The sequence below is a fragment of the Halobacillus sp. Marseille-Q1614 genome (assembly GCF_902809865.1).
Taxonomy (GTDB): Bacteria; Bacillota; Bacilli; order Bacillales; family Halobacillaceae; genus Halobacillus_A.
Genome location: NZ_CADDWH010000001.1, coordinates 2,529,112 through 2,759,797, shown reverse-complemented (window position 1 = coordinate 2,759,797; position 230,686 = coordinate 2,529,112). Strand labels below are relative to the sequence as shown.

Annotated in this window: 196 protein-coding genes, 2 pseudogenes and 6 riboswitches (1 of these 204 cut by a window edge); of the genes and pseudogenes, 141 read left to right on the top strand and 57 right to left on the bottom strand. The window is 41.6% G+C overall.

Going from position 1 to position 230,686, the window contains the following annotated elements:
• Nucleotides 1-54: 54 nt before the first annotated feature.
• The 3 genes from HUS26_RS13660 (at nucleotide 55) to HUS26_RS13650 (ending at nucleotide 3,216) form a co-directional block, all read left to right on the top strand.
• Complete coding sequence (locus HUS26_RS13660; protein WP_173917680.1) at nucleotides 55-1,479, top strand: aldehyde dehydrogenase family protein; 1,425 nt, start codon at nucleotides 55-57, stop codon at nucleotides 1,477-1,479.
• A gap of 234 nt (nucleotides 1,480-1,713) precedes the next feature.
• Nucleotides 1,714-2,634: a VanW family protein gene (locus tag HUS26_RS13655; RefSeq protein WP_173917679.1), complete on the top strand. Its 921-nt coding sequence runs from the start codon at nucleotides 1,714-1,716 to the stop codon at nucleotides 2,632-2,634.
• 288 nt (nucleotides 2,635-2,922) lie between these two features.
• Nucleotides 2,923-3,216, top strand: coding sequence for an NAD(P)-dependent oxidoreductase (locus HUS26_RS13650; protein WP_371809636.1), 294 nt, complete (start codon nucleotides 2,923-2,925; stop codon nucleotides 3,214-3,216).
• Nucleotides 3,217-3,299: 83 nt separating this feature from the next.
• Here the strand turns inward: HUS26_RS13650 and larC are convergent, their stop codons facing one another.
• Nucleotides 3,300-3,758, bottom strand: a complete 459-nt coding sequence (gene larC, locus HUS26_RS13645; RefSeq protein ID WP_173917678.1) for a nickel insertion protein — start codon at nucleotides 3,756-3,758, stop codon at nucleotides 3,300-3,302.
• Between the two features lie 55 nt (nucleotides 3,759-3,813).
• Here larC and larB point away from each other — a divergent pair, with 55 nt between their 5' ends.
• Genes larB through HUS26_RS13625 form a run of 4 tightly spaced genes read left to right on the top strand, consistent with a single transcriptional unit; the run spans nucleotide 3,814 to nucleotide 6,791 of the window.
• Nucleotides 3,814-4,557: a nickel pincer cofactor biosynthesis protein LarB gene (gene larB / locus HUS26_RS13640; RefSeq protein WP_173917677.1), complete on the top strand. Its 744-nt coding sequence runs from the start codon at nucleotides 3,814-3,816 to the stop codon at nucleotides 4,555-4,557.
• A 29-nt stretch (nucleotides 4,558-4,586) separates the two neighbouring features.
• Nucleotides 4,587-5,309, top strand: coding sequence for a LarC family nickel insertion protein (locus HUS26_RS13635; protein ID WP_173917676.1), 723 nt, complete (start codon nucleotides 4,587-4,589; stop codon nucleotides 5,307-5,309).
• Between the two features lie 19 nt (nucleotides 5,310-5,328).
• Nucleotides 5,329-6,159: an ATP-dependent sacrificial sulfur transferase LarE gene (gene larE, locus HUS26_RS13630; RefSeq protein ID WP_173917675.1), complete on the top strand. Its 831-nt coding sequence runs from the start codon at nucleotides 5,329-5,331 to the stop codon at nucleotides 6,157-6,159.
• On the top strand, nucleotides 6,156-6,791 hold the full coding sequence (locus tag HUS26_RS13625) for an urease accessory protein UreH (RefSeq protein WP_173917674.1): 636 nt from the start codon (nucleotides 6,156-6,158) through the stop codon (nucleotides 6,789-6,791). Before larE ends, HUS26_RS13625 begins: the two co-directional genes overlap by 4 nt.
• A 48-nt stretch (nucleotides 6,792-6,839) precedes the next feature.
• On the opposite strand, the gene HUS26_RS13620 is transcribed toward HUS26_RS13625, so the two are convergent.
• A complete protein-coding gene (locus HUS26_RS13620) occupies nucleotides 6,840-7,682 on the bottom strand; it encodes an aldo/keto reductase (RefSeq protein WP_173918852.1) in 843 nt (280 codons plus the stop codon).
• Nucleotides 7,683-7,880: 198 nt separating this feature from the next.
• Between HUS26_RS13620 and HUS26_RS13615 the strand changes: the two genes are divergently transcribed.
• The 4 genes from HUS26_RS13615 to HUS26_RS13600 all read left to right on the top strand — a co-directional run bounded on the left by HUS26_RS13615 (nucleotide 7,881) and on the right by HUS26_RS13600 (nucleotide 11,486).
• Nucleotides 7,881-8,609 carry a tryptophan-rich sensory protein gene (locus tag HUS26_RS13615; RefSeq protein ID WP_173917673.1) on the top strand — a complete coding sequence of 243 codons (729 nt, stop codon included), beginning with the start codon at nucleotides 7,881-7,883 and terminating at the stop codon, nucleotides 8,607-8,609.
• 146 nt (nucleotides 8,610-8,755) lie between these two features.
• Complete coding sequence (locus HUS26_RS13610; RefSeq protein WP_173917672.1) at nucleotides 8,756-9,313, top strand: hypothetical protein; 558 nt, start codon at nucleotides 8,756-8,758, stop codon at nucleotides 9,311-9,313.
• Between the two features lie 364 nt (nucleotides 9,314-9,677).
• Nucleotides 9,678-10,367: a DUF421 domain-containing protein gene (locus HUS26_RS13605; RefSeq protein WP_254434204.1), complete on the top strand. Its 690-nt coding sequence runs from the start codon at nucleotides 9,678-9,680 to the stop codon at nucleotides 10,365-10,367.
• Between the two features lie 144 nt (nucleotides 10,368-10,511).
• Nucleotides 10,512-11,486: a cation diffusion facilitator family transporter gene (locus tag HUS26_RS13600; protein WP_173917671.1), complete on the top strand. Its 975-nt coding sequence runs from the start codon at nucleotides 10,512-10,514 to the stop codon at nucleotides 11,484-11,486.
• 293 nt (nucleotides 11,487-11,779) lie between these two features.
• Here HUS26_RS13600 and HUS26_RS13595 read toward each other — a convergent pair whose 3' ends face one another.
• Nucleotides 11,780-12,952 (bottom strand): iron-containing alcohol dehydrogenase, encoded by a 1,173-nt coding sequence (locus HUS26_RS13595; protein ID WP_173917670.1) that lies wholly within the window; start codon nucleotides 12,950-12,952, stop codon nucleotides 11,780-11,782.
• A 138-nt stretch (nucleotides 12,953-13,090) separates the two neighbouring features.
• Between HUS26_RS13595 and HUS26_RS13590 the strand changes: the two genes are divergently transcribed.
• The gene (locus tag HUS26_RS13590) at nucleotides 13,091-13,456 is read left to right on the top strand and encodes a helix-turn-helix domain-containing protein (RefSeq protein WP_173917669.1); all 366 of its coding nucleotides are present in this window, start codon (nucleotides 13,091-13,093) and stop codon (nucleotides 13,454-13,456) included.
• 73 nt (nucleotides 13,457-13,529) lie between these two features.
• On the opposite strand, the gene HUS26_RS13585 is transcribed toward HUS26_RS13590, so the two are convergent.
• Entirely contained in the window at nucleotides 13,530-14,315 is a 786-nt protein-coding gene (locus tag HUS26_RS13585; RefSeq protein WP_173917668.1) for an SDR family NAD(P)-dependent oxidoreductase, read from the bottom strand.
• 154 nt (nucleotides 14,316-14,469) lie between these two features.
• Here HUS26_RS13585 and HUS26_RS13580 point away from each other — a divergent pair, with 154 nt between their 5' ends.
• From HUS26_RS13580 to HUS26_RS13540, 9 genes are all read left to right on the top strand, one after another.
• A complete protein-coding gene (locus HUS26_RS13580) occupies nucleotides 14,470-16,863 on the top strand; it encodes an McrB family protein (protein WP_173917667.1) in 2,394 nt (797 codons plus the stop codon).
• A gap of 23 nt (nucleotides 16,864-16,886) precedes the next feature.
• A complete protein-coding gene (locus tag HUS26_RS13575) occupies nucleotides 16,887-19,382 on the top strand; it encodes a restriction endonuclease-like protein (RefSeq protein ID WP_173917666.1) in 2,496 nt (831 codons plus the stop codon).
• A gap of 332 nt (nucleotides 19,383-19,714) precedes the next feature.
• Nucleotides 19,715-21,268 (top strand): spore germination protein, encoded by a 1,554-nt coding sequence (locus HUS26_RS13570; RefSeq protein WP_173917665.1) that lies wholly within the window; start codon nucleotides 19,715-19,717, stop codon nucleotides 21,266-21,268.
• Entirely contained in the window at nucleotides 21,265-22,464 is a 1,200-nt protein-coding gene (locus HUS26_RS13565) for a Ger(x)C family spore germination protein (protein WP_173917664.1), read from the top strand. Before HUS26_RS13570 ends, HUS26_RS13565 begins: the two co-directional genes overlap by 4 nt.
• Before the next feature lie 10 nt (nucleotides 22,465-22,474).
• Nucleotides 22,475-22,708, top strand: coding sequence for a hypothetical protein (locus HUS26_RS13560; protein WP_173917663.1), 234 nt, complete (start codon nucleotides 22,475-22,477; stop codon nucleotides 22,706-22,708).
• Nucleotides 22,709-22,766: 58 nt separating this feature from the next.
• On the top strand, nucleotides 22,767-23,888 hold the full coding sequence (locus tag HUS26_RS13555) for an endospore germination permease (RefSeq protein ID WP_173917662.1): 1,122 nt from the start codon (nucleotides 22,767-22,769) through the stop codon (nucleotides 23,886-23,888).
• A 118-nt stretch (nucleotides 23,889-24,006) separates the two neighbouring features.
• On the top strand, nucleotides 24,007-25,596 hold the full coding sequence (locus HUS26_RS13550; RefSeq protein WP_173917661.1) for a spore germination protein: 1,590 nt from the start codon (nucleotides 24,007-24,009) through the stop codon (nucleotides 25,594-25,596).
• A gap of 19 nt (nucleotides 25,597-25,615) precedes the next feature.
• Nucleotides 25,616-26,824: a Ger(x)C family spore germination protein gene (locus tag HUS26_RS13545; protein ID WP_173917660.1), complete on the top strand. Its 1,209-nt coding sequence runs from the start codon at nucleotides 25,616-25,618 to the stop codon at nucleotides 26,822-26,824.
• An 83-nt stretch (nucleotides 26,825-26,907) separates the two neighbouring features.
• Nucleotides 26,908-28,002, top strand: coding sequence for a GerAB/ArcD/ProY family transporter (locus tag HUS26_RS13540; RefSeq protein ID WP_173917659.1), 1,095 nt, complete (start codon nucleotides 26,908-26,910; stop codon nucleotides 28,000-28,002).
• Between the two features lie 617 nt (nucleotides 28,003-28,619).
• On the opposite strand, the gene HUS26_RS13535 is transcribed toward HUS26_RS13540, so the two are convergent.
• Nucleotides 28,620-29,774 (bottom strand): PucR family transcriptional regulator, encoded by a 1,155-nt coding sequence (locus tag HUS26_RS13535; RefSeq protein ID WP_173917658.1) that lies wholly within the window; start codon nucleotides 29,772-29,774, stop codon nucleotides 28,620-28,622.
• Nucleotides 29,775-29,969: 195 nt separating this feature from the next.
• On the opposite strand from HUS26_RS13535, the gene HUS26_RS13530 reads away from it, so the two are divergent.
• The 17 genes from HUS26_RS13530 (at nucleotide 29,970) to HUS26_RS13450 (ending at nucleotide 50,091) form a co-directional block, all read left to right on the top strand.
• Entirely contained in the window at nucleotides 29,970-31,313 is a 1,344-nt protein-coding gene (locus HUS26_RS13530) for an aspartate aminotransferase family protein (RefSeq protein ID WP_173917657.1), read from the top strand.
• A gap of 16 nt (nucleotides 31,314-31,329) precedes the next feature.
• Nucleotides 31,330-31,608 (top strand): YhdT family protein, encoded by a 279-nt coding sequence (locus HUS26_RS13525; RefSeq protein ID WP_256371067.1) that lies wholly within the window; start codon nucleotides 31,330-31,332, stop codon nucleotides 31,606-31,608.
• Nucleotides 31,605-33,074 carry a sodium/pantothenate symporter gene (gene panF, locus HUS26_RS13520; RefSeq protein ID WP_173917656.1) on the top strand — a complete coding sequence of 490 codons (1,470 nt, stop codon included), beginning with the start codon at nucleotides 31,605-31,607 and terminating at the stop codon, nucleotides 33,072-33,074. The genes HUS26_RS13525 and panF overlap by 4 nt, the downstream gene beginning before the upstream one ends.
• Before the next feature lie 3 nt (nucleotides 33,075-33,077).
• The gene (locus tag HUS26_RS13515; RefSeq protein ID WP_173917655.1) at nucleotides 33,078-34,310 is read left to right on the top strand and encodes a M20 family metallopeptidase; all 1,233 of its coding nucleotides are present in this window, start codon (nucleotides 33,078-33,080) and stop codon (nucleotides 34,308-34,310) included.
• Complete coding sequence (locus HUS26_RS13510) at nucleotides 34,307-35,386, top strand: tartrate dehydrogenase (protein ID WP_173917654.1); 1,080 nt, start codon at nucleotides 34,307-34,309, stop codon at nucleotides 35,384-35,386. Before HUS26_RS13515 ends, HUS26_RS13510 begins: the two co-directional genes overlap by 4 nt.
• Nucleotides 35,383-36,129, top strand: a complete 747-nt coding sequence (locus tag HUS26_RS13505; RefSeq protein WP_173917653.1) for an SDR family NAD(P)-dependent oxidoreductase — start codon at nucleotides 35,383-35,385, stop codon at nucleotides 36,127-36,129. The genes HUS26_RS13510 and HUS26_RS13505 overlap by 4 nt, the downstream gene beginning before the upstream one ends.
• Before the next feature lie 3 nt (nucleotides 36,130-36,132).
• The gene (locus tag HUS26_RS13500; protein ID WP_254434203.1) at nucleotides 36,133-37,575 is read left to right on the top strand and encodes an aldehyde dehydrogenase family protein; all 1,443 of its coding nucleotides are present in this window, start codon (nucleotides 36,133-36,135) and stop codon (nucleotides 37,573-37,575) included.
• 180 nt (nucleotides 37,576-37,755) lie between these two features.
• Entirely contained in the window at nucleotides 37,756-39,030 is a 1,275-nt protein-coding gene (locus tag HUS26_RS13495) for an ammonium transporter (RefSeq protein WP_173917652.1), read from the top strand.
• A gap of 16 nt (nucleotides 39,031-39,046) precedes the next feature.
• Complete coding sequence (locus tag HUS26_RS13490) at nucleotides 39,047-40,015, top strand: DUF294 nucleotidyltransferase-like domain-containing protein (protein WP_173917651.1); 969 nt, start codon at nucleotides 39,047-39,049, stop codon at nucleotides 40,013-40,015.
• On the top strand, nucleotides 40,012-40,734 hold the full coding sequence (locus HUS26_RS13485; protein ID WP_173917650.1) for an exonuclease domain-containing protein: 723 nt from the start codon (nucleotides 40,012-40,014) through the stop codon (nucleotides 40,732-40,734). The genes HUS26_RS13490 and HUS26_RS13485 overlap by 4 nt, the downstream gene beginning before the upstream one ends.
• A gap of 784 nt (nucleotides 40,735-41,518) precedes the next feature.
• Nucleotides 41,519-43,351 carry a sigma-54-dependent Fis family transcriptional regulator gene (locus HUS26_RS13480; protein WP_173917649.1) on the top strand — a complete coding sequence of 611 codons (1,833 nt, stop codon included), beginning with the start codon at nucleotides 41,519-41,521 and terminating at the stop codon, nucleotides 43,349-43,351.
• Between the two features lie 180 nt (nucleotides 43,352-43,531).
• Nucleotides 43,532-44,542: a thiamine pyrophosphate-dependent dehydrogenase E1 component subunit alpha gene (locus tag HUS26_RS13475; protein WP_173917648.1), complete on the top strand. Its 1,011-nt coding sequence runs from the start codon at nucleotides 43,532-43,534 to the stop codon at nucleotides 44,540-44,542.
• 3 nt (nucleotides 44,543-44,545) lie between these two features.
• Nucleotides 44,546-45,580 carry an alpha-ketoacid dehydrogenase subunit beta gene (locus tag HUS26_RS13470; RefSeq protein WP_173917647.1) on the top strand — a complete coding sequence of 345 codons (1,035 nt, stop codon included), beginning with the start codon at nucleotides 44,546-44,548 and terminating at the stop codon, nucleotides 45,578-45,580.
• A gap of 28 nt (nucleotides 45,581-45,608) precedes the next feature.
• Entirely contained in the window at nucleotides 45,609-46,835 is a 1,227-nt protein-coding gene (locus HUS26_RS13465; RefSeq protein ID WP_173917646.1) for a dihydrolipoamide acetyltransferase family protein, read from the top strand.
• A gap of 16 nt (nucleotides 46,836-46,851) precedes the next feature.
• Complete coding sequence (lpdA, locus tag HUS26_RS13460; protein ID WP_173917645.1) at nucleotides 46,852-48,240, top strand: dihydrolipoyl dehydrogenase; 1,389 nt, start codon at nucleotides 46,852-46,854, stop codon at nucleotides 48,238-48,240.
• A gap of 30 nt (nucleotides 48,241-48,270) precedes the next feature.
• A complete protein-coding gene (locus HUS26_RS13455) occupies nucleotides 48,271-49,047 on the top strand; it encodes an acetoin reductase (RefSeq protein ID WP_173917644.1) in 777 nt (258 codons plus the stop codon).
• A gap of 168 nt (nucleotides 49,048-49,215) precedes the next feature.
• A complete protein-coding gene (locus tag HUS26_RS13450; protein WP_254434202.1) occupies nucleotides 49,216-50,091 on the top strand; it encodes a superoxide dismutase in 876 nt (291 codons plus the stop codon).
• An 82-nt stretch (nucleotides 50,092-50,173) separates the two neighbouring features.
• On the opposite strand, the gene HUS26_RS13445 is transcribed toward HUS26_RS13450, so the two are convergent.
• The 4 genes from HUS26_RS13445 to HUS26_RS13430 form a co-directional block, all read right to left on the bottom strand.
• Nucleotides 50,174-51,673 (bottom strand): sodium:solute symporter family protein, encoded by a 1,500-nt coding sequence (locus HUS26_RS13445; protein ID WP_173917643.1) that lies wholly within the window; start codon nucleotides 51,671-51,673, stop codon nucleotides 50,174-50,176.
• Nucleotides 51,674-51,770: 97 nt separating this feature from the next.
• Nucleotides 51,771-52,187: a Zn-ribbon domain-containing OB-fold protein gene (locus tag HUS26_RS13440; protein ID WP_173917642.1), complete on the bottom strand. Its 417-nt coding sequence runs from the start codon at nucleotides 52,185-52,187 to the stop codon at nucleotides 51,771-51,773.
• Nucleotides 52,184-53,347 (bottom strand): thiolase family protein, encoded by a 1,164-nt coding sequence (locus HUS26_RS13435; RefSeq protein ID WP_173917641.1) that lies wholly within the window; start codon nucleotides 53,345-53,347, stop codon nucleotides 52,184-52,186. The genes HUS26_RS13440 and HUS26_RS13435 overlap by 4 nt, the downstream gene beginning before the upstream one ends.
• On the bottom strand, nucleotides 53,347-55,290 hold the full coding sequence (locus HUS26_RS13430; protein ID WP_173917640.1) for an acetoacetate--CoA ligase: 1,944 nt from the start codon (nucleotides 55,288-55,290) through the stop codon (nucleotides 53,347-53,349). Before HUS26_RS13430 ends, HUS26_RS13435 begins: the two co-directional genes overlap by 1 nt.
• 66 nt (nucleotides 55,291-55,356) lie before the next feature.
• Nucleotides 55,357-55,463: riboswitch (SAM riboswitch) on the bottom strand.
• Between the two features lie 65 nt (nucleotides 55,464-55,528).
• Nucleotides 55,529-55,633, bottom strand: a riboswitch (SAM riboswitch).
• 251 nt (nucleotides 55,634-55,884) lie between these two features.
• Here HUS26_RS13430 and HUS26_RS13425 point away from each other — a divergent pair.
• From HUS26_RS13425 to cyoE, 5 genes are all read left to right on the top strand, one after another.
• Nucleotides 55,885-56,034, top strand: a complete 150-nt coding sequence (locus HUS26_RS13425) for a cytochrome c oxidase subunit 2A (protein WP_173917639.1) — start codon at nucleotides 55,885-55,887, stop codon at nucleotides 56,032-56,034.
• Nucleotides 56,035-56,047: 13 nt separating this feature from the next.
• The gene (locus HUS26_RS13420; protein WP_173917638.1) at nucleotides 56,048-56,509 is read left to right on the top strand and encodes a cytochrome c oxidase subunit II; all 462 of its coding nucleotides are present in this window, start codon (nucleotides 56,048-56,050) and stop codon (nucleotides 56,507-56,509) included.
• A 14-nt stretch (nucleotides 56,510-56,523) separates the two neighbouring features.
• Nucleotides 56,524-58,200, top strand: a complete 1,677-nt coding sequence (locus HUS26_RS13415; protein ID WP_173917637.1) for a cbb3-type cytochrome c oxidase subunit I — start codon at nucleotides 56,524-56,526, stop codon at nucleotides 58,198-58,200.
• Between the two features lie 103 nt (nucleotides 58,201-58,303).
• Nucleotides 58,304-58,516 carry a hypothetical protein gene (locus HUS26_RS13410; RefSeq protein ID WP_254434201.1) on the top strand — a complete coding sequence of 71 codons (213 nt, stop codon included), beginning with the start codon at nucleotides 58,304-58,306 and terminating at the stop codon, nucleotides 58,514-58,516.
• Between the two features lie 108 nt (nucleotides 58,517-58,624).
• The gene (gene cyoE / locus HUS26_RS13405; RefSeq protein ID WP_371809591.1) at nucleotides 58,625-59,476 is read left to right on the top strand and encodes a heme o synthase; all 852 of its coding nucleotides are present in this window, start codon (nucleotides 58,625-58,627) and stop codon (nucleotides 59,474-59,476) included.
• Nucleotides 59,477-59,626: 150 nt separating this feature from the next.
• Here the strand turns inward: cyoE and ric are convergent, their stop codons facing one another.
• From ric to HUS26_RS13390, 3 genes are all read right to left on the bottom strand, one after another.
• Nucleotides 59,627-60,328, bottom strand: coding sequence for an iron-sulfur cluster repair di-iron protein (gene ric / locus HUS26_RS13400; protein ID WP_173917636.1), 702 nt, complete (start codon nucleotides 60,326-60,328; stop codon nucleotides 59,627-59,629).
• A gap of 85 nt (nucleotides 60,329-60,413) precedes the next feature.
• Nucleotides 60,414-61,109 (bottom strand): Crp/Fnr family transcriptional regulator, encoded by a 696-nt coding sequence (locus HUS26_RS13395; RefSeq protein ID WP_173917635.1) that lies wholly within the window; start codon nucleotides 61,107-61,109, stop codon nucleotides 60,414-60,416.
• Between the two features lie 479 nt (nucleotides 61,110-61,588).
• Nucleotides 61,589-64,123, bottom strand: coding sequence for a glycoside hydrolase family 31 protein (locus HUS26_RS13390; protein ID WP_173917634.1), 2,535 nt, complete (start codon nucleotides 64,121-64,123; stop codon nucleotides 61,589-61,591).
• A 503-nt stretch (nucleotides 64,124-64,626) separates the two neighbouring features.
• Here HUS26_RS13390 and HUS26_RS13385 point away from each other — a divergent pair.
• From HUS26_RS13385 to HUS26_RS13290, 20 genes and pseudogenes are all read left to right on the top strand, one after another.
• A pseudogene (locus tag HUS26_RS13385) lies at nucleotides 64,627-65,232 on the top strand (3-dehydroquinate synthase II); the annotation flags it as partial.
• Between the two features lie 114 nt (nucleotides 65,233-65,346).
• Entirely contained in the window at nucleotides 65,347-65,793 is a 447-nt protein-coding gene (locus HUS26_RS13380) for a YueI family protein (protein WP_173917632.1), read from the top strand.
• 322 nt (nucleotides 65,794-66,115) lie between these two features.
• Nucleotides 66,116-67,084 carry a LacI family DNA-binding transcriptional regulator gene (locus HUS26_RS13375; RefSeq protein WP_173917631.1) on the top strand — a complete coding sequence of 323 codons (969 nt, stop codon included), beginning with the start codon at nucleotides 66,116-66,118 and terminating at the stop codon, nucleotides 67,082-67,084.
• 13 nt (nucleotides 67,085-67,097) lie between these two features.
• Complete coding sequence (locus HUS26_RS13370) at nucleotides 67,098-69,437, top strand: beta-galactosidase (protein ID WP_173917630.1); 2,340 nt, start codon at nucleotides 67,098-67,100, stop codon at nucleotides 69,435-69,437.
• Nucleotides 69,438-69,479: 42 nt separating this feature from the next.
• Complete coding sequence (locus HUS26_RS13365; protein WP_173917629.1) at nucleotides 69,480-69,878, top strand: extracellular solute-binding protein; 399 nt, start codon at nucleotides 69,480-69,482, stop codon at nucleotides 69,876-69,878.
• Nucleotides 69,836-70,846: an ABC transporter substrate-binding protein gene (locus tag HUS26_RS13360; protein WP_173917628.1), complete on the top strand. Its 1,011-nt coding sequence runs from the start codon at nucleotides 69,836-69,838 to the stop codon at nucleotides 70,844-70,846. The genes HUS26_RS13365 and HUS26_RS13360 overlap by 43 nt, the downstream gene beginning before the upstream one ends.
• A gap of 29 nt (nucleotides 70,847-70,875) precedes the next feature.
• Entirely contained in the window at nucleotides 70,876-73,809 is a 2,934-nt protein-coding gene (locus HUS26_RS13355) for an extracellular solute-binding protein (protein ID WP_254434200.1), read from the top strand.
• Entirely contained in the window at nucleotides 73,802-74,686 is an 885-nt protein-coding gene (locus tag HUS26_RS13350) for a carbohydrate ABC transporter permease (RefSeq protein ID WP_173917627.1), read from the top strand. Before HUS26_RS13355 ends, HUS26_RS13350 begins: the two co-directional genes overlap by 8 nt.
• A gap of 29 nt (nucleotides 74,687-74,715) precedes the next feature.
• Complete coding sequence (locus tag HUS26_RS13345) at nucleotides 74,716-75,594, top strand: carbohydrate ABC transporter permease (protein ID WP_173917626.1); 879 nt, start codon at nucleotides 74,716-74,718, stop codon at nucleotides 75,592-75,594.
• Between the two features lie 19 nt (nucleotides 75,595-75,613).
• Entirely contained in the window at nucleotides 75,614-77,635 is a 2,022-nt protein-coding gene (locus HUS26_RS13340; RefSeq protein WP_173917625.1) for a YIP1 family protein, read from the top strand.
• Nucleotides 77,628-79,895 carry a DUF5696 domain-containing protein gene (locus HUS26_RS13335; protein ID WP_173917624.1) on the top strand — a complete coding sequence of 756 codons (2,268 nt, stop codon included), beginning with the start codon at nucleotides 77,628-77,630 and terminating at the stop codon, nucleotides 79,893-79,895. Before HUS26_RS13340 ends, HUS26_RS13335 begins: the two co-directional genes overlap by 8 nt.
• Nucleotides 79,892-80,758: a carbohydrate ABC transporter permease gene (locus HUS26_RS13330; protein WP_173917623.1), complete on the top strand. Its 867-nt coding sequence runs from the start codon at nucleotides 79,892-79,894 to the stop codon at nucleotides 80,756-80,758. The genes HUS26_RS13335 and HUS26_RS13330 overlap by 4 nt, the downstream gene beginning before the upstream one ends.
• A gap of 14 nt (nucleotides 80,759-80,772) precedes the next feature.
• Complete coding sequence (locus HUS26_RS13325) at nucleotides 80,773-81,732, top strand: carbohydrate ABC transporter permease (RefSeq protein WP_173917622.1); 960 nt, start codon at nucleotides 80,773-80,775, stop codon at nucleotides 81,730-81,732.
• A gap of 167 nt (nucleotides 81,733-81,899) precedes the next feature.
• Nucleotides 81,900-85,244: a GH36-type glycosyl hydrolase domain-containing protein gene (locus HUS26_RS13320; RefSeq protein ID WP_173918846.1), complete on the top strand. Its 3,345-nt coding sequence runs from the start codon at nucleotides 81,900-81,902 to the stop codon at nucleotides 85,242-85,244.
• Between the two features lie 64 nt (nucleotides 85,245-85,308).
• Nucleotides 85,309-87,723: a beta-galactosidase gene (locus HUS26_RS13315; RefSeq protein ID WP_173917621.1), complete on the top strand. Its 2,415-nt coding sequence runs from the start codon at nucleotides 85,309-85,311 to the stop codon at nucleotides 87,721-87,723.
• Nucleotides 87,724-87,750: 27 nt separating this feature from the next.
• A complete protein-coding gene (locus HUS26_RS13310) occupies nucleotides 87,751-89,214 on the top strand; it encodes a sulfatase (RefSeq protein ID WP_173917620.1) in 1,464 nt (487 codons plus the stop codon).
• A gap of 19 nt (nucleotides 89,215-89,233) precedes the next feature.
• Complete coding sequence (locus HUS26_RS13305) at nucleotides 89,234-90,511, top strand: hypothetical protein (RefSeq protein WP_173917619.1); 1,278 nt, start codon at nucleotides 89,234-89,236, stop codon at nucleotides 90,509-90,511.
• A gap of 67 nt (nucleotides 90,512-90,578) precedes the next feature.
• On the top strand, nucleotides 90,579-91,382 hold the full coding sequence (locus HUS26_RS13300; protein WP_173917618.1) for an endonuclease/exonuclease/phosphatase family protein: 804 nt from the start codon (nucleotides 90,579-90,581) through the stop codon (nucleotides 91,380-91,382).
• A 17-nt stretch (nucleotides 91,383-91,399) separates the two neighbouring features.
• The gene (locus HUS26_RS13295; RefSeq protein ID WP_173917617.1) at nucleotides 91,400-92,347 is read left to right on the top strand and encodes a formylglycine-generating enzyme family protein; all 948 of its coding nucleotides are present in this window, start codon (nucleotides 91,400-91,402) and stop codon (nucleotides 92,345-92,347) included.
• Nucleotides 92,348-92,419: 72 nt separating this feature from the next.
• Entirely contained in the window at nucleotides 92,420-93,523 is a 1,104-nt protein-coding gene (locus tag HUS26_RS13290; RefSeq protein ID WP_173917616.1) for an NADH:flavin oxidoreductase, read from the top strand.
• Nucleotides 93,524-93,560: 37 nt separating this feature from the next.
• On the opposite strand, the gene HUS26_RS13285 is transcribed toward HUS26_RS13290, so the two are convergent.
• Complete coding sequence (locus HUS26_RS13285; protein ID WP_173917615.1) at nucleotides 93,561-93,989, bottom strand: hypothetical protein; 429 nt, start codon at nucleotides 93,987-93,989, stop codon at nucleotides 93,561-93,563.
• Nucleotides 93,990-94,453: 464 nt separating this feature from the next.
• On the opposite strand from HUS26_RS13285, the gene HUS26_RS13280 reads away from it, so the two are divergent.
• The gene (locus HUS26_RS13280; protein ID WP_173917614.1) at nucleotides 94,454-95,011 is read left to right on the top strand and encodes a CotY/CotZ family spore coat protein; all 558 of its coding nucleotides are present in this window, start codon (nucleotides 94,454-94,456) and stop codon (nucleotides 95,009-95,011) included.
• Nucleotides 95,012-95,359: 348 nt separating this feature from the next.
• Here HUS26_RS13280 and HUS26_RS13275 read toward each other — a convergent pair whose 3' ends face one another.
• The gene (locus HUS26_RS13275) at nucleotides 95,360-96,718 is read right to left on the bottom strand and encodes an APC family permease (RefSeq protein WP_173917613.1); all 1,359 of its coding nucleotides are present in this window, start codon (nucleotides 96,716-96,718) and stop codon (nucleotides 95,360-95,362) included.
• A 345-nt stretch (nucleotides 96,719-97,063) separates the two neighbouring features.
• A riboswitch (guanidine-I (ykkC/yxkD leader) is annotated at nucleotides 97,064-97,179 on the top strand.
• A gap of 57 nt (nucleotides 97,180-97,236) precedes the next feature.
• Here HUS26_RS13275 and HUS26_RS13270 point away from each other — a divergent pair.
• The 4 genes from HUS26_RS13270 to atzF all read left to right on the top strand — a co-directional run bounded on the left by HUS26_RS13270 (nucleotide 97,237) and on the right by atzF (nucleotide 104,091).
• Nucleotides 97,237-97,956, top strand: coding sequence for an urea amidolyase associated protein UAAP1 (locus tag HUS26_RS13270; protein WP_173917612.1), 720 nt, complete (start codon nucleotides 97,237-97,239; stop codon nucleotides 97,954-97,956).
• Nucleotides 97,957-97,977: 21 nt separating this feature from the next.
• Nucleotides 97,978-98,628, top strand: coding sequence for an urea amidolyase associated protein UAAP2 (locus HUS26_RS13265; RefSeq protein WP_173917611.1), 651 nt, complete (start codon nucleotides 97,978-97,980; stop codon nucleotides 98,626-98,628).
• Between the two features lie 64 nt (nucleotides 98,629-98,692).
• Complete coding sequence (uca, locus tag HUS26_RS13260) at nucleotides 98,693-102,325, top strand: urea carboxylase (RefSeq protein WP_173917610.1); 3,633 nt, start codon at nucleotides 98,693-98,695, stop codon at nucleotides 102,323-102,325.
• The gene (gene atzF, locus HUS26_RS13255; protein WP_173917609.1) at nucleotides 102,322-104,091 is read left to right on the top strand and encodes an allophanate hydrolase; all 1,770 of its coding nucleotides are present in this window, start codon (nucleotides 102,322-102,324) and stop codon (nucleotides 104,089-104,091) included. The genes uca and atzF overlap by 4 nt, the downstream gene beginning before the upstream one ends.
• 243 nt (nucleotides 104,092-104,334) lie before the next feature.
• Here the strand turns inward: atzF and HUS26_RS13250 are convergent, their stop codons facing one another.
• Nucleotides 104,335-105,339: a metallophosphoesterase gene (locus HUS26_RS13250; RefSeq protein ID WP_371809590.1), complete on the bottom strand. Its 1,005-nt coding sequence runs from the start codon at nucleotides 105,337-105,339 to the stop codon at nucleotides 104,335-104,337.
• A 160-nt stretch (nucleotides 105,340-105,499) separates the two neighbouring features.
• The gene (locus HUS26_RS13245; protein WP_173917607.1) at nucleotides 105,500-106,243 is read right to left on the bottom strand and encodes a LysM domain-containing protein; all 744 of its coding nucleotides are present in this window, start codon (nucleotides 106,241-106,243) and stop codon (nucleotides 105,500-105,502) included.
• 162 nt (nucleotides 106,244-106,405) lie between these two features.
• Between HUS26_RS13245 and HUS26_RS13240 the strand changes: the two genes are divergently transcribed.
• Genes HUS26_RS13240 through HUS26_RS13230 form a run of 3 tightly spaced genes read left to right on the top strand, consistent with a single transcriptional unit; the run spans nucleotide 106,406 to nucleotide 109,552 of the window.
• Nucleotides 106,406-107,815 carry a hypothetical protein gene (locus HUS26_RS13240; RefSeq protein ID WP_173917606.1) on the top strand — a complete coding sequence of 470 codons (1,410 nt, stop codon included), beginning with the start codon at nucleotides 106,406-106,408 and terminating at the stop codon, nucleotides 107,813-107,815.
• Between the two features lie 47 nt (nucleotides 107,816-107,862).
• The gene (locus HUS26_RS13235; RefSeq protein WP_371809635.1) at nucleotides 107,863-108,486 is read left to right on the top strand and encodes an SGNH/GDSL hydrolase family protein; all 624 of its coding nucleotides are present in this window, start codon (nucleotides 107,863-107,865) and stop codon (nucleotides 108,484-108,486) included.
• A 10-nt stretch (nucleotides 108,487-108,496) separates the two neighbouring features.
• Nucleotides 108,497-109,552, top strand: coding sequence for a tartrate dehydrogenase (locus tag HUS26_RS13230; RefSeq protein ID WP_173917604.1), 1,056 nt, complete (start codon nucleotides 108,497-108,499; stop codon nucleotides 109,550-109,552).
• Nucleotides 109,553-109,711: 159 nt separating this feature from the next.
• On the opposite strand, the gene HUS26_RS13225 is transcribed toward HUS26_RS13230, so the two are convergent.
• The gene (locus HUS26_RS13225) at nucleotides 109,712-110,353 is read right to left on the bottom strand and encodes a general stress protein (RefSeq protein ID WP_173917603.1); all 642 of its coding nucleotides are present in this window, start codon (nucleotides 110,351-110,353) and stop codon (nucleotides 109,712-109,714) included.
• 182 nt (nucleotides 110,354-110,535) lie between these two features.
• On the opposite strand from HUS26_RS13225, the gene HUS26_RS13220 reads away from it, so the two are divergent.
• The 4 genes from HUS26_RS13220 (at nucleotide 110,536) to HUS26_RS13205 (ending at nucleotide 117,104) form a co-directional block, all read left to right on the top strand.
• The gene (locus HUS26_RS13220) at nucleotides 110,536-111,543 is read left to right on the top strand and encodes a LacI family DNA-binding transcriptional regulator (protein WP_173917602.1); all 1,008 of its coding nucleotides are present in this window, start codon (nucleotides 110,536-110,538) and stop codon (nucleotides 111,541-111,543) included.
• Nucleotides 111,544-111,797: 254 nt separating this feature from the next.
• Complete coding sequence (locus HUS26_RS13215; RefSeq protein ID WP_173917601.1) at nucleotides 111,798-114,944, top strand: CBM35 domain-containing protein; 3,147 nt, start codon at nucleotides 111,798-111,800, stop codon at nucleotides 114,942-114,944.
• Nucleotides 114,945-115,284: 340 nt separating this feature from the next.
• Nucleotides 115,285-116,853, top strand: coding sequence for a Vga family ABC-F type ribosomal protection protein (locus HUS26_RS13210; RefSeq protein WP_173917600.1), 1,569 nt, complete (start codon nucleotides 115,285-115,287; stop codon nucleotides 116,851-116,853).
• A 65-nt stretch (nucleotides 116,854-116,918) separates the two neighbouring features.
• Nucleotides 116,919-117,104: a Spo0E family sporulation regulatory protein-aspartic acid phosphatase gene (locus HUS26_RS13205; RefSeq protein WP_371809634.1), complete on the top strand. Its 186-nt coding sequence runs from the start codon at nucleotides 116,919-116,921 to the stop codon at nucleotides 117,102-117,104.
• 332 nt (nucleotides 117,105-117,436) lie between these two features.
• On the opposite strand, the gene HUS26_RS13200 is transcribed toward HUS26_RS13205, so the two are convergent.
• Genes HUS26_RS13200 through HUS26_RS13185 form a run of 4 tightly spaced genes read right to left on the bottom strand, consistent with a single transcriptional unit; the run spans nucleotide 117,437 to nucleotide 119,977 of the window.
• Complete coding sequence (locus HUS26_RS13200; RefSeq protein WP_173917599.1) at nucleotides 117,437-118,177, bottom strand: ABC transporter permease; 741 nt, start codon at nucleotides 118,175-118,177, stop codon at nucleotides 117,437-117,439.
• Nucleotides 118,174-119,085: an ABC transporter ATP-binding protein gene (locus HUS26_RS13195; RefSeq protein WP_173917598.1), complete on the bottom strand. Its 912-nt coding sequence runs from the start codon at nucleotides 119,083-119,085 to the stop codon at nucleotides 118,174-118,176. Before HUS26_RS13195 ends, HUS26_RS13200 begins: the two co-directional genes overlap by 4 nt.
• A 23-nt stretch (nucleotides 119,086-119,108) precedes the next feature.
• On the bottom strand, nucleotides 119,109-119,522 hold the full coding sequence (locus tag HUS26_RS13190) for a DUF3021 domain-containing protein (protein ID WP_173917597.1): 414 nt from the start codon (nucleotides 119,520-119,522) through the stop codon (nucleotides 119,109-119,111).
• A complete protein-coding gene (locus HUS26_RS13185; RefSeq protein ID WP_173917596.1) occupies nucleotides 119,519-119,977 on the bottom strand; it encodes a LytTR family DNA-binding domain-containing protein in 459 nt (152 codons plus the stop codon). Before HUS26_RS13185 ends, HUS26_RS13190 begins: the two co-directional genes overlap by 4 nt.
• Before the next feature lie 261 nt (nucleotides 119,978-120,238).
• Between HUS26_RS13185 and HUS26_RS13180 the strand changes: the two genes are divergently transcribed.
• Together HUS26_RS13180 and HUS26_RS13175 are read left to right on the top strand one after the other, a co-directional pair.
• Nucleotides 120,239-121,606, top strand: coding sequence for a hypothetical protein (locus tag HUS26_RS13180; RefSeq protein ID WP_173917595.1), 1,368 nt, complete (start codon nucleotides 120,239-120,241; stop codon nucleotides 121,604-121,606).
• 227 nt (nucleotides 121,607-121,833) lie between these two features.
• Entirely contained in the window at nucleotides 121,834-122,598 is a 765-nt protein-coding gene (locus HUS26_RS13175; protein WP_173917594.1) for a SurA N-terminal domain-containing protein, read from the top strand.
• A gap of 36 nt (nucleotides 122,599-122,634) precedes the next feature.
• Here HUS26_RS13175 and HUS26_RS13170 read toward each other — a convergent pair whose 3' ends face one another.
• A complete protein-coding gene (locus HUS26_RS13170) occupies nucleotides 122,635-123,825 on the bottom strand; it encodes an ABC transporter substrate-binding protein (RefSeq protein WP_173917593.1) in 1,191 nt (396 codons plus the stop codon).
• A 128-nt stretch (nucleotides 123,826-123,953) separates the two neighbouring features.
• Here HUS26_RS13170 and HUS26_RS13165 point away from each other — a divergent pair, with 128 nt between their 5' ends.
• On the top strand, nucleotides 123,954-124,871 hold the full coding sequence (locus HUS26_RS13165) for an aldo/keto reductase family oxidoreductase (RefSeq protein WP_173917592.1): 918 nt from the start codon (nucleotides 123,954-123,956) through the stop codon (nucleotides 124,869-124,871).
• Nucleotides 124,872-124,975: 104 nt separating this feature from the next.
• On the opposite strand, the gene HUS26_RS13160 is transcribed toward HUS26_RS13165, so the two are convergent.
• Nucleotides 124,976-126,184: an ROK family transcriptional regulator gene (locus HUS26_RS13160; RefSeq protein ID WP_173917591.1), complete on the bottom strand. Its 1,209-nt coding sequence runs from the start codon at nucleotides 126,182-126,184 to the stop codon at nucleotides 124,976-124,978.
• Nucleotides 126,185-126,363: 179 nt separating this feature from the next.
• On the opposite strand from HUS26_RS13160, the gene uxuA reads away from it, so the two are divergent.
• The 5 genes from uxuA to HUS26_RS13135 all read left to right on the top strand — a co-directional run bounded on the left by uxuA (nucleotide 126,364) and on the right by HUS26_RS13135 (nucleotide 131,269).
• Nucleotides 126,364-127,407: a mannonate dehydratase gene (uxuA, locus tag HUS26_RS13155; protein ID WP_173917590.1), complete on the top strand. Its 1,044-nt coding sequence runs from the start codon at nucleotides 126,364-126,366 to the stop codon at nucleotides 127,405-127,407.
• 3 nt (nucleotides 127,408-127,410) lie between these two features.
• On the top strand, nucleotides 127,411-128,262 hold the full coding sequence (locus tag HUS26_RS13150) for an SDR family oxidoreductase (protein ID WP_173917589.1): 852 nt from the start codon (nucleotides 127,411-127,413) through the stop codon (nucleotides 128,260-128,262).
• A 162-nt stretch (nucleotides 128,263-128,424) separates the two neighbouring features.
• The gene (gene dctP / locus HUS26_RS13145) at nucleotides 128,425-129,423 is read left to right on the top strand and encodes a TRAP transporter substrate-binding protein (protein ID WP_173917588.1); all 999 of its coding nucleotides are present in this window, start codon (nucleotides 128,425-128,427) and stop codon (nucleotides 129,421-129,423) included.
• A 63-nt stretch (nucleotides 129,424-129,486) separates the two neighbouring features.
• Nucleotides 129,487-129,984 (top strand): TRAP transporter small permease, encoded by a 498-nt coding sequence (locus tag HUS26_RS13140; protein WP_173917587.1) that lies wholly within the window; start codon nucleotides 129,487-129,489, stop codon nucleotides 129,982-129,984.
• A gap of 4 nt (nucleotides 129,985-129,988) precedes the next feature.
• Nucleotides 129,989-131,269 carry a TRAP transporter large permease gene (locus tag HUS26_RS13135; protein ID WP_173917586.1) on the top strand — a complete coding sequence of 427 codons (1,281 nt, stop codon included), beginning with the start codon at nucleotides 129,989-129,991 and terminating at the stop codon, nucleotides 131,267-131,269.
• Between the two features lie 153 nt (nucleotides 131,270-131,422).
• Here HUS26_RS13135 and HUS26_RS13130 read toward each other — a convergent pair whose 3' ends face one another.
• Genes HUS26_RS13130 through HUS26_RS13110 form a run of 5 tightly spaced genes read right to left on the bottom strand, consistent with a single transcriptional unit; the run spans nucleotide 131,423 to nucleotide 136,834 of the window.
• Nucleotides 131,423-131,956 carry a hypothetical protein gene (locus HUS26_RS13130; RefSeq protein WP_173917585.1) on the bottom strand — a complete coding sequence of 178 codons (534 nt, stop codon included), beginning with the start codon at nucleotides 131,954-131,956 and terminating at the stop codon, nucleotides 131,423-131,425.
• 16 nt (nucleotides 131,957-131,972) lie between these two features.
• A complete protein-coding gene (locus HUS26_RS13125; RefSeq protein WP_173917584.1) occupies nucleotides 131,973-133,598 on the bottom strand; it encodes a sodium:solute symporter in 1,626 nt (541 codons plus the stop codon).
• Nucleotides 133,599-133,622: 24 nt separating this feature from the next.
• Nucleotides 133,623-134,594, bottom strand: a complete 972-nt coding sequence (locus tag HUS26_RS13120; protein ID WP_173917583.1) for a Gfo/Idh/MocA family protein — start codon at nucleotides 134,592-134,594, stop codon at nucleotides 133,623-133,625.
• Between the two features lie 27 nt (nucleotides 134,595-134,621).
• Nucleotides 134,622-135,620 (bottom strand): Gfo/Idh/MocA family protein, encoded by a 999-nt coding sequence (locus HUS26_RS13115; protein ID WP_173917582.1) that lies wholly within the window; start codon nucleotides 135,618-135,620, stop codon nucleotides 134,622-134,624.
• A gap of 14 nt (nucleotides 135,621-135,634) precedes the next feature.
• On the bottom strand, nucleotides 135,635-136,834 hold the full coding sequence (locus HUS26_RS13110) for an ROK family transcriptional regulator (RefSeq protein ID WP_173917581.1): 1,200 nt from the start codon (nucleotides 136,832-136,834) through the stop codon (nucleotides 135,635-135,637).
• Between the two features lie 451 nt (nucleotides 136,835-137,285).
• Between HUS26_RS13110 and HUS26_RS13105 the strand changes: the two genes are divergently transcribed.
• The 9 genes from HUS26_RS13105 to HUS26_RS13065 all read left to right on the top strand — a co-directional run bounded on the left by HUS26_RS13105 (nucleotide 137,286) and on the right by HUS26_RS13065 (nucleotide 145,809).
• Nucleotides 137,286-138,953 carry a propanediol/glycerol family dehydratase large subunit gene (locus HUS26_RS13105; protein WP_173917580.1) on the top strand — a complete coding sequence of 556 codons (1,668 nt, stop codon included), beginning with the start codon at nucleotides 137,286-137,288 and terminating at the stop codon, nucleotides 138,951-138,953.
• A gap of 14 nt (nucleotides 138,954-138,967) precedes the next feature.
• Nucleotides 138,968-139,546, top strand: coding sequence for a propanediol/glycerol family dehydratase medium subunit (locus tag HUS26_RS13100; RefSeq protein WP_173917579.1), 579 nt, complete (start codon nucleotides 138,968-138,970; stop codon nucleotides 139,544-139,546).
• An 11-nt stretch (nucleotides 139,547-139,557) separates the two neighbouring features.
• Nucleotides 139,558-139,980, top strand: coding sequence for a diol dehydratase small subunit (locus tag HUS26_RS13095; RefSeq protein WP_173917578.1), 423 nt, complete (start codon nucleotides 139,558-139,560; stop codon nucleotides 139,978-139,980).
• Complete coding sequence (locus HUS26_RS13090) at nucleotides 139,970-141,823, top strand: diol dehydratase reactivase subunit alpha (RefSeq protein WP_254434198.1); 1,854 nt, start codon at nucleotides 139,970-139,972, stop codon at nucleotides 141,821-141,823. The genes HUS26_RS13095 and HUS26_RS13090 overlap by 11 nt, the downstream gene beginning before the upstream one ends.
• Nucleotides 141,820-142,152 carry a glycerol dehydratase reactivase beta/small subunit family protein gene (locus HUS26_RS13085; RefSeq protein ID WP_173917577.1) on the top strand — a complete coding sequence of 111 codons (333 nt, stop codon included), beginning with the start codon at nucleotides 141,820-141,822 and terminating at the stop codon, nucleotides 142,150-142,152. Before HUS26_RS13090 ends, HUS26_RS13085 begins: the two co-directional genes overlap by 4 nt.
• 14 nt (nucleotides 142,153-142,166) lie before the next feature.
• Complete coding sequence (locus tag HUS26_RS13080) at nucleotides 142,167-142,592, top strand: heme-binding protein (RefSeq protein ID WP_173917576.1); 426 nt, start codon at nucleotides 142,167-142,169, stop codon at nucleotides 142,590-142,592.
• A 210-nt stretch (nucleotides 142,593-142,802) separates the two neighbouring features.
• Nucleotides 142,803-144,035 (top strand): PocR ligand-binding domain-containing protein, encoded by a 1,233-nt coding sequence (locus HUS26_RS13075; protein ID WP_173917575.1) that lies wholly within the window; start codon nucleotides 142,803-142,805, stop codon nucleotides 144,033-144,035.
• A 3-nt stretch (nucleotides 144,036-144,038) separates the two neighbouring features.
• On the top strand, nucleotides 144,039-144,800 hold the full coding sequence (locus tag HUS26_RS13070; protein ID WP_173917574.1) for a response regulator: 762 nt from the start codon (nucleotides 144,039-144,041) through the stop codon (nucleotides 144,798-144,800).
• Between the two features lie 286 nt (nucleotides 144,801-145,086).
• Nucleotides 145,087-145,809, top strand: coding sequence for a UTRA domain-containing protein (locus HUS26_RS13065; RefSeq protein WP_173917573.1), 723 nt, complete (start codon nucleotides 145,087-145,089; stop codon nucleotides 145,807-145,809).
• A 50-nt stretch (nucleotides 145,810-145,859) separates the two neighbouring features.
• On the opposite strand, the gene HUS26_RS13060 is transcribed toward HUS26_RS13065, so the two are convergent.
• Nucleotides 145,860-147,581 (bottom strand): amylo-alpha-1,6-glucosidase, encoded by a 1,722-nt coding sequence (locus HUS26_RS13060; RefSeq protein WP_173917572.1) that lies wholly within the window; start codon nucleotides 147,579-147,581, stop codon nucleotides 145,860-145,862.
• A 120-nt stretch (nucleotides 147,582-147,701) separates the two neighbouring features.
• On the opposite strand from HUS26_RS13060, the gene HUS26_RS13055 reads away from it, so the two are divergent.
• Nucleotides 147,702-149,120, top strand: coding sequence for a PTS transporter subunit EIIC (locus tag HUS26_RS13055; protein WP_173917571.1), 1,419 nt, complete (start codon nucleotides 147,702-147,704; stop codon nucleotides 149,118-149,120).
• A gap of 127 nt (nucleotides 149,121-149,247) precedes the next feature.
• Nucleotides 149,248-149,928: a hypothetical protein gene (locus HUS26_RS13050; protein ID WP_173917570.1), complete on the top strand. Its 681-nt coding sequence runs from the start codon at nucleotides 149,248-149,250 to the stop codon at nucleotides 149,926-149,928.
• 141 nt (nucleotides 149,929-150,069) lie between these two features.
• Here the strand turns inward: HUS26_RS13050 and metE are convergent, their stop codons facing one another.
• From metE to HUS26_RS13020, 6 genes are all read right to left on the bottom strand, one after another.
• Nucleotides 150,070-152,367: a 5-methyltetrahydropteroyltriglutamate--homocysteine S-methyltransferase gene (gene metE / locus HUS26_RS13045; RefSeq protein WP_173917569.1), complete on the bottom strand. Its 2,298-nt coding sequence runs from the start codon at nucleotides 152,365-152,367 to the stop codon at nucleotides 150,070-150,072.
• A gap of 142 nt (nucleotides 152,368-152,509) precedes the next feature.
• A riboswitch (cobalamin riboswitch) is annotated at nucleotides 152,510-152,697 on the bottom strand.
• Nucleotides 152,698-152,758: 61 nt separating this feature from the next.
• Nucleotides 152,759-152,871: riboswitch (SAM riboswitch) on the bottom strand.
• Between the two features lie 84 nt (nucleotides 152,872-152,955).
• Nucleotides 152,956-154,542 (bottom strand): glycoside hydrolase family 32 protein, encoded by a 1,587-nt coding sequence (locus tag HUS26_RS13040; protein WP_173917568.1) that lies wholly within the window; start codon nucleotides 154,540-154,542, stop codon nucleotides 152,956-152,958.
• Between the two features lie 90 nt (nucleotides 154,543-154,632).
• Entirely contained in the window at nucleotides 154,633-156,105 is a 1,473-nt protein-coding gene (locus HUS26_RS13035) for a glycoside hydrolase family 68 protein (protein WP_173917567.1), read from the bottom strand.
• A gap of 201 nt (nucleotides 156,106-156,306) precedes the next feature.
• Complete coding sequence (locus HUS26_RS13030; RefSeq protein ID WP_173917566.1) at nucleotides 156,307-157,575, bottom strand: ABC transporter substrate-binding protein; 1,269 nt, start codon at nucleotides 157,573-157,575, stop codon at nucleotides 156,307-156,309.
• 18 nt (nucleotides 157,576-157,593) lie between these two features.
• Nucleotides 157,594-158,766 (bottom strand): response regulator, encoded by a 1,173-nt coding sequence (locus tag HUS26_RS13025; protein ID WP_173917565.1) that lies wholly within the window; start codon nucleotides 158,764-158,766, stop codon nucleotides 157,594-157,596.
• 33 nt (nucleotides 158,767-158,799) lie between these two features.
• Nucleotides 158,800-160,557, bottom strand: coding sequence for a sensor histidine kinase (locus tag HUS26_RS13020; protein WP_173917564.1), 1,758 nt, complete (start codon nucleotides 160,555-160,557; stop codon nucleotides 158,800-158,802).
• 357 nt (nucleotides 160,558-160,914) lie between these two features.
• Nucleotides 160,915-161,019, top strand: a riboswitch (SAM riboswitch).
• Nucleotides 161,020-161,265: 246 nt separating this feature from the next.
• On the opposite strand from HUS26_RS13020, the gene mmuM reads away from it, so the two are divergent.
• The gene (gene mmuM, locus HUS26_RS13015) at nucleotides 161,266-162,219 is read left to right on the top strand and encodes a homocysteine S-methyltransferase (protein WP_173917563.1); all 954 of its coding nucleotides are present in this window, start codon (nucleotides 161,266-161,268) and stop codon (nucleotides 162,217-162,219) included.
• 25 nt (nucleotides 162,220-162,244) lie between these two features.
• Nucleotides 162,245-162,583: a n-acetylglutamate synthase gene (locus tag HUS26_RS13010; RefSeq protein ID WP_173917562.1), complete on the top strand. Its 339-nt coding sequence runs from the start codon at nucleotides 162,245-162,247 to the stop codon at nucleotides 162,581-162,583.
• A gap of 49 nt (nucleotides 162,584-162,632) precedes the next feature.
• On the opposite strand, the gene HUS26_RS13005 is transcribed toward HUS26_RS13010, so the two are convergent.
• A complete protein-coding gene (locus tag HUS26_RS13005) occupies nucleotides 162,633-163,403 on the bottom strand; it encodes a DeoR/GlpR family DNA-binding transcription regulator (RefSeq protein WP_173917561.1) in 771 nt (256 codons plus the stop codon).
• 453 nt (nucleotides 163,404-163,856) lie between these two features.
• Between HUS26_RS13005 and HUS26_RS13000 the strand changes: the two genes are divergently transcribed.
• From HUS26_RS13000 to HUS26_RS12985, 5 genes and pseudogenes are all read left to right on the top strand, one after another.
• Complete coding sequence (locus HUS26_RS13000) at nucleotides 163,857-164,816, top strand: substrate-binding domain-containing protein (protein ID WP_173917560.1); 960 nt, start codon at nucleotides 163,857-163,859, stop codon at nucleotides 164,814-164,816.
• 77 nt (nucleotides 164,817-164,893) lie between these two features.
• The gene (locus HUS26_RS12995; protein WP_173917559.1) at nucleotides 164,894-166,447 is read left to right on the top strand and encodes a sugar ABC transporter ATP-binding protein; all 1,554 of its coding nucleotides are present in this window, start codon (nucleotides 164,894-164,896) and stop codon (nucleotides 166,445-166,447) included.
• A gap of 1 nt (nucleotide 166,448) precedes the next feature.
• Nucleotides 166,449-167,441, top strand: a complete 993-nt coding sequence (locus tag HUS26_RS12990; protein ID WP_173917558.1) for an ABC transporter permease — start codon at nucleotides 166,449-166,451, stop codon at nucleotides 167,439-167,441.
• A gap of 31 nt (nucleotides 167,442-167,472) precedes the next feature.
• Nucleotides 167,473-168,525: pseudogene (locus tag HUS26_RS20275) on the top strand (glycoside hydrolase family 32 protein); the annotation flags it as partial.
• Nucleotides 168,526-171,069 (top strand): GH32 C-terminal domain-containing protein, encoded by a 2,544-nt coding sequence (locus HUS26_RS12985; RefSeq protein WP_371809633.1) that lies wholly within the window; start codon nucleotides 168,526-168,528, stop codon nucleotides 171,067-171,069.
• A gap of 41 nt (nucleotides 171,070-171,110) precedes the next feature.
• Here the strand turns inward: HUS26_RS12985 and HUS26_RS12980 are convergent, their stop codons facing one another.
• On the bottom strand, nucleotides 171,111-172,301 hold the full coding sequence (locus HUS26_RS12980) for an MFS transporter (RefSeq protein WP_173917556.1): 1,191 nt from the start codon (nucleotides 172,299-172,301) through the stop codon (nucleotides 171,111-171,113).
• A gap of 371 nt (nucleotides 172,302-172,672) precedes the next feature.
• Here HUS26_RS12980 and HUS26_RS20270 point away from each other — a divergent pair, with 371 nt between their 5' ends.
• The 4 genes from HUS26_RS20270 to HUS26_RS12960 all read left to right on the top strand — a co-directional run bounded on the left by HUS26_RS20270 (nucleotide 172,673) and on the right by HUS26_RS12960 (nucleotide 174,820).
• Nucleotides 172,673-172,864: a sodium-independent anion transporter gene (locus tag HUS26_RS20270; RefSeq protein WP_173918843.1), complete on the top strand. Its 192-nt coding sequence runs from the start codon at nucleotides 172,673-172,675 to the stop codon at nucleotides 172,862-172,864.
• Between the two features lie 13 nt (nucleotides 172,865-172,877).
• A complete protein-coding gene (locus HUS26_RS12970) occupies nucleotides 172,878-173,432 on the top strand; it encodes a carbonic anhydrase (protein WP_173917555.1) in 555 nt (184 codons plus the stop codon).
• A 254-nt stretch (nucleotides 173,433-173,686) separates the two neighbouring features.
• Entirely contained in the window at nucleotides 173,687-174,451 is a 765-nt protein-coding gene (locus tag HUS26_RS12965; protein WP_173917554.1) for a fumarylacetoacetate hydrolase family protein, read from the top strand.
• 72 nt (nucleotides 174,452-174,523) lie between these two features.
• Nucleotides 174,524-174,820, top strand: a complete 297-nt coding sequence (locus HUS26_RS12960) for a phospholipase (protein ID WP_173917553.1) — start codon at nucleotides 174,524-174,526, stop codon at nucleotides 174,818-174,820.
• A gap of 90 nt (nucleotides 174,821-174,910) precedes the next feature.
• Here HUS26_RS12960 and madM read toward each other — a convergent pair whose 3' ends face one another.
• Nucleotides 174,911-175,675, bottom strand: a complete 765-nt coding sequence (gene madM, locus HUS26_RS12955) for a malonate transporter subunit MadM (protein WP_173917552.1) — start codon at nucleotides 175,673-175,675, stop codon at nucleotides 174,911-174,913.
• Nucleotides 175,656-176,069 carry a malonate transporter subunit MadL gene (madL, locus tag HUS26_RS12950; protein WP_173917551.1) on the bottom strand — a complete coding sequence of 138 codons (414 nt, stop codon included), beginning with the start codon at nucleotides 176,067-176,069 and terminating at the stop codon, nucleotides 175,656-175,658. The genes madM and madL overlap by 20 nt, the downstream gene beginning before the upstream one ends.
• A 363-nt stretch (nucleotides 176,070-176,432) precedes the next feature.
• On the opposite strand from madL, the gene HUS26_RS12945 reads away from it, so the two are divergent.
• The 11 genes from HUS26_RS12945 to HUS26_RS12895 all read left to right on the top strand — a co-directional run bounded on the left by HUS26_RS12945 (nucleotide 176,433) and on the right by HUS26_RS12895 (nucleotide 188,068).
• The gene (locus HUS26_RS12945; protein WP_173917550.1) at nucleotides 176,433-177,119 is read left to right on the top strand and encodes a GntR family transcriptional regulator; all 687 of its coding nucleotides are present in this window, start codon (nucleotides 176,433-176,435) and stop codon (nucleotides 177,117-177,119) included.
• Between the two features lie 72 nt (nucleotides 177,120-177,191).
• Nucleotides 177,192-178,121, top strand: coding sequence for an ACP S-malonyltransferase (locus tag HUS26_RS12940; protein WP_173917549.1), 930 nt, complete (start codon nucleotides 177,192-177,194; stop codon nucleotides 178,119-178,121).
• A gap of 21 nt (nucleotides 178,122-178,142) precedes the next feature.
• The gene (gene mdcA, locus HUS26_RS12935) at nucleotides 178,143-179,804 is read left to right on the top strand and encodes a malonate decarboxylase subunit alpha (RefSeq protein WP_173917548.1); all 1,662 of its coding nucleotides are present in this window, start codon (nucleotides 178,143-178,145) and stop codon (nucleotides 179,802-179,804) included.
• A gap of 15 nt (nucleotides 179,805-179,819) precedes the next feature.
• Nucleotides 179,820-180,689, top strand: coding sequence for a triphosphoribosyl-dephospho-CoA synthase (locus HUS26_RS12930; protein WP_173917547.1), 870 nt, complete (start codon nucleotides 179,820-179,822; stop codon nucleotides 180,687-180,689).
• Nucleotides 180,690-180,701: 12 nt separating this feature from the next.
• Entirely contained in the window at nucleotides 180,702-181,004 is a 303-nt protein-coding gene (locus HUS26_RS12925; protein WP_173917546.1) for a malonate decarboxylase subunit delta, read from the top strand.
• Nucleotides 180,991-182,658, top strand: a complete 1,668-nt coding sequence (locus HUS26_RS12920; protein WP_173917545.1) for a biotin-independent malonate decarboxylase subunit beta — start codon at nucleotides 180,991-180,993, stop codon at nucleotides 182,656-182,658. Before HUS26_RS12925 ends, HUS26_RS12920 begins: the two co-directional genes overlap by 14 nt.
• Nucleotides 182,652-183,314, top strand: a complete 663-nt coding sequence (locus tag HUS26_RS12915; protein WP_173917544.1) for a malonate decarboxylase holo-ACP synthase — start codon at nucleotides 182,652-182,654, stop codon at nucleotides 183,312-183,314. The genes HUS26_RS12920 and HUS26_RS12915 overlap by 7 nt, the downstream gene beginning before the upstream one ends.
• A 160-nt stretch (nucleotides 183,315-183,474) precedes the next feature.
• Nucleotides 183,475-184,770 carry an ABC transporter substrate-binding protein gene (locus tag HUS26_RS12910; RefSeq protein ID WP_173917543.1) on the top strand — a complete coding sequence of 432 codons (1,296 nt, stop codon included), beginning with the start codon at nucleotides 183,475-183,477 and terminating at the stop codon, nucleotides 184,768-184,770.
• On the top strand, nucleotides 184,770-185,693 hold the full coding sequence (locus HUS26_RS12905; protein WP_173917542.1) for a carbohydrate ABC transporter permease: 924 nt from the start codon (nucleotides 184,770-184,772) through the stop codon (nucleotides 185,691-185,693). Before HUS26_RS12910 ends, HUS26_RS12905 begins: the two co-directional genes overlap by 1 nt.
• A complete protein-coding gene (locus HUS26_RS12900) occupies nucleotides 185,694-186,533 on the top strand; it encodes a carbohydrate ABC transporter permease (RefSeq protein ID WP_173917541.1) in 840 nt (279 codons plus the stop codon).
• Nucleotides 186,534-186,574: 41 nt separating this feature from the next.
• The gene (locus tag HUS26_RS12895) at nucleotides 186,575-188,068 is read left to right on the top strand and encodes a glycoside hydrolase family 32 protein (RefSeq protein WP_173917540.1); all 1,494 of its coding nucleotides are present in this window, start codon (nucleotides 186,575-186,577) and stop codon (nucleotides 188,066-188,068) included.
• 50 nt (nucleotides 188,069-188,118) lie between these two features.
• On the opposite strand, the gene HUS26_RS12890 is transcribed toward HUS26_RS12895, so the two are convergent.
• Nucleotides 188,119-189,105: a LacI family DNA-binding transcriptional regulator gene (locus tag HUS26_RS12890; RefSeq protein ID WP_173917539.1), complete on the bottom strand. Its 987-nt coding sequence runs from the start codon at nucleotides 189,103-189,105 to the stop codon at nucleotides 188,119-188,121.
• Between the two features lie 610 nt (nucleotides 189,106-189,715).
• Between HUS26_RS12890 and HUS26_RS12885 the strand changes: the two genes are divergently transcribed.
• The 9 genes from HUS26_RS12885 to HUS26_RS12845 all read left to right on the top strand — a co-directional run bounded on the left by HUS26_RS12885 (nucleotide 189,716) and on the right by HUS26_RS12845 (nucleotide 201,073).
• A complete protein-coding gene (locus tag HUS26_RS12885) occupies nucleotides 189,716-191,464 on the top strand; it encodes a solute:sodium symporter family transporter (protein ID WP_173917538.1) in 1,749 nt (582 codons plus the stop codon).
• A 21-nt stretch (nucleotides 191,465-191,485) separates the two neighbouring features.
• Nucleotides 191,486-192,508: an inositol 2-dehydrogenase gene (gene iolG, locus HUS26_RS12880; RefSeq protein ID WP_173917537.1), complete on the top strand. Its 1,023-nt coding sequence runs from the start codon at nucleotides 191,486-191,488 to the stop codon at nucleotides 192,506-192,508.
• A gap of 104 nt (nucleotides 192,509-192,612) precedes the next feature.
• The gene (gene iolB, locus HUS26_RS12875) at nucleotides 192,613-193,428 is read left to right on the top strand and encodes a 5-deoxy-glucuronate isomerase (protein WP_173917536.1); all 816 of its coding nucleotides are present in this window, start codon (nucleotides 192,613-192,615) and stop codon (nucleotides 193,426-193,428) included.
• Nucleotides 193,429-193,493: 65 nt separating this feature from the next.
• Nucleotides 193,494-194,492, top strand: a complete 999-nt coding sequence (gene iolC, locus HUS26_RS12870) for a 5-dehydro-2-deoxygluconokinase (RefSeq protein WP_173917535.1) — start codon at nucleotides 193,494-193,496, stop codon at nucleotides 194,490-194,492.
• Nucleotides 194,493-194,522: 30 nt separating this feature from the next.
• Complete coding sequence (locus tag HUS26_RS12865; RefSeq protein WP_173917534.1) at nucleotides 194,523-195,983, top strand: CoA-acylating methylmalonate-semialdehyde dehydrogenase; 1,461 nt, start codon at nucleotides 194,523-194,525, stop codon at nucleotides 195,981-195,983.
• A 64-nt stretch (nucleotides 195,984-196,047) separates the two neighbouring features.
• Nucleotides 196,048-197,982: a 3D-(3,5/4)-trihydroxycyclohexane-1,2-dione acylhydrolase (decyclizing) gene (iolD, locus tag HUS26_RS12860; RefSeq protein WP_173917533.1), complete on the top strand. Its 1,935-nt coding sequence runs from the start codon at nucleotides 196,048-196,050 to the stop codon at nucleotides 197,980-197,982.
• Nucleotides 197,983-198,002: 20 nt separating this feature from the next.
• Nucleotides 198,003-198,896 carry a myo-inosose-2 dehydratase gene (gene iolE, locus HUS26_RS12855; RefSeq protein WP_173917532.1) on the top strand — a complete coding sequence of 298 codons (894 nt, stop codon included), beginning with the start codon at nucleotides 198,003-198,005 and terminating at the stop codon, nucleotides 198,894-198,896.
• A 5-nt stretch (nucleotides 198,897-198,901) separates the two neighbouring features.
• Nucleotides 198,902-199,945: a Gfo/Idh/MocA family oxidoreductase gene (locus tag HUS26_RS12850; protein WP_173917531.1), complete on the top strand. Its 1,044-nt coding sequence runs from the start codon at nucleotides 198,902-198,904 to the stop codon at nucleotides 199,943-199,945.
• Between the two features lie 114 nt (nucleotides 199,946-200,059).
• Entirely contained in the window at nucleotides 200,060-201,073 is a 1,014-nt protein-coding gene (locus HUS26_RS12845) for a LacI family DNA-binding transcriptional regulator (RefSeq protein WP_173917530.1), read from the top strand.
• A 24-nt stretch (nucleotides 201,074-201,097) separates the two neighbouring features.
• Here HUS26_RS12845 and HUS26_RS12840 read toward each other — a convergent pair whose 3' ends face one another.
• The 11 genes from HUS26_RS12840 to HUS26_RS12790 all read right to left on the bottom strand — a co-directional run bounded on the left by HUS26_RS12840 (nucleotide 201,098) and on the right by HUS26_RS12790 (nucleotide 210,489).
• Nucleotides 201,098-201,259 (bottom strand): hypothetical protein, encoded by a 162-nt coding sequence (locus HUS26_RS12840; protein WP_173917529.1) that lies wholly within the window; start codon nucleotides 201,257-201,259, stop codon nucleotides 201,098-201,100.
• Between the two features lie 56 nt (nucleotides 201,260-201,315).
• Complete coding sequence (locus tag HUS26_RS12835) at nucleotides 201,316-201,624, bottom strand: hypothetical protein (protein ID WP_371809589.1); 309 nt, start codon at nucleotides 201,622-201,624, stop codon at nucleotides 201,316-201,318.
• A 174-nt stretch (nucleotides 201,625-201,798) separates the two neighbouring features.
• On the bottom strand, nucleotides 201,799-203,067 hold the full coding sequence (locus tag HUS26_RS12830; RefSeq protein WP_173917528.1) for a YheC/YheD family protein: 1,269 nt from the start codon (nucleotides 203,065-203,067) through the stop codon (nucleotides 201,799-201,801).
• Nucleotides 203,068-203,201: 134 nt separating this feature from the next.
• Nucleotides 203,202-203,672: a M67 family metallopeptidase gene (locus tag HUS26_RS12825; RefSeq protein ID WP_256371065.1), complete on the bottom strand. Its 471-nt coding sequence runs from the start codon at nucleotides 203,670-203,672 to the stop codon at nucleotides 203,202-203,204.
• Entirely contained in the window at nucleotides 203,608-203,787 is a 180-nt protein-coding gene (locus tag HUS26_RS12820) for a hypothetical protein (protein ID WP_173917526.1), read from the bottom strand. The genes HUS26_RS12825 and HUS26_RS12820 overlap by 65 nt, the downstream gene beginning before the upstream one ends.
• A 53-nt stretch (nucleotides 203,788-203,840) precedes the next feature.
• The gene (locus HUS26_RS12815) at nucleotides 203,841-204,281 is read right to left on the bottom strand and encodes a hypothetical protein (RefSeq protein ID WP_173917525.1); all 441 of its coding nucleotides are present in this window, start codon (nucleotides 204,279-204,281) and stop codon (nucleotides 203,841-203,843) included.
• Nucleotides 204,282-204,365: 84 nt separating this feature from the next.
• Entirely contained in the window at nucleotides 204,366-204,707 is a 342-nt protein-coding gene (locus tag HUS26_RS12810) for a hypothetical protein (protein ID WP_173917524.1), read from the bottom strand.
• 76 nt (nucleotides 204,708-204,783) lie between these two features.
• Nucleotides 204,784-205,899, bottom strand: coding sequence for a hypothetical protein (locus HUS26_RS12805; RefSeq protein ID WP_173917523.1), 1,116 nt, complete (start codon nucleotides 205,897-205,899; stop codon nucleotides 204,784-204,786).
• A 121-nt stretch (nucleotides 205,900-206,020) separates the two neighbouring features.
• Nucleotides 206,021-207,868 (bottom strand): hypothetical protein, encoded by a 1,848-nt coding sequence (locus tag HUS26_RS12800; protein ID WP_173917522.1) that lies wholly within the window; start codon nucleotides 207,866-207,868, stop codon nucleotides 206,021-206,023.
• Nucleotides 207,869-207,943: 75 nt separating this feature from the next.
• Complete coding sequence (locus tag HUS26_RS12795) at nucleotides 207,944-209,041, bottom strand: hypothetical protein (RefSeq protein WP_173917521.1); 1,098 nt, start codon at nucleotides 209,039-209,041, stop codon at nucleotides 207,944-207,946.
• A gap of 341 nt (nucleotides 209,042-209,382) precedes the next feature.
• Complete coding sequence (locus HUS26_RS12790; RefSeq protein ID WP_173917520.1) at nucleotides 209,383-210,489, bottom strand: hypothetical protein; 1,107 nt, start codon at nucleotides 210,487-210,489, stop codon at nucleotides 209,383-209,385.
• A gap of 206 nt (nucleotides 210,490-210,695) precedes the next feature.
• Here HUS26_RS12790 and HUS26_RS12785 point away from each other — a divergent pair, with 206 nt between their 5' ends.
• The 4 genes from HUS26_RS12785 (at nucleotide 210,696) to HUS26_RS12770 (ending at nucleotide 214,961) form a co-directional block, all read left to right on the top strand.
• Nucleotides 210,696-211,877, top strand: a complete 1,182-nt coding sequence (locus HUS26_RS12785) for a hypothetical protein (protein ID WP_173917519.1) — start codon at nucleotides 210,696-210,698, stop codon at nucleotides 211,875-211,877.
• A gap of 25 nt (nucleotides 211,878-211,902) precedes the next feature.
• Nucleotides 211,903-212,505, top strand: a complete 603-nt coding sequence (locus HUS26_RS12780) for a hypothetical protein (protein WP_173917518.1) — start codon at nucleotides 211,903-211,905, stop codon at nucleotides 212,503-212,505.
• A 99-nt stretch (nucleotides 212,506-212,604) separates the two neighbouring features.
• Nucleotides 212,605-213,669 (top strand): carbohydrate-binding protein, encoded by a 1,065-nt coding sequence (locus HUS26_RS12775; RefSeq protein ID WP_173917517.1) that lies wholly within the window; start codon nucleotides 212,605-212,607, stop codon nucleotides 213,667-213,669.
• A 497-nt stretch (nucleotides 213,670-214,166) separates the two neighbouring features.
• Nucleotides 214,167-214,961 (top strand): CsxC family protein, encoded by a 795-nt coding sequence (locus tag HUS26_RS12770; protein WP_173917516.1) that lies wholly within the window; start codon nucleotides 214,167-214,169, stop codon nucleotides 214,959-214,961.
• 59 nt (nucleotides 214,962-215,020) lie between these two features.
• Here HUS26_RS12770 and HUS26_RS12765 read toward each other — a convergent pair whose 3' ends face one another.
• From HUS26_RS12765 to HUS26_RS12755, 3 genes are all read right to left on the bottom strand, one after another.
• Nucleotides 215,021-216,712 carry a hypothetical protein gene (locus HUS26_RS12765; protein ID WP_173917515.1) on the bottom strand — a complete coding sequence of 564 codons (1,692 nt, stop codon included), beginning with the start codon at nucleotides 216,710-216,712 and terminating at the stop codon, nucleotides 215,021-215,023.
• 94 nt (nucleotides 216,713-216,806) lie between these two features.
• Nucleotides 216,807-217,595 (bottom strand): CsxC family protein, encoded by a 789-nt coding sequence (locus HUS26_RS12760; RefSeq protein WP_173917514.1) that lies wholly within the window; start codon nucleotides 217,593-217,595, stop codon nucleotides 216,807-216,809.
• A gap of 268 nt (nucleotides 217,596-217,863) precedes the next feature.
• Nucleotides 217,864-218,622, bottom strand: a complete 759-nt coding sequence (locus tag HUS26_RS12755; RefSeq protein WP_173917513.1) for a CsxC family protein — start codon at nucleotides 218,620-218,622, stop codon at nucleotides 217,864-217,866.
• A gap of 212 nt (nucleotides 218,623-218,834) precedes the next feature.
• On the opposite strand from HUS26_RS12755, the gene HUS26_RS12750 reads away from it, so the two are divergent.
• On the top strand, nucleotides 218,835-220,025 hold the full coding sequence (locus HUS26_RS12750; protein WP_173917512.1) for a ParM/StbA family protein: 1,191 nt from the start codon (nucleotides 218,835-218,837) through the stop codon (nucleotides 220,023-220,025).
• Between the two features lie 12 nt (nucleotides 220,026-220,037).
• Entirely contained in the window at nucleotides 220,038-220,412 is a 375-nt protein-coding gene (locus HUS26_RS12745; RefSeq protein WP_173917511.1) for a hypothetical protein, read from the top strand.
• A gap of 52 nt (nucleotides 220,413-220,464) precedes the next feature.
• Here HUS26_RS12745 and HUS26_RS12740 read toward each other — a convergent pair whose 3' ends face one another.
• Nucleotides 220,465-221,043, bottom strand: coding sequence for a CotY/CotZ family spore coat protein (locus HUS26_RS12740; protein WP_173917510.1), 579 nt, complete (start codon nucleotides 221,041-221,043; stop codon nucleotides 220,465-220,467).
• A 237-nt stretch (nucleotides 221,044-221,280) separates the two neighbouring features.
• On the opposite strand from HUS26_RS12740, the gene HUS26_RS12735 reads away from it, so the two are divergent.
• The 3 genes from HUS26_RS12735 to HUS26_RS20265 all read left to right on the top strand — a co-directional run bounded on the left by HUS26_RS12735 (nucleotide 221,281) and on the right by HUS26_RS20265 (nucleotide 224,510).
• Nucleotides 221,281-221,703 carry a PH domain-containing protein gene (locus tag HUS26_RS12735; RefSeq protein WP_173917509.1) on the top strand — a complete coding sequence of 141 codons (423 nt, stop codon included), beginning with the start codon at nucleotides 221,281-221,283 and terminating at the stop codon, nucleotides 221,701-221,703.
• Nucleotides 221,704-222,411: 708 nt separating this feature from the next.
• Entirely contained in the window at nucleotides 222,412-224,166 is a 1,755-nt protein-coding gene (gene ggt, locus HUS26_RS12730) for a gamma-glutamyltransferase (protein ID WP_371809588.1), read from the top strand.
• Between the two features lie 68 nt (nucleotides 224,167-224,234).
• Nucleotides 224,235-224,510 carry a putative glycolipid-binding domain-containing protein gene (locus HUS26_RS20265; RefSeq protein WP_371809632.1) on the top strand — a complete coding sequence of 92 codons (276 nt, stop codon included), beginning with the start codon at nucleotides 224,235-224,237 and terminating at the stop codon, nucleotides 224,508-224,510.
• Nucleotides 224,511-224,575: 65 nt separating this feature from the next.
• Here the strand turns inward: HUS26_RS20265 and HUS26_RS12720 are convergent, their stop codons facing one another.
• Entirely contained in the window at nucleotides 224,576-225,127 is a 552-nt protein-coding gene (locus tag HUS26_RS12720; RefSeq protein WP_173917507.1) for a GNAT family N-acetyltransferase, read from the bottom strand.
• Between the two features lie 215 nt (nucleotides 225,128-225,342).
• Here HUS26_RS12720 and HUS26_RS12715 point away from each other — a divergent pair, with 215 nt between their 5' ends.
• From HUS26_RS12715 to HUS26_RS12685, 7 genes are all read left to right on the top strand, one after another.
• Nucleotides 225,343-225,573: a hypothetical protein gene (locus HUS26_RS12715; protein WP_173917506.1), complete on the top strand. Its 231-nt coding sequence runs from the start codon at nucleotides 225,343-225,345 to the stop codon at nucleotides 225,571-225,573.
• Between the two features lie 107 nt (nucleotides 225,574-225,680).
• On the top strand, nucleotides 225,681-226,226 hold the full coding sequence (locus HUS26_RS12710; RefSeq protein WP_173917505.1) for a DUF1697 domain-containing protein: 546 nt from the start codon (nucleotides 225,681-225,683) through the stop codon (nucleotides 226,224-226,226).
• A gap of 123 nt (nucleotides 226,227-226,349) precedes the next feature.
• The gene (locus HUS26_RS12705) at nucleotides 226,350-226,958 is read left to right on the top strand and encodes a hypothetical protein (RefSeq protein ID WP_173917504.1); all 609 of its coding nucleotides are present in this window, start codon (nucleotides 226,350-226,352) and stop codon (nucleotides 226,956-226,958) included.
• Nucleotides 226,959-227,714: a cytochrome c biogenesis CcdA family protein gene (locus tag HUS26_RS12700; protein ID WP_173917503.1), complete on the top strand. Its 756-nt coding sequence runs from the start codon at nucleotides 226,959-226,961 to the stop codon at nucleotides 227,712-227,714.
• 11 nt (nucleotides 227,715-227,725) lie between these two features.
• Complete coding sequence (locus HUS26_RS12695; RefSeq protein WP_173917502.1) at nucleotides 227,726-228,301, top strand: redoxin domain-containing protein; 576 nt, start codon at nucleotides 227,726-227,728, stop codon at nucleotides 228,299-228,301.
• Nucleotides 228,302-228,317: 16 nt separating this feature from the next.
• A complete protein-coding gene (locus HUS26_RS12690; protein ID WP_173917501.1) occupies nucleotides 228,318-229,004 on the top strand; it encodes a response regulator transcription factor in 687 nt (228 codons plus the stop codon).
• Nucleotides 228,991-230,073 carry a cell wall metabolism sensor histidine kinase WalK gene (locus tag HUS26_RS12685; RefSeq protein ID WP_173917500.1) on the top strand — a complete coding sequence of 361 codons (1,083 nt, stop codon included), beginning with the start codon at nucleotides 228,991-228,993 and terminating at the stop codon, nucleotides 230,071-230,073. Before HUS26_RS12690 ends, HUS26_RS12685 begins: the two co-directional genes overlap by 14 nt.
• Nucleotides 230,074-230,139: 66 nt before the next feature.
• On the opposite strand, the gene HUS26_RS12680 is transcribed toward HUS26_RS12685, so the two are convergent.
• Nucleotides 230,140-230,686, bottom strand: the 3' portion of a protein-coding gene (locus tag HUS26_RS12680) for a TerC family protein (RefSeq protein WP_173917499.1). It continues 236 nt past the right edge of the window; 547 of the gene's 783 nt are visible here — the last part of the coding sequence; the start codon falls outside the window, past its right edge; it ends in the stop codon at nucleotides 230,140-230,142.

Here is a 230,686-nt window from a genome sequence, read left to right as displayed (position 1 = left end):
ATTTTAATCAAGCTTATTAAATTAAACATTTTTAAATAAAAGGAGAATAGCTTTATGCGGAACTACTTAAAACATTATATTAACGGTGAATGGGTCGAATCTACTGGCTCAGAAACCGAAGAGGTAATCAACCCGGCGACTGAAGAAGTGATCGGAAAAATCAGTTTAGGTACGAAAGAAGATTTAGATAAAGCTGTGCAGGCAGCAAGAGATGCGTTTCAATCGTTTTCTCAAACGACAAAAGAAGAACGGATAGAAATGCTTGAAAACATTGCCAAAGAATATGAAAAAAGAAAAGATGAAATCATTGAAACCATTACGGATGAACTAGGTTCTCCGCTTGAACTCTCTGAAAAAGTGCATTATATGATGGGGTATAATCATTTTTCACAAGCGGCTGAATCGTTAAAAGAGTTCTCTTTCATGGAGGACCGCGGGGGTCATACGCGAGTGAAGGAATCCATTGGTGTCAGTGGTTTAATTACTCCGTGGAACTTTCCGACCAATCAAACGTCTACTAAGATTGCGAGTGCGTTTGCTGCGGGAAGTCCTGTCGTCTTGAAGCCGGCTGAACTAACTCCGTTTGCGGCGATTATTTTAGCAGAAATCTTTGATGAAGTCGGCGTTCCTAAAGGCGTATTTAACCTTATAAATGGGACGGGCGAAGTAATAGGAGACGGCATCAGTTCCCACCCGGACATCGATTTTGTATCCTTTACCGGCTCTGGTGCTACAGGTGAGAAGATTATGAAAAATGCCTCAGAAACGATTAAGAAGGTAGCCCTTGAGCTTGGGGGCAAATCACCGCTCGTCGTTCTCGATGATGCGGATGTGGAAGGTGCAGCAAAAGCTGCGGTTAGCCATATCGCAACAAATTCAGGTCAGGTCTGTTCAGCAGCTACACGGACTTTAATTCCTGTATCAATGAAGGAAGAATTTGAAGAGGCAGTCAAAAAAGCACTCGCCGAATTCCCTGTCGGTGATCCGCGTGAAGGAAACCACATTGGTCCCCTCGTTTCTAAGAAGCAGTGGGATACAGTTCAATCCTATATTGAGAAAGGAATAGACGAAGGAGCCACTTTAATCGCTGGAGGTACAGGTAAACCAGAAGGTCTTGACAAAGGCTACTATGCGAAGCCGACAATTTTTACTGATGTAGACAATCAAATGGTGATCGCTCAGGAGGAGATCTTCGGGCCTGTGATGACAATAATCACTTACGATACAATTGAAGAGGCCATTAAGATAGCAAACGAAACGATTTATGGCCTGGCTGGATATGTATTCGGGAATGACCCAGAAACCCTTCGAAAAACAGCTTCTGGTATTCGTGCCGGCCGTGTGAAGGTTAATGATGCGGAAGCCGATTTTTCATCTCCATTTGGCGGCTTTAAACAATCCGGTATTGGAAGGGAATGGGGCGATTTCGGAATCGAAGAATATTTAGAAGTGAAAACGATCTTAGGTTATCCATCGTAAAGATATCCTAGTGTGCGGTTTAAACCGATGATCCTTTTATCCTTAATGGATGGGACTGAGGGGATGCAGTATAAATTGGCGTCATGAAGATATAATTTTTCCATACGTGCGCTTGTTCCTTATTTAAGAGATAAGGAGCAGGCGTTTTTTTATAAGATTCGTCGATGTAACATATGAAAGTTCTTCACATGTTTTACAGCCTTCTACTCATACTAGCAGTAGGAGGCTTTACGTATGAAATTTGTCATTTTATCTTTAAGTTTGCTCTTAGCTCAGCCGTATATTCAACAAGATAATTTATCGATAACCGATGATGGGGAAGAAATCCTACACATAAACCGAAAGGACTTTGAAGCAGAGTTCTTCGGCAAACCGTTTGTGGACCAGAATAAAACCCAAGAGCTTATTGATCAGCTGGATCAGCAGATAAGCCAGGAACCTGTAGATGCAAAAATCGGCGAGTCCGGTGAGATTATACCTGGAGAGGCTGGATACAAAGTTTATCAAAAAAAATTCCTGGAAAAATTCTATAGTTATTTTTATGACACAGAGGCGGGGACCATTAGCGTACCGAAGATTGCCATTTCTCCTAAAGTAGATGGTGAATTGCTTGCCAATATCCGTACCCAGCAGATCGGTCATTATGTGACTTATTTTAATTCTAATAATAAAGAGCGCTCCTACAACATTCGCCTAGCCGCTGAAGTTTTGGACAGTTATGTGGTCTTTCCAGGGGAAGTATTCTCTTTTAATAAGGCCGTTGGTAAAAGAACGAAGGAAAAGGGATATAAAAATGCCCCCGTCATTGTAAAAGGGGAAGTGACCGAAGGAATTGGCGGTGGAATCTGCCAGCTATCTTCAACATTGTTCAACTCAGTGGACAACGCTGGGGTGAAAATTATGGAACGCTATTCCCACAGCAAACGGGTGCCTTATGTACCACCGGGACGAGACGCGACGGTAAGCTGGTATGGTCCTGATTTTACGTTTAAGAATCAGTATAATCAACCTCTGCTAATCCGCACTAAGGTTATTGGAGGACAGATGAGTGTGACGATGTATTCCTCAGATGTGATTAATTTTGACCCGCAGAACGTTCCCGATGCCAGCAAGAAACTCCCTGAAGAAAGAGAAAGGGGATCTAGTCAATCATAGAATGAACTGCTGGAGGAGATTAGACAACTAAATAAATTAAAGCATGCTAAATCTTTAATACAAACCAATCAAATAAGATATGAAAAATTATAAGAAAACGATAAAGCAGACCATTTTTCACGAGAGAAAATGGTCTGCTTTTTAAAATTAAGTTAAAAATGACCTTTCTAATAACTTAATTGAAAATAGTTAATTATGCTTATACCAGTTGTAAGGAGTGAGTAATTTGAAATCTTTAGGAGGTTGACTTAAATCAAGCTAATTTGTTGTTTTATCATTAAATAAAAAATAAAGAGGTGTACTAAAATCACTGTCCTGCTTTTACTTGTTGGACCCATTATTGATGAAGCTGCCCTCACGGACGCACTGAAAAAAGGAAGAATTGCCGGAGCCGCATTAGATGTAATGGAAGAAGAGCCTGTTAGGATCGACAGTGAGCTTCTGGAAATGGATAATGTTATCATCACACCGCACAGTGCTTGGTATTCAGAGGAAGCTATGGTAGAACTGAGAAAAAAAGCAGCTTTTAATATTGTTCAGGTTCTAAAAGGGGAACAGACACCTTATGCATTAACTAAATGACTCTGCAAACCAGCTTTTTAACTGCTGGGTTAATAGGGTGGAGCAGAATAGGAAGTTAAGTGAAAATTGAAAATATTATCTTTTCAGCTACTTATTACTTTCCAAACTTCCTGATATACTTTCTTTAGGGGAATGTGATATTTATCTGCAATTTTCTTGCAGCTGCTGTATTCAGGAGCTCGCTGGACCACTTTATCATTCAATAAGCCTTCTTTTACGGTGACAAATCCCCAAGGGGTCTCAACTTCTTTGAATTGTCTACCAAGGCGTTTGACGGAAAGGGGGTAATACCTTACTCCCAGAGTGGTTGTTTCCTGGAAAATAATATTCATCAATTCCTCAGCCCGTGTTTCTGGACATAATACCTGCAGCATGGTGCCTGGGCGGTTTTTTTTCATGTAAATCGGTATGTAAAACACGTCGTTTGCACCTGCCTCTAACAGCAGAGTCATGACATGACCGAGCCATTCACCAGGTATATCATCCAAATTTACTTCCATTTTGATCATCTCATGATCTGTATGTTCATACCGGTGCTGCATGATTAGCTCCTTCCTGCTCTGTCCAAAGGGTAATTTCATAGAAAGGTAGAGACAAATGGACTCATATACTAAACACATTCTAACACAATTTCAAGAAGGGGTTCTATCAATTGAGGAAGCGGAAGAAAGGCTGAAAGGCTTCACCGATTATGGTTTTGCTAAAGTCGATGACGCCCGTGAATTCAGGCAAGGTTTTCCTGAAGTTATTTTCGGGGCGAACAAGACACCTGAGCAGATAGCAGGGATTTTTAACCACCTTGCTTCTCAGAATCAGACGGTTCTGGCAACAAGAGTAACAGATCTAGCAGCAAAAGAGGTTTGTGATCTTCTGCCAGAAGTAAGCTACGACCCAGCCGGAAGAACACTGCTTTATAAACCGGATACATATGTTATGAAGAATGAAACTAAAAAAATAGGGGTTATTTGTGCGGGCACTTCTGATATTCCCGTAGCCAGGGAAGCTGAGGTTACCATCGAGGCCATGGGGCATGTATGCCAAAGCTTCTATGATATTGGAGTGGCAGGAATTCACCGGCTGTTTGCCCAACTGGAGGAAATCAAATCATGCCAGGTCTTGATTGTAGTTGCAGGAATGGAGGGAGCGCTGCCAAGTGTTGTCGGCGGGCTGGTATCGGTTCCTTTAATTGCTGTTCCGACCAGTGTCGGATATGGCACCCATCTGAATGGAATTACATCACTTTTAAGTATGTTAAACACTTGTGCTTCAGGTGTAACCGTTGTCAATATTGATAATGGTTTTGGAGCAGGCTATGCCGCATCACTTATGCTGAGAGTGTAATAAAAATAAACTATAAGGAGATCCACAATATGAGAACCTTATTTATCGACTGCGGTATATCGGGAATAGCCGGAGATATGACCTTGGCAGCTTTTACAGAAATAGGGGCTGATTTATCCGTCATATCGGATAAACTTCATTCAGTCGTAAACGAAGATTTTTCCCTATCTGTAGAAAAAGTAGTCAAAAAAGGTCTTTCTAGTTCACACTTAATTATTGATACAGAAGAAGAAAAACATTCGCACCGTCATTATACGGATATTAAACAAGCCATCGAGCAATCTGATCTTGAAGAGGAAGAAAAACTAACAGCCCTGTCTATGTTCGAAACGATCGCAATCGCAGAAGCAAAAATCCATAACTCTACACTGGAGAAAGTCCATTTCCATGAAGTAGGGGGAGTTGATTCTATGATTGACATTATAGGCGCAGCTATCGCTTATCATCAATTGGACATTGACAAGGTTGTCAGCACTCCTGTTGCTGCCGGAAATGGGTATATTCATATGGCGCATGGATTGTATCCTGTACCAGCTCCTGCTACTCTTGAAATTCTGAAAGATATCCCTTTGCATCATACAGAGGTGCAAGGAGAACTGACCACTCCAACTGGGGCAGCCATTATTCGTACATTAACGACTGAATATGGAACTATTCCGGGGATGAAGGTTAACAAAATTGGATACGGTGCGGGTACGAAAGACTTTGAAAATCACCCGAATGTTGTAAGGTTTGTTTTAGGAGAATCATAAGGGAAGGAGTGACTTGGGTATGGACACAAATCGAGCTCTAGAAAAGGAAAAGAAGCTGAAAGAAATTCTTCTGCAGATGGAGCGTGTGATCATTGCATTCTCAGGCGGGGTTGATAGCACCTATTTGCTTAAAGTTGCACTAGATACGCTAGGTGAAGAAAATGTATTAGCAGTTACGGCTGATTCAGAATCTTTTCCTCCTTCGGAATTAAAAGAAACAAAAAGGCTGGCGGCAGCATTAGAAGCTCCTCACCAAATCATTGAAATGTCTGAGTTAGCTATACCGGGCTATGCAGAAAATGATGCAAACCGCTGCTACTTCTGTAAAAAAGGACTATTTGAGCGTTTGTCCCCGCTGCTTCAGGAAAAGGAATTTAAGAATTTGACGTTTGGATTAATCAAAGATGATTTGGGCGATCACCGACCAGGAGTTCAGGCGGCGGTCGATAATAATGTCAGAGGGCCTTTAGCTGAAGCGGACATGTCAAAGGATGATATTCGCATACGTGCTAAAGAGCTGGGCATCGATAATTGGGACAAACCTTCCCTTGCCTGCTTGTCTTCAAGAATTGCCTATGGTGAAAGAATTACGATTGAGAAGCTGAAAAAGGTTGATGAAGCGGAACAGTTTATAAAAGGCCTGGAGATCAGACAGGTCAGGGTACGTGTACATAATGAGATTGCCAGGATCGAAGTAGAGCCCTCAGATATGATGCGCTTGCTGGAGCACCATGAGGAAATCGACACCTTTCTGAAAAGCCTTCATTTTAAATATGTCACGCTGGATATGAAAGGATATAAAAGTGGGAGCATGAATAATATGCTGGAAAGAGGAGCGCTATTATCATGATAGAAATACTGGCCATTGGCTTTTTACTTGGAATCAAGCATGCATTGGAACCCGATCATGTGATAGCGGTATCAACTATTGTTGGCAAGCATAAAAAGTTTTGGCGTTCAAGCTTTTTAGGATTCTTCTGGGGAATTGGCCACACGTTAACACTATTAGGGATCTTCCTTATAATGACCCTTACTAAGTCCAGCATCCCGGATACATGGGCGATGTCTTTTGAGATGGGTGTTGGATTTATGCTAATCTACCTTGGATTTTCGCCTCTTTGGAATTCTGGTAACGTTCATATTAAATCAGGAAAAGTCAAAGGTGAATCAAGCAAGAAGCTGTTTGTAAAATCAATGGCAATCGGACAGATTCATGGATTGGCAGGCAGTGCAGCTATGATACTACTCGCACTGTCCATGGTTGATTCAGCTCAAGAAGCCTTTATTTATATTAGTATATTTGGAATGGGTACAATTCTTGGGATGCTTGCATTTACACTGCTTCTCAGCATTCCTTACCAAATTGGGAGCCGCAGCCTGAAAATCAACCGTACACTCATAGGTGCGACTTCTATACTCAGTATAGGGTATGGATTATACTATATTTATACGATTGGTTTTGGTGATGGATTATTTCTTTAATACTTTGCAGAATAAAAGCACATCTCCGCCTTGGGAGATGTGCTTCTTTTAAAATTCTTCATAAACAGCAGGGTCTTGATCCTTAAGACGACCGTCAGAAAGCGTTAACGCTGAAATCTTGGTCATTTCTGTTTCACTCAATGAAAAGTCGAAAATCGCCATATTTTCACGCTGTCTTTCAGGAGAGGAAGACCTGGGGATGGCGATTGTTCCCAGCTGATAATGCCAGCGTAAAACCACTTGAGAGATAGATTTATTGTGCTCGCTTGCTATTTCCTGGAGAACGTCTTCCTCTAGAATATCCTTGGCGCGAGCCAGCGGGCTCCATGACTGGGTAGCAATATGATGCTCTTCGTGAAACATTCTTTGCTCTTCTTGATTGAAATACGGATGCAGCTCCACTTGGTTGATACTTGGAAGGACATCTGTTTCTTTCTGCAAACGTTCGATATGTTCAGGCAAGAAGTTACACACACCAATAGAACGAATAAGCCCCCATTTTTTAGCATCAATCAATGCCTGCCAAGCCTCCACATACATGTCTTGCTTTGGGTTTGGCAAGTGAATCAAGTAAAAGTCATAATAATCAAGCTGTGCACGATACAGCGATTCTTGAATAGTAGTGACCGCTTTGTCGTATGAATGATAGCGGCCAGGCAGCTTGGAGGTAATTAACAATTGCTCCCTTGGAACGGAACTGCGTCGAACAGCTTCCCCTACGGTTCCTTCGTTTTCGTAATTGTAGGCACTGTCGATCAGCCGGTAACCGGCATCAATGGCGTGATGTATTCTCTGAGCTCCTTGATTTCCGTTCAGGGTGTATGTACCGAAGCCGAGCATTGGCACTTTCATACCATCATTTAGTGTAATCTCAGGAATTTGGCTGCTAATTATGATCCACTCCTTTATGGTAATAAAACAAGGTTATCACCTGTGTGAAAAGATTTCCAAAAATATGAATGCCATTTGAGTTGATATCCTTCGGATACGGTTATTTTCATAATTTGTCTGTATACATAAACTGAAGTTGTATCCAAGGTGGAAAAGGAATACTATGTATCATAGTTGTGCTAACAGAGGAGTGTTGGAATGGGCAAATTTATTTTGAATGTCATCGCTTTTCTTCTCGTCGTCACCGTGAATGGTCTTGCGAATGCACTGCCGTTAAATGGGCAGACCACCGGTGAAATTTCGAATAGGTTGAATGTGCTTTTCACGCCTGCAGGGTATGTGTTCAGTATTTGGGGATTGATTTATATCCTGCTTGGACTATGGATCATCCGTCAGTTCCCGGCCAGCCGGCGAGATCTGCCGGTTTATCAAACGACGAGTTCTTTATTTGTCGTAAGCTGTATTCTGAACAGCCTTTGGATTTTTATGTGGCATTATGAATTCTTCGGACTTTCAGTTGTTGTTATGCTTCTTTTACTAATGACTCTGATTCGCTTGTATGTAAAATTAAAAGCAGCGAATGCGTCATTCTTTGATCTGCTGCCATTTTCTGTGTATCTAGGATGGATTAGCGTTGCTGCCATTGCCAACATCAGCTATTATCTGAATTATATCGAGTGGAACGGCTTCGGAATCTCTGCTTCGATCTGGACGTTCCTGCTCTTGATTATCGCTACAGGACTGGCTCTTTATTTTATGAAAAGTGAAAATGATTGGGTGTACCCTCTCGTATTCGTCTGGGCATTTATTGGAATTGGGGTTAAGAATCAGAATGGGGATGTCCCGCTGGTGGTTTACTCTTCACTTATACTCGCAGCGCTCCTTCTGTTTATTACTATTATCTACGCGTTTAAGCAGAGTAAATAGAAGCTTTACCCAAATAGAAGGAATGTACTCTTTCGATTCCTACTATTTTATCAATTTTTGATATCCTGGAAGTTTTCAACTAACCTCCCTTTTTTAGTATGCTATTATATTCTATAGCCATTACTATTGAAGGAGGATCTCCTAACATGTTCACTTTAAGGGACGCCATAGGGATGCGGTTAGAGGATATACAAGAGGAGAAAAAGCATCTGAGGGAAATGATCAAGCAGCTTACGAATGAACAGCACGAACTAATAGCCCGCCTGGAGCGTATGGAGGGGAATAGAGAGAACATTGATCCTTCAACCGTTATAACGACACAGGAGGCCGAAGACGAGTTAAAAGAACTGAGTTCGGAAATAGCAGCAAACTCGTCTAAATCAGAGGACCCATCTGAGGGCAGCTTATCAACAGAAACTTTGAAGAATGATTATATCCTTCCTACGGATCCTGTCGCTTTTTCAACAGATCGGAAAAAAAGCATGACGTATAAGGAACTGACCTATATTTTAATTAACTATGCGAGAACGCATAATAACCAGGTGGATCATGAAGCATTTGAGCAATTTCTGATTGATGAATACAATTTTACTCCGGAGAACTTTTCTCATATTATATGGAGAGCAAGAAAAATGGATCGGCGGTTAAGAAGCTTAATCAGTGGAAATAGGAAAATCACAGTATTAGATACCAGTGTCAATTAGAAAAGGATCTCTCCGAATAAGAAGATCGGAAAGGCTGCATAAGTGGACGCTCCCTTACTTTAAGGGGAGCGTCTTTTTTATGAATCATTATTTTTATTATTCTTCGAACGCTTCAGCAGCAATAGTACAAAAATAAGAAATAATAGGGCTATACCGATAGACATTGCAGTGATAGATAAGAAAAAACTATCCATGTTGAATTCCTCTCCTTTCAAAGTTTTTCGATACTGCGATCGGTTAGGATTTGTACCATTATAAAGGATTTTTTAATATCCATAAAATGTTCTATTAGAATAGAAGAAGAGTTATCAGGTTGCTATACAGCTGTGGATAGTTCCATTTACTTTTGGGGAACGTAATAAAAATGCCAAAAGTTGGAGCGGAGCGGACCATGATATTAGTGATCAAAGTACTATCGCTATACTTAGCAGCCATAGTCATCATGAGATTAATGGGGAAGTCGACAATTATTCAAATGACCCCTTATGATTTAGTAGCGATTATCATAACGGGCACAGTTGTATCTGAGCCATTAATCAGTACTGAATATATGCAAACCATTTACGTATTAGGAATCTTGATGGCCCTTCATATATTCTTCGGGAAGTTAACCTTATGGCAGTGGGGGAATGGATTCTTCTTAGGGAAGCCCACCATATTAATTAAAAACGGCGAGATCGTAGAGGATAACATTGAAAAATCAAGGTTATCGGTCGCCCAGCTTCTCTCCATTCTAAGAAGTAAAGGTTACCCTAAAATAAGCGATGTAGATTATGCCATGCTTGAACCGATCGGTGAAGTAAGTGTAATCCCTAAATCAGACAATTCACCTGTGACGGTGGGGAATTTAAATATTACGATTGATGATGAAGGGCTGCCCATTGCTGTGATTATTGATGGGAAGACCCAGTATAAAAACCTTAAACTTTTAGGTAAATCGGAAGAATGGTTAATCGAGCATCTTGATCAGCATGGTTTAAAAGAAAAAGATGTTCTTTATGCGTACGTGACGGATAAAACGAAGCGGTTAGAAATTAGTAAAAGAACAAAATAGAAAAAGCTCTCTTTGGCAATGGAGAGTTTTTTCTATGTTATGAGATCAAAATTGAGAGAAATCAGAAATTCATGATTTTTTCAATAGAACTATGGAAACCTAAGAGTAAACTATGGAGGTTCTTCGGAGTGAAAGGAGCAGCTGATGAAAGAGTTTCTAGGATTATTAAAAGAGGGGAATAAACCCGCCTTAACTGCGAGTATTATGAATGCCATTATCGCTATTATTAAGGGGATCGCTTTTTTTATAACAGGTAATGTGGCTATGTTTGCTGAAACGATGCACAGTATTGGTGATACGGCTAACCAGTTTTTTGTTTTTATTGGATCGGCTCTAAGCAAAAAAGCCCCAACGGATCGATTTCCAAATGGTTTTGCCCGTTTAGTCAATTTAGTTTTACTTGGGGCGGTTATCATTGTAGGGATTTTAGCTTACGAAACCATTAAAGAAGGAATCCATCATATTACCGCCCCCCCTGAATCGGGTTCCTGGTTTTGGCTGAACATCGGCGTATTAGGAGTCGCCGCCATATTGGAAGCTTATGTTTTGTATAAAGCGATGAAAGAAGTGGTCGTTGATATAGGGGAAGAACAAGTAAAAGGTTTTAATGTTGTGATGGTAAGCCTTAGAAATGTAAAGGGGGCGAAACCTGCAACAAAGCTCGTTTTTTTAGAAGATATGGTAGCTACTGTCGGGGCGTTAATCGCCATTTTATCCATCGTTATTGCCACCTATACACCGTTTCACGCTGCGGAGGGGTACGCTTCCGTAATTATAGGGATCATGCTGTTTTATGTTGTGGGGCGAATCTTTCTCGATAATGCTGCCGGTGTGTTAGGAGTGGCTGATGAACAAATGGAGGAGAAGATTGGGAAGTTTGTCTTTGAAAATAAACATGTAAAAGATATTCAAAAACTTATGGTCATTAAAGAAGGTGAAGAGCTGCATGTGGAATTAAAGGTTGAATTTGATGCAGATATGTCCATAGCAGCGGCCGCCGGTATTTTAAAAAGTATAGAGAGTAAGATTTTAAAAGAACGCGGGGTCACTGAAGTCATCATAGAGTCCGATAAGGATGATGAAATATTAAGCTGGAGACCAACAGAACCTGAGGTTTAATTCTGACTGTGCCTTTCCTATCCTGAATTTTATAAATGACCACAGATCGGTAAAGCAAAAAACCGGAGCTTGAGGGAATTCCCTAAGCTCCGGTTTTATCTTTGTCCAGGAAATTATAAAATTCCAGGCTGTGGATATATATTTAAAAGAGCGACATCCATTTCCAGCGCCCAGACACTCGCGTCATAAGCAATCCGGGCTGCGGAAGGGAAGGCCACCACCTTCCTCCGGCCGTTTTGCTTATGCGTTTCGTGTCTACCAGGGCGCTTTTAGCCTTTGTTCTAACTTTGTATTTAAGCTTTCACTAATGCTTCCTTACCGTAGAAAGCAGCTTTGTAAAGTTCTTTCATCTGCTCTACAGACGTTTCACGCGGGTTGGTACCGGTGCATGGATCTTCCATTGCGTTTTTAGCCATTGTGTCTAGGTGCTTGTTGAAATCTTCTTCAGATACGCCAAAGTCCTGCAGGGTAGTGGCAAGACCAAGGTCTTTGTTTAATTGGTAGATATACTCTACAAGAGCATCCGTTAATTCAGCATCTGTATTTCCTTCAAGCCCAAGTCGACGGGCAATTTCAGCAAAGCGGTCTTCAACAACAGCTCGGTTGAATTGAATCACATACGGCAGGTAAATGGCATTGGCATACCCGTGCGGAATGTCGAAGTTCGGACCGCTTTTATGGGCCAGGCTGTGGACGTTTCCAAGCACTGCGTTTGCAAATGCCATGCCAGCCATAGCTTGAATGCTGTGCATCTGCTTGGCTGCTTCTTGGTCGCCTTGATAGGAAGCAAGCAAGTTATTTTTGATCACTTCTGCAGCGCCAAGAGAAAGGATATCCGTATATAAGGTACGCGGTTTGGCCACATACGCCTCGATCGTGTGGGTGAAGGCGTCCATGCCAGTGTAAGCCGCAATGTGCTTTGGCAGGCTTTCGATCATGACAGGATCAATAATCGCGATATCTGGCGTTAACTCAAAATCAGCCAGAGGGTATTTAATATTAGTCTTTTCATCTGCAACTACAGAAAGGTTGGAAACTTCAGAACCGCTTCCGCTTGTAGTCGGAATGCCGGCAAATTTTGCTTTTGTGCGAAGGCGCGGAAGTTCAAAAGGCTTCGTAGCGTCCTCAAATGATAGTTCTGGATATTCGTAAAAGAGCCAGATCGCTTTAGCAGCGTCCATTGCGGACCCGCCTCCGATACCAATAATCCAATCAGGCTGGAACGATTCTAGATCTTTCGCTCCTTCTTTTACCATTTTAGCAGTAGGCTCCGTATTATAGCCCTCCAGAACCTCTGTTTCTATATTGGCAGCAGCCAAATGTTCCTGAATGCGTGTGAGGTTTCCGTTTCTTTTAACAGAACCTCCCCCAATCACAAGTGCAGCCTTTTTCCCTTCAAATGACCTTAGCACTTCTAGGGCGTTGTCTTCGAAATAAATATCTCGTGGGATCGTAAAACGACTCATAGTAATAAAAGCCTCCTTGTAATATGGTTACAGTTTCCATTGTATAGCTTATAGTAGTATGATGATAGTACGCACTTTTAAATCACGTAGTATCCGTAATGATACTATAAGGTTGATTTACTATTGGAGGGAAGCAAAATGACTAGAGCATCAGAGCAAGAATTCAACTGTGAAAAAGAACTCACATTGTCTTTAATCGGAGGCAAATGGAAAATGATCCTCCTTTGGCATTTAGGAAAAGAAGGGACTAAACGCTTTGGTGAACTAAAAAGAATGCTGCCTAACATTACACAAAAAATGCTAACCAAACAGCTACGTGAATTGGAAGAGGACCAGCTCATTCACCGGGAAGTCTATCCAGTTGTCCCGCCGAAAGTCGAATATTCTCTAACCGAACACGGGGAAACGTTAATCCCGATTTTAGAATCCATGTACGAGTGGGGCCGAACATACATGGAAACTGTCGGGAAAGAGAAAGACGATGTAAATTATTCAATTTTGTAGAAGCTGCGAATATAAGGAACTCCCTCATTGTTCAGATCATTGAGGGGGTTTTTCTAGTAATACAGGAGGTTGATTATAGCAGGGATGCCGCCCCATCAATATACAACTCAGTCCCAGAAATATGTCGCGATGCATCAGACCCCAAAAATACGATCAAATCTGCCACTTCTTCTGGGTGTCCAGGACGATTTTGCAAGGGCTGGTTTCCTTCAGGATGTTCAACTGGAATTTCAATTTTCTCCAAGTTGTCCTCTTCAGGATGAGTATTTTTATCGATGTTCGTTTCAATTGCTCCAGGGCAGATGACATTGACACGTATGTGATATTTAGATAATTCGAGTGCCGCCATTTTCCCAAAAGCCATTTGTCCGGCTTTTGAGGAGCTGTAAGCCGAAAATCCAAAGTTAGAGAAAACACGATTCCCATTAACAGAGCTAGTGATAATGATGCTTCCGCCATCCTTTTTCATATGGGGAATCGCATGTTTTACTGTTAAGAAAGTGCTTTTTAAATTCGTTTCTAATGTCTGGTTCCACTCCTCAACAGCCATGTCTTCAATGGGAGTGATTTTGCCGTTAATGCCTGCATTGGCGAAGATAATGTCTATTCTGCCGTAGCTGTCTATGAGCTGCTTATAGCATTTCTCTATATCTTCTTCTTTAGAAACATCGGTTTCTATAATAAGCGCTTCTCCGCCTGCTGCTTGAATCTCTTCTTTTGTTTCCTGTGCATCTTTTTCTTTAATATCGGCGAGAGCGACTTTTGCTCCCTCTTTGGCAAGCTGAATAGCAGATGCTTTTCCCATTCCTGAGCCTCCACCTGTTACTAATGCTACTTTTCCTTTTAATTTTTGAGACATAACTATCCATCTCCTTATCACTTGGTAAATGTTAGTTGGTTTATACCCTAGTCTATGAAAATGTAACTTATAATTTAGCGGCTTCTTCTTTATTGAGTTAATGACTAGTATTTGAAATAATTGATATCAAGGAAAGAGTGTAGGAGGGGATGGCGTGCTTAAAAGGTTTGTTTTTGACTTTGCTAAACAACTAGACACAATTACTACACTTCAACAAAAAGCTGTAAATAAAATTGTGTCTGCCAACGAAGAAGGAATAAATGTTGAAACGGAAGCTTCTAGAAGTAAGTTTCAGAATGGCATGACCAACGATCCTTCTGTTCTTATAAAAAAAGAATGGTTCGACCGATCATTAGAAATTCTACAAGAGAAGAGAACGTGTGCTTATGGAGATTTTACTGAATTAGGAATGCGACACTCTTTTTTTCTGGGTTTCTTAGCAAACCTTCCCTTTGTGGAATCAAAGGAAAATAAAGTTTCTATAAAACAATTCGATACGTTAGATTTACCCGAAAGCACTTTAGAGCAGGTATTGAGTCTACTTAGAGATCTTGTAGATGAAAAATATACGGCTTCAACTATTACGCAAGCTTTTAAAGAAGATAGTGTTCGGAGATTAAAATCTCGAGCAAGACAAAGCTTAAGACTTCTCGGTTATTTGGATAATGAATATAACCTTATCGAAAATGATACTTCTCTTCCTAAGCTTAGGAAGAGGATCTTAAGTACCCCTTATGTACATATGGTTTATGACATGCTTACGCATATGCGAGATTATAGCATAAAGGAAAAACAGGAAGTCTTATATGAAGTGGCCTATTTAACAGTGGTTAGTTCGAAGGATGGGACCCGCATTAAGCAGTCGGTCGCAGAGTATAGAACAAAAAATATTATCCAATGGCTAAAATTTGCTCGAATAATCGACGAGGATTGGAATGTGATTCATATGGAATCTACGAAAGAGGATAGACAATACTGGTGGGTAAATCAGGGACAGACAAAGAAAGGTGAAAAAGAAGGTGGGTTTTTATGGGCGCCTAAAGCTAACAAAAATGGGAGACCATTAGCTCATCACACTGATCTATTAATAGCTAATCTTGGAGATATAGTCTTTGCGTATTCTCAAGGAACGATTCATTCCATTTGTGAAGTGATAGAGCCTGCTGTAACAAGTCAAAAGCCATTTGGGAATGATAGTTGGCAAGAAGAGGGCAATTTATTAAAGGTGAAATATCATGAGATGAATCCAGGGATAGATAAGAGTGAGATTCCACTAGAATGGCGTGAAGAAGAAACGGGTCCTTTTGACCGCAACGGTGATGTCAAACAAGGGTATTTTTATACTGTCTCTGATTCGTTTGTTCTGAAGTTAGTTAATCAATTTAAAGAGCTTTTACCAAAAGCCATTAAAGAGAAAATAACGATCGAAAATAAAACACCTATTGAGGATTTCGATCATTTCGACTCAGATTCTGAACTGCTTAGTCATATCTATCATTATATTAAATCTGAAGGCCTTTACTATAAAGAAGAAGAGATAAAAAGCTTGTACTTGTCATTAAAGACGAAGCCTTTTGTTATTCTATCAGGGATCTCAGGAACTGGTAAAACGAAGATCGTTGAGAAGTTTGCCGCTAGTCTAGGGGCCACAGAGGAAAACGGAAGGTTCTCGCTTATTCCTGTACGACCGGACTGGAGTGATGGGTCAGACTTAATAGGTTTTGAAGATATAAAAGGGGAATTTAAGCCTGGTCCTTTAACTGAAGTTCTTATAGATGCTGAGTTAAACCTCTATAAACCTTATTTCGTTTTATTAGATGAGATGAATCTAGCTAGAGTTGAATATTATTTTAGCGACCTTTTAAGCGTAATGGAGAGTCGTAAAAAAATAAACGGGAAAATCGTAACGTCTGAAATTCCAACTCCTGAATCCTATAATCATCAAGTTATTATTCCTGAAAATGTGTATATTATAGGAACTGTTAATATGGACGAAACCACACATCCTTTTAGCTCAAAGGTGTTAGATCGTGCGAATACGATGGAATTTAATGATGTAGCTTTAGATTTCTTTCCTGATTTCATTAAAGAGGCAGAGGTTGCCTCAGCGAAGGTAGATAATAATTCTATAAAACCACAATTTATCACTCTGAAGGATGCATTTCCTACTCATGAAAAATTAATTCGACAAACAACTGAGCAGCTCATTCAAGTAAATGAGATTCTAAAAAAGAATAGTGCCCATTTTGGTTATCGTATTCGTGATGAGATATGCTACTACATGATTTATAATCAGCAATCCGATCTTATGGAGCCGAAGGATGCTTTTGATCGACAACTGCTCCAGAAGGTTTTGCCTAAACTAAATGGAAGTGATGCTCAAACAGCGAATATGATTGAAGAGTTATTTCATTTTTGTACAGGCCAAGACTTAAACTATGCCGGGGCGAGCATTCAAGATGCACGTTATCCTTTGTCAGCTCAGAAGCTTGAGACGATGTATAGAAACCAGCAACAAAATGGATTCACATCATTCTGGCTGGGATGATTGTATAGAAAGGGGGCGGTAGGATGTCTAATGCTAACGATATAAAATTATTAGTTATGGAACATGAAGAATTTTCTCTTCATATCAAAGGGAAACCATTCAATCGTCGTTTTGAAAGCTTGAAGCAATATAAAGAGAAAACGAAGCTTGATCAACAATCCATGCTTTTAAAAGTCGACGGACTAGATAAAGCAAATATTCAAGTGTTTCATCCTATTAAGGAAAGGTTAGTAAACCTTCCGGCAGATGACTTACCGCCAATCTTTTTTGAAAATGAGATCTATCAAATCGTGGTGATCTCTAAAACGGATAAAGAGTTATTCTTTTATCATGAACACCCGCTGATTCGTAAGTCTGTAAGTAAAGAAACAGTCGGTAATTTAAGTTTTTTGATGGGACAGCTTCAGTTTATGAATGAGGTGGGCTTAACTGAGTTTGAAATACATGACAAAAATCACACACTTGCTCATATTACGATTGAGCTTTTTCCTACTAAGCTCGATTACAAGGAGGACTATCAGAGCTTATTAGATGAAATAAGTGAGGAAATTTATAATTTGGTGTTTCATTTTATGAAAAAGACGTTTCTTGGGGCATCGAAAATTTCCTCAAAGGAACCATCCATTGTTGAATTTTATCGGTTGCTAACTCATTATTATCATCGTTTTATTCAAGCTGTACAGCAAATAGAAAGACAGCCTCATCATAACTTAGTTACGGAATACCGTTCGGTTCGAGGGGATCAATTAAAGAGAATGGATAATGTATCGAGGCGTTACTTGCGGAAGCGTCCACATCTTTTTAAGGAAACCGCTCAAGGAATAGAGATCGGCAATAGTACGAAGATGCCCGAAAAAGGACTAAATGCTAAGAAGAGTCTCTCCTACGATACGTTAGAGAATAGATTCGTAAAGTTCATGGTTTATCGCCTTCAAGAAAAGGTTCAAGATTTAATCCTAAAATTAGAGAAGTATTCTAGAAATAACCCAGATGCCGACACTAAAGTTTTGGAGCAGTCAATAAAGATGGACCTAGAATTAAAAGCTATTGTTCAACGTTCCTTTTGGAGGCAAATTAGTAAGTTAGATCGTTCAGTATTAAGCTTAGTGATACAAATGAAGCAAGGCTATCGTGATGCTTACATGATTTATCTCATCCTTTCTCAAGGACTCACCCTACAAGGCGAGATTTTTAAAATGTCCGTAAAGGATGTCGCCACACTATATGAATACTGGACTTATTTAAAAATGGGGCAGATCCTACATAAAAAATATATCGCTATAGATCAGGATATTATCAAAATTAAACAAAAGGGCCTTTTTGTAGATCTTGATCAAAGCAAAACGGCTAAGAGAACATTTAAACATTCAAGTACTGATGAATTGATTACTCTAAGCTTCCAGGAGAGACATCAAGATCCCCCAACGGTTCGGCAAAAGTCAGACATTATGCTAACCATCCAGAAAAAAGGACACTCTTACGATTATCAATACATTTTTGACGCTAAGTATCGGATTGACTTTGGCCCTCCTCGTACTCAACAACTAACACCTGGACCGATGGAAGCGGATATCAATACGATGCACCGCTATCGAGATGCCTGGGTATATAAGAATGATGGTCCATATGAACGCCACGCTTTTGGCGCTTACGTGTTATTTCCTTGGATGGACGAAGACAACTATGACAACCATCATTTTTATAAAAGCATTAATGAAGTAAATATCGGAGGTTTCCCTTTTCTGCCTAATACCACAAGACTCGTTGAGCAGTTTGTGGAGCGTTTAGTGGAAAGCAGTCCTGAGGATTTACAGCATCAAGGAATTTTACCTAAAGGAGCGATTGAGCACTGGGAATCTTCATTAGAAGAGAAGGTTTTAGTTGGGGTAGTTAAGGACGCTAGACGTCTAGCTATTCATAAGCAAGAATGTTTTTATCATATTCCTGTAAAACAATTATCGCAAGGTTGGCAGGAAGCGAAGTATATCGCTCTTTATATTAAACAAACTGAAGCAAAAGAATCCAATGAACCCAATGGAATCACTTATTATGGGGAAATATCCAATGCTGAAATCGTAAAGAGGTCGAGTATTACGGAGGTTCCTAGTCAATCAAATCAATGGTATGTAAAGTTCCATGTTGATTATTGGAGAAATCTCGAAGAAACCATTCGGCCTGTTGGGTATGGTATAAGAGTTTATGCCATTACGACCATGAATATTTTAAAGAACGCTAAGGATCTTCCAGAGTTGTTTATGAAATCAAAAGACGAATTAAAACTATGGAGGTTCTTAAGAAGGTACACGAAGAGAGTAAGAACAGAGTTAGACAGTACTTATTTAGATACTTCCACAGGGATAACATCATTTATCGTGGGAGACTGTAAGATAAAAATTGATAAGCCATACGATAGGTTGATCATAAGCAACAAAGAGGGTTATGAAGTGAGTGATTCTTTAACAGAATTTACTCATAACCCAGTTATGGTGTTTAAAAAACTTCAGAAATTATTGATATGAGATAACAAAAAAAGCCTGTCCCTCGCCAGTTTGGCAAGAGGGCGGGCTTTTTTATAATCTTTGCTCTGTAGAATGGTGGTCTGGTGGGTCAGGAAGTTCGCGACACTCCTGCGGAAAAACGTGCGGGCAAGATCCCATAGCGAGGAACGAGAAGGAGACTTGACCTTTCGTCCGCGAAAAGGGAGTGAATTTCCTACCTTCCATAATTAATCAAACAAAAAATTAATTCTCGGAGTTTCTTTTCAGAAATTGTCCATTACGTCCAAGAATTCATAACTTATCCATTTACTGTACATGCTAAGAAGCAAAGCACTATTCAAAGGGGCATGAACATGAAGCGCAGAAAGAAACAACAATCTCAGGAAGTTACGGCCAAAGTCGATGAGAGTCTTGCCAAGCCGCTCTTTAAGGATCTGGAGGATAACCTTACATTCCTTGAGGAAACGCTAGGTAAGAGCTCAGACCTTGTAGTGCGCCGGTTTACTTTGGACAAAAGCAAGAGCTGTGCAGTTATTTACATCGATGGCATGGTGGATAAAAATACGGTGCAGCATTTTATTATGGATGCGTTACTTCTGGAAGCCCCTAAATCAGGACTTTCTTTTCGACATGTCTATGAGACGCTTAAGGATTCTGCGCTTCCGATTGGGGAACTTACGGAAACCTCACAGTTTGATGATTTACTGCTGAAGCTTTTGTCTGGTGAAACGATTGTTCTGCTGGATCATGAGAAGAAGGGGTTTGCTGCCAGTACGAAGGGGTGGGTGAACCGGGGAGTTCAGGAGAACACGTCAGAGGGTGTTATCCGCGGGCCGAAAGAGGCGTTTACGGAGACACTGCGGATCAACACTTCCATGCTCCGCAGGAAAATTAGAGACCCTAACCTCAGAATGGATGCGAAAAGAATCGGCCGGATGACGAAGACGGATACCGTCGTTGTTTATATTAAGGATACAGCGGATCAGAGCATTGTCGATGAAGTACATGCAAGACTTGATAAGATTGACATCGATGGGGTGCTTGAGAGCGGATATATCGAGGAATACATTGAAGATAGTCCCTACTCTCCTTTTCCCAGGGTTTACTATTCAGAACGTCCGGATTCGATTGCTGCAGGCCTTCTTGAAGGAAGAGTAGCAATTATAACGGATGGGACGCCGAATGTGCTTCTTGTTCCGGCTTTATTCGTTAATTTCATGCAGTCGAGTGAAGATTACTACCAGCGTTTTGACATTGGAACAATTATCAGGATGCTGCGGTTGTTTTCGTTTATTGTGGCCTTATTTTTGCCTGCTTTATATATCGCGGTTTCTACGTTCCACCAGGAAATGATTCCTGCCCCGCTGCTTATCAACTTAGCGGCCCAGCGGGAAGGGGTGCCTTTTCCGGCGTTTGCCGAAGCGGTATTGATGGAGATTACCTTTGAAGTACTGAGGGAAGCCGGGGTAAGGCTTCCGAGACCTGTAGGTTCGGCGGTTTCTATCGTTGGTGCGCTCGTACTGGGTGAAGCAGCGGTACAAGCGGGATTAGTGTCTCCTGCAATGGTTATCGTTGTTGCGATGACAGCCATCAGCAGCTTCGTCATTCCTTCCTATAACATGGCGATTTCGATCAGGATGCTTCGCTTTCTGCTGATGATTTTAGCAGCGACCTTCGGCTTATATGGAATCATTCTAGGTATGATTTCGATCGTGCTTCATCTATGCAGCCTGAAGTCGTTTGGGGTTCCCTATATGTCACCATTTGCACCGCTTGTTGCTAAGGATCAGAAGGATGTACTTGTACGTTTTCCACACTGGAGATTATTTTCGAGGCCTCAAACTACAGCTCATAGTAATCAGTCAAGAGCAAGCGGGCCGGCGCAGGGTAAGGGGGGCTCACAATGAAAAAGAAGTTAACCTCTGTTTTTCTTGTGTTGACTGCGTGTCTTGTCTTTCTAAGCGGATGCTGGGACAGCAGAGAGATGGATGATCTCGGAATCGGCGTGGCGTTAGGGATTGATAAAACGGAGGAGGGCAAATATGTCGTTTATGTTCAGCTGATCAACCCTTCTGAAATTGCGACAGAAGCTCCTTCCACCCGGCCTCCCGTATCTCTGTACAAAGAAGAAGGTGACACGCTGTTTGAGGCTTTAAGAAAAATGACTACGACGTCTCCCCGAAGAGTTTATTTGTCTCAGCTGCGTTTAGTTGTCCTTAGTTCAGCTCTTGCTGAAGAAGGAATTCTTTCAACTTTGGATTTTCTCTACAGGGATCATAATATGCGCACTAGTTTTTTTCTTACGGTGGCTAAAGATTCAAATGTTGAAGACATCCTCAGTGTCATTACGGCCTATGAAAAAATACCTGCCAATAAAGTGATGGACACTCTTAAGAATGCAGAAGAAAGCTGGGCAGCTACACACGGAGTTAATATTGATGATGTCATTTCTGACATACACAGTAAAGGAATCCATCCGGTGATGACCGGAGTGACGATGAAAGGGAGTGAAGAAATCGGCAATAATATCAGCAATGTAGAAAATATAGATTCCCCCACCAGACTCGAAGTCGATAACCTTGCTATTTTTAAAGGGGATCGATTAATTGGCTGGCTGAATGAGGATGAAAGCAAGGGCTATAATGATATTGCTGGAAACGTAAAAGGTACGATCGTTAATCTTCCATGTGAAGAAGGCGAAGGAAAGGTAGCCATTGAGATTATAAGGACACAAGCAGCCATCGAGTCGGAAATGAATAATGAGAAACCTGCTATTATAGTTTCCCTGGAAGCTGAAGCGAATGTAGGGGAAGTTCAATGCGATATAGACCTGAGTAAAATAAAAACTATTAAGAAATTAGACGAACAGCTTGAAAAGACGCTGAAAGATCGGATGGAATTGGCGATTGATAGTGCCCAGGAGAAATATAAGAGTGATATTTTCGGATTTGGAAATTCCATTCACCGGCAGCATCCAAAGTATTGGAAAAAGGTCGAAAAAAGCTGGGATGAACATTTCCCAGAGCTCGATGTCAAAGTTGATGTGTCTACGGATATTCGAAGAAAGGGCACAACCGCACAGCCTGCAATAAAAGAAGGGTAGATGAGAGAGTATGTGGCCGATCATGGCGATTGTCTTTACAGCGGCAGGTATCTTTTTTATAGAAGTACCTAAACTTAAGCGCGAAAAGAAAAAGAAAGATATCGTTTATTTTTGTATACTGCTGGCTGCAGCGACTACGGTCAGCATCCTAGAAGCAATAGGAACAAATCTTCCAAACCCTGCTGACCTCATTCAGTGGTACTATGCTCCGGTCAATGCATGGCTGGATAAGATATTCAATTAGTGAGAGGAGCTGTGTTTACTGCAGGATCCTTCCCGATTAAAAGAGAGGGGGATTTACGATGGATAACAAGACCATCAGCCCGCGGCAGTTTATGTACCTGGTCATATTATTTTTAATAGGGAGTTCCATCATCATTATCCCTACTCCTTTAGCAGCAAAAGCGGGACAAGATGCCTGGATCGCCTCATTGCTTGGGTTGGGGGTTGGATTTTTATTAGTACTTCTCTATCACAAGATTGGGATAACCCTTGAGAACCAAACGTTTGTGGAGGCCGCAATAGATGTATACGGAAAGTGGATTGGACGAATCATTTGTGTTTTTCATCTGGCCTTTATTTATTTACTGGCCTCTTTGGTTTTAAGGAATATTGGTGATTTCATGACCACACAGATCATGATCCAGACCCCGCTGCAATTCACTCACATCTTATTTTTACTCGTTGTGATTTGGGGAGCGCGTATGGGAATTGAAGTAATGGGGAGATCTGCGGAGATTTTCATTACTTGGACGTTCCTGCTGCTGGTATTTATGTTCGCTGCGCTGACCCCTCAAATTGAATTGCAAAATCTTCAGCCAATGTTTGACAGTGGAGCAAAATCGATTACAGGCGCTTCTTTTATTTTCTTAAATACGCCGGTTCTTGAAATGGTCGTATTTCTTATGATTTTTCCTCAGGTGAAGGAAAAAGAGAAAGCCAAAACTGCCTGGTTTCTCGCCTTGCTGATTGGCGGAGGCTTGCTGGTCATGATCACATTGTTCAGCATTCTCGTTTTGGGAAGCGATCTGGCAGCGTTGAATGCGTATCCGAGTTATGAACTGGCCAGCAAGATAAATATTGCCGGCTTCTTAGAAGGGATTGAAATTATTGTTGCAATCGTTTGGATGCTGACGATTTTTTTTAAGCTGATCATCCTTTATTACGCATCAGCTGTAGGAACTGCTCAGTTCTTAAATATCGATGATTATCGTCCGCTGCTATTGCCGCTCGGTATGGGGATGGTTGTGTTATCTATCGTTGTTTATCCAGATGTGGCGTATTTTGAAACTTTTGTAATAAATGTATTTCCGTATAAAGTTATGCACGGGCTGATATTTCCGCTATTACTATTAATCGGGGTCCTGGTTAAGAAGAGAGTGAAGGATAATAAAAAAGCAGAGTCCAGTGGGAGTGGAGGCTGATGAATTTGACAGGTTTAATCCCCTTAACAGAACCTTTTCCTTATCCCTTACCAGTACGTTTAAAAATAAATCCTACTGTGCATTATAAAACCATAAGTCTCTTAATGAGGAATGGCTAATGAAGAAATGGAACAGCTCTAAGAATCAGCTAAAGAAACAGACTGAAAAAGAGAGAAATTCGACATCAGAGACAGAAAACATTCTTGATGTAAATTTACAAGTGAACTTAAGTAAATTGAAGAAGGACCTGGGAGACAGCAGTGATTTAGTGATTCGTCCATTCGATATGTTTGAAGAATCATCCATCGATACGGCTGTTGTTTATATGAGTGGGTTAGTGAACAGGAAAAGCGTCAACGAATTTGTTTCAAAAACTTTAAAAGTTAACCCTTCATCTGAGGGGAGTCCTTTGGGGCCTGCTCTTTTTGAATTTATTAAAAAACAAGCACATTCAATTGAAAAGACCAAGTTTGTTACTGAATGGAATGAAATACTATTAGCGGTTTTGTCTGGCCAAACGGTCATCCTTGTTGACGGTTATTGTGAAGCGGTTATCGGAGACACCAAGGGCGGGGAAACCCGCGGAATCTCCGAACCTAAGACCCAACTCGTTGTTCGCGGCCCAAACGTTGGGTTTACAGAATCAATTGGTACTAATGCAGCATTGATTCGACGCTATCTTAAAACCCCTAATTTACGGTTAGAAACGATGCAGATTGGAAGCGTGAGCAAAACAGACGTTGCTGTCATGTATATTAAAGGAATAGCAAATGAGAAAGTCTGTCGTGAAATAAAAAAACGTTTGAACAAGATTGAAGTCGCGGATATTCTCGAATCTGGATATATTGAACAATACATTCAGGATGAGCCCTTTACGCTATTTCCAACTATTTTTAATACAGAACGTCCGGACGCCGTGGTAGGCAATTTACTTGAAGGCAGGATTGCGATCATCGTGGATGGGACACCTTTTGTTTTAGTGGCCCCGGCTTTATTTATTCAGTTTTTTCAATCCCCTGGTGATTATTATCAAAACTTTTTTATGGGATCTTTTTTACGGTTGTTAAGACTGATCTGCTTTACGATTTCTTTACTTACGCCTTCCCTTTATATTGCCTTAACGACCTTTCATCCTCAGATGATTCCGACGGCTCTATTAATTAGTCTTGCTGCTCAGCAGGAGGGTGTGCCTTTTCCGCTTTTTTTCGAAGTGTTGATTATGGAGTTTACGTTTGAAATTATACGAGAGGCTGCGCTCCGTATGCCCCGTGTGGTAGGGCAGACTGTATCTATTGTCGGTGCCCTTGTTCTTGGTCAGGCGGCTGTACAAGCGGGGATTGTTTCAGCAACAACAATTATTGTGGTCGCATTTACAGGGATTGCGAGCTTTGCGGTCCCTAATTACAATATTACGGTTGCCCCAAGGCTATTACGTTTTTTATTAATGATCCTGGCTGTAAGTTTTGGTTTTTATGGGGTTTTTATGGGATTGTTTATTCTCATTGCCTACCTGAGCAGTCTGCGTTCATTTGGAATTCCCTATTTAAGTCCTTTTGCACCGGTTGTTTGGGCGGATATCAAGGATTCTATCATCCGCCAGCCTTTATGGTCTTTAATAAATCGCCCAAGGCTGATCAGCCAGCAAAATAGTAAACGGCAGGATCAGGGTCAAAAACCAACCCCTCCGCCGAATGACAATCTGTATTAAAGAAGAGAAAGGTGATTAGATGACAATTAAGCGTCCTTTATTAGGGGTACTGGTGGCGGGGCTGGTTCTATTAACGGGATGCTGGGACCAAAATGAATTAGGGGACGTGGCATTGGTGGTAGGAATGGGAGTCGATAAGACGGAGGATGATCTATATCATGTCTCTTATCAGATTGTAAACCCTGGACATGTAAGTGGTGGAGAAATCGCCCAACGTGGAGAGGGACCAGCGGTTGTCACCTACAGTGTAGAAGGAAGCACCTTATTTGAGACCACAAGGAAAATTTCAACAAAAATTCCTCGTAATCTTACTTTCTCCCATATGGTTGTGCTTATAATCGGGGAAAGTCTGGCAGAAGAGAACGGGCTTATCGAAGTTATGGACTTTACTGAAAGGTTCTACGGGTTTCGATCAACCTCCCGTGTTTTTCTTGCGAGAGATGTTCAAGCCCAATCTATTTTAAGTATGCTTAATTCATTGGAAAGAGTTCCGGCGATGAAAATTCAGGAAACCTCGAAAAAAACAGCGGAAGTGTGGGGAGAAAATCCGGAACAGAATATCAATGAAGTAGTTCAAACATTGAATAATGAAAGCAAGGGAACTTTATTAAACGGGATCACCCTGATCGGCAATCTAGAGGAGGGCCAGAAATCTGTAAAAGATCAACAAGTTACGCCATCCTCTTTTATTGAAATAAAAGGATTGGCTCTATTAAAGGATGGAAAACTGAAAGGCTGGCTTGATGATAAGGAAGCTCACGGTGCGGCATGGGTGAAAAATAAAATTGATAAAACGGTGGTCACATCTCCATGTAATGAAAATGATGAAGTTATGGCTGTGGAAGTTCGGAATACTAAAACAGATTTGAATGCAGTGATAAGGAACGGTGACCCGAAGATCACAATAAATATCCGCGGAGAGGGAGCCTTGCAGGAGGCAGCGTGTCCGTTAGATCTGACTGAGCCTGGAGTTATATCCAAGCTGAATACTAAATTTGAATCAGAGATTGAACAGGAAGTGACTGCAGCTGTCAAGCTTGCTCAAGAACAACAAAGCGATATTTTTGATTTCGGTGGTGTGATAAATCGACGCGATCCAAAAGAATGGAAGAAATTGAAGGATGATTGGTCAAACACTTTTAGCGAGTTGGATGTTGATGTGAAGGTTGAATTTTTCATTCGCGGTACGGGTCTAAGAACAAACCCTTTAATCCTTGAAAAGAAATAAAAGCGGGCAAAGATTATGAGTGAGTATTTTGTGGTCTAAATATAGTTTTACTTTTTGAAATCCCTTAGAGAGGGGCAGCTGATGTGGAAAAAGCCAAAGTGAACGGCTGGCAGTTATTTATATTAATGGTTTTATTCGAAATTGGGACAGCTATCGTTATTCACCCGGGAGTTGAAGCGAAAAAGGATGCCTGGATAGCTGTATTTTTGGGGTTAATCATCGGCCTGTTGTTTTTTCTCGTATATTATGCGCTTTATCGTCTCTATCCTGATCTTTCACTGACAGGCTATATAAAGCAAATACTCGGTAAGTATATAGGAGGAGCCCTTGGGATCTTGTACTTGTTTTACTTTTTATATATTGCATCGAGGGATCTGCGCGATTTTGGCGAACTATTAACAGCTTCGACTTATATCTATACTCCTATATTTGTGATTAATGCGATCATGATACTCACTATTGCTTTTGTATTGTGGAAGGGAATTGAAGTGCTGGCAAGAACGGGGGAAATTTTCTTTGTCTTCTTAATGCTTATTGGCTTTATAGGAACAACTATGGTTCTTGTTTCCGGAAATATTGATTTTAATCAATTACTCCCCATCTTGGAAAATGGCTGGGCCCCCGTTTTGATGGCACTCCCAGTTACCTATACTGTTCCATTTGGGGAAATGATTGTTTTTGCCATGTTACTCCCTTACTTAAATCGCCCTCAATTGGGCCTTAAGGCAGGCTGGTCAGCCATCAGTTTTAGTGGAATTCTCTTAACGTGGGTTGTCGCGATGGACATTGCTATTCTAGGTGCTTATGTAACCAGCCGGTCAGCTTTCCCATTGTTGACTGCCATAGGACTGGTTGATATGCCCGGTCTTTTCCAGCGTTTAGATGTGGCAGTTGTCATGACCCTCATAATCGGTGGTTTTTTCAAGATTGCCATCTTTTTTTACGTGGCGCTGATAAGTGCTGCAGAACTTTTCCGAGTGCCCACATATAAACAGTTAATCTTTCCATTCAGTCTTGTTATTTTATTTTCCTCCATGACAATGGCCAGTAGTTTTGTCGATCATATTAAAGAAGGCCTTGAATTCGTTCCTTTTTATGTTAACCTCCCTTTTCAAATGGGGATTCCTTTGCTTTTACTCGTTATCGCCTTGACCCGAAGGCATTTCAAGTCCTATTAAGATTTGTACTTATCTCTAATAGCGTATATGATCGGGCCGGCGAGTGTACATACAAATAATATAATGAGAAGTAAGTACTCAAAGGGTTTCATCACCCAAAAAGGATTGAAGAGGTTGTTTATGGCTGTAGTCTTATAGCTGCCCATTATCAAATCGATCCCTAAATTGATCATTAGCATAATAATAGTTGTAAAAAAGAAAATGAGGATAATTTTCATGAATAACTCACTCCATTTTTTATTATTATGTGTGCAGGAATAAAGTCTATACAGTTATAAATGGAGAGTGCTTTTTAATTAATGGTCCTATTATTTTAATGGGAAAAGGGAGATCATTCTTTTTTTCCAAAGAGTCACGCGGTATTCGTCCCCTTTGACTTGGGAGTAACAAAAAACATTCCTCCTTCCTTTCTAAGTGGTAAGAAAGATAAAACTGAAACAATAAGCAGGCAAATTGACGAAAGTCTTAAGGTTCCTAAAAAAGGAACCTTTTTTGTTTGGGAGAATGGGTTATTTTAAGAAGAGCCAGCCGTTATTTAAGAATAAAACAAATCTTATTTAACAATGTGAGCCCGATACTTTAAAATAATCAATCTTTCATTTAGAATAATCTCTTTGTTAGAGGAACAAGGCTATCTTCTTATAATCAGATCCATCATCATTAAGCATCCAGCTCAGCAGAATTTCCAAAACGATTTTTCGTTCCCCTTCCAGATAATCTTTGCCAAGCAGCTCCTCAATCTTACTTAAACGGTGGTAGAGCGTCTGTCTTACAATAAATAGATGGTCTGCCGCCATTTTTTTATTTAAGCTGCACTTTAAGTAAACGCCGAGTGTAAGTATCAGTTCAGTATTATGGAGTTGGTCGTGCATGATCAAGTCGCCAAGATACTCATCCACCAGTGGTTGTATTTGACCGCTCTGGATGATCGGAAGAAGAATTTTTTCAATATGAAGATCTTCATAGGCAAGGTTGTTTTTTGAGAGATGATAATTGGCGATCGTTTTTGTCTTCTTTAGGCTTGTCAGTGACTGGTTTAATTCTTCATATGTATGAAAAGGTGTTCCAAAAAGAATAGTGGCCTCAGAGGGCACTTGAGCACGGATTTTATTCAGTATTCTTTTTTTTAGAGTTTTGGTGTCTTTATAGCGGTCTACGAACATAAAAAACGTGGCAGGAACAGAATGAAGAGGGCTGGAGATCCATCTCAACTCATCTTCCTTCATATAAAGCTGTTCATTATTAATATTTCCTAATACAAGGACGAAGTAGCCAGGCAAATTATCTTCCAAAGACAAGGACGCCCATGCATGTTCTGACAGCTTTTCTGTATTCCAAAATTGTATGAGCTGCTGAGAACTGTTGAAATTTTGTTCGGGATAATAAATGGTGTCATAGATGTCTTTGGTGATATCAATAAATCTGACCTGTTCATAAAAAACAATCAACGGAAAGTTGTGTTCATCAGCTATCCTGATTACTTGGTCGGGCAGTTCAGTGGTATGAGAAAAAAGCTCGATACATAATCCAGAAGCTTTATTTTCTATTAATTGGCGAAGTAAATTAATGGCTGATTGAGGATCATCTTTCCAGCCGATCCCCGTGGTGAGAATGAGTTCACCACCATTGATCAGCGCTGATATATCATTAACTTCTAGGATGTGTGCCCATAAGACAGGTTGGGTTGTCCCTTTTCTTCCGGCAATAAGACTCGCCCTATGAAAACATGGCATGGAGAGGATCATTTCAATAGTTAAATGTTGGCGTGACACTTTGGTTTACCTCCTCTGAGTGGACACTGTGTAAAATGTTCTTCTTAAACTATTCGTATAGTGTCTAATGAATTGTAAGGGTTTACACATTACAATGAATTTTAAATATTCACAATAATTGTAAAAAAATTCAGGGCAGAAGGGAAATTATCCGAGCTGACAATTGTGTAAATTCAGCAGAATAGGAGGGCGGAAATGAATAAGGTTAAAACATGGATTGAGAGAGATCACGACAACATCATGCATGGAATGACTCCTTTTCGAAAGAATCCGTTGATTGCAAAAAGTGCGAAAGGGTGCTTTGTAGAAGATACGGATCAAAATAAGTATTTGGATGCAATGAGCGGACTTTGGTGTGTGAATGTTGGTTATGGACGGGAAGTATTGGCGGAGGCAGCTCATAATCAAATGGTAGAGATGTCTTATTATCCGCTTGTTCATAGTCATAAGCCTGCGATAGAGTTGGCGGAAAAGCTTAATTCATGGCTGGATGATGAGTATGTTTTCTTTTTTTCTAACAGCGGGTCTGAAGCAAACGAAGCAGCTTTTAAAGTGGCGAGGCAATACTTTCACCAAAAGGGTGAGTCTGAGAGATACAAAGTTCTTTCAAGATACCGTGCGTATCACGGCGGGACATTAGGAGCACTTGCGGCCACGGGCCAGGCTCAGCGGAAATATAAATATGAGCCGCTGGCGGCCGGATTTATTCATACGGTGCCGCCGGATTGCTATCACTGTCCATTAGGGAAGCAGCCGACAACCTGTAATCACGAATGTGCAGATATGGTCGAGCAGACAATGACATGGGAATTGGACGAAACGGTGGCCGCAGTCATCATGGAGCCTTACATAACAGGAGGCGGGGTTTTTGTTCCACCTGAAGGTTACTTGAAGAAGGTTAGGGATATATGTGATCGGCATGGTGTCTTGCTGATCATAGATGAAGTCATCTCGGGATTCGGTCGAACCGGAGAGAAGTTTGGCTTTCAGCATGAAGGAATCAGCCCTGATATTATAACGATGGCTAAAGGTGTGACAAGCGGATATTTACCGTTATCTGCAACAGCCGTCCGAAAAGACATTTATGATGCTTTTAAAGAGGAAGGGGATTATAATCACTTTCGTACGGTCAACACGTTCGGCGGAAATCCCTCAGCATGTGCCCTGGCTTTGAAAAACATAGAAATCATTGAAGAAGAAAATTTAGTGAAAAATTCAAGAATCCGAGGCAAGCAATTGATAGATGAACTGGCTGAGCTGAAGAGTCATCCTCATGTAGGAGATATTCGTTCGAAAGGACTTGTGATTGGAATCGAGTTAGTGAAGGATCAATCTTCCCGAATACCACTCGAAGAAGAAAGGATTAATAAAGTAATTACGAGGTGTAAAGAACTTGGTGTGATAATAGGGAAAAATGGTGACACGGTTGCTGGTTTTAATAATGTCTTAACTATTGCTCCCCCTTTAATAATTGATGAAGGAACTGTACGTTTTTTAAGCGGAGCCATAAAACGGGCCATTCAAGATTCTTGTTTCTAATAAAGGAGTGAATGATTTGAAAAAAGAAAAGATAGATCCTCGCTTTAAGATCGCTCATCGTGAGGCTTTAATGGGTGTAGGGCTGGTTATTTTTAATTTTATTTGGTGGTTCGGTTTTGCTTACGGCCTGGGATCGAAATCACCTGAAGAGTATTCGTTTGTATTTGGACTGCCGGCATGGTTTTTCTATAGCTGCGTTCTGGGGTTTATAGTGATGTCAGTGCTGGTCATTGTGATCGTAAAATTTTGGTTTACTGATGTTTCTTTTGATGAAGAAGGGGGCGATCATACGTGAATTGGGCTGTCATTATTCCACTGTTATTATTTTTAGTCGTCATTTTCTTCATCGGATTTTGGGCGAGCAAGTTCGTAAAATCATCGGATTCTTTCTTATCTGAGTATTTCCTTGGAGGAAGGGAACTAGGCGGCTTCATTCTAGCGATGACGATGATTGCGACTTACGGAAGTGCCAGCAGCTTTATCGGCGGGCCTGGAGTCGCTTATACCCAAGGATTTGGCTGGGTGCTTCTTTCGATGTCGCAGGTAGCTACAGGTTATTTCGTATTAATGATCCTTGGTAAAAAATTCGCAATCATGGCACGGCGTTACAACGCAGTGACATTGATCGACTTTTTAAAAGAACGCTATCAAAGCAAATGGGTCGTGCTGACTTCTGCTTTTAGTATTATCATCTTCTTGTTCTCTGCAATGGCCGCCCAATGGGTCGGTGGTGCCCGGTTGATAGAATCTTTGACGGGAATCTCCTACTTAGGCGCATTATTCATCTTCGCTATTTCTGTACTGGTCTATGTCATTATTGGCGGATTCCGTGCTGTGGCTGTGACGGATGCTGTGCAAGGCATCGTCATGCTGGTCGGTACGCTTGTTCTGTTGATAGCTGTTGTTATTGCAGGAGGAGGAGTTTCAAACATCGTAGCTGATCTTCAAGCGGAAAATCCTAACTTGATTACGCCTTACGGATTCGATGGCAATCTAAGTGCGGCCTATGTATCTTCCTTTTGGCTCCTTGTCGGTGTAGGGGTTGTCGGGCTGCCGCAAGTAACCGTCCGAGCGATGTCTTATAAAAATTCGAAGGCGATGCACCGTGCCTTAATCATAGGTACTGTTGTTGTTGGCTTTATCATGCTCTTTATGCACTTAATTGGTGTTTTTGCACGTCCCATCCTTCCTGGCATAGAAGTAGGAGATAAAGTAATGCCGCTGATTGCACTGGAAGTTTTGCCTGCTTGGGTGGCTGGTATTGTACTGGCTGCACCGATGGCAGCGATCATGTCTACGGTCGATTCCTTGCTTCTGTTAGTCAGTTCCTCAGTAGTAAAGGACGTGTATTTGAATTATATTGAACCGAAAGCTTCTCATGAGAAAGTGAAAAAGCTGAGTATGGGTGTGACAGCTATTCTTGGAATCGCAGTCTGTCTGATGGCACTTGATCCTCCTAATCTCCTAATCTGGCTGAATCTTTTTGCGTTCGGAGGGTTAGAAGCAGCATTCATCTGGCCGGTTGTACTAGGCCTTTATTGGAGCAAAGGAAATAAGCATGGCGCGCTGGCGTCGATGCTGACAGGGATTTTATCTTATACATTGTTTCATAACTTCTATCCTGAAGCATTTGGTATGCATACAGTTGTACTGCCAGTCGTCTTGTCTTTCCTGGCATTTATTTTAGTCAGCTTAATCACCGCAAAAAATGCAGGAGCAGGTACAGGCAGCAATTACGATAGCTTAGAAAGGAGCATGTAATTCATGATAAAAACAGAGCAGTCTAAACGCATATTACGGGACCGGGAAGAAGTAATTTCCTTAACCCAGCGGTTAGTACGAATTTCGAGTGTTTATCGTCCAAGTGTTGAAGGAGGGAACGAGGAAAAAGCAGCTAATTTTGTAGCTGACTATTTGGAGAAGTTAGGCATTGAAGTCCATGTCGAAGAGGTGGTTCCTGGACGGCCGAACGTCATAGGAATCATAGATTCAGGTAAACCCGGGAAGACGCTGTTGTTTGAAGGGCACACAGATGTGGTGACAGAAGGAGATCATGAGCAGTGGAATTACCCTCCGTTCAGTGCAGAAATTGTGGACGGCCGAATGTATGGAAGAGGGACAAATGATACGAAAGGCAACCTTTCCTGCATGATTACAGCGGTACACTCTCTGCTTCAGGATGAAGAGGAATGGAGCGGTAAAATCATCCTCTGTATCCCTTGTGATGAAGAAGGCATGATGATCGGAATCAAGCACTTCATTGAACAAGGATGGGCAGACGATGTCGATGGAGCAGTCATTTGTGAACCGGAAGAAAATCAAGTATGTATTACCCAGCGGGGTGCGATGAGAATTCGACTGACGGCCTATGGAAAAATGGCGCATGGGGCGATTTCATGGAGCGGTATCAACCCGAACTGGAGAATGGCACGAATGATCGTGGAGCTTGAGAAACTGGAGAAAAGAGAGCAGGAACGCCTTGGTAAGCACCCATTGCTCGGCTGGCCTAGTATTACGCCAACCATTCTGCAAGCGCCTGTAAAAGGGGAGGCACAAATTAATGTTATTCCTGAACAGTGTATGACGACTTTGGATGTGCGTACAGTTCCAGGGTTTGATCATGAGGGTTTTAAAATAGAATTGCAGGAAATCATTGATAAGCTGGCAGCCGAAGATGAAGATTTCCAAATGGATTTCGAAGTAATCGAGGACCGGCCATGGACAGAAACGGATATGAACGAAGCTATCGTCGATTCTGTCTCCTGGGCTGTGAAAAATGTAACCGATAAAGAACCTGTTTACAATGGAGTACCGGGTGCCACAGACGGAACCTTCCTGCACTTAGCGGGAGTTCCGATCGTTACGATCGGTGCCGGAGACAGAGAGGTTCCTCATCAAATCAATGAATACGTCGATATTGAGGAACTGGCGGAAACGACTGAAATTTATCGCCAAACAGCCCTCCACTTTTTAAATGAAAAGGGTGAGGCAAAATGATAGAGGAACCTTCAATCGCTATTTTACCTGGTGATGGTATAGGCCCCGAAGTTATGGATGAAGCTGTAGCTCTTCTTAAGGACATTGAAGAGTATGATCCGTCTTTTTCCTGTGAGATGACGAGCTTTCTCTGGGATTCGAATTATTACTTGGAGAATGGGAGAATGATGCCGGAAGATGGGCTGGACCAGCTTCGTTCTTTCGACGCCATTCTTTTTGGTGCTATGGGTGCTGCGCATGTTCCCGATGATGTTACAGTATGGGAGTTCATCATGCCGATTCGGAAAAATTTTCAACAGTATATCAATTACCGCCCTGTGAAGAAGCTTAGAGGCATACAGTCGCCGCTTATCAACAGTGATGCGGTAGATTTTGTAATTATTCGGGAAAATGCTGAAGGAGAGTATTCCAATTCCGGAGGAAAGCTTTACGAATACACGGAGGAAGCGGTGGCTATTCAAAACACGATCATGACGGAAAAAGGAATTAAGAGGGCTGCCCAATTCGCTTTTGAACAGGCGAGGGAAAAAGGAGTCAAGCTCACGAATGCAACGAAGTCAAACGCCGTCATCCATACGATGAAATTTTGGGATGAAGTCGTCGAAAGAGTATCAAAAGAATATAAAGATGTTCATTATGAAAAGGTATATATTGATGCGTTAGCTGCACTGTTCGTTCAAAAGCCGCAGTCATTCGGTGTAGTATTTGCCTCGAATTTGTTCGGAGATATTTTATCTGACCTGGGATCTGCCTTAGTCGGCGGGCTGGGAGTCTCGCCTTCCGCAAACATTAATCCAACGGGTGAGTTCCCATCCATGTTTGAACCTGTACATGGTTCAGCTCCGGATATAGCGGGGAAAGGAATCGCCAACCCTATGGCTCAAATTTGGTCAACAGCTTTGATGTTAGAACATTTAGGCAGAAGTGATCTACATCAATTAATTATTAATGCTATAGTAAAAGCGCTGGCTGAAGGGTTTAAAACAAAGGATTTGGGCGGAGATCATTCCACCACGGAAATGGGAGCTGCCATAAGGAAATACGTGGTGAAACAATTACAGGGGGCTGTCGTATGAAATTAAGAGATCATTCTATCGTTGTTACAGGGGCCAATGGCGGGATGGGCCTTTCCATAGTAAACATGTTACTCGAGAGTGGCGCGAAGGTCACCGCCTGTGATATTAACACAAACAACCTGAAAGAAATTAAAACTGAGCATTTGCTTGTGAAAGAAGGAGACTTGTTAGATGAAGGATATATCAAGCAAGTTTTCGAAGATACTCAGTCTAAGTTCGGGAAGGTCGATGGACTAGTTAATGCAGCTGGTCTTGCTCAAAAAGCTGCGCCTATCGAAACAGTCAGCTTAAATGAATGGAAGAAACTCATGGATATCAACGCGACGACGCTCTTTTTAACATGCCGTGAAGCGGCTCAACATATGAAACAGAAACAGCAGGGTTCCATCATTAATATCGCATCGATCTCTGCTGTAAGGCCTCGTCCTGGACTGCAATCTTATATCGCTTCAAAAGGAGCGGCGGAAAGCTTTTCTAAGGCGTTGGCAATTGAGCTGGCAGAGCATCAAATCCGTGTGAACACTGTGCATCCTGGTCCGTGTGATACCAATATGCTTGGTCAATTTGCGGCTGATGGCACCAATATTGAACAAGCGAAAGAAACGGTGTTCAAGCAAAGTGTTCCGATGGGGAGACTCCTGACACCAACTGATATAACCGCAGCTGTGTCATTTTTGTTAACAGATGATGCAAAAATGGTTACTGGCGCAGTGCTGAATGTTGATGGTGGAAGGGGGCTTTAAGACGTGAAAGAAATGTTGATGTACATTAATAATGAATGGAAAGAAGCTAGTAATAAAGAATTTATTAACGTTAAAGATCCAGCTGACCAGTCGGTTTACGGAAAAATCCCTCGAGCGGGTAAAGAGGATGTGAATCAGGCGGTAAATGCTGCAAGACGGGCATTTGAGAATCCTGAGTGGAAAAAGTTCAAACCCCATGAACGGGGATATATTTTAAATAAAATGGCAGAGAGAATTCGCAGGGATAAAGAAACGCTCGCACAGCTTGAGACCCAGGATGTAGGTAAACCCTTAAGTCAATCGATGGCTGATGTAGAAGCCGCTGCCCGTTATTTTGAGTTTTATGGAGGAGTAGCTGATAAAATCATGGGAGAAACCATTCCAGTCGAAGATGGGATTCTCGACTTTACGGTTCGTGAGCCCGTTGGCGTTACTGCTCATATCGTTCCCTGGAATTACCCAATTCAAATTGTTTCCCGTAGCGTTGCGGCAGCTATTGCTGCTGGAAATACCGTCGTTGTTAAAAGCGCGGAAGATACTCCAGCTACGGCTCATTGTCTGGCGCAATTTTTTGAAGAACTGAATTTAATTCCTGGGGTCTTCAACCTGGTTACCGGTTACGGAAAGGAAGCCGGGGCTTATCTATCCGGTCATCCTGATATAAATCACGTTACTTTTACAGGATCAGTTCCTACAGGAATAGCGGTAATGAAGGCAGCTGCAGAAAATATTGTGCCTGTGACATTAGAGCTTGGCGGTAAATCGCCAAATATAGTGTTCGCTGATTGTGATCAAGATGCCGCTATGCAAGGTGTCGTTAAATCTATCATCCAAAATGCAGGTCAAACCTGTTCAGCTGGATCTAGATTGTTAATAGAGAGACCAATAAAAGATAAATTTCTGGAAAAAGTAAAAGATGCTTTTGAAAAGTTGTTAGTTGGTCCAGGGATAGAAGACACAGATATTGGACCTATTTTATCCCAGTCCCAATTTGAAAAAGTTATGAACTATATAGAGCAGGCGAAAACGGACGGGAAAATGGTAGCAGGCGGACACCGGGTTGAGGTGAATGGAAATGAAGGAGGATTCTACATACAACCTACGATCATTGATGCACTTGATCATTCCCACCCCGCTGCTCAAGAAGAAATTTTTGGCCCGGTATTGACTGTATTTAGCTTTGACCAAGAAGAAGAAGCTGTTCGTCTCGCCAATGACACAGAGTATGGGCTGGTCACAGGCGTCTGGTCAGAAAATATTAATAAAGCCCACCGTCTTGCAGACTGCATTAAATCAGGACAGGTATTCATCAATAATTTCGGGGCAGGCGGCGGAATCCAAATGCCGTTTGGAGGCTTTAAAAAAAGCGGATTTGGCCGTGAAAAAGGATTGGAAGCCCTGAAAAATTATACAACTGTTAAAAATGTAGCGATTAAGTATAAGTAATTCTTGAAAAAATCCGTGTATGAGCTCAACAAACTCATGCACGGATTTTTTTGTTCCAATAGCTATCTTCTAGTTAAGGAAAAAAATTTAAAAAAACATTTGTGTTAATTTTCAGACTTTGGTATCATATCTTATAACACTAGATGTAATAAAACCTAACACAAGAGGAGAGAACTTATAATGGATGCTACTTTTTTGATGAACAACCTTTGGATTGTGGTCTGTACGATTCTTGTTTTATTTATGCAGGGCGGGTTTATCCTTCTTGAAGCCGGTTCAACGAGAATGAAGAACGCCGGTCATATTGCGGGTAAGACGGTTTTCACCGTAGGAATTGTGTCACTTGTATTCTGGGCAGTAGGTTATGGGCTGATTTATGGGGAAGGTAACTCAATTATTGGTTTCTCTGATTTCTTCTATGGTGATGCGACGACGATGGGAGAAGGGCTTGCGGGTTCTGTTGATTTCTTCTTCCAACTGGTATTTGCAGCGATTGCGATGACGATCGCGTTTGGCGGGTTTGCTGAGCGTGCGAAGCTAGTCGCTTATGTGATTTTTGCAATTTTATTTTCTATCGTTGTTTACCCAGTTGTTGCTCACTGGATTTGGGGCGGCGGCTGGCTTGCGGAACATGGGAAGCAGGACTTCGCCGGGTCAACAGTTGTCCACTTAACAGGGGCGGCTGCAGCCTTGGCAGCAACAATGATTTTAAAACCTCGTATTGGGAAGTACAATAAAGATGGATCTTCCAATGAAATTGCTGGTCATAACCAGGTGTTTACGGCTCTTGGTGTACTCATTCTCTGGGTTGGCTGGTTTGGATTTAACGGCGGAAGTACATTTGGTGTAGAGGATGCTTTCTTCGGGTATGTTGCACTTAATACTCAGCTGGCTGCCGGTGCAGGAGCCATTGGTGCGATGCTTATGGTATGGGCAGTTACAGGTAAGGCGGATGTGCCGACAACCTTGAATGGAGCTCTGGCGGGTCTTGTAGCGATTACCGCATCTTGTGCCTTTGTTGAGCCATGGGCGGCTGTCATTATTGGTCTTGTTGGGGGAGCGTTCGTATTCTTCAGTATGAGATTTTTTGATAAGAGAAGAATTGATGATCCGATCTTTGCTCTTTCTGTGCACGGAACGGTTGGTGTCTGGGGTACATTGTCTAACGGATTATTCGCCACGCCGGAATTAGCAACCGTCGGACGTCCTGGACTTTTCTACGGCGGAGGTTTTGAACAGCTTGGAGTTCAGGCGCTTGGGGTTGTAGCCTGCGGTCTGTATGCTTTTATCGTTTCATGGATTATCTTAAAAGTTATGGATAAAGCGATGGGCGGCCTTCGTGTTAGTGAAGAAGAGGAGATTATGGGTCTTGATTTAAGTGAGCACGGCGGATACGGTTATCCAGAGAATCTAACGCCTCCTGAAACTAAACAGAAAACGAGAGCTGGAGCTTAAAAGGAAAGGATAATATATGGGCAAAACCTATGAAGATCTTAAGAAATGGCGGCAGCAAGAGATCCAGTCTGCTGCTGCCGGACATTTTCAATTAAATGCCTTTCATGATGAACTGATGAAGGAAACATTTCAGATCGCTCAGGCAAAGGTAGAAAGTGAGCAGGGAAAACCTCCTGCTCCTTTTGCGTTTTTTCTGATGGGGAGTGCAGGAAGGTTTGAACAGCAGGTGTTAAGCGACCAGGATCACGGCATTGTGTTCGATGGTGACGAGTCTTCACGGGAATATTTTTTAAAACTGGGCACCGAGATAAGTGAAGGATTGGCGATTGTCGGCTATGAACTTTGTGAAGGTAAAGTAATGGCTTCCAATCCATTATGGTGCCAATCGATCACTTCCTATAAAAATCAAATTACCGCTTGGCTTGATGAAGCCAGCTGGCAGACGCTTCGCAATTTCTCTATCCTGTTTGATTCCCGTGTCTTAGTTGGAGAGGAAGAATTTTTGAGTCGTTTAAAGTGGGAAGGCTTCTCTAAGCTAGAGAACGACCCGCGCTTGTACTCACGGCTGATCGATAACTTTGAGTTTATTAAAAAGGGTGTCGGTTTTTTCGGACAGCTGCTTCCTGAGCAGCGTAATGGCATGAAAGGAGACATTCACATAAAGGAAACGGTTTACTTTCCTTACGTGAATTCCTTAAGAATCCTTGCCTTTAAACAAGGGATAAGAACGGCTTCAACTTTAGAGAGGTTTAAAGCTTTATCGGATGCTTATCCATTCCTTAGAGGCTATCAGGATGATTTTCTAAAGCTGCTTGAGTTTCGTCTAAAGTTAAAAAAAGAAGCATCGACCTATGAAAAAGTCCACCTGCTGGAGATTGACCGTTTATCCAAACAGGAGAAACAGAAGCTGAAACGCCTGATCAAACGCGGCAATCAGCTTTTTTCAAAAACCAAATCAGTTCTTAAAGAAGAGATTCCCTCATGAATCCATTCGTTCAATTTGTAAAAGATTTGTCCGGCAGGCTGGGTAGCGGCTTTTCTTCGTTAAACCAGAATGACCCTTCAAAAGTTGCGTACGTAAGAAATCTGGAACGGGAAATGAAAAACAGAAATGTGCTGGACATCCCGTTTGACGAGCTGCATGTAGTGGTGTTTGATTTAGAAACGACGGGTTTTTTTCCGTATAAAGGTGATCAAATCCTGTCGATTGGTGCTGTAAAGGTGGAAGGCACAGAAATCCAGGAAGAGGAAATATTCTATTCGCTCGTAAACAGTGAGGCCGAACCCTCTAAAGAGATTGAAGAGTTAACCGGAATTACAAAAGAAATGCTGGAGAGTGCTGATACGCTGCGCGACGTATTAAAAGACTTTTATTCCTTTATAAAAAGCGATGTATTAGTCGCCCACCATGCTAATCATGAGAAACAGTTCATGAACCATGCGACATGGCTGGCGCTTAGGAAAAACTTTCAGCACCGCATTGTCGATACTTCGTTTTTAACAAAAATTCCTCATCAGGATAAGAATCTTGTGAGCCTGGATGAGTGCTGTGAACATTATGGGATAAACAATGAACTGCGTCACCATGCTTTACATGATGCGAAGGCTACGGCAGAGTTATGGGTGAAGAGTATTCGTGAAATTAAAGAGATGGGGTTTGAGAACTTGCAGGATGTGTATACGTATCTTGCCTCAAATGGGTAAAAAAAGCTTCTCACTTGTGGAGGCCACTGAAGAACTGCCAACTATTCAAATTATGAAAGAAAAAACAGGGCGCTTGGAATCAAATGATTCCAAGCGCCCTGTTTTTATATGTCATGGCCCTCTGTATTCGCATGCCTCTAAGACCCGAAGATGAGGCACACTCCTCCACATCAAAGTAATAGGTATCCCGAAAGCTTATAAATGGTCTTAAAAAGAAGATACTTAAACATCCGAATAGGGTGAATGGCGTTGCGTCCATTAGCCCTCATATTGGCTGAAGTTCATGGATAATTGACGGTCTATCATCCAATCCCTCACTTTTTATGTAATACTCCTATTGTACAAGAAAAAAGAGTGACTTTCTTTTATAAAGAAAATCACTCTTTTCAGATTAGCCTCTGTTGATTACACGATGAGCGTTCGGTGGTGACGCCTGCGGGAACAGCGCGAGCCGAAGATCCAATTGGTCAAGTGATCTTCTTGACCAAGTTAGCTGAGGCCGTGCCCGCGGCAAGCATCCACCGACAAGCGGTTCTAAACAACAAACTTAACAGCTCTTTTAGGTTAGAAAGGACTTTTTCAGTGGCCTCCACTTGTGAGAGGCTTTTTAAGTTTTAAAGCGAGTAGATTCCCTTTAAGTATGTTTGCTAAGGGGAAGCATCACAGAAGGCTGTATTTGTCGAAATTACTTATCAAAAATACTTTTTTATAAAGAGGTTTTAAAAGTATTAAATCGAACTATAGAGGAAAAGGTCCTAAATTCTATGGGAGAGGTGAAGCTAACGTGCTGGACCAAACTACAAAAGGAGATTGGAAACGCTTTGTGCAGGAAGGTGTATTGGATGAGTCACGGATAAACGAACGAATTGCAGCGTCCTGGAACCATTGTAAACAACTTGGCGTAGATCCTTACAATGGGAAAGGCAATCAATTATTGTCTTTAGAGGAGTTAAGAAAGAGGCGTAAAGAAAATAGTCGTTTAATGAAATTGGCCGAGCCCTTCATGAAAAAGCTTGAAGTGATGTACCAAGATTCTAACGTGGTTTTACTCCTGATCGACCGGGAGGGTTATGTCCTGCGTATGGCAGGCGAAAAAAGGGTGAAGGCTTTTGCGGAAGATATTAATTTCAGAGAGGGCGTTCAATGGACGGAAGAACAAGTGGGGACAAATGCGATTGGAACAGCCCTTGCGATTGGTGAATCGATTTGTATCAAGGGGGTGGAACACTTTTCGGTAGCTTCGCAGAATTGGAGCTGTTCGGCTTCGCCCATAAAAGATGAGAATGGTGAAGTGATGGGGGTCCTGGATATCTCTAGTCCCTATATTCCAGATTACCATGATCATTTATTAGCGACGGTGGTTTCGGCTGCCTATGCCATTGAAACAGATTGGAAGAATATGATGAAAGAGGAAGAGCTTGCTCTTATAAATTATGGGATAAAAGAAGAAAGGGAAGGATCAGACTCATTTATTCTGTATAATCGAAGCAATCGGATCGTCTATAAATCGCCTGCTGTAACAGATCATTTACCGGAACAGTTTCAAGGTGACGATGCTGAATTCCCTAAAGAGATCAATAAGTTTCCTGTTTTGTCTGGGGAGACAAACGATATTATTGGCCACCGGATTTCCTGGACGAAGAAGCAGTTAAAAGAACCTGCCGCTCATAGGCGGAATACATCATTTACCTTTCAAGGAGCCGTCGGGAAGAGCCATGCTTTTCAATCTGTTTTAAAACGAGCAGAAAAGGCAGTCCACTCTAGTGTAACCATCCATATTTCAGGAGAAACGGGAACAGGAAAAGAAGTGATGGCACGCTCTATCCATGATAGTACGAATTCGAAAGCTCCTTTTGTTGCTGTAAACTGTGGAGCATTACCTGAAAACCTGCTTGAAAGTGAACTGTTTGGGTATGTACCAGGTGCATTTACGGACGCTCAAAAAGGCGGGTATGAAGGTAAGATCGTACAGGCAAATGGAGGCACTCTTTTTTTAGATGAAATGGGGGATATCTCATTAAAAACACAAGTTACTCTGCTGCGTACATTACAAGAGAAGCAGGTGGTTCCACTCGGCGGGAAGAAACCAATTCCTGTTTCCTTTCGGCTTGTGACCGCTACGAATAAGAACCTTGGGGAACTTGTGAAAAATGGAACCTTTCGAGAAGATTTATATTACCGCATCTATGTATATCCACTCCACATGCCGGCTCTAAGAGAACGAGTAGAAGATATACCTGATCTGATCCGCTGCTATTTCCAAAAACGAAACTGGTCCTTCCGATGGCCAGATGAAGCGGTGAAGACATTGCAAAACTATCATTGGCCAGGTAACATACGTGAGCTTTTCAATGTATTAGAAGGCGTCCATACTGAGAGTGGCACGCTTGCACCGGCCGTTACCCAAATAGAGTCGTACATTCGGAAAATAACCCCTTTTGAATATGAGGAAAGAGAACCTGCTGATTCCTTATCTTATCGTGAGCAAATGGAGAAAGATTATATTGAGAAAGCCCTGAAGCAGCATGGAGGACGTGTTTCTGCGGCAGCTCAGCAGCTCAATATTCCCCGCAGCACTTTTTATCGGAAATTGAAGAAGTATAAGTTGGACAGATGAGATGAAATGAGACAAAATGAGACAATTTCCCGTTTTGTCTCATTTTTTTGTCGTCTGATGAAAAGATAACCCTTATAATGTAAGCGTTTTCTTGATTGGCATGAATTTTGCATCTATAAAAGTAAGAGCGTCCCACAGCATATGCCAAAGGGCGTGACAAATTATAAGGAGGCGGCATGTATGAAAGTGTCGGAAATCCAGCAAAGTTCTTTAACCTCAGAAAAAGCGAAGTGGATGTATCAGAAGATGGTGGAAATTCGTCGTTTTGAAGATCAAGTCCATGAAACATTCAGTACAGGAACAATCCCTGGCTTTGTGCATTTATATGCAGGGGAAGAAGCAGTAGCTGTAGGGGTATGTGCTCATTTGGATGATAAGGATTATATCACAAGTACACACCGTGGACATGGACATTGTATCGCCAAGGGCTGTGATCTAAAAGGAATGATGGCCGAAATCTACGGAAAATCGACAGGGCTTTGCAAAGGAAAAGGCGGGTCGATGCATATTGCTGATGTAAGTAAAGGAATGTTAGGAGCTAACGGAATTGTTGGCGGCGGCTTTCCGCTTGCTGCAGGCGCTGGCTTGACAGCCAAATTTAAAAAAACCGGAGGAGTGGCCGTTTGCTTCTTTGGGGATGGCGCGAATAACCATGGAACATTTCATGAAGGAATCAACCAGGCGGCCATCTGGAACCTGCCTGTCATTTTTGTGGCAGAGAATAACGGATATGCGGAAGCGACGCCATTTGAGTATGCTTCAAGCTGTGAATCGATTGCTGATCGAGCGAGTGCCTACAACATCCCTGGTGAAACAGTAGATGGAAAAGACACCCTTGCTGTTTATGAAGCGGCTCAGCGAGCTGTAGAGCGTGCGCGCAGAGGAGAAGGACCAAGCTTGATAGAGTGCAAGACTTATCGTAACTATGGACACTTTGAGGGTGATGCGCAGACTTATAAGCTGCCGGAGGAAAGAGAAGAGCATCTTGAAGCCCTCGATGCTATTATCATGTTCCGCGAGAATCTCATTTCTAGTAACTTAGCTTCCGAAGAAGATTTACATGAAATTGATGATAGTGTCCGCCAGGCTATTGAGGATGCCGTTGAATTTGCGGAGAAGAGTCCAATGCCGGAAGCGGATCAACTGACAACTGACGTTTATGTGAACTACATTCCAGGCGGGGAGGAATAAATAATGGGCAGAGAAATTACTTTTGCTGATGCTGTTAATGAAGCCATCCGGGAAACTATGAGAAACGATGAAAATGTGATCTTGCTTGGAGAGGACGTAGCAGGCGGAGCAGAAGTTGATCACCTTCAAGATGAAGATGCATGGGGAGGCGTTATGGGGGTCACGAATGGGCTTGTCCAGGAGTTTGGGAGAGATCGTATCCTTGATACTCCCATTGCAGAAGCCGGATATGTGGGAGCTGCCGTCAGTGCTGCAGCTACAGGAATGCGCCCGATTGCCGAATTGATGTTCAATGACTTCATCGGCAGCTGTCTTGATGAAGTGATGAACCAGGGAGCGAAATTAAGATACATGTTTGGCGGTCATGCCAAAATTCCGCTGGTCATTCGCACGATGCACGGAGCGGGCTTTCGAGCTGCAGCTCAGCATTCGCAAAGTCTCTACGGCATGTTCACTGCTATTCCGGGAGTTAAGGTGGTTGTGCCTTCATCACCTGCTGACGCGAAAGGGCTGTTGATATCAGCCATTGAAGATGACGATATGGTTGTATTTTTTGAAGATAAAACGCTCTATAACGTAAAAGGCGAAGTACCAGAAGGACATTATACGATTCCGATCGGTAAAGCTGACATCAAGCGTCAAGGAGACGACCTGACGATTGTCGCGATTGGCAAACAAGTACAGACAGCGCTTGATGCAGCTGAGAAACTCGCGAGCAAAGGGATAGAAGCGGAAGTTGTGGATCCCCGCAGTCTATCACCACTAGATGAGAATACGATATTAAAGTCTGTGCAAAAAACAAGCAGGCTGATCATTGTAGATGAAGCTAATCCGCGCTGCAGCGCAGCAACCGATATTTCTGCCTTAGTAGCGGATAAAGGCTTCGACTTTTTGGATGCACCAATCAAAATGGTTACTGCTCCCCACAGCCCTGTACCGTTCTCGCCAGCTTTAGAGGATTTATATTTGCCATCACCAGAGAAGATTTTAGCCGTAGTTGCCGAACTCATTGATGATGAATCAATTGTAGCTATTTAATATTAATCCATAAAGGAGTGTGGAAGCCATGGCAGAGAAAGTGGTGATGCCTAAGTTTGGAATGAGCATGAAGGAAGGCACCGTTGCCGAGTGGTTGAAACGGGAAAATGAACCAGTGAAAAAAGGGGAGCCGATTGCTACAATAAGCTCTGAGAAGTTAACGAATGAATTAGAAGCACCGGCCTCAGGGATCGTTTTAAAGATCACGGCTGACGTAGACGAAACGATAAACGTGGGAACTACATTAGCTTATATCGGAGAAGAAGGGGAAGATGTTAACGATAATTCCGAGGAGCCGGCAAATCAGAACTCTTCTGAGGGAAGCCAGGGTTCTGCAGCCGTCATGACTCAAGCCAAACCAGCGGCTGTTACTGATACAAAAAGGGTCAAAATTTCTCCGGCGGCTAAAAAAATGGCCAAGATAAATAATGTCTCTATCAACGAACTGAAAGGAACCGGACCTCAAGGACGGATTACGAAGCAGGATGTCCAGGACTATATGGACAGTGCTCCTAGGATCGAAGAGGAAGATAACAACGAGGAGCCTGTTATTTCTGAAAAAACGTCGAAAGCAGTTTCTGTAAGAGGAATGAGAAAAGTAATTGCAGAGAGAATGCATCAAAGTCTAAAGGAAAGTGCTCAGCTTACGATAATGAGAAAAGCGGATATAACCGAGCTTCTTGCCATTCAAAAACAGGCGAAATCAGAATTGCAATCCACCGGGTCTGACTTTTCTTTAACATTGACGGCTTTTATCGCAAAAGCCACTGTGCTAGCGCTTAAGAAGCATAAGGCTGCCAATAGTTCCTATATTAATGACGAAATCCATACGTATCATCAAATCCATCTGGGATTAGCCACGTCTCTCGATGAGGGGCTGGTCGTTCCTGTCTTATTTAATGCAGACAATCATTCGGTATTGTCTCTTGCTGAAAATATTTATTCGCTCAGTCAAAAAGCCAGGGATAACCAGCTTTCAAGTGACGATATGAAAGGGTCGACATTTACGATTACAAATTTGGGAGCTTCAGGGATCGAGTACTTTACACCGATACTAAACTCGCCTGAAGCAGGAATCTTAGGTGTAGGAGCTTATCAAAAGAATCTTGTATTGCGAGACGGCGAGGTGCAGGAAAGGACCGAATTGCCGCTTAGCTTAACCTTTGACCACCGAGTGCTTGATGGAGATCCAGCCAGCTCCTTTTTAACCGATATTATTTGTTACTTGGAACATCCTTACCAAATGCTGCTGTAGGAAAGGATGAGTAAAGATGATAACTACGGATGTTCTTATTATCGGGGCTGGGCCAGGCGGGTACGTGGCGGCGCTTCGAGCTGCCCAGTTAGGAAAGAAGGTTACGATTGTAGAAAAAGCAGGGCTTGGAGGGACATGTTTAAATGATGGATGTATTCCCTCCAAAGCCCTTATAGAAGCAAGCCATTATGCGGTTCTGCCAAATAAAGCGGCACAAGCAGGCGTGCTTTACGGGAGTGTGTCGGTTGATTTTGGAAACCTGCAGGATTGGAAGAATTCGATCGTCCATCAATTGACGAGTGGTGTGGAAGGACTTCTGATCAGCAGGAATGTTTCTATTATAAAAGGAGAGGCTTCTTTCCTGGACCCTTATACAGTATCGATAGCGGGAGAGAGAGAAACGTTAGTATCTTTTTCAAACTGTATTATCGCTTCAGGATCTAAGCCTGTAAACGTGCCGTCTTTTCCATTCGGTGATCGTATTCTTTCTTCGACAGAAGCCCTTTCTTTAAATGAAAAGCCCTCCTCGTTAGCTATCATTGGGGGAGGATACATTGGAATCGAACTTGGAACGGTGTTTGCTAACTTCGGAACGCAAGTAACTATGTTTGAGGGAATGAACACCATTTTATCAGGGTTTTCCGAGGATATGTCCTCTCTCGTATATAACGAACTTGCCGCAAAAGATAATGTCACGATCCATACCAATGCAAAAGTGAACAGCATCGAAAGAAAAAGTGAAGAGGTCGTGATTGAAGCCGAAGTTGACGGAGATCTTAAAAAGGCAAATGCAGACTATGCCCTGGTCACTGTCGGCAGGAAACCAAATACCGACCAATTACAACTGGAAAAGGCGGGTGTCCATATCACGGAAAGAGGCTATATTCCAATAGATACGGAGTGCCGGACGAACAAATCTCATATATTCGCTATAGGAGATATAACGCCTGGGCAGGCACTTGCTCACCGTGCATCGCTGCAAGGGAAAATGGCAGCAGAAGCCATCAATGGGGATGCAATTGATGCTACCGATTACGTTATTCCAGCGGTGGTGTTCTCAGATCCGCCACTTGCTGTCGTTGGCCCCTCTGAAGCCGAACTTAATAAAGCCGGCTGGGAGTTCGAGGTTCATAAATTCCCTTTCAACCATAATGGCAGAGCATTGACGCTTAGGGAGGATAAAGGATTCGTGAAATTAATGATCGACCCTCGAGACCAAACGATCTTAAGTGCTGAGGTTGCGGGTCAAGGAGCTCCTGAATTAATTAATGAACTTTCCCTAAGCATTCAGTCTGGTTTGACGGCAGAAGATGTCTCCCTTGTCGTACATGCTCATCCTACATTAGGTGAGAGTATTCTGGAGGCTGCAGACAAAGCAATAGGATTCCCTGTTCATAGTTTATAAGACTTGTAATATAAGGAAGAGAGAAAAATAATGGCTGACCAGAAAGTTGCAGTGGTTACAGGTTCCGGACAAGGTATTGGAAAAGGAATAGCACAAAGGCTTGCAGGTGATGGTTTCATTGTAGTGATTAACGATTTAGATAAGGAAACGGCTGAAGAAACAGCAAATGAATTGAAAGAGCGAGGGAAAGAATGTCTTGCTATTTTAGGTGATGTAAGCAATAGAGAAGATCAGTTTGCTTTGGTTAAACAAACAGTAGATCAATACGGCCGTCTAGACGTATTCGTCAATAATGCTGGAATTGATCAAGTCGCCCCCATGCTGGAAGTAACGGAAAAAGACCTCGAAAAAATTTATAGGGTGAATGTTTTTGGGGTGATCTATGGCATGCAAGCGGCCGCAGAACAAATGAAAAACCAAGATGGCCGCGGCAAGATTATTAATGCCTGCAGTATTGCCGGCCATAAGGGTTATAGTTTACTTAGTGTATATTCCTCAACGAAGTTCGCAGTCCGAGGGCTTACTCAAGCAGCAGCACAAGAACTTGCTCAATTTGATATTAACGTCAATTCCTACTGTCCTGGAATTGTAGGAACATCTATGTGGGAGCGGATTGATGAAAAAATGGCCCACTATATGGACCTTAAACCTGGAGAAGCTTTTCAGAAGTTTTCTGAATCCATAACTCTTGGCAGAACAGAAGAGCCGGAAGATGTGGCCAACTTTGTATCGTATCTGGCTTCTTCTGATTCTGATTACATGACAGGGCAATCCATCTTAATTGATGGAGGCGTAGAATTTATTTAATAGGGTTAGATGCTAAAAGTTGAATTCAAATTAAAAAACCGACTTCCTTCATATAAAGGAGTCGGTTTTTTATTTAGCCGCTTTCTCGGAATTTAGGAAGTTTTAAATAGTACTGTTTCAGTAATGGAGGTGCATATAGTAATACAGTGACAAAAGGAGGGAGCAGCCTTGAGTGAAAATCAGGCGCTGGTTAAATATCTGCGTGACATGGAAGTATGGGCCAATGATGTGGCGAAAGGATATGATTCAAAAGCACTTTCTGAAAAGGAGTCGCTGCAGGAAGATCTTGATGTTCTGCTGGACCAGATCGAGGAATGCAGTCAGGATTTAGCTGCTTTCAACCTTGAAAAGGCTTGGGAACTAGAACAGATTGCTGTAAAGGTGAATCAGCGTTTCAGCAGTGAAAGACAGGACTCACCCGTCCCCATTGGCGGTCATACCCTGCCGCCGCTGCCATATGGATATGATGCACTGGAGCCGTATATCAGCGGAAAGATTATGCGGCTGCACCATGACAAGCACCATAAGAGCTATGTGGACGGCTTGAATAAAGCCGAAAAAGAGATGGAGAAAGCAAGAAAAAATGGCAGCTATGATTTAATTAAGCACTGGGAGCGGGAAGCGGCATTTAATGGAGCAGGACACTATTTACACACAATCTTCTGGGATGTTATGAGTCCGCAGGGAGGCGGGAAGCCAGGCGGTGAGCTTTTAAAGGAGATTGAAAGAAGCTTTGGGAGTTTCCAAAAGTTTAAGGCGCATTTCTCTGAAGCTGCAAAAAAAGTGGAAGGTGTTGGCTGGGCGATTCTCGTTTGGGCACCAAGGTCTCATAGATTAGAGATTTTGCAGGCTGAGAAGCATCAAAATTTAAGCCAGTGGGATGTCATTCCCTTGATGCCGCTTGATGTTTGGGAGCATGCGTACTATTTGCAGTATGAAAATGATCGAGGGAAATACGTGGATAACTGGTGGAATGTGGTCAATTGGAACGCGGTAAGGGATCGTTATCAGAAAGCTAAACAGGTGAAATGGCAGAAGTTTTAAATAAATCGATAAAATACGATTTCCTGGGAAATAAAATAACAAAAACCGACTTCCTTCGAAATAGGAAGACGGTTTTTGTTATTTAGCTGGTTTTCTTTAGAGCGAGTTCTCTGTCAGCCTCTTGTGCTGTTAAGCTGCTGACAATCCCCATTACGATGAACGCAGCCGCAGAGCTTATGAACATGGCAATGAAAATGTTTCCGATTAGACTCTGTGTTGTAAAAAGCACATAAAGGGAAGCGCCGGTAATCAATGAAGTGATAGCGCCATAATTATTCGCTTTGTTCCAGAAATACCCGAGTGTGATCGGGGCGATGATTCCGGAAATAATCGCGGAATAACTGAACTGGATAAGGAACGCCAGTGAATCTGGCCGGTCGAGCGATAGATAAAGAGATGCAAGACCAACAAAGATGAGGGATCCTTTCGCTACTTTCAGAGATTGATTCTCCAGCTTTTTCTCGCTGATTTTTTTAGAAGACAGGATAGGCGCGACCACTCGATATAAGTCGTTGCCGATACTTGTCGTTACACCTAGATACAGACTGTCGGTACTAGAAAGAATCGCAGAAATAATTCCTACAATCATAATCGCGGCAATAAAGCTTGGGAAAGCTTCAATTACATAAGCCGGAATCGCTGCGTCTGCACTCTGTAAGGATGGGAATAGCACCCGGGCGGCTAGTCCGCCTAAAACCATTAAGGTTGAAATGATACATAGGATAATCCCTGAGGACAGTGTAAATGGCGCAAGGTCCTCTTCATTTTCAAGAGATAGTACTTTATTTAACAAGTGCGGCATTAATACAAAGCTGAACAGCATAAACTGCACGGCCATGATTGCTAAGGCGCTGTTATATGGGCCGCCGCTTGCTACGGCCGCTGTCAGGTTCGGATCAATCGCGTTCAAACGGTCAGTTAAGACGCCAAATACATTTAACCCGCCGCCAATCGTCCACAAGAACGAGACAACAACTAGAATAGAAGTCAGTGCCATAAGGATTCCTTGAATCCCATCAGTAATCATCTGGGCGAAAGCACCGCCAAGTCCGATATAAACAATCGTAATCGCGACACCGATAATAATGCCCCAGAAATAAGGGATGCCGATCACGGTTTCAAAAATAGTAGCCAGTCCAACATTTTGACCGACAATATAATAAACATTGAATAAAATTAATAATGATACCAGTGCTTGCAAACCTTTAGAATTGTATCGTTTCCCCAGCCATTCAGGCAGAGTAGAGACACGGCCGAACTTTTTACCGTAACGCCAGAACGTTTTGGCAAAAAGAAGCAGGGCCACCCATGAAACACCGAAGCATCCGAGTGTGTACCAAAGGACGGCGGTTCCGTACTGATACGCTAAGCCCGGAACACCAATAAACAAGTTGGCACTTGCATAAGAGGTGGCGAAGCTTGCCCCTACGAGCCACGGGTTGACTTTACCTCTTGCAGTGGCGAATCCGGACATCGACTTACTGTGTGCACTTCCTTTTTTACCAATCCATGTGACGAGGCCAAAATAAGCAATCATGAGAATAATGACAGTCCATAATAAGGTATTCGATTCGTTAAGCATTTATCTTTCTCCTTTCTTTCCAGCATAGATGAATTTCCACAGGAGCAAGCCTCCTGCCCAGAATAATGCGATGGATAGAAAATAAGTAAGTATCATGTTAAATTTCCTCCTTCTTTTGTTTGAAAAATGGCAGGGGATGGGGACCGATTTCTACAATATCCACAATTACTTCGAGGTCTAAAGCTAAATCTTCTTCTTCAATTAGCAGATGGGTTAATAATGAGGGCCCTTCTGCAAGCTCAACAACTCCTACGATATACGGGGTACGCTCCTGCCATGCAGGATGGCCCGCTCGATGAATAACACTCCAGGTTTTTAATTGACCTTCACCAGACGCTTCTTTCCAAGTCAGAGAATCATGGAAACAGCGGGGGCAGTGATCGCGCGGATAAAAAATCCATTTCTTACATTCCTCACACTGCTGAAGAGTAAATTTTCCCTCTTTGATGCTGTCCCAAAACGGCTGGCTGACAGGCGTAATGGTTGGTGTGGGCAGGGATATATTTTGACTCATTGTTCGCCTCCTAATACAAGAGCATTGGTTTCACTTAATGTCGCTCCGTTGCCTGTAACGAGGGCCAGCTTCGCATTTGGAATCTGGCGCTGATCTGCTTCGCCTCGCAGCTGATGAACCGCTTCAACAACATGAGACATGCCCCCGGCGAGATCGGCCTGTCCGAATCCTAACTGGCCGCCGTGCGTATTTAACGGATAATCGCCGTCATAGCCGAAACTGTGATTTTTCACAAACTCTCCAAACTGTCCAGGTGCGCAAAGCCCTGCGCTTTCAAGCTGAACAGCAACGACGCTTGTGTAGCAGTCGTATAAAGAGAAAAGATCGATATCTTCAATGCTTGTCTCCGCCTGCTTTAGCGCCTTTGGAATGCAGTAGCTGAAAGGCAGCTTATCGATTGAGGGTGCCTGGCTTACGGCGCGGTGGGTTATTTTTTCACCGGCCCCTTTTAAAAAGATCGGCTTGTGCTGTCCGACACGTGCTGCTTTCTCTTCTGAAGTCACTACAACGGCAGCACCTCCGGCTACCGGCATGACGATTTCTAATAAATGAAGCGGATCTGAAATCAGCGGAGAAGCCAGAATGTCTTCGAGCTCCGCCGGCTTTCCATAAAAGATCGCATTCGGATTATTTTGGGCATTTTTTCTCGCCCAGTAGGCAATCCTGGCAAACTGCTCTTGTGTAGATCCGTACTCTTCCATGTGCTGACGCTTTAATAGAGCATAAGACGTATTGGCACCTGATGCTCCAAACGGAACATCAAATTCACGGATCGGATTGCGGTTTGGAGAGCGTAAGGTTTCGCCTTTTTCATTTTTATTGGCTAGGACGCAGACTACAGTCTCACACATCCCGGCTTCAATAGCAGCCGCTGCCCGCCAGATCATTCCCGGCCCGGAAGCCCCGCCAAGATCAACGACGTTCGACATGGTGGGATCGATTCCTAAATACTCCGAAACTGTCGCTGGCACGTGCTGTGGTGTCTCACCTACTTGAGGACCGACGAGCAGACCGTCGACCTCGTGTTTGGAAATGCCGGCGTCCTTTAGGGCCAGACGGACAGATTCGGCAATTAAGCTTAAAGTTGTTTTTCCTGTTGAATAACGAACGGGCTCTAATTCACCAATTCCAATGATTGCCCCTCTAGGTCTACGAGTCATTACACGAACTCCTTTTCTGTAATCTGGCGGTAAGACTGTAAACTCGCTGGATTTCTCAGAGACGCTTCATTACTTACCGTTTTTCCTAAGGCCGCAGTTTTTGCAGCTCCTTCAACTTTCTTGCCATTGATGGTATGAGGAATGTCTGTGACTTGATAAATTCGCTTCGGAACATGTCTTGGTGACGCCGTCGCCCGGATTTTCTTGCGGATGTTCTTAGCTAATTCTTCGCTCAACTTATCTGTTACCACGCAAAGGATGATTTCCTCATCATTCTCTTTTGGAAGCCCAAACACGATCGAGTCTTCTACTTCCTGAATATGATCAACAGCCCGGTAGATTTCCGCGGTACCGATTCGAACGCCTCCTGGATTTAAAGTTGTATCCGCGCGTCCGTAGATAATGAAAGACTCATCAATCGTCTGTTCGGCGAAATCTCCATGTGTCCAGATGCCTGGCCGCTTTGAAAAATAACTCTTACGGTAACGCTCATCCCCGCCTTCACCGAAAAAGGTAATCGGCATGCTTGGGAACGGCTGGGTACAGACTAGATCAGCCTTTTCTCCATAAACAGAAGCGCCGCGCTCATCTAATGCGTCGACAGCCATTCCTAATGCTTTGCAGGCGATTTCGCCTCGTTTTACCGGGTGAACCGGTGATCCCATCACAAAGCAGCCGATGATTTCCGTCCCGCCAGAAATAGAAGCGAGGAAGAAGTCTTCTTTTATCGTTTGATAGACCCAGTCGTACTGCTCGGGTGCAAGCGGAGCCCCGCAGGACAAAATGCTTTTTAGTCTTGAGAGCGAATGCGAATCTTTTAATTGAATGCTGGATTTAGCGAGTGTCTCTAAATATTTTGGACTTGTGCCGAAATGCGTCACTCCGACTTCATCCGCTATATCCCACAGGTGAGAGAGGTTGTCTGATCTTACAGGGGATCCGTCATATAAAAGCAGAGCGGCTCCACTGGCTAATCCGGACACCAGCCACGGATACATCATCCATGCGGTGTTGGTGTACCAGAAAAGCACATCATCCTTTTGAACGTCGCAGTGCAGCTGGTGTTCTTTTACGTGTTGAAGAAGCGTGCCGCCGGCAGAATGGACGATAGCTTTTGGAAGCCCCGTTGTGCCGGATGTATATAAAATGTACAATGGGTCGTTAAAAGCTGTTGGTGTAAATAATGGTTCTGATGCGTTATTGCTGCAAAGGTTGTCCCACGTTAAAGTTTCTGTGCCGGGAACATCCAATTCTCCACTTAACGTAATAACGGCAGTTAAACCTTCGAGATTCTCCGCGGTTTCTTTAACTTTTTCTCTAATGTTAAAAGGCTTTTCTTTGTATTGATACTGAAGGGAGGCTATTAATACTTTAGGCTGCACCTGCCCGATACGATCCAAGATTCCTTTCGTGCCAAAGTCCGGAGAGCAGGACGTCCATATCGCTCCTAAAGAAGCAGTGGCAATCAAGGCGGTGAGCCCCTGGATATCGTTAGTTGTAATCCCGGCGACACAGTCTCCTTTTTTCACACCTAAGTTTTTCAGTCCTTGCTGCGCCTTAGCGACAGCTTCTTTTAGTTCTCCTAATGTAATTCGGCTGCTGACTCCATTTTCATTTGCTTCATAAGCAACAGTTCGATCGAGAGATCCACGCAGCAGGTTTTCGGCAAAATTCAGCTGTGCATTTGGAAACCACTGCGCATCCGGCATGGAGGAGGCAGGGGTATAGACGCTGCCTCCTTTTTCACCGATAACTCCGGCATAGTCCCAAACCTTCGACCAGAATTCATCTAAGCGGGAAATGGACCAGCGGTGCAGTCGTTCATATGGAAAAAGCGGCTGATCTGCGAAATCAGCAAATGCTTTTATATGTGAATGGTTTATACCTTCCTCGGGCGGCTCCCATAGTAAGGAGGAACGCTCAGGTGTAATTGATATCGTCATGGATAAAGCTCCTTTCGTCCTATAGAAAAAGCTCTCTTCAAAAATAAGAAGAGAGCTGAAACACTCTTCTTATCTTCCAGGATTTCTCCTGCAGGAATTAGCACCTTTTCAGACGATTGCCTGAAGGTTGCCGGGCGTCAACGGGCCAGTCCCTCTGCCTCTCTGGATAAGAATCAATATTTAATTAAAAAACCTCTCTATTTTTTATAAATAGAGAGGTTCAAGAGATGTATTTATTCTCTTATCTTCCTGAGCCTTTGCTCAGTAGGATTTGGCACCTTGCTATAAATATAGCGGTTGCCGGGTTTCACAGGGCCAGTCCCTCCACCTCTCTGGATAAGAATTTCGTCGTTTATTAAGTTATTTGTGATCATAGCAGTTAAATTCTTTTTCGTCAATGGATTTCTTTAGAAATCTCTGAAAATTACATGAACCATTTTCTTCGACAAAGCCGGCGTATGACTTAAAGAAACAGCCGATTTTTTTGTCGTAAAATCATCCATTAAAAAAATCTGATTAGTGATGAGCCTCACTGCGTGCGTCGACCCTGCCCTTTAAAATTAAGATATAGGAAAACGGAAAGGGGAGAAGATCATGACAGAGAGGCAGTCATCAAAGGTTAACCCAACAAATCCTAAGGCAGAGGATTCATTTAAGGGGACGTTGTTTTCAGTTGGGGTTGTAGGAGCCGTAATCGTTATTGTCTGGGTAGCCGTATTTTGGATCTATATGGCAAGAGTATAGAGGGGGAGAGACGATGCATCGGCTGGAAGAGATTTGGATGACACTAAGTATCGGGCTGCTTGTTGTTTTTATGGTAATTATCGGCTATCAAACATTTGCGATGGGAATGGGGCCGCCGAGCCATAAAGAAACAATAAATCCGCAAAAAGTAACGGAAACTGCTCCATTTGATCAACCCGGTATTAAGCAAATTGGGGAGAACGAATATGAAGTCGTGATGGTTTTACAGGCGTTTCAGTTTACTCCTAATAAAATTGAAATTCCCGCTGGGTCGAAGGTTACCTTTACGATGGCCACTCCAGATGTAACTCATGGATTTCAAGTCGCAGGAACCAATTTAAATGCCATGGTTATGCCTGGGCACATCCAAAAAATCACCCATACATTCAACAAGCCAGGTGAGTTTCTTGTGTTATGTAATGAATATTGCGGAGTAGGCCATCAGATGATGTCAACTACCATTAATGTGCAGTAAAGGGGGGACCAAAAATGGAAAGTGCATTACGTAAAACGATCATTCAAAAGACAAAAGGTCTCGGTGTAAACCCGCAAGACGCGAAGGTTTCATTATCCTATTTTTCCGTATCATTTGTGGCACTTCTAATTGGCGGTGTTTTAGGATTGCTGCAGGGACTGGAGCGCGCTGAGATTCTTCTCCTTCCGTCCTGGTTCAATTATTATCAAGTGTTAACCGCCCATGGGATATTACTGCTTCTCGTGTTTTCTACGACTTTTACGATCGGTTATCAATATGCCAACCTTTCTTATTCATTTGGAGGGCTGCTTCCTAAAGTCCGCAAGCTTGCCTGGACGGGATTCGGTCTCATGGTATTTGGGACAGTATTGGCCGCGACGTTGATTGTATTAAATGAAGCATCTGTCTTATATACATTTTACCCGCCTCTTGCTGCGCATCCTTTGTTTTACGTAGGGCTCGTCTTTCTTGTTTTAGGAATATGGGCCTGCTGCTTTGGTGTTTTTATTAATTACCGTCATTGGAAAAAGTTCCACCCAGGCCAGCCGACTCCATTACTAGCTTTCTTTGCGATGGGAGTTTTCGTCCTCTGGTTCTTCGCAAGTATTGGAGTTGCGATTGAAGTTCTAACATTGATCCCCTGGTCCATGGGGCTGGTGGAAACAACTAACGTAATGGTAGGCCGTACGTTATTTTGGTGGTTTGGCCACTCCTTAGTAAACATTTGGTATCTTGTAGCTGTTTCTGCATGGTATGTTATCGTACCGAAAATTATAAAAGGCAGGCATTTTAATGAGAAATTGATCAGGCTCGTCGTCATCCTGCTCGTTATTTTAAATATTCCGGGAGGATTCCACCACCAGATTGTTGACCCGGGAATCTCTTTATCTGTTAAATTTTTACATGTATTTATGAGCTTAGCAATCGCCGTACCTTCTTTAATGACAGCCTTTGCTATGTTTGCAGTGTTCGAACGTGCTGGAAGAAAGCAAGGCGGAAAAGGGCTCCTGGGCTGGATTAAGAAGCTTCCGTGGGGGGATGTCAGGTTCTTAGCCCCTATGATTGCGATGATTGCATTCATCCCCGGGGGTGCGGGAGGCATTGTAAACACTAGTAACCAATTAAATCAAGTGGTTCATAACACGATGTGGGTCGTCGGTCACTTTCACGTTACTGTCGGGATGTCAGTTGTTATGACATTCTTCGGCATCAGTTATTGGTTAATACCACACTTATCAAAGCGCCAGCTCACACCGAAAATGAATAAAATTGGTGTAGTACAGACACTCATTTGGACAGCAGGAATGGTGCTGATGGCAGGTTCTCAGCACTTGGTTGGACTGTTGGGTGATCCTAGAAGAACTTCTTTTACCACGTATGGAGACCACCCGACCGCATTAAGCTGGGTCCCTTACGAATATGTGATGGGCTTTGGAGCTGCGCTGCTTTTGATCGGTGTCATCATCCAGGTATATGCCGTGTTTCATATGATGTTCTTCGCCCCAAAAGGGGAAACCGAATATCCAGTGGCTGAGCCGGAAGATGATGCCCCACCGGTACCTCTGTGGACAGAACGTTGGGGGCTTTGGATCGTGCTCCTTCTTATGGTGGTGGCCATGGCTTATGTGGTTCCTATTTGGGACTTTACTCTTCATGCACCTCCAGGATCGCCGCCGATTCGAACTTGGTAATCTAATTTTGAATAAAAAATTCAGGGGGTCTTATCAATGAAAAAAAGTATATTTGCTTTGATGTTTGTCACTCTGATTCTTGTTCTGACAGCCTGCGGCAGCGGTGACGAGAAGACCGGCTCCTGCTGGTGAAATAACTGTTAATCTTTCAAACGATGAGGGGGTTCATGGGATTGAGATTGAGGGAACTGACATAAGTATAGATAATGAAGGATCTGCTACAGCCTCCCTTGAACCTGGTGAGTATACGATTAAATGTAACATCGTTTGCGGAACAGGTCATGAAGAGATGGTTTCAACCTTAATCGTCGAATAGCTGGACAGTAAGTGGAAAATTATAAGCAGGAGGGGAGGTAGGCCGCTTTTTTATCTTTTATCTATAATTATAACAAGCTATTATCCTTAAAATATTTAGGTGATCAAAATGGAGAATACCTTACTGAATAGATCGCAAGAAAATAAACCTGGTGTGTTAGCAGATATCAAGTCCCTATTTAAAGCCATTGTGCTCATATCTAATGTTCTCCCAATCATTACTGGTTTTTGGCTGGCTCTCTACTTTACGGGAGAGTCTTTTCAAGACAATTGGGGGCTTTTTTCATTAACCATAGCGGGCAGCACCTTGATTATGGCCGGCGCTTTACTTCTTAACAATTGGTATGATGCCGATATTGATGCAGTTATGAAACGAACGAAACAGAGACCCACCGTTACTGGAACCATTCCCTTAAAACTTGTACTGGTCATGGGAGTCGTGCTAAGTATTCTTGGGTTTGCTGGACTTTTACTGGTCAGTGTAGAAGCGTCGATTTACGGCCTTGCTGGCTGGTTTATCTATGTTGTTCTTTATACGATCTGGTCGAAGAGAAAATATGCCTTTAATACGTTAATCGGCAGTCTTTCAGGCGCGGTTACACCGCTCATTGGCTGGGCTGCGGTTGACTCTGCTTCTCACGTTGTCCCCATCGTATTATCTGCCATTCTATTTATTTGGCAAGTCCCTCATACATTTGCCATTTCCATCAAGCGATATGATGAATATCGGGCTGCAGGAGTGGCTATGCTGCCTGTGGTACGCGGTGTCAAAACGACAAAAAGACAAATGCTATTATATATTATTTGCTTATTTCCATTACCATTTCTATTAAGTTCTCTCGGCTGGGGATTTCTTTTAGTGACAGTCTTATTAACAGCGGGATGGATTATTCTAGCGGTTAAAGGATTCACTGTCCAAAATGAAAAAAATGGGCCCGGTATATGTTTTTATACTCCTTAACTTATTTAATGATTTTATTGGGAGCCATGATCTTATCCGCTATATGATCGGTATCATTCAAAAAGAAGCTCTGGAGCTTCTTTTTTTATCAAAAAAAATCCCCCTGAGCTTTCCATGGTCAGGAAGCTCAGGGAGAGGAGACACTCAGTGTTAAGCCATATATCTTGGGAATAAAATATTATTTTCTAAATGGATATGTTCGAACGTATCGGATTCGAGCTCCTCTAATCGGTTGTACACCAGACGGTACGTGCCGCATGCTCCTTCAGGCGGAGTATAGTCATTCGTAATCCTGCGGAGTTCGTGAAGGATTTCCCCGGCATGACTGTGTTCCATGGCTAAATCAGACAAACCTTCCTGAATAGCGCGAAGTCTTTCTTCTGTCGGGTTCTCTTCATAGCTCTTGATTAAAGGGAACTCTTCCATTTCTTCTTTTACCGTATGCTGCTCTAAATCTGTCTTTAAATCATGAAAAAGTTTATGAACGACTCTTAAATGTGACTGTTTTCCCCCGTGAACCTTCATTACTTTCGTAACATAAGGGCTGAGGTTAGGCAGTTCTTCCTGTAAGTAGTTGTGGTGCTTCTGGACAATGTGATCCATTACTTCTGCGGAAGACGCAGTATCCCAATCGATCTGAATATGCTGCTTCGCTTCCTTTTCTTTGTATAACGTGTTTAAGTTCTTCAGGATTTCCTCCGGGGACAAGCCGCGTTTTGCAATAGCTTCACTCAAAGGTCGGTTGCCGCCGCAGCAAAAGTCAATTTTATACGCCTTAAAGAGGTCGCTGGATCTAGGGAATTGTTTCACAATATCGCTGACAATGGACTGTTCAGTAAAAGTCTGGACCATATAAAATCCCTCCATTTATTGGTATGGCTTTATCATAGCAGGAACTTTTACGACAGTTAGTGATATAATGCACACCTTGGGAACTCTATGAAATCATTTCTTCTTCCAGTTTCTCTTGGTTAATAATAAACAACCCTTCATCAGATACTTTAAGTACACCTTTCTTTCGTAGCTGGGTCAACGTACGGCTGACGGTTTCCCTGGAAGTACCAATCATATTCGCAAGCTCCCGGTTGGTAAAAGTACTTGTCAGCTTAAATTCTCCCGCACCATGAGGCTGACCATTGGTACGAGACAGTCTAATGAGCAGCATCAGCACTTGCTCGAAAGTATTGTGGAGTATCTGCTCCTCTAAACGATCATGAAGGTCGATGATTTTACTGCCTAACACTCTAAATAGTTTCACACATAACTCAGGCTGCTCGACTAAAATTTTTTCAAAAGAATGGATAGGAATACAAATCAAACGGGCCTTTTTCATAATTTCAGAATTAGCCGGATATGATCCTCCACGAAAGAAGCCGGCATGAGGAAACATTTCTCCCGCTTCTAATATTGAAACGATCTGTTCCTTGCCATGAATATCTGTTTTATAGATTTTCACTTTGCCAGATTCGATAAAATAAACAGTCGCGAGAGGTTCATCCTGCATAAATACATAAGAACCGGCGTTATAAATTTTAGCCGATGAAATAGAGGCAATATGATCGATTTCAGTATCTGAAAGTTCCTTGAATAATGGAATCTTCTTTAAATTCTCTTGGACAATCGGTTTTTTCATAGATTCACTTCGCTTTCTTTCTCAAGCTTTTAAGTATATAAACACATGCAGGTTCACTCTCCATGTAGTCACCGGTAAGGGCATAGGCTCTAGAGCGACCTGAATTCACAGAGACCCCGCTGTCAGGGATAATAAGTGAAATACCTCACATGTTGGTTTTCAATTGAGATAGAATTTAGTTGTTTAAAAGGATTATTTTGAATACATCTTTAAGGTATCACCAACACTTGTCTGTGGCAATCGCTAATTTTGGAGTCTTTTGTAAGTCTTTTGAAAGAAATGTATATGACAAAGGGAGAGGGTGCATACCAATGACCAGCCAAACAAGCAAAGAGTGTAGAGAAGTTAAAAAAATAGAAAAAGAAGCAGAGATTTAAAAGATTAGGATCGGGAAAGTCGACTGTTCACAGCTGTCACCCCTGGTTTAAATGATAAAACAAAAGACTAACAGGCAAAGCCTGCTAGTCTTTCATTAGAGTTTATTTAAAGAACACTTTTACTTTTTTGTTTTCGTCTACAGGAACGTTCACATAAAGTGCTTCGGATTCTTGATCAAAGAAGTATGTTTCCTGATTCGACTTCACTTCCTCAACAGACTTCACTTGCTTGTATTTTGCATTTGCCGCTTGAACTTTCCTTGGTGCTTTTTCACCATTAAGTTTCAAGGTGTAGGATTCCAAATCGGAATCAAAGCCAGCAGCTTCTTTTTCGTTCGTAAACTCAACGTGCTTACCTTTACGCTCGATGTTGAAGTTCGTAATGTTATATTCGCCATCTTTATATTCTAAGGTAGCCCCATCATCCTCATAGAAGGAGTAGCTTGCTTCCTCTTCCAGGTAAGTGTCTAACACAAGGTTTTTAAGCGGTTTCTCGTCTGTATATTGCTGAACCTCGCGAGTAGGAATGATGGAGTCTTTGATGACGTATATCGGAAGGTGGCTTAATTCAGCTTGTGTATTAATTGTTTGTCCACCCTCAAATTCTTCGCCAGTCCAGAAGTCCACCCAAGTTTCGCCTTCCGGAAGGTAGACGTCGCGTTCGGTTTCGCCTTGTTTTACAACTGGAGCCAGCATCAAGGAATCACCGAACATAAATTGGTCACTCAGGTTATGGGTATTTTCGTCCTCCTGGAATTGATAAACTAATGGCTGCTGAACTGGAGTTCCTTTTTCGGAAGCATCCTTAAAGGCGTTATACAAGTAAGGCATCAGTTGATATCGCATTTCGATATATTTTTTACTGATTTCTTCAACTTCTGGTCCAAACGCCCAAGGTTCTTGTCCTTGTTTTACCTCTGATTTAGCGTCACTATCGTAATGGATACGAGAGAAAGGCAGGAAGGCACCAACCTCAATCCAGCGGGCAAACATTTCAGCGTCCGGACGATTAGCAAATCCACCAATATCATTTCCGACAAATGGAACACCAGATAGTCCGACATTTGTGTTCATGGGGATAGACATCTCTAAATGATCCCACTGACTCACGTTGTCTCCGGTCCATAAGGCTGCATAACGCTGGGAACCGGCATACATATCACGTGTTAAGACGAACGGACGAGTATTTGGCTTATATTTTTCAAATGAATCATATGTAGCCATAGCTTCATCATGTCCGTAAAGGTTGTGGTATTCAGCATGTGTTCGTTGGTTTTCTCCTTTACCAAACGTTACATCCAGCGGCATGGTGTGATAAGGACCATCAAACACAGCGGGTTCGTTCATATCATTCCATATTCCATCGATGCCTTTATCGAAGAGAATGTTATGTTTGCTCGCCCACCATTCACGAACATCTTCTTGAGAGAAGTCAGGGAACATGGAATCTCCCGGCCAGACTTCCCCAACAAAGTCAGTTCCGTCAGGGTTTTTAGCCCAATATTCATTTTCGGTTCCTTCGTCATACATAAAGTAACCTGGATCTTTCTTTACAGCGGGGTCATTAATGGTAATCTTGTGGAAATTCATGTTGTCTAGCTTGTTGTGAAGGGCTTCATCACCGAACTTATCAGCCCATGTGAAGACGCGGTATTCATCCATATAGTCGATATCAAAGTGCATCGTATCAATAGGAATTTCTTTCTTGCGATAAGTTTCTGCTACTTCTTCTATATCTTCATCGCTATATCCCCATTTAGACTGGTGTAAACCCAGGGACCATTTAGCCGGTTTATCCATTTTACCGGTAAGTTCTGTATAACGATCAAGTACATCATTGATTTCAGGACCGTACATGAAGTAATAGTTCAACGTCCCATCATCAGCGTAGAAGTAATAATAGTCATCACTTTCACTAGCCATTTCAAAATATGTGCGGTTGGTATTGTCGAAGAAGATGCCGTAAGCTTTTTCATCCTTCAAACCAATAAAGAATGGGATAGCGGTATATAAGTATTTCGTATCGGTTTGATATCCATAGGCGTCCGTATTGAACATTCCAATACTTTCTCCACGCTGGTTTAAATTAAGACCGGCTTGTTCACCAAAACCATAAAATGCTTCATCCTCGGTTGTGTTTTTATAGACGTATGGTTTTTCGCCATCATAACCAGCACCATTTTCCATGTAATCTTCATTGATTACGTTCCCTTGTTTGTCAAGGAATTTTATGCCAAATGGCTCCTTCTTGATTTTAATTGTAATTTCACTTGTGGAAAGGGTGATTTCATCGCCTTCTTGTGAAAGGTCAAAAGATGGTGTCTTCCATTCTTTCTTTGCGATGCCTTCAGAAAAGTATTCCTCTTCTCCCTCTTTTAGAATGGACACTTTCGCCATGTCTTCTGAGAATAGCCGGATAAATGCGGTTTGGTCAGAGGTTAAGTCAAGTTTTACTCCATTCTCAACTTGATCTACACCTTCGACTTGCAATTGTTTTTTTACTTCTTCTTGATTCAATTCTTCATCTGGGTGTGGTTGAGTAACGGCTAAAACACTCGGAGCTTGTATAGAAAATAGAGTAGCTGCTATAGCCGTTGCAGCAATGATGCGTGACATTCGTTTCGTTGATTTAGTCATTTAAACGCTTCACCTCATGTATTAATTTGTTGAGCAACCGGTTGCACACTGAATACACTAAACATTTTTTGTTAAAACAGCAATAGAGGTATTTTTATCCAATCTGAAGGGGTATTTAGAACTACTCCAGTGATGATAGCAATGGTGAAAGCGATTAATATTATTTTTTGTAAGAGATTACATAAAATTTGAAAATACATCCAATTAACTACCTTTATTTTAAAAAGTAGTCAGAATAGAACCAATTATCTTTATTTTACACTTGTTTCAAAGGAGAGGATTTAAGAAGGAGTGAGGAAATGCTTTGAGGACAAGGCGTAAGGGATATTATGTAACTTCACAAGGAGTGAATATAAATAGGTATATAGGCTCTTATGTATTCTTTATAAATAGTCTTCCATCGTTGCTGGACAGGAATAACATATGATCACTTATCAGGAAGTATTCAAAAAGTGTAAGAACGTTTATCCCTAAGTCGATCTCTTTCATGGGGGTGGACAAACCTCCCTTTGAAGCGGGAAAATAAAGATAGAATACATGAGGGAGGATGGTACATACCAATGACTAGCCAAATGAACAAAGAATATTTAGAAATCACAAAAATAGAAGAAGTAGGCGAAGGAATGAGAGTCTGCCTTGATTTTATTGATATCCTAAGTCCTACGGATGGTGTTTATGTAGGAAATACAGGGCACGGCTATTTAAAAGTCCTGGCAGAAAACCGTGAGTCTGAAGGATATCCTCCGCGTCCTTTCCGGCTTAACTGCGGTTCTTTTCATCAATATTTATATCAACAAGAGAAGACCTTCTATCTGCATGAGCTGAATCCAGGCGAGAAGCTGACGATTACGGATGAAAAAACGGAGCGTGAAATTTCCATTGGACGCGTAAAAATTGAGAAGCGGCCATTTGTAAGAGTAGAAGCCAAAAGCGGGGATCGAATGATTTCAGCTACACTGCAAAAATCCTCAAGTGTCTATCTTATGGAAGAAAGTGAAGGAGAAGTATCCATATTGGAATTAAAGACAGGACACAAAGTGCTGGGTATTTTGGATAAACCAGGCCGTCATCTTGGGGAGCAGATTGATGAGGTTATCGTAGAAAAATAGTATATTCAGTTCCTTAATCTTGACGAGTTTATTTATTTGCCGCCTGCTTATGGATATGCGAGGATAGGACATAAATAAAGAAGAAATGAAACGTGCAGAGTAAGGAGAATCACCATGAAAAAACCTAATGTAGACGACTATTTACAGGAAGGGATTTACGGCAGCAGGCAAACAAAGCCAGCCGAACGTAAGAGATACCTCGGAACACTAAGAGAACGCGTGGTGCTCGTGTTAACGAAAGGTCAGGTTATGCAAAAAGCGGGCCTAAATGAGTTATCCCAAGCGATGAAAGAATATAAAGATGCGAAGCTGTTGTTAAACGGGAAAGTCAGCTATCGATTTCGCAAGCCGTATCGGAAGGTAGCAGATCAAAACAGGATTCGCCACACGACAGTTTCCAATCAGGATGCGGAAACGGATCTTGGAGCTATTTTGACAGTAGATTATGCGATAGAAAAAGACGAAGTTGAATTGAAAACCCCTGAGAAATCCGAAAGCGAAAGTTCTAAAGAAGGTGGGCTTACTGGATTTATTAAGTCGCTGTTTAAACCTGTGAAGTGAACTAATAACTATTATAAAAAGCTATTTAGTTTACGCTAAATAGCTTTTTATTAAATAATTTGTACCATTTTCAATATAGACATCTCTTTGTTCATCAAATACATACTTCTAAACAACTATTAGATTTCCTTATTTAACGTTAAAGAACCAATATATGTAAAAATAATCCAAGACTATATTCCTGTTAAACGATTAGAAGATATGAATCGTGATAAAATTCAGAAAAATATATTGTAATCGCTTACACAATTCGCTATAATTTTTATTGAAACGTTTCAATGAAAAATAATAGCTGTCGTAAGTTAAGAGAAGAGGGAAAAGTTTGTCTACGTTAAAAGATGTTGCCAAGAGAGCAAAAGTAAGTGTAGCCACTGCATCCTACGTTATGAATGGCAGTGAACTGATAACCAAACCAACAAAAGATAAAGTTATGCAGGCTGCCAAAGAACTCGGCTATCGTCCGAATGGTAACGCCAAAAATTTAAAGAAAAAAAAGACTAATATCATAGGCCTCTTCTTAAGTGGATTTACAGGACCGTTTTTTAATGAATTATTAGAAGGAATTCAAGATACTGTTATTAAACAAGGGTATGAAATGGTCGTATGTGCCTCGGATGATAAACATCGTTTGCTGGTAGAACGATACGTAGACGGTGCTATTATACTGAATTATCATATCAGCAATGAATTATTAGACAGTTTAGCGAGTGAAAAATTTCCAATTGTAGTATTAGACCGGGAATTAGAGAATCCTTATATTCGACAAATTTTATTACCTAATAAACTTGGCATGTCATACACCGTAAATCACCTTGTGGAACAAGGGCATAAACGAATTGGCTTTATTGGAGGATCTATAGAATCATTCGATGGTGAAAGTCGTTTGGAAGGATTTAAAGAAGTCCTTACTCATCATGGGTTCACTTTTAATCCAGATGACTTAATCAGGGCTGACTTTACGGAAATCAGTGGTTTACTGAGTATGAATAAATTTCTGGAAGATCATGACGATTATCCCACAGCCTTTGTCTCCGCAAACGACGAAATGGCGATGGGTGCGATCAAAGCTGTACAGAAAAAAGGGTTAAAGGTGCCTGAGGATATGGCTTTTGTAGGGTTTGATGATATCGATTTAGCCAGGTACTTTCAACCGCCTTTATCGACCGTCCGTGTTCAGAAAAAACAATGGGGACAAACCGCAGCAAAAACATTATTCAACATGCTGGAAAAAGACGGGGATGACAGTGAGGAAGAAACACCTATTGAATTTATACCTCGTCAATCAAGCTAGAAAGGGGGCGTATGTGATCCGAATAGAAAATGAAAAGGTCATAATCAATGGGAAAGAAACTTGTATTTTTGGCGCGGAGCTTCATTACTTTAGAATACCGAAAGAGGAATGGAGGAATCGGATTCAGCAAGTAAAAGAAGCAGGGGTCAACATGATAAGCACCTATGTACCCTGGACATTTCATGAGTATAAAGAAGGAACCATAGATTTGACTGGTGAAACTAGATCGGAACGTGATTTCCAAAGCTTTTTACGGTTGGTTAATGATGAAGGCGTGTATTGTCTTGTCCGACCTGGGCCTTATGTTATGGCAGAGATTGTTGATCATGGTGTCCCGCCATGGTTTATAGATAATTACCCACAAGCGGTGGCACAAACTGAGAAGGGGCTTCCGCATCCTACTAGAGTAGTCAGTTATATGCACCCAACTTTTTTGAAAAAGGTCGAAAACTGGTATCACTCGGTCTGTTCAATTATTGAGCCGTTCCAAATCTCTAATGGCGGGCCAGTAATCATGTTCCAGCTTGATAATGAAGTTGGCATGTTTCATTGGGTGACAAAAACGGGTGATTATAATGAAGTTACTAAAAAACAATTCGAACAATACTTAGAAGAAAATCAAGCCCTTACAGAAACAAATGTATCAGATCCGCTTATGTTTATGGCTGATCATCCAGAGGATAATTTGGCAAAAGTAATAAAAAACGAATACTACTTTTTTATGCGCACTCATTATCGTATGTACCTTGAACATTTAAAAAAGCTGGCGCAAAAAGAGGGGATATCTGTTCCTTTTATCCTTAATATTCATGGATTTCATACGATTGACTATTTAAAACGAGGGACGAGGTATCCAATCGGAGTTTCTCAATTATTAGAAGCGGCTAAAATGGAAGATACCCTTGTGGCAGGGGATTATTATATAGGAAACATTGAATTTGATAACTATACGGATATTGTTCTTGCCAACTCATTTACCAAAGCCATTCAGTCCCCGGAACAGCCGCTGTTTTCTGCGGAATTTCAAGGTGGATCTGCTTCTGATAAGCCCAGATTGCAGCCGAGCACATTTGATTTGACCACACGTCTTTGTTTTGCAAATGGAATGAACGCCGTCAACTATTACATGTTTGTCGGTGGAGAGAATTATGAAAATATCGGTTTGAACGGGAGAAGACATGAATGGCAGGCACCATTATCAGCTTCCGGTGAAAAGAATCCACACTTCGAAGTGATCCAGCATTTAGGGAAAATGTTCCACACCTTTGAAAAAACTTTAATGAATGCAAAACAAATCTCCAACACATGCTTAGCTTTTTATCCTGATTACTACATGACAGAATATAGTAATCTTTTTTCTTCCCTATTAATTGAAACGTTTCAACGAGAAAGTGATATAAATCTTTATAATGGTACAGCCAAAGGACTTCGAGTGAGCAATATAATCTATGACAGTCTAAATATTCAAAACGATGAGCCGATCGATGTAAATAAGGTTCCCAGCCTATGGATGTTTTCATTGAATTGGATGGATCGGCCTATTCAACAAAAACTTATAGATTACTTAGAAAACGGAGGCCGCCTTATCCTTTTTCCAACCATACCAACAAAGGATCTTAATGACAAAGAGTGTACGCTCTTAAAAGATTATATTGGTGTAAGCCTCAAAGGGAGAAAGGAAGGCTTTGTAACCGTTGGAGAAATCGATAGTGTTCAAACTAAATATTTTGAAGCTTTTGATGTAAATGAAGGAGCATTTGCCTGGTCAGAAGACGAAAGTAAAGATATCGCTGCCTTTAAAAAAAGGTTGGGAAAAGGTAAGCTGGTTGTTTTCGGAGTAGGAATGGAGCTTGATTTCCATTACAAATATGACATTATTCGTGAGCTCGCAAAAAGGATTGAAGTAGTTAGTGAATTTACCTTGGAACAGAATCTGGATATTTCTGTCAGAGAAGTTTCTGATGAAAGCTATTTTGTATTTCTTCATAACTTTGATGAATACAAGAAAGTTACAACAGTCGATAGGAATAATCTGCAGTTGTTTGAAGGTGAAAGCATTTCAGTGCCTCCAAAAGGTGGATTGATGCTTCCGATTAATATAACGATTACAGAAGATGTGAAGATTCTGTTCGGTACAGCGGAAGTATTCGAATTAACAGAAAGTGAAGACACCTTATCCATGAAGGTAAGATTAAAGCAGGATAAGGAATTGCTTTCTTTTGAAACGTTTAAATGGCAACCGGTTGAAACCCAAGGGGTAAAAATAGAAAGAAAATCAGACGCAATTTTCAAGGTTCATTTACTTCGTTCTTTTGAGAAGGAAGTGACAATTGATTTTATTAAAAAAAGTTAAGCCACTGGCTTACCTATAAAAAATTAAAAAGAGGTGTATGAAATGAAAAGATGGTTGTCTATTGTAACTTTGTTAACAGTCTTTTCCCTTCTGGCTGCATGTTCAAACGATTCAAGCTCAGAAGGAGAATCATCAGACGACAGTGGAAATGGGGAAGAAGTGACGCTCAGCATTGCAAGCTGGTCGTTTGGTACTGAAGGAGAAGCCAACTTGGATAGAATGATGCTTGATGCATTTATGGAAGAGCACCCGAATATTAAGGTTGAAATTGATGAATCTATCAGCGACCCATGGGAAGAGTCATTAGCTTCTGCCGCAAGCGCAGGTGAAATGCCGGACGTATTTGCGATCGCACACCTTCCAACTGGTATTGCTAATGATTGGATGTTACCGAATATGTGGAGTCAGATGAAGATTATGAAGCAATTCCTAAAACAGTAAGGGAAGCCAACGATTATAGCGGGACTGTGTATGGTATTCCTGCAGCGCAGCATATTCTTGGCTACTTTGTAAACAAAGACCTTTATAATAATGCCAATCTTGATGTGCCTTATCTGGGTATGAGTATTGATGAATTTGAAGCATCTGTTAGTGACATTACAAACATCAACCAAGGCGTTGTCGGTTTAAATGAAGCGAACGCGATTCCTGAATGGTATCCTGCTGCTGCAAGTGAAGACATGGGCTGGTACACATTCAATGACGGATTTCACTTAGACAGCAGTGAATTCATTGGGGGAATTGATTTAGCGAACAATATTAATACCAGTGGGTACGCTTATGCCACATTGTCTGAAGATCAAAAAGCTAATTTTGATGGTGAAGATGCTAATGAAGTATGGATGAATAATGGTATTGGAATCAGGTGGGATGGCAGCTGGGCAATCGGTGTTTATGAACAAAACGCTGATTTTGACTGGGACTTTATTGGTATTCCTGGTGAGAGAACAGTTGTTACCCATGATTATTATGGAATTTCCAGTGCTACGGAACACCCTGAAGAAGCGTATGAGTTAGCGAAATGGATGGGCTTTGGTAAAGAAGGTTACATGAAGCGTATGGAGATTGCTGATGCAGAAGAAGACGTGAGTTTAAACGGTGTTCCTTTGCTGACAGACCAAGAAGTACTGGATGCTTATTTTGAAAGAGTAGATGTTCCTGGTCTTGTGAAAGCTTATGAAAATATCGAAAATGCAGTTGTAGAACCATTTAAGACAACCCCGGGTTATGGACAAGCACGCTGGGAAGCACCGACAGGAGTATCTGTAGGTGAAGAATCTAATGCTGCGATGGGCGCTTTAATCGATGCAAGCGTATCAGGGGAAGTAAATATTGAGAATTATGCCAGCCAAATCAATGAACTGGCCAATCAGAAATATCAAGAAGAACTTGAGGCAATCGGAGAGTAAAGCTGGAAAAAGGCTGAGGAGGTAACATCATGAAATCTAAGGTGCTGTTATGGTCGCTATTGATGCTGTTCTTTATCCCACAAACGGCTGCCCTGGCTAACGGTGAAGACGATGAAGAGAACGTTGTGGAAGAAATTGAAGAACAGAGTTATCACCTCGAACTCAACGAATGGAAAGAAAAAGGTTTAGATAGCATCGCTCAATTCGAGCGTGCTATCTCACCTTCTTCATTTATAGGTATAGATGATAACGAATTATTATCCCCATCGGAGAGCCAAGGTTATGAGGATCGCGTATTCTATTGGCGTAATCAAAAGTCATTAACGGTTGAAGTCGAGGTCGAAGAAGAAGGATTATACGAAATTGGTTTTGATTATTTACCACAAGGTGATTTGATAATGCCAATAGAGGGTGCAATCCAAATCAATGGTGAATATCCATTCTCAGAAAGCAGGCAAATTGTATTTCCGAGTAAATGGAAAAATGAAACAGAAGAATTTGAAACAGATCGTTCAGGAAATGAAATTATTCCAAAACAAGAACCTATTGAACAGTGGTCGCATGTAAAAGCAGAGGATTCCACCTATATGTATAAGCGCCCGCTCCAATTTCATTTGAAAAAAGGGAAAAATACCATCTCTTTACTTAATTTAAGAGGTGAAATGCTGGTTGGGGATGTTTATGTAACCTCACCGGAACAGATTCCTGATTATGAGGACTACGCAGCCAGCCGTAAAGATGCGAAAAAACACAAGGAACTAAAAACCTATGAAGCTGAGCATCCATCAGAGAAAAATAGTTCCTACATAAGACCAGTAGCAACAGAGGATCCCTCTGTCCACCCTTATTCCCAAGACTCTCTCCAATTAAATACTTTAGGGGGGGATTCCTGGAGAGAGCCGGGTCAGACAGTCAGCTGGGAAGTAGAAGCAGAAGAAGCGGGTTTTTATCAATTATCTTTTAAAGCGTTTCAAGAAAATGAATCAAGAGCACCTGTCTACCGAAAGTTATTGATCAATGATCGAGTTCCTTTTAAGGAAATGGAGCAATATCAATTCAAATATAGTAAAGAGTGGTACAACGAGACGTTAAGCAATGAAGAAGGAGAGCCTTACTTCTTTTATCTGGAAGAAGGAAAGAACAAAGTAAGCCTAAAAGCAGATCCTTCTCCACATGGGCGTGTGTTATTTGCCATCGATGAAGTCATGCGTGAAATTGACGAGCTTTCTCTATCGATTCGCAAGTTAGTCGGAAATCAGCAAGGGTCGCGTGACTGGGATATTGAGGAATACATCCCGGGAGTAGAGGAACAATTGCTCGGCATGGCTGAGAAACTTACTAAAGAAGTGGATTATCTCGTTACTTTAAATGATGGACAGGAGTCTACTGAAATAGCTTCATTGAAAATAGCAATTGATAAACTGAAAAATTTAGCGGCTGAACCAGATGAAATTCCAAATAAACTGACACAATTATCGACAGGGTCTAACTCTGCTGCTCAGCTGCTTGGGGACATATCTATGAATTTATCCAAACAGCCGCTTCTGCTTGACCGATTCTATGTACACGGAGATACTTCCATTCCGGATGCAGAGGCTGGTTTTTTAACAAAAGCGAAAGATTCAGTAAGCGGGTTTTTTCGGTCTTTTACAGAGGATAACTTAGCAACTGCTGAGGTGGAGGAAGACACCTTGGAAGTGTGGGTGAATCGCCCGAGACAATATGTGGAATTGCTGCAGAATATCACTGACCAGAATTTCACACCAGAAACAGGCATTAAAGTGAAATACTCTTTAATGCCGGATGAACAAAAACTTGTTTTAGCAAGCGCTGCCGACACGCAGCCTGATCTAGCTTTAGGGATTAGTAACTGGGTTCCCTATGAACTGGCAATTCGAGGAGCAGCCGTTGATTTAAGGCAATTCGAGGATTTCAGCGAAGTAGGCCGGCAGTTTTCACCAGGGGCTTTCCTTCCTTTAGTGATCGAAGATGGAGTCTACGCGCTTCCTGAAACTCAAGACTTCTTTGTGCAATTCTATCGTAAGGACATTATGGAAGAGTTAGATATACCTATACCAAATACATGGGAGGAAGTCACATCGATATTGCCTGAGCTGCAGAGATATGGAATGAACTATTACACCCCATTAGCTCAGGAGTCTGCTTTTAAGCCATTTCAAACGACTTCTCCATTTATCTATCAATTCGGCGGCAGTTTATATGAAGAAGATGGCATCGGTACAACTATTGATGAGGAAAATGCGCTTGAAGGCATTCAATTCATGGCTGATTTAAGTACAATCTACAGTATGCCTCTGCAGGTTCCTAGATTCTATAACCATTTTAGATATTCTACTCTGCCGATTGGTGTTGCCCCGTTTGGTACGTATGTTGAACTTACTACGGCAGCCCCTGAAATCTCTGGGTGGTGGAATATCACTCCACAGCCTGGCATTGAGCAGGAAGATGGAACTGTTGAAAGATGGGCCTCAGGCTCAGGACAAGCTTCTATGATTTTTGATGGAAGTGGCAAGAAAGAAGATTCATGGGAACTGTTGAAATGGTGGATGTCGACAGAGACACAGACTGAATTCGCCGTCAACTTACAAACATTATACGGGCCTGAATATATGTGGAATACGGCCAACCTTCAATCCTTTAAGCAATTGCCGCTGCCGGAAGAACATAAACAAGTGATCGTGGAACAGTGGGAATATTTGAAGGAAGTTCCTAAGACACCTTTCTCCTATATGGTCGAACGTGAGATTAGTAATGTATGGAATAAAGTTGTATTTGATGGAGAAAATGCACGTGCGGCCGTGGATGACAGTGTTATTTTAATTAATCGGGAAATGCGGAGAAAGCTGGAAGAATTCGGATATATGGAAGAGGGAGAAGCGGTTAAACCATACGAAATTCCAACAATCGAAAAGGTAGAAAGGTGGCTGGAAGCTGATGAATAGAAGTCATTTAAGTACATCCATTTTCCTTGCGCCTTATCTATTATTATTTACTACATTTATCATTATTCCGGTAGCGATCGCGGTTGGATTATCCTTTACTTACTTCAATACAATAGAATTTCCGTCCTTCATCGGACTGGCCAACTATGTCAATATCATCACGCAGGATAACACGTTTATGCAGTATGTATTGCCGAATACATTAATGTTTTCCTTAATTGTAGGGCCTGGGGGGTACATCCTCGCATTCATGCTGGCGTGGATGCTAGCGCAGATATCGAAGGGTCCTCGAACCGTTCTCGCCTTGATCCTATTTTCGCCTTCTATGACAGCGGGAGTTGCGATGGCAGTAGTTTGGAAGATTATCTTCAGTGGAGATCAGACAGGTTATCTAAATAACTTGTTAATCTCTATGGGGTTTATCACAGAACCCATTCAGTTCTTGCAGTCACCCGAATACTTAATGGTCATTATGATTCTAGTGACACTTTGGGGGAGCATGGGAGTAGGTTTTCTCGCGATGTTATCTGGTGTGCTGAATATTGATAGAGAAATATATGAAGCAGCCTACATTGACGGGATTCGAAATAGGTTTCAAGAGATTATTTATATTACGATTCCTTCGATGAAGCCGCAAATGCTTTTTGGAGCCGTTATGGCCGTAGTAACGACCTTCCAGGCAGGGGCCATTGGAGTAGAGCTCTCCGGTCAGAACCCCACTCCCCAAAATGCGGGTCAGTTAATTGTCAACCACTTAGAAGATTTCGGGTTCATTCGATATGAAATGGGATATGCTGCTGCATTATCCGTACTGCTGCTCTTATTCATTTATGGTTTTTCAAGAGTAGCTATGAAGCTGTTTGGTGAGAAAGATTAATAGGTTACTAATTTTACAGGGGTGTGAACATGGCATCTTTTCATGGCACGAAAATAAATCCAGATAAGTTCCATAGAAGTCAACTAAAGTTTTACTTATTTCTAATTCCCATGGCTGTATTAATGATGATTCCAATCGTTTATATTTTTTCCCATGCCTTTAAGCCGATCGATGAACTGTTTGCTTATCCACCGAGGTTCTTTGTGCAGAAACCCACGCTTCAGAACTTCTATGATTTGGCGAGTAATACGAATGCAACAGGTGTCCCTATGTCGCGTTATTTATTTAACAGCGTCGTAATCACTGTGATTGTTGTTTTCCTTACGGTACTCATTAGTACCATGGCTGGCTATGTATTTTCAAAGAAAAATTTTAAGTTTAAGAAAACAATTTTTGAAATTAATACACTTGCTTTAATGTTTGTTCCCGCAGCTGTAGTGATTCCTCGATATCTGTTAATTGATGAGGTAGGGCTGCTCGATACTTTTTTTGCTCATATCTTTCCCCTATTAGCGATGCCGGTCGGGTTGTTTTTAGTTAAACAATTTATTGACCAGATACCAGACGAATTAATCGAAGCAGCCAAGATTGATGGCGCGAATGATTTCCATATCTTTTTTAAGATCATTGTTCCATTAGTAAAGCCTGCCATAGCTACTATTTCTATTCTGGCTTTTCAGGCCGTATGGAATAATGCTGAGACATCTACTTTATTTGTCGATGATGAAAATTTGAAGACGTTCGCCTTTTTCATGTCTACTCTAGCTGCAGACACGGGAGGTAATTCAGTCGCTGGCCAAGGAATGGCAGCTGCTGCCTCATTGATTATGTTCGTGCCTAATTTGATTATATTTATCTTTATGCAAAGTAAAGTTATGAACACGATGGCACACTCTGGTATTAAGTAACTTTTAGGAGGGAAGGGAAATGAGGGAATTTTTCATTTTAGTTTTTTGTTTTTGCTTTATTACATTGTTTCCCACACTTTCCTCTGCTTCCGTTTCTGTCCCCTACAAAACAGAAACTTTAACAGCTGATGGAAATGTTATAGAAACACAAGCCGCCTATTCACCAATTGGTTTATTCGGTAAGGGAACAGAGATTGTTAATCCGGAAGATATTTATATTGATCAGAAGGACCAAGTCTATATTGCAGATTCAGGTACTCAAACTGTAACGAAATTTGATGAAGATGGAAATGTATTAAAGAAATATGGTGAAGGTTTATTAAACCAGCCATTAGGTGTTTATGCAGATGAGAATGGAGAAGTATATGTCGCTGATTATGGAAGCGAAAAAGTATTTAAGTTCGAGGAAGACGGGGAGGTCATTCAGGAGTATGGAAGACCGGAATCCCCTTTATTCGGGAAAAAAGCTCCATACAAACCTGAAAAAGTATCTGTAGATAAACGTGGCAATATCTACATTATTGGGGAGAGTGCGACCAATGGCATTATTCAATTAAGCCAGGACGGTACATTCCTAGGATACTATGGAGCAAATACTCTAGCGCCATCACTGGGAACTTTCCTTCAGGATATGATTACAACTCAGCGGCAAAGAGCTAACCTTTTTATGAAAGAGCCTCCTGCTCCAGGAAACATATCAATCGACGATCAAGGTTTAGTTTATACCGTCACTTCCGGAACTACCTGGGAATCTATTCGGAAATTGAATATAGAGGGCGGCAATATATTACCTGCCGACATGACAGAAGAAACCAACCTAGTTGATATAGCTGTCGGTTCCATCGGAAACATTTTCACTGTTGGCAATGATGGGATTATTTATGAATATGACAGTTCCGGCAACCTGCTGTTTTCCTTTGGCGGAAAGACCTCTGAAAACAATCGTCTTGGATTAATGATGCAGCCGTCTAGTATTGAGGTGGACAATGTAGGCAGGATTTATTTAACAGATCGCGAGCAGGGGAACATTCAGATATTTGAACCAACAGAATTTACGACGACTCTCCATCAAGGATTAGCCCTATTTGAAGAAGGTTATTATGTCGAGAGTGAAGAATATTGGAACGAAATTTTAAGATTAAACTCTTCCTTTGGACTGGCCCATACGGCTAAAGGGGAAGCGCTGTATAAGCAGCAGGAATATGATGAAGCCTTAGAAGAATTTAAATTAGCCAACGATAAAGATGGGTATTCGAATGCATTTTGGGAGATTCGCTATCGCTGGATGGAATCAAACTTAGCAGGCGCTTTCCTTCTCATTTTCGCTTTCTTTACGGCTAGATATACAGTGAGATTCATGGATAAGAAGAAGAATATACTGCAGCCCGTAAAAAATACCACAGGTAAAATAAAGCGGAAGAAGCTGGTCGGTGAACTTCTATTCTTAACACGTTTTATTAAGAAGCCGATCGACAGCATCTATTATTTAAAAAACTATGAACAAGTATCTGTTTTGTCTGCTGCTCTATTATATCTGATATTAGTGGTTGAATACTTAATGTCCATTTATTGGACAGGTTTTCTTTTCACAAATCGAGTATTGGAAAATGTAAACATATTTTTTGAAGCAGGAACTGTCTTACTTCCCCTATTCTTATTTATTGTCGTTAATTACTTAGTCAGTACGATCACAGATGGGGAAGGAAAGTTTAGGGATGTATTTATCGGGACAATTTATTCATTAGCCCCGATCATATTATTCATTCTTCCTATTACGCTGATTTCCAATACTCTTACCTTTAATGAAGCGTTCATCTATACATTTTCTCTTCAGATTATTATCGTCTGGTCAATCATCATTTTATTTACCACCATTAAAGAGATTCACGACTTTTCCTTCTGGGGAACGGTGAGAAATATTTTAATTACACTGTTTGGCATGTTTCTTTCCGTATTAGTGTTTTTCGTTCTTTATGTTTTATTTGACCAATTGTACAGCTTTGTGAGCGCGATCATTGAGGAGGTGGTGTTACGTGTCTAAAAAGTGGAGATGGGTGTTACTCGTTATTATTCTGCTTTTTCCTGTTCAGGCTATAGCCAATACGCTGACCAATAGTGAGCCTGATACAAATGTAAAAGAAGAAGAAAAGAAACGTTCAAGTGAAATGCTTCGTTATAAATCAAATCAATTTACCCAGCCAGAGAATGAGGACGGATCTGCAGAAGATAGAACCTTGGCAAAGGGGTATAAACTGGCAGCCGAGAACGAGAATCTGGCCCTCTATGTAGAAGAAGAGTCATTAGCCTTACAAATAGAAAATAAACAAACCGGGTATATTTGGACCTCAGGACTTACCGAAGATAAAGAATACAACTTAAATAATACCTGGCAGGATATGGCTCATTCGGCTGTGACTATTGATTATATTGATGGAGATAAAACTTCTTCTGAAAGTATTCTAACTAACGATTCTGAAGTGTCTTTAACTCAGCAGGACAATGGCTTTTCTGCATCCATCGCCTTTGAAGAATCAGAAATAACGGTTCAGGTGGATGTCATGCTGGATGGTGATTCTATAGAGTTTCATGTACCGCAAAGCGGTATCGAAGAGGGAGAAAGAAAGCTGGCTTCCATGCGGATTTATCCATTTTTAGGTGCTGCTGAAGGCACGGACATGGACGGATATATGTTTATACCAGATGGAAGCGGAGCACTCATGCGCTTTGATGAAAAGCAGATATCGTCCATGTCTCCCTATCGATCAGCTATATATGGAGAGGACGAAGGGTTTAAGAGGAAAGCAGCCGAAGAAGGGGAAGATCGAGTAAACAAAGCTCATAAGATTACACTGCCTGTGTACGGCATGACGAATGGTGTCGATAAGAATGGTTTTGTTGCTATTATCGATGAAGGAAAAACATTTGCTGATATCATTGCCTATCCATCTGGTATCTCCACTGATTTTCATTGGATAACGGCTCAATATAATTACCGCTATCAATATTATCAGCCAACTAGTCAAAATATGAGCGGCTACAATGTTTATCAGGAAGAAATGAATGAATTTGATATCACAGAACGGATTACATTCCTAAAGGACGAAGCTGCTAACTATGTTGGCATGGCCCATGCCTATCAGGAATATTTGCTTGAAAATGAAATGTTGACAGCAGGAGAAGATCAAGTGGATATCCGTTTGGAGTTTTTAGGCGGTGAAGTGAAAAGCGGTCTGCTGAGAGACTCTGTGCAGGCGATGACTAAAATAACGGACTTGCCTGACTATGTTGAGCGCTTAAAGAAGCAAAATGTTGAAAATATGCATGTCGTATACCGTGGCTGGACGGAAGGTGGATATACAGGAACGCTGCCGGTGAAATTCCCGTTTGAAAGTAAGTTAGGAAGTAACGGGGAATTTGAAGAGGTGAATGATTACTTTAAAGACAGCGATACTCATTTATATTATTACACCGATTATACAAAAGCTTATGATGGGGCATCGGGCTTCTCCGGGCGGACAGACGTAGCGAGAAAAATTAATTCGGAGACGATAACCGGCCAGCGTGATGAATCAAACTATTATTACTTAAGTCCGGCAAAGTCTTTAGAAATTGCCAGGGAAGATAGTAATAAGTATAAGGAACATGAAATTTCAAATCTAGCAGTGGATTCGAGTTCAAATCTATTATTCTCTGATTTTAATAGTGAATCTCCGAGACCTGAAGTGATTGAAGTCTATCAAGAATTGTTCAATGAATTGCAGAACAGTGTCGATTCACTGTCCTTATATCAACCAAATGATTACATGTTATCTGAGACCGATCGTTACTTGGAGATACCAATGTACTCTTCTAATTACAGCTTTGTATCTGATACGGTACCTTTTTTACAAATTGTACTCAAAGGTTATGTTCCTTACTACGCTTCCTTTTCCAATTTTCATAATAGCCCAGATGACGAGGTTCTTCGAATGATAGAGTATGGGGCTTATCCATCGTTTTACTTGACGACAGAGCCTTCGCACGAATTGATGCATACCCCATCAGAGGATCTTTATACCTCTCAGTTCGATAATTGGGAAAGCGAAATCATTGAACAATATGAAATGGCAGAGCAAAGCTTAGGAGAAGTGGAAGGAGAAACGATCACTTATCGACATGTGCATGAGTCGGACATTGTAGAGGTCGGTTACTCTAATGGAAAAGCCATAGTGGTTAATTATAGAAATGAAGCAGTCAATATAGACGGGGCCGAAGTGGAAGCTAAAGGATATAAGGTGATCGACCGGGGGGATCAGTCATGAGGCAAATGTCGCTGAAGAATAAAAAAAGCTTAATAGGTGTGACATTTTTATCTCCTTGGATCATTGGCTTTCTTGTTTTTACGGCTTTTCCGTTATTTTATTCCCTCTACTTAAGTTTTCAGAAAGTGAAAATCACGCCAAGTGGTATTCAAACTGAATTTATTAGGTTTGAAAATTATGTGTATGCCTTCACTGTTGATACACAGTTCACTCAGGTGCTGCTTAGATTCTTACGTGAACTTATAATTTCGACGCCGATTATCATTGTGTTTTCTTTAATTATTGCCTTGTTACTCAACCAGCCCATTCGGATGAAAGGTTTTTTTCGGACAATTTTCTTTCTTCCTGTAATTATAGCCAGCGGTCCTGTAATCACTGATTTAATGGCACAAGACGTTACTTCTATTCCTTCAATTGAGGAATATGCTATTTTTGCAGCTTTTCTATCGAATACAGATGGGATATTAAACACCATTCTGACGTACTTAATGGATAACTTGATAATTATTTTATGGTATTCAGGAGTGCAAATATTAATCTTCTTAGCTGCGTTACAAAAAACAGACAGGCAAATATATGAAGCTGCCAAAATTGACGGTGCATCCAATTGGGAATGTTTTTGGAAAGTAACCTTACCCACCCTGTACCCAATGATTATCGTTAATTTAATTTATACGATTGTCACTTATTCAATTTTCGCTTTGAATCCAGTAGTCGAGCACATTCAAGGCAACATGTTCGAAATCTCCACAGGATTTGGTTACGCTTCCGCGCTGTCGTGGATGTACTTTCTTGTCATAACGCTTGTCTTAGCTGTCAGTGTAGGGTTTATGGCAGTGAGAGGTAATAAAAAGTACCGTTAAAGGAAGGATTAATTATGCTGGATACTAAGCTGTCTCACGTTCAAAAAAGAAAGGTAAGTAATTACTTTTCTAAAGTAAAAAGCTTTCTGTTAGGAGTGCAGGGAAATGCTGGCTTTCTGTTCAAGTTTGGTGTATACGGTCTATTAATCGTCATTGGGTTTGTCTACTTATTTCCAATTATTTATATGAGCTCATATAGTTTTAAGTCACTTGAAGACCTTCTGAACCCCTTGATCAGCTGGATTCCTTCCTCTTTTTATGTGGAAAATTATCAGGTAGCGTATAATGTCTTAAATTTGTTTCCCACTCTGATGGAAACATTGTATGTGACCGTAGTCCCATCGCTTGCTCAAACAGCGGTTGCTGCTGTTATTGGCTATGGTTTTGCCAGATTTAATTTCCCTTTTAAGAAAGTTTTGTTTGGATTAGTGTTAATTACATTTATAATACCTCCTCAGGTGCTCCTAATCCCGAGGTATGTATTTTTTAACGAAATGGAACTTATAGGCAGTATTCTATCGTTCTTACTTCCTGCTATGTTCGGGCAAGGTCTTAATAGCGCGATCTTTATTCTGATTTTCTATCAATTTTTTAGAATGATGCCTAAAGCTCTGGAAGAAGCAGCCCATTTGGATGGGGCAGGGAATTTTCGGATATTTATAACAATTGCTATCCCAATGGCTGTGCCGGCCATTATCATTTCCTTTCTGTTTTCATTTGTGTGGTATTGGAATGAAACAGCACTCGCCAGTCTTTATTTTGGTAATGAGCTTACTACATTGCCGATAGAGCTAGGAAAGTTTAATGCCACCTTTGATCAGCTTTATACCGGTGATACAGAGGCAAGTAACATTAATGAAGGGATTAGCATGGCAGGAACGATGCTATCCATTCTCCCATTACTCATTGTTTATTTCTTTACACAGCGCTGGTTTGTTGAAGGCGTTGATCGTTCCGGTATTACTGGCGAATAAAAATCATTTCTGCTTTGTTAGTGCGCTGCATCGATATTCGAAACGTATGTAACACTATTAGCAGAAATAAAATTCGCTTTTAATTTTTTTGTGGTTAATTGAAACGTTTCAATGTAAAAGCAGGTTTTAATATCATCATCGAATTATTGGAGGAATGTGAAGTGGTAATGACGAAAGAGTCAACGATTAAATTAACAGCAGGAGAGTATAGTTTTTCATTTTTAACAAGTGGAGATATTTTAGAAGCCAATTACAAGTCAATCATGATTAATCAATTAATATCAAATCCTGTCGATGGATCACTAAATAACCTTTACTTAAGAGTGCATCGTGAAAATGAAATTGAGGCCTATCCGCTGCTCGGTGTACGTTCACGCAGCGAAGCAGTATTCAGTGATAAACATGTAACCTGGATAGGGATTATAGAAGATATTAAATATGAAGTAACCTTTCACTTGAGCGAGCAAGGGGTTTGGTTTTGGGAAATCAATGTAGAAGGTCAGGAATCGGAAATAGATATTATTTATGGACAGGATATCGGAATAGCGGACAAAGGGGGGCTGAGAAATAATGAAGCATACATATCTCAATATATTGACCATCAAATTTTTGAAAGTGATGAAAAAGGATATATGGTTTGTTCACGCCAGAACCAGCAGCAATCAACCGGATTTCCATATTTGCAGCAGGGCTCACTGACTAAATCAATCGGCTATTCGACTGACGGTTTTCAATTTTTTGGCCAATCGTATAAAGAAACAGATTTCCTGGCTGTACTAAATGAGAGCACACTTGCCAATGAAGTGTACCAATATGAGTTTGCTTATACGGCTCTGCAATCAGAGAAAGTAAATCTCGGTGGAAAAAGTCAGTTTATCTTCTATGGGTATTTTAAAGAGAACCATGAAAATGCCGTCACCGAGCCGGTTCCAAAGGAGGTCATTAGTGAAGCTTGGGAGCAGTTAGAAGCAAAGGAATATCCAGATGCAGAACCAATCGATAAGGTGGAAAAAGCTTCTGATATCGGGGAAGTTTTAACCGGGGAATCTTTGACAATCGATGAGATTAATCAATATTTTCCTAATCGTCATCAAGAGGAGTGGGATGGGAATACACTGCTTTCCTTCTTCACGGACAGCTATGAACATGTTGTCTTAAAAGAAAAAGAAATTCAACTGGAGCGCCCGCACGGTCACATTATTATGTCTGGACAAAATGATAGGTTGAAGGAAGATACGATCACTTCCACTTCATGGATGTATGGTATTTTCAATGCCCAGCTTGTTGTGGGGAATACAAATTTCAATAAGCTGCTTACCAATGCAAGAAATGCACTCAATGTGTTAAAGACATCGGGACAGCGGCTCTATGTGGAAATAGACGGTGTATATCAATTGCTGACCATGCCTTCTTTATATGAAATGGGATTCAATTACGCCCGCTGGTATTACAAAACAGAAAACGAGACATTTGTAATCACAAGCTATACGACTGTAGATACACCTGAAGTCCGGCTGAACGTAAAGGCTGAAAGCGGAAAAAAATATCGCTTTTTAATGACTAATCAAGTCGTCATGCATCCTAATGAATATGAAGTACCTTATCAAGTAAGTCGAGATGGACAGATGCTTACCATTACAGCAGATAAATCATCAATGAATGCAGGGATTTACCCGAATTTAACCTATAACATTCAGATGGACGGAGCCGCTTTTGAATTATTAGATGAGCAGAAGCTTGCAGCCAATGTTAAATCGGGGGCCGCGTCTCTTGTTGTCTGCGAACTGGAGGCTTCAAGTGATTGGGGAATCACTATTCAGGGGCTGCTTCACGGAGGAGAGCGTTTAATTGAGCAGCGCTCGGCTGTCACTGAAATTGAACGATACCGAAGATATTATCGACAGGTTATGAACGGATTTCGTCTTTCCCATAAAGGTACGGCAACAGAAGAGTTGAATAAAGTGAATGCCTTGGCCTGGTGGTACACCCACAATATGCTTGTACACTTCTCTGTGCCTCATGGTCTCGAACAATACAGTGGAGCTGCTTGGGGAACACGCGATGTTTGCCAGGGACCAACGGAATATTTTATGGCTACCCAAAATTACGAATCTGTAAAAGAAATCATAAAAACGGTATATACACATCAGTTTGAAGAAGACGGCAGCTGGCCGCAATGGTTCATGTTTGATAAATATGCCCATATTCAGGCAGGGGAAAGTCATGGAGATGTTATTGTCTGGCCGCTGAAGGCATTAAGTGATTATCTGGCCGCAACGAAAGATTATCAAATTCTTGATGAAAAAGTTCCTTACAGCAGACGGGATCAAGGGTTTGCCCTGACGGAAGAAACCGTAACTATCTTTGAGCATGCAAAAAAAGAAATCAACTATATTAAGGAGAACTTTTTACATGATACGTTTCTATCCTCCTATGGAGATGGAGATTGGGATGATACATTACAGCCGGCAAATGACCAATTGAAGCAATATATGGTGAGCAGCTGGACAGTAGCGTTAACTTATCAAGTTACTGCTAAGCTGTCTGAAGTTCTGGAGGATTTCAATCACCAGGATTCCGCTGAATTAGCAGCACTTGCTTCCGGAATTGAACAGGACTTTAAAAAATATATGCTGCAAACGGACGTCCTTCCTGGTTTCGTTTATATGGAACAGCCAGGTGAAGCGGAAATGATGCTTCATCCTGAAGACACTAAAACAGGGATCGATTATCGTTTACTGCCGATGCAGCGGGGGATTATCAGTGAGTTGCTTACAGAAGAGCAGGCAGAAAAACACTATCAATTAATAAAAGAAAAATTGTATTGCCCTGATGGTGTACGCTTGATGAATCGGCCAGCCAATTATTTCGGCGGTGTAAGCACTCATTTCAAACGTGCAGAGCAGGCGTCTAATTTTGGTCGGGAAATCGGCTTGCAATATGTTCATGCCCATATCCGTTTCGTCGAAGCAATGGCGAAGCTCGGAAAAGAAGAAGAAGTCTGGAAAGGCTTGCAAATGATTAACCCAATCGGAATCCAGGAGGTCGTACCGAATGCAGAAATAAGACAAAGCAATGCCTACTTCAGCAGTTCTGATGGGAAGTTTAACACCCGTTATGAAGCTGAAGAAAACTTTGAAAAGTTACGTGATGGCTCGGTACCAGTTAAAGGCGGCTGGCGAATCTATTCCAGCGGTCCTGGAATCTACATGAATCAGTTAATTTCCAATTGTCTGGGCATCCGTCAAGAGGGCGGGGATCTGGTAATTGACCCAGTCCTTCCAAACATCTTTAACGGCTTGTCGTTTGATTATGAATTTAATAAGAAGCCAGTTACGTTTGTCTATCATCTGGGGCACGAAGAAAAAAATGTCGTTATCAATGGGGAGACAATTGAAAGCTTTGATTTGGCGAAGAACGCTTATCGTGAAGGCGGGATTAAAGTCAGCCGAAAGGAAGCAGAAAAGTGGTTGAACGAGGAAGAAAACGTGATTGAAATTTATATTCCCTAATTACTAGGACCATCCCCTGACTCTTTGTAGGGGGCGGCCCTATTTAAAAAAAGGAGAGCAGCAAATGATCGAGATCGTGAACAAGCAGATTATCATTGACGGGAAACCACAAATCATTATGTGTGGTGAAATCCATTATTTTCGTCTTAATCGATCGGAATGGCAGGATCGCATTGATAAGCTGAAAGATGCAGGGTGTAATGCTGTGGCGTCCTATGTACCATGGCTTTGTCATGAAGAAGTGGAAAATAACATTGATTTAGAGGGGAAGACAAGACCTGAGCTGGATTTAGCAGGGTTTATCGATCTTTGTGCAGAAAATGGCCTTTACTTTTTCTTGCGTCCCGGTCCATTTATTATGGCGGAGATGAAAAATGAAGGAATTCCTTACTGGGTGATTGAAAAGCACCCTGAAATAATCCCGATTACATGGGACGGTAAGAAAACGCTCGCCAAAACACTCGATTATATGGCCCCTGAATTTTTAAAAGAAACAAAGAAATGGTATGCAGCTGTCATGGATATAACAGTACCCAGACTGCAAACTAACGGCGGGAACATTCTAGGAATACAGCTTGATAATGAAGTGGGGATGCTTTCCTGGGTAAGTAATTGCCCTGACTTAACAGACAATGTGCTTCAAGATTTCGTGGTCTGGTTAAAAGACCGCTATGACAAAATGTCATTAATGGAACGTTATCCATTTGCACTGGATCATTCCTCCGAATGTCATAAATCCATCCGTTCTCCAAAAGAAAGTTATGTTACAAAACTTCACTGGGATCTTGGTTATTATATGCGAGCCCGATTTGCTAAATACATCGCTGAATTAAGGCAATATGCGGAAGAATTCGGTGTGAAAGACGTGCCTTTTATTGTAAATATTCATGGGACAGGCGGCGGACGAGGCTTTACGTACCCAATCGGGATCAGCCAGTTGTATGAATCATACACCCAAGCACCCGGCTATTTATCAGGATCGGATATTTATTTTGGAGATTTAGATATGCAGTCCTTTCAGGATCTCTACTTAATAAATGGCTTTATGGATGCTGTTCACCTCCCGGATCAGCCGTTGACCTCGGTGGAATTTAATTGTGGGGATGGAAATTTTGGCAATAATTTCAGTGGTCGTTTGGATCCTTCAGCAGCTGATTTTAAAGCAAGAATGTGTATCGCCCAAGGAAATCGTCTCATTAATTATTATTTAATGACAGGTGGTAGAAATTATCGTCTAAGTGAAAGACGCGGTGATGGTAATGATAGAATTGCTTCCACCGGCGAGCGGCACGGTTTTGCGGCCCCTATCAGTCCAGAAGGTGAGTTGAATTATACGTTTTTGAGAATGGCACGCTCCATTAAAACTTTAATGGCTGTTTCCGATAAGCTGGCGGTCATGGAAGAAGAAAGAGATAACGTCTCTTTTGCTTTTATACCTGATTACTATATGACGGAGTCCTGCTATCCAGGCAGCAGTAAGATGAGAGAGATTTATCAAAATCTAGAGGCTAACCGTTCAACTGCATCGTGGGAAAACATGGCTCGGGCCATGCTTCTGGCTGGCTATAGATATGGTTCTGTTGATATTCAGAACAAGCCTCTTGATCCAGTAAAGACCCCTGTTTTAGCTGTCCCATCAGCCCTTTATATGGCCGAGGATATTCAAGAAAAATTAGTCGTTTACTTAACAAATGGAGGCAGTGTGCTTTTATATGGAGAGCTGCCTGCCTACGATATGGAAGGTCATCCTTGTGATCTTCTGGCAAATTCTATGGGAGTGCAGGCAGCTGGAATGCGGCTTGCAGATCAGGACTTTGATTTATCCGTATATGGAGACAGGTGGGCTGAAGGACGAGCGGAAACCCGTGTGCATAAAGCTCAAGTCTTTGAAATGTTCCAGCAAGGGGACCCTATCTTTAAAGTATATGGAACAGATGAACCCTGCGGCTTTGATACTAAAGTGGGGAAAGGAAGAGCTATCGTAATAGCGGCACCTTATCCTTGCGACATCAACCTATTTGAACAGGCATTAGAGAAGCTGGGCGCTAAGGCGGGATTGACCAATGATAGTAAATATCACGGCGTCTTTATGACTTCCACCGCTTCAAAACAGGAAGAAAGATTTATTCACATTCTTAATTTGGACGGCTTTGATAAAGAGATGCACATCTATGAAAATGGAAAAAAACTATTAGAAGGCAGGAAGCTTGAGCTGCAATCGAAAGAAGGATTAATGCTTCCCATTAATATAGTTTTTGGAGATGTAAAAATTCAATATTCTACTGCAGAGGTCATTAATGTTCATACAGATGCCATTGATTTCCGCCTAACTCAACCAGAAGATGTTATCGCGTTAAGGACAGACCGTAAAGTAATTCCAAATGATAGTTATATTGTCCAGCAAAGTGGGGATGTGACTTATTTGCTGTCAAGAAAACACGCAAAAGTAGACGATCAATTAACTGTAAACTTTCAATAACTGTTAAATAAAGAAAGGAAGATCTAAATGAAAATCCTTTATATTGATATTGATTCCTTACGTCCTGATCACCTTGGAACTTACGGATACCATCGCCATACGTCCCCTAACATAGACAGTATTGCTGAAAAAGGTGTAAAGTTTACAAATTATTATGCTTCTGACGCACCGTGTGCTCCATCAAGGAATGCCTTATTTAACTCCAGGTTCGGCATCCACACCGGGTCGATTAACCATGGGGGGTTAGATGCGGATGTACGGCCAATCGGGGCAGACCGGCCATTCAATCATCACCATAGTCTATATCAAGCATGGGTAGAAGAGCTTCGTTTTAAAGGTCATCATACGGCTATGATCAGTCCCTTCCCTGGCCGGCACGCAAAATGGAACGTATTAGAAGGGTTTCTCGAAATGCATGATACTGGCAAGCATGCTGGAGAAACAGCAGGCGACGTTTCAGCAGAAGCCTTACGTTGGATTAAAGGACGAGGTACGGAGAAAGAAGATTGGTTTCTATACCTTAATTTTTGGGATCCTCATACTCCTTACCGAACGCCTGAGGATTATGGCAATCCATTTGAAGATGATCCAGCTCCACAATGGCTGACAGATGAAATCATAGCACAGCATCGGGAAAGTTACGGGCCGATGAGTGCAAGAGAAATACCGGAAAGAAACCAGTGGCCTAATTTGCCGCAGGAAATAGCTTCTGTAGAAGATTTTAAGAGATGGATCGATGGGTATGATACGGCTATAAGACATGTAGATGACCACATCGGATTACTTCTTGAAGCATTAAGAGAAGAAGGAATGCTGGAAGAGACAACAATTATCATATCGGCGGATCATGGCGAGAATCAGGGGGAACTGAATGTGTATGGCGATCACCAGACCGCTGATCATATTACAAGCCGAATCCCGCTGATCATGTCAGGGCCGGATTTAAAAAAAGGATACGTTGATGAAGATTTTCATTATCAAATTGATCTTGGACCGACTTTAACAGAATTAGTTGGAGGTGAACAGAGGGAGCGCTGGGATGGAACTAGTTTTCTGCCTGCAGTTACAAAGGGAGAAGAATGCGGCCGTCCGTATCTAGTGGTAAGCCAGGCAGCTTGGAGCTGTCAGCGTGGGGTTCGTTTTGATAACTGGATGTTAATCAGAACGTATCACGATGGGCTGAAGGATTTCCCTGACTTGATGTTATTTGATATTGAAAGAGACCCTCATGAAACGACGAATCTAGTAAACGAAAAACCGGAGGTCGTCGGAAAAGGACTCAGGTTGTTAGACGAGTGGGTTGCTGAGCAGATGGTATCTTCTGATTCTCCTACCGATCCAATGTGGAATGTAATTCAGGAAGGCGGCCCATTTCATACAAGAGGGGATTATCAGGGCTATGCCGAAAAACTCCGCAGGGGAGGGCGGAATGAAGCCGCCGACCGCTTGGAAGCACGTCATCAAAAATTTCACAAGATTTATAATCAATAACGGTAAGGGAGAGTTTTTTTTGCTTCAAACAACAGAGCTCTATAATAAATTACCCATTCATATCAAGGATTTTTTTGATCGTCAGTATGAAGCTTCCTATCGTTTGCTGGATGCGTCTCGTCATCCCGAGACTGGTTTATATGCAGATAGCTACAAGACCTTCGAGGAAAATCCAGAACAAAAATGTTCCATTGCAGCTACTGGAGTGGGGCTGATCGGTCTTTGTACAGCTGATATGGAAGGCTGGGAGACGGATGCAGCAGAGAAGGTAATGGTTACCTTAAATACGGTCCTCGGTAAAAATGAAAGGTGCCAGCCGGCACGTGATGAAACAACCGGCTTTTTTGCTCACTTTGTCGATATGAAAACAGGAAAAAACTTACAATCTGAAATATCGACGATTGATACTTCCTTATTGGTAGCCGGTGCTCTATTTGCAGGTCAGCATTTTAGAGAAACTTATCCTCGGATAAAAGACAACGCCTATGAGCTGTTACGAGAGATTGACTGGAATGTCGTTGCAGCTGATAAAGACAACGGCTCGATTAATATGGTCGTAAAAGATGGAGAAGGAGTTATGCCGCTTCCCGCCTATAATGAATATGTATTAGTTGCCCGCCTGGCCCTGCTGGGACAACCGGAAAATGAAGAGATTCAAGACTTGTGGCACCAAAACTTTTCGGAAAAGAAGATGGAAGAATTACCCCAAGTCCACTACCGGGATATTCCCGTACTTACCGATACCAATGGAAAACATGGTCAAGAATCATTTCTATCTTCATTTGTTCACCAATTTCCCTTTTATCTTGTGCCTGAATATGCCGAAAGCCCAGTATACCGGGAATTTTATAAAAATGCCTGCTTGGCCGATCAGTTAAAATGGAAAGAACTTGAGGATGTCCCTTCTTATGTGTGGGGGTATGGAGCTGGCCCAAATGATGGGCTGCACGGGGGTTACCATGCGGACCAAATTAACAATTCCCCGGGGGATATAGCCTCGGCCTATATTGTGGCCGGATTTTTACCTGTTAACCCTTCTGGTATCTATGATTTATACGCTTTGTATCACCTTCATCTTCCATTTGATACCTATGAAAATAGTAAGGATAAAGAAGATGAAAGAAAGCTTAAGGCTGCTTATCGATATGGATTGCATCGTTACTCATGGTGGCATTTAGAACTGCCGAACCGATGGTATCCAACTAAGGTTACTTTAATTGACTGGAGCTCAATGCTTTACGGATTGACCGCTTATAAACGCGGCATGTCCTTTTTTACAGACCGCCTTGTACGATAAAAGATTGAAAGGATCAACTACTTGAATAGTTGGTCCTTTTAATCATTACAGAAAGAAGGTGTGAAATATGAATTTTGTAATTGGCACATTCAATTTAAGGGTGGATCTTCCTCAGGATGGAGAGAATTCCTGGCAGAATAGAGCGGGAAAAGTATCAGAAATCATACATGCGCATCAGCCTCTCGTTTTCGGAGCCCAGGAAGCTTTGATACACATGATAAGAGATTTAGAAGCAGACCTGCCTGATTACCAGTGGTTTGGGGAAGGAAGAAAAGGGGGAATGGCCGATGAATTCTGCCCCGTTTTTTATAACGTTAAACAACTCGATTGTGTAAAATGGGGCCAGTTTTGGCTGTCAGAACAACCCAATGTGCCGGGCAGTATTAGCTGGAAAAGTGATTTTCCCAGAATATGTACATGGGGACACTTTCGCTTTAAACAGGAGTCTTTTAAGGAATTTGTGGTTTATAACACTCACCTTGATCATGTAAGCTCATTAGCAAGAGAGAATGGCATATCATTGATTGGGGAGAAACTTAGCAGCCATTATTTAAATAACAAAATACCGGCCCTATTAATTGGAGACTTAAATAGCAAACCAAGTGATAAAGTTATTAAGTTTTTACGCGGGATCTTATCACTGAATGGATTAACAGTTGACTTGAAGGACGCATACAAAGGGATTGACAGACAGCCAGGGCGCACATTTCATAAATTTGAGGGGGGTACGGCAGGAGAGCCAATTGATTATATTTTCTGTACGAAAGAATTTGAGATTATAAATACAAAGATTGATAGAAGTTCTATTAAAGGCAGTTACCCGTCAGATCATTACCCACTAATGACTACGGTAGCAGTAAAAAGCTTATAGAAGGGGAGGCTATCATGATGGAAAAACGTGCTTGCTGCCAAGCCAGCAGATCCGATCTTCATAATAGAAAAAAAGTAAGCCCAGCTGAAAAGGTTAAGTCTGCAGAAAAGAATATTAGATTTAAAGAAAGAATGGTTTACTTGCCTGGGGGAGAATTCTTAATGGGAACGAATAACGAAGAAGGTTTTCCTTTTGATGGAGAAGGCCCTGTACGAAGAGTGAAAGTTGAGCCGTTTTACATAGATGCTCACACAGTAAGCAATGCGGACTTTAGGGAATTTGTAAAAGACACTGGCTATAAGACTGAGGCCGAGCAGTTTGGCTGGTCGTTTATTTTCTACAAGTTTATTTCTTCCAACACTAATCAAAAGGTCCAGCAATTGCCTAATACCCCGTGGTGGCTGGCAGTTGAAGGAGCATATTGGTACCAGCCGGAAGGTCCTCGTTCGACTGTAGACGACCGGCTGGATCACCCAGTGATTCACGTATCATGGAATGATGCTGCAGCTTTTTGCGAATGGGCAGGTAAAAGGCTGCCTACTGAAGCGGAATGGGAATATGCCGCTCGTGGAGGCCTTGAGCAGAAAAAATATCCATGGGGAGATGAACTAATGCCAAACGGAGAACATTTCTGTAACATTTGGCAGGGAGATTTTCCAAGCGAAAACACACTTGAGGATGGGTATTTAGGTACAGCACCTGTTCAATCTTTTCCACAAAACGGTTATGGGCTTTATCATATGGCAGGTAACGTTTGGGAATGGTGTGCTGATTGGTTTACTAATACACCTGAAAGAAAAATTGATACAAAACGATTAAACAGCCAGTCGTCCAAAGTAATGCGAGGAGGATCTTATCTATGCCATCGCTCCTATTGCAATCGCTATCGAGTAGCAGCACGCAGCTCCAATACGATGGACAGTTCAACCGGAAATATGGGGTTCCGCTGTGTGGCGGATATATAAACAGATTTCTTTTCTTTCTTCAGGTAATTTGCAATAATTTCTAATACATCCTAAGAAAGAGGAGGACCTATATTGAGTAATACACAAACTTCGACTAAATCTTTGTTTAAAACATTTAATAGCGAAAAATTAAGTTTATCTAATAGAACCGTAATGGCGCCGATGACGCGGGGATTTTCACCAAATGGTGTGCCTGGAGAAGACGTAGCGGCCTATTACCGCCGCCGTGCCGAAAACGGAGTAGGTTTAATTGTTACCGAAGGAACGGGCATTAACCACCCAAGCTCAGTGTCAGGTGACAGCATACCACTTTTTCATGGCGAAGATGCTTTAAACGGCTGGGCGAATGTTGTAAAAGAAGTGCATGATGCCGGCGGTAAAATTGTGCCCCAGCTCTGGCATGTGGGAATGACCCGCAAAAAGGGAGACCTTCCAAATGAAGAAGCCTTGCCTGTCGGTCCGTCTGGGTTAAGCCTAGGCGGCAAAGATATAAATGAACCATTGACTGAAGAAGAAGTTGTCGGTCTGGTGGATGCTTACGCACAGGCAGCAGCTGATGCTAAACACCTGGGTTTTGACGGAATAGAGCTCCACGGAGCGCATGGCTATCTCATTGATCAATTTTTCTGGGAGCAGACCAATAAGCGCACGGACCGTTATGGAGGAGATCTCGTCGGCAGAACACAGTTTGCTGTTGAGGTGATTGAAGCGTGCCGCCGTGAAGTCGGACCTGATTTCCCAATTATCTTTCGCTTCTCTCAATGGAAGATGAACGATTATAACGCTAAATTGACAAAAACGCCGGAAGAGCTCGAGCAATTCCTTCAGCCGTTTGTTGAGGCGGGCGTCGATATTTTTCACTGTTCCCCCCGCCGTTTCTGGGAGCCGGAGTTTGAGGGCTCTGATCTGAACCTGGCTGGATGGACGAAGAAGCTGACTGGAAAACCTGTCATTTCAGTAGGTTCTGTTGGTCTTAATGGAGAATTCACAAGCTTCAGCGGTGCTGAGACCACAAGCCTTGATGGACTTATTGAAAAGCTGGATAACGAGGAGTTTGACCTCGTCGCGATCGGCCGCTCATTATTGATGGATCCTGAGTGGGTTAGAAAAGTGCGTGAAGGCCGTGAAAACGACTTGCTGCCTTTTGATAAAGAATCACTTAAGAAATTGTATTAATAGAAAAAAAGGATTCCGCAATTTAGCGGGATCCCTTTTATAATCCTTTTATCAGCATCTTATCCTGTTCGCGTACTCGATCATATAAATCCAGTAGATCCTCAGGCACTAACGTTCTCCCGTATTCCCAGGCGTTATCTTCAATTTTAGATTTAAGTGCTTCTACTTCTTTGTCTTCTCCATACATAAGCGTCCTTAAGTCATGGCTGTGTTTCCTAAACGTTAAAAAATAGCCAATTTCATGATAAACCATTATTTTGACGAAGTTCTCTTTCGCTTCTTTTATTTTAATTTTACTCATATACCCGTTCACTTCGAGATAATTAAAAGTGATCGTATTGTAGGAAACGTTAAAACTCATGGGTGCAGGGAGTTTGTTATTGGCTTCATACTTTATATACTTTATTAAGTTGTGCTTTTCCAATGTATCTTGAATGATTTTCTCTATATGCCATATGTATAGCATCCTAATCACTGTCCTTTCAAGTGCTTATATTCTTCAGTATAAGATAATTTTCAGCTTGTTCAATCAATATCTTATATTTTTTGCATAAATTAGGTAATTAAAATTGTTTTCCCGTAAATTCTCTATGTAAAACTCTAACTAAAATAACAACAGCGTAGGGGCATTTACTCTGTTGTTATTCTTCTCCCGGTCGTGCAATAAATAATTAAGCTGTTGTAATAAAAAGTGAACAGTACCTTTCCAATTATTAGTGAAGAAAGTTGTGCAAGGCTTATCTTCCTAAACTTTCTTGTTATATAATATTACAAATATGAGAAAGTGGATGGACATATAGCTATATAAAAAAGTGGAAAAGCAAGGATACTTGCCTAATTTTTATAACAAATAGTCAGTTGTATGACCATTACCCAACCTTATTCATACATTATTAAGTAACGAATTTATGAATAAGGAGACATTTAATAATGGGCTGTGGAAAAGGAAAAGATTTTGACGCATGTGTTTGTGAAACAGTTCGAAAGATTGTGCGAGCTCAAGATGAAGCAGCTGATATGGATGGCTGTAATTCAAGCTGTAAAAATTCTCTCAGAGAATTGCTTTCCCCAACGGGTAATGGAAATGGTCCGACAACCATTCCATTCGCGCTTTATTGTAAAGGTGATTGTGAGCCGTTTATTGGAAGTGGGATTTTCAAGTCTCCTGTTGGCGGATCAGGTATGACCGCTTTACGATGTGTAGAAACTCCTATCTTCCGTGCGAAAAAATTCGTGGATGAAGATGAGTGCTGTGTCCAGCTAGAGTTACTGCTTCCGGTAACTATGGGGGGATCCACTCCTGGGCCAAGTGGCAAGGGAAATAAAATATGCGATTTCTTCCCGGGAAATAGTATCAGAAATCTCCAAGCAACAGGCATTTGTCTTACTGTAGATTTGGCGTGCTTCTGCGGCATCCTATGTCTTGACCCTGTGACGCCTTTACCTGTATCTGAATTTAACATGAATGATTTGAAAAATGAGGAGTAAGGGTTAAGAAGATTATATATTCATTTAAAAAACCAGCGGACAAAAAGTTCTCTGGTTTTTTAATGTGAAAATACCGAAGGCAAGCTAAAACTCTCCTATAAAGGCAAAATTCCCTAAAAAAGGATTTTAATTTCCCAGGAAATATTCATTTCTACAATTTCCGATCTGTGGGAACGATTATCTTTTTTGAAAGCCGTATTATTAAAAAAATGTAACGTATCTCCTTCATTGGAGTCATCTCGGTCGAGTTTACACTCTTTTCATGAAGACTTTAACCAAAAAGAGGCCAAGCCATGTTCAGTTAGAACAAAAGCTTGGCCTTTTAAGATTGGTGAAGAAGGACTTTTTTTAAATCGCCTGGTTCTGTTCGGAAACAGTCTTTTCCTTCGTGCTTCTCGGCAGCGGCAGTTTAAATCCATTCGTTAAGTAGATTAAATAAATCGATCCGGCAGCCATCCACAATAATCCACCCATAATGGTTGGGATATCAAGTAATGCCAGAAGCCAGGCGATAAAGGCAGCGCCAATTACAGGACAGAGAAGGTTCGTTATGACATGAGAGAATCTGGGCTTTTCTTTGTTTTTTAAGAAGAGGCTGATGACACAGACGTTTACGAAGAAAAAGGCGCTTAGAGCTCCGAAGTTCACGAATCGAATCGCATCATCAATACTGATAAAGATAGCCAGCAAAGATATAACAGAGGCAATGATGATATTGATTACAGGTGTTTTAAACTTAGGATGGATATAGCCAAAAAAATTTTTGGGTAGAATGGAATCTCGTCCCATCACATATAACAGTCTGGATACACTGGTCACTGATGCCAGTCCCTGGGTAAAGATGGCAGCAATCAGGACAGTTATGAATATAGACCGCAGCAAGCTTCCTCCTACGATACTGACGAGTTCAAGTGCGGCGGAATCAGGATTGGTGAAAGTGAAACCAGGATGCGATAGCTGTATAAAATAAGAAGTACCAACATGCAGAACGCCGACAATAGCAATCATGATAAAGATGGCTTTCGGGATAGTTTTCTTTGGGTTTATGGTTTCTTCTGATAAGGTGGTCATCGTATCAAAGCCTAAGAAGGAGAAAACGACAATAGAGGCACCTGCCAGGGCAACAGAAAGAGATAAGTCTACATTTATAAAAGGCTCAGTGGATACTAGGCTTCCAGGCCCGCCGTCTCCTAAAAGTCCATAGATCAAATAGGCGCAGAACACCACCATAAAGATGATTTGCAGGATCACGAATAGTCGGCTGATATTGGCGGAGGAACTTACACCGCGAATAGCGATGACAGCCAGCAAAGTAATTAATCCAATAATCCATACATAGGCAGGAACAGCTGGGAACTCAGCGTTTAGGAATATACCGAATGTAATAGCAGCAATAATTGGCGCAAATAGATAGTTTAATAATAATACCCACCCCACAAGAAAGCCGGCATTAGGGTGAATGGCTTTTTTAGCGAAGGTATAGGCAGATCCGGCGATCGGAATTTTCTTTGCCATTATGGCATAGCTTGCTCCTGTAAACAGGACAGCTAAAACAGCTATGAAGTAGGCTGCCGTTAGAAAGCCGTTGGATCCTTCAAAGGCGACACCGAAAACAGAGAAGTAAATCATTGGAGTGTTCCAGGCAAGACCTAAGAAAATCACCTGCCATAATGTTAATGTTCTTTTTAATTTTGGTTGTTCACTCATAAGGAACCCCTTCCACTTTTTTGTTAATACCCGTCGACGGATGAATAAAAGTAATTTGTTAATTTAAGCTTGTGTCTAATTCTTCATTGGAAAAATTAAAAATACAACAAATGTGTAAGGTTTTCTTACATGGTTTTTGAATTGACTTTTTCAAACATTGTCCTTCCCTTATAAATAAAGGGGTCATTCAAAAAGAAAATCGAGCATTGGTTTTTGAACACGAAACAGAGTTATGGATAAAAAACAATGTCAGATAATCTGACAGGTTTGTTGCGGGGGAGCTGGATTAATAGCTATAATGCCAATTACATTCAAAATTTAATAAAGGTTCTCGGATTCGAGGACAAAAAAGCTTTCTAGGGTTCCGTTGATAGAAGTATCAAGTCAGGTCCGAGAGAGAGCGGTATAGGTTAAGGTTCATCATTAATCTATATACACGGAGGGACAAAAGCCTGGGAGATTCTAAATCTCCCAGGCTTTTATTTTTTATTAGAAAACATTCTTAAGGAGGAATCATGATGGGAAACGTTTGGACTCGCACATTTCGTGCAGGAGCAAAGTGGTCGGGCAGCATATCGAAAGGAAAGCAGATTAAAGTCACAGCTCTGGAAGAGGGGGCAAATCTTTCTTGTCTATTCTTTAATGCAGGGAATAGAAGTGAAAGGTACAACATGCCGGATACATTAAAAGCTCAGCATACTTCTCATTTGACGAAAGGAAATATTTTAATGAGTGATAATGGCCAGGCTATGGTAAGCATTTTGGAGGATGATCTTGGCTGGCATGATCCAATCGGTGGTTATACGACAAGGCAGCTGACCGATGATAAGTACGGTAAAACAACTTATCAGCAAAATCAAAATGAATGGTATCGAAGCGGTCAGGAAAATTTTGCGATGGAATTGGTGAGAAATGGACTGGAGAGCCGGGATATGGGGCCTGTCCTTAACTTATTTTCAAAGATTGTTGTGGATGAGAGTGGAGATATGAACTTTGTAGAAGGACACAGTAAGAAAGGGGACAGTGTCATTCTTCGAACAGAGATGGATATACTGCTGCTGCTTTCCAATACACCAAACCCTCATAATCCAAGCCTGGCTTTTCCAAATGCATCTGTAAAAGTTGAAGTACTGCCTGCCGCTCCAGTCAAAGACGACGATTATTGTGTGAATTACCATCCTGAAAACAGACGAGCATTTGAAAATACTTGGAATTACTATTCATTGGTCAGCCAATAAAAATTAAAGGAGGAGTAAATCATGAGTGTGATAACAAAAAAAGTAAGTTCCAGAAAAGTAGAGAATGCAGTGTATGATCATTCGCTTCCTGCAGGAGACGGGTGGATGTACGAATTGCTTCCCGGACAGGTGCTTCGAATAGTAGATGAAGAGGGAAACCAGGCGGCCGATACGTTGTTTTATGATGCAGAAAAGCCTGAAGATCATTACAGTGCCCTGACAACAATAGCTGGTCAAAAAAATGTCTACTTGACGACAGGTTCAATCCTCAGAGCAGAGTCAGGGAAGGAGCTTTTAGAAATCGTTGCGGATACCGTTGGACGTCACGACACGCTTGGTGGCGCCTGCTCGGCTCAAAGCAATACGGTCAGATACGCCCATGACCGACTGCATATGCATAATTGCCGCGATAACTTTATGAACCAGCTCGCGAAGCATGGGGAGAATTATACAAAAAGAGATCTAGCCCCTAATATCAATTTCTTTATGAATGTACCTCTTACACCAGAAGGAGGATTATCCTTTGCAGACGGAATTTCAGGCCCGGGGCATTATGTCGAAATGAAAGCGAGATGCCGCACTAAAGTGTTAATCAGCAACTGCCCGCAATTGAATAATCCGTGCAGCGGTTTTAACCCAACACCTATCAGACTCTTAATATGGGACCAATAGCTCTATTTTTTTAAATATAAAGATCAGAATATTCCGATTATAAAAAGGAGAGGGAAACAACTTTATGTTTACAAAAGTATTGATTGCGAATCGCGGCGCCATTGCAGTAAGGATTGAACGAACATTAAAAAAACTTGGGATTGCCTCTGTGGCTGTTTATACGAAAGCGGACCAGGACAGTCTCCATGTCGATTATGCGGATGAAGCGGTACTTATTGGAGAGGGACCGGCAAAGGATAGTTATTTAAATGCAGACCTTATTCTTCAGACAGCTATTGATACCGGCGCACAGGCCATTCATCCCGGTTACGGTTTCCTTAGTGAAAACGCCGACTTCGTTAGAGCTTGTGAAGAGAAAGGCATCACCTTTATTGGTCCTACCCCGGATCAGATGGAAATCTTCGGTTTAAAACATACAGCAAGGGAGATGGCGGAGCGAGCCGAGGTTCCATTACTGCCAGGAACCGATTTAATAGAAGAGATCGCAGAAGCTGTGGTTGAGGGGGAAGCGATCGGCTACCCCGTCATTTTAAAGAGTACAGCTGGCGGCGGTGGTATTGGTATGCGGGTCTGTGCCGATGAAGATGCACTGCGTACGGCCTTTGAAAGCGTCCGCCACCTTGCTGAATCAAATTTTAACAATGGCGGCGTGTTTTTAGAAAAATATATTCCTAAAGCTCGGCATGTGGAGGTTCAAATATTTGGAAACAGCAGGGGTGAGGTCGTATCTCTCGGTGAGCGCGATTGCTCGCTTCAGAGACGGAACCAGAAAGTGATTGAAGAGAGCCCGGCTCCTGCTTTGTCTGAATTCGTACGACAAAGTATGGCAGAGGCAGCTGAACGTCTTGCTAAAGAAGCGGGCTACCGCAGTGCAGGAACAGTAGAATTTTTGTTTGACCCAAAGAGCGAAGAATTCTATTTTTTAGAGGTTAATACGAGGCTGCAAGTAGAGCACGGTGTAACCGAGGAAGTATTAGGCGTAGATTTAGTGGAGTGGATGGTGAAGGAAGCGGCTGATCAACTCTATGGTCTTGAAGAAAAGGTTCCAACAATGAAAGGTCACAGTATCCAGGCACGCGTGTATGCGGAAGATTACCTTCATAATTTCCGGCCGAGTGCAGGGTATCTGGACCAGGCGCAATTCTCTGAAAAAGCCAGAAATGAAACATGGGTGAGAGACGGGATCACGATTACCGCCTTATACGATCCGATGCTTGCTAAGGTTATTGTCCATGGCAGGAACCGTACCGAAGCTATTCATAAGCTGATTCAGGCCCTTTCAGAAACTAAGATGTACGGGGTCACGACCAACCTCTCTTATCTTCAAGAGCTGCTTCTAGAAGATAGCTTTCAAAGTGGACAGGTTTTTACTCAATTGCTCAACGACTTCCAACCAGCGGAAAATGCGATTGAAGTTTTAGATGGCGGTATTCAAGCGACTGTTCAAGACTACCCCGGGAGAACCGGCCACTGGGACGTAGGAGTTCCGCCTTGTGGGGCGATGGATCCTTACTCCTTCCGAATCGGGAATGAACTGCTTGGCAATGAGCGAGAGGCACCCGGGCTTGAGCTGACCCTTCAAGGAGGATCGTATAGTTTTCGTAATGATATGTGGTTCTGCCTGACAGGGGCGGACATGGAAGCAGAGCTGGACGGTCAGGCTGTTCCGATGTACGAGCCTGTATTTGCTAACCAAGGCCAGGTTTTAACCTTCCGTGAAGCAAAAGAAGGAATGCGGACCTATTTCTTAGTTGAAGGCGGCTTGGACATGCCTAAAATCCTAGGTAGTTCCTCAACCTTCACATTAGGCGGATTCGGGGGTCATGGTGGAAGAGCACTCCGCCCGGGAGACGTACTAGGTGTGAAAAAAGGAAATGTACCCGGAAGCATACAAGGGTTAGCAGAGGAAGACCAGCCGGCTATTACGAAAACGTGGACCATTGGCGTTATTCCAGGACCACATTGTACAGAAGAGTATTTGGATGAAAACTATCTCAAGCAGCTGACCGAAACCGAGTGGGAAGTTCATTTTAATAGTTCCAGGACTGGAGTTCGACTGAAGGGTCCAGCCCCCGACTGGACACGTGAAGATGGGGGAGAAGCAGGGCTTCATCCCTCGAACATTCATGATAACGCGTATGCGATCGGAACCCTCGATTTAACTGGGGATATGCCAATATTGTTAGGCCCGGACGGCCCGAGCCTGGGCGGTTTTGTCTGTCCTGTGACTACCGCATCAGCGGAGTTCTGGAAGATCGGACAGCTGCACCCGGGGGATAAGATCCGCTTTCAGTTGCTTACACTCGAAGAAGCCAATGGCTTGCGACAGGTGCAAGAAGAAAAGATTGAAAAAATCGGCCAGGGAGCGCGAAAAAATCTTCCGCAAATTCATCTTCCTGTCCCAAATTCCGATCTGGATTCCAGTTATCCGATCTTTGCCTATGTGGATACAGACCGCAGATATCCGATTACGATCCGCTGCAGCGGCGATGAATACCTGCTGGTGGAATATGGGGAAATGAAGCTTGATCTGCTTCTAAGGTTCCAGGTACAAGTTTTAATGGAACAATTAAAAGAAACAGAATGTCTCCCAGCGATCGAAATGACTCCTGGCGTACGTTCCTTACAGATCCACATTGACCCGCTGCAAATGACGATAAAGGAGGCCTGTGAAAAAGTACTTGAAGTGGATAGTCAGCTGCCTCCGCTTGAATCAATTGAGGTGCCGTCCAGAATTGTCCGGCTGCCGCTTTCCTGGAATGATCCATCCACTCAGCTGGCCACCGAACGTTATCAAAATAATGTTCGTCCCGATGCCCCGTGGTGTCCGGATAATCTGGAATTTATCCGGCGTATCAACGGTTTGGACAGCATCGAGGATGTAAAGAGGATTGTCTTTGATGCTAATTACCTGGTGCTTGGACTCGGCGATGTATATTTAGGAGCCCCGCTGGCGACTCCTACCGATCCCCGCCACCGTCTAGTTACGACAAAATATAACCCAGCGAGAACATGGACACCGGAAAACGCGGTAGGTATCGGTGGATCGTACATGTGTGTGTACGGGATGGAAGGCCCTGGCGGTTACCAGTTTGTCGGTCGTACGATTCAGGTTTGGAACCGCCTGCGTTCTACAGAGAGCTTTGAACAAGGAAAACCGTGGCTTCTTAGATTCTTTGATCAGATTCAATTCTATCCGGTGGAACCAGATAAACTGCTGGAAATGAGAGAGGACTTTTTACGAGGAAGGTTTGAGGCAGATATAACAGAAACAACCTTCAAGCTTGGAGAATATCTTCAATTCCAGGAATCTATTAAAGAAAGCGCCGCTTCATTCAAAGAACATCAGCAGGCTTCCTTCAGGGCGGAAAGAGAAAGGTGGAAGGAAGCGGGGATTGCCGAGCATGTGTCTGAAATGGATAATGAGGAAGCTGTACCTGAAGGAGAAATCCCGGCCGGAGAAACGGCTGCCCGCTCACAAATGCCAGGGAGTGTCTGGAAGGTTCTCGTATCTTCTGGTGAATACGTGAAAAAAGGGGACACTCTTATAATAGAAGAGAGTATGAAAATGGAGTTCCCTCAGCAAGCCCCTTGCGATGGGTATATTACTTCTATTTATGTAGAGCCGGGAGAAGAAGTGCAGGCCGGGCAATTGATTGCTTCAATTAAAGAAGAAAGCGTGGTGGCGGCTAAGTGAGTAAACTTCCAGCACATTTAACGATTGACTGGCTCCAGCAGCAATACAAGGATGGCCTTATAAGCCCGAAACAGGTCATAGAAGAAATCATTTTACGGGCAGAGAAGAATCAGTTTATGAATATATGGATAACGCCGCCTGATCTATCTTGGCTCCAGCCGTATCTCGATAATTTAGAAACTATAAACAAGACCGATGCTCCGCTCTGGGGCATCCCCTTTGCGGTTAAAGACAATATCAATCTCGCAGGCATCCCTACAACGGCGGGATGTGCTGATTATTCGTACACACCAGGTGAGCATGCGAAGGTAGTCAGTCGATTGATTGATGCTGGGGCGATCCCTGTTGGAAAAACCAATTTAGATCAATTTGCTACGGGACTAGTGGGAACACGAAGTCCTTATGGAGAAACCCATAATGCCATTAAAGAAGAACTCATCAGTGGAGGATCCAGTTCGGGTTCCGCCGTAGCCGTGGCAAGAGGACAGGCTGCTTTTTCTCTTGGGACGGATACGGCAGGGTCAGGGCGTGTACCTGCTGCCTTAAACAATCTGATTGGTTTTAAGCCCAGCCTTGGTGCCTGGTCTAAAGAAGGAGTAGTGCCGGCCTGTGAAAGTATCGACTGCGTCACAGTATTTGCTCATACATTGGATGAGGCTATAAAAGTAGATGAACACGCCCGAGGGGAAGAATCAACAGACCCATGGTCGAAGAAATTGCCAAAGCTAGTTCCCGAACATCCAGAAAAAATTTGTTTGCCTGAAGAAACGCCTGAATTTTATGGCCCTTATGCCAAGGAATATCAAAAGGCCTGGGAGGCAGCAGCAGCTAAGGTGAAAGAACAAGGGGTGCCGGTCGTCTATGTGAATACAGATTTATTCGCGGAAGCAGCAAAAGTTTTATATGGCGGCCCCTGGATAGCGGAACGATGGGCAGCTTTGGGTGACTTTATCGATTCAAAGCCCTGCACAGCGGTTCCTGTAACTGAAGAAGTGCTACGTTCCGGTTCCCCGGAGAATTATGACGCCGCATCCTTATTTCAAGCGATCCACAAACTGCAAGCTTTAAAGAGAGACGTAAAGAATTTATTAAAAGACGCTGCCCTCGTCATGCCTACTTGTGGAGGGACATGGACAAGGGAGGAAGTCAGCCAAGACCCTGTCGCAACCAACAGCAAAATGGGTCTCTATACGAATCATTGCAATTTACTCGATCTGTCAGCTGTAGCTGTTCCTGCAGGAGATGCGGCTCCCCAAGTTCCTTTTGGGATCACTATTTTCAGCCTGGCCGAACAAGAAGGCTTAGCAGCTGGTACTGCCGATCTTTGGATGACTCGCTCAAAAGAAGTCGAGAGGACCAAGCGGCATAAAGTAAAAAAAGAAACGACAGATTTAGTCGTATGCGGCCTCCATATGAGAGGATATCCCTTAGAAAAACAAATGCGTGAATGTGGGGCAGAATTTGTAAGAGAAACGTTAACAGCTCCCAAATACCAGTTAATAAAACTTCCGGGCCATCCCGCCAAACCAGGTATGATTAAGCAAAACAAAGGAGGAGCAGCTATTAGTGTTGAAGTATGGGAAATGCCTGTAGAATCTCTTGGATGCTTCACAGCTTCGATACCTTCTCCTTTAGGAATTGGGAAAGTAGAGCTTGAGGATGGATCTGAAGTACCAGGGTTTATTTGTGAAGGATATGCTGGTTCAGGAGCGGAAGATATTTCTGCTCTGGGCGGATGGAGGCAGGTGGCTGCTGTAAGGAATTAAAGATATATACCGGAAAACTAAAATAACAACAGTGTAAAAAAACGCTGTTGTTATTTTTCTTCTATAAAAAGTCAATCGAGGTTTACGAGTGCAAGTGGGCAAAGAGGAAAATCTTCGGGAAATGTGATTGAAAATTTAATGAAGAAACACAAAAAAATTGTAAGGTAGAAAAAATATAGGATAAATTTATTAAAAAATATGTTTCCTTGCAGATCATCTGCAGGGGATTTTTAGTTATACATTCTATCCCAATTCATCCGGCAGCTCGATAACGAGTTCCCCTTTTCCCGGGTTCGATTTAGCCTCATCGTAATTATAAGAGTTTAAATAAGGTGAGTATGTTTTGACATAAATTTTATTTTCGTTTGAGTTCACGTTTAGAAGGCGCATGTAGCCTTGTCCGCCTTCGGGTTCGCTCTGGTAATTAGCGACCATTTGATACACTTTGCGGTCTGGCGTGCCATCGTCGTCATCGTCTATTTCGTCGATCAGTGTTTCACTGCCGTAGTAGTGTCCATTTAAGGTGGCGACGACATTTTCATTAGGCTCGACAACTTCTTCAAAGATTTCCTCACCGATTGGGCTGCGTTTTCCAGAAACTAGTAAATAATCGTGGAAGCTTAGGAAAGCAATGCGGTCGGAATGCTCCGCGAGGACTTTATTTACCCAGTCGATTTCCTTCTGAGAGATCCCCCATCCCATGTAAATCATGATGAATTCTTCTCCATTTTCACTGACCAGGTCATAGTGTCCGCGGTTATCCTTGTATGAACCGCCGTAAGTCTTTTGTTTCTCAAATCGTTTCTGTCCAAAATATTTGGAAAACTGTTTGTAGCTGTTGTTATTTTTTAAATCGATGTCATGGTTTCCTGCAAGGACTCCATAAGGCACCTCGGCTTTTTCAAGCACCTTCATATATTCATCGGCATATTGCCATTGCTCCTCATTGTCCCATTTATTTACGATATCGCCGGTATGAAAGACATAGGGAATGTTTAGATAGGCTTGATTGGTGGCAATCCAGTCGACCATTTGCTTGTAAATGTGCGGGTAGCTTTTTGAATAATATTGGGTGTCAGACATCCAGACGAGCGTGTAATCATAAGGCGAGTCTTTTCTGATTTCAGCGTTAGCGGCAGTCGAAGGAGGAGGGGAGTCTTCTGAAGCGGTGGTTACTTGTGTAACGATAATCATTAAAATCATTGAGCACATGGCTGCGACTATAAACTTTCTGAATTTCAGCTCCATTGCCATCCCCCTTTTGAAAAATGTTGAAAATCATACGATCCCGTCGATTTAAATTTAGTGTATCTTGGCAGGGAATTTATTATGCAGAGCACGTGCGCAATGGTTATTGGTAAATAACAGAAATGATAAACAAAAAAGCCAACCCGTGGAGGTTTGGCTTTTAAAATACGTTTGGAAATTGCTTCACGATGGTATCTGAAATCATGTCGCCCATCATTAACGCCTGCTCTTCAATTTCATCATAGATCTCAATATCCTTTTGATACTCTTTGTTTATCATTAATACGGCTTCTGTTTTGGTTAGTTCTAAGTGGGTGGAGAACATTTGTTTAAATTCTTTTTCTGACAGAAAAGGATTGATCTCACTTAAAAAGGCAGAAACCTCATCAGCATTGGCATACCATTTCGTTTCCGCTTCTGAGGCTGCCTGCTGATCACCTGCAAGGGCTGCTTTGACAAAATCTGCAGCGATAAGTAAGTGTTCCTTGATTAACTCTGCAAAACGGTCACCTAGCTGATTTCCATATAGCGGCTTAAGTAAATCACCCATGTCTGTGGCATTTCTCAGAAGTCGGGTAAGCACTTCGTTCACATCTGGCAAATTAAAGATGAGACTGATAATGGCCATTCTTGTCCATGCTACATGTTCTTCCCATAAACTGCGCATGTTACTTTTTAATTCCAATTCTGCTGGACTAATGCATTCAGCGTTCCTTGAGTGCATAAACGCTGGTTGCACTATTGGAATGAAAATATTCTGCCCTATAAAAAGGTGGTATGGATTCACACCTGGGTTCATGGCGAGCAAATTGTGGATGGGAACATTAAACTTTTCTGCCAGACGCCAAAAATTATCGCCGGGTTTAATGGAGTATCCCTGCACACTTTGTGACTGATGATTCATAAGAAGCTTCATCCCTTCGAACACGATATACTCCAGGATATTCGAAGTTCTTTTAGTGAGTGATTATCACAGAAAGAAGGATGTTTCTGCGGTCTAAATCATTAGACTCCAAATCCAGCCAGGCATATAATGGAATTATTCAATGTAGTCAGGAGTTTTAAGATGAACAAAGCTTCCATCTATTCATACGCTGTTATCATTAACTTATATATCGCATTATTTTACGCCACGCGTTTTTTTGAAAATGATAAGATGTTAACATCCCTTTCGATTTTAGGAGTCTTATCGCTTGCTTTTTCTTTCTTCTATTTAACGGGAAGAAAGCGGGTGCTGCCGTTTTTCCTAGTCTCGTTTGCCTTTTTTATACTGATCATGTCTGACGCTTCTATAACAGAAGGTCTTTTGGAAGGTTTCAGGCAGATGACCAGCTTAATTGCAATTTTATTAATTGTACCGATCATCAGCTGGATTCTTAATGAGGAGCCTTACATAGAAAAAATCATGTCACTGGCGGGTAACTTTTTAAACACGAGCCGGAAGTTTTACTTTGGAATTATGATGATTACACAGGTTCTCTCGTTCTTTCTTTTATTTGGTTCAATTCAGACGGTGTATCATTTCATCCAGGGAATCTTAGGCAATCGAAAAGGAGAGGCCTGGGAAAATTTTAAAGGAACGGCGCTGCTCCGTGCTTTCTCACTGTGCACGCTGTGGGTCATCAGCATTCCAAGTTTTGTGTTTATCGTAAATTTTTTAGATGCTTCTTTATGGATGTCGATGGTGCAGGGAGCCTTTATTTCGTTTGGGGCCGTAGTGCTTGCAGTAGCTTTTTCTTATTTTGAAGAGAAACACTATAAGATTGATATCACTTCGGCTCTTCAAGAAGAGATTAAAAAAGCAATTGGTTCACAGGAAAGAGGGAAGTTAAGCCGGGAAGTGCTCGAGTTCATCACATTATTTGTGCTGATTTTTGGTACAATCTTTTTCCTCCACGGGGTATTTGGGCTTGAGATTCTCGTTATCATCCCGCCGGTCATCTTAAGCTATACACTTCTTTATTTCTTTAGTAAACGCCGCTTTACAAGCTTGAAAAAGAATATCTCGTTTTATTTTACGGGCTACTTGCAAGGAAAGGCGCAGCAATTCAGTATTCTGCTTTCCGTAGGTCTGGTGATTGTCGCTTTGAATATATCCGGATGGGGAAAGGCGCTCATTGACGGCATTTTACTGGTCGAGCAGAGCATTCCTTTTTTGGATTTATTAAGTATTTTGCCGTTTGTTCCGATGGTCCTCAGCTTTTTTGGAATCGGACCGCTTCCGGTACTGGTTCTTGTGGGAGGGGTACTTCAAAACGTGTCACTGCCGTATCCGCCGGAGCTGTTAGTGTTGTCGATCACTTCTGGAAGTGTTGTTTCAGCGCTGCTTTCACCATTTATTCTTCCAGCGATTGTGTTAAGCAGCGAAAACGGTTTAAGCATTTTTAAAAATGGTTTTCAATTTAACATCTTATATGCGGTGGCTTTTTACCTGTTCGTCCAGACGTATCTGCAGGTAGTGACGTTCCTGGTGTGAGTTTGTTTTTCAGAATTCTTATGGTTGCTATAGAAAGGGGGTGAGTGATCGTGAGCAAAATTATTTTAATTGGTGACAGCATTACGGATTCTCATCGGGGTACGGACTCGGAGGATTTAGGCGATGGCTATGTACGTCTGTTGAGAGATTACTACATCACTTTTTTTCCGGAAAAGGAACTGGACTTCGTGAATAAAGGGGTTTCTGCAAATCGAATTACGGATCTCAAACAGAGGTGGCAGCGTGATGTGATTGATGTGAAGCCGGACTGGGTGTCAATCTCTATAGGGATCAATGACGTATGGCGGCAGCTCGATAATCCTGAGATCAACCAGGTGGATCCGGATCAATTTTTATCGATTTATAAAAAGTTACTGAAGCAGGTCGCCGATGAAACGGACAGCCAGATTATTTTAATGCAGCCGACTGTTATTGAGGAGGATGCTGATTCTAAAGGGAATCAGCTGTTAAAAGACTATGTTGAAATCGTCGATAAGCTCGCCAAAGATTATCAGGCGATTTTGGTCCCGACTCACGAAGCATTTATCACCCAGATAGAGAAAAATTCTTCGGTCCCGTTAACGACAGATGGCGTTCACATGACGTCTACAGGGAATATGCTGATGGCAAGAACGTGGATCGAAGCTGTTAAGGAAGCTATTACTCATTAAGGAGGAACCTATGAGAAATTATAATATTGCGGTTATACCTGGCGATGGAATAGGGAAAGAAGTTGTACCCGTAACCTTGGATGTTTTGAACCATGCAGCGGAAGTTTTTGACGATGTGTCGTTTAATTTTACAGAGTTTCCGTGGGGCTGTGATTACTATTTAGAACATGGAAAAATGATGGCCGATGATGGAATCGAACAGCTTGAAAAGTTTGACGCGATTTTACTGGGAGCTGTCGGTGATCCAGAGCGGGTGCCGGACCACATTTCCTTATGGGGATTATTGATTAAAATCCGCCGCGAGATGGATCAATCACTCAATATTCGGCCTGCGAAGCACTTCAAAGGACTGGAATCCCCTTTGGCGAATCCTGGAGATTTTGACATCATGGTCGTGCGTGAAAACAGTGAAGGTGAATATAGTGAAGTCGGAGGCCGCATACATAGAGGTCAGGACGAAATGGCCATTCAAAACGCTGTCTTTACCCGAAAAGCTTCAGAGCGCGCGATTCGTTACGGGTTCAAGCTGGCATCTGAGCGAAGAGGGAAGCTGACGAGCGCGACAAAATCCAATGGCATTGTCCACTCGATGCCGTTTTGGGATGAGATTTTTGCCGAAATCAGTGATGAGTTCCCGGATGTGATGGCGAATAAACATCATATTGATGCTTTAGCCGCATTCTTCGTATCAAAACCTCAGGAATTCGATGTGATTGTCGCCAGTAATTTGTTCGGAGACATTTTAACAGATATCGGCGGGGCGATCATGGGCAGCATCGGAATCGCGCCCGCGGCAAACTTAAACATGACAGGGGAGCATCCATCGATGTTCGAGCCCGTCCATGGGTCTGCGCCTGATATTTATGGCAAAGGAATCGCGAACCCGATCGGACAGATCTGGACAGCTAAAATGATGCTCGATCATCTTGGTGAATCGAAGATGGCCGAAAGCATTCTCGCGGCTGTTGAAGAAACGACAGCGGCCGGAGTAAAAACAGGCGACATTGGCGGTCATGCAACGACAGTTGAGGTTGCGAATGAGGTTTGTAAACATATAAAGAGGTAATATAGGGGAAGCAATTCTGCTGGGGCAGAATTGCTTTTTTATTTGGTTGGAGACAGAGTGGATCGCGAAATACTGACGTGGTGCAGGAGAATACGAGCTAAATAATGATTCAGACCACATAAGAACGCACGGAATCCTCCGTGCGTTCTCAAGTAAAAATTAACGGACACTACGCCTGCTTCGTCTTTCGCCGACGCCTTCATTATTTGAAACCCTGGGTTTGGTTTCCGTATGATCGTGGGTGGAGACGTGGCTTTCTTTCCTTCTTGGATACATCGAATTATTCTCTGTTTTGTTTGATAAGAAAGTTTGATAGATCGTGTTTTCGTGTTTCTCATCAGCTTCGACCATCACGATGATTTTCCCGGCTCTTAAGTGCTCCTCATACTGTTTCGCTTCTTCTTCCGGCATGCCGGCTCCAACAAGCGCACCCACAATACCGCCGCCACCGGCTCCAAGACCGAGTCCGGAAAGAGCGGCAACGATTGGGCCGGCTGCTGCGATTTGACCGATCCCGGGAATAGCCAGAATTCCAAGCCCTACGATTAAGCCCGTCAGTCCGCCAAGAATACCGCCTGAAGCTGCTCCAATACCTGCCCCTTTCCCAACTTTTTCTCCTCGTTTTCCTTTATTGGTCGATACATGAAGATCTGTTTCATCTTCAAGGACGTTTACTTTATTTCTATCCCTGGCAAACACTGAAATATCCTGAGGACCGTAGCCGTGCCCTTGTAAATCTTTAATCGCTCGTTCGGTATCGCCTACTTGAGAAAATACGGCTCCCATGATTCTTTTATCCATATGTCTTCCTCCTCCATTAGTTATGCTGATATAATTACATACCCGTTAATGGAAGATATATTCCTTGATTGCTTTATATAAACAGCAGGTTTAGAAGTTTTAAAAGAATTGACAGGGGCACCCCCTTATCGTACGATACACCCAAAGAGAAAACGTTTACTCGTTAAGAGGGGGAAAGGGTCATGAACCCAACCATTAAGGATGTAGCTAGACATGCCAATGTTTCGATTGCTACTGTTTCAAGAATTTTAAATAGTACGTCTGCTGGTTATTCAGAGAAGACAAAAAAGCTCGTGATGGAGGCTGTTGAGGAATTAGGATACAAGCCCAATGCTGTAGCCAGGGGACTGAAAAATACAAAAACGCAAACCATTGGGGTGCTTTTCCCTGATATTTCCGGGATGGTCTCTTCTGAGCTATTACATGGAATTGAAAAAGTTGCTCACAGCTTGGGACACAGTGTAATTGTATGTAATACAGCTTCACAAGGGGAAAAAACACTCGATTACTTAAAGCTGTTAAGTGAAAAAAGAGTCGAAGGGATTTTGTTTGCCAGTGAAGAAATAACGGATGAGTATTATGAAGCCATCAAAGAGATGAATGTTCCAGCAGTTTTGGTTTCTACCAAGTCTCACAAACATCCGCTTCCTTATGTAAAGGTCGATGATCGTGATGCTTCATATGCGGCTGCTTCTTATTTGATTAATAAAGGACATGAGAAGATAGGTATGATCAGCGGAATTAAAGAAGACCCAATCGCCGGCTCTCCGCGGATTGATGGGTTTAAAGCAGCGATGAGAGATCAGCTGGGAAATGAATCCCCTATTGTGGTTTCAGCACAGGGTTTTTCTTATGAAGACGGACTTACGATGTTTGAAAAGTTAATGGAAGCAGCTCCTGAAACGACAGCTATTTTTGCAGCCAGTGATGAAATGGCGATTGGAGCAATGGCTTCAGCCTATCGAATGAATATTAAAGTACCTGAAGACATTTCCGTTATCGGCTATGATAATTTAAAGATTTCCGAAATGGCCATACCTCCCCTCACTACCTTATCCCAGCCGCTGAGGGAAATGGGGGAAACGGCAGCTGAATTATTGTTTGAAGCTTTAAAAACAGGCGGTACGACGCAAAGCATTATTATGCCCCATCAAATCATCGAACGTGAATCCGTAAAAGTTTTGCAGTAAGCAACTCTTCTACGGGTTATTTTTTTGTGTTTTAAGTTAAACGTTTACTTATAATTAAATGGTTTATCCAGTAATTTAACGTTAATTTATGAGACATATTTATGCGAATATTCAAAAAAGTACTAGACTATCGAAATGTAAGCGCTTATAATTACAATTAATGAGTAAACGTTTACTCTACGTCGAAGTCTATGGGAGGGAGTTTTAGTCAACCGTCCTTTAAAGTTTAAAAAAATAAAAAAAGGAGAAATCAAATGATTAAACGTTCACGAAAGCGTAAAAAGGGTTTAGTTAGTAAACAAGGAGTGTTCTGTGTCCTTTCTACTTTTGCTTTATCGTCCGTTCTTACACCAGCTGTTTCTGCCCAAGACAGTCAATTTACAAGGCAGGGATCAGGTCCCATGTATTTCTCAACCTATGAGCATCAGCATGACAAAAATACATATATGCCTGAAGATAGATATAAAGAAAATATCGATTGGATGGCGGAAAATTTTAAGCCCTACGGGTATGACATGATATCTACTGATGGATGGATTGAAGGGGCTACCTTATTAAACAAAAACGGTTATGTTGTCAGTCATAACGACAACTGGATGGAAAGACCATTAAACATGGATGGCAGCGAGGAAGAAGGTTCAGAGGGTTTATTGATTAATGGAGATTTTGAGCTTGGTAGTGCAGAAGGATGGGACATAGAAACAGAGGCCTCCACAGGAGTGGATGCCAATGATTCTTATGAAGGATTAAAGTTTTACGTCTATGATCCAAAACCGCATACAGCAAAAGTTTCTCAAACGGTAGAGGGGCTGGAAGATGGCAATTACACCGTAGAAGCCCGTGTTAAGTTTCCAAATGATGTCGACAATTACCTAAATGGTACAAGTTCAGCGAACATGAAATTAACGGGCTACACAGATACCTCTGAAGGAGATTCGGCACCTGAACAAGCAGTAGAGCTCAATGATGGACTAGCCAATGAATATGGCGAACCACGTTATGGACTTTTTGAATTACAGGCTAATGTAACGAATGGGCAGTTGACTATAGAATTTAATATAGATGCTGCAGGAGAGCACAGCTCGTTTCAGTTAGATAATGTGCAATTATATAAGACAGGGGAAAAGCCTGAAGAGGATGAAAGTGAAGAAGAATTCCAGTATCCTTCAGAAAAGTATCCAGAGGGGCACACTTGGGAATTCTGGGGCGACTATATTAAAGAAAAAGGAATGGATTTTGGGATCTATTACAATCCTCTTTGGGTCAGCCCTGAAGTTGTAAAAAATCCGGACAAATATATTGTGAAAGGTACTGAAGATAATCCTGATGGTCCTACTTATGTGGCAGAACTGATTGATCAGGGAGATCCAGATGACCCGACAGACGGTGACCGCTTTAATGGCGGGCAGGGCAATGAACGCGCTCTTTACTGGGTGGATGTTGAGCATCCAGATGCCGAGAAATATGTGAAAGGGTATATCGACTTTTTTAAGGAGCAGGGAGCGGACTTTTTACGTGTCGACTTTATTTCATGGTATGAAGATGGAATGGACCCGAATCTTGGTAAAGTAGGAGAACCTCATGGCCGCGAGAACTATGAGACTCATTTGAAGTGGATGTCTGAAGCTGCTGAAGAAAATAATGTGTTCTTAAGTTTAGTGATGCCTCATCTTTACGAACATGGTGAACTTGAAAGAAAATATGGGGATATGATTCGAATCAATGAAGATGCCTTTGGAGGCGGCTGGAATCACATTAGTGAAAGAAGACAGGAATGGCAGGAAGGCTGGTCTCAGTGGGCCAACTCATTCCAAGGGTTTACAGGATTTTCTGATATAAGCGGAAGATCCAGCATGATTCTTGACGGGGACTTCTTAAAGTTAAATACATTTGAAGGAGATCATGCAGAAAATGAGAAGAAAACAACCCTGTCTCTCTATACTTTAGCGGGCTCTCCAATCGCTATCGCAGATCAATATGACACCATCAAAGATAATTATAAGTACTATCAAAACACCGAGCTCATTGAGTTTAATAAAATGGGTCTGGCTGGTAAACCTATCTACAATAGTGCAGAGCATTATGGCGAATCCAATGACAGCCGGGACAGCCAGCGCTGGGTAGGACAGCTTCCTGATGGTTCATGGGCCGTAGGTTTATTTAACCGCCAAGATAAACAGCAAACATTTGATTTTAATTTTAAGGAAGAGTTGGGGATAACAGAAGGTCATGTACGTGATGTATGGACACATGAGGACCTCGGAATCCAGTCCGACTATTCTGTAACACTCGCTCCGCATGATAGTGTATTTTTGAAGGTTGTCCCATCACAGGAGGATAAAGTTTTTGAAGCTGAAACAGCCTCTTACACGTATGGTGTAGAGTTTTCGAACGAAAATGAAGGGCATGCCGGGTTTGGATATCTTAGTGATTTTAATGAATCAGAAGAAAGTGTTACTTATGCCGTCAGCGTTCCAAAAGCAGGAACCTATAACGTAAACTTAAATTATTCAGCCGAAACAGATAGTGAAGCCACTGTTAATGTAAGAGAAGAAAAGAGCGGAGATATGACAGATGCTCAAAAGGTGGCCCTAAAAGCAACGAATAAGAAATGGAAAGAAAAAGGAACAGAGTTGAAGCTTCAAGAAGGTACAAACCTTATAAGAGTAGACTTCACTTCCGGCGATTTTGATTTAGATTCCCTGAAGTTAGAGGATTCAACAGACAAGAGCTCTGGGTTGTTGAGCAATGGTAATTTTAATCATGGTTTTGAGCACTGGAGCAGAAGTAATATGGTGGATACATCTATTAAGGATGGGTCTCTAGAAATTGCTGGCGGCCAGGATTTTTCCTCTGACGTTTGGCAGTATGTCGTTCCAAAACCAGGGGCCTATACGCTGACTGCCGATGTGAAGAGAAATAGCAGCGTTGATGAAGCTGTGCTATATGTGAAAAATGGGGAAGACACTCGTACAGCTGATATTTCAGAAGCAAATGACATGTCTAAAATCACTATCTCCAATATTAATGTCTCTAAAGGTGATGTCCTTAAAGTTGGAAACATGGTGAGTGGTCAAGCGGGCGGTTCATTGACTTTGGATAATGTTCAGCTTTCTCCAGTGGAAGACCACAACTCGAATGTTGATATCGTTGACAAAAATAAAAATAAAGTGGAAATCCATAATAAGCGTGCGGAGTCAGAGAGTCCTTCTTATTACGTTCGGCTGGAAGAGAAGTCAGTACCTAAAAAGGTTCACGCAGCTAGTCGAAAGTATAAAGCAGTGAGCAGCTTAGATGAATTGAAAACCAAAGAAGAAACCTATTTTTTTGACGAAGAGACTAAAATGCTGTGGGTGAATATTCCGAGTGGTGAACAAAAGAAAGTTCAAGTGAAATTTTAATATTGAAAAGCCGCTCCACCGTTTGCAGTTGACACTTTTTCACAGATCAGGTAAAGTAACGATAAATAAAAGAGCGAAAAAGGGTGACCCAACTAGATGAAGTACTAATCCTATTTTACGAAGACATGAAATGAAGGTGTTTTAAGTAACAGCAGAGCTCTGCTTTATTTTTGCTGCCTTCAGTTTAACGTTTTCAGAATAGGATTGGGATTTCTATAGTTGAACGCCAAAAGGGAGACGTGTCTCTTTTTTGATGTCCACCTATATCTGTGCCTCCTATTCTGAATGAGAATAGGGGGCATTTTTTGTCCCCTGGAAAACGAAAATGGGGGATGTTGGTATGATTTTATTAGAAGCACTTCACTTAAAACATTACGTAAAAGACCGTCTGCTGCTGGATATCGAGCAGCTTCACATTCACAGGAATGAGCGTATTGGCCTGGTTGGACACAACGGCAGCGGTAAAACGACATTATTACATGTGCTGGCTGGAGAATTATCACCTGAAAATGGTTACGTGACTCGTCACGTAGAAGCTGAGCTTTTACCGCAGCTTAAGCGATCCGATACAGCTAAAAGCGGCGGAGAGGTAACCCAGGATTACATTAATCAAGCTCTCATAAAGGCTCCTGAACTTTTATTAGCCGATGAGCCGACAACTCATTTGGATACCGAGCATATCGAATGGCTGGAAAAGAAACTCCTTAAGTGGAAGGGAGCTTTTGTCATTGTGTCGCACGACCGGGCATTTCTTGATAATGTCTGCACAAAGGTATGGGAGATCGGTGACGGGAAACTTAAAGAATATACGGGCAATTACAGCGATTATGCTGAGCAGAAAAATAAAGAAAACCGTCAGCAGCAAGCGGCTTATGAAAAATACGAAGCAAAGAAAAAGCAGCTGGAAGAGGCGCTGAGATTAAAAGAGCAAAAAGCAGAAAGAGCCGACAAAACGCCGAAGAAAGTCAGTAAATCAGAAGCGAAAATAACCGGCGCCAAACCGTATTTTGCGAAAAAACAAAAGAAGCTGCAGAAAACGGGGAAAGCCCTAGAGAAAAGGTTGGAGCAGCTCGAAAAGGTGGAGAAAGTGAAAGAAGCACCGCCTATTAAAATGAATCTTCCTAATCAAACCACGGTAAAGGACCGGATCATTCTCAGGGCGGAAGAAGTGTCGGGAACTGCTGGCGGCCGTTTGCTTTGGGACAAAACGTGCTTTAATATACGCGGCGGCGATAAATTAGCAATCATCGGCCAAAATGGAAGCGGGAAATCTACACTTGTGAAAAAAATCCTCAATGAAGAAGAGGGCCTATCCATTTCCCCGTCGGTGAAAATAGGTTACTTCAGCCAGGATTTAACCATTGTAGACGTTGGTAAATCTATATTAGAAAATGTCAGCTCGACCTCCAAACAGGAGGAAACTCTGATAAGAACCGTACTCGCCAGGCTCCACTTCTACCAGGATGATGTGTATAAACGTGTAGGAGTTCTAAGCGGAGGTGAGCGGGTTAAAGTCGCTCTCGCGAAGTTATTTCTTAGTGATATTAATACACTAATCTTGGATGAACCGACGAACTTTCTGGATATTGAAGCGGCCAAAGCCTTGGAATCACTGCTGAAGGAATATGAAGGAACCTTAATTTTTGTTTCACACGACCGGCGTTTTATTGACAATCTCGCTACACGAATTTTGGATATCCGCAATAAAGAAATCGAAGTATTTGAAGGAACCTATCAGCACTATAAAAATAAACCTAAACAAAAAGAGCGGGATACTGAGGAAGATCAGCGGCTCGTAATTCAAACAAAAATATCGGAAGTGCTCAGCAGGCTGAGCATTGAACCTTCTGAAGAACTGGAACAAGAGTTTCAGCAGCTGCTTGATGAGAAGCGAAAATTGGAGAAGTAGGTATTGTAATATATTGTAAAGAAATTGTTTCACTATAGTTTCTTTCCCCGGGGTATACCCTAACCATTGGGGGTGGAACTATTTGCGCAAAAGACTTAGAGAAAAGAATTGAGAAACTGCGGCAGCGAATGTATAGGCTGTATAATGAAGATCCTTTAGACCCCCAGGTGGTAAAGGTATCGCAATCAATTGATGAGCTCTTAAATGAGCGCAGAAATCAATTAACCCATCAAAAGGAAAGACGGCTGTAAGTCTTTATGATTTGGCGGGGATTGCGAAAGGGAAATCATTCTAGAGTGAATGATTTCCCCTTTTTTTATTGTCTGGGAAATTATAAAATTTCAAGCTGTGGATGTATATGTTTAAAAGTGCGACATCCAGCTCCAGCGCCCAGACACTCGCGTCATAAGCCATCCGCCCTGCTAAAAGGGAAGGCCGCCTTCCTCCGGCCGTTTTGCTTATGCGTTTCGTGTCTACCAGGGCGCTTTAAGCGTTTGTTCTAAGTTATATTTATCCAAACAGTTGATAGTTACAAAGGATGGGTTTATAAAGCATAAACGCCCGGTACTTTAAGGGCGTTTTTTTATTTCCCGCTCCAGCGAAAAAATCGTGAAGCAAGCACAACAGAGACAATCGCAATTCCTATCAGTACGCCAGCTTCCAAGCCATATTCAGTAATCGGAGCTTCCGTCCACGTACCGCGTAAAATCTGGATTACATAGTAGAGCGGAAGAATTTTTGCCGCGTATTGAAGGACGTTTGGCAGCATCTCAAGCGGGAACGTCGCCCCTGATAAAAACAGCATTAGATTCAGGAATAATGAGCTAATGGCAGCCGCAGATTGTGTGTTTTTCGCTAAGGAAGTCAGAAACAAGGCAAAAGGGAAAAAGGCCAGGATGCTGAGTAATAGTCCGAGCAAGGTGCTGCCGATATACGCGGGCAGTGTCAGGTCATACAGCAGCATGCCAAAGACCATGAGAAGTACGGCAGATACCGCGAAAATGACGGTCCCTTGAAACGTATGGGCGGCTAGGATTTTCCACGGCTGCAGGGGCGTTGACTGGTATCTTCGTAAAACTCCGGTTTCACGGTAACCTGTTAATACGGTCCCCAGTGTGAAGAAGGAGGTGGTCACGATGTTAACGCCGATCCAGGAGGGGACGAAATATTCGGCAAATGCCTGCTGACTCATAGTTTCTCCGACGAACATGGAACCAAACAGCCAAATCATTGCAACAGGAAACAGGAACGTCCAGAACATGCTTAAGCGGTCTCTGAAGAACATTTTAGTTTCGATGCTTGCGAGTTTTACAATGGCGTTCATCCGATCTTCTCCTTTTCTAAATACTGGACAAATAAATCATCAAGGGAGCCTTTTTCGAACTTGAAGTTGGACAGGGTGATGTTGTGTTCGTGGCAATAACTGAAAATGTGGTAGGCCGTTGTCTGCTGGTTATCACAAAACACTTTAAGTTCGCTGTGGTTCTGTTCGACGCGTTCTACACCAGGAAGTGAGATTAAATATTTGTAAGATAGATCGTCACTATCAAAAGCGAGGCAGCTGGACGCACTGTCGTTTAATAATTCGCTTGGTGTGTCCAACGCTTTTAACTGTCCGCTGTAAATCATTGCGACGCGGTCGCAGAGCTGCTCGGCTTCTTCCATATAGTGCGTGGTTACAACAATGGTACATCCTTGATCTCTTAACAATTGAATAAGAGACCACATTTCCCGGCGCGCAGATGGATCAAGGCCCATGCTTGGTTCATCGAGAAATAAAATTTCAGGTTCGTGCAGAGTGGCTAAAGCGAGTGTGACCCGCTGCTTCCATCCTCCGGATAAGTCTTCAAACCTTACGTTCAGCTTTTCGTTTAATCCGAGCAGCTCGATTAAGTACTTCTTCTTAGTTGTTCGTTTATAAAAAGAAGAAAAAAGATCGAGAGCTTCTTTTACTTTCATCTTCTTTTGAATGGAGGTTGCTTGAAATTGTACACCGATTCGTTTATTTAATTCCCTGAGCTGTTTATTCGGCACGAGTCCAAGCACGTCAATATCTCCTTGGCTCGGTGTTGTAATCCCTTCAAGCATTTCAAGCGTAGTCGTTTTCCCTGCACCATTTGGTCCGATAATCCCGAAGATTTCTCCTCTGTCTACCGTAAAAGAAAGGTTCTTTACAGCCTGTGTCCGGCCGAAATTTTTTGATAGATTGGTGACGGTTATTACACTTTCCATTCTTATCCTCCTTTAATATGCTGCTATTCGATACATTTAAGGTCCTTATTTAATTTTCTCGATTCATTTTTAAAATAAAGGTAAAATCCAATCCAGGCGATCGTATAAACAATAATCGATATGGCTGCATATAGCAGAAAGTTTTGTATATCAAATGGGATCCAGCCAATTCCTAGCCCTAAAATAAAGTAAAGAATGGTTACTGTAAGGAAGTGCAGAAGTGTCTGCATAGCCAGGCCAATTGAACGGATTTCAAAGTATAGCGGTGTAACAGTAAACAGCCAGCCGCAAAAAATGTATCCGAACGCGTTTTTTATAAAAAGCTCCCCGTCTAATACGGGCTGCCCGCCAAAATAAATAACGGCGCTTGTTATAAGGACAGTGATGAAGGCCCCAAAGAAAATGCCGAGTACACTTCTGTACAAAAATGTCTTCATTTCGTGTCCCTCCTGTTCATTCTTAATATTTCTTTAATCCTGCCAACGTAATGACGGGAAGCATACTCTTTCACACCTGATTTAAAGTGGACACAGAGCGTTCCGTTAAATGATGGTTCGAAATGACTCATCTCATAGAGGTTGGCGATAACGGATTTTGATATTCGTATGAATCTATGGGAGGGGAGAGACTGTTCGAGCTCATACAGCTTTTCTTTTATTTTAAAAGTCCCTTCTGTGGTGGCGGCTGTGACCGTATCTCCTTCTGTGCGGAAGTAGTGAATGTTCTCCGGCTTGATCAGATGCTGTTTCTCTCCGCTTTTTCCAACAATTAGCTCGGTTTCTTTTCTATTTAGGAACTCGAGGATCTTCTGGATAGAATGGTTCATTTCGTTGCAATGGATCGTTACCGTCGTTTCTTCATGCTGACGGTCAACGTCGAGTATGATCTTCATTTATCTACCGGCTCCTCCTTTTAGTGAAGACGTTTATAAACATAGTATAGATGGGGGTTTTCCAATTGTCACCAGAATCATGGCGACACGCAGGAGGAAGGCCTTGAGACGCATTTATCGGTGTCCATCCTGCACGTTTCTTGAAAATGAAATGGTTTATCGATAAGATTAGTTCATCTTACATTCGCTTACAGATAACGAAGAAATAAATAGACGAACCTTTACGGATCTTCCGTTCGCCTATGGAATAGGAGGATTATCGTGCGTATTCATCGGCATCTTTACATATTTTACTCGTTTGTTTTCTTACTGAATGTGATTCACGTCTTTAGGCCGGACACCGTCCTGTATACGGTGATTGGAGTCTTGGGCATCGTGATGGTTATCATTAACTTTCCATGGGCAGACCGTGTGTTTAAAATTCTGGGAGGCATTCTCTTAACAGCGGGTACTTTTTTCTTTATTTCAAGTGGTGTGTCAGCTGCCAAAATTCCGGCATTTTTTGCTGGGAACATTGGGCTTTTATTTTTGATTTCTATGCTTCCTTGGATGAATAGTGTGGTAAAAGCCGGACGCTATAATCAGCTGCTGCAGTCATTACTGGGAGGCAGCGGTACGAAGCCGCTGGGTCCATTATATGTACGAAGTGAAGCGACAATGGTTTCGCTTGCCGCATTCTTAAATCTTTCATCGGCAACCATTTCTCAGGACTTGCTTTTAAACCAGTTAAAAACATTGAAAACACAAGTGAGAAACAGCTTTATAGCGATGGCTACGCTTCGCGGCTACTCGATGGCGCTGCTTTGGAGCCCGCTTGAGATCCTGCTTGCCACTTCTATTTTCATTACGGGAGCCAACTACTTAGCGGTGCTGCCGTGGATGCTGCTTATTGGTATTTTTGCTTTCGTTATAGACGCAGGAATGAGCAAGTGGCTTTTTCATAAATATGAAGTGGAAGTACCGGAGAGCAATGCGAAAAGTTTAAAAGAAAACAAGAAGAAACTGGCTGGATTTTTACTCGCTCTAATTTTGTTTTTAGTTGTCGTCGTTTTTTTCGTAAATGTTATTCAGTTTGAGTTCCTATTTGCAGTTACGATTGCGATTTTCCCGTTTGCTTTCATATGGGCAGTGGCCATGAAACGCCAAAAGAGCTTCCTTAAGCTTGGGTGGCCGACGTGGAAAAAGCAGACGAATCATTTGAGTAATTTTATTGTACTGTTAGTGGCGTTATCTTTTCTAACAGAATCACTGAACGTGTCTCCTTATTTAAAAGTGCTCCAGGATCCGATTGTTGCTCTGGAAGGTCAGCCTTTATTGATTATGCTGTTTATCCAGGCGGCTTTTCTTGGGATGACTCTACTTGGCGTACACCCTCTAGCAACGATGGGGATCTTTGGCGGTATCAGCGAGCTGCTCATGGGTGCGCTGCCGACCGTAACATTAACGATTTTGCTATCAACGAGCGCGATCGCCACCGTTCCATCGGCTCCCTATGGACTGATCGTTACGCTGACGTCTGTTGCCCTGAGAATGAATCCTTATAGAATTGTATGGAAAAACCTTCCCTACAGCCTGCTGCTGGGTTTTCTTGGAGTCATCGTCGCGCTGATTACGATGAAAGTCTATTAGATTAGAAATTTGTTGAAATGGCGAGAAATGTACTCTGATGGACTTTTTACACAAATTTTCTACATTTGTTAAATAAAAAACGATTATCTTGCTTAAAGCCTTACAGGACAGGGGATAGGACTTTTACAAAAGCTTGTAAATACTGGCTTGCCTATTATGCTGGTGTTTTATTGAGGGACATGTGATGATACAATGCAACTACTAACTGAAGGGGAAGGAGAATTTCATTGAATAAAAAATGGTTCTTAAGTTTGCTGCTTGTAGCCTTTGTAGCGCTGCTGGCTGCATGTAATAGTGATAGTAAATCATCCGAAGGTAATAAAGAAGGAGAAGAAGCGAAACAGGAAGAATCTGCTCAAGAAGGAGAGCAGCAGAAAATGCCTGAACCTGACTTAGAAGGTATTCCTGATGTGGTAGCTGAAGTAAATGGTGAAGAAATTAATAAAAAAGAGTTTACTGAAACTTATGAGCCTCAATTCCAGCAAATGGCTATGCAGTCCCAAATGTCCGGACAAGAGGTTGATCAGGATCAAATTAAAAAACAAGTTGCAGAAAGTTTAGTAGGACAGGAACTCCTTGTCCAGGAAGCGGAAAAACAAGGATATGAGGCAACCGAAGAAAAGACGAACAAGACTTTGGAAGATTTAGCCAAACAAAATCAAATGGAATCTAAAGATGAATTCCTATCTGCTTTAAAAGAACAGGGCATGGAGGAAAAAGAAGTCATGTCCCAGATCGAAATGCAAGTGAAAGTTGATCAGCTCGTTGCTAAAGAAGCAGGTGATACAACACCTTCAGAAGAAGAGATGAAAAAAATGTATGATCAAATGAAGTCCCAGCAAGAAAAAGCGGGAGGAGAAGGTGAAATTCCTTCTTATGAAGAAGCCAAACCAGGTCTTGAACAGCAATTGAAAAGCCAAAAAGAAGCTGAAGCTGTACAGAAGCTTGTGAAACAACTTCGTGAAGAAGGAGACGTCAAAGTTCATATTTAATTTTCAACAACCAGGGCCTAAACAGCCCTGGTTTTTTTATGTTTTCTTCCTATCCTCCCATGATGGAGCCGGCCAGACAACGGTTTTCTCTTTTAAATCAAGAGGCCAGATGATGCGGTATTTCTGCTTTAATATTTGAACCAGCAGGCCGTCAGCCAGAATATTCTGCCCTTCATCATTAAACCGTACACCTTTCCACGGCATGATCAGCTCGCTGCCTGGAATATTAGTGCGTCTTAAAGCCTTTCTAATTTTAAAAGGACTTTTGCTTCCCGCCCGGTTAATGGCATCGATTAGAACCATCAACCCTGTAAAACTGCGGGCATTGGTCTCATTCATATTTTCTCCATAGCGCTTTTTAAAAAGCCGGTTGATTTCTGTTACTAATGGCTTCTCCCGTCCAAGTCCTAACGCCCAGGATGCCCGGCTGATAATATAGTTGCCATCCTTGCCAAGTGATTCGAGAAACTCAGGAACAACATAGCCCGCATTTTGAACGACGAGCCCATCAGGAAACCAGTCAAGCGCCTTTAAAGTATTCACCACCGTTATGGCGTCGCTTAAAAATTGCTGGCCCAGCACGACTTGAGGGTTCTGACGGCGGATTCGTTCAATCGCCTCTTCCAAGGAAGAAGTGGGGCTGTATATTTCAAACGCGGTCACGTTTCCACCGAACTCCCCGATGGCGGCAATCTCAACAGCGGAAGCTTCCAGCCCGAATTCGGAACTTTCCGAGAGAATACCGAAGCGGGCAAGCTGTTGCCCCTGAAATTCTAAAAATCTGATCAGTTCAAACATCAGCTCTGTGTAGAGTACATCATCCGCTCCGGTGCGAAAAAACCATTGAAGTCCTCGCTGGGTTAACGTGGGAGCGGAGGATTCAGGGTTCACATAAGGTATGTCTTTCGTTTCTGATAAAAGCGAGGTGGCGTCCGTTACACTACTCTGATAAGCACCAATAAGAGCAGAAACTCCTTGCTCATCGATCAGCCGTTTCGCCTCTTGAACACCTATGGCTGGGTCACCCTGTGAATCTCCGAACACTAACTGTATTTTATATTTTTGTGAGGCAAATCTTCCTAAAGCATCCTTTATATTTGTAGGAAGTTTAGATGGGTGATTTGCGATGTCCTTTGCTAACAGCATCGCTTTCTGAATATCTTCGCCAATGGGGGAGAGCGAACCGCTCAGCGGGTAAATGGCACCTATTTTGATAACTTTCTTCATAGCTCCCATCCTTTATGAAACAATATCTTTTCATATGTATGAAAGCACAGGTTTACTCATGCAAATAGGAAGGGGTTTCCACATCCATGTGTTAGGATAGGGATAACAAAAGGAAAGAGGTGCTTTATTTGAAAAAGATCAAGCTAGGTCGCAGTGAATTAGAAGTCGGCGAGATTTCTTTAGGCTGTATGCGGATCAGTGAACTCGATAAAAAAGATGCCGCGTACGTTATTGAAAATGCAATGGATGCCGGAGTGGATTTATTCGATCATGCCGATATTTACGGCAAAGGTAAGTCCGAAGAAGTGTTCGCTGAGGCGATCGAAATGAATGATGATGTCAGGGAAAAAATGACGCTGCAGACGAAGTGCGGCATTCGAGACGGGTTCTTTGATTTTTCTAAAGCCCATATCTTAGAATCAGTTGAAGGCAGTCTGCGCCGATTAAAAACAGACTATATTGACAGCCTGCTGCTGCATCGCCCGGATGCATTGATGGATCCTCAAGAAGTAGCGGAAGCTTTTACCACGTTAAAAGAAAGCGGCAAGGTCAGATATTTCGGGGTGAGTAACCAGAATCCTATGCAAATGGAACTGCTGAAAAAATATTGGAAAGAAGACTTAATCGTCAACCAGCTGCAGTTGAGCCTCGTACATACGCCTATGATTGACGCTGGATTTAACGTGAATATGATGAATGACCCAGCTGTTGTTCGTGACAGCAATGTGCTGGAATACTGCCGCTTGAACGATATTACAATCCAGGCATGGTCTCCGTTCCAGCACGGAATGATCGAAGGACCGTTTATCGGGAATAAAGAATTTCCGGAAGTGAATGCAAAGCTTCAGGAGATCGCAGAGAAAAAAGGCGTAACGGATACGGCGATTGCGACGGCGTGGATCTTGCGTCATCCGGCGAATATCCAGCCTGTAGTTGGAACAATGAACCCGCAGCGTTTAAAAGATATTGCCAAAGCTTCTGAAATTGAGCTGACAAGAGAAGAATGGTATGAGCTCTATCGATCAGCAGGAAACGAGCTGCCTTAGAATAGAGATCAATAAAAAAGAAACTTTCAAAACAGAAAGTTTCTTTTTTATGTCTAATTCTTATCGTTGATGAATTTGTTCAGAGTGGGTTTGGAAAATATACATTAACCGATAGAGTACATCTTAAACGATTCCTCGCAACTGTCTTCGGTAAAATAATCATAAACAATGTAATCAAGAGTATTAATGTTAAAGTATTTTTTGATTACGTAAGCAGCTCCTCCTAGCGCGCAGGCGTATTCCCCTAAATGAGAAAAACGGATTTCTTCATAGCTGCTCATTTTAGATATCAATCTTTCTTTGATGTGCTGGATGAATACAGGGTTATTATTTAATAAAATCCCATTTATTACAATGCGCTGGGGATTAAAAATATTAATTATATTGTTTAGGCCAATCCCCAAATAAGTGGCATATTCCTCCAAGTCATCTTTAAAGCTGGGATCAGTTAATAGAGAATCAATTGTTCGATCTTTAAGAAGTTGGATTTGGTTATTTACCTTGTTAGCTAAAGCCTTCTCTGAAGCATACAGTTCCCAGCAGCCTCTATTTCCACAAGAACACTGTGCACCATTTGGATTGATAACCATGTGACCGACTTCTCCAGCAAATCCTTTATAGCCTCGATAAATATTATAGTTGTTAATAATCCCGAGTCCGATGCCTGAATAAAGAGTGATACAGAACATATCGGGTATACTTTCGAAATAGACTTGTTCGCCGTAGGCACTTAAGTTTGCGTTATTATCGAGGTACACAGGGACTTTAAGTTCGCTTTCTATTACTTCTTTGATATTAATGTTTGACCACTTTTCTTTTGGAGTAAAAACAATGTGTCCTTGATTATCGAGGATTCCATGAATCCCCAGGCAAACTCCTGTTAAACCAACGGGAGAAAAAGTTTGGTTGAAAGAATTTATCAATGGATTAACTATCGCCATTACTTCATTAACTAATGCTGTCGCATCCTCTTCAGTAACTTCTATATTTTTTTTATAAAATGGCTTGCCCTTAAAATCTATGAAAACGGCACGTGCCACTTTATGATCGATATCAATGCCTAAACTATACCCTGCTTGCTCATTCATCTCAATCAAGATCGGTTTTCTGCCAGGAGTAAGCATATCTCCGGCAATTGTTTCCTTAATTATTCCTTCTTGAAGCAGTCTACTGATTTGTGATGAAACAGTAGCTTTATTTAACCCTGTTCGACGGGCGAGATCACTTCGTGAGAGAGATTTTTCCCTAATAATATTTTCGATTAAAATTTTTCTATTTAAGTTCTTAATATAATTAGCATCTCCAGTATGCATGATTCCACCTGACCTTCTGAGATTTTTTTATGCTCCATCGTAGTAAGTGCGGAAGAGAGCTAAATGAAAGAATATTCAAAATAGCACTTGATAATTACAGCGCTTACATTTAGTATAGTGTTATTAGTTTGTTTAATAAACAAATAAATTATTTTTTTTGAAAAAAGGAGGTGAAAATCTTGGAAATGAGCTTTCGGTGGTACGGAAGTGATGACCCTGTTACGTTGGATCATATTAAACAAATCCCTGGAATGAAAGGGATAGTTTCCGCAATCTATGATCTTCCTGTTGGAGAGGTATGGCCATATGAAAAAATTATCAATTTAAAACAATCCATTGAGGCAAAAGGTCTGCGGTTGAATGTGATTGAGAGTGTCCCTGTCCATGAGGATATTAAGTTAGGTCGCGACACACGCGATCACTGGATTGAGAACTATAAAAAAACACTAATTAACTTAGCAAAAGCAGAAATCAGAACAGTTTGTTATAATTTCATGCCGGTGTTTGACTGGACACGTTCAGAATTGCAAGCTTCACTGCCTGATGGGTCAAATTCCCTTCTTTATAACGAGGAAAAAGTGGTTAACATAGACCCGATTAGTGGAGAGTTAGAGCTTCCTGGCTGGGACCTTTCCTATCAAACGAGCGATCTTCGCCAAATAATTGAGGAATATCAGAAGGTTTCTGAAGAACAGTTAATGGAAAACTTAATTTACTTTTTAGAAAGAGTTATTCCGGCTGCAGAAGCTGAAGACGTGCTTATGGCTATTCATCCGGACGATCCACCATGGGGAATTTTCGGCTTGCCGAGAATTATGACAAGCAAAGAAAATATAGTTTACATGCTGAAGCAAGTCGATAGCCGTCATAACGGCATTACATTTTGTACAGGTTCTTATGGAGCCAATCCGGACAATAACTTGCTTGAAATGTTGGAAGCTGCGGAAGGCCGTATTCATTTTGTTCACGCTAGAAATGTAAAGTGGTTAGGAGAAAGGTCTTTTCAGGAGACGTCTCATTTAGCAAGTGATGGATCCATTAATTTACCCGTGATACTTAGAAAATTAAGCCAGTTAGGCTTTGAAGGGCCAATTCGTCCTGATCATGGGCGAATGATTTGGGGAGAAGAAGGGCGGCCAGGTTATGGTCTGTATGACCGTGCATTGGGAGCCGCTTATATAAATGGGATTATTGATTTGTTACATGTACAAAAGGAGGACTAAGAAATGACATTGCCATTTTCGATAGACCTCCATGGTAAAGTTGCGGTTGTTACTGGAGGAAGCGGCGTACTAGGCTCTGTTCTTTGTGAAGCTCTCGCAGAAGCCGGCGCAAAAGTCGTAATACTTGCAAGAAATCAAGAGAAAATTGACCAAGTAGTGACAAGCATTCAAAAAGACGATGGAGAAGCATATGGATTCAGTGTCGATGTTTTAAATAAAAAAGATTTAGAAAGAGTTCATAAGAAAATTCAAGAAAATATTGGACCATGTTCCATTCTTATTAATGGAGCAGGAGGTAACCATCCGAAAGCAACGACTTCACATGAATACTACCCGAGTGAACAAGTGGTGCCGGAGGGAGAGCAGTCGTTCTTTGACTTAGATACAGAAGCTGTAGGTAGTTTATTTCATATGAATTTTCTTGGTACATTAATTCCTTCCCAGGTCTTTTGCAAGGATATGATTGGCCAACAGGATGCTGCTGTGATAAATATTTCTTCTATGAACGCTGATAAACCGTTAACAAAGATCCCTGCTTACAGCGGAGCTAAGGCGGCGATTAGCAACTTTACTGAGTGGCTGGCTGTTTATTTTTCCAAAGTCGGGATCCGAGTCAATGCGATTGCACCAGGTTTCTTTCTTACCGATCAGAATAAAGAGTTAATGATACAGGAAGATGGTCAATTGAGCCCGCGAGCTCACAAGATCTTGTCTCAAACACCTGAAGGGCGGTTTGGTAAACCAGAGGAACTTATCGGCACCATGCTGTGGCTCGTTAGTCAACAAGCTTCAAGCTTTGTGAATGGAGTGGTTATACCAGTAGACGGAGGTTTTTCAGCCTACTCTGGTGTGTGAAAGTTTGTTTCACATAAAATGTATGAGATGACAGCGGAATTTGGGAACTCTTATAGATCGGCTGTCTTTTTAATTTAACCTAAAATAACAACGTTGTTATAATTGGTGGAATTCTATAAATTAAATGGGTGAGAAAATAAAAATTACAAAGGTGGAATAAAAATGAAAAAGAAAACGTTGTCATTGTTTATGGCATTGTTTGCAGCCGTGTTGGTTTTAACAGCTTGCGGTGGCGATGAACCAGGCTCAGCTGAAACGGGTGAAACAGTGACTTTGAAACTAGCAGAAAACCAGCCAGATGATTACCCGACGACTATTGGAGATGAAGAATTTGCTAAATTAGTAGAAGAGAAAACAGATGGGCGTTATAAAATTGAAGTTTATTCTGGCGGTCAATTAGGTGACGAGGTAAGCGCGATTGAGCAGGTTCAGTTAGGGTCCATCGACTTAGCAAGAGTAAATGCTACACCACTTACTCAATTCTCTGACTCTATTGGTGTTTTGTCTATGCCTTATTTGTTCGAAGATGAAGAAAAAAAGTGGGAAACATTGAATGGAGAAGTAGGACAAGAACTTTTAGATACCTTTGAGGGAAGTGACCTTGTTGGTCTTGCTTTTTACGATTCAGGTGATCGAAGTTTCTACAACTCTGTACGTCCGCTTGAAACACCAGAAGATATGGAAGGTTTGAAAATTCGTGTTCAACAATCTGAGCTGGCTATCGATATAGTTGAAGCGCTAGGTGCTTCTGCCACACCAATGGAATATGGAGAAGTTTATTCATCTATCCAAACAGGAGTAATTGATGGGGCTGAAAATAATTTCCCTAGCTATTACACATCCAATCATTATGAAGTAGCAGATTATTATACGGTTAATGGTTATTCAGGAACTCCAGAGGTCCTCATTGGTTCACAAAGTTTGTGGGATGAATTAAGTGAAGAAGATAAAAAGATTTTTCAAGAGGCTGCCAAGGAGTCTGTAGAAGTTCAACGTGAGGCATGGGCTGAATTGACGGAAGAATCTAAAGCAGCAGTTGAAGAAAACGGTAACGAACTTATTGAAGTTGACGACATTACTCCTTGGAGAGAAGCTGTCCAGCCAGTCTATGATAAATATGGCGATCAATATGGTGAGTGGATCGATAAGTTAACGAAATAACTGATGATTAAGAAAGAGAGTGGCGGGGAACCCCCCCCCCCTTTTTCCTGAGGAGGACAAAACATGAAAAAGTTAAAAATGGTGAAAAGGGGACTCGACCGTATTCTTCTCATATCCTCGCTAACTTTACTGGCGGTTATGGTTGTAGTTATTATTGTACAGGTATTTTCACGTCAACTTTTCAGCTATACACCTTCGTGGTCCGAGGAACTGTCACGTGTTCTTTTTGTATGGGTTAGTTTTTTGGGAATCGCCTATGGATTTAAAGAAAAACTTCATATCGGGGTAGGTCTTATCGTCAATATGCTGCCAGATAAAATCCAAACTTTGTTCGATTATATAGCAAAAACTATAGTAATTATTCTAGGGGTTTTTATGGTTTATTATGGATGGCTATTTACTACTTTAATGGGACGTTCAACATTGCCAGGCTTAGGATTGCCATCTAGCGTACTATACGCTTCCATACCAGTGACCGGAGTTTTTGTCACATTATATGGTATCGAATTATTATTTAGAAAGGGTATGCATCAAGATTTTGATGGTGCAGCGGAGGGGTGAGATTATGGAAGTATTTATTCTGATAGGCAGCTTTGTTCTGTTACTGTTATGTAGAGTGCCTATTGCACTTACTCTTATAGTATCCTCCATTGTAACGGGATTATATATGGAAATTGAACCATCCGCTATTATTCAGAGGATGGTGGGAGGGCTAAATTCCTTTTCTTTATTAGCCATCCCTTTCTTCGTACTCGCTGGAGAGATTATGAATGAAGGCGGTATCTCTCGCAGATTAATCAATCTTTCTAATGTAATCATTGGGAAAATCAGAGGCGGTTTAGGATTAGTCAACGTCTTGGCGAGTACTTTCTTTGGCGGGATTTCTGGATCGGCTGTTGCGGATACATCTTCTGTTGGTTCTGTCTTGATCCCAATGATGAAAAAGAATGGCTATGATTCTGATTATGCGGTTTCGGTAACCATTTCCAGTTCGGCACAAGGGGTTATGATCCCGCCGAGTCATAATATGATCATCTATTCAACAGCTGCTGGTGGTGTTTCTGTTGGTGCATTATTTATGGGGGGATTGCTTCCAGGGTTGCTGCTAGGGCTGATCCTTATGGTCTTAACCTATGCCATTGCTGTAAAAAGAAATTATCCTAAAGGAGAAGCTGTCCAAAAAAAGGACATTCCTAGAATCATTTGGGAAGGCTTATTAGGATTACTAACGGCAGTGATTATTATTGGAGGAATTATAAGCGGGTTCTTTACTGCTACTGAATCTGCTGCGATTGGAACCCTTTATGCGTTTATTATTACTTTCTTTGTATATAGAGATATTCCACTTATGAGAATGGGAATTATATTAAAAAGAACATTTAAAACCCTGTCGATGGTTTTGTTTTTAATTGGGGCTTCTTCAGCCTTTGGATGGCTATTAGCCTTAACAAGAGTACCTGCTACTGTATCTGATACATTAATTGGTATATCTCCCAATAACATTGTGACGATCCTGATGATTGTTGTGATCTTATTGTTATTAGGAACGATTATGGACATGGCTCCCCTTATTCTTATAGCTACTCCAATTTTACTGCCTGTAGCTATAAATGTAGGGATGGATCCAGTTCACTTTGGTGTGCTGCTCATTCTATGTCTCGCGATTGGGCTGGTGACTCCTCCTGTAGGAACAGTGCTTTTTGTGGGTTCTGCCATCGGCCGATTATCCATCGAAAAGGCTTCTAAGGGAATGATGCCTTTTTATGCAGCGATGATTATTGTGTTATTGCTCGTAGCATTCATACCGAACATCACAATGTTTCTACCAGATATTCTAGTAGAATAATAAACTATTATAAAAAGAAGGTTCTTCACTCCATTATCAGAGAGAAGAACCTTCTTTTATAATAACTCTGTTTACTTTCACTGTTGATTTCTTAGCTTAAAAGAAAGGAAATCCGCTCTCAATCCACAACATTCACCAGATCCTTTAAGAAAATCATCCAGCTTCACTAAATATTTTTAGAAAGGATTCTTTAATCGTAAGATCCAGATTTCCAGATACCGCATCTACCGGGAGGATTTCATATCCTTTCGCCTCCAGGTAGCCGATCCAGTACGGCATATACAATATCCACGGTGAATGAAGTGTAAGATCAATGGATTTCTTTCGTTTTTCTTTGCGAAAAGCTTCCCAGTATATAGCCTTTTTTGCAGCTTCTTGATCTTCATCGCCTATGATAGGCAGAGTCTTAACATCAGCGTCCATAGGGAGAAGAGGGTAATCACTGGGCAGGATGGCAGGTGTTTTAGTGATCGTTTCAAGGGCGACCTTTCCTTGAATTCCATCCTTTAGGGAAGGTGTTTTCAATGTATAATCGTAACACCAGTAAGGCAGGTAGATTTGTTCAATGGAAACGAGTTTCTGGCGGCCTTTAAATAACTTTAGAATTTTATTAGACGTATGCTCGTTTATTCTTTTTACAGCTTCCTTACGTTCAATGACAGGTCTTATATAAAACTCAGATTTCATCCATTTCACTCCTTTACTAGAATGCCTGAATGATAACTAAAAATAGAAGAGCAATCACAAAGTAGGCAATTAGATATATAGGCCACTTGTTTGTGTTTTTTTCTTCTTTTAAATTCTCTACCGAAGCAGCGGACTCCGCGCGTTCAGCCAGCTTTTCTTGAAGAGAAGCGTCTTTTTCCTTCATGGTTAATCCTTTTAGTTTGTGCTCTTTTGGCTTGGCACCCATTAAGCTGATAAGATATCCAATGATAAATGCGGCCACAGCTCCGACGATATTGTTATATAAGAAGGAAATTGTAAAAAACTGAGTGACTGCCCAGACGGATACCATACCAGCTATGAGTCCTGCGAATGCCCCGGTACCATTGGTTCTTCTCGTAAATAGGGCTAAAAGGAAAACACCGAGCAATGCTCCATTAAAAAGGGATCCAATTTTGTTAATTGCTTCAATAACGGGGCCGAGATTTGCTACGAAAAAGGCAAAAACCGTGGCGTAAGCTCCCCAAAGAAGAGTGGCCCATCTAGATGCTTTCAGGTAGTGTTCCTGAGAAGCATTTTTCTTGAAAAATTTGCTGTAAAAATCCCTAATTGTAACAGCTGATAATGAATTCAGACCTGAATCCAGACTGGACATTGCAGCTGCGAATACACCTGCAATGATCAATCCTGAAATTCCTGCAGGGAGTTCATTGACTACAAACATTGGAAACAGCTCGTTCAAATCTGAAACGTTAGGGTTTCCATTAAATTGATAGAATACGTATAGAAGTATTCCGATAAATAAGAATAAGAGCATTTGAGGAACAATTAATACACCTGTTAACAAGAGGGACAATTTACTTTCTTTAATAGATTTACTAGTTAATACACGCTGAATCTGGCTTTGATCCGTTCCAAAGTAAGCAATATGCAGGAAGAAACCGCCAATTACTCCTGCCCAGACGCTGTATTCTACTGATAGATCCATTGACCAGTTGAGCGGCTCAAGCAGGCCGGCACTTGAAGCGGTAGAGACGATCTGGTCCCATCCTCCAGGAACCTTTGTAAAAATAACGATCATACTGATAATAGCTCCAAGCCATAAAACAAACATCTGGATCACGTCGGTCCAGATGACGGCGCTGATACCGCCTAATACGGTATAGCCAACTGCCAGCACGGCCATCAGGATAATCGTAAAGGCGATATCCCATCCTGTAACAACTGACAAGACAAGGGCAGGTGCGTATAATACTACTCCTGTTGCAAGCCCTCGCGCTACTAGAAATAAGAAGGCTGCGAAGCTTCTAGTTTTAACATCAAATCGCTTTTCCAAATATTCATAAGCAGTATATACTTCTGTTCGATAGAAAAACGGCACAATCGTTACAATTAGAAAAGCAATAGCCAGCGGCACGTTTAAATACATAATGAGACGTTCAAGACCGCCTTCATAACCCCAGCCGGGTGCGCCGATAAAGGTAATAGCACTTGCTTGCGTTGCCATTACGGAAAGTCCGATCGCCCACCAAGGAATACTTCGGCCGCCGAGGAAATAATCTTTCGTTGTTTTCTGATCTTTTCCAAACATAGCCCCGATTACTGCCACGCCAAGAATGTAAACAATTAAAATGGAGTAGTCGAGGGTTGTAAAATTACTCATCAATTCTTCCTCCTTGTAAGAAATTTAAAGATGTACGGGCTCTTTCTTCTCCGAAGATTCATATGCCTTAAGCGCCACTTCTACAGCTTTTAATCCATCTTCTCCGGTGATGGAAGGAGCACGATTTTCACGGACGGCTTCCACAAAGTCGGCAACCAGATGGTCGTTCATATCGTCACCCCAGAAACTCCAGTTCACGCCGCTTTCATTACTGTAAATATCAATCTTTTGGGCAAAGGCATCGACTGATAATGTTCCTTCAGTCCCAACGATTTCAAGCGTCACATCTCCCCATGTAGGGTAGGCGTCATTACGAGACCAGCTGCAATCTAAAGTAGCGAACAAGCCATTATCAAACTCCATTGTTAAAATTCCGCTATCATCGATAGGCTTTTCACTGATCAAATGATCGATTTCCGCGTAGACTTCTGTCACTTCTGATTTTAGAATCCAGCGCATCACATCAACCACATGCACGGTATGATCAATCACAGCTCCGCCTCCAGAAAGTTCTTTATCGTTAAACCATCCACCAGGGTTAGTGCCGCGGTTTGTTCCTTTAATTGCTAAAATGTCTCCGAGCTCCCCCTCTTCAATAATCGATTTAGCTCTTAAAATGGCTGAACTGAACCTTACAGGGAAGGCGGTCTGCAGCAGTACTCCATTTTCTTCGCAGATTTCAATCATCGCGTTAGCATCTTCAATCGTAGTGGCAATCGGCTTTTCGCAAAGTATATGTTTCTTAGCTTTAGCAGCCGCCGTCACATGCTCGCGGTGATAAATATTTTCTGAAGTGACGACGACAGCTTCAATATCTGTGGCTAATAAATCATCGATACTTTGGTGAAAATCAGTATTGAACTGGGAGGAGGCTTCTTTACCGCGTTCATGGTTACTGTCATAAATTCCGGCGATTTCCACATCATCCTGATTAATTAATGCATTTGCATAACTGTAAGCGTGCATATGGGCAAAACTTATGATTCCAATTTTCATAGACTGACTTCCTTTCTTTTAAGCAGATTAATTGAGCTGGTCTAAATAAACGGGTTTTCCTGTTTCAGCCGACTGCTTTGCTGCAAATGCAATCTCCATAGCTTTGTATCCATCCTGTGGAGTTACAATCGGTTCATGTCCTGTTTCCAGGCATTCTATAAAATGCCTCAATTCTTTTTGGAAAGGTGTTTCTTTTAATGGGCTTTCTGGTACGACGACTCCGTTCGCTTCTTGTGATTGCACTCTCTTTACTGCTTTTACTGGAGACACTTTGGAGCTGTCGTATTCGATAATTCCTGTTGTCCCGGCCAACTCAAACTTAGAAGAAAATCCTTCATGGGCCCATGTGCCTTCAACGTGGGCGATGACTCCCTTTTTAAATCGTAACGTCACTAAGGTATAATCATTGCGGTCATTTCTTCGGCTGGATAGACTCTTCGCGAACACTCTTTCCACCTCACCAAAACACCAGCGCAGGTAATCAAAGTCATGGATTACTAAATCCAGCAGGAGTCCGCCGCTTTTGTCGAAATCGGCATACCAGTCATCCCATCCAGTAGGAAATACTCCGCCTCTAGTTGTGCGCACGACTGAAGGTTTTCCTATGGTGCCTTGTTCAATTTTCTGCTTGGCCTGAACGTATTCAGGAAAGAAACGTACAACATGGCCGACGAACAGCCGAACTCCTTTTTCTTGGCAGTAGCTCATCATTGCGTCAGCTTCTTCCAAGGTGCGTGCCAGCGGCTTTTCACAGCATACATGGACACCGAGGTCTGCTGCTTTTTCTACATATTCTTTGTGTAAGTGGGTAGGGAGGCAGATATCTATTAAATCAATAGTTTCCAGGGTTTGAACGGCATCCTCCAGCGAATAAAAAGCCTTCGTTCCCGTTTCGGCTGCAAGCTTGTCTGCTTTTTCCTTTGTAAAATCAACAATCCCTGCTAAATTTGTCTCTTTTATATTTTGGTATGTATGGGCGTGGACACTGCCCATCGTTCCAGCTCCAATTAACAATATGTTTTGCAAATCAATCTCTCCTTTTAAATAGAAAAATTAAAAATGTCCTGCAGCAGGACGGCTGCTGCGCCCTTAAGCTGAAAGTCCTGACCCAGTGTAGCAGGGTGAACTTCCAGATCGTCCGTGAATAAAACGAAGGAGTGTTCTTTAAGTTCATCTTGTACCGCTTCCATTAATGATGAATCATGGTATATTGCATCCCAACCAATGAGAATTACATCTGGGTTAAGTAAATGAGTAATTGTTACTAAGCCTGCAGCTAAATACGAAGCCATTTCTCCAGCGATTTCCTGCGCCAGTTCATCTTTAGATGCTAGCGCTTTCAAAAAAATCGGTAAGTCAATGCCTGCAAGATCTCCTTCCGCCATCTTAAGCATGACAGACGACTTTCCGCGGGTAAGAGAAGACAAAATTTTTCCATAAACAGCCGGCCAGCCTACATAATAATCCAGGCAGCCAGCATTTCCGCATTCACACACGGGACCATGTTTGTCTAAGCTTATATGACCAAATTCTCCGGCACCGCCATTTCTCCCCCGAAAAATCTCATCATTAATGATCATGCCTGCTCCCAAGCCTTCACCCAGTTGAATGTAAACCAGGTTTCGTTTATCCTGGAAAGTTCCAAATTGCTTTTCAGCCAGGACAATCGCATTCGCATCATTGTCGACCCATGTTTTAAGACCTGTCCGCTCTTCCACAAGAGCTTTCAAAGGCACTTCTTCAAGGTTAAGTTTGGTGTTTTTACGAATAATCCCATTCTCGGAATCTACAATACCTGGGGCAATAGTTGAAATACCTATACAATTGTCCAGATCAGAAATCTCTTTTACATAAGCAGCTATACTGGAAACAATGTAATCAACTATAGCTTCCTTCTCAAGTATGTTTATTGTGCAAATAGATTTCTTGATAATGTTAGCTTCCATATCCATAGAGGCTAACGTAATCGCAGAATTGGTTATCGACACACCAATCAGAAAGCGGCTGTCGGGAACGAAGCTTACTAAGATCGGCTTTCTTCCGCCTCGCGAATGGCCCGGCTGACCATCAACTACCATCCCTTCTTTTATAAACTCACTTACAGCAGTTGCTACAGTGGTAGGGCTCAGGTTTAATCTTTTAGCCAGATCACTTCTGGAAATCGGGCCATATTTTCTAATCATATCTAGTATCCGAAACTGATTTAATTCCTGCATCAGCTTGAACCCGTTTCTTTTCATAGACGTCCTCCTTATTCCAGTAATTTTATAAAGTTCAGGAATTTCAGAACGAAACTCCTGATAATTTAATGGATTTCACTAATAAGTTAAATACTTCATCCAATTGATTGAGTAACTTAACGTCACTATACATAATAAGAAAGGTAAAAACAATAGGAAATATGTAAGGGGTTTCATGGATTTACGGACTCGAGATGTCTTAAAAATGGGACAATTGTGAGAATAAAGAGGCACCTGTAGAAAAAGGTCAATAAAGTCCTAAGATATGTATATTATCTCTAGGGACTTTTTATATTTAGAAAACTATAATGGACGAAAGTGAAAAGGAGAGTGAAAGGCGAACACATAACGGTCGAAGTAGGATCAGGATAGGAAGTCAAGCCTTATCTAGTATCTGTTCTTATCAGAATTTACGAATGTTAACTACTCATAGAAAGAGGGATATTCCTTTATGAAGCATTCAAAAAGATTTGAAATTTTGAAAGAAAGACCTGTTAATAAAGATGGATTTGTAACTGAATGGCCAGAAATGGGATTTGTCGCTATGTCCAGTCCTAATGACCCTAATCCTACGATTAAAGTAGAGAACGGAAAAATAGTAGAATTGGATGAAAAGAAACGAGAAGACTTTGATATGCTTGATCAGTTTATTGCAGATTATACGATTGATCCTAGTGCTGCTGAAGAAGTTATGATGCTTGATAGTGTAGATATCGCACGAAAGATGGTTGATATAAATGTATCTCGTTCAGAAATAATAGAAATCTCTAAGGGGCTAACCCCGGCCAAGGTGCTGGAAGTACTCAATCATATGAATGTTGTAGAAATGATGATGGCTTTACAAAAGATGAGGGCAAGGAAAACACCGTCTAATCAATGTCACGTAACAAACGTTCGGGATAATCCTGTACTTATGGCGGCAGATGCCGCAGAGGCGGGTCTTTATGGATTCGATGAACAAGAAACTACGGTAGGGGTTGTCCGTTACGCTCCTTTTAATGCCTTGGCTCTGCTTGTAGGTTCGCAAACAGCAAGAGGAGGAATTTTAACTCAAGATTCGTTAGAGGAAGCAACAGAACTTCGCCTAGCGATGCTTGGTTTAACATCTTATGCTGAAACAATTTCTATCTATGGAACAGAATCGGTATTTATAGATGGTGATGATACACCTTGGTCAAAATCATTTTTAGCTTCTGCATATGCTTCACGCGGTGCTAAGATGCGCTTCACTTCAGGGACAGGTTCCGAAGTCCAAATGGCTGGTGCTGAAGGGAAATCCATGCTCTATTTAGAAATTCGCTGTGTGATGATGGCTAAGGGAGTAGGCGTACAAGGGCTGCAGAATGGATCGATCAGCTGTATCGGTATCCCGGCTTCTGTCCCCAGTGGAATTCGGGCGGTTTTAGCAGAGAACTTGGCAACCACATTGTTTGATATGGAAGTGGCTTCTGGAAATGATCAAACATTCTCTCATTCAGAAATAAGACGCAGTGCAAAAATGCTTTGTCAAATGCTTCCGGGAACAGATTTTATTTTCTCTGGATTTAGTGCGGTACCAAATAATGAGGATATGTTTGCGGGGTCGAATATGGATTCAAGCGATCTTGACGATTATTTGATCATTCAGCGAGACATGATGGTTGATGGCGGACTAAAACCAGTAGATGAAGAGAAGGTTATTGAAGCCCGTTATCAGGCAGCTAAATCGCTGCAAGTAGTTTTTGAAGAATTAGGATTCCCTCTCATTACTGATGAAGAAGTAGATGCAGCGACTTATGGCAACAGTAGTGAAGATATGCCGCAAAGAAACGTGGTGGAAGACCTAAAAGCAGCAGAGAGAATTTTACAGGATGGTATTTCTGGATTTGATATTGCTCTGATTTTAGCTCAACGAGGATACGGAACGACAGCTGAACGAATCTTTAACCTTTTAAAACAAAGAGTCGCTGGAGATTACCTTCATACGTCAGCGATTATTGATAAAGAAAATGTAGTGATTAGTGCGGTTAATGATGAAAACGATTACAAAGGGCCGGGAACTGGATACAGACTAAGCCAAGAAAGATGGGAAGAAATTAAGGATATACGCCAAGCTATCAGTCCGAGAGACTTTGACTGAAAGGGGAAACTATAATGACCACAGAAACTTTTTCAATAGAAATGAAATTGTCAGAAATTGGTCCAGCAGCAAAAGGTACAAATCCAAGAGAAGTAATTGTAGCAATTGCCCCAGCTTTCGGAAAGGAAATGAACAAAACAATTGTAGGTGTTTCTCATACTTCTGTCCTGCGTGAAATCCTTTCTGGAATTGAAGAGCAGGGAGCTGAGTCGAGGGTGATCCGCAGTTTGAGCACGGCTGATTTAGCATTTATGGCTCATGGAGCTGCGAAAATGAGCGGCTCAGGAATCAGTATTGGACTGCAATCGAGAGGTACAGCCGTCATCCATCAACAAAACCTTGATCCACTTAGTAATTTCGAGTTATTCCCTCAGTCTCCTTTAATTACTTTAGAAACTTACCGAATGATCGGTAGAAATGCTGCCATGTACGCTTTAGGGGAAAGTCCAAATCCTGTACCAGTAGTAAATGACCAAATGGCAAGGCCTAAATATCAGGCAGCGGCAGCTCTGCTCTATTTAAAAGAGTGTCAATCTCGTATTCGAGATCAAAAACCTATAGAACTAAAAGTAGATTTTTCAATTGAAGAATAGGAGGAGAGAAAATGACAAATTTAACAAGAGAAGACTATCCACTTGGTCAGAAAAGACCTGATTTAGTATATACACCTAAAGAAAAATCTTATAACGATTTAACATTAGATGCTGCTTTAAATGGAGAAATAACAGGGGACGACTTACGTATCAGTCCAAAGACACTTGAGATGCATGCAGAAATAAGTGAAAGCTTAGGAAGAACACAACTTGCGAAAAACTTCAGACGGGCGGCTGAAATGATCAATATTTCTGATGCTCGCATTCTAGAAATTTATAATGCTTTGCGGCCTAATCGGTCAACTAAGGAAGAGCTTTTGATGATTGCCGATGAATTAGAGGAAGAATATGCAGCGAGGGAAAATGCGGAATTAATCCGAGAAGCTGCAGATGTATATGAAAGACGGGGAAGTTTAAAGAAAAGTGAAGAATAGCGATACTTTGAATAAAACTCTAGCAGGTGTGGACATCGGCAATTCTTCCACTGAAGTAGCGATTGCACGTATTTATGGAGAGTATTGTGAGTTCGTTTCCCAGCATTTAGTGAAGACAACTGGAATAAAAGGAACGGAAGATAATATAAAAGGAATTCGGCTTGCATTGCGGGAAGCCGCTAAAAAAGCAGATATGGACCTTCAGGATATTGATCTTATTCGGTTGAATGATGCAGTGCCCGTCATTGGCGACCTGGCTATGGACTTGATAAGTGAAACGATTATAACGGAATCTTCCATGATCGGCCATAATCCAGATACCCCTGGTGGTGCCGGCTTAGGAATTGGAACAACGATTTTGATAGATCAATTAGATGAGAACAAAGGGCGGCAGGAAGATTTCATAGTAGTAATCCCTAAATTCTTTGATTATGAATGGGTAGCGCACCGCTTAAATAAGGCTGTAGAAAAAGGAGTATCTATTACCGGTGCTGTCGTTCAAAAAGATGACGGGGTATTAATACACAACCGTTTAAATAAGAAAATACCTATTGTAGACGAGGTATCTTTAATTGAAAAAGTCCCTCTTTTGAAATTAGCGGCGGTAGAGGTAGCACTTCCTGGATTTGTGATTCGAACGTTAAGCAACCCATATGGTCTTTCTACCGTGTTTAAGCTGGATCCAGACCAAACGAAACAAGTTTCTCTAGTCGCTAAAGCGTTAGTAGGGAACCGATCAGCTGTAGTAATCAGGACTCCACAAGGCGAGGTAGTTGAAAGAAAAATCGAAGCAGGGAATGTAATTTTAAAAGGACCGAATAATCAGCAATTAGGTGTGTCCATTAATGATGGGGCTGAAGCCATTATGAATACGTATGAAAAGCTGGGGACACTGGTAGATGTTCAGGGAGAAACAGGGACAAATGTTGGCGGGATGTTTAACGGACTTCGGCATGACCTGGCCTCACTTACAGGTCAATTAGCAGATGAAATAACAATCTCTGATTTTCTGGCAGTCAATGCCGTGATTCCGACTTCCATCAGCGGGTCAATGGCTGGTGAACTTTCTATGGAAAGCGGGGTTGCCCTAGCATCCATGGTAAAAACGGATAAGGTCCCTGTTCAAAAAGTCGCTGATCGTCTAGAAAATGAGCTGGGTATTACTGTGGAAGTTGGTGGAGTAGAAGCGGAAATGGCTATTCGGGGAGCGTTAACTACCCCTGGTACAAGGAAACCAATTATCATTCTGGACATGGGGGGCGGATCTACTGATGCTGCGCTGATGAATGAATCGGGGAAGATTACAACAACCCACTTGGCTGGTGCAGGAGACATGGTTACTATGCTGATTAATTCAGAACTTGCATTAGAGGATCTCGAACTTGCTGAAAAAATTAAAAAGTATCCTTTAGGAAAAGTAGTGAGTCTGTTTCATATGCAATTAGAAGATGGAACGACTTTATTCTCTGAAAACCCTTTTCCACCTTATACTTTTGGAAAAGTGGTGATTCGAGAAGATAGAGAGCTGACTCCTCTAGCAAGTAGAGAATCTATGGAGAGAATCAAGGATATACGCCGTAGTGCTAAGCGGAGAGTATTTGTGACAAATGCACTTCGGGCCCTTAAGGGAGTGGTACCAACAGGCAATCTAAACCACATATCTTTTGTCGTAATGTTGGGGGGATCGGCATTAGACTTCGAAATTCCACAGATGTTAACAGAGGAATTGGGTAAGTATGGTATTGTAGCTGGGTTTGCAAATATTCGTGGAAAAGAAGGGCCACGGAATGCAGTTGCTACTGGTTTGGTATTGTCCTCTGTTCGTAATGAGGTATTTAAATGAATAAACCTGAAATTTATATTGTGATTTCATACGATAGCTCTCTTCCTGCTGTTCCCATTCAAGAAGTGGCTTCTGGATTGGAAGAAGAAGGGGTTCCTTATTTATTGAAGGAGGATCAGAAAGCCAATCATTCTATCGAACTTGGCTGGAATGCAGCGTCCATGTCCCCGTTAGAAGTAGGGGTCGGAATTGATGAGAGTGGATGTATATGTATACACCATCGAAAGCTAAATCCGGAAAAACCATATTTGCAAGATAACATTCAAAATGCGAGGAAATTAGGAACGAATGCAGCTCGGTTGATTAAGGGGCTGCCATTATATGATTAAAGGAGGAGTAAGAAATGGTCCAGATCAATTTAGAATTAGCAAAAAAGCTCATGGAAAGTGCAGAGAATGAAGCTAAAGAAATGGGCACACCAATGGTGATCAGTATTGTTGATGAAGGCGGAAACTTCATAGCCTGTCATAGAATGGACGACGCATTATTAGTTAGTGTAGATATTGCTCAAAATAAAGCTTGGACTTCAGTAGCCATGAAAATGCCAACATCAGATTTGGCTCAAGCAGCAGGGGTAGGAAAAGAGCTATATGGCATTAATACAACCAATAGCGGCCGGGTAGTAGTTTTTGGTGGAGGAATACCACTGCGTGATAAAGATAAGATCGTCGGGGCAGTAGGGGTGAGTGGTGGTTCCGTTGAAGAAGATATACGTGTAGCTCAGGCAGCTGTTAATATGTTTGAAGAATCTAGTTTATTTCAAAGTTAATAAAAATATAATTTCGCTTTCACTTTAATAAATTGTTAATACCCTGATGAACCAAGAAATTTATGACCTTCTGGTTCTAAGGGTATTTTTTATTTAGTTTGTGAAGAGTATTCCGTTACATATCGATTACACATTGAGTAAACGCTTACATTAAAAATGTTATTAAGATATAATGAAGATTCCACCTTTAATATACGAGGAGGCAAGATGTTGAGTGTATTGACATTACGTAACATCGTGGATGTTGAGATGCTTCAGGAGATTCAGGAAGACTTTTCAGATGCTACTGGTTTTGCTGTTATTATCGCAGATAACCAAGGAATACCTGTGACAAATCCAACAAACTTCACAAGTTTTTGTACACAGATACGCTCTTCCCCGGAAGGGTCACAAGGCTGTATATTATCAGATAAAACAGTAGGTTTGAGGGCAGCTGAACGAGGGGAAGTGGTCAGGCATTATTGTCACTCTGGATTAGTTGATATGGCAGCGCCAATAGTTTATAACGGAAAACATCTTGGTTCTGTGCTATGCGGCCAGGTTTTGATTGAAGGTCAGGATGAAAAATTATTAAATGATATTCGAAAGAAAATAAAGAGTTTACCAATTGACCAAGATCTTCTAAATCTCTTTCTTGCTAGAATTGAATTTACAAGTGAGCAGCAGATTGAATCGGCAAAAGGCATGCTGCAGCTTGTAGCGAATTACATCACCAAGTTTGGCGCTGTCCGGATTGCACAAGAAGAGATAAACGAAAAGAGTCAAATACTGATGAAGGAGACAAAACTTCGTGTCAGGTTAGAGGAACTTCTTAAGGAAACTCAATTAAAGGTATTACAATCTCAAATAAATCCACATTTCTTATACAATACATTAAACACAATTTCACGTCTTGCATACTTAGAGAACGCAGAACAAACTCAAAGTGTAACCTATTCATTGTCAAAGATTATGAGGTACAGCCTTCGTAATATAGATCAGCTCGTTACATTAAAAGAAGAGCTAGACTATACCGGAAATTATCTGAATATTCAGCAATCAAGATTTCGAGACCGCCTCCAATTTAAACAGGTAATTGATATAGATGCAGAAATGGTTAAATTACCCATCCTGTCCATCCAACCTATAATTGAGAATGCTATCATACACGGATTTGAGCCCCGTGATGACCGTGTGGTTATTAAAATTCATGGTTACTTAGAAAATGAAAGTTTTGTTTTAGAAATTACTGATACAGGGACCGGCATGTCTAAAGAACAATTAGATCACATTTTCTCGCAAACAAGTAACCCAAAAAACAGCCACACCACAGGAATTGGAATGACCAATGTGCATAAGAGACTTCAATATTATTTTGGAGAGGAATATGGAATTACTGCAATTGAAAGTCAAATAGGAGTTGGCACAATGGTTCGAATGGTTATTCCTGTTTTAGGAGGTTAATTGATGAAGGTAATGATCGTAGATGATGAACCGTTGGAACGAGAGGTTTTAACATTAATGCTTAAAAGGGAAAACTTGGAGATCAGCCGCTTATATTGTGCTGATAACGGGGCGGATGCTGTCGATCAGATGAGGCAGGAGAGAATGGATGTCGTGCTTATGGATATTGAAATGCCTGTTATGGACGGTTTGATGGCAGCTAAATTAATTAAAAAAGATTTTCCAGACTGCCGTATCATTTTTCTTACAGCGCATGATGAGTTTGATTATGCTTTTCAAACGATTAAATTAGGAGTAGAGGATTATTTACTAAAACCTGCTCACCCAAACGATATAAGGCAAGCGTTATTGAAATTTATTCCAGAAGTACATCACCCATATCCACCTTCTATTGATGTGTCCTGCGATCATGTTCAGACTCTTATAGAACATATAGAAAATAACCTTCATTTAGATTTAACTTTAGAAAGTTTATCTGACCTTGTCTATCTTAGCGACCAATATTTAAGCAGACTTTTTAAACAAGAAATCGGTTGTACGATTACTCAATATATTACAGCTCGAAGGCTGGATAAAGCGAAAGAATGTCTTAGAAACCAACAAGATAATATAATGGAAATAAGCGAGAAATGCGGGTTTACTGACTCTAATTATTTTTCAAGGGTCTTCAAAAAGTACGAAGGTATTACTCCTACGCAATATCAGCAGCAATCTTTTGTAGCCAAAAAGAAAAGGATGAATTCCTTCAATAATTTTGTAATGTAGAATAACAAGACTCCTGCAAAAAGCGGGCGGACAAGACCCCGAAGTGAGGAACGAGTAAGGGGGCATGACCGTTCGACTGCAGTAAGCGAGTAGATTCCCTGCTTTTTCATAAGAAACCAAAAATAAAAGTAACTGAGCTAGAGATATAAGGATAACAGAGTCAGTGGCAGTGGCTCTGTTTTTTATTTCGATTCAGTTCGAATTTGTATATACGGGTTGCAGTTGGATAAGATCTAATTATATGATTATCGTATACATACGTCAGGTTTACATATAGGAGGCTGTCATGCCTAGGACTAAATTCATGGACATTTATGAAGATTTAAAAGACAAAATCGAACGAAATGTATTCGAGTATCAACAGCTGATTCCCTCGGAAAATACGCTTGTGAAAGAATATAACTGTTCACGAAACACAATAAGGCGGGCGATCGCAGAGCTCGTTTCTAAAGGATATCTTCAAACAAAACACGGCAAAGGGGTCCGCGTCATTTATCAGGACTTCAAGCAGAATGAATATATGTTTGGAGAAACGGAAACCTTTAAAGAGTTTGCACAGCGAAACGATAAGAAGCATCGTACAGAAGTTGTTCTTTATGAAGAAGTTACAGCGGATGAACAGATCCAGGAGATTACTTCAATGCCGATAGGAACAAAGCTCTATCATCTGCAGCGGGTGCGTTATCTTGATGGAAATCCTGTGATTATGGATCATAACTATTTTAGGGCCGATGTGGTTAAAGGGTTAACAGTGGAGATCGCTGAAGATTCGATCTATGAATACTTGGAGAAAGAATTAAACCATCGGGTCGTGACCGCGAAAAGGCAGATGATTGTTGAGAAAACGACTGACCTCGATGAGAAGTATCTTAATATGGATGGCTATAATTGTGTCGTTGTGGTGACGAGCTATATTTATAATGAGGACGGCGTCATGTTTGAACGCACACAGTCACGCCACACGCCAGGGAATTTTGTGTTTTTTGATCAAACCCAGCAAAGGCAGTAAAAAAGTGTACGAGAACCCCAAATATGGGAGGGCTCGTACACTTTTTTAATTTATTGTTTCTGCCTTGCCGCTAAATGGATGAATACACTGGACGTCCATGTGTGAGCTAAGTCTCTTAACCCTTCACCGGTTTCTGCATGGAATACTTCTGCAAATCCATTGTGTTTACACATTTTCAAAAATTTCTCCGCAACTTCTGAAGCTAATTCACGTTCGCCGCATTCCTCAAAGGCATCGATGAAAAGGAGGGTGGTCGGTGCCCAAATCGGTCCTCTCCAGTAAGCATCTTCTTCATAGTAAGAACTGTTGAGAGCCTCTGAGGCTATTCCCCAATCAGTTAAATGCTTATCGCTGCTGAGCTCGTTAATCATATTTTCTCTTGCTGATTTAGGCAGTTTATCAGCCAGGATTATAGAGACCAGCGGCAGGATGCTCTGGCTTTCAATGATTTCCCCGGTTCTCATAAAGCGGGCCACTGGAAGGTCGTCGACAAGGAAATAGTCGCAGAATCTCTCCGTGACCTTCTTCGATTCTTCTTCCCAGTAAGCTTTATCCTGGCGGCGATCCAGCTTATCTGCCACGACGGCCAGCATATCCATTGATTTAATTAAAAATGCGGTTAAATCCGGGGAGTCGATCACGTCGGCATTTCGGAAAACCGTACTGTTATCCTGTCCGGAATCGTTGCCGTGATGATATTCGCAAATTCCGTCTCCATTGGAATCTTTATAACGAAAATAGTATCTTACATGGGACTTAATCTGGTCATACATCTGCTCTAACTGCTCAGTCGTTAGTTCGATTCGCTCCATCATTTTTAATACAAAAAATCCTTGAATCGGCGGCTTGCAAAAATTCCAGCGGATCGTTGAATCACTGACGGATCCGGGGATTTGTCCTAGTTCGTCCTGATGATCAAAGAGCAGCTGAAACTGATCCCATGCGAGCTGATTATCAACACCTGCAAGAGCTAAACCGTTAAAGGCGTTGTCCCAGCTCCATACGCCTGGGAAGTTGCTGTTAGACATGTAAACGGCTTTTCTTTTAAGAAGACCTTCTGCATTGGCTGTACAAGTCCAGTTGAGATAAGCCGCTTCTCTTAGTGTCTGCTGATACTTTTCTGGAACTGCCGGCTGTTTTGATAGGAATTTCTCAAAATGGCTGGTACTTTTCTCAAGTGCTTTTTCAAAGCTGTATTCCCGATCGACCGGCACAGCGCCGTTTGTTGGAATATCTTCGATTACACATAAGAAATCACTACTATCGGATTCAATCTGTATGCTGGATAAGTTATCGGCTTTATTGGTGCTGCCGGTCGTGTCCATAAAGACATTTTGCTTTAGAGAAACACAGCCTTTTGGAGCAAAAATCATATATTTCGTCAGGTTTTTGTAGCTGTTGACGATACAGTATTCTTCACCGGGTTTTCCTAGCAGATAATTATATTCAAAATTGTAAACAGGCTGGGTGTCTAAAGAGAGACCGACATTTTTCCCGCTTCCTTTTACAAAAATTCTTCTATCATCTTCAAAGCAGACTTTGATTTCTCCGCCGTCAAAAGAAATGGAAATTTGGAACTCGTTTGCTTCATACTTGTAGGCAACAGGTTCTCCATTTTTTGTAGGAATAATCTTAAGTGAATTCTGGTGCTGCTTAGATTTTCCTCGTACAGCGTTTACATATAAACCATTTTTTTCGGCTTCCTGGCTTTCCTGATAAGTCAGTGCCATATAAGAACCGAAGTGGCTCATTGGGGTCGTTTTTATATCCAAATGACAACACTCCTTGTTTGAAATTTCTTGACAACAATTTATACTGTACTATAATGAACTTGTTTAAACAAGTCATTCAAGTTATTTTGAAAGCGATTTAGAAAGTGGGGGGATTTTTTTATGAGTTTTAAAGAAAACGTTACCAAAATTATAGAAAATGTCGGTGGCGCCAGTAACGTAAACAGTGCAACACACTGTGTGACACGGCTGCGTCTGATGCTTGAAGATGAAAGCGCTGTTGATGTGAAGAAATTGGAAGAAAATGATTTAGTCAAAGGAGTTTTCTCTGCAAGCGGGCAATTTCAGATTATTATCGGACCCGGAACGGTAGAAAAAGTTTATAACGAATTTATGAAGCAGACGGGTGCGGATGAAGTTAGTAAAGATGAGATGAAAAAGAAAAATGCGGAAAAGGGGAATCTTATCCAAAAAGGTGTCCGCGTTCTGGCTGATATCTTTATTCCGATTCTGCCGGCAATTGTAGCGGCAGGTTTGCTGCTCGGGTTAAACAACTTACTGGCAAACCCGGGAATCTTTTTTGATGATCAGTCGCTGTTAGATGTTTATACGGGATGGACAGGTTTTGCTGAATTTATAGCTGTTGTGGCCAACACCGCCTTTACGTTCCTGCCTGTATTGATTACCTGGTCGGCTGCAAGGAAATTTGGCGGAAGCCAGCTGCTCGGGATCGTGCTCGGACTGCTTTTAGTCCACCCGGAGTTAATGTCAGCTTACGCTTATGCTGAGAACCCAGGAGACGTTGAATATTGGAACATGTTTGGCTGGGACGTAGCGAAAATCGGTTACCAGGGACAAGTTCTCCCGGTTATTTTTGCTACATGGCTGTTGGTCTGGGCGGAGAGACATTTGAAGAGCTTTATCCCAGGAAACCTGCAAATGATCTTTGTCGCACCGCTTGCTCTTATTTTTGCCGGACTGCTTACCTTTATCGTCATTGGTCCGATTACAATGACAGGATCTAACTGGATTACAGATGGCATTCTGTATTTGTTTGAAGTATCTCCTGCAATTGCCGGAGGAGTTTATGGATTTATTTCAGCACCTCTTGTTATTACAGGAATGCACCACATCTTCCTAGGAGTAAACCTGCAGATGGCCGGAACACTTGGATATGTTACGCTGTGGCCAGTCAGCGAAACGGCCACGCTTGCGCAAGGCGCAGCTACTTTGACGATGTTCTTCCTTCTTAAACATAATCTAAAACTAAGAGGGGTATCTTTAACAGCAACAATTTCTGCATGGCTCGGGGTTACAGAGCCGGCGATTTACGGGATAAACCTTCGTTTTCGCTATCCTTTCATTGCCGTCATGATCGGAAGCGCAATCGGAAGTGCGTTCATCGCCTTTCAACAAGTAAAAGCTACTTCAGTGGGAGTAGGAGGAGTTCTATCATTCCTTTCTGTCTATCCTGAACACTGGGCTTCTTATTTCATCGGGATGGGAATCACGTTTATCGTTACTGTAGGATTAACATTGTTTTTCTCTAAAGCTAAAATGTTTCACTCTAATAACGAATAGTTTTTTCTGTAAGAGGTTCCTTGCCGGGAGCCTCTTTTAAATAGATTTCAGTAGAATGAACCTATATCTTTTTACAATTTATAGAAATATAATGACTCTAAAGCATTCACTATAGGGAGGATGGCATATGAAAATTAATAATAAATTTAAAATCATCTGGTGGCTGTGTTTATTATTAATCTCTGTTTCTCTCCTTTTATTAAGGTTTGAATCTTTAACATCTGCACGCGCCCAGCCTTTTGATTATTTGATATTCGTACTATTTATCGTACTGGCATTCTTACCTTTTTTTGCAGAGATGAGTTTGTTTGGCCTTACCTTTAAAAAAGAACTGGAAGAAGTGCAGGAGCAGATCGCAACGAGCTTGAATGAAATCAAATTTCTTCTCAATAACACGAACTCCAACAACCTCTATTTTTCAAACGAGTTAAATGAAGAACAGTTAAAAGAACTGAAAGGCTCTATTGTTATGGAAAAGCCCAAACTCTCTGCAACTCAAGTTACGGAAGAAATCAACTCAAAGACGATGAAGCTGTTTAAAATCAGGTATTCGCTTGAGAAAGAACTCAAGCGAATGGCTGCCAGGAAACTGGATCTGCAGCAAGCCAGTATTCCAATTCCAGAAATGGCGAATGTTCTTTTACAGAAAAGAGTGATTGCGCCCGGAGTGAGTGACGGGATAAAAGCTATTGATATAATTACTAGAAAAGCGGTCCATGCTGAAGAAGTGTCTGATAGTGAAATAGATTTTTGTCTTTCTGTGGGCCCTGCTATTATTGATCAATTAAAGGAAAAGGTTTTGAGTTAGAATGGTCCCAAATCAGGAGTTCGTCCGCGAAAAAGGGAGGGCGCTCCTGCGGGGATAGAAAAAAACTTGTAGAAAAACCCGGGGTTTCTCTACAAGCTGAAGCTCCTTGCTTATGCAAGGAGCTTTTTTGGATTTAATTACTTATACATTCTGTTTCACTTTGTTTCTAATATTCTTCGCGGCTTGCACCATATGGGTAAGGGAGGTAACCGTTTCACTGATTCCGCGTGTTTTTAGCCCGCAGTCTGGATTCACCCAAAATTGGCGAGGATGCAGGACTTCTAAAGCACGAAGAATAGATTTTTCCATTTCTACTACAGCCGGAACACGTGGACTATGAATATCGTAGACTCCTAGTCCAATTCCTTTTGCATAGGACTGTTTTTCAAACTCTGCAATCAGTTCTCCGTGACTGCGAGCCGCTTCAATAGAGATGACATCGGCATCCAGTTGGTCGATCGTATCCATAATCTCTCCAAATTCGGAATAGCACATATGCGTGTGGATTTGCGTTTTGTCTTTGACGGGTGAAGTGGCGAGTTTAAAAGCATAAACGGCTTCGTCTAAATAGTCTTGCTGCTTATTTAATTTTAAAGGCAGTCCTTCTCGAAGAGCCGGTTCATCTACTTGAATCATGTGAATGTTGTTTTCCTCTAACCATCTAATTTCTTTCTGCAGCGCTAAAGCGATTTGTTTTGTGACCTCAGATCCCTGGAGGTCTTCTCGGACAAAGGACCAGTTTAAGATTGTGATCGGGCCGGTCAGCATTCCTTTCACCGGTTTGTCTGTCAGCGACTGTGCATAGGAGATTTCTTTAACGGTCATCGGTTCGTTTAAAGCGACATCACCATAAATAATGGGAGGTTTCACGCAGCGGGATCCATAGGATTGGACCCAGCCATATCTGGTGAAAGCGAAGCCGTCAAGCTTTTCACCAAAGAACTCAACCATATCATTCCGTTCAAATTCCCCATGGATGAGAACATCAAGTCCTATTTCTTCCTGCCGCTCGATCCATTCTGCAATATTCGTTTCAATGAAAGCCCCATACTCGTTATCTGACCATTCGCCTCTTCGCCATTTGAGTCGTCCCTGGCGAATTTCCGTCGTCTGTGGAAGACTGCCGATCGTTGTCGTCGGCAATAAAGGAAGCTTGAAAAAATCCTGTTGAATCTTTTGACGAATGGAGAAGGGAGCATTGCGTTCAGGGTTTACTTCCTTCCAAAACTCCACTTCCTTTTGGACTCTTTGATTATTTCGGTCAGCTGAATTCCATAGTTTCTCGATACTCCTTGTCTGCTCTTGTATTTTGTTTTCAATGGTTTTTCTCCCTTTATTTAAACCATCTGTTAAAACAAGCGTTTCTTCTAGTTTTTGGTCAGCAAACGACAGCGTGTCTTTTAACAGGGGATCCAAGTCCTTTTCTGTAGAAACCGTCACAGGTACATGCAGCAGACTGCAGGAAGGCTGGATAATGAGCCGCTCTTTATCTATATCTTCAGTGATTGTTTCAAGCTGTGTAAAGGTTTGGTCTATATCTGCTTTCCAAATGTTACGACCATTAATAACCCCTGCTGCAAGAATTTTATCACTAGGGAAGCCATGCTTTTTCAAGGCGGCTAAATTGGCTCCGTCGTCATGGATAAAATCAAGACCGATGGCGTCTACTGGAAGGGAAACGACTTCTTCATAATCATCTACGGCTTCAAAATAAGTTTGAAGGATGATTTTTACGCTGTTCAGTTCCTGATTAATCGTATGATAGACGTCTTTAAATCGTGTAATATCCTCGTCTGTCAGAGTCGTATTCAGTATAGGTTCATCCATTTGAATCCACTTAGCACCAGCACTTTCAAGCTCTTTTATAACTTGTATGTAGAGGGGGACAAGTTTGTTCAGCAGCTTATTAAAATCTTCCGGTTTGAACCCTTTGGCTAATTTTAAAAATGTAATGGGTCCAAGAATTACCGGTTTTCCAATGATTCCAAGCTTTTGTTTCGCTTCTAGGAAGTAGGGAAGCAGGCGGTTCTTTGTCAGTGCCGGCTCCGTATCCCCATCAATTTCTGGAACAATATAGTGATAGTTAGTATCAAACCATTTTGTCATTTCTGAGGCGACAGCGTCTTTATTACCGCGTGCGATATCAAAGTACTTGTCCAGCGTATCTCTATCTTCTTGCTCCCCAAAGCGTTCAGGGATAAAGCCAAACATGATCGATGTATCAAGCACGTGATCATATAAGCTGAAATCACCAACAGGAATAAGATCAATTCCGATAGCTTTTTGCTTTTTAATATCATTCAGCCGAAGAGATTCCATTTCGGTTAATAATTCATCTTTAGATAAATTGCCTTTCCAATATTGTTCGAGTGTTTTCTTCCATTCCCGCTTTTCACCGATTCTAGGATAACCGATTGTTGAACTAATTGCCTTCGCCATTCTAATTCCTCCCGGGTTCATTTTTAGACCATAAAAAAATCCCTCTTGTCTACAAGAGAGATTGATATAAGCGCATGTTCGCAGTCCGTCTTAAGAAGACAGACTAGTCCTGCTGCGTTACACCTCCCTATTCCTCGTAGGTTGTAGTGTCTGATCTACAGGCAGGTCTCCTGACTTATGATCTTCACATCTCTGCGTCTTCCCAGCGTAAAGCTAGTGACATGTTTGCAGGATGCTCCCATTTACAGTGGCGGGACCGTGCCGGATTTTCACCGGGCTTCCCTTTTAAGTCGACTAACCATAGCCGACACCTAAGTGATCTACGATATGAAGTTATTGGACCGTGTATATAAAAAACCTCTCGAAGTGAGAGGTTTATACACGTACACCCCTCTTATTTTTCAAAGCCTTAGCTTTGCTGGAATTAGCACCTCAATCAACTTTTACAAGCTGATAGGTTGCCGGGTTTCATCGGGCCAGTCCCTCCACCTCTCTAAATAAGAGATTCTATTATTAAGATTACAAGAATACTAGCATGGGAAAATTTTGCTGTCAACATTAGTTTTCCTTGATGAAAGGGAATCCTCGTTAAGGAGTCTGTTGATCTGGTTCGTTCTGCTTATGAATCGATTGAAAGTGCTTGATCGCTACATTTTCAAAAACAGCCTGTCCACCTTCAGAAAACAGCGTAATCCCCTCATCTTCTAGGGGAGGGAAAATTCGTTGAGAATGGGCGACTTTTCCATCATCAATAAATACTTCAATACTCGTTTTATCTACTAGTATTTTTAAATGGACATTCTTTTTAATGCCATCAAATGGGGCTTGGCTCTCCACGTAATCTCCGCTATCATCCGGCTGATCTGTTGACCCGCGATTTACATAAGAGTAGCTGCCTTTTGCAGAAATTCCAACATTGACATTCCGGGTTAGATCGTCTGATTCTCGAAGGCGTAAACCTAAGTTCTCGAGCTCTGACCAGGATACATCGGCTTCAATCTGATAAGCTGTCCCTTTCGATTTCAATGTTTTTGCTCCATCGACCTCGATTTTTTCATAAAAATCCTTCGACTTCGTTAACTTGTCTAAGTTCTCGTTAGGCTGAGAGGTGAGGTGATACGTATTATCCTCACTTTTCTTTAATTCAATTTTACGGACGATAGAATCCAAGCCATTGAAACCTTCATTCATCGTTGGAGTATTATTGGCGTAATCCCAATTATTCATCCATGCTAACGCGTAACGATAGCTTAGCTTATCCTCACTCGTTCCATCGGCAAAGGTAACGCCGCCATACCAATCAAATCCATAGTCCAGCCACTTTGGATTTTCATTGTCGGCGATAAATTCCTGTCCATTATATTCACCGGTCCAGTAGGCATAGGTGTTAGGTTTACCAATCGATTTACCGTTGGCGCTTGCCCCTAGGACCCACTTCAAAGTACCGTCGTCTGCCCGCATCATATAAAGGTCAGGGCATTCGACCAATCCAATATCTTCGGTTTGAAATCCGCCGGTATAGTTCCAGTCTTTTAGATTCTCAGACTCGTAAAAGCCAATTTTTGTGCCTTCCGCCATCAGCAACACCCATTTTTCCGTGTTTTTATCCCAGATGATTTTCGGATCTCTGAAATCTTCCGCGCCAGGGTTAGCCATCACCGGCTCGTCACTATATGAGTTGAACGTTTGGCCTTTATCCGTACTGTACCAAAGGTATTGCTCCTGTTTTCCATTAGCAGAAGGCTGCGTAACGATTGCCACTACAGCATCTTCTCCAAATCCTGCTGTATTGTTTTTATCAACAACAACAGAACCAGACCATGGATCACCGTTTTCATTCGTATACTTTGGAATGGCGACTCCTTCATCTTTCCAGTGAATTAAATCCTTGGATACAGCATGACGCCACTCGGTTCCATTGCCACTTGGATAGTCTCCGTTATATAGGTAATAATAATGATATTTTCCATCTAAATAAATTGGTTTCTGCGGGTCATTTTTCCAATGGTCCGGTGCAGTGAAATGGTAATCGGCACGGTGCGTCTTATCAATGCTTGGTTCCTCTTCCTGTTCTTCTGGCTGGTTGATCCATAATACCCCGAGGGTTAAAAGAAAGAGAGAGGAGAGGACAATTAATGTCCAAAGAAGTGATTTCTTTGTTAATTTTTTCTTCATGTTGTCTATTCACCTCTTCTTTTATATTTATCACTATTTTAAAAAAGGAAATGCCAATTCATCATTGGCATTTCCTTTTCAAACTAATTCCTATTCTTCGTCAACAATTTGTCCTTGTTCTAGAATGCTGTCTTCTACGACAGAAGATTTCTTATTATTAAGCTCTAACTTAAAGCTTGGGGCGAAAGTTGACTTTTCCTCTTCAAAATAACCTCTGTTTGTCATATAACTTGTGACGACAACTTCGTCGCTATTTTCTTGAGGAATGGCGTAGTGCGCGTAATTCCACGTTACATCATAAGGGTCAAGGTCATGGTGCAGGACAATTCCTGTTTTGTTCATCGGCTTGAATTCTCCTGTTAAGGAATTCGCAACGTAACCTAACAGGTAAATATCTTCATCATCGATGCCGTCAATGGTCATCTTCGAACCGCGGGCACTTGTGAACAAGTACCACTTGCCATCTTTCTTGAAAATGTTAGGACGTTCAATTTCATCCGTTACGGTATTAGAAGCAACTAATGGATCCATAACTTTCTTAAGCGTGTAGTCGTCATTGATTTCAATAATGCCAATAGCGCCATTCGCTAGTTCTGCAAATTCTCTTTTAGGACTTTCCAGCAAGTTAGCTTTCTCTTCCTGGAAGTATTCTTCACTATTTCCGTAATATGCTTTGTTGTAAAGAGATTTTTCTCCAGAATATCCAAAGTCAGTACCTGTATTTGCTTCAAACACTAAGTATTTGCGGCCGTTTTCCTCGATGTAGTGAGGATCTCTAAATGTATGGTTTTCATTCCAGTTAATGTCACCGCCGCCGAAAGCTTGTTGGACGTTTTGGTAAACGGATCCGTCGCCGCCTTCGAAGATAGATTTATGATCTTCTACACCGTCTACATTAAGGGTGCCGTTTTTTGGTTCAGAAACGTTCACCTGCGCTGTTGTCAGCGTCTGTTTTCCGTAAAGCTCTTTTTCTGTGTTAAATTCTGTGCGGTTTGTATAGAATAAACGAATTTCCCCATCAGAAGTGAAGGTTGCTGAACCGGACCATTCTTCTGATTGGTCTTTTAAGTATTTATCGTTGGCTTTGTATTTGTCATCTTCGTCGAATACTCGCCCGGCGTTCTTCCAGTCGTCAATAGATTTATCGTCTGCATCTTTATAGAACATATAGATAAAGGTGTCATTAGGGTTATCAGGATCTCCTGCTAAACCGAAGAGGATGTGATAACCATTATATTCTGCTACTGTTCCATCGGCATTCTGAAGCGGCCATGTATCCCATACATCCATTCTCATTTCATTACCGTTCTCGTCTTTTTTAGTGGCTGAAGGGATATTTTTGATAGTAGATTCATCGAATTTAGGTACTTCAAAATTTGGATTCCCGTGCTGCTCAATCATACTGCTTACATCTGAACGAGTAATTTGCGAAATTCCGTAGTCTTCATTGTGATCTTTGGAATCTTTTGTTGCCGCATTTGCTAGTAATCCGTCACCACCTGCTAAAATTACTGTACTAAGCGTGACTAAGGTTGCTGTTTTGGCCAGCTTTCTTAAGTTCATATGCTTTCCTCCTATAATTTTTTTTGCGGGGCATTTATTTCGTTTGTTCAGCTCCGCCATATGACAATTTTAATTATAGGGGTGTCTCCATTTGTTGGATATGGACGATATTGATTGGAATTTGGTCTTGAATTGATATATAGGATATTTGATTTGACTTAAAAGGGGGAGGAGAAGAGAAAAAAGTCCTGATGAAGGGACTCACTGAGCCTCTTCCCAGGACTTCTGATATTCTTGCAGCAATTGGTCACGGGTAACCTGGTTCTTTATATATTTTTGTGTAGCCGAACCGAATTCTTCTCTAACACCAACGGGGAAATTAAACCAGTTCGAGGACATCGTTTGGCCTTCTTTATAATAATCTAGTGTCTGCTCAGCCAGTGGACCTGAATGATCTGGTGTAATGTGCTTAAAAGCAGGAATAAACTTTAAATGCTTTGTCATATAGCGCTGGCCTTGCTCGGATGAAACCATCCAGTTTAAAAACTTCTTCGCTTCTTTTTTCTTCTCTTCAGTGGTTTGTTTATTGACCACCCAATAGCTCGGTGTGTTAACAACTAATGATTCATTCTCAGTAGTATCGTTAATGGGGATGGGCATGATTCCAATATTCATATTCGGGGAGCGCTGGTCAATCATCGGCTGTATCCAGTTCCCTTGCAGGATGATCGCAGCTTCCCCGGAAACAAATGTATTTACTTCCATACTATAATCAGTCGACAGCGGATCGTCGCTTCCGTATTCTAAAGTTACATCTAACAGGTGGAGGAGATCCTTAAACTTCGGATTATTTGTGATCGAAGTTTTCCCTTCATTTAAGCCTTTGATGAAAGCTTTAGTGTCTTTCTGTTGGGCAAAAGCAATATTCATAAGGTGGTCGCCCAGTTTCCATTCTTCGTAATATCCCGTAGCAAACGGAGTAATTCCTGCCTGCTGTAATTTTTCTGCCGCAGCTTCTAATTCAGTAAGCGTAGAAGGTAATGAATCAATACCGGCTTGATCGAATAAATCTTTGTTATATATAAATCCATATCCTTCCAAATTCATGGGCATACCAAAGATTTGGTCATTAAAACGTATCGGTGTTAAAGCGTCCTCATAGGCTTGATCCACCCATGGCTGATCGGAAAGATCTTCTAAATAGTGCTCCCAGATTCGTGCGCTCTCGTACCCGGGATTGGTGAAAATGTCAGGTCCATTGCCAGCAGCCATCTGGGCTTTTAGGTCAGAGAAATCATCCATTGCTCCACCGACCGTATGCACCTCTATACTTACGTTGGGATGTTCCTTTTCATAAGCCTGAACCATTTGCTCAAATTGAGAAGCAATCTCCACCTTCGGATTTCGTACATTTAGTGTAATTTCCTGTTCAACGTCGGGTTTTTCTTCAGTTTCTGGCTTATTCTGGCATGCGGAAAGAGATAAACTCAGTGTTCCAATTAGGCATATGTTAAGAATCTCCTTTTTCATTCCGTCACCTTCTTTACCCTAGGTTATCTGCTGGCGGTCAGGCTGCTGTTTATTTCTGTATTCAAATGGTGTCAGCCTAACTACTTTCTTAAAAAGTTTGGAGAAGTATTTCTCATCCTGATACCCGAGCATTAATGAGATGGAGTAGATCGTTTCGTCTGTTTCTTTCAGCCATATTTTTGCCTGATTAATTCTAAGTTTCGTTATATATTTAGACAATGGCAGGCCTGTTTCTTTTTTAAACTTCCTTGAGATATGTTCGCGGCTGAAGAAGAAAAGACTGGATAGTTTCTCTAAGCTCAATTCTTCCATGTAGTACTCATCCACATATGAAACAATGTCTTTTATGCGCCTCGCTGCATCTAGGTCATCCACTCTATGAATCGATCGGTAGTTATGGCTGTCGATAGCTGTTTGCAGAGATTGATAAGAACTTGGTATATCGGATAATGAAGACAGCCGCTCACCACTTACTAGACGTACGGGTATATCAAATTCCTGGCTCATCCATTCTTCAACGGTTAACCATTCATCTGGGATCGTAATGACGAGGCAGAGGTTTCGCCCATTTTGCAGGGTAAATACATTCCCTAATTTCTGCTGAATCAGCTTGTCTGCCAGTGATTCAATATAAGGTTCTGGGTGATGCATTTGATAAAAAGAAATTAATGCTGCTTCGTAATGATCCGCTGCAGGAAGGTAGGGGAGAATATCGTCTATTTGAAAAGGTTCTCCCATACAGGCAGCGGTTATTAATTGATCCAGCCGCAGCTTTTTAAAGTCTTCTTCAGTTTCATCAGAATGATGGGATTGCTGGTCATTTTTCCAGCTTTCTACCGCTTCGCCGACCGTTTTATTAAAGGGCTCCGGTTCAATTGGCTTTAAAAGATAGTCGAAGCTGCTGCACTTTATTGCTTGGCGCATAAATGAATAGTCATTATAACCTGTAATAAAAATGACCTTCCCGGGGTAGGAGATGGAATCGAGCCACTCGATGATCTCTATTCCGCTCATACCTGGCATTTTGATATCTGTAAAGATAAGTTCAGGATTTTCTTTTTCAATAATCGCTTTTGCTTCCTGGCCATTGCCTGCATCATATATGTCGGTAATGCCGTGCTTATCCCACTGTCCGAGGTAGCGTATGACGTCGCGTACATTCATCTCGTCATCAACAATTAGAGCCTTCAAAAAAATTCCTCCTCATTAATATGTGATAGGCGGCTATTGAGCAAGCTTCGATTGTAAAGGAATTGAGATCTTAACGAGAAAACCTTGTCCTTGAATGGTATCAACTTCTAAAGAAGCATCGTGGCCGTAATTAAGAATCAGCCGGTCGTGGATATTTTTTAAGCCGATATGCTTTTCAGAATAAGTTCCTTCGTAAGGGGCTGTGTATATGTTGCTTCTTAACTCGTGAAGCTCTTCATCTGTTAAACTCGGCCCGTCATTTTCTACTGCAAGCTGCAGTACTTTGCCCTGGATTTCCCCGTGTATCGTTAAATGAGCTTCATGAAATCCTTCTTCATAACTGTGTTTAAAGAAGTTTTCAACAAGCGGCTGAAGTATCATACTGGGTATGGTCATCTGAAGAATCGTATCACTGATTTTTATAGAATAATTCACATTGTTTCTGAACCGTTCTTTTTGCAGCATAAGGTAAGCTTCTATATAATTCACTTCGTCATGGACGAGCACCCACTTGTTAGCTTTCATTGAGTAACGCATCATTTTGGATAATGATGTTACAAGCTGATAGACATGAGGAGCTTTTGACCTTAAGGCTACAGCACCAATCGACTGCAAGGAGTTAAATAAAAAATGTGGATTGACCTGAGACTTTAAGGCTCGGAATTGATTTTCCTTATTCTCGATTTCCAGCTTATATTCGCGGTCAATATGACGGTTGATGCGATCCATCATTTCCTTCATATGCTTTTCTAAATAACCGATTTCATCCGTTCGGCTGTCATCAAATGGAGCATGTGTATCTCCGCCTTCGATCGAACGAACTTTTTGGGTGAGCTGCTTGATTGGGTGAGTAATTTTGTAAGTAATCATACTAATCATCAGTACCCCTAACAGCCCGACTCCTATCCCCACCAAAATGCTTGTGTAGGCGGTTTTTCTGACCTCCTGGAATAAGACTTCACTTGGTGTGATTTTCACTAATTTCCAGTTTTGAAGCGGTCCTGTTAAGGTTTTGGATAGAATTATATCTTCACTTTTTCCTCCTGAGGTGTTCATCTTCTGTTTTATGTCAGATGTTACTGGCTTGCCGATAAGCTCTTGGTCGTTTGCGTAAATTACATTGGCATTTTCATTAACAAGCATCACGGTTTCTTCGTCTTCCTGCAGGAGGTTTTGGCATATTTGAGCATAGACATCTAAATCGATGTCTGTCGTAAGGATGCCGAGAAATTCATTAGACAGCACGTCTACTATTTTATGGTGAAAGGTCATCACCGTAGAGTTGTCCGATTGGGGGACAATCGCGGCCTCATTATAATTTTCAATCGGATGAGGCGGTTCCAGGGGGTATTTAACGTTTGTATCATAAAGTTCGTTTATCGTATTTTGCTCTAAAAAGTCAGGCTTTGATTTCCGTGCGCTGACCATTCCATTATAAACAGCTAACGATTCTTTACCCTTATCGAGATATAGCCGGACCTGCCGGATTTCTTTTCGCATGAGAAAGTAATTTTCTAAGCTTTTTTCTAAATAGGCTGAATCATCTATTTCGTTATTGAAGATCCGAAAAAGCTCGGGGTCGCGATACAGAATATAAGGAAGATCAATCATCTCATTGAAATATTGTTCGAGTTCTTCTGAGCTTTCCTGAATTTGTTCGCGGCTGTTCTCAAGTTCATGCTGCTCCACACTATTTTTCGTGTAGCTGTAGATTAAAAAAACAGATAAAAAATAGGGGAGAATGATGAACATTAGCAGCATGATTAATAAGCGGCTTTGAATGCTTTTCATTTTAAGGAGCCCCTTTCACGAGAGAGCCAATGGAAAAACAGCTGTTCGAAAAAGCTGATAGTTCCTTTTCTCAACATGTGGTCTGGTCAGTATTCCTGTATAATCTCCTAAACTATAACAAAAAGCCCGAAAGCGTCAATTCTGTCTCTATAGTATGAGAGAGCGTGAGAATCCCGGTGGCCTCAGCACTTCGCGAACGCTTCCACAAAATGTAACCGCTCTAGTGAAGCTGGAAAATGAAACAAATAGACTAGGAGGATGAATAGATTTCTGGGGTTCTCATATTGAAATGGTATACATTTTTACTATCTTGACTATTTTTAAATCAATTGGTAGAGTTGTGAAAAATGTAAATAATTCTTATCCAGAGAGGTGGAGGGACTGGCCCTTAGAAACCTCAGCAACAGGTCTATTTAAACACTGTGCTAATTCCAGCGGGTGATCTTACCTGATAGATAGGAGCTTCTTTTATTTGTCGGACACGCACTCGTTTGGAGTGCGTTTTTTAATGTATAGCAAGTGGATATATATGTTTAAAAGAGCGACATCCAGATCCAGCACCCAGACACTCGCGTCATAAGCAATCCGCCCTGCTAAAAGGGAAGGCCGCCTTCCTCCGGCCGTTTTGCTTATGCGTTTCGTGTCTACCATGGCGCTTTTAGCCTTTGTTCTGTATAGGAAAGCACGTAAAGAAAAGAGGAACCAGATATGTCGAACCAAACCAGTCAAAAGCACAATCCCATTGATTCAATTTTGCAAAAGTATTCCCTTGTCATTCTTGATGGGGCGTTAGCGACGGAATTAGAAAAGCACGGATGTGATTTGGATGATCCGCTTTGGTCAGCACGAGTCTTGCTGGAAAAGCCAGAAGCCATTGTCCAGGTACATGCGGATTATTTCCGCAAAGGAGCAGATGTAGCTATTACGTCAAGCTACCAGGCGACAATTGCTGGGTTTGCTAAGCGCGGTATTAAAAAAGAGGAAGCAATAGACTTAATTAAAAAGACGGTTCATCTAGCAAGACAGGCCAGAGATGAGGTTTGGAATGAGGAAGAAAAAACAGACCGTTCTAAACCTTTGGTTGCTGCCTCTGTAGGACCATATGGAGCCTATCTTGCAGATGGGTCTGAATACGCAGGGAACTACGGCGTGTCTGATAAATGTTTAGCAGATTTTCACCGTCCAAGTATGGAAGCCTTGATTGAAGCAGGGGCGGATCTTTTAGCTATAGAAACCATCCCGTCTTTTCAGGAAGCGCAAGTACTTGCTTCCTTACTGGAAGAATTTCCGGGTACATCTGCCTGGCTGTCTTTTTCCTTAAGAAATGGAGATGCCATAAGTGATGGTACGAATCTAAAGAGATGTGCAGAAACATTTAATGATCATAACCAGATCGTAGCCATTGGTGTAAATTGTGCCCCAGTCCCTTCTGCTATAGAAGCTGTGAAAGAACTGCGTAGAAACACAGTGAAGCCAATTATTGTTTATCCGAATTCAGGAGAAACTTATAATCCTGAAACGAAAACATGGCATGGGGAAGAAGCTTGTGACCCATTCGATATTCAGTCGGAAGCCTGGTATGAAACGGGCGCGCGCATCATTGGCGGGTGCTGCCGAACAACACCAGAGCATATTGAATCGCTAGCTAAGAAATGGAGATAACTTTGTGCCAGGAGGATGATTTAGGATGATTGATTATAATAATCGAACGTTCATTTCTGTGGAAAATACGGAGAATGGGGAAGTCTCTTCAAAAACTTATTTTCACTATTACCAGGAGGGGCGCATTCTTTACGCAGATTACGAGGGCGGAGACATCGTAAAAGGAAAGCTGGTTGGAATTGTGAATGCAGATGATACATTAGAGTTCCGATACAACCACATTAACATCTCCAATGAAATAAGAGGAGGGAAATGTAAGTCCACGCCGGTAATAACGAATGATGGGAAAATAGAGCTCCATGAAGAGTGGCAATGGATCGACCAGAAGCAAACCGAAGGCAGATCGGTTATCAGAGAGGTTTAATACATAAGAGGATCCTTTTTGGATCCTCTTTTTTGTGTTTAAAGCCGTTTTAAACTTTAACCATATGTACATTTACATCAAAACGCTTCATGTCCTCTTCAAAATCAGCCGGTATATGGTTGTCTACGATACAAAAGTCTATCTCTGCCAGATCAGCTACTTTTGCAAAATTCACTTTGCCAATTTTACTATGATCGGTCAATAAAATAGTGTGCCTGGAGTTCGTAATCATCATCCGCTTAATCCGCGCTTCGGTAAGGTTAGGGGTGGTAATCATCCCTTCTTTTAGGTCCAGCCCGTTCGTCCCGATAAAGGCTTTATCAATTCGAATCATATTGAGAGACTGCTCCGCAAAAGGCCCGACTAATGCTGATGTTTCCCTTCGTAAATTTCCGCCTAGCAGCATTACCTCTAATCCCGGAATATCGGTTAACTCCTGCATGATAATGATAGAGTTGGTAACGATGGAGAGATTAGTGAAGGATTTTAACTCTTTCACAAGTTCAAATGTGGTAGTTCCTGAATCTAATAGAATGGCATCGCCGGGGTTGATAAACTCTACGGCTTTTTTAGCAATCGCCTGCTTTTCTGAAATATAATCTTTTTTTCTGTCTCCGATCGATGCTTCAAAACTGACAGGCTGCAGAAGGATAGCACCGCCGTGAGTTCTTTTTATATTATCTGTTTCCTCTAACTCCTTTAGATCCCTTCGAATCGTAGAGTCTGAAACATTAAATTGTTTACTTAAGTCATGGACAGAGGCCCGTGACATATGGCGCAAGTATTCAAGGATTTGCGCTTTACGTTCTTCCATAAACATGAATAGGAGTGCTCCTTTCGTAAGCGTTTTCTCTTTAATTATAGACTACTCTCGATATCAAAAGAAAAAATGATGATTGATCGATGAAGACTTCAGTCAGGCTTGAATGCGCATTTGGTTAATTTATGAATAAAAGTAATCACAAACAATCACAAGTGGTTGAGGTGGCTAATAAGGATAAGAATGATTATAAGTTAAAACAGTTATATTATAGGGAATGACAAATGTTTTTGTAATTTTTAGAAAACTTATTGACAAAATTTGTATACGCATATATCATCATTAATAAGCAAAAACAATCATATCCAATCTTGGTGATTTTTACGCATAGTACAAAAAAATCCCAACATCTAGTTTTGATATGCGTAATGGAATCAGAAAGGAGGACATCATTAATTTATTTTGTAAGCGCATTCAAAAGATCGAAAGTTAAATCTGGAGGGGGAAAGAAAAATGAAAATGAAGCTTAACTTAATTTTAATGATAATCCTTATGCTATTTATGGCAGCTTGTTCAAGTAATGAAACTTCCGGGCAGGAAAATGAAAGCGCTGACAAAGAAGAAAAAGTTAAAATCGGTTTAACTCTTAACAATTTAGCTAATCCATTTTTCGTATCAATGAGTGAAGCGGCAGAGGATTATGCCGATGAGGTTGGTGCTGAAATTATCGTGCAGGCGGCAGATGCTGATTTGGCCAAACAAACCTCTCAAATTGAGGACTTCATTACACAAGGTGTCGACCTCATCCTGCTGAATGCCGTGGATTCTAAAGGGATTGCAGGAGCAGTGGCTCAAGCAGATGCAGCTGGAATCCCTGTCGTTTCTGTGGATGTTGGTGCTGACGGAGGAATTGAGGGAACGGTAACTTCGGATAACTACCAGGGTGGGGTTCTGGCGGCTGAATATATGATTGAAGACCTTGGCGGGAAAGGGAATGTTGTTGTGATCGACGGCCCTCCTGTAACTGCTGTGAAAGATCGGATTGCCGGGTTTGAAGATACGATCAAAGGCACTGATATTAAAGTAATTGCGAAGCAGAATGGTGAAGGGAACCGTGAAAAAGGGTTACAGGTCATGGAAAGTATTTTGCAGGCCAACGAGCCGGGTACTATTGACGCTGTTTTTGCCAATAACGATCCTGTAGCAATCGGTGCAGAAATTGCCCAGCAGCAAGCCGGCCGACAAGATGAATTTTATATTGTCGGTGTTGATGGTTCGCCGGATGTTATTGAAGCGATGAAGAAAGAGGGAAGTTCAATTGCAGGTACTTCTGCTCAGCACCCTGATGAAATGATCAAAAAAGCCATGGACGTTGGAATACAAGTATTGGACGGCGAATCTGTAGAAGAAGTGATCAAAATTCCAGTAGATTTAGTGACGCAAGACAACGTAGATTCTTATGAAGGCTGGTAGAGATCTTTTGCCAAAAGGAGTACGGTCCTTGCTGCAGCAAGGGCCGTCATTTCAATCTAAGTAAGGAGTGAAAAGCTATGGTTATGCAGGAAAAGGTGAAGATAAATTCAGCCGCAGCCATGCCTATCCTACGTATGGAAGGAATCAGCAAAACTTTTTCTGGCACTACGGTTTTGAAAAATGTATATATTGATCTTTACCCGGGTGAAGTTCACGCCTTAATGGGAGAGAACGGAGCCGGGAAATCTACGTTAATGAAAATATTATCTGGAGTCTACGTACCTGATCAGGACAGTGGCAGGATAACTTATAAAAATCAGTCAGTCACGTGGAAGGATCCGCTGACTGCCAGAAAGAGAGGGATTGGAGTTATTCATCAGGAACTCAACCTCTCTCCAAACTTGACCATTAGTGAAAACATTTTAATGGGAACGAAATACCCTCGAAACAAATTCGGCATGGTGCGATGGGAGGAAGTACATAAACGAGCAAAGGAAGTATTATCTTCCATGGGTTCAGATTTAAAGCCTGAAACCCTTGTCTCGACATTAAGTGTGGCCCAGCAGCAGATGGTGGAAATCGCAAGAGCCCTCTCGTACAAAGCGGAAGTCCTGATCATGGATGAGCCGACAGCATCTTTAACAGATAAAGAAATTGACAGCTTATTTACGATTATTAAAGACTTAAGAAAACAAGGCGTTGCCATCGTGTATATCTCCCATCGAATGGAAGAAATTTTTAAGATTTCAGACCGGTATACAGTATTGCGTGATGGGGAGTGGATTCAAAGTGGTCCTATCCATGAGACAAACCCAGATCATTTAGTCAGTTTAATGGTTGGCCGTGACTTAAAAGACCTATTTCAGCGTTCGAAAAGCAATTATATAAAAGAAGAAGGTAAAGATAAGCCTGCTTTAGAAGTGAGAAATTTAAGTGATTCCACATTTGTTAAAGACCTGTCTTTTCAGATCTATCCAGGAGAGATTGTAGGGTTTGCAGGACTGGTTGGAGCTGGCAGAACAGAGCTTGTCCGATCAATCTTCGGTGTTTCTGATATCCAGCAGGGAGAAGTCTGGGCAGGTGGACAGCAGGTGAAAATCAAATCACCAATTGATGCGATTAAACATGGTATAGCCCTCGTACCTGAAAGCCGCAAAGAACAAGGATTATTCCCTGATATGTCTGTGAAAGAGAATATTTTGCTCGCGGAATTAAAAGAGCATAAAAAGAATTTGAAGATTAATTGGAAGTCTTTAAACCGTATGGCAGACGAATATATTCAAAGCTTAAACATAAAGACAGCTTCACCCGATCAGCCCATTTCCGGCTTAAGCGGAGGAAATCAGCAAAAAGCTGTCATTGCCAGGTGGCTGTCAACTAACCCTAAAGTTCTTTTGCTTGATGAACCAACGCGTGGGGTAGATATCGGGGCCAAAACAGAAATTCATAAAATCATTTCAGAACTTGCAGATGCGGGGCTTGCGGTGTTGATGATCTCCTCTGAACTTCCGGAAGTCATAGGTGTAAGTGACCGGATTTTTGTGATGCATGAAGGACGGATCACCGGACACCTTCAAAAGCATGAAGCCACGCAAGAACGAATTATGTATCACGCAACGGGAGGTAAGTAAAATGAAATCAACTTTGTCGTCTAATCAACAGCCGGCTCACCCGCCTGTAGGGCCTGGATTTAAGTTAGGCCGCCATGCTTCGACACTCTGGAACCAGCTTGGAATGGTGATCATTTTGATTTTGCTTTGTATCGTAATGAGTGTCATGGCTCCTAACTTTTTAGACTCTGCGAACCTTACCAATATTTTAAAACAGGTATCCGTAACTGCGATTCTAGCTGCGGGTATGACGATTGTTATTCTAACCGGAGGTATCGATTTATCTGTAGGGTCGATCGTAGCCTTATCGGGAGTTGTCTCTGTTATGGCTTCCCAAACAGGAATGAACCCGATAATTGCTATGCTGCTCGGAGTTGGTGCAGGTTATCTTGTCGGTTTTATAAATGGAGTATTTACTGCGAAAATCGGACTGCCTGCTTTTATCGTTACGCTTGCGAGCATGACCTATGTGAGAGGGCTGGCCTATGTAACTAGCGGAGGATATCCAGTCGTTCTGGAATCGAGTACATTTCGGTTTGTAGGATCAGGGTCTATTCTATCTATTCCTACACCTATCTATTTAATGGTCCTTGTGTATATCATCATGTTTCTTGTTTTAAAATACACAATGTTTGGCCGTCATATTTACGCTATTGGAGGCAATGAAGAAGCAGCTAGATTAACAGGAATTAAAGTGAAAAAGACGCTCGTAAATGTTTATTCTATCAGCGGCCTGCTCGCTGGCTTAGGCGGAGTTGTCCTCGCCGGCCGTTTGTATTCCGGTCAGCCGACAGCTGGTAATATGTATGAACTTGATGCGATAGCTGCCGTTATATTAGGAGGATCCAAGCTGACAGGCGGTGTCGGTAAAATTCAGGGAACCATCATCGGGGTGCTGATTATGGGGGTTATTACCAACGGTCTTACGTTAATGGATGTCAGCTATTACTGGCAGCTTGTTGTAAAGGGCGGAGTTATTCTATCAGCTGTGTTAATCGACAGGCTGCGTTCCTAAAATATCATAGAGAAGAGGGATTACAATTTGGATGAAAGCTGGATGGAAACAAGGTCTTCCGCTGTTACTTTGTTTACTTGCTGCAGGTTTGCCGTCAACGGTGCTTGCCAATGACTCAGGTTATTATGAAGAGCCATATCGCAACCAGTTTCATTTCTCGCCAGAAGCTAACTGGATGAATGATCCAAATGGAATGGTTTACTACGAAGGAGAGTACCATTTGTTTTACCAGTATCATCCCTATGGAACCACATGGGGACCGATGCACTGGGGACATGCCGTCAGTAAAGATCTCGTAAAATGGGAGCACTTGCCGATCGCTTTGTCTCCAGATGAACACGGTCAAATCTTTTCTGGAAGTGCCGTTATAGATTGGGAGAATACGGCAGGTTTTGGGGAAGAAGCAATGGTCGCTATTTTTACCCATTCGGGACCAAAGGGTCAGGTGCAAAGTTTAGCTTACAGCCTGGATAACGGGAGGACATGGGAAAAGTATGAAGGCAACCCGGTGATGCCGGATCCTCCAGTCGCCGATTGGCGCGATCCTAAAGTCTTCTGGCATGAAGATTCGAGTCAGTGGGTGATGTCGCTTGCAGCTAAGGATAAAATCATGTTTTACACGTCTCCTGATTTGAAAAAATGGGAATACGCCAGCGAATTTGGTCCTGATGGCGGTATTCAATCCAATAGCTTGGACCGGGTATCGTATGCCATCTCTGAGCATAGAGGGGGTTCGTTTACTTATGAAGGAGATATTACTCTCAATGAAAAAAATGGCCGTGAAGGTTCCGGCGGCTTAGTATTTCGATCCGATAAAGAGGGAAGCAATGGTTATGCGGCTAATGTCGATGCGAAAAACGATCAAGTCACCTTAAGCAAAGTCGTAAATGGTGAAAGACAGGAACTGGCACGCGAATCGATGGAGCTGGACACTTCTTCAACCTATCATCTAAAAGCAGTTGCAGAAGGAGACAAGGTCGATGTTTTTGTCGATAACGAATTGGTGATTGAAGAGAGAGACACATCATTTGAGCATGGATACTATGGATTATCATCTGCGGAATCAACGGCATCTTTCCGCAATATCAAATTTAAAAACACTTCAAATTTTTTAAGTAACTTATCCAGCTGGAAGACACTCAGCGGTACTTGGGAAAATTCTTTAGATGGAAAAACAGGCACAGCTAAAGATGATGCTTTTACTCTGAGTGATCAAACAGCTGCAAACTTTTTATATGAAGCGGATATTAAAGTGTCCAAAGACGAAGGGGAGGGCGGGGCAGGAGCTCTCGTTTTCCGTTCCGATAAAGAAGCGAAAAATGGTTACTTTGCCAATGTCGATGCTTTAAACGATGTCGTAAAACTGATGAAGATCGAAAATGGTAATATTACCGTGCTGGCGGAGAAATCGATGGTCCTTGAGACCGAGCAAACTTATCATTTAAAAGTCGATGCGTATGAAGATAATATCAAGCTCTTCGTTGATGATCAGCTTATTCATGATATCAACGATGCTTCTTTTTCAGATGGTTACCTTGGATTAAATGTATGGAACTCTACAGCCGTGTTTCAGAATGTAAGAAAAGGTGAAAACATTAAAACTTCTGAAAAGGAAATCATCAATCATGATTTTGAAACAGGAGACCTTACTGGCTGGAATCCAGTAAAAGGAAATGCTTTTACAGATGATCACATAACAGAAGTTACGAACTACTGGGGCGGTGCTTTTAACCAGGAGGGGACGTTTCATTTGTGGGGGTTCTCTGACTTGCATGATGGAGATAATGCTACAGGTGAATTACGCTCTTCTTACTTTAAGCTGAGTGGATCCGGTGAGATTAATTTCTTATTAGGCGGAGGTAATGATATAAATAACCGCTACCTCTCTTTAGTGAGAGCGTCAGACGGCCAGGAACTCATCCGCCAGGCAAATACGAAGTTTAATGAGGATGAAACGTTTAAACGATACGTATGGGATGCCTCTGATTTTGTAGGGGATGTTCTCTATATTAAAGCAGTAGACCAGGCTGGAGGCGGATGGGGTCATATCAATATTGATGACTTCAATGTTTATAATGAAGGTCCTATGCCTGAACAGGTTGACCAAGTAGCAAAAGAACCTGAAAAGGCAGAAGTCAAACAAAGTGGAACAATTGAAGAATGGACCGGTATTTCCGGCGAATGGATAAACTCGACCCACGGAAATAATGGAGGAATTTGGGAGTGTCCGACATTAGTTGAACTGCCGGTTGACGGAGACCCGAATCATACGAAATGGGTGCTTCAAGTGAGTATCAATGATGGCGCACCTGCTGGAGGGTCAGGGATGCAGTACTTTGTCGGTAGCTTTGATGGAAAAACTTTCGCTAATGAAAATCCTTCAAACAAAGTCCTGTGGAGTGATTATGGAGCTGATTATTATGCTGGTGTGGACTGGAGCGGAATCGAAGGCGAAAACGGTGAAAAATTTTGGCTCGGGTGGATGAGTAACTGGCAATATGCCAACCATACACCAACTACAACTTGGAGAAGCTCGATGTCATTGCCGCGGAAGATGGAATTGACCCAGACAGAAGCAGGAGCTCGTTTAAAACAAACTCCAATTTCACTGGACGGCATTCGTGATCAAAGCCAAAAGGCTTCTTACAGTAATGAAGTTATTTCAAACAGCAGCACGCTCCTGTCTGATTTCTCAGGAGATACGTATGAAATGGTGGCAGAGTTCGATGTATCGAATTCCAAGGCTTCCGAATTCGGCTTTAAAGTTCGTAAAGCAGGTGCAGAATACACAAAGATTGGTTATGACCTGGATCGTGAACAGCTTTTTGTAGACCGATCAAATGCTGACGAGTTTGACTATGGAAATAACCTTGTAGATAAACATGACGGACCTTTACTTGTTTCAGATGGAAAGGTGAAAATGCATATATTTGTAGACCGTTCAGCGGTAGAAGTGTATGGCACGAATGGAGAAACCGTCATTACGGATCAAGTTTTCCCGGATCCATTAAGTAAAGGGTTGGAGGTTTATAGTGAGGGAGGAGAAGTTACACTAACCTCGCTAGAAATATACCCGTTAAAGAGTATTTGGAAAGATAAGAACCAGTTCAAAACAAATTTATCAGGCTGGACCCCTGTTTCTGGAACCTGGGCAGAGACAATGGAAGGAAAACAAGGCCAAAGCAGCGGGGATGCTTTTAATTTATCAACTGAGCAAGGCGGTGATTTTCGATATAAAGCCAATATCAAGGTACTGGATTCAGATTTAGCTGATAACTTGGTGGGCGCAGGTTCTTTAGTCTTCCGTTCTGATTCCTCAGGGAAGAATGGTTATGCTGTAAACGTTGATGTGAAAAATAATTCAGTCAAACTTATTAAATTTACAGATGGTAAGGGAAGCGACCTGGCCGTCTATAACAATGATGGGAAGCTTGATTTAAAAGCAAATCAGCCCTATCACTTAGAAGTAGAAACCAAAGGAGATCACATAAGGGCTTACTTAGACAAGAAACTGGTAATTGATGAGAAAGATTCTACCTTTAAAGAAGGTTACTTTGGATTAAATGTGTGGGATTCGACGGTCGCGTTCAATAAAGTGAAAGCTAAGGTGAATAAAGGTAAAAATTAATGTGCGCGCCCCGCCGTTAATAAAGTAAAGAGCTTCTCAATTTAATGAGAAGCTCTTTTTACCTTTTGCACTACCATAAAAACACTGACTGTTACAAAAAATATAAGCAAGAGCCCTGCAAATCCATCAGTAAAGCCTGTGCGTTCAATTGTAAAACCAAACAGTGGGAAACTAATCATTATCAAAAAGCTTTCCATTAACCCGATCAGTGAAAAGAAAGTTGACCGCACATTACTTGTCAGCAAGTTTTGCACGAATGAACTGAAAATCGGCTCAAACAGGCTAAACAGCTGGGCGAGGAAAAGAAATGATAACAGAATCGCCCAGTCACTGGCGAAAATGAACAAGCCGAAGAACAAAATAAACAGCCCAAGCCCGTAATATAAAATATTAAAGAACTTAAACCGTTCCTCAACTTTATAAGCAACCTTCGCCATAACCACTCCAAGTAGTCCCTCTACCGTAAATACGGCTCCAACCACGACTGGAGAGTAGCCGAGCTGAATGAAATATTCCTGCCCGTAGAACACAATGATGACCATAACTGCACTCGCCAGAATAAACAGAACAACAGGCTGGTGAATCACCGGATTGTTTTTCCATACATTGAAACCCAGTTTAAATTGGTGCCCCCACTGGTTGTACCATCGTCCGCCTATATCTTCGGTCTTGTCTCGTTCCGGCTCTTTCATAAAGAAAAGCGGAATAATCGCAAGAATGTGAGTGAAAATCATGGAGCCATACACCAGTTCCCAGCTGATATCCGCCATGAATCCGCCGAGGAATTTGGCAAGGCTCAAGGATAAAAGAGCAAGAGCCGTCATGCTTCCCATAACTCTCGTATAATTCTTCTCCTGATTCTCATTTTTTAACGTATCATAAGCAAAGGCCTGCTCGGCGCCTGAATGAAACGTGACCATAAGTCCCATCGATAAAAAAGCAAGGGTAAACATCGAAAACGTCCCGCTGATCAGCATGAATAATCCATACAGGAGGCTGAAAATATTCCCGATCACCAGGCTGATTTTCCGGCCGTATAAGTCCGCAATCATCCCAGTAGGTACTTCAAACAAAACAATCGCTAAATGAAGAAAAGCTTCTAATAAGCCAATTTGCCCATATGTCATGCCCTTATCTCCAAGGTAGATTACCCATAAGGCACGGTCAAAAAACAACTGGGCAAAAAATATATAGAGGTAAAGCATATAGATATTCGTTTTTGTCTTAAACATTTAAATTCGTCCTCTCTTACACATAAAAGTCGCAAAAAAAGCCACAGGAAAGTAATCTCCCTGTGGCTTTTACTATAGTTTCAGGAAATCATACTTACGTTCATATTTATGAAATTTCAGCTAAAAAAGGACAGACTTGTCCCGAGGACGGCTAAAATTCCAGTAAAAGACATCATTAATACAAGGTATTTTTTCTCAATTTTGATGTCTTCGATGAACGTATGCATGATTTTCCCTCCTTTATGTATAAGCTTCTCTCAATTATATAACGATAGGTTGAGGGCAGCAAGGTGGTAGATATTAAAAATTGACTAAACAGTCTTGCTGATTTAATTGATTACAAATAAGCCCGTCTATTTGAAGATACACTCATTTTTAGAATTGACGCTGTTGCAATTGACGAACTTGAAAGATTAATTGATAATTATAAAGAAGCAGGAATCGACTTTTACCTGGCTCAAATAAAAGGGCCGGTGCGAGATTTAATGCACAGAGCAGGTTGGAAGGAAAAGTATAAAGGAAAAATGGAATTTCTCACATTACAGCAAGCTTTACAAAACTAAGGGGGTAGATGCTATGTGTTCTGATCGCCTAGTCGAAGGCAACCAATTATTTTCCAGCAAAATTTTAGAGCAGGATCCTGCTTATTTTGAAGATTTACAGGCCGGACAGTCTCCAGATTATTTCGTGATATCCTGCAGTGATTCCCGTGTCAGTCCTTCCGTAATTTCTAATTCTCCGCTTGGAACGATGTTTGTCCACCGAAACATCGCCAACCAGGTGAGAAAAGATGATGACAGCCTGGCTGCAAGTCTTTATTATGCTCTGGTTCACCTTAAAGTGAAAAAGATTATAATTAAAGGCCATACAGGATGCGGGGGAGTAGCCGCTGCTCAGGGAGGAAATGAAGAACCTCATTTAAAAGGCTGGATAAAAGGCATTAAAGAAGGATTCAGCAGCCAAGGGTATTCTGCAGATAATGACTTACAAGAACTTGTAAAAGCCAATGTCAAAGCACAAGTGGAGCAAATGAAAAACCATCCGGTATATAAAGAATATGGCGGTAATACCGAAGTTGCTGGATACTTGTTTGACCTGGGCTCTGGAAAGCTCGAGCAACTAGACGTTTAAAACTCTTTATGAGTGGTCTTTTCATACCTTTTTACGTTTATTCACAGACGTATTTAGCTAGATGAACCCTTCCATATTTAGTGACCTTTCGCTTTTACCTGCGGGAGCGGCCGCTCATGAAAAGGGTGTTTAAAGGGAAGCTATCCTGCTAGTAAGGCAGGATAGCTTTTTTTAATAGCTGGATTGTTTTTAAAAAAGGATTCCTTGCAGATATATCGAAATAGTTCAGAGAACAAGAAGGAGGAGAGCTGCTAGTGAAATACATTCGTTTTCGTAAAGATGAAGAAATCTATTATGGAGTTTTAAAAGGAAATTCCATCACCCAGCTTGAAGGTGATTACATAAACGGTGAAACCCGCCCGCTTTCCACGGAATTCAGCTTAAATGAAGTGGAAGTTCTTACACCTGTCGATCCGGGGCAGGTCATAGGGATTGGCTTAAATTATGAGCTGCACGCTGAAGAGACAGGAAAACCGATTCCGGAAGAACCGATGATGTTCATGGCTTCACCAAGCGCGGTTGTCGCACATAATACTGACATCGAGCTGCCGGCGCTGGATCATCGCATAGATTACGAGGCTGAGCTCGTGATCGTCATTGGAAAAGAAGCGAAGAACGTAACGAAAGAGGAAGCGTACTTTTATATCTTCGGATACACGGTTGGAAATGACGTATCCGACCGTAACTTGCAGAAAAAGGACGGGCAATTTACGCGTGCAAAGTCTTTTCCAACGTTTAAGCCGCTCGGTCCTGTCATAGAAACAGAACTCGATCCGAACAATACACCGATTAAGTTGAAATTAAACGGTGAAGTGAAGCAGCAGTCGAATACGAATGATCTCATTCACGATATTGCCGAACTCGTTGCGAAAGTAACAGAAGTTATGACATTACAGCCAGGCGATGTTATTTATACAGGAACGCCCTCAGGAGTCGGGCCGCTGTCACCTGGGGATGTCGTTGAAGCAGAAGTAGGCGGCATCGGCGTACTGCGAAATCAAGTTAAATCAAGAGGCTAACGGCCACACCTCCCTGCCATTGAGGACATATAATACAGCAGACAGACCTTAAGGCGGGGAGGTGAGAAGTGAATGGCGAATCGCGGCGATTATTATAGAAGAGGTTTTAAACCAAGGTTTTGTGTGTTCCCAGGATACAACTGGTGCGGTCCGGGCTGCAGCGGGCCAGGTGCTCCCATAAATGCAGTAGATGCGGCATGCAAACAACATGACGAATGTTACTTAAGAACAGGAAATTATTGTGCCTGCGACGAACAATTTATGCACAGACTGGCATCACTTCAAAACCCTTACACTCCAGAGGGGCGTCATGCGAGAATGATGCTGCATTATATGAAAGTACAGCGGTTTTTTACTTGTGCTTTTTAAGAAAATGGACAAAATAATATGACTTAATAAAAAGGCGCATGATTAGAAGCGCCTTTTTATTATTAAGTCTAAACAATCCTTAGATAAGAGTTATCCAAAGATGGTTCTCGTTATTAAGAACAAGACGGACGGAGCCATCAGACATCCCAGTCCTGTATAAAAAGTTGCGGTCATAGCTCCATAAGGAACTAGTTTTGGATCAGTAGCTGCTAGTCCACCAGCTACTCCGCTTGTGGTGCCCATTAGACCACCGTAAACAATAGCTGATCTTGGGTTGTTTAAACCAATGTACTTCGCAATGAAGGGTGTACCGATCATCGTTAGTATAGATTTAATCAATCCGGCTGCAATACTTAATGCTATTACTTCTGAACTCGCCCCAAGAGCAGTACCAGTCACGGGACCTACTATGTACGTCGCTGTTCCAGCTCCGATTGTAGTTAAGCTTACTGCATCGGTGTACCCAAACATAAAGGCGATAATTACTCCAATAAAGAATGATACAACTACTCCTGCAAATAGTGAGATAACACCTGGCAATCCAGCCTTTTTTATTTCATCCAGATTAGCTCCAAAAGCGGTGGCAACAATAGCAAAATCTCTCAGCATACCCCCGCCCATGAGTCCGATACCTGTGAAAATCCCGATATCTGCCAACCCTTGTTCACCGCCAGTACTTATCCCGCCAATATAAGCGAGCACAAGTCCCAGAATTATGGCGATTGCAGACCCGTGTATTCTTCCTCGGGTAAGTTTATCGGAAAGGAAATATGATAAATAGATAGTGACACCAACCACGGCAAAAGAAACTATTAGTCCATTTTCGGAAAATGTGTTACTTAATATTTCGAACATTGCCAGCCCCTCCTAGCTCTTCATTAGAAAGTGTTGATTTACCTTTACCGATTTTACTTAGCACTGGGACCATTGCCCAGCTGACGATAACGACAATGAGTCCAGCTGTCAACGCTAAAGGGCCGCCATCAAGAGCAGCTACCACATTTTGCTTTGCAGCCATAGCAATTACAATTGGAATATACATAGCCCCCCAAAAGGCCATTCCTTCCTGAGATTTAATATTTAATTTATTATTTTTCTTTAAATAATCGATCAATAACACGAGAATTAACATAGCAATACCAACGCCACCGACATTGGCTTCAATTCCAATAGCTAATCCTAAGAACTCTCCTAACACAACACCAAGCAACATACAAATTGCTAACAGTGCCACTCCGTAAATAACCAATTCATTCACCTCATTTTGTTTTTTATCCTTCGTGTTCCTGACTCCAACAACAGTAAGGGGTACATGATCTGGAAAAGACTAAAACAAACAGCAGAAGAAAAGAAACAATCATAGGAAGTTAGACTGTGTTTATGGAAGTATGCCATGGTGAAAAACAGTGTTAAGATTATCCCTCCTCTTTAGAAAGCGTTTACATTTTAGCCGATAATCAACTGTCGACCGTTTCATATTCCTCATCATAGATAAATATGAATAGAAATGCAAACCTTTTTTTAAATTTTCTAAAAATATTGAATGATTAACTTATTTGGTGTACAATTTAATCGACAGTCGACAATATAGTTTTTGCTAAGGAGGTTTACTGTGAGCCGATCCACTCTTAACCATAATGCGTTATCTAATCAAATTGCTGAACATATTACAGAGCAAATTATTACCGGGGAATTAAAACCTGGTGAAAAAATTGTTGAGAATGTCTATGCAACTGAGTACGGAACAAGTCGTGCCCCCGTTCGTGAAGCTATATATCTACTTACAATTGAAGGTTTAGTAGAAAGGATTCCTAGAAGAGGGGCCATTGTTAAAGAACATACAGAAAACGAAATTTATGATTTGCTTGAAATAAGAATTATGCTTGAATCCCTTGCGATGAAAAGAATAAAAGAATTAGGGATAGAGCAGAAAGTTCTAAATAAGATGGAGACACTTTATCAAGAGATGGGCTCTGAGAAAGATATAAAATTATACACTCAGTTAAACCATGCCTTTCACTTGTGCTTAATTGAAATGAGTAAAAGTGAAACGATTATGAAAATGTACTCTCGCTTAGAGCTGCCTTTACTTAGGGTCCAAAATATTTCCTTTGCATCAGAAGGAAACATTGAGAAGTCAGTGAGAGAACATTTTACTCTAGTTGATCTTCTAAATAAGAACAAGGTAGAAGAAGCGGCAGGTGTCTTACAGCAGCATAATCATGATGTAATCTCCAGTATTCAAAAGCAGCTTTTTAATAATCAAAATAAAATTCAATATAAAGAGAAAGAAGGGTGATTACCCCTTTTTCTTTTTTGTTTATTTGGTCGACTGACGACTGAAGTGGCTTAAACAGGAGAGGAGGACATGATGTCTACAGCATTTCTTTTTCCAGGTCAAGGTTCGCAACAACCACGAATGTTACACAATTTACCGGATGATCCTGAGGTTATTAAGACGCTAGAAGAAGCAAGTGATGAGTTAAATGAAAGCGTTTCCTTATGGGATGAACCTGAAAAATTAAAATCCACAGTTGCTGCTCAAGTATGTTTACTCGTCTCTGGTGTTGCTTCAGCACGACTGTTACAAAAAGAACAATCTTTTCCAAGCTTTGTAGCAGGTCACTCTGTAGGTGCTTTTGGCGCTGCGGTTATCTCACAAGCCTTGGACTTTAAAGATGCGGTTCGTATAGTCCATAAGCGAGGAGAGCTGATGGAGAGAGCATTTCCAATAGGTTATGGAATGGCGGTCGTGTTAGGTTTAAGTGAATCTCAGGTTAGTAAGTTAATAGATCTCTATTCTAATAAAGAGAACTCCGTTTACTTGGCTAATATTAATTGTCCCCGCCAAATGACAATATCGGGGTCCCTCATAGATTTAGAGAAGTTTACAAAATTGGCACTAGAAAATCATGCTCAAAGGGCTGAACTTTTGGATGTAAGTGTACCATCTCATTGTTCGTTGCTTCGTGAAGTATCTTTAAACCTTGAAGCAGAGCTAGAGAAGATTTCATTTAGAGACCCTGTGATTCCTTTTGCAGGAAACCGAAGGGGGAGGATATTAAAAACTGGAGAAGCTATAAAACGAGATTTAGCTTGGAACGTATCCCAATCTGTTAAATGGCATGAAGCTACATCTCTGCTATACGAGCTTGGCGTTCGATTATTCGTAGAGATGGCTCCGGGTAATGTCCTTACAGGATTGGTAAACAATTCTTTTCCTACAGCAAGAGGGCTTTCCATCTCGGACAACGGAGTGAAAACAGCTGCTATCCTTGTTCACCGCACAAATAAATCATGAAATGGAAGGGAGAGGATGGGTATGACGATCAATACCCAAACACAACGATCGAGAAGAAGCTGGACGATAAGACGGGATGCTAAAAAGAAACGAATAGATCAAGTAAGTAAGATTACAGAAGGAAGAATCATACCTACAGAAAAAATCGTTGAAGTTTTAGAAGAGGTTATTGCTCCCAGTGATCGAGTGGTTTTAGAGGGGAATAATCAGAAACAGGCTTCTTTTCTTTCTCAAGCACTTTCCCAGGTGAATTCTGATAAGGTCCATAACTTACATATGATCATGTCGAGTATTTCCAGACCAGAACATCTGGATATTTTTGAATCTGGTGTAGCAGATAAAGTTGATTTTGCATTCGCGGGACCTCAAAGCCTTCGAATTGCCCAAATGATTGAAGATAAGGAACTTACTATGGGGGAGATACACACATATATCGAATTATACGGCCGGCTTTTTGTAGACTTAATTCCTTCTGTGGCTTTAGTAGCCGCTGATAAAGCAGATAGTGAAGGTAACTTATATACAGGTGCAAATACTGAAGAAACTCCCACTCTTGTGGAAGCCGCAGCTTTTCGTGATGGTATTGTTATCGCTCAAGTTAATGAAATTACGGAGGAACTGCCTAGAGTAGACGTTCCAGGATCATGGGTTGATTTCGTAGTCGAAGCTGATGAGCCTTATCAATTAGAACCGCTTTTCACAAGGGATCCGCGACATATTACAGACATACAGATTCTACTAGCCATGATGACAATACGTGGAATCTATGAAAAGCATCAAGTTCAATCTCTTAACCATGGAGTTGGGTATAACACAGCGGCTATTGAACTGTTACTTCCTACTTATGGTGAATCCTTAGGTTTAAAAGGGAAGATATGTAAGCATTGGGCTTTAAATCCCCACCCTACTATGATACCTGCTATCGAATCAGGATGGGTAGAGAGTATTCATTGTTTTGGCGGCGAGGTAGGTATGGAAAATTATACTTCTCAGAGACCGGATGTATTCTTTACTGGTAGGGATGGCAGCCTCCGTTCAAATCGTACGCTTTCTCAATTGGCCGGACAATATGCGGTTGACTTATTTGTAGGCTCTAGTTTACAAATAGATGCCTTTGGCAATTCATCAACGGTTACAAAGGGGAGGCTTGCAGGATTTGGAGGGGCACCAAATATGGGGCATGACCCTGGTGGACGAAGACACTCTACACCTGCTTGGTTGAACATGATAAACTCTGATGATCCGTTAGCACGGGGGAAAAAGCTAGTAGTACAAGTAGTTGAAACACATCAAACAGGGAATACTCCTGTTTTTGTTGAATCCTTAGATGCAATTGACGTGAAAAATGAAGCGAACCTCGCCACAGCTCCAATTATGATTTATGGAGATGATGTGACTCATGTGGTTACAGAAGAGGGTGTCGCCTATTTGTATAAAGCTAATAGTTTAGAAGAAAGACGAGAAGCTCTAGCTGCCATAGCAGGAGTAACTCCAGTAGGGATAAATTATTCACCAAAGAGTACAGCCAAACTTCGTCAAAAAGGAATTGTAGCTTTTCCTGAAGATCTGGGAGTGCGCCGTTCTGAAGCTAATCGTTCTTTGCTTGCAGCTAAAAATGTGGAAGAACTAGTTGAGTGGTCAGGAGGACTCTATCAGCCACCTGAAAAATTTCAAAGCTGGTAGGAGGAGGGAAGCGTTATGACTTGGAGCAGCGCTAAAGAGTGCAAAAAAGTCCTTAGTAATTGGGCTGTAGATTCTCTTATTCAAGAAGCGGAGCTTACACCAAAACCAGGGCTTGTGGATCCAGGAGACCAAGGAGCACATCTTGATATGAGCTTTGCAATGATGGTGAAGTCAGCCCATTCTTTAAGGGAAACTTTTAGTCAAATAGCTGAAGTTTCCTATAATAGAAAGCCCAGCCAAGAGCTTCGTGAAGAAATTGCTGAGATCGGACGTGAAGGTGAGAAGGTAATGATGGAAGCAACGAAAGGGGTTAACACACACAAAGGAGCTATATGGGTGTTAGGGCTTCTTACTTCAGGCACCGCAGTCAACAAACCTGGAGAGGCTGTGCCTCAAATTGTGGAAACCGCTTCTATTATCTCTCGCTATAATGATCGTCGTGCTCCCCTTATTTCCAGTCACGGTTCTGAAATTCACAAAAAATTTGGAGTGAAGGGAGCTAGAGGAGAAGCTGTATCTGGTTTTCCCCGTATTATAAATGTTGCACTGCCGATGCTCTATCAATCAAGAAAAAAAGGAATTTCAGAAGATTATGCACGATTAGACACTCTAGTTAATCTTATTGCCTGCTTAGATGATACATGTATTATTCATCGAGGTGGCTTAGCAGTCTTGTACCTGATTCAGGAGAAAGCGCAGCAAGTTTTACAGTGTGGAGGGGTATCGACATCTGAAGGGTGGAGTAAATTGGAAGAACTAAATCAAACTCTGTTAAAGCATAATGCCTCTCCAGGTGGAAGTGCCGATCTATTAGCGGCTGTCTTATACTTAGATCAGTTAAGAAACGATCAAAATATTATTGAAAAAAAGATGGCCACAATATAAAGGAGGATTACATTGGAAACTATGTTTTTTGAATATCCTGCTGATAAGTCAATAGCTCAGAGAGCACACGTCGGAGTTGTAGGGTCTGGGGATTTAGAAGTGCTTGTGACTCCTTCAGAAGAGCCTAGGATTCAAGTGCAAGTAAGAACGGGGATGACAGGGTTTAATGATACTTGGGAAAAGGTGATTGAGCGGTTTTGTAAACAATATGAAGCGCAGGCCAATATACAAGTGAACGACTTTGGGGCAACTCCTGGAGTAGTTTCCTTGAGGCTGGCTCAAGCTTTGGAGGTGAGTGGACGTGAAAGCTCTTAAAGTAAGTTTTGTAGAATTAACGGCTCGTGATAAAGCAAAATCATTATTAGACGATAAGACATTTCGCGAACTGCTTGATCCATTCGAAGGTTTTGAATCTCCCCATTTAGAACGTCAAGATATCGTGCCACAAAGTGATGACGGTGTAGTCATCGCTCAGGGAGAATTTAATCAAAAACCAGCAGTGATTATATCAATAGAAGGGAGCTTTCAAGGAGGAGGAATTGGAGAAGTTTCGGGTGCGAAAATTGCGGGTGCTCTAGAATTAGCGCTGCGTGATAATCAGAATGGCATTCACACACAGGCCATCATTATATATGATACCGGTGGAGTGAGACTGCAAGAAGCCAATTATGGACTTCTGGCTATAGCTGAAATTGCTGCGGCCATCTCAGCATTACGGGAATACACGTCAGTAATTGGAGTTATCCCGGGGAAAATCGGCTGTTTCGGCGGGATGTCCTTAACCGCAGGGTTGTGTAGTTCTCTTATTATGACTAAAGAAGGCAGACTCACATTGAATGGACCAGAAGTGATCGAGCAAGAAGCTGGAATTAAAGAATTTGATTCTCAAAATCGAAGGCTGATATGGAATACAATTGGAGGTGAGCAGCGTTACTCGATGGGATTTGTCGATTACTTAGTGGACGATGATATCGATTCTATTAAAGAAACGGTTCAAAAAGACATCCAGCAAAAGACCGCTTCTGCTTCTCGAAGTGAGTTAGTTGATCTATACCGTGCCCGCTTACAAACCATCGACCCCTTACAACCTAAAAACTCGCAAGACATAAGAAATTATTGGAACGGCACTACTGAAAAAGATTTAGATGATAAGAAGAAAGAAGAATCGAGTTATGAAAGCAGGGGAAGGACATGGTTTTCATCTTTAGCGGGCGAATCGGAAAATGAAACTGTAGCCTCAGTACTTAGTGCAGATAAGAAAATAAACGATGAACCTATCCGTTTTATCTCTGTTGTTCCAAATGAGAACAGCCGCTTTCCACGTGCTCGGCATGGAGAAGTAGGGTTAGAAGAAGGATGGGCAATTGCTCACTATGTAAGGGAAGCAATGGAACAAGATAAAGGTGGAAAACCAAGGGCCATAGTTGCTGTTGTTGACGTACCGAGCCAAGCATATGGATATAAAGAAGAGTTTTTTGGTTTACATCAGGCAGGCGCAGCAGCTGTTGATGCCTATGCCAAAGCACGCCGGGCAGGACACCCAGTCATCACATTGATCGTAGGTCATGCGATTTCTGGCGGATTCCTTACCCACGGGCTACAGGCGAATCGTATACTAGCCCTAAATGATGAAGGTGTAAACGTTCATGTAATGTCCAAACAATCTGCTGCTCGAATTACCCGGCGTACTATACAAGAACTTGAAGAAGCTACGAAGAAAACACCAGCAATGGCGTATGATGTGACATCTTTCGCTGAATTAGGTGCGCTTCATGCTCTAATAGATGGGGTAGGTGCTGCTTATCCAAATCGTAAAGATATTAAAAAAATAGAAGAGCATTTGCTAGAAGCCATCCTAGATGCACGATCAGGAACTCTTGATTTAAGGAACCGTTTAGAATCGAAAGAAGCCAAGAGTAATCGATGGGCCTCTATCGAAGTTAGAGAAAGGTTAGCAAACCAATGGTAATAAATCCTCATGACCTTTTAGAAATAAAAAGAAACACAGAATTCTTGTTGTGTTCTCCTGTTCCCGACTGGGTGAATACTTCTTTGCATGAAACCCCAGTAGTTGTTGTGCGTCGTGCTCCAAGAATTGATGGAAAAATACCTGTTGGGGTGCGTGGGAAAGAACGGAGTGAGCGTTTTGGAGCTTATATCGACTCAAGTGATATTTTAAAACATTTTTCTCCACCCACTATCCTGCAAATGAAAGAGTGGAAAAATAAAGCACAAAATCATCCAATGCCTGCTGTTCAGGCATTGGATTTAGTTGATGAAATAGTGGGGAAGTTTAAGCTATTGTGGGGGCCTGGAGGAAGTGTGGGATTTGAATTAGTAAGTGGGAATCCTACAGTGAAGGAGACTAGTGATTTAGATATTATTATTTTTTCGAAAGAACCCTTTTCAGTTGATACAGCAATTGAATTACTTTCTAGATTTAATCAATTACCTGTCACCGTGGATGTCCAAGTAGAAATACCAACTGGTTCTATCTCATTAGCTGAATATGCTAGAGGAAACTTTCCGATTTTATTGAAAACTAATAAAGGTGCACGATTGGTCGATAAACCCTGGGGATTAAGGAAAGAAAGCACTCTAAATAGTAACTTTGTTATGAAATGAAAATTTCAGCAGTTCGCTAATAGCGGACTGTTTTTTATTTGTGCTCTTAAACCTTTTAGGGAAAAAGCTTATAAATATTTATATGTCATCCGGTTGACATACTAACAAATCAGGAGTACAATCCAAACAAAGAAATCGTTTCCAAAAGGAGGATGAGTTAATGAGAGGTGTATTTTTAGCCGTTATCTTTGTTTCTTCAATATTACTTACAGCATGTAACGAACAGGCGGCAAGTGTTGTAGATGGCGAACAAATGGTGGAGGTATGGGTTCAGACTTCTAAAGAAAGTCCCGAGGGACAGGTCATGTATGACACCGTCCAGCAATTTAACGAGAAATTCGAAGGAAGGTATGAAGCCAATATTGAGTTCATACCACGCGGCGGAGGCGGAGGTGGTTATGAAGACAAAGTGAATGCAGCTGTTTCAACGGAGACGCTGCCGGATGTACTGACACTTGATGGGCCGAATACGGCGGCATACGCAGAGGCTGAAATTATTGCACCTGTTGGTCAGTACATTTCTGACAAGGAAGATCTTCTGCCTAGTATCGTTGATCAGGGTACATACGATGAAAAGCTCTACGCGGTAGGTTACTCCGAATCCGGAGTAGGAATCTATTACAACAAAGATATGTTCAAGGAAGCTGGAATAGATTTAGAGACTTTACCAACGATCGAAGAGCCATGGGACTGGAATCAATTTATGGAATTATCCGCTAAGCTTAAAGATACCTTTAATGAACCTGCTATTGATATGGGGCTGGATGATAAAAGTGAATGGCTGATGTACGCTTTTACTCCTTTTCTCTGGTCTCAAGGGGGCCAAGTCGTTTCAAATAATGGAGAAAAAGCAGAAGGCTACTTTAACAATGAAGATGGCTTAGCGGCAATGTCGTTCATACAGGAAATGCAAAATAAGAATTACACAACGATATCGCCTTCAGAAAATGGATTTGAGACAGGAAAATATCCGATGATGATGAGCGGCTCCTGGTCTATTCAGCAGATGGAAACCAACTATCAGGATATAGATTATGGCATTATGCCATATCCAACTTCCCCTGAAACAAACGAGTTAGTTTCACCGACTGGAAGCTGGCAGTATGCGATGTCTACCAGTGCCAGAAATAAAGAAGCTTCAGGAGCCCTTATTGATTTTATGACAAGTACAGAAGCCATGGTCGATATGAGTCTTGGAAACAGTGTGCTGCCCGCGAGATACTCAGCGGCTGAAGATTTAGAAGATGAAGTATCTCCACAGATGAATACATTAATTGAACAAAATAAAGCTTCAGGAAAAGCCCGGCCTGTGATCCCGGCGTATCCTCAAGTGACACGGGCTTTTCAGCAGACAATTACAGGCCTTTCTTTTTATGAAAGTAAAGCAGAGTTAAAGGAATTGCTTGATGAAAAAGCGCAGGAGATGCAGACAGCGATAGATAGGAGGAATAAATAATGGATGTTTCTAATAATACGGCGGGTTATACCAGAAGGAAAACCTTTAGTCTAAATTCGGTTAAGTTTCATTTCCAGCCTTTTTATTTCTTGCTTCCAGCTTTACTTTTATTAGGTACATTCTTATTTCTGCCTTCTTTATTAACGATCTATTATGCGTTCACTGATTACTATTTGCTTACACCCGACCAGCGTCAATTTGTAGGGTTCAGTAATTTTGTACAGTTGTTCAGTGATCCAGTATTCATTAAAAGCTTACAAAATATCACGATTTTTGTAGTGTGTATCATTGTTGTTCAGGTAGGAGCAGCGCTTGGACTGGCTCTTTTAATTAATAATAACAATAGAAAAGGCAGCTTATTTTTAAAAGTAGCTTTCTTTTCTCCAGTTGTCATGTCGTTAGTTGTCATTTCTGTTTTGTGGCTTTATTTGTTAAATCCATCTGATGGTTTGATTAACTCGTTCCTGCAGGGGATTGGAATTGACGCCCAGCCTTTTTTAACAAGTCCTAATCAGGCCATTTTCGCAATTGTCTTCGTGTCTGCCTGGCAGGGGGCGGGGTACCAAATGCTGATTTTCTTAGCCGGCTTGCAAAACATATCACGGGAAGTATACGAAGCTGCTAAAATCGATGGAGCAAATAAGTGGCAGAGCTTTCTTCATATTACGCTGCCGCTCTTAAGACCTACCACAACTTTAATCATTTTTACTACATTAATCGCCGCCTTTAAATTAATCATTCAGCCGATGATTATGACCCAGGGGGGGCCATTAAACTCAACGATGACACCGATTTACTATATTTATCAAACCGGCTTCACCGATCGTTTAGTAGGTTACTCAAGTGCGATGACCGTAGTGTTTGGCTTGTTAATAGCTATTGTAAGTTTCTTGCAGAGAAAACTGGCAAAGGAGGAAATTTAAATGAAAGGATTAACCAAAACAGTCAAGTATGTATTGCTGACATTGCTGGCTTTCTTTTTTATTTTTCCTTTGATCTGGATGGTGTCATCTTCATTAAAACCAGAAGAGAGCATTTATCAAGATTTGAACAGTTTTCAAGCTTTGCTTCCTTCTTTTTATTTGGCTGAATGGCTGGATTCTTACATACAGTTATTCGAACGATTTGATATTTTAAACTATTTGTTTAACAGCGTTTTGTATGCTGCGATTGTGACGATTGGATCTATCGTCATTAATGGAATGGCCGGCTATGCATTCGCTAAATTTAGTTTTTTCGGTAAAAATCTTTTATTTAGTTTGCTGCTGGCGATGTTAATTGTACCTGTAGAAACCATTATCATTACTCAATTCACAATTATTCATAACCTTGGATTAGTGAATAGCCGTTTAGCGGTCGTGTTACCATTAATAGCCAATGCCTTCTTCATCTATCTGTTTAGAAACTTCTTTATCGCTGTCCCTAACTCGGTTATAGAGTCAGCGAAATTAGAGGGAGCAGGCAATTGGAGTATCTTTTGGCGTATTATGATGCCGATGTCCAAACCAGCCATTGCTACAGTTGGAACTCTTTCCTTTATTGCGAGCTGGAATGACTATATCTGGCCGCTGATGATTTTAACCGATGGTGAAAAGTTTCCGCTGCAAGTAGCGATTACAAATATTAACTCTACAGAGCCTGTGTTTACAAACCAGATCATGGCCATCTTAACCATATCAACGATACCGCTGATTATTGTTTATATTGTCGCTCAAAAGTATTTACTTCAGGGGCTTGGCAACACAGGGACAGGCTCAAAATAAGAATCATTTGCCAGCATTTATTTATTGGAGGGAATTCAGCTATGACGATTACCAACGTTAAACATAGTAAACAAATTGACCGTGCCATGGAAGCAATAGAAGAAGAAAAGAAAGGTTTGGATCAGGCGCAGTATCGTTTGAATTATCACTTTATGGCACCTGCTAACTGGATAAATGATCCCAATGGACTTATCCAGCACAATGGCCTTTACCATTTGTTTTATCAACATCATCCCTACAGTGTAGACTGGGGGCCGATGCACTGGGGTCACGCAACAAGTTCGGATCTTATCAACTGGCAGCATGAGTCTGTAGCATTGGCTCCTTCAGAAGAGTATGACTATGAAGAAGGAAATGAGGATATCGGATGTTTTTCAGGAAGTGCTGTATCAAATGGAGATGAGATTGCACTTATTTACACAGGCCATGTGATAGGAAAATCGCCTAAAGAGGTACAGGCTGCCGCTTTTTCAAAGGATGGTGTGCATTTCAATAAGGCTGAGAAAAACCCAGTCATAAAAAGTCCGCCGGAAGGGTTGACTGAAGACTTTCGTGATCCAAAAGTTTGGAAGCATAACGGCTCTTGGTACATGGTCGTAGGCTCTAGTATAAACGGCAATGGTGCTATTCCTTTATACAAATCAAAAGACTTATTGGAATGGACTTATATGGGTGTAGCTTTAAATGGAGACGCTGCTCAAGGAGACATGTGGGAGTGTCCGGACCTGTTTCCAATTGGAGATAAGCATATGCTCGTCGTTTCCCCTATGAATATGACGGATGGGAAAAATATAATTATGGTCGGAGAGATGGATTATGAAAAAGGAAAGTTCATTCCTGAATCTGTCAAAGAGATTGACGAGGGAGACGATTTTTACGCGGCTCAAACTTTCGAGGATGAAAGAGGAAGACGTATACTAATCGCCTGGATGGATACGTGGAAAACAGACTTTCCTACGAAAGACGAAGGATGGGCAGGAGCTATGACTATCCCGCGACAAGTCGTATTAAGAGACGATCAAAAAGTTAAGTTATTACCTGTAGCTGAAATCGAAGATCTTCGAGAAAATCATACATCCTATGAACCATTACACTTATCTTCTAATGAATTAGTTGATATTAATCTGCAGGAGACGTTGCAGCATAGTTATGAAATAATGATTAATTTTAATCTGACGGAAGCTAATTCTTCAGGGCGGGCAGGCTTGCAGCTGCGAACTTCCGCGGATGGAACGGAAAGAACAGAGATTTATTTAAATGTTAAAACAAAAGAATTAATTGTCGATACTACCTTATCCGGTGAAAAGTCTCATAAGAGTATTCGAAAAGCAAAGGTCGATGTAGAGAACAATCTTTCCCTTCGAATTTTTGTAGACACGTGTTCACTAGAAGTGTGCACAACTGATGGAGAGACATGGATCACTCAACGAATTTATCCAGACCCAAAAAGCATGGGAATCAACGTTTTTACTGAAAGTACAGAAGTTTTAATTGAAGAAATCCAGACGTGGACATTAAAAAAAGTCATCGATTAATTAGAAAGACCAAATGCTAATTTCTTAAAGAAACCGGCATTTGGTCTTTTTTAAATGGTCTTCCCTTTATGGAGGATAACATCATGCCTGATTTCATCTTTGCTGATAGGTTTTGTCCCGTCCATTTGCTGGATAAGAAGCGAAACTGCTGATTCGGCAATAGAGGTAATAGGCTGACGAAGAGTAGAGAGAGCAGGAAAAATGGTACGGATGGTTTCAGTGCCATCATAACCTATAACTTTAAGCTGCTCTGGAATTGAAATTTTTCTTTTCTCCGCTTCCCTTATCACTGTTAACGCGATCATATCATCACTAGCAAAAACGCCTTCTAAATCAGGATGTTCATCAAACATTCTTTTAATGACTTTTGTTTTTTCTTTGCCTTCGATAAACTCTTCTGGAATCTCATAAGTAATATGAGGAAGCCCGTTATTCTCCATTACGTCTTCGTAAGCCTTTCTGCGCAAGTTGGCAGGAGTCTGCAATTCCCCAGGTCCATTTAAGTGAATAATTTTTTTGCATCCGGCATCCAGCAATTCTTGAACAGCTAATTGTCCGCCCTGGTAGTTATTAGACCCTACAACAGGGATGTCTTTCGATAAATAGTGGTCGATCGCTACAGTTGGCAGATTATGCTGGTCGTAGTCTAAAAGACCTCTATTATATGTACAGACAATCACACCGTCCACTTGATTTCTTCGCAGCATCTCCCAGTACTGCTTTTCTTTATCAGCATTGTTCAGGCTATTACAAATAAGAGCTTTATATCCCTGTTCTGAGCAATAGTTTTCTATATCAGCTGTTAACTCTCCAAAAAAGGGATTCTTTGTAGTAGGTACAATTAAGCCAATTATATAGGATCTTTTGTTATATAAAGAACGAGCTAGATCATTAGGAATATAATTGATTTGCTCCATGGCTGTATAAACTTTCTTTTTCATCTCTTCGCTAATGTACCCTCGATTATTTAAAACACGCGATACTGTAGTTGGAGAGACGCCAGCCGCTTTTGCAACGTCTTGAATTTTCGGCTTCATTATGTGTTTCTCCTTTGTATTTGGAAGTATTTAACCTTTTCTAATTATACAATAATTAATGGAACTAATGAATTAAGGAGGATTTGAAAAAGTATCAGTTTAAGACCTAAATGACTTTAGAGACCAATGGAAATTTTTAAGCTTTTATTCTACCCCCAAAGTTTCTCCTTAATTTAGAAGATATATAGTAAATTCAGTAAAATTTTTTTATGAGAAGATGGGTTAGTAAATCCCTCACTATACGTGGATTTGTAATGTGTTAAGTCCAAACAGAACATTTGACTTTTCTAAAAATTTTCACAAAACCATTGATTTCTTATTTTACTTCTCTTATACTGAAAAACAAGTTAAGCGCTTTCTTCAAAATGAACTAAAAACAGATAAGGAGGAAAAACTAGTAAAACAAAAAATCAACTGTTATTAAGCTAAGTTACATGTCAGTTACTCATTTTCATAATGAAAGACAGCATGTTTTTATTTTATTCATTGGTTAAGCGCTTACCTTAAATGTTGAGTGACTTTAACCTTAGAAGTATATTTTTTTAAGAGTCTTTGTAAGCGTTTCCTTGATGAGTTTTTTACATAACTAATAATTGGAGGGAATTATTTTATGATCTGGGTAATCCTCGCTTCATTTCTGGCGTATACAATTTTTGTTGCATGGTTCTCCTGGTATAAAACGAGAGGAACGGATTTAACGAGCTCCGATGGATATTTTCTCGGGGGACGTAGTTTAACAGGGATTGTTATTGCTGGATCATTAATTTTAACGAACCTCTCAACAGAGCAGATGGTTGGGTTAAATGGCCAGGGCTTTGGTGAGTCTATGGTTGTTATGGCATGGGAGGTTACTTCTCCTATTGCATTAATCTTTATGGCTTTTGTCTTTTTGCCGCGTTACTTAAAAGCTGGGATTTCAACGATTCCTGACTTTTTAGAACAGCGCTATGATTTAAGAACGAGACAAATTGTGTCTGTCCTATTTTTATTAGGATATGCTGTTGCTTATTTGCCTACCGTTTTGTATTCCGGGGCGTTAGTGCTTGATAGTATTTTCTCATTATCTTCTATTAGTGGAACGAGTCCGGTAATGACGGTAACTCTTATTGCGGCCGCGATTGGGATTATTGGCTGCTGTTACGTTATATTTGGCGGACTTAAGGCCTGTGCGATGAGTGACACGATTAATGGGATCGGTTTGGTCATTGGTGGATTCATGATTCCTATTTTGGCCTTGGTTGCGCTTGGGGGAGGGAATATTGTCGATGGAGTAGACAAGCTGCTGCATGCGAACCCGGCTAAATTAAATGCAATTGGAGACCACCAATCTTCCGTACCGTGGACGATTCTTTTAACAGGGCTGCTTTTTAATAACCTTTTCTACTGGTGTACCAACCAGGCCATTATTCAGAGAACTCTTGGCGCGAAGAACCTTGCTGAAGGGCAAAAAGGTGTATTATATGCAGGCTTCTTTAAAATATTTGGTGCTTTTTTTCTAGTACTGCCTGGGATCATCGCTTATTTATTATATGGAGACAGAGTAAGCAATGCCGATATGGCTTATCCCACACTAGTTATTGATGTACTTCCACTAGCATTATCTGGTTTTCTGGCTGCCGTCTTATTTGGAGCGATCTTAAGCTCATTTAACGGTGCATTAAACAGTTCGATTACCCTGTTTACATTAGATATTTACCGTCCTATTTTTAAACCTAAAGCAAAAGAACGTGAGCTTGTAAAAGTTGGCCGTATTTTTGCTGTATGTCTTGCGGCAATAGCTGTAATCGTGGCACCGTTCATTATTTTTGCGCCGTCTGGCCTTTACTACTATCTGCAGGAAATGTTTGGTTTCTATAATGTGCCAATCATCGCAATGGTTGTCGTTGGTTTCTTTAGTAAACGGATCCCAGCCAGTGCACCGAAAATTATGATACTGGTTCACATCGTGTTCTACACATTATCTAAAGTGGTCTTAGGCCATATTAATTTCTTATACATTCTATCTGTGTTATTCCCGCTTAACATTTTAGTTATGACAATTGTCGGCCGATTAGCGCCAAGAGCTACAGCTTATGAACTTTATGATTCTAAAAAAGTGGATCTCACGCCATGGAAACATGCGAAAGCATTCTCTATTTTAACTTTAGCATTAATGATCGGCGTCTATGCGTTTTTCTCCCCAATAGGAGTAGCTGATGCATCGGCCAGTAACTATTCGCCAATGTCCCTAGTGTTTATGCTTGGAACCGCTGTTCTATTTATAGGAGTTTATTGGTTCTGGCGCCGCACCCATAAGAAACTAGAATCAGACGCTATGAATCGAGAACAAGCCAATGTGTTGAAAAGAGATACAGTGTAAGGAAGAGAGGAGATTTCTATTATGAGTAAAATTACTACAGGAATTATTGGGGCAGGTCGAATCGGCCAGCTGCATGCAGACAATATTTTAAATTCCAGCCGTTATCAATTGAAAGCGATTTCGGATATTCATACGGACCATTTAAAGGGGACGAGGTATGAAAAAGAGGTTCCCGTTATTACGACTAATGCACAAGAATTAATTCAAGATCCTGAAATAGATGCTCTATTTATTTGTTCTTCGACGGATACTCATGCTTGCTATATCAAAGATGCCGCTAGAGCCGGCAAGCACATCTTCTGTGAGAAGCCGATCAGCTTTGATATTGAGGAGACAAGAGAAGCTCTCAAGGTCGCCGAAGAAGCAGGCGTTAAGTTCCAGGTTGGGTTTAATCGTAGATTTGATAAACATTTCCGAAAGGTTTATGAGGCAGTCCAAGATGGAAAAATCGGGAGCCCTCATGTGGTGAAAATTAGTTCCAGGGATCCGGAAGCTCCCCCTGAAGAGTATATTAAGCGATCCGGAGGCATGTTTATGGACATGACGATCCATGATTTTGACATGGTACGTTATCTTTCAAAAAGTGAAGTAGCTCAAGTTTCTGTTAAAGCGGCCAACCTTTTGGATGAAAGGTTCAGCAAAAACGATGATATCGATACAGCCATAATTACCTTAACATTTGAAGATGGCTCACTAGCGGTGATCGATAACAGCCGGCAAGCCGTTTACGGGTATGATCAGCGAATTGAGGTATTTGGTGATAAAGGACTCGTGTCTGCTGAAAATGAATCTACTACAAATGTGCGAATTTCAACTAAAGACTCTATTGTACTGGATCACCCTAAGTATTTCTTTCTTGATCGTTATAAGGAGGCTTATATTGAAGAAATCCAGGATTTCGCAGCGAGTATTCTGGATGGAAAAGAGCTATGCTGCTGCGGAGAAGACGGATTAAAAGCAGAAATGCTGGCCTTGGCTGCACGTTTGTCCTGGAAGGAAAATCGTACAGTATCCATCGCAGAACTAGAAAGTGTCCGTGTGTAATTTAAATTTTCTAATAGAACACAATTGACTTTTTAATAAAATAATGTAGACTGATAGGCAAATAGGTTAAGCGCTTTCTTAATTATTGAACTAGGAGGAATAGAATGTCTCACCTTATCGTAAAACCGCATGAAAAGGACAAGGAAGGTAAAGTGATAAGTGTCTCTCCTGAGTCAGCCGGCTGGGAATATGTTGGTTTTGAAGTGTATTCTTTAAGTGAAGGAGAAAGCATTTATAAACAAACAGAGAATCAGGAAATCTGTCTTGTCTTATTGTCAGGACGTGCAGATGTTGCTACCAGTAAATCAAACTTTGAGGACATCGGGAAACGGATGACTGTTTTTGAAAAAATTCCTCCATATTCTGTTTATGTTCCCAACCAAGATGAATTTACTGTACAAGCATTAACGGACGTAGAAATAGCGGTTTGTCTGGCTCCTGGAAAAGGAAGTTATGAAGCCCGGTTAATTACTCCCGACGATGTAGGACAGGAAGACCGCGGGTCAGGGAAAATGTCCCGTAAGATTCATAACATTCTTCCTGAACAAAAAGAGGCCGACAGCCTGCTAGTCGTAGAAGTGTATACTCCGGATGGCAATACATCAAGTTATCCTCCACATAAGCATGACAAGAACAACTTACCAGAGGAGTCTTACCTGGAAGAAACATACTATCACAAAGTGAATCCTGACCAAGGTTTTGTATTTCAGCGGGTGTATAACGATGACCGTAGTTTAGATGAAACATTAAGCGTCGAAAACGAAAATGTCGTGCTTGTGCCCGAAGGATATCATCCTGTCTCTTGTGTACCAGGCTACGAATCGTATTACTTAAATGTGATGGCTGGCCCGATTCGAACATGGCAGTTTCATAATGATCCAGATCATGAATGGCTGTTTCAATCTCAAAATAAATCGTAAGAATATATTTTTTAACTGTAGGTTAAGCGCTTAACTGATGAGCGGATTAAAGGAGGTCAAGACTTATGTATAACCTGAATTTTAAACAGGATCGGCCAATTGACTTAACAGGGGTAGGCAGACTTTGTATTGATTTAAATGCTGACCAAATCAACCGCCCGATGGAAGAAACGTCTTCATTTACTAAATATGTCGGGGGATCACCTGCAAATATAGCGATAGGTATCTCACGTCTTGGGTTAAAAGCTGGGTTTATTGGAAAAGTAGCAGATGATCAAATGGGCCGGTTTATCGTAAATTACCTAGATAAAAATAAAATTGATTCTTCACAAGTTACTGTCGATAACACGGGGGCTGTTACGGGCCTTGCTTTTACAGAAATTAAAAGTCCAGAAGACTGCAGCATTCTTATGTACCGCGATAATGTCGCTGATTTAAAACTAGAGACAACGGAAGTTTCTGAGGATTATATCAAACAGTCGAAAGCTATATTAATCTCCGGTACGGCACTGGCCGCAAGTCCATCAAGAGAAGCCGTCTTTCTTGCTCTCGATTATGCAAGAAAGCATGAAGTGGTGGTTATTTTCGATATCGATTATCGTCCGTACAGCTGGAAATCAGCTAAAGAAACAGCCGTCTACTATAATCTTGTTGCTGAAAAGTGCGACGTTATTATTGGTACAAGAGAAGAGTTTGACATGATGGAACAGTTTGAAACGGATAAACAAAACGATCATCAGACAGCTCAAAAATGGTTCAGTCATCACGCAGAAATCGTAGTTATTAAGCATGGTTCACAAGGATCGATTGCTTATACGAAAGATGGACAATCTTACAAAGGCGGAATTTTCAAGACGAAGGTATTAAAAACCTTTGGAGCGGGTGACTCTTATGCTTCAGCCTTTATCTATGGCCTGATGAATAACTGGGAGCTTCCGAAAGCCATGGAATATGGAAGTGCGTCAGCTTCTATTGTTATATCCAAGCATAGCTGCTCAGAAGCCATGCCAACGACTGATGAAATTAATGATTTTTTAAATGAAAAGCAGATTCAGAAAGTATAAAAATCTTATAAATTACCAGGAGGTATTACAATGACTCAAACAGCAGTACAGACACTTAAGAACTATGTAGGCGGAAAATGGATCGAAGCCAATACCGAAAAAACTGAACCCGTTTATAATCCGGCAACTGGTGAGGTAATTGCACATACTCCGCTTACAACAGCAGACGATCTAGACCATGCGGTAAAAGTGGCTCATGGTGCTTATCTTTCCTGGAAAGAAGTACCTGTGCCAAAACGTGCAAGAATTTTATTTAAATATCAGCAGCTGCTAGTTGAGCACTGGGATGAGCTTGCCGAGCTGATTACTGTTGAGAACGGGAAGAACTTCAAAGAAGCATATGGTGAAGTTCAGCGCGGAATCGAATGTGTTGAGTTTGCGGCTGGAGCACCAACTTTAACGATGGGGTCACAACTTCCTTCGATTGCGTCTGGTCTTGAATCCGGTGTATATCGTTACCCGATCGGTGTTATTGGCGGAATTACTCCATTTAACTTCCCGATGATGGTTCCTTGCTGGATGTTCCCTATGGCTATAGCGACTGGAAACTCCTTTGTTCTTAAACCATCTGAGCGCACGCCTTTGCTTGCTAACCGCTTGGCAGAACTATTGGAAGAAGCAGGTCTGCCCGCAGGTGTATTCAACATCGTTCATGGCGCTCATGACGTCGTAAACGGGCTGCTTGATCATAAACAAGTCAAAGCCATTTCTTTTGTCGGTTCTCAGCCAGTCGCTGAATATGTGTACAAACGAGGTACAGAAAATCTAAAAAGAGTTCAAGCTCTAGCAGGAGCGAAGAACCACTCTATTATTTTAGAGGATGCCAACATTGAAAATGCTGCTAAGCAAGTGCTGAGTGCTGCTTTTGGGTCTGCGGGTGAACGCTGCATGGCTTGTTCCGTTGTAGCTGTAGAGGATTCTATCGCTGATGATTTCATTGAAGAACTTGTGAAACAGACGAATGAAATTGAAATTGGTAATGGCCTGGATGAAGGCGTGTTCCTTGGACCTGTTATCCGTGATCAGCATAAGCAGCGTACGCTTCAATATATTGAAACTGGAGAAAAAGAAGGAGCCCGCTTGATTCGCGACGGTCGTAATGATGAAGAGGTTCAGAAAGAAGGTTACTTTGTCGGGCCGACGATCTTCGATGAAGTTACAAGCGAAATGAAAATTTGGCAGGATGAAATCTTCGCACCTGTTCTATCTATTTCCAGAGTGAAAGACTTGGAAGAAGCGGTAGATCTGACGAATCAATCCCGTTTTGCCAACGGCGCCTGTATTTTTACAAATGACGGCGGAAGTGTCCGTCAATTCCGTGAAACGATTGATGCTGGAATGCTAGGTGTAAACATCGGTGTTCCTGCTCCAATGGCTTTCTTCCCATTCTCAGGCTGGAAAGATTCCTTTTACGGCGATCTGCATGCCAACGGCAAGGACGGTATCGAATTTTATACTAGAAAGAAAGTCCTCACCACTCGCTGGGTGTAATAGAAAATCATAAGCCGGATGGAACTCATTCTATCCGGCTTTTCCTAACAACTTTTATATTGGGGTGAACATAATGAAGTTAACGACTGCTCAAGCTTTAGTGAAATTTCTAAATCAGCAGTACATCGAAGTAGATGGTAAAGAAACAAAGTTATTTAAAGGGATTTTTACGATCTTTGGTCATGGAAACGTTATGGGACTCGGACAGGCACTTGAAGAAGACGCTGGTGATCTGGAAGTTTATCAAGGAAGAAATGAACAAGGAATGGCCCACGCGGCTACTGCGTTTGCCAAACAAAACAAGCATAAACAACTGATGGCCTGTACTTCTTCTGTAGGACCTGGTTCTGCCAACATGGTAACAGCAGCTGCTACAGCAACGGCTAACAATATTCCGTTATTACTCCTCCCTGGGGATACATTTGCCAGCAGGCAGCCCGATCCTGTACTTCAGCAAATTGAACAGCCTTATGATGCGAGCCTGACGACAAACGACGCGTTTCGTCCAGTTAGTAAGTATTGGGACCGGGTCAATCGCCCAGAACAGTTGATGTCTGCGATGTTAAATGCCATGCGTGTCCTGACTAATTCTGCAGAAACTGGAGCGGTCACGGTCTCACTGCCTCAGGATGTTCAAGGGGAAGCTTATGAATTCCCTGAATATTTCTTTCAAAAAAGAACGCATTGTCTCGAACGTCGCAGCCCTACTTCAAATGAACTAAGAACAGCGATAGAGCTGATTCAGCAGAAGAAAAAGCCTCTCATCATTAGTGGCGGAGGCGTGAAGTATTCAGAAGCAGAAAATGAACTTCGCCAGTTTGCTGAGCAATTCAATATTCCTTTTGCTGAAACCCAGGCAGGGAAGAGCGCTGTAGAGAGCACCCATCCGCTGAATGTCGGGGGTATCGGGGTGACTGGTACGTCGGCTGCTAACCGTCTGGCGAAAGAAGCTGACCTCATCATTGGAATTGGTACCCGATTTACCGATTTTACTACGGCTTCCAAGCAGCTTTTCCAGCATGAGGATGTTTCTTTTTTAACGATAAATGCCTCGGAATATCATGCCGGAAAGCTGGATGCTGTGAAAGTCGTGGCGGATGCTAAGAGATCTTTAATTGAGCTTGATCAGCTGTTAACAGACCAAAACTATCTAACTGGTTATAAGAACGAAATTGAAACGGCTAAAAAAGAGTGGAATAACGAATTAAATCGCCTTTATCAAACGGATTACAGATCTCCGGATTTCCAGCCTGAGATTTCTGGTCATTTAGATGAAAAGCTGCCCGAGTATGAAAAAGCGCTGAATACTTGCCTGACTCAAACGGCAGTAATTGGAGAAATTAACAAAGCAATCGATGAAGATGCCATTATTGTCGGCGCTTCTGGCAGTTTGCCGGGGGACTTGCAGCGCATGTGGGTCAGCCATAAACCGAACACTTACCATATGGAATACGGGTATTCGTGTATGGGGTATGAAATCTCTGGATCTTTAGGAGTGAAAATGGCTGCTCCTAATCAAGAAGTCTACAGCATGGTTGGAGACGGAAGCTATATGATGCTTCACTCTGAGTTAGTTACCAGTATCCAGGAAGGTCAGAAAATTAATGTGCTGCTTTTCGATAACTCCGGCTTTGGATGTATTAATAATCTGCAAATGGGAAATGGCATGGGAAGCTTTGGGACTGAATTTAGAAAGCGGGACAATGGGACTCGTCAATTAACAGGTGACATTATTCCTGTTAACTTCGCTCAGGGTGCAGCAGCGTATGGGGTGAAAACTTATTCTGTTCATTCTATAGATCAGCTGCAGGAAGCCTTAAAAGATGCTAAGGAACAATCTGTTTCTACCTTGATTGATATTAAGGTACTGCCGAAAACTATGACAGATGGCTATGACTCCTGGTGGAATGTAGGAGTAGCAGAAGTTTCTCAAAAAGAATCGGTCAACAATGCCTATGGCGATCGAAAAGAAAACCTCAAACTTGCCAGACAATATTAATAAGGAGGGGGGAAAGCTATATGTTTAAAGAAAATTTAGTAAAGCTAGGTATTGCTCCAATTGGGTGGACGAATGATGACTTACCTGAACTTGGAAAAGAAAATACTTTCGAACAGTGCATAAGTGAAATGGCGCTTGCCGGGTTTACAGGAACTGAAGTAGGCAACAAATATCCAAGAGATACACAAGAACTCCGAAAAGCACTCTCTCTGAGGAATATGGAGATTGCCAGTGCCTGGTTTAGCTCTTTTTTAACGACAGAGCCATTTGAAGAAACAAAAGCAGCTTTTATTCAGCATAGGGATTTCCTTTTTGAGATGGGAGCGAAAGTAATTGTAGTTTCAGAACAGGGGTACAGTATACAGAAACTTGCTGTGCCTTTGTTCGAAAAGAAACCTGTCTTTAATGAAAAACAGTGGGAAGACCTTGCCGGAGGATTAAATGAACTAGGACAGCTCGCTTTAGAAAAAGATATGAAGTTAGTCTTCCACCACCACATGGGCACTGGAGTTCAAACGACGGAAGAAGTCAATCGGTTAATGGAAATGACCGATCCGAATTTAGTTTTCCTTCTTTATGATACTGGACACCTTTATTTTTCCGGAGATGATCCATTGGAAGTTCTTCGTGAGCACTTCCATAGAATTAAACATGTCCATTTAAAAGATGTCCGTGATTCTGTAGCTGGAAGAGTGAAAGAAGAAAAACTCTCCTTTCTAGATGCAGTCAGAGAAGGTGTATTTACGGTTCCTGGTAATGGGGGTTTTGATTTTAGTCCAGTGTTTCAAAAGCTGTCTGAATCCGAATATCAAGGATGGATGCTAGTAGAAGCTGAACAAGATCCATCTAAAGCTAACCCACTAGAATACGCGCTCATTGCACGGAACTATATAAAAGAAACCGCAGGAGTGTGAGACAGTTGGAAAAAGTAAAAGTAGGAATTGTAGGATTGGGCCGTCTTGGCCGGCAGCATGCGGAGAATTTGGCGTATCGTATTCCTAATTGTGAATTGGCCGCTGTATGCAGTGTGATCGAAGCAGAAGTAAAGGAAGCGCAAGAAAAATGGAACGTTCCATATGGCTATTTAAAATATGAAGACATGCTTGATAACAAGGAACTTGATGCCATTTTCATTGCTTCTCCCTCTGGTTTTCATTGTCAGCAGATTAAGCAGGCTCTAGAAGCAGGCTTTCATGTATTTAGCGAAAAACCGCTTGGGTTATACTTAGAAGAAGCAGAAGAAGTTCAAGAAGTAGTGGAGGCTCACCCAAACCAAGTGTTTATGCTCGGGTTTATGCGCCGGTATGACCGCTCTTATGCCGCTGCCAAAGAAAAGATTGAACAAGGGCATATTGGTGAACCGATTTTCATTCGCTGCTATGGATTAGATCCTGCTGCCCAACTGGATAGTTTTTTACAATTTGCCAAATCCAATTATAGCGGAGGATTATTTCTCGACATGGCGATTCACGATTTGGACCTGGCTCGCTGGTATCTAAAAACAGAACCTAAAGAAGTCTGGGCAATTGGCGGCGGGTATGCCCGCTCTGAGTTTGATGAAATTCAAGATGCAGAAACCGGTGCTGCGATGGTTCGCTTTGAAAATAATGCCATGGGTGTGTTCCTGGCCGGCCGAAACTGTGCACATGGATACCATATTGAAACAGAGATCATCGGAACTAAAGGAAGTTTGAGAATTGGTACGGTCCCAGAACGAAACCAGATCGTTATAATGTCAGAAACAGGAGTGGTACAGGAATGCGTCGCTGGATTTTTAGAACGGTTTGAACAAGCTTACTTAAGTGAAGTAGAAGAGTTTGTGAACTGTATTTTAGAAAACAGGAGACCAAGTGTCACAGTTGAAGACGGTGTAGAATCCACCAGACTGGGGTATGCCTGCAAAAAATCTTTTGAAACAAAGCAGTTAGTGGACGTAACAAAAGATAAAGTGACGTTTCAATAATCAAAGCAGGTAGGCCACCCTACCTGCTTTTTGCTGAATGCGTTAATTGAAGAAGGTGACTGTTATTCTATATAATAGAAAGTAGTATTTGTCTAAAGAAATGAGGACGGGCTCATGAAAACAACTATTTATGATGTAGCGAAAGCGGCAGAAGTTTCTATTGCTACTGTATCAAAAGTAATTAACAACACAGGTAAGATGCGTGAGAGTACACGTCTTAAAGTATTAAAAACGATGAAAGAATTAAATTACAAGCCAAATGTTGTAGCTACAGCGTTAACAGGTAAAAGTACGAACACTCTTGGTCTTTTAGTTCCGGATATTTCCAACCCCTTCTTTTCAGAGATGGCAAGGACTATCGAAGATCGAGCGCATGAACAAGGGATGAGCGTAATCATGTGCAGTACGGACGAGAACCTTGAGAAAGAAAAGAAATACTTAGAACTTCTCCAAAGGAAGCAGGTTGACGGATTTATTGTGGCCTCTTCTTTTAAAGATAAAGAGCTGTTAAAAGAACTCATTCAAAATAAAATTCCTCTCGTCATGCTTACCGAAGATGATCCGGCTCTCGGAGTTACTACGGTTTCCGTCGATGATTATAAAGGCGGATTTGAGGCTGCTTCTTACCTGTTATCCAGTGGTCACAAGGATATAGCCATCATTGCGGAAAAAGTTCAAAGCAGCAGAATGAGAATTCATGGGTACCGTGATGCCCATGACGCAGCAGGTGTATCTTATTCGGAAGATCTTATACTTCGGACGACCGCTTCGATTGAAAACGGGAAAAGCTGCTTTGAGTCACTTTATGATAACGGCCGTGTACCTACAGCTATCTTTGCCTGTAATGACCTCATTGCGATCGGTGTCATACGCGGAGCAAAAGAAAAAGGACTCTATGTGCCTGAAGATCTGTCCGTCATAGGCTTTGATGATACGATCTTATCTACCACTACTGTGCCTGCTTTGACGACTGTGGCTCAGCCAATAGCAGAAATGGGGAAAAAAGTTGTGGATGTCATCGTTGAAGAAGTAAAGGGGCATAAAAAGCTGGGAGAACGAGTTTTGTTTACACCCAGGTTAATTGTTAGAGAAACCACAAGCTTGCTGGAGAACAAGGATCTTGCTTAAAAGGCTGCCCAAGAGCAGCCTTTTTTAACTTGGATCGTACTCATCATAAATTAATTTCGTAACCTTCGTTGATTCTCCGTTTCTGATTTCTTCCTCTGTGGCATCTTTTCCAAAGAGTTCGTCATCATTAGAAGTAGGAGCTTCTTTATATTCGGCTGCTTTCTGTTTTCTTTTATCATTTTCCATGTTATAAGCCTCCCCTTATGAATAAAAAGAGCAGGATCACCTGCTCTTTTTTAAAATTAGCGAACGTAGCGGTCGCGTCGCTGTTCAGATGGTTCTTCCGTAAGATCCGGCTCTTGTTCATCCATACGCTGGTTCTCGCGTCTTTGTTCAGACGGTTCTTCTGTTGGGTCTGGCTCCTGCTCATCCATATATGGACGGTCGCGCTCGTCAAGACCATTAGGATAATTATTATTGTCATAACGAGTAGGGTTATAATTTACATCAGCAGGACCTTCGTCAATTTCATTGTTGTCTAAATTACATGCTGTTAGAACTCCAGTAGAGATAGCAAGAGACATAGTTAAAATGATCAATTTCTTTTTCATGATTTTCCCTCCTTATCATTTCAAGATCGAACCATTTTTAATATGTACACTTTTTACTTTTTTACTCTTTCTTTGGAAATTTACAGTTTAGGGTAAGTAAAAAGATGGAAGAGAAGGATCAAAGAGCAAGCAAAAACAGGGATACCTTGGCATCCCTGTTTTTATACTTCTGGGTCATTTAGTGTAGCCGGCAAGTGATTTGGCATAATAAAGCGGCCCCGTTAAATGCTGGTCTACGAATGATAACTTTGGTTCTATACCAAAGATGACTTGGACTTCTAATACCCAAATATGGAGTTGTTGGTCCAGAATAATATCCACAGCAATATCACCTAAGTGAATACCGGTGTTTTCTATAGCTTCACAAATTTTTTTGCTTATTTGGAACATTTCTTTCTCTTTCTCTTTAGCAGCTGATTCAGTGAGTTTATATATTTGTTTTAAAGCTTTATTTCCAGGGGAAATCCTTTCTCGGTTTTTATAGTTTGTTATGATGCTGTCTTTTTTCGAAACCCTTGAAAAGAATCCGGGACTGAACCATTCGTGTGATTCATTTTTTTGAAGGTATATACGGAAATCCAGGTTTTGGCTGTTGAAGCGATAGGCCACTGATTGCTGAATGAGATAATTATTTAGATTCTCTATCTGCAATAGTTGGTTATATAACAGACGGAGACTTGTGAATTGTGTGCTGTGATTTTTATGGTCAATCAACAAAAAGCCTTTTTCCTGGATCCTGATCATCATTATCCCATGGCCGTCTGCTCTGTTTGTTTCTTTTAAATAGACCTCCTTACATTCCCTTAACATGGTTACTAAATTTTCCATGGAGAACCTTTCTGTACGGGGCATTACAGGATGCTCACTGCTTATTTTTTGGATAATCTTATACTGATCCCATTTATCGATGGTTTTAGAATTTATGATATGGTGATCCTTTTTTAATCTTAAACTATGATTTAAATGTTTATCTAAATTTCCATATCGATTAAACCAAACATCTGGATAAGGAAACATCCCTTCTGACCATGTGCTCTTTTGCCGGTTAAACCAATATCCTTTGATCGAACGTTTTTTTATATCTACATCCGCTTCCTCACAGACGAACACCAAACCTTTAATTTCATCATACTTATTTAATCTCCCTGTTTCCCAGGAGAAAAATCGATTGTAAGTGGATATGATACCAATGATTGGACCGATGGTTAACGTGTTTCCTGTTATTTTAAGCTCATAAGGGATATTTTCTGGAAGAGTGAAAGGGTAAGCAAAAGTTTTAGAAAGAGCAACTGAATCAGTGGGAAGGGTCTTCAATTGCCGAATGGAACAAGTCTTCTTACACTCTCCAAAATGAACTTCCACCTTCGTCATTAAAAACTTTGAGCTTAAGTTCCTGGCTATGTATAAAGTGTGATCATCCCCATCAATCCTTTGCAGATTCATGTCTTCACCTTCCTTCTAAGAAGTTTTAGAGACGCTCCATCTTATGATTTTGCTTAAGGAATTATGAGTGACTTACTTAAAGCGAATGATAATAAAAACATCCCGAACTCAAGAGTTGGGGATGCAGAAACACTTTAATATTTGATGAGCTGAACAGGTATTACCTTGCCATTCTTTATTTTGTACCCTTTAACTTCTGGTCCTTTTTTAGCAAAAGAAACAATAATATAAATCGCTGCAGGGTAATGAGCGTATTTAATATCCTGATGAGAAGGGTAAGCACGGCTTGTTGGGTGCGAATGAAAAATCCCTGTCAGTTTTTCGCCTTTACGCTCCATTTCCAAGAATGTATTTCGCAGCTCCTGATCATCTATAGAAAAAGAAATAGGACTAGCATCAAGGTTTCTCATTTTCCAACAATTATTTCCGTATCCTAGTGCAGGACCTGAAAGAAGACCGCAGCCTTCTAAAGGCAGCTCTGACTTACAATGGGAGATCATCTTTCTCCAGATGGACTCTTTTATATAAAAACAGGGCGATTTAGGGACGAAGTTTTTTCTTCCCGCATCCGCACCCTTGGCTTTTGGTGGTATTTGATGGTGCAAGTTTTTGGCTTAATCGTCTTCCTCTATTTAACCGGATTGATTTAACTTGGCGGTGGTGGGAAAGACTTCCTCTTTTTGCTTGACGGTATAATTCGTTCACTTGTTTTGGCGTCATAGAATTTCCTCCTTTTTACTAGTTATATTCATGATAAAAGGAGGAGGAGACGGCTATTGTTCTCGTCGGTAGTATTTAAAAGGATTAAATACTGAGTCATCTAAAGGCTGCTGCCTGCGAACGGGGTGTTGGGGATAGCTGCCTTGTGGTTTGTTTTGCAGCTTGTTTTCATTCTGCTGCTTTTTGGTTCCTGCTTTTTTAGATAAGTTATTGCGAGAGGGTTTTTGTATTTTTGGTTGACCCGTATTACGCTGTCTTTTCGGAATCGAGGTCATCTTTGCTTTAGAAGTATAATTTTGATTGAATTCTTTCGTTTGATTGGTATAGATGGGTTCATTCTGCAAAGAAGAAATCATTCTCCTGTTCATTTGATTAATTAATGCTTTCATTCTTTCCAGTTCATTTTCCAATTTTGTCATTCTTGAGTGAAGCTCTTGACTGGATACTTGAGTATCAGACTCCTGGTCCTTGCCGTTGGAATTCTTTTTTACCATGATATTTTCCACCACCTTTTTGAATGGGTTTATTCAGCTGGAAAAATTACCTGTCCCATTGGATACAATCGCAACTGGCAGCTTTTAAGGGGAAATTCTTGTCGTCTGATTGATTTTAAATTGGTTAAGATACTGAGCTAAATTCAGAGAATTGGGAGATTTATGATCTCGCATTTCTTGAAGAGAATTGGATGATGATTCTTCGTCTATTGGGGAGAGGTGGTCAGAAGCTTTTTCTATTTTATTTAATAGAGGATTTAAATCAGTAGTCAAAGATCTTCTGAGTTCATTTCTCCACTCATCCCCTTTTTGCTGTAGATGTAAATAATTACTCTTTAAAGTTTGGAGTGTCTCTTGCGATTCAATAATTTTATGGTTCATCTCCCAAATAGCGGACCGATCCGCGTTTACAGTGTTGTCTTTCAATTGTTCACATCCTCCTTTTTCTACCAAATATGATTTAGATATAGAATGAAATAAAAAGGGGGAATGCCCCCCTTGATCATGGAGTATCAAAATCAATGTCATCAAATGTGAGGCAGTCACGAACTTCTAGTTGGGCATCCGGCACATTGACTGCAGCTACTATAAAGGTACCGGCTGTTAGAGCGAACGTATCTTGCGCAGCCTCCGTAAACACTAAAGTATAAGGCACATTCTGCTGGTTTCCTGTTCCTCCGGTTACATCCGCTCGCCCTGTAATAGTCATCCTAATGTTTTCCGTACATTCAACATTTTCAATGGTTCTTGGGGTAACAGTAGTAACCGTACCGTCTGAAGCGGTTTGTGTGTACACCCAATTACTTTGAGATAATGTACAATTATCACAAATTAATGCTTCTAACTGATGTTGGATTTCTGACACTGTTACATCAATCATTGCTTCCGCCTGACAGTCACAGTTAGGCCGCGGGAATATATTCGGGCACTGTGGCGGAAATTCAAAAGCAGGACAGACTTCATCTATAGGAGGAGGTAATGGGATATCATTCGGCCGCGGCTGACAGAATTTACCCAGTACTTCTAATTTAACTTCCGCCTCTACTTGTATTTCTTTACAGATGGTTACTCTTAGCTGCACCAAGTCTCCAAGCAGAACTCTGTTAGTTGGATTACAGAAAATTTTCGTGATTCGGCAAGTTATGTTTTTCTCATCTAGAGGTTCAGGAATACAAATCATATACTCCTCATCAAATTGCACAGGCACATCAAATTTGCATAATAATTTACCTTCCGTATCATCAAAGATCTTTAATTCAACAAACACGGTCCATAATACTCTGATGATCCCAGGGGTTCCGTTCATTATTTCTATAATTTCACAGGAAAAACGTTCAAATTTGTCGGGGCACTTTTTATCATGCTTATGAGAGAATTTTTTTAAATCTTTAAGCGGGAATGGCGGCGGTACTTCAGGCGTACTGCACTCTACGCGAATATCGTGATGTTTTTCCAGTGCACCCCTGACCCTGGAGGCACAAGGGTCCTTGCATTGAGAGAACTCAGGAATCGAAGTTTTATTCTCATAACTGTTGATATCAGTAATCCAATCATAAACTTTTGTTACGCGTATACATTCGGGCATTAAACTATTAGGGGTAAGGTCATCTATTGGCAATCTAAAGCACCTCTCTTAAATAATTAGCTCAAAAATAGTCAACGATTTAAAAAAGGTGTATGCCTAACAAGTACATTTCCTTAAATATGTAAAAGGGAGAAGAACTCCTCTCCCTAGTTAGTTATGGTCTGTCATATGATATGTCATCAAACGTTAAGCAGTCTTGGACGGTTAATTGACTAGCTAATACAATGACATCAAATGTCGAGATAGGTCCTGTAACTAAATTAAATGTAGTCGGACCTACCGTACTATCCGTAAAGGTAAGTGTATAAGTTACGTTGTCGAAGTCACCGACGGCTCCTCTAATATCGGCACGTCCTTGAACCGTCATCTGAATGCCGCCTTCTACTTCCATACATTCTACACTTTCAATAGTTCTGGGTGTCACTGTTGACACTTCTCCAGCAGGAGACGTTTGGGTAAAGCTCCAAGTACTTTGAGATAATGTGCAGTTATCACAAATAAGCGCATCCAGTACATAATGGAAGCCGGCAGCATTTATATCATCGATAGCGGCTTTTGCCTGACAGTCACAGTTTGGACGAGGAAAGAAGTTACACTGAGGCGGGAACTCAAAACCAGGGCATTCTTCTGGAGATGGCGGTTCTGGAAGAATATCGTTTGGACGCGGCTGGCAGAATTTCGCCAATACTTCAAGTTTCACTTCTTCATCGATTTGAATGTCTTTACATACCGTTACACTGACTTGAACCTGGTTGCCAAGGAAAACAGTGTTAGTGACACTGCATCGCACATCTGTGATGCGGCAGAAGACGTTATCTTCGTCAAACGGCTCAGGAATACATACCATGTAAACATCATCAAATTGAACGGGTACGTCAAACTCGCACGTTTCTCCTGTTGTTTCATTCGTAACGGTCACTGTGACAAATACTGTCCACAATACGCGGATCATACCTGGCATTCCGTTCGTTACTTCTAACACCTCACATGTGGCATCTGGGCCGGGAACTTCCGGCGGAGTACACTCAAACGTAATGTTGTCTCCGGCTGCAAGGGCAGCGGCTACTAATCCAGCGCATGTGGCTGGGTCATCTGGATCTCCTGGAAGAGGCGTTTTGTTCGTGTACTGGTTCACATCAGCAATCCAGTCATATACTTTCTGGGTGCGAATACATTCAGGACGCAGGCTGTTACCTGCTGGAGTGACAATTGTAACTGTAAAGGAACAGGAAAAAATTCCATCAGCTCTACAAACTACTTCAGTTGCACCGGCAGGGAAAAAGGTACCGGATGATGGCGTACAAGAAACAACTGTTCCCTCTGGTGTTACAGTTGGGGAAGGAAAATTAATTACTTTTCCTGATTGTCCTCTATTAATACCTTCAAAGATATCACTTGAACAACTGATATCTAAACAAGGTTCTTCTGCTAATTCATAATTTGTTCCATTATAACTCCAAAATAGTATCGTGTTGTTATCATCAAGAGAACCGGTAGGTCCCGTAACTGTATCGTCCGGACTGGTATTAGTAGGCGGGTCATAGGTGAACACACTGGAAGGTCCTCCATTTCCACTGGCGACTCCGACTAAGCCATCTGTACTGTCCAGGTTTTCATAACCAAAACCTATTGACCCTGAATCATATAAAACAATTTGAAACGTATTTGACCCAGTGTTAGGCCATTCCGGTACGTTTACCCATGTAACGATAAAACGGTCGGATAATTGTTTAACGAAGACATTTCCGTTTGGGTTGAGATCATCCCACAAAGCAGCAATTCGTGGGTTGTTATCATTGATAAAATCAGCAATAGTTTCAAAAAAGTCTCCATCACCTGCGTTAAACGTTAAATTTCCATTGGAGTTAACAAACAAACTAGTATAATTGGCTCCATAGAAGGAAAAGGTGAATCCTTGAGTAAAGTTAACTTGACTAAAACCATCGTCCCCTAGAAAAACGGGGGTTCCAAAATTATTACCTTGGTGCAATAAACACCCCATAATCATGCCTCATTTCTTTAATGTTTGCTTATAAAAAAATGGGAGAAGAATAGCTCCCCCCATTTTTAAAATTTTTTATGGTGTGTCAAACGGAATATCATCGAACGTTAAGCAGTCTTGAACAATAAGCTGGCCATCTGGTACAGTGACGTCTCCAGTGGTAATAGGTCCTGCAATTAAGTTGAAAAGATCGTCTGCTGCACCAGTAGTTTCAATGAACGAAAGTGTGTAGTTTACGTTCGTAAAGTCACCGGCTGCACCGCTTACATCCGCTGTACCTGTAACTACCATACGGAGACCAAGGCCTTCTATAGCGTTACATGCAACATTAGCAATCGTTCTCGGTGTTACCGTTGTAACGCCGCCGCCTGGAGCCGTCTGTGTGTAACTCCAAGTACTTTGAGATAACGTACAGTTGTCACAGATAAGAGCGTCTAATACATAATTGAACCCTGTACTTCCATCCGTATTATTGATAAACGCTTCTGCCTGACAGTCACAGTTTGGACGCGGGAAGAAGTTACATTGTGGTGGGAACTCGAATCCTGGGCATTCTTCTGGAGCTGGCGGCTCTGGAAGAATATCGTTCGGACGCGGCTGACAGAATTTCGCCAACACTTCCAGTTTCACTTCTTCTTCGATTTGGATGTCTTTACATACCGTTACACTGACTTGGACCTGGTTGCCAAGGAAAACAGCGTTTGTGACACTGCATCGTACAGCCGTGATGCGGCAGAACACGTTATCCTCATCGAATGGCTCTGGGATACAAACCATGTAAACATCATCAAATTGAACAGGTACGTCAAACTCGCAAGTTTCTCCTGTTGTTTCGTTCGTGACCGTAACCGTGACAAAAACTGTCCACAATACGCGGATCATACCCGGCATTCCGTTCGTTACCTCTAACACATCACATGTGGCATCTGGGCCGGGAACTTCCGGCGGTGTACACTCAAACGTAAGGTCGTCTCCAGCTGCAAGGGCAGCGGCTACTAATCCAGCGCAAGTTGCTGGATCATCTGGATCTCCAGGGATCGGTGTTTTGTTGGTGTACTGGTTAACATCTGTAATCCAGTCATACACTTTTTGTGTACGAATGCATTCGGGCATTAAGTCGTTTGGAGTAAGTGGTGGAATTTGAGCACCTTTGATTGACTTAAACTTTTTCATACAATCAATCTACCTTTCTTAAAATATTATTAACACTATTATTTTATTAACTGGAAAGGCTTTCGCAACGGGGGTGTTAGCCTGTTTTTAGAAGGTACGTAAACAAATTAGAAAGCTATTTGTCATGGATTGAGAGCCTATAACATTAAGGTAGAAAGTCAGGAGGTTTTATATAAGAGGTTTTACTATCCAAGCACGGATGGGACTCTTATTTGAAGCAGTACGGTTAGATAATCAATATCAAAGTAAGGTGGTTACTTTGGTCATCCTATTTTAGGTTTTAATTCTGAAATATGCCTATAAAAAAATAGGGGAAGGCTGACTTCCCCTATTTTCATCTTTTATGGCGTATCAAAATCAATATCATCGAATGTTAAGCAGTCTTGAACGAGAAGCTCGTCATCGGGTATAGTGACTGCACCTGTGACAAATGTTCCAGCAGTTAGGTCAAAGGCATCAGAACCAACAGCACTCTCATCTAATAAAAGAGTGTAGTTAACGTTTGTTTGATTTCCTGCATCTCCACTTACATTCGCTCGGCCAGTGACAGTCATTCTAATTGATCCAGGCAACGCTAATTGTTCACAAGTTACACTTTCAATTGTTATAGGAGTAACAGTTGTTGTGCCTGCATCAGTAGTACGTGTATAACTCCAAGTACTTTGAGATAACGTACAGTTATCACAAATCAATGCATCTAGTTGATGTCTTGTTCCTCCTCCTCCGTTAGGTTCTGTAACGGTAACATCAACAGCTGCTTCTGCCTGACAGTCACAGTTAGGACGCGGGAAGAAGTTACATTGTGGCGGGAACTCGAATCCTGGGCATTCTTCTGGAGCTGGCGGCTCTGGAAGCATATCGTTCGGACGCGGCTGGCAGAACTTCGCCAATACTTCCAGTTTCACTTCTTCTTCGATTTGGATATCTTTACAAACGGTAACGCTTACCTGCACTTGGTTGCCAAGGAAAACCATGTTGGTCACGCTGCACCGTACAGCTGTGATGCGGCAGAAAACATTGGTTTCATCAAATGGCTCTGGGATACATACCATGTAAACATCATCAAATTGAACGGGTACGTCAAACTCACACGTTTCCCCTGTTGTTTCATTCGTGACTGTCACCGTGACAAAAACTGTCCACAATACGCGGATCATACCCGGCATTCCGTTCGTTACTTCTAACACATCACATGTGGCATCTGGGCCGGGAACTTCCGGCGGAGTACACTCAAACGTAATGTCGTCTCCGGCTGCAAGGGCAGCGGCTACTAATCCAGCGCAAGTGGCGGGATCAGCTGGATCTCCTGGAAGAGGAGTTTTGTTGGTGTACTGGTTAACATCTGTGATCCAGTCATACACTTTTTGTGTGCGAATGCATTCAGGCATCAAGCTGTTTGGGGTAAGTGGTGGAATTTGAGCACCTTTAATGGACTTGATTCTTTTCATACAATCAAACCTTTCGAAGTTATTATTATCATTAATAGCTTATTAACTATAAAGACTTTGGCAACGGGGGTTTTCGCCTGTTTTTAGTGATAGAGACAAGAGCCTAAATCTATAGCAATCAGCAAGGCGGCAGGATAAAAAAACATCATGAATAACCGATTGCTTCATAAAATGAATGGTATAGGCATATATCGGGAGGTCATCGGGTGAACATTTCTGTTTTTCATCAGGAAAAGAAAATAGGGGAGATCCCTTTTGCTTCTTTAGCCGCATTTCGGTTGTTTTGTGAGCAGCAAGGGTTCATCACGTATTGGAAAAACGAAAAGAAAGAACTCAAGTTAAAACCAGCTTTATCTTCTATAAACCTGGCCTTAAGTGGTGAAGAAGATTTTTTAAAACAAATGAAGGAATTTCTTTCTAATTGCGGGATAACTGTTTTGGAGGAGAACGTTGAGAAAGATGTTGATTTAACGGTAAAGTTCTCGCTTCGTCAAAGCTCACCGGAAAACATCAAGCCAAGAGTTAAAATCACTCATAACTTACATCAGAATCTGCAGAGCTTAAAGTTAGGTTTATATAAGGAGTTAAAAAACAGTGAGTTCGAATATGAATTTATTAAAACAACAAAAGATTGGGGATTCCCAGTTCTAGAAATCAACTGTGTAATCCCGGAAAAATCAGCTCAATCAAGGATTGAGAACCTTTCCTTACATGTTGTTTCTGCCATAATGAGGTATTTTAATAAAGGGAATCAATCGATGCTGTCTTGCTTACCTTTAGGAACACTTGATTTATTTACAAAAGCATCATCATTTTCACCGTCTAAAAATAAAACTTCAACTACGCCCCCTTCTCCTAAAAGTCAATCCAATAACCATCCAGTTTCCATCCAAAAAAGTACAGTCGAAAAGCAGCTGCCAACAGCGGAAGTATTTTTTGATTACACGATCTTCTTCAGCGAAAAGAAAGATCGTCTTATGACTCATGGAAAGCTGGCAATAAAAAACACGAGCAGCACTCCTTTGTATAATCCCGTTATTTGTTTGAAGGTAGAACCAGCAGGCTGCCTGGAAGTAAAAGGACAGATTCTTCCCCCTGACCTGGTAGATGGTCTCGGTGTTCAATCAGAGGAAGGTGCCAAAGGGTGGAAATTTCTAAATAAAGACTGGCTGGAAATCGCTTCAGAAAAGGGAGAGTACTGGATAGGGCCAATCCAGCGGATGATGATTCCCGGCAGGCAGCACTTATCACTGGATAATCTTCAATTTGTTATTAAACAGCCGGAAGCAGGACAGGATGTAAACATTTATGGATATGTATACTTTAATGGAGATAAGGTAAAGTTCAGCTCGAATAATAAGATCAGTGTAAAGTTTCCTCCGAAATAGAAGCTTTTAAAGGGGAGGTCTTAAGGTGAAGAAAAGAACGAATTTTCCTTCCGGAAAAAGGACTATTCATCAAGAACAGTTAGAAAATAAAGGCCAAGCGAACAATATAATAGAAGAAACTCAATTTCATAGAGAATGGGAACAGTCGCAAGCAGAGCTGGAGAAAAATATAGAACAGATTAGAGTTCTGGAAGACAGCAGAACATCCCTTCAAAATGAGTTAGACGCGGCTAAAAGTCAATACGAGGAAATTACTTTTCAAAATGAAAAGCTGCAAGCTGCTGTAGAAACTTTAAAAGATAAAAATGAGAGTTTAGAAAATACGATTATGCAGTACTCAGAAGAAAGAAAAGAGTTAGAAGAGAAAATCATCCATTCATCAAACAAAGAACAAGAATTACAGAATGAAATCGAACAGTTAAAAGAAGAAATAGTAAGGTTGAAGGAAGAGAGAGAACTTTTTATAGAGAAGGATAATCTAATGAAACACGAGTTAGCGACAAGGTTAGAAACGGAAATAAATACTTATAACCAAAAAGCAGCGGAAGGCTTGCAAATTATTCATCAGTTAGAAAAAGAAATAGAGTCTTTGCAGAAAGAACTTACTAGATTAAAAGTAGAGGAATAATAACTCTTCCTCCTAATCAATATTGCTTTAAAGACATTTTACATTTTTTACAATCTTAAAGCATAAATTGTTATCGATATCTAAAGGAGGTGTACAGCTATGATGTATTATTATGGTCATCCGGATAATCCCTATTTTGCTAATCACAACAGGAATGGGCTGCCTTTTTACGAAAACTATGGATTTTATGGGTATCCTGCTGCCACGGGCAGCCCCGACCCTTATCGTCAGCCATATTACTATCCGCCACAACCGCATTACTTTCCGACAGAACAAAATTTAGAGAGTGATCAATCGCGGGCCAGCTGGAAACAGTGGGAAGATCTTGGAGCACCGCCTGGAGGCTTTAGAGGGGCACCGTCTGTAGCTTCGTGGCAATCCAACAGGCTGGACTGTTTTGTTCATGGCAATAATAACCGAATGTGGCATAAGTGGTGGGATGGATCGAGATGGCATGACTGGGAAGACCTCGGTGCGCCTAGAGGAGGGGTCCGCAGTGCCCCGGGGGCTGTATCGTGGGGGGCGAACCGGATTGACTGTTTTGTTCGTGGTAGAAATGATCAAATGTGGCACAAATGGTGGAATGGTTCCCGATGGAGCAATTGGGAGGACCTTGGAGCACCGCCTGGCGGTTTTGAAGGAGCTCCAGCTGCAGCTTCGTGGCAGTCGAATCGCTTAGATTGTTTTGTACAAGGCGATGACAATAATTTATGGCATAAATGGTGGGATGGTTCCCGATGGAGTCAATGGGAAAATCTTGGTGCTCCGCGCGGAGGAGTCCGAAGTTCACCTGGAGCTGTATCGTGGGGGCCGAACCGTATCGATTGCTTTGTAAAAGGCAGAAATGACCGCATGTGGCATAAATGGTGGGATGGCTCTCGCTGGAGTAACTGGGAGGATCTTGGGTCACCAAGCGGTGGTTTTGATGGAGCGCCGGCTGTGGCTTCGTGGGATCGCAATCGCTTAGATTGCTTTGTCCGAGGCAGTAACAATCAAATGTGGCATAAGTGGTGGGATGGATCAAGGTGGAGAGGCTGGGAAGACTTAGGGGCACCGCGTGGAGGAGTCCGAAGTTCGCCTGGAGCCGTATCATGGGGCAGGAATCGGATTGACTGTTTTGTAAGAGGAAGAAATGATCATATGTGGCACAAATGGTTCTCATAACTTTTTAGAAAAAATGTTACTAGGAAGGTTTTTCGGATTTTAAAATTTTAATAATAGAGAAAAAGCAGTCCAGTTTTCATTGGACTGCTTTTTTTGTTGTCTAGGAAATCATAAAATTCCAAGCTGTGGAGCGACATCCAGCTTCAGCGCCCTGGTAGACACTCGCGTCATAAACCATCCGCCCTGCTGAAAGGAAAGGCCGCCTTCCTCCGGCCGTTTTGCTTATGCGTTTCGTGTCTACCAGGGCGCTTTAAGCCTTTGTTTTTACTAGGCTGCTCTATCAATATTTTAAATTAGGGTGTGCTATAACCCGATAGGAATACAGCTTATCGGAGACCTTTTGTAAGCTCCGGAAAAACCTGTAAATAATAGGTTTATAAACCTAGCGACACACGTCCATTCCAATTTAATATCCTCTACATATATTACTAATGAGTCAAAAGAAACTAGAAGTCCGATTATAGCTTTTGACAAAAATTTTTTAAGGAGTGAACAATATGAAGAAAAACACAGGCTGTGGATATGGTCACAAAAAATGCCCTGCACTGCCACCTAATGATAAGGCAAAATCAAGAAGTTTGTTTACTGCGTCAGAGCAGTTTGCTAATGCTGACGATCAGGAAATCACGGTCGTCCTTGGAGATGTGCTGATCCAATCTCTTACAGAAGCAGACTTTTATCTGCCGACATATGCCAGGGCTATTAAAAACATTGAGAAGAATGTGTCCTTAACACAATGCAAAGCAATCCCTGTCGTAGATAATCCAAACTATGTAAAACTATTTGTAGAAGGGATTGTCCACAAAAATATTCAATACGTGGAAAACGCTTACGGAGTTGTGAAAGATTATAGCATTGATATTCCATTTAAAGCTTATGATCAAGTAGAACTTGCGAATCCAGTAGATTTTCCGTTTGATTTTGAATATAGTGTAAAAGACAATGTACTTCAACGCAGAGAATTAGCAAAAGACGGTATGGGAGCCGATCGCTGCGAATTTGGTTCTTTAACATTCGAAATTAATAATGAACCGATCAAGTGCAAGCTTCTTGCTTCTGCAGTAAATCAGTGGGATATTGTGAAGAACTTTGACAACTGGGGCCGTTTTAACAAAGTTACTGAAAAAATGGATATCAACCTAGTTATTAAGCTGACTCAGAAACAACAACCTAATTTTGATCCACCAACACCACCACCTAACGATGATGATCTTTGTGGAGACTCATACTATGCAAATACCCAAAATTCTCAAAATGTTTATAGCAAATTCAGAAAAATTATCGGACAGTAACTTAATTAAATAGAGGTGTCTCCATCACGGAGACACCTCTTATTTACATAGGGAGAAGATTAATAAGTAATATATTGTTTCTGTAAAAGATCTATACATATTTGCGCATTTCCCTGAATCGAAACCCGTTCATTGGCAGCCTTTGAATAAGTAGAATTATGCCAAATGAAATGGATGCTCTGAACTTGTTTTTCGATAGGGTTTGTAAATTCCTGATAGTATTCATAATGCGTACTTCCTTCTTGGGCATAAGGAGAAGCGAAGTTATAGTCTTTTTGATAGCTGTTGGCAAGTTCCGGGGGCAAGAGCCAGTTAACTTTAACAGCTTTATCCCATTGAATAGGTATTTTTACAGTATGGATGGTACGCTTTTGTGGATCACTTACATACTCTACATCTGCCAGGAACACGCCGCTGAAAAACGCGTTAGATGTTGTAGAAAGTACATTCACTTTCAAAGAATAGAGGGACCAGTCAATTTTTATTACTTCTGATAGATCATCTATCATATCGAGTGATTCCATAATATCAATATCAATGAGGACCTTAGATAATAATACCGGAACCTTTACTAAGAAGTTATTTTCTTTCTTTTTAGTAACCGCATACGGCAGGTGTTCCCGTTGATCATTTTCATTACATTCTTTATCTTCAAGTTCCTTTTCGAATACATTGGATAGCGGGGATTCATCATCTTCCTCCTCATAATCGACGGAGGATTCATCATCAATAGTTGGATCATCAGAAGATTCCATTAAGTCCTCAATAATTAGGGAAGGTTCTATATCATGTTCTACTGAAGAAGAAATTTCTTCTTCCTCACATACTGCTTTTTCTATAAGAGATTCGTAGGAATCATCTGCTAATGAAGAGGATTCACTTATAAGAGAAAACGATTCGTTACTCTCCCTTTCACTCGAAGGTTCATTTATAGAGGAAGATTCCTCTTCAGTGAACGATTCTATACCATCCACTGAATCTATAAAAGATAGTGATTCTTCATCTTCAACATCTATCAAGTCTTTCTGTGAAAAATAGTAGTTTTTAAACCTATTCTGTTCCTCAGCAGGTTCCACTTCCATAGAAGAAACAATATCCTTTAATATCGAGTATTTATAATTGTCGCTGGAGGGATCTTCCTCGTTAGCAATTGATTGCTCCTCTGTGTCCAGTAAATCCTCCTCAGACAGGGGAGATCCGATTAATAACGAAATAAATTCTTCTTTAAGGGAATTCCTTAGTGTCAGCTGCTCTTTTGATTGGCTCTCTATATGATCTTCACTTACATCTACTTCTTCTTCCTTTTCTTCAAGAGGAAGAGAAGACGAGCTTTCTATATAATACTCACTTTCAGTTGGAGAGTATGAATCCTCAAGCATCGAAGAAAATTCCTTTCGAAAAGAAGATGTAGTTCTTAACCTTTTCGTTCCGTTTTCTTTATGGTTAGGGCTTGAAGCGGTTCTTTCATGAATCCTATCGTCAGCTTCCTCTTGTTGAGTACCTTTTACGATTTGGTTTTCCAGCTTAGGCGGAGATAGTATAACTGGGCGAGGGGCTTTTCCTCTTGATTTAAAGGGTGTGTAAATTTTGTTTTCGTCAGAGGACTCAAGGTTCTCGATGATTTCTATTTGAGAATAGTCAGGGTGAAAATCGTCTGGAGAATTGTCTGAATGTTTTTGATGTAAGCTCTTCTGACGAGATGGGTGCTGCCAATTCCGTCGAGTGAATAAGTTATCTTTCTTTTTCTTCATATCCCCTTGAAAGGTGCTTTTTTCTCTCGCATCCTTCCTCCCCCTCCTCAGTTTTTTTATCCATATGTCTTAAGTTTACTTTTTGTTTAACGTATTAATCACAAGACTCAAAATCATGTTTATAATCACAGTCGTCATTACAAGAAGAAGCTACGCGTATTTGTTGGTTCTGCAGCACTTTGAGACAAATATCTACTACCATTTTTTCTTCTACTTTTGTAAAGTATCCTTCGTTAAATGGGGAAGTTCCAGGAAGAGGGACTCGATCCAACGCTTCATCCCATTCGATGATTTTGCTGGAAAGCAGTTCACAAAAAGGAAGCTCGTTATAAAATTGGCTGCTTTCCTGGTGAAACTGAGAAAGGTCACTCGTTAGCAATTCATCTTTTTCCGGAAACCCTGATGGTAAGGATTTAGATACTGCAAAATCAAATTCTTCCCGCTTGTTTATTTTAGGCATGACAGGCATGGATAAGAAATCTTTAATTTCCGTTACACAATCAAAGGGGATATCCACAGTGAAAGAATGAATATCAGAGGCGACGGATTTCTCTGTGCTTGGTGCAATTTCATGAGACGGGCTGGCATATTGGATGTTTTTGCGGACAAATCCTTTTATAAATAATTTTTTGGTTGGAAGCAATAGGCGGCATTGAGTTAAATTTACTCTTTTTTTAATATCTTTGATTTCTAAAACGGGCTCAGGGAAGGTAATCGTCTCATTAATGTTTAATTGTAATTGAAGTTCAGCTAATACCACTGGAACCTTTGTCGTAATCTTTCCAATACTCACCTGTGGTTTAAATGATTTATTTTCACATTGACTGATACGGGAACTCTTGATACATTCATACCCTCGAAAGTCCTTATGTTCATCTGTCATTTGGCTTCCTCCCATACAAAATATATTTTATCGTATGCGGGATAAATGACTATGTCTGGGCGCTTATCTTGATATCGAGACAATGCAGCTGCAAGGCTAAGCTGCAGCGGAAAATAAAAACTAATTACTAAAGGAAGAAAGAGATGAATCAAAGGTTGTCCTAAAAATTTGGATTAATGAACCATATGGTGCATTTTGAATAGAGTATATAAAAGAAAAAACACAATCGGCCACTATCCATAAATAGTGGCGATTATGCTTTTAAAAATTACTGAGCGTCAACACGAACTTGTTGGTTTTGCAGCACTTTTACTGTGAAATTAATCGTCATTTTTTCAACCATGTGGTGGAAGTATCCTTCATCTACAGGACCTTCTCCAAAGGATTGACGATCAGTTGCTTCATCCCATTCAATAATCTCGCTTGAAATGAGCTCACAGAATGGAAGTTCGTTGTAAGCTTGAGTGCTTGTTTGATGGAATTGAGAGATATCGCTGGATAAGAATTGATCTTTTTCAGGATATCCAGGGCCAAGATCTTGTGCTCTAAAGAAATCAAATTCACTTCTTGTATTTGAAACAGGAAGTTGAGCAGGTGAGTCCAATGTCACTGTTGTCATACACTCAAAAGGCACTTTAAGCGTTAACGATTTGATCGTTGATGAAATGCAGCCTTCTGTTGAGTGTGGACAAGGGGATGCATATTGAATGTTTTTGCGGACATATCCCTTAAGGAATAATGGGAAAGGTCCAGCTGCAAATTGATCATCATCACCTGTTGAGGTACGCGTCATAAGACGGCATTGAGTAATAATAACTCTTTTCTTAATGTCTTTAATTTCTAATACTGGATCAGGAAACGAAATATTTGCCACTAAATGAGATGTTACAGTAAAAGCTCCTAAGTCAACAGGAACTTTGATTAGTCGCTCCCCTGCTGGTGCTACTGGTGTAGCTGCAGGCACGCTTGTGCATTGTTCAACAGAGGCTGACTCATTAAGGTTTACACAATTTTTATCTTTTTTCATTAGTATTTTTTCCTCCTTTATATTAACCTCACTGTATTCTATGCATGCTGTTCTATTAAGCATGGTCTAATGAATCAGCATAAACGTGGAACTTAAACTAAGTTATTTAAAGAAAAAGATGGGGCGTTTCTATCTTTTTAAAAAATTAAATATGGGTACTTGCACAATTGACAGCCTCTTACGCATAGGATTAAAACATTAGGAGGTAGAAAATGAATAATAAACATATTTTTTCAGTTGATATTGGGAACAGCTGGTACAAAATCCTTGCTTCAGATCAGGAGAATACCGTCGATTATCAGATCCCGAATGCAATTGCTCTGTTTGATGAAGAATTCTACGAAAAACCGTACGACGAGGAAGATGTGGAATTTGAGGAGAGTCTGATCGTAGAAGTGAAAAATCCCGCCGTTATAGATCGGCGTGAGATTTTTTATATTGGGAAATCAGCCATGAAACAAAAAAATGTCAGCTTAACTTCATTTAACAATCAGAAAATAGATGAAGAACGTACTTATATTCTGCTGTTTGCCTCAGCAGCCTATCATGCTTTACTTTCTAATTCTTCAGACGGTGATGTCTCTTATACGATCGACCAGTTAGCGGTTTCCCTTCCGACCACTCAATATAAGGAAAAGAAAGAGATTTTTAAACAGCGTCTGTTGGGGGGGCATACGGTCATTTTCCATAAGGTTCCTGGTGTAAGAGAACCTAAAGAAGTCGCTGTCAAATTGCACATTGATAATGTTATTGTAGGTGCCGAAGGAGCTCTCGCTTACTTAGCCTTAACACGCGATGAGGATACGTTAATGGTTAAGGATGATTCCCTCGTAAAAGATTCCAGGAAAGGGATCATCATCGGTGACCTTGGCGGAGATTCCGTTGACTTTGTCGGGATAAAAAACAATAAGCCGGTAGCTTCGGTCGAAGGAGAGCCATTTGGAATCAATCAATTTTTAGATAATATCATTCAAAAAGTAAACAAAAATGAGTTATACAGCTTTAATTCCCGCTCGGAACTTGAAGAGAAGCTGGCAGCAGGCCAGTCGGAATGGTATGTAGAGCCTTTTGCAGGAGTGAAAAAAGACATCAGTAAGTACATCACCCCGCAGCTGCGGCTGATGGCAATAAAATATTTAGAGCATTTTGACCGGATCAGGAGCAGTTCGAACGAAATAAAAGGGGCGGTGAAATATATCGCGGTTGGAGGAGCGGCAGAAATTGCAGAAAAACAAATTAAAGAAGCCGCCGTTAAGTGGAACGAGAGAGGCCGTCCGATTGAATTAATGTTTCCAGAGGATATGACAAAGCTCAATGTAAAAGGCCTGATGATCCTATCTAAAATGCATTTACTGACAAAGGAGCAGGAGTACGAAAGCGATTATGCGTTCACAAAAAGCTAGAGGGTGAATAAATTGTCCAGAACATACAGAGATTATTTTAATCAAACGGTTCTAACTATCCCTGACACATTTATTGACGTCAAAACAGGAGATACTCGTCAAGTGACGTCAAAAGTTATAGAGCAGATCGAGTATCATTCTGAGAATAATACTTTTCTTCACTTAATCATCTCATCTCTTCATGAATACTTCCATAAACGACCGGTCCATAATCAGAACACAGGCGATTTGTTAACTGAACTGCTGGAAATAAAAAAGCTTCTAATCAGTGGAGCAGCCGTGCCGGCACAAGCTGCACCCTTTAGAAATAACGAAGCTGGGTCACTTTCACCACAAGAAATTAATATTAAAGAAATAGCAGATGTTCTCGAAGCGTTTAGTGGGTAGGGATATGTAGAGAGAAGGTAGCCTAATGTCAGGTTTACCTTCTTTTTCTCGACTACAAATGGACAGCTGGTAAGCAGGTAATGGCGCAAAAGCAGGATAAATCAACTTTTATACAAATGTCTGTGCCGACCAAATCATCTACACACTTATGATCAATTTGACTGCAGGCGGAGAATTCTTTTTTACTGTGACACTCTTTTTCATGATCTTTAATTTCAGATTTAAAGAAAAGCAATTCAAGTACTGCACATTTTTTATCCAAATCTTTAATTTTAAAAATAAAACTGTTAATACATTTGAATTTTGACTTTTTAGAATGGCAGGTATAAGTGGTAACTCCCGTACCTTTAAAAGGTTCACAACCGCAATATAATATAAAAGGGATAGTGTTCTTCCTTCCCTTTTTGTTTCCTAATAAATCATCGATTGATTGCTGGCAGGATGTTTTACAGTGATCCTTTTTTTCAACTTCCCTTTGTGCATAAAGGATGGCTTCTAATACATCTTCTACACAATTTTTATAGTGTTTTTCCTTAGGCTTTTCATCTTTTTTTTGATCCATTTTTTTATGATCGATTTTACAATCAGACTTAGACCCAGAGCTTTCATGGTAATTATCCATAAAACACATACTGTTTCCCTCCTTATTTCTTCACTTAAAATAGTATACGTGGGAAGGGAAATTCCGTTTGATGAGGATACCTAAGGCCAGAGAAAAAATTGAAGAAGTTTAGTCAGTCTATAAATATTGATTTAGCGGGCGGGCACAATATTTTGAAACTCCACTTCTTTTAAACCCGTATAATAAATGAAGAAATTGGTCCGAAGTAGGAACAGGGAAAGTTGATCGATTGGAGGGATTCTTTTGGTGTACAAGTCAAAAAAAGACTGGTGGTTAGCTGTTATTTTGTGGGGAGCATTGCTTTATGTGATGGGAAACGGGCTCTATTCCCTTGTGACAGAAAGGATGGGAATGGGTGAATTTTTGTCTGTTTTATTTCTTTCTCTAGTAATTCCTGTCTTTATTCTTTGGCTTTGGCTTACGGTCGCTTACATTATTGAAGAGGAAGAGCTGATCGTTAAATATGGGCCATTTAAAAGAAGAATACCGTTATATTCTATAAAAACACTAAAGAAAACGATGAACCCTATTTCAAGTCCCGCCTTGTCCCTTAAAAGAATAGAGCTTGTCTACGGCCAGTACAGTACCATTCTTACTTCGCCTAAAGACAGAGACGAATTTATGCAAACGATTAAGGAGCGCTGTCCGCATGTCAGGATTCTAAAATAGCTTAACTTATAGCAGGGGGATAATCTTGGAACAAACATTGCTGAATTACTAAAAGTTTTGTTCTGCATTGAAGGATGGAGAAAGATTTATACTTGTGATCGATGGATTGAGTTGATCAGGAAAACAACGGCTGAGGAGAACAGCTAGAAAAAAGTAGTAGAGAGTGATGCAGAAACTTATCACACAAATGGTATTGGGATTTCCTATTTATCTATTTTTCAGGTTAAGTATTTGGACGAGCTGAATGAAAAAGGGGAAGGAAACAGGTTAGCAGCTAGTGGGGGAGGCCCTAACTTTTTTTCCTTCCCTTTCTATTTGAATTATAACAGAACATACGTTCGTTTTGAAGGATAAAATAACTTTTAGTACTATTGGACTGTCAGGAGTTATTATTTGGCTTAACCCAAGAGGAGATGAACGATTTGCTCAGTAAAAAACTGGTACCCCATTCGTTGTTTTGAATGGAACTACATATTATACGTACCATATATTCCTAGAGTGGCTGAACTCTAAAGAAATTTGTAAAGACTAAAACGCTTGGATTCCCAGTGTTCTTGAGGTTCTATTTTATTCAAGTCTAGTACAAATAACAGGTGCTTCTTTGATTAATTTCTCCTCTGTCCTGTCGAAAAATTGGTAGATATCGTCTATATTATAATGTCAGAATTTTCCGTAAAATGTAAAGTAATACGGAAAGGAGGAGAAAGATTGAAAACAAAACTTAGCTTTTTATCGTCATTTATCATGATTGTCCTCTTGTTCACGATGGCTTTTCCTGCTGCAACTTTAGCAGAGTCACCGCATTTTACAGAAGGGAAAGAAGCTTACGGATCAGAAGGCATGGTAGCTACAGCGCATCCAGCTGCTTCTGAGATAGGGGCAGAAGTGCTTCGAAAGGGTGGTAACGCGGTGGATGCCGCCATAGCAATCCAATTTGCATTAAATGTGGCCGAACCGATGATGTCAGGAATCGGCGGCGGTGGCTTTATGATGGTTTATGATGCCAATGAAGACGACATTTCCATCATTGACAGCCGTGAACGCGCGCCAGCTGGCGCCACGCCTGATATGTTTCTCGATGAAAACGGGGATGTTATTCCTTTTTCAAAGCGTCATATCAGCGGGGATGCCGTGGGGGTACCCGGTACGCTTAAAGGTTTAATGACAGCATATGAAGAGTGGGGCTCTCGTTCATTTAACCAGCTGATCAACCCGTCTATCAAACTGGCTCACAAAGGGGTTGAAGTCAATGGTGTCCTTGCGGATGCTATTGCAGATAATCAGGATAAATTAGCGAGAAGCACTGCCGGTAATGTATTTATGCCAGAAGGTGAACCTTTAAAAGAAGGTGAACTGCTAGTTCAAAGAGACCTGGCGCATACTTATAAATTAATCCGTAAAGATGGTTTAGATGCTTTTTATGGCGGTGAAATAGGAGAGGCGCTGGCTGAGACAGTTCAGGATTTCGGCGGCAGTATGACGAGTCAGGATCTGTCCAATTATGAAATTTCTATTGATGAACCAGTCACAGGGACATACAGAGGTTACGAAATTGCTTCAATGCCACCACCAAGCTCTGGCGGGATCACTATCCTGCAGATGCTTAAAATGCTTGAAGGGTTTGATATGGATGCTTATGACGTCAAGTCACCTGAGAAATATCACCTGATGGCAGAGGCTATGCACCTCGCTTATGCAGATAGAAATACTTACATCGGAGATACACAGTTTGTTGATGTGCCTATTGATGGAATGTTAAATGAAGATTACCTAGCGCAAAGAAGGTCATTAATTGAGTTTGGCCAAGCCAACCCAAATGTTCAGCCAGGTAACCCATGGGCTTACCAGGACGGTGAACCAGAAGGAGCAGCAGTGCAGCCGGATGATAAGGAAATTGGTGAGACCACACACTTTACAGTTGCCGATAAATGGGGAAATATCGTTACCTATACCACAACGATTGAACAAGTATTTGGTACAGGAATTATGGTGCCAGGGCATGGCTTTATGTTAAATAACGAATTGACAGACTTTGACGCCGTACCAGGCGGTCCAAACCAGGTAGAACCGAATAAGCGGCCGATGAGCAGCATGAGCCCGACGATGGTCTTTGAAAACGGAGAACCATTTATGACAGTCGGTTCACCAGGAGGTCCGACAATTATAACATCCGTATTTCAAACGATCGTGAACGTGATCGATTACGAGATGGACTTAAAAGAAGCGATTGAAGAGCCGAGGATTTACAGTTCTTCCTATCCTCAAATACGGTGGGAAGAAGGGATCCCTGCAGACGTAAGAGAAACGATGGAACAGTGGGGCCATCAGTGGCAGAATAACCCTGGAGAAATCGGGAACGTCCAGGCTATTAGAATTCTTGATGATGGAGGTTATATTGGAGCTGCAGATTCATCGAGAGAAGGAACGGCCATAGGAATAAATAAAGCGGCTGGGAAAAAGTAATCCAATTATTCTAGAGACACTTACCTTTCCTAGGTGAGTGTCTTTTTTATTGTCTAGTAAATTATAAAATTCCTAGCTGTGGATATATATGTTTAAAAGAGCGAGATCCAGCTCAAGCGCCTAGAAACTCGCGTCAGACCGGGCAAAAAAGAAAATTCTATATGCTATATATCGAGGGAATGACATTGGAAATGAAAAAGCTTAAGCAGGAATACACTTTTCTAGATGAATTACCAGAAGGACGAAAATTCAGGTACAAGTGCCGTGATTATACAACGACCATTACGGTAGATTCGGGTGGGTTAGTACTAGAGTATCCCGATGTGTTTTGTAGAAGGTATTAATAGAATCGTTTTCGCCATTCCCTGCTTCTTCACTATTAACAGACTAAAGGAGGGAAGCTCCTCCTTTAAGTTTGCCTCTGCTGTTCTTCCCACTCAGACCTTAAAATTCCCATATAAATACGATCGGAAAATTTCCCATCCCGGTAAACAGCTGAACGGATACAGCCTTCTTCTATAAAACCAGCTTTTTGATAGGCGCAGATCGCGCGTCTATTATAGCCGATCACATCAAGTCCAACACGATTTAAGTTCAATTCATGAAAAGCATAACGGAGTATGAGCTGCAATGCTTCACTGCCATATCCTTTATTTTGAAACAGAGGATTTCCAATCCCTATAGCTAGTGACCCTGTCCGGTTATTCCATTCAATAGAATGAATGACTACAAAGCCAATTAAAGTATCATCAGAAACGGTCCTCAGTCTAAAATACTTAGAATTAGAAGACGTCTTTCTTTCTTCCCCAAGCTGATCGGTTGACCGCGGATACGCGATGTCTGTATCAAGGTTCCGCAGATATTCGGAATCTTCCTCCCAAGATGCTCTTATCGCTGCATCCTCTCTGCGTGGAACAGCTAATTTTAATAGCTTCCCAGTAAATAGATTTGAAGTTTTCATCGATTCGCTCCCTTTAATGAAATGGTTAAGCACCTTACATGGTGTAAGCCTCTATTTACACCATATTCTATCCCCTTTATTTTAATAATCTTATATTAGCTTACCGATAAGAAAACAGCTATATAATTTTTAGAAATTACTAATGGATACGTATTTTTTATTCTATTTTCACATATCCTTCTACTAATAGAACAAAAAGCAAGGAGATGAAGGGTGTGGCTTTCACTTACAGTAAGATAGAGCTGATCCAGGATTTGCAGAAGGTTTTTGTGAAGCATAATGTTCAGTCAGTTAAAGTACAAGAACCCGGAACTCTATTTCTTGTCGGAGCGGATGGGTCACTTAAGATAGGGACCGGGGCTACCATCCTAGCTTTTGAAACGCCGCCAGGGGACAAGCTGTCTAAGTTCAAGTTAATTCGAGGGGGAAATAAGAAAGAAGAATAGCAGGCCGTCAGAAGCGGGAGTACCCGCTTCTTTTTTTGTAGAAGGGTTCAGAGGAGAGGCTGTCGAATAAATGACTTATGAATATATGGCAGAAAGGAGCCTTATCATTGATTTATGCTGCTCTTCTTCGAGGAATCAACGTCGGCGGAAAAAATAAGGTGGACATGAAGCTGCTTAAAAAGACTTTTGAAAGAATCGGCATGGAAGCTGTCGTCACCTATATCAATTCAGGCAACATTATTTTTAAGGATCATCAGTATACGCAAAAAGAATTACCGGCCATTATAGAACAAGCCATACAAAAAGATTTCAATTTGTCCATTAAAGTAGTAGTACGCAGTCTGACAGAATTTGAAAAGCTTATGGAAGCTTTGCCTGATTCCTGGACTAACGATAAGGAAATGAAAAGTGATGTGATGTTTTTATGGGATGAAATTAACGATGAAACAGTATTAAACCATCTGGTCATAAAGCCTGAAATTGATACAGTGAAATATGTTTCGGGAGCGATTCTTTGGTCATTAGCCAAGAAAGACGTCAATAGAAGCGGCATGAAAAAGCTGGTGGGCTCGAAAATCTATAAGAAGGTGACGGTTAGAAACGTAAATACAACACGTAAAATATATGAACTGATGAGTAAAAGCACAAGTTGAAATAAAGACTTCATTCAAAAAACCAGCGTTCCTTATAGGGAGCGTTTTTTTATTGAATCCATTCATCTAATTTTCACAAAAGAAATTTATACTATAAATTGGGCATATAAGGAGGTGGAATGAATGAACATCCCTCCATATTTAGCGGCGAGATTGGCGGCATTCATTATGGCGATTATCGTATTTTATTTTATCCATCAGAGTTCGGCTGTCCTAAAGAAGAAATGGATTGAATCTTTTCTTTCTCTTATTACGACAGTATTTGTTTACATGTTTTTAATGAAATTCCTCACAAAGTTCTCAATGCTTTTCGAATATCCAATGGCTGTGGTGACTTATCCGAGCGGATCAATAGAGTTTTATTTAGCTTTAATTGCAGCGGTACTTTATTACATAAAGACAGCACGCATGGAAGAGGATCCAGCCGCTTTCCATAGTGCAATTATGCAGCTGGCTGCTGGTACCCAGTTCTTTTTCTATTTTCTAGTGATTATCTTTCAGGACGAAAACGCTTGGATTGAGCTTAGCTTATGGTTCTTACTCTTTACAGCATCGCTGATCATTAACTCGCATTATTTATTACTTTTGTTTTTAGGTGTGTCAGCAGCTGCTGTTTTAAGCTTTCCCTTAACAGTGCCTGACGTAATGGGCATTCGTGTCCACGCTATGTTCTATATTGTATTGTGTGCTTTATTTTTGGTTTTGCTGCTAATGAGAAGGAGGTCATTGTAAATGGGAACAGACGTTACGGTTTGGCTGGCTGTTGGAGCCGGTATTATTTCTTTTTTATCTCCTTGTACCCTGCCTATCTTTCCTGCTTATTTATCTTATATTACAGGTATGAGCGTCAAGGAAATTCAAGAGGATAAAAGTTTAAAGGTAAAAAGAAAGCTTATTACCCATTCATTATTCTTTTTGCTGGGGCTTGGACTAATTTTTATTAGTCTTGGACTAGGTGCTTCGTTATTAGGGGACTTCCTTCGAGGATTATTTACGGGCAGCACAGGCCTTCTTTTACAGAGGATAGCCGGCGTTTTTATTATAGCTATGGGATTGTTTATTGCCGGCTGGCTCAACTTCAGCTGGTTGATGAGAGATAAACGTCTTTCGGTCAAACCACGGAGAACGTTAGGCTATGCGGGCACAGTGTTTGTCGGCATGGGATTTGCAGCAGGGTGGACACCTTGTATTGGTCCTATCTTTGCTTCGATCCTAGTGCTGGCTGCCAATGAACCGGGAAAAGGCATTCTTTATACCATTGCTTATGTCATTGGGTTTGCCGTACCATTCTTACTTTTCACCCTTTTCATTGGTCAAAGCCGGGTAATTGTTAGATACAGCGGAGTCATTATGAAGGTCGGGGGAAGCCTCATGATTATGATGGGCTTGCTTTTATATACAGGACAGCTGACACGGATATCTAATATTTTATTACGTCTGGTGCAAGATACCTGGTTTTCTAATTTAGGCATGATATTTTTTAATTAGGAGTGGAAATTATGAAAAAATGGATTGTTGTCGCTGTTATGACGGCATTATTTGGGTGGGCCATTTATGATTATGCCGGCGGTCAAAAGCAGGCAGTGCCAGAAGCCACGGATGAATCCGAAGAAGTGAAAATGACAGCCGAAGGGGACGGTGAATCGAATCCGTCTTCAGGCATTCAGGAAGGGGAGACAGCACCGGAGTTTACTTTAGAAACTTTAGAAGGGGAAACTGTAAAGCTGTCTGACTACAGAGGGGAAAAGGTTCTCGTTAATTTCTGGGCGACATGGTGTCCTCCTTGCCGTGCTGAAATGCCGGACATGCAGAAGTTTTATGAAGACACTGACATAGAAATTTTAGCTGTCAACTTAACAGAAACAGAAAGCTCCCGAATGGACGTTGATCCATTTGTCCAAGATTTTGGCTTAACCTTTCCAATACTAATGGATAAAGATTTAGATGTTATGGGATTGTATCAGGTTGGTCCTGTTCCAACATCTGTGTTCATTGACCCCGAAGGAAAGGTGCAGTCTGTTATGCTTGGTGCCATGAATTATGATATTATGATGCAGCGTTATGAAGAACTCTAAGAAATGAGGCGTAACGATGAACCCGAAAGTCTTAATCGTAGAAGACGACGCTAAGATTTCGAATTTAATAAAGCTGTACTTAGAAGGTGACCATTATGACACATTGCAGGCGTATGATGGGGTAGAAGCAAAAGACCTCTATTTAAAGCATTCTCCCTGTTTAATTATTTTGGACTTAATGCTTCCAAATGTAAGTGGAGAGGATTTTTTCAAATGGGTTAAAAGCGAAGCAACCCCGGAGGATCCAGCTGTTATTATGCTGTCGGCTAAAGCGCGTACCGATGAAAAGATCTCAGGTTTGCGCCTTGGAGCAGATGATTATATGACAAAACCGTTCAGTCCTGAAGAACTTATGGCTCATGTGGAGGCAGTTCTGCGTCGAACAGGACGCCTCTGTCAGAAAATAGTGCATGACGGGCTTGTGATTAAACCTAGAAAAGGTGAAGTCTGGCTGAATGGGAAGCAAGTAAAGCTCACCTCCTATGAGTTTAATTTGCTTTATCTGCTGATGGAAAACCCTGGCCAGGTTTTCAGCCGGGAACAGCTGATGGACTATATTCACCCCCATGATGAAGCTGAAATTTTCCCACGCACGATTGACGCCCATGTCAAAAAGCTGAGGAGAAAAATTGAATCCGATTCGAGTTATCCAAAGCGGATTGTGACTGTAAGAGGAATGGGGTATAAATTTGCTGCTCAATAAGATGAATAAGTCTCTTGCTTCAAACCTGCGTGTACGGCTGACACTCATTAATATTATTATTCTGATATGTTTTATTTTATTTACTGGATTAACGATATACCAAACTGCCTGCTTTTTAGTTGGGGATATCAATGGGGTAGAAAGTGCCCGACAAACCGGATTCTCTAATGAGTTGCTTCGATACTTCTGGGTAACTAGTGGTGTGGCGATTTTCATCGGAGGATTCATGTACTGGAAAGTAACCAGATCGATGCTTCGCCCTATTGAAAAGTTAAAACAGTCTGTTCAGGATATTCAAAATGGCCGCTATCCTGATCAGATCGATGTCTCCCGTAAACGCGATGAGATCGGCCAGCTCGTTCATCATTTCAACCACTTAAATCAACAACTGCAAAAAAATGAAGAAGTGAGAAATAGGATGCTCAGCGATATGTCCCACGAATTACGCACACCTCTATCTAATTTGCGGGGCTATCTAGAAGCGTTAAATAAAGGAGTTATTGATGGAAGTCCTGATATCTATCAATCTCTGGCTGATGAAACTGACCGGATTACAGATTTGCTCAGTAAAATAGACTGGATAAAAGAGTGGGATGGAAGTGCAGGAGGTTCTCCGATAACACCGGAGAAAGTACAGGTAGTTGAAGTCATCCAGCATGTGAATCAGCTGTTTCAGCTGGAGTTTGAGCGAAAAGGCGTAGATTTAACAGTGGATGCTGTTCCTGCTGAGCTGTATGTAGACCGCCGAGCTATCCAGCAGGTGCTGATCAATCTATTAAGTAACGCACTCAGTTACTATGAAGGTGAAGGTCCTGTAAAACTAAAAGGGATAAGGGAGGAAAAAGATTACGTACTTTCTGTCAAAGGCCCGGGGCAGGAGATTCCGGAAGACGCTCATGAAAAAATTTTTGAACGGCTCTATCGTCTGGACCCTTCCCGAAACCGTCAAACTGGAGGAACAGGACTTGGGCTGGCGATTAGTAAAGAAATTATTGAACGTCATGCGGGCACCATTTACTTGGAAAGCGATGGGAAAATGCATCACTTTGTAGTAAAGCTTCCAATTTAGAGAAAACATTGGAATGAAACTGGTTCCATAAAAGAAGGGCTCCACCCATCGAGGCGGAGCCTATTTTCAATTCTGGGCAGCAGTCTTCTTCGTGTCGACCTTTTTATCTTCTTTCGATAAGAACCAGCCGGAGACACCAATCATAAGAAGAACAGACCAAAATGTGATTTTCCACGGAACACTCTTGGCGAAGCCTTCTGCTAAAACGGCCAGTTCCGGATGGGCGAGCGTATAAACAGCAAGCTTAACGCCTACCCAGGCAACGATTAAGTAAGCGGCTGTTTCAAGACCAGGACGTCGGTCAATCAGGCCGACGAAGTAACTGGCCGCAAACCGCATAATGACGAGTCCAATAATACCTCCAGCGAGAATGACGGCGAAGTGGCCGCCATCCATTCCGCCGATTTCTGGCATGCTCGTAACGGGAAGTGTAACGGCCAGAGCAACTGCAGCAAGGATCGAATCTACTGCAAATGCAATGTCGGCAAGTTCAACTTTAATAACTGTGCCCCAGAAGCTGGAGCCTTTTTTAACGGACTTAGCTTCCTTTACCTTAGGCTTGAGAACGTGTTTTTTCAAAAGGTGATAAGCAGCGATACCGATCAGGTAAATG

Coding starts and splice junctions, on each gene's coding strand:
- HUS26_RS13660 (WP_173917680.1), top strand. CDS start 55: ATGCGGAACTACTTAAAACATTATATTAACGGTGAATGGGTCGAATCT.
- HUS26_RS13655 (WP_173917679.1), top strand. CDS start 1,714: ATGAAATTTGTCATTTTATCTTTAAGTTTGCTCTTAGCTCAGCCGTAT.
- larC (WP_173917678.1), bottom strand. CDS start 3,758: ATGCAGCACCGGTATGAACATACAGATCATGAGATGATCAAAATGGAA.
- larB (WP_173917677.1), top strand. CDS start 3,814: ATGGACTCATATACTAAACACATTCTAACACAATTTCAAGAAGGGGTT.
- HUS26_RS13635 (WP_173917676.1), top strand. CDS start 4,587: ATGAGAACCTTATTTATCGACTGCGGTATATCGGGAATAGCCGGAGAT.
- larE (WP_173917675.1), top strand. CDS start 5,329: ATGGACACAAATCGAGCTCTAGAAAAGGAAAAGAAGCTGAAAGAAATT.
- HUS26_RS13625 (WP_173917674.1), top strand. CDS start 6,156: ATGATAGAAATACTGGCCATTGGCTTTTTACTTGGAATCAAGCATGCA.
- HUS26_RS13615 (WP_173917673.1), top strand. CDS start 7,881: ATGGGCAAATTTATTTTGAATGTCATCGCTTTTCTTCTCGTCGTCACC.
- HUS26_RS13610 (WP_173917672.1), top strand. CDS start 8,756: ATGTTCACTTTAAGGGACGCCATAGGGATGCGGTTAGAGGATATACAA.
- HUS26_RS13605 (WP_254434204.1), top strand. CDS start 9,678: ATGCCAAAAGTTGGAGCGGAGCGGACCATGATATTAGTGATCAAAGTA.
- HUS26_RS13600 (WP_173917671.1), top strand. CDS start 10,512: ATGAAAGAGTTTCTAGGATTATTAAAAGAGGGGAATAAACCCGCCTTA.
- HUS26_RS13595 (WP_173917670.1), bottom strand. CDS start 12,952: ATGAGTCGTTTTACGATCCCACGAGATATTTATTTCGAAGACAACGCC.
- HUS26_RS13590 (WP_173917669.1), top strand. CDS start 13,091: ATGACTAGAGCATCAGAGCAAGAATTCAACTGTGAAAAAGAACTCACA.
- HUS26_RS13585 (WP_173917668.1), bottom strand. CDS start 14,315: ATGTCTCAAAAATTAAAAGGAAAAGTAGCATTAGTAACAGGTGGAGGC.
- HUS26_RS13575 (WP_173917666.1), top strand. CDS start 16,887: ATGTCTAATGCTAACGATATAAAATTATTAGTTATGGAACATGAAGAA.
- HUS26_RS13570 (WP_173917665.1), top strand. CDS start 19,715: ATGAAGCGCAGAAAGAAACAACAATCTCAGGAAGTTACGGCCAAAGTC.
- HUS26_RS13565 (WP_173917664.1), top strand. CDS start 21,265: ATGAAAAAGAAGTTAACCTCTGTTTTTCTTGTGTTGACTGCGTGTCTT.
- HUS26_RS13560 (WP_173917663.1), top strand. CDS start 22,475: ATGTGGCCGATCATGGCGATTGTCTTTACAGCGGCAGGTATCTTTTTT.
- HUS26_RS13555 (WP_173917662.1), top strand. CDS start 22,767: ATGGATAACAAGACCATCAGCCCGCGGCAGTTTATGTACCTGGTCATA.
- HUS26_RS13550 (WP_173917661.1), top strand. CDS start 24,007: ATGAAGAAATGGAACAGCTCTAAGAATCAGCTAAAGAAACAGACTGAA.
- HUS26_RS13545 (WP_173917660.1), top strand. CDS start 25,616: ATGACAATTAAGCGTCCTTTATTAGGGGTACTGGTGGCGGGGCTGGTT.
- HUS26_RS13530 (WP_173917657.1), top strand. CDS start 29,970: ATGAATAAGGTTAAAACATGGATTGAGAGAGATCACGACAACATCATG.
- HUS26_RS13515 (WP_173917655.1), top strand. CDS start 33,078: ATGATAAAAACAGAGCAGTCTAAACGCATATTACGGGACCGGGAAGAA.
- HUS26_RS13510 (WP_173917654.1), top strand. CDS start 34,307: ATGATAGAGGAACCTTCAATCGCTATTTTACCTGGTGATGGTATAGGC.
- HUS26_RS13505 (WP_173917653.1), top strand. CDS start 35,383: ATGAAATTAAGAGATCATTCTATCGTTGTTACAGGGGCCAATGGCGGG.
- HUS26_RS13495 (WP_173917652.1), top strand. CDS start 37,756: ATGGATGCTACTTTTTTGATGAACAACCTTTGGATTGTGGTCTGTACG.
- HUS26_RS13490 (WP_173917651.1), top strand. CDS start 39,047: ATGGGCAAAACCTATGAAGATCTTAAGAAATGGCGGCAGCAAGAGATC.
- HUS26_RS13485 (WP_173917650.1), top strand. CDS start 40,012: ATGAATCCATTCGTTCAATTTGTAAAAGATTTGTCCGGCAGGCTGGGT.
- HUS26_RS13475 (WP_173917648.1), top strand. CDS start 43,532: ATGAAAGTGTCGGAAATCCAGCAAAGTTCTTTAACCTCAGAAAAAGCG.
- HUS26_RS13470 (WP_173917647.1), top strand. CDS start 44,546: ATGGGCAGAGAAATTACTTTTGCTGATGCTGTTAATGAAGCCATCCGG.
- HUS26_RS13465 (WP_173917646.1), top strand. CDS start 45,609: ATGGCAGAGAAAGTGGTGATGCCTAAGTTTGGAATGAGCATGAAGGAA.
- lpdA (WP_173917645.1), top strand. CDS start 46,852: ATGATAACTACGGATGTTCTTATTATCGGGGCTGGGCCAGGCGGGTAC.
- HUS26_RS13455 (WP_173917644.1), top strand. CDS start 48,271: ATGGCTGACCAGAAAGTTGCAGTGGTTACAGGTTCCGGACAAGGTATT.
- HUS26_RS13445 (WP_173917643.1), bottom strand. CDS start 51,673: ATGCTTAACGAATCGAATACCTTATTATGGACTGTCATTATTCTCATG.
- HUS26_RS13440 (WP_173917642.1), bottom strand. CDS start 52,187: ATGAGTCAAAATATATCCCTGCCCACACCAACCATTACGCCTGTCAGC.
- HUS26_RS13435 (WP_173917641.1), bottom strand. CDS start 53,347: ATGACTCGTAGACCTAGAGGGGCAATCATTGGAATTGGTGAATTAGAG.
- HUS26_RS13430 (WP_173917640.1), bottom strand. CDS start 55,290: ATGACGATATCAATTACACCTGAGCGTTCCTCCTTACTATGGGAGCCG.
- HUS26_RS13425 (WP_173917639.1), top strand. CDS start 55,885: ATGACAGAGAGGCAGTCATCAAAGGTTAACCCAACAAATCCTAAGGCA.
- HUS26_RS13420 (WP_173917638.1), top strand. CDS start 56,048: ATGCATCGGCTGGAAGAGATTTGGATGACACTAAGTATCGGGCTGCTT.
- HUS26_RS13415 (WP_173917637.1), top strand. CDS start 56,524: ATGGAAAGTGCATTACGTAAAACGATCATTCAAAAGACAAAAGGTCTC.
- cyoE (WP_371809591.1), top strand. CDS start 58,625: ATGGAGAATACCTTACTGAATAGATCGCAAGAAAATAAACCTGGTGTG.
- ric (WP_173917636.1), bottom strand. CDS start 60,328: ATGGTCCAGACTTTTACTGAACAGTCCATTGTCAGCGATATTGTGAAA.
- HUS26_RS13395 (WP_173917635.1), bottom strand. CDS start 61,109: ATGAAAAAACCGATTGTCCAAGAGAATTTAAAGAAGATTCCATTATTC.
- HUS26_RS13390 (WP_173917634.1), bottom strand. CDS start 64,123: ATGACTAAATCAACGAAACGAATGTCACGCATCATTGCTGCAACGGCT.
- HUS26_RS13380 (WP_173917632.1), top strand. CDS start 65,347: ATGAAAAAACCTAATGTAGACGACTATTTACAGGAAGGGATTTACGGC.
- HUS26_RS13365 (WP_173917629.1), top strand. CDS start 69,480: ATGAAAAGATGGTTGTCTATTGTAACTTTGTTAACAGTCTTTTCCCTT.
- HUS26_RS13355 (WP_254434200.1), top strand. CDS start 70,876: ATGAAATCTAAGGTGCTGTTATGGTCGCTATTGATGCTGTTCTTTATC.
- HUS26_RS13350 (WP_173917627.1), top strand. CDS start 73,802: ATGAATAGAAGTCATTTAAGTACATCCATTTTCCTTGCGCCTTATCTA.
- HUS26_RS13345 (WP_173917626.1), top strand. CDS start 74,716: ATGGCATCTTTTCATGGCACGAAAATAAATCCAGATAAGTTCCATAGA.
- HUS26_RS13340 (WP_173917625.1), top strand. CDS start 75,614: ATGAGGGAATTTTTCATTTTAGTTTTTTGTTTTTGCTTTATTACATTG.
- HUS26_RS13330 (WP_173917623.1), top strand. CDS start 79,892: ATGAGGCAAATGTCGCTGAAGAATAAAAAAAGCTTAATAGGTGTGACA.
- HUS26_RS13325 (WP_173917622.1), top strand. CDS start 80,773: ATGCTGGATACTAAGCTGTCTCACGTTCAAAAAAGAAAGGTAAGTAAT.
- HUS26_RS13320 (WP_173918846.1), top strand. CDS start 81,900: ATGACGAAAGAGTCAACGATTAAATTAACAGCAGGAGAGTATAGTTTT.
- HUS26_RS13315 (WP_173917621.1), top strand. CDS start 85,309: ATGATCGAGATCGTGAACAAGCAGATTATCATTGACGGGAAACCACAA.
- HUS26_RS13310 (WP_173917620.1), top strand. CDS start 87,751: ATGAAAATCCTTTATATTGATATTGATTCCTTACGTCCTGATCACCTT.
- HUS26_RS13300 (WP_173917618.1), top strand. CDS start 90,579: ATGAATTTTGTAATTGGCACATTCAATTTAAGGGTGGATCTTCCTCAG.
- HUS26_RS13295 (WP_173917617.1), top strand. CDS start 91,400: ATGGAAAAACGTGCTTGCTGCCAAGCCAGCAGATCCGATCTTCATAAT.
- HUS26_RS13285 (WP_173917615.1), bottom strand. CDS start 93,989: ATGCTATACATATGGCATATAGAGAAAATCATTCAAGATACATTGGAA.
- HUS26_RS13280 (WP_173917614.1), top strand. CDS start 94,454: ATGGGCTGTGGAAAAGGAAAAGATTTTGACGCATGTGTTTGTGAAACA.
- HUS26_RS13275 (WP_173917613.1), bottom strand. CDS start 96,718: ATGAGTGAACAACCAAAATTAAAAAGAACATTAACATTATGGCAGGTG.
- HUS26_RS13270 (WP_173917612.1), top strand. CDS start 97,237: ATGGGAAACGTTTGGACTCGCACATTTCGTGCAGGAGCAAAGTGGTCG.
- HUS26_RS13265 (WP_173917611.1), top strand. CDS start 97,978: ATGAGTGTGATAACAAAAAAAGTAAGTTCCAGAAAAGTAGAGAATGCA.
- uca (WP_173917610.1), top strand. CDS start 98,693: ATGTTTACAAAAGTATTGATTGCGAATCGCGGCGCCATTGCAGTAAGG.
- HUS26_RS13250 (WP_371809590.1), bottom strand. CDS start 105,339: ATGGAGCTGAAATTCAGAAAGTTTATAGTCGCAGCCATGTGCTCAATG.
- HUS26_RS13245 (WP_173917607.1), bottom strand. CDS start 106,243: ATGAATCATCAGTCACAAAGTGTGCAGGGATACTCCATTAAACCCGGC.
- HUS26_RS13240 (WP_173917606.1), top strand. CDS start 106,406: ATGAACAAAGCTTCCATCTATTCATACGCTGTTATCATTAACTTATAT.
- HUS26_RS13230 (WP_173917604.1), top strand. CDS start 108,497: ATGAGAAATTATAATATTGCGGTTATACCTGGCGATGGAATAGGGAAA.
- HUS26_RS13225 (WP_173917603.1), bottom strand. CDS start 110,353: ATGGATAAAAGAATCATGGGAGCCGTATTTTCTCAAGTAGGCGATACC.
- HUS26_RS13220 (WP_173917602.1), top strand. CDS start 110,536: ATGAACCCAACCATTAAGGATGTAGCTAGACATGCCAATGTTTCGATT.
- HUS26_RS13215 (WP_173917601.1), top strand. CDS start 111,798: ATGATTAAACGTTCACGAAAGCGTAAAAAGGGTTTAGTTAGTAAACAA.
- HUS26_RS13210 (WP_173917600.1), top strand. CDS start 115,285: ATGATTTTATTAGAAGCACTTCACTTAAAACATTACGTAAAAGACCGT.
- HUS26_RS13200 (WP_173917599.1), bottom strand. CDS start 118,177: ATGAACGCCATTGTAAAACTCGCAAGCATCGAAACTAAAATGTTCTTC.
- HUS26_RS13195 (WP_173917598.1), bottom strand. CDS start 119,085: ATGGAAAGTGTAATAACCGTCACCAATCTATCAAAAAATTTCGGCCGG.
- HUS26_RS13190 (WP_173917597.1), bottom strand. CDS start 119,522: ATGAAGACATTTTTGTACAGAAGTGTACTCGGCATTTTCTTTGGGGCC.
- HUS26_RS13185 (WP_173917596.1), bottom strand. CDS start 119,977: ATGAAGATCATACTCGACGTTGACCGTCAGCATGAAGAAACGACGGTA.
- HUS26_RS13170 (WP_173917593.1), bottom strand. CDS start 123,825: ATGAAGAAAGTTATCAAAATAGGTGCCATTTACCCGCTGAGCGGTTCG.
- HUS26_RS13160 (WP_173917591.1), bottom strand. CDS start 126,184: ATGCATACTGGAGATGCTAATTATATTAAGAACTTAAATAGAAAAATT.
- HUS26_RS13150 (WP_173917589.1), top strand. CDS start 127,411: ATGACATTGCCATTTTCGATAGACCTCCATGGTAAAGTTGCGGTTGTT.
- dctP (WP_173917588.1), top strand. CDS start 128,425: ATGAAAAAGAAAACGTTGTCATTGTTTATGGCATTGTTTGCAGCCGTG.
- HUS26_RS13140 (WP_173917587.1), top strand. CDS start 129,487: ATGAAAAAGTTAAAAATGGTGAAAAGGGGACTCGACCGTATTCTTCTC.
- HUS26_RS13135 (WP_173917586.1), top strand. CDS start 129,989: ATGGAAGTATTTATTCTGATAGGCAGCTTTGTTCTGTTACTGTTATGT.
- HUS26_RS13130 (WP_173917585.1), bottom strand. CDS start 131,956: ATGAAATCTGAGTTTTATATAAGACCTGTCATTGAACGTAAGGAAGCT.
- HUS26_RS13125 (WP_173917584.1), bottom strand. CDS start 133,598: ATGAGTAATTTTACAACCCTCGACTACTCCATTTTAATTGTTTACATT.
- HUS26_RS13120 (WP_173917583.1), bottom strand. CDS start 134,594: ATGAAAATTGGAATCATAAGTTTTGCCCATATGCACGCTTACAGTTAT.
- HUS26_RS13110 (WP_173917581.1), bottom strand. CDS start 136,834: ATGAAAAGAAACGGGTTCAAGCTGATGCAGGAATTAAATCAGTTTCGG.
- HUS26_RS13105 (WP_173917580.1), top strand. CDS start 137,286: ATGAAGCATTCAAAAAGATTTGAAATTTTGAAAGAAAGACCTGTTAAT.
- HUS26_RS13100 (WP_173917579.1), top strand. CDS start 138,968: ATGACCACAGAAACTTTTTCAATAGAAATGAAATTGTCAGAAATTGGT.
- HUS26_RS13095 (WP_173917578.1), top strand. CDS start 139,558: ATGACAAATTTAACAAGAGAAGACTATCCACTTGGTCAGAAAAGACCT.
- HUS26_RS13085 (WP_173917577.1), top strand. CDS start 141,820: ATGAATAAACCTGAAATTTATATTGTGATTTCATACGATAGCTCTCTT.
- HUS26_RS13080 (WP_173917576.1), top strand. CDS start 142,167: ATGGTCCAGATCAATTTAGAATTAGCAAAAAAGCTCATGGAAAGTGCA.
- HUS26_RS13070 (WP_173917574.1), top strand. CDS start 144,039: ATGAAGGTAATGATCGTAGATGATGAACCGTTGGAACGAGAGGTTTTA.
- HUS26_RS13065 (WP_173917573.1), top strand. CDS start 145,087: ATGCCTAGGACTAAATTCATGGACATTTATGAAGATTTAAAAGACAAA.
- HUS26_RS13055 (WP_173917571.1), top strand. CDS start 147,702: ATGAGTTTTAAAGAAAACGTTACCAAAATTATAGAAAATGTCGGTGGC.
- HUS26_RS13050 (WP_173917570.1), top strand. CDS start 149,248: ATGAAAATTAATAATAAATTTAAAATCATCTGGTGGCTGTGTTTATTA.
- metE (WP_173917569.1), bottom strand. CDS start 152,367: ATGGCGAAGGCAATTAGTTCAACAATCGGTTATCCTAGAATCGGTGAA.
- HUS26_RS13040 (WP_173917568.1), bottom strand. CDS start 154,542: ATGAAGAAAAAATTAACAAAGAAATCACTTCTTTGGACATTAATTGTC.
- HUS26_RS13035 (WP_173917567.1), bottom strand. CDS start 156,105: ATGAACTTAAGAAAGCTGGCCAAAACAGCAACCTTAGTCACGCTTAGT.
- HUS26_RS13030 (WP_173917566.1), bottom strand. CDS start 157,575: ATGAAAAAGGAGATTCTTAACATATGCCTAATTGGAACACTGAGTTTA.
- HUS26_RS13020 (WP_173917564.1), bottom strand. CDS start 160,557: ATGAAAAGCATTCAAAGCCGCTTATTAATCATGCTGCTAATGTTCATC.
- mmuM (WP_173917563.1), top strand. CDS start 161,266: ATGTCGAACCAAACCAGTCAAAAGCACAATCCCATTGATTCAATTTTG.
- HUS26_RS13010 (WP_173917562.1), top strand. CDS start 162,245: ATGATTGATTATAATAATCGAACGTTCATTTCTGTGGAAAATACGGAG.
- HUS26_RS13005 (WP_173917561.1), bottom strand. CDS start 163,403: ATGTTTATGGAAGAACGTAAAGCGCAAATCCTTGAATACTTGCGCCAT.
- HUS26_RS13000 (WP_173917560.1), top strand. CDS start 163,857: ATGAAAATGAAGCTTAACTTAATTTTAATGATAATCCTTATGCTATTT.
- HUS26_RS12995 (WP_173917559.1), top strand. CDS start 164,894: ATGGTTATGCAGGAAAAGGTGAAGATAAATTCAGCCGCAGCCATGCCT.
- HUS26_RS12990 (WP_173917558.1), top strand. CDS start 166,449: ATGAAATCAACTTTGTCGTCTAATCAACAGCCGGCTCACCCGCCTGTA.
- HUS26_RS12980 (WP_173917556.1), bottom strand. CDS start 172,301: ATGTTTAAGACAAAAACGAATATCTATATGCTTTACCTCTATATATTT.
- HUS26_RS12970 (WP_173917555.1), top strand. CDS start 172,878: ATGTGTTCTGATCGCCTAGTCGAAGGCAACCAATTATTTTCCAGCAAA.
- HUS26_RS12960 (WP_173917553.1), top strand. CDS start 174,524: ATGGCGAATCGCGGCGATTATTATAGAAGAGGTTTTAAACCAAGGTTT.
- madM (WP_173917552.1), bottom strand. CDS start 175,675: ATGTTCGAAATATTAAGTAACACATTTTCCGAAAATGGACTAATAGTT.
- HUS26_RS12940 (WP_173917549.1), top strand. CDS start 177,192: ATGTCTACAGCATTTCTTTTTCCAGGTCAAGGTTCGCAACAACCACGA.
- mdcA (WP_173917548.1), top strand. CDS start 178,143: ATGACGATCAATACCCAAACACAACGATCGAGAAGAAGCTGGACGATA.
- HUS26_RS12930 (WP_173917547.1), top strand. CDS start 179,820: ATGACTTGGAGCAGCGCTAAAGAGTGCAAAAAAGTCCTTAGTAATTGG.
- HUS26_RS12915 (WP_173917544.1), top strand. CDS start 182,652: ATGGTAATAAATCCTCATGACCTTTTAGAAATAAAAAGAAACACAGAA.
- HUS26_RS12910 (WP_173917543.1), top strand. CDS start 183,475: ATGAGAGGTGTATTTTTAGCCGTTATCTTTGTTTCTTCAATATTACTT.
- HUS26_RS12905 (WP_173917542.1), top strand. CDS start 184,770: ATGGATGTTTCTAATAATACGGCGGGTTATACCAGAAGGAAAACCTTT.
- HUS26_RS12900 (WP_173917541.1), top strand. CDS start 185,694: ATGAAAGGATTAACCAAAACAGTCAAGTATGTATTGCTGACATTGCTG.
- HUS26_RS12895 (WP_173917540.1), top strand. CDS start 186,575: ATGACGATTACCAACGTTAAACATAGTAAACAAATTGACCGTGCCATG.
- HUS26_RS12890 (WP_173917539.1), bottom strand. CDS start 189,105: ATGAAGCCGAAAATTCAAGACGTTGCAAAAGCGGCTGGCGTCTCTCCA.
- HUS26_RS12885 (WP_173917538.1), top strand. CDS start 189,716: ATGATCTGGGTAATCCTCGCTTCATTTCTGGCGTATACAATTTTTGTT.
- iolG (WP_173917537.1), top strand. CDS start 191,486: ATGAGTAAAATTACTACAGGAATTATTGGGGCAGGTCGAATCGGCCAG.
- iolB (WP_173917536.1), top strand. CDS start 192,613: ATGTCTCACCTTATCGTAAAACCGCATGAAAAGGACAAGGAAGGTAAA.
- iolC (WP_173917535.1), top strand. CDS start 193,494: ATGTATAACCTGAATTTTAAACAGGATCGGCCAATTGACTTAACAGGG.
- HUS26_RS12865 (WP_173917534.1), top strand. CDS start 194,523: ATGACTCAAACAGCAGTACAGACACTTAAGAACTATGTAGGCGGAAAA.
- iolE (WP_173917532.1), top strand. CDS start 198,003: ATGTTTAAAGAAAATTTAGTAAAGCTAGGTATTGCTCCAATTGGGTGG.
- HUS26_RS12845 (WP_173917530.1), top strand. CDS start 200,060: ATGAAAACAACTATTTATGATGTAGCGAAAGCGGCAGAAGTTTCTATT.
- HUS26_RS12840 (WP_173917529.1), bottom strand. CDS start 201,259: ATGGAAAATGATAAAAGAAAACAGAAAGCAGCCGAATATAAAGAAGCT.
- HUS26_RS12835 (WP_371809589.1), bottom strand. CDS start 201,624: ATGAAAAAGAAATTGATCATTTTAACTATGTCTCTTGCTATCTCTACT.
- HUS26_RS12830 (WP_173917528.1), bottom strand. CDS start 203,067: ATGAATCTGCAAAGGATTGATGGGGATGATCACACTTTATACATAGCC.
- HUS26_RS12820 (WP_173917526.1), bottom strand. CDS start 203,787: ATGACGCCAAAACAAGTGAACGAATTATACCGTCAAGCAAAAAGAGGA.
- HUS26_RS12815 (WP_173917525.1), bottom strand. CDS start 204,281: ATGGTAAAAAAGAATTCCAACGGCAAGGACCAGGAGTCTGATACTCAA.
- HUS26_RS12800 (WP_173917522.1), bottom strand. CDS start 207,868: ATGGGGTGTTTATTGCACCAAGGTAATAATTTTGGAACCCCCGTTTTT.
- HUS26_RS12795 (WP_173917521.1), bottom strand. CDS start 209,041: ATGAAAAAGTTTAAGTCAATCAAAGGTGCTCAAATTCCACCACTTACT.
- HUS26_RS12790 (WP_173917520.1), bottom strand. CDS start 210,489: ATGAAAAGAATCAAGTCCATTAAAGGTGCTCAAATTCCACCACTTACC.
- HUS26_RS12775 (WP_173917517.1), top strand. CDS start 212,605: ATGATGTATTATTATGGTCATCCGGATAATCCCTATTTTGCTAATCAC.
- HUS26_RS12770 (WP_173917516.1), top strand. CDS start 214,167: ATGAAGAAAAACACAGGCTGTGGATATGGTCACAAAAAATGCCCTGCA.
- HUS26_RS12765 (WP_173917515.1), bottom strand. CDS start 216,712: ATGAAGAAAAAGAAAGATAACTTATTCACTCGACGGAATTGGCAGCAC.
- HUS26_RS12760 (WP_173917514.1), bottom strand. CDS start 217,595: ATGACAGATGAACATAAGGACTTTCGAGGGTATGAATGTATCAAGAGT.
- HUS26_RS12755 (WP_173917513.1), bottom strand. CDS start 218,622: ATGAAAAAAGATAAAAATTGTGTAAACCTTAATGAGTCAGCCTCTGTT.
- HUS26_RS12750 (WP_173917512.1), top strand. CDS start 218,835: ATGAATAATAAACATATTTTTTCAGTTGATATTGGGAACAGCTGGTAC.
- HUS26_RS12740 (WP_173917510.1), bottom strand. CDS start 221,043: ATGTGTTTTATGGATAATTACCATGAAAGCTCTGGGTCTAAGTCTGAT.
- HUS26_RS12720 (WP_173917507.1), bottom strand. CDS start 225,127: ATGAAAACTTCAAATCTATTTACTGGGAAGCTATTAAAATTAGCTGTT.
- HUS26_RS12705 (WP_173917504.1), top strand. CDS start 226,350: ATGAACATCCCTCCATATTTAGCGGCGAGATTGGCGGCATTCATTATG.
- HUS26_RS12700 (WP_173917503.1), top strand. CDS start 226,959: ATGGGAACAGACGTTACGGTTTGGCTGGCTGTTGGAGCCGGTATTATT.
- HUS26_RS12695 (WP_173917502.1), top strand. CDS start 227,726: ATGAAAAAATGGATTGTTGTCGCTGTTATGACGGCATTATTTGGGTGG.
- HUS26_RS12690 (WP_173917501.1), top strand. CDS start 228,318: ATGAACCCGAAAGTCTTAATCGTAGAAGACGACGCTAAGATTTCGAAT.